The 230,686-nt window shown below is 35.7% G+C and carries 221 protein-coding genes and 2 tRNA genes (2 of these 223 only partly in view); 105 read left to right on the forward strand and 118 right to left on the reverse strand.

Annotated elements, in window-relative coordinates; all coding sequences use genetic code 11:
- From KYG33_RS04890 to KYG33_RS04930, 9 genes are all read right to left on the reverse strand, one after another.
- A protein-coding gene (locus KYG33_RS04890) for an ATP-dependent Clp protease adaptor ClpS (protein ID WP_077416960.1) crosses the window boundary here: on the reverse strand, nt 1-125 show its 5' portion. 181 nt of this gene lie to the left of the window's left edge; the window shows 125 of its 306 coding nt (coding positions 1-125); it begins with the start codon at nt 123-125; its stop codon lies off the left edge, out of view.
- A 10-nt stretch (nt 126-135) separates the two neighbouring features.
- Nucleotides 136-1,494, reverse strand: coding sequence for a hemolysin family protein (locus tag KYG33_RS04895; RefSeq protein WP_077416958.1), 1,359 nt, complete (start codon nt 1,492-1,494; stop codon nt 136-138).
- Between the two features lie 267 nt (nt 1,495-1,761).
- Nucleotides 1,762-2,625, reverse strand: coding sequence for an ATP synthase F1 subunit gamma (gene atpG, locus KYG33_RS04900; RefSeq protein WP_077416955.1), 864 nt, complete (start codon nt 2,623-2,625; stop codon nt 1,762-1,764).
- A gap of 76 nt (nt 2,626-2,701) precedes the next feature.
- Nucleotides 2,702-4,279, reverse strand: coding sequence for a F0F1 ATP synthase subunit alpha (gene atpA, locus KYG33_RS04905; RefSeq protein ID WP_047385277.1), 1,578 nt, complete (start codon nt 4,277-4,279; stop codon nt 2,702-2,704).
- Between the two features lie 16 nt (nt 4,280-4,295).
- Complete coding sequence (gene atpH / locus KYG33_RS04910) at nt 4,296-4,835, reverse strand: ATP synthase F1 subunit delta (RefSeq protein WP_077416953.1); 540 nt, start codon at nt 4,833-4,835, stop codon at nt 4,296-4,298.
- 2 nt (nt 4,836-4,837) lie between these two features.
- Nucleotides 4,838-5,335 (reverse strand): F0F1 ATP synthase subunit B, encoded by a 498-nt coding sequence (locus tag KYG33_RS04915; protein ID WP_077416951.1) that lies wholly within the window; start codon nt 5,333-5,335, stop codon nt 4,838-4,840.
- An 83-nt stretch (nt 5,336-5,418) separates the two neighbouring features.
- Nucleotides 5,419-5,613, reverse strand: a complete 195-nt coding sequence (atpE, locus tag KYG33_RS04920; RefSeq protein WP_002979108.1) for an ATP synthase F0 subunit C — start codon at nt 5,611-5,613, stop codon at nt 5,419-5,421.
- A 47-nt stretch (nt 5,614-5,660) separates the two neighbouring features.
- A complete protein-coding gene (gene atpB / locus KYG33_RS04925) occupies nt 5,661-6,758 on the reverse strand; it encodes a F0F1 ATP synthase subunit A (protein ID WP_077416949.1) in 1,098 nt (365 codons plus the stop codon).
- Nucleotides 6,759-6,817: 59 nt separating this feature from the next.
- Entirely contained in the window at nt 6,818-7,189 is a 372-nt protein-coding gene (locus KYG33_RS04930; RefSeq protein ID WP_180563864.1) for a hypothetical protein, read from the reverse strand.
- Between the two features lie 156 nt (nt 7,190-7,345).
- On the opposite strand from KYG33_RS04930, the gene ffh reads away from it, so the two are divergent.
- On the forward strand, nt 7,346-8,704 hold the full coding sequence (ffh, locus tag KYG33_RS04935; RefSeq protein ID WP_077416947.1) for a signal recognition particle protein: 1,359 nt from the start codon (nt 7,346-7,348) through the stop codon (nt 8,702-8,704).
- Between the two features lie 68 nt (nt 8,705-8,772).
- Here ffh and KYG33_RS04940 read toward each other — a convergent pair whose 3' ends face one another.
- The 6 genes from KYG33_RS04940 to KYG33_RS04965 form a co-directional block, all read right to left on the reverse strand.
- Nucleotides 8,773-9,435, reverse strand: coding sequence for a porin family protein (locus tag KYG33_RS04940; RefSeq protein WP_077416945.1), 663 nt, complete (start codon nt 9,433-9,435; stop codon nt 8,773-8,775).
- A gap of 72 nt (nt 9,436-9,507) precedes the next feature.
- Nucleotides 9,508-10,170, reverse strand: a complete 663-nt coding sequence (locus KYG33_RS04945) for an outer membrane beta-barrel protein (protein WP_219072784.1) — start codon at nt 10,168-10,170, stop codon at nt 9,508-9,510.
- A 72-nt stretch (nt 10,171-10,242) separates the two neighbouring features.
- The gene (locus KYG33_RS04950) at nt 10,243-10,899 is read right to left on the reverse strand and encodes an outer membrane beta-barrel protein (protein WP_077416940.1); all 657 of its coding nucleotides are present in this window, start codon (nt 10,897-10,899) and stop codon (nt 10,243-10,245) included.
- A 458-nt stretch (nt 10,900-11,357) separates the two neighbouring features.
- Nucleotides 11,358-11,855: a hypothetical protein gene (locus tag KYG33_RS04955; RefSeq protein WP_047385284.1), complete on the reverse strand. Its 498-nt coding sequence runs from the start codon at nt 11,853-11,855 to the stop codon at nt 11,358-11,360.
- Between the two features lie 132 nt (nt 11,856-11,987).
- Nucleotides 11,988-12,650: a porin family protein gene (locus KYG33_RS04960; RefSeq protein ID WP_077416938.1), complete on the reverse strand. Its 663-nt coding sequence runs from the start codon at nt 12,648-12,650 to the stop codon at nt 11,988-11,990.
- A 119-nt stretch (nt 12,651-12,769) separates the two neighbouring features.
- Nucleotides 12,770-13,729 (reverse strand): PhoH family protein, encoded by a 960-nt coding sequence (locus KYG33_RS04965; protein WP_077416937.1) that lies wholly within the window; start codon nt 13,727-13,729, stop codon nt 12,770-12,772.
- Between the two features lie 133 nt (nt 13,730-13,862).
- Here KYG33_RS04965 and KYG33_RS04970 point away from each other — a divergent pair, with 133 nt between their 5' ends.
- The 7 genes from KYG33_RS04970 (at nt 13,863) to rplI (ending at nt 19,830) form a co-directional block, all read left to right on the forward strand.
- Entirely contained in the window at nt 13,863-14,690 is an 828-nt protein-coding gene (locus KYG33_RS04970; protein ID WP_077416935.1) for an S-adenosyl-l-methionine hydroxide adenosyltransferase family protein, read from the forward strand.
- Nucleotides 14,691-14,753: 63 nt separating this feature from the next.
- Nucleotides 14,754-16,061: a dihydrolipoamide acetyltransferase family protein gene (locus tag KYG33_RS04975; protein WP_180563867.1), complete on the forward strand. Its 1,308-nt coding sequence runs from the start codon at nt 14,754-14,756 to the stop codon at nt 16,059-16,061.
- Nucleotides 16,062-16,323: 262 nt separating this feature from the next.
- On the forward strand, nt 16,324-16,947 hold the full coding sequence (locus KYG33_RS04980; RefSeq protein ID WP_219072785.1) for a hypothetical protein: 624 nt from the start codon (nt 16,324-16,326) through the stop codon (nt 16,945-16,947).
- Between the two features lie 42 nt (nt 16,948-16,989).
- A complete protein-coding gene (locus KYG33_RS04985; protein WP_219072786.1) occupies nt 16,990-18,342 on the forward strand; it encodes a chloride channel protein in 1,353 nt (450 codons plus the stop codon).
- Between the two features lie 195 nt (nt 18,343-18,537).
- Nucleotides 18,538-18,879 carry a 30S ribosomal protein S6 gene (gene rpsF, locus KYG33_RS04990; protein WP_077416927.1) on the forward strand — a complete coding sequence of 114 codons (342 nt, stop codon included), beginning with the start codon at nt 18,538-18,540 and terminating at the stop codon, nt 18,877-18,879.
- A gap of 33 nt (nt 18,880-18,912) precedes the next feature.
- The gene (rpsR, locus tag KYG33_RS04995) at nt 18,913-19,215 is read left to right on the forward strand and encodes a 30S ribosomal protein S18 (RefSeq protein WP_034706728.1); all 303 of its coding nucleotides are present in this window, start codon (nt 18,913-18,915) and stop codon (nt 19,213-19,215) included.
- A gap of 111 nt (nt 19,216-19,326) precedes the next feature.
- Nucleotides 19,327-19,830, forward strand: coding sequence for a 50S ribosomal protein L9 (gene rplI, locus KYG33_RS05000; protein WP_077416925.1), 504 nt, complete (start codon nt 19,327-19,329; stop codon nt 19,828-19,830).
- Between the two features lie 179 nt (nt 19,831-20,009).
- On the opposite strand, the gene KYG33_RS05005 is transcribed toward rplI, so the two are convergent.
- The gene (locus tag KYG33_RS05005; protein ID WP_077416923.1) at nt 20,010-20,813 is read right to left on the reverse strand and encodes a helix-turn-helix domain-containing protein; all 804 of its coding nucleotides are present in this window, start codon (nt 20,811-20,813) and stop codon (nt 20,010-20,012) included.
- 137 nt (nt 20,814-20,950) lie between these two features.
- Between KYG33_RS05005 and KYG33_RS05010 the strand changes: the two genes are divergently transcribed.
- The 4 genes from KYG33_RS05010 (at nt 20,951) to KYG33_RS05025 (ending at nt 26,786) form a co-directional block, all read left to right on the forward strand.
- Nucleotides 20,951-22,285 carry a TolC family protein gene (locus KYG33_RS05010; RefSeq protein WP_257468932.1) on the forward strand — a complete coding sequence of 445 codons (1,335 nt, stop codon included), beginning with the start codon at nt 20,951-20,953 and terminating at the stop codon, nt 22,283-22,285.
- 5 nt (nt 22,286-22,290) lie between these two features.
- Nucleotides 22,291-23,337, forward strand: a complete 1,047-nt coding sequence (locus tag KYG33_RS05015) for an HlyD family secretion protein (RefSeq protein ID WP_219072787.1) — start codon at nt 22,291-22,293, stop codon at nt 23,335-23,337.
- 277 nt (nt 23,338-23,614) lie between these two features.
- The gene (locus tag KYG33_RS05020; protein ID WP_139348532.1) at nt 23,615-25,177 is read left to right on the forward strand and encodes an MFS transporter; all 1,563 of its coding nucleotides are present in this window, start codon (nt 23,615-23,617) and stop codon (nt 25,175-25,177) included.
- Nucleotides 25,178-25,424: 247 nt separating this feature from the next.
- Complete coding sequence (locus KYG33_RS05025; protein WP_219072788.1) at nt 25,425-26,786, forward strand: aldehyde dehydrogenase; 1,362 nt, start codon at nt 25,425-25,427, stop codon at nt 26,784-26,786.
- A 49-nt stretch (nt 26,787-26,835) separates the two neighbouring features.
- Here KYG33_RS05025 and KYG33_RS05030 read toward each other — a convergent pair whose 3' ends face one another.
- A complete protein-coding gene (locus KYG33_RS05030; protein ID WP_077416913.1) occupies nt 26,836-27,408 on the reverse strand; it encodes a thioredoxin family protein in 573 nt (190 codons plus the stop codon).
- Nucleotides 27,409-27,488: 80 nt separating this feature from the next.
- On the opposite strand from KYG33_RS05030, the gene KYG33_RS05035 reads away from it, so the two are divergent.
- The 3 genes from KYG33_RS05035 (at nt 27,489) to KYG33_RS05045 (ending at nt 30,023) form a co-directional block, all read left to right on the forward strand.
- Entirely contained in the window at nt 27,489-28,373 is an 885-nt protein-coding gene (locus tag KYG33_RS05035) for a lysophospholipid acyltransferase family protein (RefSeq protein WP_077416911.1), read from the forward strand.
- A 6-nt stretch (nt 28,374-28,379) separates the two neighbouring features.
- Nucleotides 28,380-29,357 carry a glycosyltransferase family 2 protein gene (locus tag KYG33_RS05040; protein WP_077416909.1) on the forward strand — a complete coding sequence of 326 codons (978 nt, stop codon included), beginning with the start codon at nt 28,380-28,382 and terminating at the stop codon, nt 29,355-29,357.
- Between the two features lie 111 nt (nt 29,358-29,468).
- Entirely contained in the window at nt 29,469-30,023 is a 555-nt protein-coding gene (locus KYG33_RS05045) for a 3'-5' exonuclease (protein ID WP_047385300.1), read from the forward strand.
- Between the two features lie 81 nt (nt 30,024-30,104).
- Here the strand turns inward: KYG33_RS05045 and apaG are convergent, their stop codons facing one another.
- From apaG to glgB, 7 genes are all read right to left on the reverse strand, one after another.
- The gene (gene apaG / locus KYG33_RS05050) at nt 30,105-30,494 is read right to left on the reverse strand and encodes a Co2+/Mg2+ efflux protein ApaG (protein WP_077416907.1); all 390 of its coding nucleotides are present in this window, start codon (nt 30,492-30,494) and stop codon (nt 30,105-30,107) included.
- Between the two features lie 82 nt (nt 30,495-30,576).
- On the reverse strand, nt 30,577-31,830 hold the full coding sequence (odhB, locus tag KYG33_RS05055; protein WP_077416905.1) for a 2-oxoglutarate dehydrogenase complex dihydrolipoyllysine-residue succinyltransferase: 1,254 nt from the start codon (nt 31,828-31,830) through the stop codon (nt 30,577-30,579).
- 39 nt (nt 31,831-31,869) lie between these two features.
- A complete protein-coding gene (locus KYG33_RS05060) occupies nt 31,870-34,686 on the reverse strand; it encodes a 2-oxoglutarate dehydrogenase E1 component (RefSeq protein ID WP_180563872.1) in 2,817 nt (938 codons plus the stop codon).
- A gap of 125 nt (nt 34,687-34,811) precedes the next feature.
- Complete coding sequence (locus tag KYG33_RS05065; protein ID WP_077416902.1) at nt 34,812-35,852, reverse strand: SRPBCC domain-containing protein; 1,041 nt, start codon at nt 35,850-35,852, stop codon at nt 34,812-34,814.
- A gap of 243 nt (nt 35,853-36,095) precedes the next feature.
- A complete protein-coding gene (locus tag KYG33_RS05070) occupies nt 36,096-37,364 on the reverse strand; it encodes a glucose-1-phosphate adenylyltransferase (protein ID WP_047385305.1) in 1,269 nt (422 codons plus the stop codon).
- An 83-nt stretch (nt 37,365-37,447) separates the two neighbouring features.
- Nucleotides 37,448-38,854: a glycogen synthase gene (locus KYG33_RS05075; protein WP_219072789.1), complete on the reverse strand. Its 1,407-nt coding sequence runs from the start codon at nt 38,852-38,854 to the stop codon at nt 37,448-37,450.
- A 3-nt stretch (nt 38,855-38,857) separates the two neighbouring features.
- Nucleotides 38,858-40,804, reverse strand: a complete 1,947-nt coding sequence (gene glgB / locus KYG33_RS05080) for a 1,4-alpha-glucan branching protein GlgB (RefSeq protein ID WP_219072790.1) — start codon at nt 40,802-40,804, stop codon at nt 38,858-38,860.
- 200 nt (nt 40,805-41,004) lie between these two features.
- On the opposite strand from glgB, the gene KYG33_RS05085 reads away from it, so the two are divergent.
- The 9 genes from KYG33_RS05085 (at nt 41,005) to KYG33_RS05125 (ending at nt 50,800) form a co-directional block, all read left to right on the forward strand.
- Complete coding sequence (locus KYG33_RS05085) at nt 41,005-42,126, forward strand: alpha/beta hydrolase-fold protein (protein ID WP_077416896.1); 1,122 nt, start codon at nt 41,005-41,007, stop codon at nt 42,124-42,126.
- 92 nt (nt 42,127-42,218) lie between these two features.
- The gene (locus KYG33_RS05090) at nt 42,219-43,634 is read left to right on the forward strand and encodes a leucyl aminopeptidase family protein (RefSeq protein WP_219072791.1); all 1,416 of its coding nucleotides are present in this window, start codon (nt 42,219-42,221) and stop codon (nt 43,632-43,634) included.
- Between the two features lie 141 nt (nt 43,635-43,775).
- Entirely contained in the window at nt 43,776-44,990 is a 1,215-nt protein-coding gene (locus KYG33_RS05095; RefSeq protein WP_077416892.1) for an acetyl-CoA carboxylase biotin carboxylase subunit family protein, read from the forward strand.
- A gap of 215 nt (nt 44,991-45,205) precedes the next feature.
- Nucleotides 45,206-45,919, forward strand: coding sequence for an alpha/beta hydrolase-fold protein (locus KYG33_RS05100; RefSeq protein WP_219072792.1), 714 nt, complete (start codon nt 45,206-45,208; stop codon nt 45,917-45,919).
- A gap of 57 nt (nt 45,920-45,976) precedes the next feature.
- Entirely contained in the window at nt 45,977-46,930 is a 954-nt protein-coding gene (locus tag KYG33_RS05105) for a RimK family alpha-L-glutamate ligase (RefSeq protein WP_077416888.1), read from the forward strand.
- 30 nt (nt 46,931-46,960) lie between these two features.
- Nucleotides 46,961-48,082 (forward strand): carboxylate-amine ligase, encoded by a 1,122-nt coding sequence (locus KYG33_RS05110; protein WP_047385313.1) that lies wholly within the window; start codon nt 46,961-46,963, stop codon nt 48,080-48,082.
- 33 nt (nt 48,083-48,115) lie between these two features.
- Nucleotides 48,116-48,949, forward strand: coding sequence for a type 1 glutamine amidotransferase (locus tag KYG33_RS05115; protein WP_077416886.1), 834 nt, complete (start codon nt 48,116-48,118; stop codon nt 48,947-48,949).
- A 192-nt stretch (nt 48,950-49,141) separates the two neighbouring features.
- Entirely contained in the window at nt 49,142-50,320 is a 1,179-nt protein-coding gene (locus KYG33_RS05120; protein ID WP_077416884.1) for a hypothetical protein, read from the forward strand.
- Nucleotides 50,321-50,341: 21 nt separating this feature from the next.
- Complete coding sequence (locus KYG33_RS05125) at nt 50,342-50,800, forward strand: hypothetical protein (protein WP_219072793.1); 459 nt, start codon at nt 50,342-50,344, stop codon at nt 50,798-50,800.
- Nucleotides 50,801-50,841: 41 nt separating this feature from the next.
- Here the strand turns inward: KYG33_RS05125 and cphA are convergent, their stop codons facing one another.
- Nucleotides 50,842-53,472: a cyanophycin synthetase gene (gene cphA / locus KYG33_RS05130; protein ID WP_180563878.1), complete on the reverse strand. Its 2,631-nt coding sequence runs from the start codon at nt 53,470-53,472 to the stop codon at nt 50,842-50,844.
- A gap of 199 nt (nt 53,473-53,671) precedes the next feature.
- On the opposite strand from cphA, the gene KYG33_RS05135 reads away from it, so the two are divergent.
- The 4 genes from KYG33_RS05135 to KYG33_RS05150 all read left to right on the forward strand — a co-directional run bounded on the left by KYG33_RS05135 (nt 53,672) and on the right by KYG33_RS05150 (nt 56,312).
- Nucleotides 53,672-54,562 carry a cyanophycinase gene (locus tag KYG33_RS05135; protein ID WP_077416879.1) on the forward strand — a complete coding sequence of 297 codons (891 nt, stop codon included), beginning with the start codon at nt 53,672-53,674 and terminating at the stop codon, nt 54,560-54,562.
- 39 nt (nt 54,563-54,601) lie between these two features.
- On the forward strand, nt 54,602-55,099 hold the full coding sequence (locus tag KYG33_RS05140; RefSeq protein WP_219072794.1) for a hypothetical protein: 498 nt from the start codon (nt 54,602-54,604) through the stop codon (nt 55,097-55,099).
- A 34-nt stretch (nt 55,100-55,133) separates the two neighbouring features.
- The gene (locus KYG33_RS05145) at nt 55,134-55,976 is read left to right on the forward strand and encodes an isoaspartyl peptidase/L-asparaginase (RefSeq protein ID WP_077416875.1); all 843 of its coding nucleotides are present in this window, start codon (nt 55,134-55,136) and stop codon (nt 55,974-55,976) included.
- A gap of 99 nt (nt 55,977-56,075) precedes the next feature.
- Nucleotides 56,076-56,312, forward strand: a complete 237-nt coding sequence (locus KYG33_RS05150) for a YtxH domain-containing protein (protein WP_047385320.1) — start codon at nt 56,076-56,078, stop codon at nt 56,310-56,312.
- Nucleotides 56,313-56,405: 93 nt separating this feature from the next.
- Here KYG33_RS05150 and KYG33_RS05155 read toward each other — a convergent pair whose 3' ends face one another.
- The 8 genes from KYG33_RS05155 to KYG33_RS05190 form a co-directional block, all read right to left on the reverse strand.
- Nucleotides 56,406-57,197: a class I SAM-dependent methyltransferase gene (locus tag KYG33_RS05155; RefSeq protein ID WP_077416873.1), complete on the reverse strand. Its 792-nt coding sequence runs from the start codon at nt 57,195-57,197 to the stop codon at nt 56,406-56,408.
- A 59-nt stretch (nt 57,198-57,256) separates the two neighbouring features.
- Complete coding sequence (locus KYG33_RS05160; RefSeq protein WP_077416871.1) at nt 57,257-57,793, reverse strand: PH domain-containing protein; 537 nt, start codon at nt 57,791-57,793, stop codon at nt 57,257-57,259.
- Nucleotides 57,794-57,858: 65 nt separating this feature from the next.
- Nucleotides 57,859-58,506 (reverse strand): GNAT family N-acetyltransferase, encoded by a 648-nt coding sequence (locus KYG33_RS05165; protein WP_077416869.1) that lies wholly within the window; start codon nt 58,504-58,506, stop codon nt 57,859-57,861.
- A 20-nt stretch (nt 58,507-58,526) separates the two neighbouring features.
- Complete coding sequence (locus KYG33_RS05170; protein WP_219072795.1) at nt 58,527-59,372, reverse strand: PH domain-containing protein; 846 nt, start codon at nt 59,370-59,372, stop codon at nt 58,527-58,529.
- 10 nt (nt 59,373-59,382) lie between these two features.
- Complete coding sequence (locus KYG33_RS05175; RefSeq protein ID WP_139348530.1) at nt 59,383-60,246, reverse strand: PH domain-containing protein; 864 nt, start codon at nt 60,244-60,246, stop codon at nt 59,383-59,385.
- A 222-nt stretch (nt 60,247-60,468) separates the two neighbouring features.
- A complete protein-coding gene (hisS, locus tag KYG33_RS05180; protein WP_077416863.1) occupies nt 60,469-61,821 on the reverse strand; it encodes a histidine--tRNA ligase in 1,353 nt (450 codons plus the stop codon).
- A gap of 123 nt (nt 61,822-61,944) precedes the next feature.
- On the reverse strand, nt 61,945-62,400 hold the full coding sequence (locus KYG33_RS05185; protein WP_228408807.1) for an HRDC domain-containing protein: 456 nt from the start codon (nt 62,398-62,400) through the stop codon (nt 61,945-61,947).
- 14 nt (nt 62,401-62,414) lie between these two features.
- Nucleotides 62,415-62,747, reverse strand: a complete 333-nt coding sequence (locus KYG33_RS05190; RefSeq protein ID WP_077416859.1) for a single-stranded DNA-binding protein — start codon at nt 62,745-62,747, stop codon at nt 62,415-62,417.
- Between the two features lie 509 nt (nt 62,748-63,256).
- Here KYG33_RS05190 and KYG33_RS05195 point away from each other — a divergent pair.
- The 13 genes from KYG33_RS05195 to KYG33_RS05255 all read left to right on the forward strand — a co-directional run bounded on the left by KYG33_RS05195 (nt 63,257) and on the right by KYG33_RS05255 (nt 75,042).
- Nucleotides 63,257-64,162 carry an arginase family protein gene (locus tag KYG33_RS05195; protein ID WP_077416857.1) on the forward strand — a complete coding sequence of 302 codons (906 nt, stop codon included), beginning with the start codon at nt 63,257-63,259 and terminating at the stop codon, nt 64,160-64,162.
- The gene (locus KYG33_RS05200; protein ID WP_047385329.1) at nt 64,163-64,765 is read left to right on the forward strand and encodes an HPP family protein; all 603 of its coding nucleotides are present in this window, start codon (nt 64,163-64,165) and stop codon (nt 64,763-64,765) included. It abuts the gene before it with no gap.
- A gap of 4 nt (nt 64,766-64,769) precedes the next feature.
- Complete coding sequence (locus KYG33_RS05205; protein WP_047374313.1) at nt 64,770-65,114, forward strand: hypothetical protein; 345 nt, start codon at nt 64,770-64,772, stop codon at nt 65,112-65,114.
- A 24-nt stretch (nt 65,115-65,138) separates the two neighbouring features.
- Entirely contained in the window at nt 65,139-66,047 is a 909-nt protein-coding gene (locus KYG33_RS05210) for a TIGR01777 family oxidoreductase (RefSeq protein WP_180563887.1), read from the forward strand.
- A 4-nt stretch (nt 66,048-66,051) separates the two neighbouring features.
- The gene (locus tag KYG33_RS05215) at nt 66,052-66,642 is read left to right on the forward strand and encodes a Crp/Fnr family transcriptional regulator (protein WP_219072796.1); all 591 of its coding nucleotides are present in this window, start codon (nt 66,052-66,054) and stop codon (nt 66,640-66,642) included.
- A gap of 52 nt (nt 66,643-66,694) precedes the next feature.
- On the forward strand, nt 66,695-67,054 hold the full coding sequence (locus KYG33_RS05220) for a DUF4406 domain-containing protein (RefSeq protein WP_219072797.1): 360 nt from the start codon (nt 66,695-66,697) through the stop codon (nt 67,052-67,054).
- Nucleotides 67,041-67,622 (forward strand): GDP-mannose pyrophosphatase NudK, encoded by a 582-nt coding sequence (gene nudK / locus KYG33_RS05225; protein WP_077416849.1) that lies wholly within the window; start codon nt 67,041-67,043, stop codon nt 67,620-67,622. Before KYG33_RS05220 ends, nudK begins: the two co-directional genes overlap by 14 nt.
- 130 nt (nt 67,623-67,752) lie before the next feature.
- Nucleotides 67,753-68,424, forward strand: a complete 672-nt coding sequence (locus KYG33_RS05230) for a DUF2306 domain-containing protein (protein ID WP_180563889.1) — start codon at nt 67,753-67,755, stop codon at nt 68,422-68,424.
- A gap of 269 nt (nt 68,425-68,693) precedes the next feature.
- A complete protein-coding gene (locus KYG33_RS05235; RefSeq protein ID WP_180563890.1) occupies nt 68,694-69,074 on the forward strand; it encodes a VOC family protein in 381 nt (126 codons plus the stop codon).
- Between the two features lie 167 nt (nt 69,075-69,241).
- On the forward strand, nt 69,242-70,048 hold the full coding sequence (locus KYG33_RS05240; protein WP_257468934.1) for a hypothetical protein: 807 nt from the start codon (nt 69,242-69,244) through the stop codon (nt 70,046-70,048).
- Between the two features lie 192 nt (nt 70,049-70,240).
- The gene (locus tag KYG33_RS05245; protein WP_219072798.1) at nt 70,241-71,137 is read left to right on the forward strand and encodes a retropepsin-like aspartic protease; all 897 of its coding nucleotides are present in this window, start codon (nt 70,241-70,243) and stop codon (nt 71,135-71,137) included.
- A gap of 147 nt (nt 71,138-71,284) precedes the next feature.
- Nucleotides 71,285-71,731, forward strand: a complete 447-nt coding sequence (locus tag KYG33_RS05250) for a KTSC domain-containing protein (protein WP_047385336.1) — start codon at nt 71,285-71,287, stop codon at nt 71,729-71,731.
- 125 nt (nt 71,732-71,856) lie between these two features.
- Nucleotides 71,857-75,042, forward strand: coding sequence for a P-loop NTPase fold protein (locus KYG33_RS05255; protein ID WP_219072799.1), 3,186 nt, complete (start codon nt 71,857-71,859; stop codon nt 75,040-75,042).
- Between the two features lie 56 nt (nt 75,043-75,098).
- Here the strand turns inward: KYG33_RS05255 and KYG33_RS05260 are convergent, their stop codons facing one another.
- The 4 genes from KYG33_RS05260 to KYG33_RS05275 form a co-directional block, all read right to left on the reverse strand.
- On the reverse strand, nt 75,099-78,287 hold the full coding sequence (locus tag KYG33_RS05260) for an efflux RND transporter permease subunit (RefSeq protein ID WP_219072800.1): 3,189 nt from the start codon (nt 78,285-78,287) through the stop codon (nt 75,099-75,101).
- Between the two features lie 7 nt (nt 78,288-78,294).
- Complete coding sequence (locus KYG33_RS05265) at nt 78,295-79,356, reverse strand: efflux RND transporter periplasmic adaptor subunit (protein ID WP_077416840.1); 1,062 nt, start codon at nt 79,354-79,356, stop codon at nt 78,295-78,297.
- A 9-nt stretch (nt 79,357-79,365) separates the two neighbouring features.
- Complete coding sequence (locus tag KYG33_RS05270) at nt 79,366-80,718, reverse strand: TolC family protein (protein ID WP_077416838.1); 1,353 nt, start codon at nt 80,716-80,718, stop codon at nt 79,366-79,368.
- 89 nt (nt 80,719-80,807) lie between these two features.
- Entirely contained in the window at nt 80,808-81,401 is a 594-nt protein-coding gene (locus KYG33_RS05275; RefSeq protein ID WP_034695556.1) for a TetR/AcrR family transcriptional regulator, read from the reverse strand.
- Nucleotides 81,402-81,691: 290 nt separating this feature from the next.
- On the opposite strand from KYG33_RS05275, the gene KYG33_RS05280 reads away from it, so the two are divergent.
- On the forward strand, nt 81,692-84,760 hold the full coding sequence (locus KYG33_RS05280) for a T9SS type B sorting domain-containing protein (protein WP_219072801.1): 3,069 nt from the start codon (nt 81,692-81,694) through the stop codon (nt 84,758-84,760).
- A gap of 39 nt (nt 84,761-84,799) precedes the next feature.
- Here the strand turns inward: KYG33_RS05280 and KYG33_RS05285 are convergent, their stop codons facing one another.
- Nucleotides 84,800-85,624, reverse strand: coding sequence for a S1 RNA-binding domain-containing protein (locus KYG33_RS05285; protein WP_180563894.1), 825 nt, complete (start codon nt 85,622-85,624; stop codon nt 84,800-84,802).
- A gap of 136 nt (nt 85,625-85,760) precedes the next feature.
- Between KYG33_RS05285 and KYG33_RS05290 the strand changes: the two genes are divergently transcribed.
- Nucleotides 85,761-86,207, forward strand: coding sequence for a hypothetical protein (locus KYG33_RS05290; RefSeq protein WP_219072802.1), 447 nt, complete (start codon nt 85,761-85,763; stop codon nt 86,205-86,207).
- A gap of 29 nt (nt 86,208-86,236) precedes the next feature.
- On the opposite strand, the gene KYG33_RS05295 is transcribed toward KYG33_RS05290, so the two are convergent.
- From KYG33_RS05295 to recQ, 11 genes are all read right to left on the reverse strand, one after another.
- Nucleotides 86,237-87,028 (reverse strand): SDR family NAD(P)-dependent oxidoreductase, encoded by a 792-nt coding sequence (locus KYG33_RS05295; protein ID WP_219072803.1) that lies wholly within the window; start codon nt 87,026-87,028, stop codon nt 86,237-86,239.
- A 44-nt stretch (nt 87,029-87,072) separates the two neighbouring features.
- Entirely contained in the window at nt 87,073-87,654 is a 582-nt protein-coding gene (locus tag KYG33_RS05300) for a TetR/AcrR family transcriptional regulator (RefSeq protein WP_219072804.1), read from the reverse strand.
- Between the two features lie 59 nt (nt 87,655-87,713).
- On the reverse strand, nt 87,714-88,634 hold the full coding sequence (locus KYG33_RS05305) for a helix-turn-helix domain-containing protein (RefSeq protein ID WP_077416825.1): 921 nt from the start codon (nt 88,632-88,634) through the stop codon (nt 87,714-87,716).
- 17 nt (nt 88,635-88,651) lie between these two features.
- A complete protein-coding gene (locus KYG33_RS05310) occupies nt 88,652-89,476 on the reverse strand; it encodes an SDR family NAD(P)-dependent oxidoreductase (RefSeq protein WP_180563896.1) in 825 nt (274 codons plus the stop codon).
- Nucleotides 89,477-89,606: 130 nt separating this feature from the next.
- Nucleotides 89,607-90,461, reverse strand: a complete 855-nt coding sequence (locus tag KYG33_RS05315) for a DUF4476 domain-containing protein (protein ID WP_219072805.1) — start codon at nt 90,459-90,461, stop codon at nt 89,607-89,609.
- A 121-nt stretch (nt 90,462-90,582) separates the two neighbouring features.
- Nucleotides 90,583-91,986, reverse strand: coding sequence for a dihydrolipoyl dehydrogenase (gene lpdA, locus KYG33_RS05320; RefSeq protein ID WP_077416819.1), 1,404 nt, complete (start codon nt 91,984-91,986; stop codon nt 90,583-90,585).
- 130 nt (nt 91,987-92,116) lie between these two features.
- A complete protein-coding gene (locus tag KYG33_RS05325; RefSeq protein ID WP_219072806.1) occupies nt 92,117-92,503 on the reverse strand; it encodes a cupin domain-containing protein in 387 nt (128 codons plus the stop codon).
- A 50-nt stretch (nt 92,504-92,553) separates the two neighbouring features.
- Nucleotides 92,554-92,898, reverse strand: coding sequence for a hypothetical protein (locus tag KYG33_RS05330; protein ID WP_077416817.1), 345 nt, complete (start codon nt 92,896-92,898; stop codon nt 92,554-92,556).
- Nucleotides 92,899-92,964: 66 nt separating this feature from the next.
- The gene (locus KYG33_RS05335; RefSeq protein ID WP_219072807.1) at nt 92,965-94,044 is read right to left on the reverse strand and encodes a glycosyltransferase; all 1,080 of its coding nucleotides are present in this window, start codon (nt 94,042-94,044) and stop codon (nt 92,965-92,967) included.
- A 94-nt stretch (nt 94,045-94,138) separates the two neighbouring features.
- A complete protein-coding gene (locus tag KYG33_RS05340) occupies nt 94,139-94,588 on the reverse strand; it encodes a hypothetical protein (RefSeq protein WP_219072808.1) in 450 nt (149 codons plus the stop codon).
- Between the two features lie 77 nt (nt 94,589-94,665).
- Nucleotides 94,666-96,870, reverse strand: a complete 2,205-nt coding sequence (gene recQ / locus KYG33_RS05345; RefSeq protein ID WP_077416812.1) for a DNA helicase RecQ — start codon at nt 96,868-96,870, stop codon at nt 94,666-94,668.
- A gap of 158 nt (nt 96,871-97,028) precedes the next feature.
- Here recQ and KYG33_RS05350 point away from each other — a divergent pair, with 158 nt between their 5' ends.
- From KYG33_RS05350 to KYG33_RS05370, 5 genes are all read left to right on the forward strand, one after another.
- On the forward strand, nt 97,029-97,988 hold the full coding sequence (locus KYG33_RS05350; RefSeq protein WP_077416810.1) for an SIS domain-containing protein: 960 nt from the start codon (nt 97,029-97,031) through the stop codon (nt 97,986-97,988).
- A 134-nt stretch (nt 97,989-98,122) separates the two neighbouring features.
- Nucleotides 98,123-98,950: a twin-arginine translocase subunit TatC gene (tatC, locus tag KYG33_RS05355; protein WP_175627247.1), complete on the forward strand. Its 828-nt coding sequence runs from the start codon at nt 98,123-98,125 to the stop codon at nt 98,948-98,950.
- Nucleotides 98,951-99,179: 229 nt separating this feature from the next.
- The gene (locus KYG33_RS05360; RefSeq protein WP_219072809.1) at nt 99,180-102,140 is read left to right on the forward strand and encodes a reprolysin-like metallopeptidase; all 2,961 of its coding nucleotides are present in this window, start codon (nt 99,180-99,182) and stop codon (nt 102,138-102,140) included.
- Nucleotides 102,141-102,276: 136 nt separating this feature from the next.
- Nucleotides 102,277-103,908, forward strand: coding sequence for a M1 family metallopeptidase (locus KYG33_RS05365; RefSeq protein WP_219072810.1), 1,632 nt, complete (start codon nt 102,277-102,279; stop codon nt 103,906-103,908).
- 132 nt (nt 103,909-104,040) lie between these two features.
- Complete coding sequence (locus KYG33_RS05370; RefSeq protein WP_180563902.1) at nt 104,041-105,897, forward strand: PDZ domain-containing protein; 1,857 nt, start codon at nt 104,041-104,043, stop codon at nt 105,895-105,897.
- A gap of 120 nt (nt 105,898-106,017) precedes the next feature.
- Here the strand turns inward: KYG33_RS05370 and KYG33_RS05375 are convergent, their stop codons facing one another.
- The 4 genes from KYG33_RS05375 to pepE form a co-directional block, all read right to left on the reverse strand.
- Nucleotides 106,018-107,187, reverse strand: a complete 1,170-nt coding sequence (locus KYG33_RS05375; protein ID WP_411267048.1) for a sensor histidine kinase — start codon at nt 107,185-107,187, stop codon at nt 106,018-106,020.
- 4 nt (nt 107,188-107,191) lie between these two features.
- Nucleotides 107,192-108,565, reverse strand: coding sequence for a D-alanyl-D-alanine carboxypeptidase/D-alanyl-D-alanine-endopeptidase (dacB, locus tag KYG33_RS05380; protein ID WP_180563903.1), 1,374 nt, complete (start codon nt 108,563-108,565; stop codon nt 107,192-107,194).
- A gap of 96 nt (nt 108,566-108,661) precedes the next feature.
- Nucleotides 108,662-109,516, reverse strand: coding sequence for a hypothetical protein (locus tag KYG33_RS05385; RefSeq protein WP_219072811.1), 855 nt, complete (start codon nt 109,514-109,516; stop codon nt 108,662-108,664).
- Entirely contained in the window at nt 109,516-110,208 is a 693-nt protein-coding gene (gene pepE / locus KYG33_RS05390; RefSeq protein ID WP_219072812.1) for a dipeptidase PepE, read from the reverse strand. Before pepE ends, KYG33_RS05385 begins: the two co-directional genes overlap by 1 nt.
- 195 nt (nt 110,209-110,403) lie before the next feature.
- Here pepE and KYG33_RS05395 point away from each other — a divergent pair, with 195 nt between their 5' ends.
- The gene (locus KYG33_RS05395; RefSeq protein ID WP_228408803.1) at nt 110,404-110,940 is read left to right on the forward strand and encodes a tetratricopeptide repeat protein; all 537 of its coding nucleotides are present in this window, start codon (nt 110,404-110,406) and stop codon (nt 110,938-110,940) included.
- A gap of 252 nt (nt 110,941-111,192) precedes the next feature.
- On the opposite strand, the gene KYG33_RS05400 is transcribed toward KYG33_RS05395, so the two are convergent.
- Nucleotides 111,193-111,681, reverse strand: a complete 489-nt coding sequence (locus tag KYG33_RS05400; protein WP_219072813.1) for a YdeI/OmpD-associated family protein — start codon at nt 111,679-111,681, stop codon at nt 111,193-111,195.
- A 356-nt stretch (nt 111,682-112,037) separates the two neighbouring features.
- Between KYG33_RS05400 and fsa the strand changes: the two genes are divergently transcribed.
- Nucleotides 112,038-112,691, forward strand: coding sequence for a fructose-6-phosphate aldolase (gene fsa, locus KYG33_RS05405; RefSeq protein WP_047385358.1), 654 nt, complete (start codon nt 112,038-112,040; stop codon nt 112,689-112,691).
- 71 nt (nt 112,692-112,762) lie between these two features.
- Here fsa and KYG33_RS05410 read toward each other — a convergent pair whose 3' ends face one another.
- From KYG33_RS05410 to KYG33_RS05430, 5 genes are all read right to left on the reverse strand, one after another.
- Nucleotides 112,763-113,629 (reverse strand): GLPGLI family protein, encoded by an 867-nt coding sequence (locus tag KYG33_RS05410; RefSeq protein ID WP_219072814.1) that lies wholly within the window; start codon nt 113,627-113,629, stop codon nt 112,763-112,765.
- Between the two features lie 20 nt (nt 113,630-113,649).
- Nucleotides 113,650-114,216 carry a sugar O-acetyltransferase gene (locus KYG33_RS05415; protein WP_219072815.1) on the reverse strand — a complete coding sequence of 189 codons (567 nt, stop codon included), beginning with the start codon at nt 114,214-114,216 and terminating at the stop codon, nt 113,650-113,652.
- A 97-nt stretch (nt 114,217-114,313) separates the two neighbouring features.
- Entirely contained in the window at nt 114,314-115,204 is an 891-nt protein-coding gene (locus tag KYG33_RS05420; protein ID WP_077416784.1) for a GLPGLI family protein, read from the reverse strand.
- A 71-nt stretch (nt 115,205-115,275) separates the two neighbouring features.
- Entirely contained in the window at nt 115,276-117,219 is a 1,944-nt protein-coding gene (locus KYG33_RS05425; protein WP_219072816.1) for a M56 family metallopeptidase, read from the reverse strand.
- A gap of 5 nt (nt 117,220-117,224) precedes the next feature.
- Entirely contained in the window at nt 117,225-117,590 is a 366-nt protein-coding gene (locus KYG33_RS05430) for a BlaI/MecI/CopY family transcriptional regulator (RefSeq protein ID WP_219072817.1), read from the reverse strand.
- A 335-nt stretch (nt 117,591-117,925) separates the two neighbouring features.
- Here KYG33_RS05430 and KYG33_RS05435 point away from each other — a divergent pair, with 335 nt between their 5' ends.
- Nucleotides 117,926-118,507: a hypothetical protein gene (locus tag KYG33_RS05435; protein WP_077416780.1), complete on the forward strand. Its 582-nt coding sequence runs from the start codon at nt 117,926-117,928 to the stop codon at nt 118,505-118,507.
- 350 nt (nt 118,508-118,857) lie between these two features.
- On the opposite strand, the gene KYG33_RS05440 is transcribed toward KYG33_RS05435, so the two are convergent.
- Entirely contained in the window at nt 118,858-119,304 is a 447-nt protein-coding gene (locus KYG33_RS05440) for a GNAT family N-acetyltransferase (RefSeq protein WP_180563907.1), read from the reverse strand.
- 173 nt (nt 119,305-119,477) lie between these two features.
- Here KYG33_RS05440 and KYG33_RS05445 point away from each other — a divergent pair, with 173 nt between their 5' ends.
- The gene (locus tag KYG33_RS05445; RefSeq protein WP_219072818.1) at nt 119,478-120,191 is read left to right on the forward strand and encodes a 2OG-Fe(II) oxygenase; all 714 of its coding nucleotides are present in this window, start codon (nt 119,478-119,480) and stop codon (nt 120,189-120,191) included.
- 50 nt (nt 120,192-120,241) lie between these two features.
- A complete protein-coding gene (locus KYG33_RS05450) occupies nt 120,242-120,499 on the forward strand; it encodes an Ada metal-binding domain-containing protein (RefSeq protein WP_077416774.1) in 258 nt (85 codons plus the stop codon).
- Nucleotides 120,500-120,631: 132 nt separating this feature from the next.
- Here KYG33_RS05450 and KYG33_RS05455 read toward each other — a convergent pair.
- Nucleotides 120,632-120,704, reverse strand: a tRNA-Met gene (locus tag KYG33_RS05455).
- A gap of 39 nt (nt 120,705-120,743) precedes the next feature.
- Nucleotides 120,744-120,816 (reverse strand) — tRNA-Met (locus KYG33_RS05460).
- 101 nt (nt 120,817-120,917) lie between these two features.
- Here KYG33_RS05460 and KYG33_RS05465 point away from each other — a divergent pair.
- The 8 genes from KYG33_RS05465 (at nt 120,918) to KYG33_RS05500 (ending at nt 127,966) form a co-directional block, all read left to right on the forward strand.
- Entirely contained in the window at nt 120,918-121,529 is a 612-nt protein-coding gene (locus KYG33_RS05465; RefSeq protein ID WP_180563909.1) for an L-threonylcarbamoyladenylate synthase, read from the forward strand.
- 38 nt (nt 121,530-121,567) lie between these two features.
- Nucleotides 121,568-122,269, forward strand: coding sequence for a CPBP family intramembrane glutamic endopeptidase (locus KYG33_RS05470; RefSeq protein WP_180563910.1), 702 nt, complete (start codon nt 121,568-121,570; stop codon nt 122,267-122,269).
- A gap of 4 nt (nt 122,270-122,273) precedes the next feature.
- A complete protein-coding gene (gene yaaA, locus KYG33_RS05475; RefSeq protein WP_180563911.1) occupies nt 122,274-123,032 on the forward strand; it encodes a peroxide stress protein YaaA in 759 nt (252 codons plus the stop codon).
- Complete coding sequence (prmC, locus tag KYG33_RS05480) at nt 123,033-123,881, forward strand: peptide chain release factor N(5)-glutamine methyltransferase (RefSeq protein WP_219072819.1); 849 nt, start codon at nt 123,033-123,035, stop codon at nt 123,879-123,881.
- 27 nt (nt 123,882-123,908) lie between these two features.
- On the forward strand, nt 123,909-124,931 hold the full coding sequence (locus KYG33_RS05485; protein WP_219072820.1) for a serine hydrolase domain-containing protein: 1,023 nt from the start codon (nt 123,909-123,911) through the stop codon (nt 124,929-124,931).
- A gap of 5 nt (nt 124,932-124,936) precedes the next feature.
- Nucleotides 124,937-125,296 (forward strand): DUF4180 domain-containing protein, encoded by a 360-nt coding sequence (locus KYG33_RS05490; RefSeq protein ID WP_077416762.1) that lies wholly within the window; start codon nt 124,937-124,939, stop codon nt 125,294-125,296.
- 548 nt (nt 125,297-125,844) lie between these two features.
- Nucleotides 125,845-126,417 carry a hypothetical protein gene (locus KYG33_RS05495; protein WP_180563915.1) on the forward strand — a complete coding sequence of 191 codons (573 nt, stop codon included), beginning with the start codon at nt 125,845-125,847 and terminating at the stop codon, nt 126,415-126,417.
- Nucleotides 126,418-126,424: 7 nt separating this feature from the next.
- The gene (locus tag KYG33_RS05500) at nt 126,425-127,966 is read left to right on the forward strand and encodes a lectin-like domain-containing protein (RefSeq protein ID WP_257468939.1); all 1,542 of its coding nucleotides are present in this window, start codon (nt 126,425-126,427) and stop codon (nt 127,964-127,966) included.
- A gap of 19 nt (nt 127,967-127,985) precedes the next feature.
- Here the strand turns inward: KYG33_RS05500 and KYG33_RS05505 are convergent, their stop codons facing one another.
- The 7 genes from KYG33_RS05505 to KYG33_RS05535 form a co-directional block, all read right to left on the reverse strand.
- On the reverse strand, nt 127,986-129,014 hold the full coding sequence (locus tag KYG33_RS05505; RefSeq protein ID WP_228408802.1) for an NAD-dependent epimerase/dehydratase family protein: 1,029 nt from the start codon (nt 129,012-129,014) through the stop codon (nt 127,986-127,988).
- On the reverse strand, nt 128,960-129,745 hold the full coding sequence (locus tag KYG33_RS05510; protein WP_077416754.1) for an SDR family NAD(P)-dependent oxidoreductase: 786 nt from the start codon (nt 129,743-129,745) through the stop codon (nt 128,960-128,962). Before KYG33_RS05510 ends, KYG33_RS05505 begins: the two co-directional genes overlap by 55 nt.
- Before the next feature lie 159 nt (nt 129,746-129,904).
- Nucleotides 129,905-130,993 carry a helix-turn-helix domain-containing protein gene (locus tag KYG33_RS05515; RefSeq protein WP_077416752.1) on the reverse strand — a complete coding sequence of 363 codons (1,089 nt, stop codon included), beginning with the start codon at nt 130,991-130,993 and terminating at the stop codon, nt 129,905-129,907.
- Between the two features lie 31 nt (nt 130,994-131,024).
- Nucleotides 131,025-131,666: a rhomboid family intramembrane serine protease gene (locus tag KYG33_RS05520; protein ID WP_077416750.1), complete on the reverse strand. Its 642-nt coding sequence runs from the start codon at nt 131,664-131,666 to the stop codon at nt 131,025-131,027.
- A 41-nt stretch (nt 131,667-131,707) separates the two neighbouring features.
- Nucleotides 131,708-134,299, reverse strand: coding sequence for a DNA gyrase/topoisomerase IV subunit A (locus KYG33_RS05525; protein ID WP_077416748.1), 2,592 nt, complete (start codon nt 134,297-134,299; stop codon nt 131,708-131,710).
- Nucleotides 134,274-134,783, reverse strand: coding sequence for a hypothetical protein (locus KYG33_RS05530; RefSeq protein ID WP_077416746.1), 510 nt, complete (start codon nt 134,781-134,783; stop codon nt 134,274-134,276). The genes KYG33_RS05525 and KYG33_RS05530 overlap by 26 nt, the downstream gene beginning before the upstream one ends.
- Nucleotides 134,784-134,874: 91 nt before the next feature.
- Nucleotides 134,875-136,770 carry a DNA topoisomerase IV subunit B gene (locus KYG33_RS05535; RefSeq protein ID WP_077418042.1) on the reverse strand — a complete coding sequence of 632 codons (1,896 nt, stop codon included), beginning with the start codon at nt 136,768-136,770 and terminating at the stop codon, nt 134,875-134,877.
- Between the two features lie 140 nt (nt 136,771-136,910).
- On the opposite strand from KYG33_RS05535, the gene KYG33_RS05540 reads away from it, so the two are divergent.
- The 3 genes from KYG33_RS05540 to KYG33_RS05550 all read left to right on the forward strand — a co-directional run bounded on the left by KYG33_RS05540 (nt 136,911) and on the right by KYG33_RS05550 (nt 141,973).
- Nucleotides 136,911-139,847, forward strand: a complete 2,937-nt coding sequence (locus KYG33_RS05540) for a histidine kinase (RefSeq protein WP_077416744.1) — start codon at nt 136,911-136,913, stop codon at nt 139,845-139,847.
- A complete protein-coding gene (locus KYG33_RS05545; protein ID WP_077416742.1) occupies nt 139,816-140,541 on the forward strand; it encodes a LytR/AlgR family response regulator transcription factor in 726 nt (241 codons plus the stop codon). Before KYG33_RS05540 ends, KYG33_RS05545 begins: the two co-directional genes overlap by 32 nt.
- Nucleotides 140,542-140,749: 208 nt before the next feature.
- A complete protein-coding gene (locus KYG33_RS05550) occupies nt 140,750-141,973 on the forward strand; it encodes a T9SS type A sorting domain-containing protein (RefSeq protein WP_180563921.1) in 1,224 nt (407 codons plus the stop codon).
- A 103-nt stretch (nt 141,974-142,076) separates the two neighbouring features.
- Here the strand turns inward: KYG33_RS05550 and KYG33_RS05555 are convergent, their stop codons facing one another.
- Nucleotides 142,077-142,610 (reverse strand): DUF2867 domain-containing protein, encoded by a 534-nt coding sequence (locus tag KYG33_RS05555; protein ID WP_180563922.1) that lies wholly within the window; start codon nt 142,608-142,610, stop codon nt 142,077-142,079.
- A gap of 228 nt (nt 142,611-142,838) precedes the next feature.
- Between KYG33_RS05555 and KYG33_RS05560 the strand changes: the two genes are divergently transcribed.
- The gene (locus KYG33_RS05560) at nt 142,839-143,993 is read left to right on the forward strand and encodes a methionine aminotransferase (protein ID WP_219072821.1); all 1,155 of its coding nucleotides are present in this window, start codon (nt 142,839-142,841) and stop codon (nt 143,991-143,993) included.
- 304 nt (nt 143,994-144,297) lie between these two features.
- Nucleotides 144,298-144,474, forward strand: coding sequence for a hypothetical protein (locus KYG33_RS05565; RefSeq protein ID WP_219072822.1), 177 nt, complete (start codon nt 144,298-144,300; stop codon nt 144,472-144,474).
- 83 nt (nt 144,475-144,557) lie between these two features.
- Here the strand turns inward: KYG33_RS05565 and KYG33_RS05570 are convergent, their stop codons facing one another.
- Complete coding sequence (locus KYG33_RS05570) at nt 144,558-145,322, reverse strand: SDR family NAD(P)-dependent oxidoreductase (protein ID WP_180563923.1); 765 nt, start codon at nt 145,320-145,322, stop codon at nt 144,558-144,560.
- 89 nt (nt 145,323-145,411) lie between these two features.
- On the reverse strand, nt 145,412-146,350 hold the full coding sequence (locus KYG33_RS05575; protein ID WP_180563924.1) for a helix-turn-helix domain-containing protein: 939 nt from the start codon (nt 146,348-146,350) through the stop codon (nt 145,412-145,414).
- Nucleotides 146,351-146,599: 249 nt separating this feature from the next.
- Between KYG33_RS05575 and KYG33_RS05580 the strand changes: the two genes are divergently transcribed.
- Nucleotides 146,600-146,758 (forward strand): hypothetical protein, encoded by a 159-nt coding sequence (locus KYG33_RS05580; RefSeq protein ID WP_175627246.1) that lies wholly within the window; start codon nt 146,600-146,602, stop codon nt 146,756-146,758.
- 96 nt (nt 146,759-146,854) lie between these two features.
- Here the strand turns inward: KYG33_RS05580 and KYG33_RS05585 are convergent, their stop codons facing one another.
- The 7 genes from KYG33_RS05585 to KYG33_RS05615 form a co-directional block, all read right to left on the reverse strand.
- Complete coding sequence (locus KYG33_RS05585) at nt 146,855-147,934, reverse strand: hypothetical protein (RefSeq protein ID WP_077416728.1); 1,080 nt, start codon at nt 147,932-147,934, stop codon at nt 146,855-146,857.
- 83 nt (nt 147,935-148,017) lie between these two features.
- On the reverse strand, nt 148,018-149,109 hold the full coding sequence (ychF, locus tag KYG33_RS05590; RefSeq protein ID WP_077416726.1) for a redox-regulated ATPase YchF: 1,092 nt from the start codon (nt 149,107-149,109) through the stop codon (nt 148,018-148,020).
- Nucleotides 149,110-149,287: 178 nt separating this feature from the next.
- Nucleotides 149,288-149,839, reverse strand: a complete 552-nt coding sequence (locus tag KYG33_RS05595) for a ferritin (RefSeq protein ID WP_077416724.1) — start codon at nt 149,837-149,839, stop codon at nt 149,288-149,290.
- Between the two features lie 270 nt (nt 149,840-150,109).
- On the reverse strand, nt 150,110-151,723 hold the full coding sequence (locus KYG33_RS05600; protein WP_180563925.1) for a glycoside hydrolase family 10 protein: 1,614 nt from the start codon (nt 151,721-151,723) through the stop codon (nt 150,110-150,112).
- Between the two features lie 129 nt (nt 151,724-151,852).
- The gene (typA, locus tag KYG33_RS05605; RefSeq protein WP_077416721.1) at nt 151,853-153,658 is read right to left on the reverse strand and encodes a translational GTPase TypA; all 1,806 of its coding nucleotides are present in this window, start codon (nt 153,656-153,658) and stop codon (nt 151,853-151,855) included.
- 137 nt (nt 153,659-153,795) lie between these two features.
- Complete coding sequence (locus tag KYG33_RS05610; protein WP_047385392.1) at nt 153,796-154,002, reverse strand: bacteriocin-like protein; 207 nt, start codon at nt 154,000-154,002, stop codon at nt 153,796-153,798.
- 109 nt (nt 154,003-154,111) lie between these two features.
- Nucleotides 154,112-154,363, reverse strand: a complete 252-nt coding sequence (locus KYG33_RS05615) for a DUF1294 domain-containing protein (RefSeq protein ID WP_077416719.1) — start codon at nt 154,361-154,363, stop codon at nt 154,112-154,114.
- 118 nt (nt 154,364-154,481) lie between these two features.
- On the opposite strand from KYG33_RS05615, the gene KYG33_RS05620 reads away from it, so the two are divergent.
- Nucleotides 154,482-154,838 (forward strand): hypothetical protein, encoded by a 357-nt coding sequence (locus KYG33_RS05620; RefSeq protein ID WP_180563926.1) that lies wholly within the window; start codon nt 154,482-154,484, stop codon nt 154,836-154,838.
- 91 nt (nt 154,839-154,929) lie between these two features.
- Here KYG33_RS05620 and KYG33_RS05625 read toward each other — a convergent pair whose 3' ends face one another.
- The gene (locus KYG33_RS05625) at nt 154,930-155,607 is read right to left on the reverse strand and encodes a YceI family protein (protein WP_077416715.1); all 678 of its coding nucleotides are present in this window, start codon (nt 155,605-155,607) and stop codon (nt 154,930-154,932) included.
- A gap of 110 nt (nt 155,608-155,717) precedes the next feature.
- Nucleotides 155,718-156,029, reverse strand: coding sequence for a hypothetical protein (locus tag KYG33_RS05630; RefSeq protein WP_077416713.1), 312 nt, complete (start codon nt 156,027-156,029; stop codon nt 155,718-155,720).
- A 439-nt stretch (nt 156,030-156,468) separates the two neighbouring features.
- Here KYG33_RS05630 and KYG33_RS05635 point away from each other — a divergent pair, with 439 nt between their 5' ends.
- Complete coding sequence (locus KYG33_RS05635) at nt 156,469-158,592, forward strand: Tex family protein (RefSeq protein ID WP_077416711.1); 2,124 nt, start codon at nt 156,469-156,471, stop codon at nt 158,590-158,592.
- 42 nt (nt 158,593-158,634) lie between these two features.
- A complete protein-coding gene (locus KYG33_RS05640) occupies nt 158,635-159,285 on the forward strand; it encodes an HAD family hydrolase (protein ID WP_180563930.1) in 651 nt (216 codons plus the stop codon).
- Between the two features lie 68 nt (nt 159,286-159,353).
- On the opposite strand, the gene KYG33_RS05645 is transcribed toward KYG33_RS05640, so the two are convergent.
- From KYG33_RS05645 to KYG33_RS05655, 3 genes are all read right to left on the reverse strand, one after another.
- Nucleotides 159,354-160,925: a M20/M25/M40 family metallo-hydrolase gene (locus tag KYG33_RS05645; protein WP_180563931.1), complete on the reverse strand. Its 1,572-nt coding sequence runs from the start codon at nt 160,923-160,925 to the stop codon at nt 159,354-159,356.
- A 374-nt stretch (nt 160,926-161,299) separates the two neighbouring features.
- The gene (locus KYG33_RS05650) at nt 161,300-161,476 is read right to left on the reverse strand and encodes a histone H1 (protein ID WP_047377485.1); all 177 of its coding nucleotides are present in this window, start codon (nt 161,474-161,476) and stop codon (nt 161,300-161,302) included.
- 265 nt (nt 161,477-161,741) lie between these two features.
- The gene (locus KYG33_RS05655) at nt 161,742-163,163 is read right to left on the reverse strand and encodes a PLP-dependent aminotransferase family protein (RefSeq protein WP_219072823.1); all 1,422 of its coding nucleotides are present in this window, start codon (nt 163,161-163,163) and stop codon (nt 161,742-161,744) included.
- 117 nt (nt 163,164-163,280) lie between these two features.
- On the opposite strand from KYG33_RS05655, the gene KYG33_RS05660 reads away from it, so the two are divergent.
- The 3 genes from KYG33_RS05660 to KYG33_RS05670 all read left to right on the forward strand — a co-directional run bounded on the left by KYG33_RS05660 (nt 163,281) and on the right by KYG33_RS05670 (nt 166,200).
- Nucleotides 163,281-163,796 (forward strand): hypothetical protein, encoded by a 516-nt coding sequence (locus KYG33_RS05660; protein WP_180563933.1) that lies wholly within the window; start codon nt 163,281-163,283, stop codon nt 163,794-163,796.
- 195 nt (nt 163,797-163,991) lie between these two features.
- A complete protein-coding gene (locus tag KYG33_RS05665) occupies nt 163,992-164,906 on the forward strand; it encodes a helix-turn-helix domain-containing protein (protein ID WP_047385402.1) in 915 nt (304 codons plus the stop codon).
- Between the two features lie 88 nt (nt 164,907-164,994).
- Nucleotides 164,995-166,200 (forward strand): MFS transporter, encoded by a 1,206-nt coding sequence (locus KYG33_RS05670; RefSeq protein WP_219072824.1) that lies wholly within the window; start codon nt 164,995-164,997, stop codon nt 166,198-166,200.
- Nucleotides 166,201-166,235: 35 nt separating this feature from the next.
- Here the strand turns inward: KYG33_RS05670 and KYG33_RS05675 are convergent, their stop codons facing one another.
- Entirely contained in the window at nt 166,236-166,571 is a 336-nt protein-coding gene (locus KYG33_RS05675) for a DUF488 domain-containing protein (RefSeq protein ID WP_219072825.1), read from the reverse strand.
- A gap of 154 nt (nt 166,572-166,725) precedes the next feature.
- On the opposite strand from KYG33_RS05675, the gene KYG33_RS05680 reads away from it, so the two are divergent.
- Both KYG33_RS05680 and KYG33_RS05685 read left to right on the forward strand, forming a co-directional pair.
- Nucleotides 166,726-167,253 (forward strand): MarR family winged helix-turn-helix transcriptional regulator, encoded by a 528-nt coding sequence (locus tag KYG33_RS05680; RefSeq protein WP_228408871.1) that lies wholly within the window; start codon nt 166,726-166,728, stop codon nt 167,251-167,253.
- Entirely contained in the window at nt 167,250-168,092 is an 843-nt protein-coding gene (locus tag KYG33_RS05685; protein ID WP_077416696.1) for a universal stress protein, read from the forward strand. Before KYG33_RS05680 ends, KYG33_RS05685 begins: the two co-directional genes overlap by 4 nt.
- A gap of 29 nt (nt 168,093-168,121) precedes the next feature.
- On the opposite strand, the gene KYG33_RS05690 is transcribed toward KYG33_RS05685, so the two are convergent.
- Entirely contained in the window at nt 168,122-168,718 is a 597-nt protein-coding gene (locus tag KYG33_RS05690) for a Crp/Fnr family transcriptional regulator (protein WP_077416694.1), read from the reverse strand.
- A 106-nt stretch (nt 168,719-168,824) separates the two neighbouring features.
- Complete coding sequence (locus tag KYG33_RS05695; protein ID WP_077416692.1) at nt 168,825-169,181, reverse strand: winged helix-turn-helix transcriptional regulator; 357 nt, start codon at nt 169,179-169,181, stop codon at nt 168,825-168,827.
- A 117-nt stretch (nt 169,182-169,298) separates the two neighbouring features.
- On the opposite strand from KYG33_RS05695, the gene KYG33_RS05700 reads away from it, so the two are divergent.
- Both KYG33_RS05700 and KYG33_RS05705 read left to right on the forward strand, forming a co-directional pair.
- Complete coding sequence (locus KYG33_RS05700) at nt 169,299-169,901, forward strand: FMN-dependent NADH-azoreductase (protein ID WP_180563935.1); 603 nt, start codon at nt 169,299-169,301, stop codon at nt 169,899-169,901.
- A gap of 263 nt (nt 169,902-170,164) precedes the next feature.
- The gene (locus tag KYG33_RS05705; protein WP_180563936.1) at nt 170,165-170,581 is read left to right on the forward strand and encodes a RidA family protein; all 417 of its coding nucleotides are present in this window, start codon (nt 170,165-170,167) and stop codon (nt 170,579-170,581) included.
- Here KYG33_RS05705 and KYG33_RS05710 read toward each other — a convergent pair.
- The gene (locus KYG33_RS05710) at nt 170,578-171,882 is read right to left on the reverse strand and encodes a M20 family metallopeptidase (protein WP_219072826.1); all 1,305 of its coding nucleotides are present in this window, start codon (nt 171,880-171,882) and stop codon (nt 170,578-170,580) included. The two genes, KYG33_RS05705 and KYG33_RS05710, sit on opposite strands and share 4 nt — an antisense overlap.
- Before the next feature lie 516 nt (nt 171,883-172,398).
- Between KYG33_RS05710 and KYG33_RS05715 the strand changes: the two genes are divergently transcribed.
- The 4 genes from KYG33_RS05715 to KYG33_RS05730 are packed head-to-tail and all read left to right on the forward strand — an operon-like array spanning nt 172,399 to nt 177,921.
- Entirely contained in the window at nt 172,399-172,845 is a 447-nt protein-coding gene (locus KYG33_RS05715) for a hypothetical protein (RefSeq protein WP_180563938.1), read from the forward strand.
- The gene (locus KYG33_RS05720) at nt 172,842-174,920 is read left to right on the forward strand and encodes a GMC oxidoreductase (protein WP_219072827.1); all 2,079 of its coding nucleotides are present in this window, start codon (nt 172,842-172,844) and stop codon (nt 174,918-174,920) included. The genes KYG33_RS05715 and KYG33_RS05720 overlap by 4 nt, the downstream gene beginning before the upstream one ends.
- Before the next feature lie 4 nt (nt 174,921-174,924).
- The gene (locus tag KYG33_RS05725) at nt 174,925-176,376 is read left to right on the forward strand and encodes a ferritin-like domain-containing protein (protein ID WP_219072828.1); all 1,452 of its coding nucleotides are present in this window, start codon (nt 174,925-174,927) and stop codon (nt 176,374-176,376) included.
- 18 nt (nt 176,377-176,394) lie between these two features.
- Nucleotides 176,395-177,921 carry a peroxidase, FMP-type gene (locus tag KYG33_RS05730; RefSeq protein WP_219072829.1) on the forward strand — a complete coding sequence of 509 codons (1,527 nt, stop codon included), beginning with the start codon at nt 176,395-176,397 and terminating at the stop codon, nt 177,919-177,921.
- A gap of 67 nt (nt 177,922-177,988) precedes the next feature.
- Here KYG33_RS05730 and KYG33_RS05735 read toward each other — a convergent pair whose 3' ends face one another.
- The 5 genes from KYG33_RS05735 to gndA form a co-directional block, all read right to left on the reverse strand.
- On the reverse strand, nt 177,989-178,627 hold the full coding sequence (locus tag KYG33_RS05735) for a TetR/AcrR family transcriptional regulator (protein WP_077416677.1): 639 nt from the start codon (nt 178,625-178,627) through the stop codon (nt 177,989-177,991).
- Nucleotides 178,628-179,349: 722 nt separating this feature from the next.
- Nucleotides 179,350-179,988 (reverse strand): TetR/AcrR family transcriptional regulator, encoded by a 639-nt coding sequence (locus tag KYG33_RS05740; RefSeq protein ID WP_077418037.1) that lies wholly within the window; start codon nt 179,986-179,988, stop codon nt 179,350-179,352.
- 664 nt (nt 179,989-180,652) lie between these two features.
- Nucleotides 180,653-181,363 (reverse strand): 6-phosphogluconolactonase, encoded by a 711-nt coding sequence (gene pgl / locus KYG33_RS05745; RefSeq protein WP_180563941.1) that lies wholly within the window; start codon nt 181,361-181,363, stop codon nt 180,653-180,655.
- A gap of 27 nt (nt 181,364-181,390) precedes the next feature.
- On the reverse strand, nt 181,391-182,872 hold the full coding sequence (gene zwf / locus KYG33_RS05750; protein WP_180563942.1) for a glucose-6-phosphate dehydrogenase: 1,482 nt from the start codon (nt 182,870-182,872) through the stop codon (nt 181,391-181,393).
- Nucleotides 182,873-182,885: 13 nt separating this feature from the next.
- Nucleotides 182,886-184,304, reverse strand: coding sequence for an NADP-dependent phosphogluconate dehydrogenase (gndA, locus tag KYG33_RS05755; RefSeq protein ID WP_219072830.1), 1,419 nt, complete (start codon nt 184,302-184,304; stop codon nt 182,886-182,888).
- 249 nt (nt 184,305-184,553) lie between these two features.
- On the opposite strand from gndA, the gene KYG33_RS05760 reads away from it, so the two are divergent.
- Nucleotides 184,554-184,913, forward strand: coding sequence for a prevent-host-death protein (locus tag KYG33_RS05760; RefSeq protein ID WP_077416671.1), 360 nt, complete (start codon nt 184,554-184,556; stop codon nt 184,911-184,913).
- A 162-nt stretch (nt 184,914-185,075) separates the two neighbouring features.
- Here the strand turns inward: KYG33_RS05760 and KYG33_RS05765 are convergent, their stop codons facing one another.
- On the reverse strand, nt 185,076-185,450 hold the full coding sequence (locus KYG33_RS05765; RefSeq protein WP_219072831.1) for a response regulator transcription factor: 375 nt from the start codon (nt 185,448-185,450) through the stop codon (nt 185,076-185,078).
- A gap of 40 nt (nt 185,451-185,490) precedes the next feature.
- Here KYG33_RS05765 and KYG33_RS22460 point away from each other — a divergent pair, with 40 nt between their 5' ends.
- From KYG33_RS22460 to KYG33_RS05790, 6 genes are read left to right on the forward strand one after another with little or no spacing between them, the layout of a single operon-like run.
- Nucleotides 185,491-185,625 carry a hypothetical protein gene (locus KYG33_RS22460; protein WP_257468943.1) on the forward strand — a complete coding sequence of 45 codons (135 nt, stop codon included), beginning with the start codon at nt 185,491-185,493 and terminating at the stop codon, nt 185,623-185,625.
- Between the two features lie 44 nt (nt 185,626-185,669).
- Entirely contained in the window at nt 185,670-185,867 is a 198-nt protein-coding gene (locus tag KYG33_RS05770) for a hypothetical protein (RefSeq protein ID WP_077416668.1), read from the forward strand.
- On the forward strand, nt 185,864-186,121 hold the full coding sequence (locus KYG33_RS05775) for a fibronectin type III domain-containing protein (RefSeq protein ID WP_077416666.1): 258 nt from the start codon (nt 185,864-185,866) through the stop codon (nt 186,119-186,121). Before KYG33_RS05770 ends, KYG33_RS05775 begins: the two co-directional genes overlap by 4 nt.
- A gap of 10 nt (nt 186,122-186,131) precedes the next feature.
- Nucleotides 186,132-186,749 carry a GEVED domain-containing protein gene (locus tag KYG33_RS05780; RefSeq protein WP_219072832.1) on the forward strand — a complete coding sequence of 206 codons (618 nt, stop codon included), beginning with the start codon at nt 186,132-186,134 and terminating at the stop codon, nt 186,747-186,749.
- Nucleotides 186,750-186,800: 51 nt separating this feature from the next.
- Entirely contained in the window at nt 186,801-189,623 is a 2,823-nt protein-coding gene (locus KYG33_RS05785; RefSeq protein WP_219072833.1) for a T9SS type B sorting domain-containing protein, read from the forward strand.
- Nucleotides 189,624-189,670: 47 nt separating this feature from the next.
- A complete protein-coding gene (locus tag KYG33_RS05790) occupies nt 189,671-190,108 on the forward strand; it encodes a hypothetical protein (protein WP_077416660.1) in 438 nt (145 codons plus the stop codon).
- Between the two features lie 237 nt (nt 190,109-190,345).
- Here the strand turns inward: KYG33_RS05790 and KYG33_RS05795 are convergent, their stop codons facing one another.
- Together KYG33_RS05795 and KYG33_RS05800 are read right to left on the reverse strand one after the other, a co-directional pair.
- Nucleotides 190,346-190,675 carry a transposase gene (locus KYG33_RS05795; RefSeq protein ID WP_077418031.1) on the reverse strand — a complete coding sequence of 110 codons (330 nt, stop codon included), beginning with the start codon at nt 190,673-190,675 and terminating at the stop codon, nt 190,346-190,348.
- 262 nt (nt 190,676-190,937) lie between these two features.
- Nucleotides 190,938-192,365 (reverse strand): helix-turn-helix transcriptional regulator, encoded by a 1,428-nt coding sequence (locus KYG33_RS05800; RefSeq protein WP_077416657.1) that lies wholly within the window; start codon nt 192,363-192,365, stop codon nt 190,938-190,940.
- Nucleotides 192,366-193,030: 665 nt separating this feature from the next.
- Between KYG33_RS05800 and KYG33_RS05805 the strand changes: the two genes are divergently transcribed.
- Nucleotides 193,031-193,729: a hypothetical protein gene (locus KYG33_RS05805; protein ID WP_077416655.1), complete on the forward strand. Its 699-nt coding sequence runs from the start codon at nt 193,031-193,033 to the stop codon at nt 193,727-193,729.
- Nucleotides 193,730-193,821: 92 nt separating this feature from the next.
- Nucleotides 193,822-194,244 carry a transposase gene (locus tag KYG33_RS05810; RefSeq protein WP_077416653.1) on the forward strand — a complete coding sequence of 141 codons (423 nt, stop codon included), beginning with the start codon at nt 193,822-193,824 and terminating at the stop codon, nt 194,242-194,244.
- Nucleotides 194,245-194,761: 517 nt separating this feature from the next.
- Here KYG33_RS05810 and KYG33_RS05815 read toward each other — a convergent pair.
- From KYG33_RS05815 to KYG33_RS05830, 4 genes are all read right to left on the reverse strand, one after another.
- Entirely contained in the window at nt 194,762-195,514 is a 753-nt protein-coding gene (locus KYG33_RS05815; protein WP_077416651.1) for an SDR family oxidoreductase, read from the reverse strand.
- A 48-nt stretch (nt 195,515-195,562) separates the two neighbouring features.
- On the reverse strand, nt 195,563-196,048 hold the full coding sequence (locus KYG33_RS05820; protein ID WP_077416649.1) for a DUF1097 domain-containing protein: 486 nt from the start codon (nt 196,046-196,048) through the stop codon (nt 195,563-195,565).
- 9 nt (nt 196,049-196,057) lie between these two features.
- On the reverse strand, nt 196,058-196,798 hold the full coding sequence (locus KYG33_RS05825; protein ID WP_077416647.1) for an SDR family oxidoreductase: 741 nt from the start codon (nt 196,796-196,798) through the stop codon (nt 196,058-196,060).
- Between the two features lie 96 nt (nt 196,799-196,894).
- Nucleotides 196,895-197,827, reverse strand: a complete 933-nt coding sequence (locus KYG33_RS05830; protein ID WP_077416645.1) for a helix-turn-helix domain-containing protein — start codon at nt 197,825-197,827, stop codon at nt 196,895-196,897.
- Between the two features lie 309 nt (nt 197,828-198,136).
- Here KYG33_RS05830 and KYG33_RS05835 point away from each other — a divergent pair, with 309 nt between their 5' ends.
- Nucleotides 198,137-198,724, forward strand: a complete 588-nt coding sequence (locus tag KYG33_RS05835) for a TetR/AcrR family transcriptional regulator (protein WP_077416643.1) — start codon at nt 198,137-198,139, stop codon at nt 198,722-198,724.
- 93 nt (nt 198,725-198,817) lie between these two features.
- Entirely contained in the window at nt 198,818-199,624 is an 807-nt protein-coding gene (locus KYG33_RS05840) for an SDR family NAD(P)-dependent oxidoreductase (RefSeq protein ID WP_219072834.1), read from the forward strand.
- A gap of 83 nt (nt 199,625-199,707) precedes the next feature.
- On the opposite strand, the gene KYG33_RS05845 is transcribed toward KYG33_RS05840, so the two are convergent.
- Nucleotides 199,708-200,565: a DUF4240 domain-containing protein gene (locus KYG33_RS05845; RefSeq protein ID WP_219072835.1), complete on the reverse strand. Its 858-nt coding sequence runs from the start codon at nt 200,563-200,565 to the stop codon at nt 199,708-199,710.
- 263 nt (nt 200,566-200,828) lie between these two features.
- On the opposite strand from KYG33_RS05845, the gene KYG33_RS05850 reads away from it, so the two are divergent.
- Together KYG33_RS05850 and KYG33_RS05855 are read left to right on the forward strand one after the other, a co-directional pair.
- Complete coding sequence (locus KYG33_RS05850; RefSeq protein ID WP_219072836.1) at nt 200,829-202,127, forward strand: epoxide hydrolase family protein; 1,299 nt, start codon at nt 200,829-200,831, stop codon at nt 202,125-202,127.
- Nucleotides 202,128-202,170: 43 nt separating this feature from the next.
- Nucleotides 202,171-202,629, forward strand: a complete 459-nt coding sequence (locus KYG33_RS05855) for an organic hydroperoxide resistance protein (RefSeq protein ID WP_257468944.1) — start codon at nt 202,171-202,173, stop codon at nt 202,627-202,629.
- Between the two features lie 423 nt (nt 202,630-203,052).
- On the opposite strand, the gene KYG33_RS05860 is transcribed toward KYG33_RS05855, so the two are convergent.
- The 4 genes from KYG33_RS05860 to KYG33_RS05875 form a co-directional block, all read right to left on the reverse strand.
- Nucleotides 203,053-203,385: a transposase gene (locus tag KYG33_RS05860; protein ID WP_077416633.1), complete on the reverse strand. Its 333-nt coding sequence runs from the start codon at nt 203,383-203,385 to the stop codon at nt 203,053-203,055.
- Nucleotides 203,361-203,780, reverse strand: a complete 420-nt coding sequence (locus tag KYG33_RS05865) for a transposase (RefSeq protein ID WP_077416631.1) — start codon at nt 203,778-203,780, stop codon at nt 203,361-203,363. The genes KYG33_RS05860 and KYG33_RS05865 overlap by 25 nt, the downstream gene beginning before the upstream one ends.
- Nucleotides 203,781-203,790: 10 nt before the next feature.
- Nucleotides 203,791-204,282, reverse strand: coding sequence for a hypothetical protein (locus KYG33_RS05870; RefSeq protein WP_077416629.1), 492 nt, complete (start codon nt 204,280-204,282; stop codon nt 203,791-203,793).
- Between the two features lie 115 nt (nt 204,283-204,397).
- A complete protein-coding gene (locus tag KYG33_RS05875; RefSeq protein WP_139348525.1) occupies nt 204,398-205,285 on the reverse strand; it encodes a hypothetical protein in 888 nt (295 codons plus the stop codon).
- A 360-nt stretch (nt 205,286-205,645) separates the two neighbouring features.
- Between KYG33_RS05875 and KYG33_RS05880 the strand changes: the two genes are divergently transcribed.
- Nucleotides 205,646-208,636 (forward strand): two-component regulator propeller domain-containing protein, encoded by a 2,991-nt coding sequence (locus KYG33_RS05880; protein WP_077416625.1) that lies wholly within the window; start codon nt 205,646-205,648, stop codon nt 208,634-208,636.
- Entirely contained in the window at nt 208,629-209,267 is a 639-nt protein-coding gene (locus KYG33_RS05885; protein ID WP_077416623.1) for a response regulator transcription factor, read from the forward strand. The genes KYG33_RS05880 and KYG33_RS05885 overlap by 8 nt, the downstream gene beginning before the upstream one ends.
- Nucleotides 209,268-209,365: 98 nt before the next feature.
- On the opposite strand, the gene KYG33_RS05890 is transcribed toward KYG33_RS05885, so the two are convergent.
- Both KYG33_RS05890 and KYG33_RS05895 read right to left on the reverse strand, forming a co-directional pair.
- Nucleotides 209,366-209,887, reverse strand: coding sequence for an ankyrin repeat domain-containing protein (locus KYG33_RS05890; protein ID WP_219072837.1), 522 nt, complete (start codon nt 209,885-209,887; stop codon nt 209,366-209,368).
- A gap of 5 nt (nt 209,888-209,892) precedes the next feature.
- Nucleotides 209,893-211,416, reverse strand: a complete 1,524-nt coding sequence (locus tag KYG33_RS05895) for a catalase (RefSeq protein WP_219072838.1) — start codon at nt 211,414-211,416, stop codon at nt 209,893-209,895.
- Nucleotides 211,417-211,678: 262 nt separating this feature from the next.
- Here KYG33_RS05895 and KYG33_RS05900 point away from each other — a divergent pair, with 262 nt between their 5' ends.
- Entirely contained in the window at nt 211,679-212,200 is a 522-nt protein-coding gene (locus KYG33_RS05900; protein WP_077416619.1) for a TlpA family protein disulfide reductase, read from the forward strand.
- Between the two features lie 494 nt (nt 212,201-212,694).
- Here KYG33_RS05900 and KYG33_RS05905 read toward each other — a convergent pair whose 3' ends face one another.
- The 3 genes from KYG33_RS05905 to KYG33_RS05915 all read right to left on the reverse strand — a co-directional run bounded on the left by KYG33_RS05905 (nt 212,695) and on the right by KYG33_RS05915 (nt 214,893).
- Nucleotides 212,695-213,510 (reverse strand): ferritin-like domain-containing protein, encoded by an 816-nt coding sequence (locus KYG33_RS05905; protein ID WP_077416617.1) that lies wholly within the window; start codon nt 213,508-213,510, stop codon nt 212,695-212,697.
- Nucleotides 213,511-213,534: 24 nt separating this feature from the next.
- Nucleotides 213,535-214,245 (reverse strand): ferritin-like domain-containing protein, encoded by a 711-nt coding sequence (locus KYG33_RS05910; RefSeq protein WP_219072839.1) that lies wholly within the window; start codon nt 214,243-214,245, stop codon nt 213,535-213,537.
- Nucleotides 214,246-214,323: 78 nt separating this feature from the next.
- Nucleotides 214,324-214,893: a fasciclin domain-containing protein gene (locus KYG33_RS05915; RefSeq protein WP_219072840.1), complete on the reverse strand. Its 570-nt coding sequence runs from the start codon at nt 214,891-214,893 to the stop codon at nt 214,324-214,326.
- Nucleotides 214,894-215,148: 255 nt separating this feature from the next.
- Here KYG33_RS05915 and KYG33_RS05920 point away from each other — a divergent pair, with 255 nt between their 5' ends.
- Both KYG33_RS05920 and KYG33_RS05925 read left to right on the forward strand, forming a co-directional pair.
- Nucleotides 215,149-215,718 carry an RNA polymerase sigma factor gene (locus KYG33_RS05920; RefSeq protein ID WP_228408798.1) on the forward strand — a complete coding sequence of 190 codons (570 nt, stop codon included), beginning with the start codon at nt 215,149-215,151 and terminating at the stop codon, nt 215,716-215,718.
- Between the two features lies 1 nt (nt 215,719).
- Nucleotides 215,720-216,541, forward strand: a complete 822-nt coding sequence (locus KYG33_RS05925) for an anti-sigma factor domain-containing protein (protein ID WP_219072841.1) — start codon at nt 215,720-215,722, stop codon at nt 216,539-216,541.
- Nucleotides 216,542-216,553: 12 nt separating this feature from the next.
- On the opposite strand, the gene KYG33_RS05930 is transcribed toward KYG33_RS05925, so the two are convergent.
- On the reverse strand, nt 216,554-218,353 hold the full coding sequence (locus tag KYG33_RS05930; RefSeq protein WP_180563957.1) for a hypothetical protein: 1,800 nt from the start codon (nt 218,351-218,353) through the stop codon (nt 216,554-216,556).
- Between the two features lie 796 nt (nt 218,354-219,149).
- Between KYG33_RS05930 and KYG33_RS05935 the strand changes: the two genes are divergently transcribed.
- Complete coding sequence (locus KYG33_RS05935) at nt 219,150-219,635, forward strand: hypothetical protein (protein ID WP_077416604.1); 486 nt, start codon at nt 219,150-219,152, stop codon at nt 219,633-219,635.
- A gap of 255 nt (nt 219,636-219,890) precedes the next feature.
- On the opposite strand, the gene KYG33_RS05940 is transcribed toward KYG33_RS05935, so the two are convergent.
- From KYG33_RS05940 to KYG33_RS05970, 7 genes are all read right to left on the reverse strand, one after another.
- Nucleotides 219,891-220,874, reverse strand: a complete 984-nt coding sequence (locus KYG33_RS05940; protein ID WP_180563958.1) for a terpene synthase family protein — start codon at nt 220,872-220,874, stop codon at nt 219,891-219,893.
- 34 nt (nt 220,875-220,908) lie between these two features.
- On the reverse strand, nt 220,909-221,826 hold the full coding sequence (locus KYG33_RS05945; RefSeq protein ID WP_219072842.1) for a terpene synthase family protein: 918 nt from the start codon (nt 221,824-221,826) through the stop codon (nt 220,909-220,911).
- Nucleotides 221,827-222,142: 316 nt separating this feature from the next.
- The gene (locus tag KYG33_RS05950) at nt 222,143-222,376 is read right to left on the reverse strand and encodes a hypothetical protein (RefSeq protein ID WP_219072843.1); all 234 of its coding nucleotides are present in this window, start codon (nt 222,374-222,376) and stop codon (nt 222,143-222,145) included.
- Nucleotides 222,377-222,414: 38 nt separating this feature from the next.
- On the reverse strand, nt 222,415-223,431 hold the full coding sequence (locus KYG33_RS05955; RefSeq protein ID WP_077416596.1) for a terpene synthase family protein: 1,017 nt from the start codon (nt 223,429-223,431) through the stop codon (nt 222,415-222,417).
- Between the two features lie 100 nt (nt 223,432-223,531).
- Complete coding sequence (locus KYG33_RS05960; RefSeq protein WP_149386117.1) at nt 223,532-224,545, reverse strand: terpene synthase family protein; 1,014 nt, start codon at nt 224,543-224,545, stop codon at nt 223,532-223,534.
- A 362-nt stretch (nt 224,546-224,907) separates the two neighbouring features.
- Entirely contained in the window at nt 224,908-226,617 is a 1,710-nt protein-coding gene (locus KYG33_RS05965; protein ID WP_219072844.1) for a hypothetical protein, read from the reverse strand.
- Between the two features lie 7 nt (nt 226,618-226,624).
- The gene (locus KYG33_RS05970) at nt 226,625-227,101 is read right to left on the reverse strand and encodes a DUF5675 family protein (RefSeq protein ID WP_139348522.1); all 477 of its coding nucleotides are present in this window, start codon (nt 227,099-227,101) and stop codon (nt 226,625-226,627) included.
- Between the two features lie 498 nt (nt 227,102-227,599).
- On the opposite strand from KYG33_RS05970, the gene KYG33_RS05975 reads away from it, so the two are divergent.
- The 5 genes from KYG33_RS05975 to KYG33_RS05995 all read left to right on the forward strand — a co-directional run.
- Nucleotides 227,600-227,776, forward strand: coding sequence for a bacteriocin-like protein (locus tag KYG33_RS05975; RefSeq protein WP_175627242.1), 177 nt, complete (start codon nt 227,600-227,602; stop codon nt 227,774-227,776).
- A 421-nt stretch (nt 227,777-228,197) separates the two neighbouring features.
- Nucleotides 228,198-229,028, forward strand: coding sequence for a helix-turn-helix domain-containing protein (locus KYG33_RS05980; RefSeq protein ID WP_077416586.1), 831 nt, complete (start codon nt 228,198-228,200; stop codon nt 229,026-229,028).
- Between the two features lie 55 nt (nt 229,029-229,083).
- Nucleotides 229,084-229,449, forward strand: a complete 366-nt coding sequence (locus KYG33_RS05985) for a hypothetical protein (RefSeq protein WP_077416584.1) — start codon at nt 229,084-229,086, stop codon at nt 229,447-229,449.
- Nucleotides 229,450-229,749: 300 nt separating this feature from the next.
- Nucleotides 229,750-230,274 (forward strand): hypothetical protein, encoded by a 525-nt coding sequence (locus KYG33_RS05990; protein WP_219072845.1) that lies wholly within the window; start codon nt 229,750-229,752, stop codon nt 230,272-230,274.
- 84 nt (nt 230,275-230,358) lie between these two features.
- A protein-coding gene (locus tag KYG33_RS05995) for a molecular chaperone (protein ID WP_180563962.1) crosses the window boundary here: on the forward strand, nt 230,359-230,686 show its 5' end (the start). Its footprint extends 476 nt past the window's final position; only the first 328 of its 804 coding nucleotides appear in the window; the start codon lies at nt 230,359-230,361; its stop codon lies off the right edge, out of view.

A 230,686-nucleotide genomic window follows, 5' to 3' on the forward strand; every position in this document is an offset into this window, starting at 1 on the left:
GTATGAATATCGTCATTATGCAGTACCAGTTTATAAACTTCATCCGTATCATCCAGAACGAGGACATCTTCTTCATACTGGCGCTTTGGATCTTCATAATCTTTTATGATATTATAAAAATTCATTCTAACTGTTTTAAACTTCTCCAATTTTATCTGCTAAATGATCTATAGCATTAGGTTCCTCATAGACCAGTTCTACAAGTTCTACACTTTTATTATTCATTTTCAGAATTTTAAAGTGGTAGTCCTCAAGATCAAATTCCTGGTTTTCTTCAGGGATATCTTCCAACTCATAAAGAATGAATCCGGCTAATGAATTGTACTCACTTTCTTCTGAAAGCGGAAGTCTTTTAGGCAGAAACTCATTGATTTCGTCCAAAGGCTGCGTAGCCTGTACCCAATAGGTATTATCTGATATTTTATCAACGATTTTTTCTTCATCGTCTTCTTCATCCTGAATTTCCCCTACCAGTTCTTCCAGAATATCTTCTAATGTAATAATTCCTTCAGTCCCACCAAATTCGTCAATAACAACAGCGATATGTTGTTTTTTAAGCTGGAACGTTTTCAGCAAATCTGAAACTTTTTTACTTTCCACAACGAAAAAAGCATCCCGCATTAAATCTTTAAGGTCTTCATGATCCAGATTTCCTTTTCTTTTAACAAATTCCCTGATGATTTCTTTTGTATAGAAAATTCCGATGATATTATCAATAGAGTCAATATATACTGGAATACGTGAATACCCGCTGTCCATAATCTTATTGATGATATCTGTAACATCTTCTTCAAAATCTATGGAAGTAATATTCTGTCTTGGAACCATGATCTGTTTAGCAGAATGATCAGTAAAGTCAAATGCATTTTTGATGATCTCATAGTTTTCTTCTTCAATCTCTCCGCTGTCAGCACTTTGTTTTACCAAAAGCTGAAGCTCTTCTGTAGAGTGAATTTCCTGTTCGGAAGCCGGGTGAATTTTCACCAATCTAAGGAAACCATTTGACATTGAGTTCATCAACCAGATAAACGGTTTAAAAATTGTGTAAAAAACCCTTAGCGGAACAGCAGTTGCCATTGTAGTGGCTTCAGATTTTCTGATCGCAATTGATTTTGGGATAAGCTCACCAAATACAATGTGCATAATGGTAATCAACACAAAACTGGTCACTACAGAGATTGTAGTAATCGTTGTCTGAGTAAGATCAATACTCAGAGATGCGAAGATATTTTCAACCATATGATGCAAGGCACTTTCTCCTACCCAACCAAGAGCAAGGGATGCCAATGTAATTCCTAATTGTGTAGCGGAAAGATATTCATCAAGATGCTTGATGATATGTTCTGCCTGTTTAGCCATAGAATTACCTTCTGCGGCTTTTAACTGAATTTGTGAGTAACGAACTTTAACAATTGAAAATTCTGCGGCTACGAAGAAGCCATTTAGTAAAACAAGAAATAAGGCCAGCAAAAGCCTGACTATGTCCGAGTCCATTTAGAGGTTGTATAAATTTTATTAGGTACAAAGATATGCAAAATAAAAATAACCTGAATCCGGGATAGATTATTTTGATTGAGGATTTTTTGAAAGAAAATATGAAGCGATAAGATGTCGCTATTTTTTATTAAAAAAAATAATTGAATACATCCTCTCATTTCTATATAAGAAGACGGTTTTTGAACGGTAAATAGCAGTTTTAGTCTTATAAAAATAAAAAGCACCGATAAATTCGGTGCTTTAATGGTATGTTAAAATAATTCTTTATGAATTTTTCAAAGCTTCTGCTCCGGAAACAATTTCCAAGATTTCGTTGGTAATTGCTGCCTGTCTTGCTTTGTTGTAGAAGATCTTAAGATCATTTCTCAAAGCTTCTGCATTATCTGTAGCTTTGTGCATTGCTGTCATTCTCGCTCCGTGCTCAGATGCTACTGAATCAAGGATTGATTTGAAAACCTGCGTTTTGATAGACTTAGGAATCAGGTTATCCAGAATCTCAGCCCTGTTCGGTTCAAAGATATAATCTGTTTCTACCTGTGATTCTGTATTTTCAGGCATTGAGATTGGAAGAAGTTGTTCTGTTGTTACTTCCTGAGTTGCTGCATTAACGAATTTATTATAAATAACATATACTTCGTCAAATTTACCTTCTCTGAAGCTTGCCATTACTCCTTCAGTGATATGAGCAACAGCATCAAAGTTCAGATTATCATAAACAGAACTTCCATTAGCATATACTGAACGGCTTCTTCTTACAGCATCAAATGCTTTTTTACCTACAGGAAGAACTTCAATCTCATATTGAGAATTGTTCTGGAACTGAAGGTTAAGCTCTTTTACAATTGAAGAGTTAAAAGCTCCCGCAAGACCTCTGTTTGAAGTAACAGCGATGAAAAGTATTCTTTTAACCTCTCTTTTCTGAGCATATACAGAAATCTGATCAGGATCTGAACTAGAATTTACATTCTGGATAAGTTCCTGTAGTTTTTCAGAATATGGTCTTAGCATTACAATTGCATCCTGTGCTTTTTTAAGTTTCGCAGCGGAAACCATTTTCATAGCACGGGTAATCTGCATCGTAGATGAAATTGACGTAATTCTGCCTCGTATTTCTTTTAAGTTTGCCATTAATTTGGGTTCAAAGTTTAAGGTCTAAAGTTTAAGGCTTAAAACGTTATATTTTAAACCTTAAACATTGAATTTTTTAGTTGTATTTAGAAGCTAAATCATTAGCAGCCTGCTTAAGAACACTTGTAATATCGTTATCGATTTTTCCAGCCTTAATAGCAGCCATTGTATCAGGGTGCTTAGATCTTAGGAACTCGATATATTCGTGTTGGAATTCTTTAATTTTTCTGATAGGAACGTTTCTCATTAAGTTTTCTGTTCCAGCGTATACGATCGCTACCTGACTGTCTACAGGAAGTGGTGCATTTACCGGCTGCTTAAGGATTTCTACGTTTCTTTCTCCTTTAGAGATAACTGCCAAAGTAGAAGCATCAAGGTCTGAACCGAATTTAGCAAACGCCTCTAGTTCTTTATATTGAGCCTGATCTAACTTAAGAGTACCAGAAACTTTTTTCATTGATTTGATCTGAGCATTACCTCCTACTCTCGATACAGAGATACCTACGTTGATCGCAGGACGAACCCCTGAGTTGAATAGATCAGACTCCAAGAAGATCTGTCCGTCTGTAATAGAGATTACGTTGGTAGGGATATATGCAGAAACGTCACCAGCCTGAGTTTCAATAATTGGAAGTGCCGTTAAAGAACCACCACCTTTTACAATTGGTCTAAGAGATTCTGGCAAATCGTTCATTTGCTTAGCAATATTATCATCAGCAATTACTTTTGCCGCTCTTTCCAATAGTCTTGAGTGAAGATAGAAAACGTCTCCAGGATAAGCTTCACGGCCCGGTGGTCTTCTCAATAGTAGAGAAAGCTCACGGTAAGCAACAGCTTGTTTAGATAAATCATCATAAACGATAAGTGCTGGTCTACCAGTGTCTCTGAAGAACTCACCAATAGAAGCACCTGCCATTGCAGAATATACCTGCATTGGAACTGGATCTGATGCGTTAGCCGCAACAATTACAGTATAAGCTAAAGCTCCTTTATCAGAAAGAGTTTTAACGATTTGTGCAACAGTAGAAGCTTTCTGACCGATTGCAACATATATACAATATACAGGGTTACCTGCATCAAAAAATTCTCTTTGGTTGATGATTGTATCAATTGCAACAGTAGTTTTACCTGTCTGTCTGTCACCAATGATAAGCTCTCTCTGACCTCTTCCTACAGGAATCATCGCGTCAATTGCAACGATACCAGACTGTAAAGGCTCAGTTACCGGCTGTCTGAAGATAACTCCAGGAGCTTTTCTTTCCAATGGCATTTCGTATAAATCCCCAGTAATAGGACCTTTACCATCGATAGGGTTACCAAGAGTATCTACTACTCTTCCTAACATACCTTCTCCTACTTTAATAGAAGAGATTCTGTTTGTTCTTCTTACTGTATCACCTTCTTTTACTAATTTACTTTCACCAAGTAAAGCAACACCTACGTTGTCTTCTTCAAGGTTAAGTACAATACCTTCTACATCACTAGAAAATTTCACCAACTCTCCGTATTGTACGTTTTCTAACCCGTATACACGAGCAATACCATCACCGATGGTTAAAACTGTACCTACTTCCTCAACGTTTGATTGAGTGTCGAAGTTGGCCAATTGCTGTTTTAAGATCGCAGATACTTCTGCCGGATTTATTTCTGCCATTGTATGGTTGTTTTTCTTAATTTAATTGGAAATCTTTTTTAACTTGGTTCAATTTTGTCTTCACAGACGCGTCTACCTGCTGATCACCTACTCTTAGAACATATCCTCCAAGAATTTCAGGCTTTACATTCACTTTCAGATCAAAGTTTGAATCAGCGTTTACAAGAGTTGTAGATCTTAAAATCTGATCCAGGTTCTCTTTTGAAAGCGGAGTTGCTGTAGTAAGTGTTACTCTCTGTACACCGCTAAGGTCTTCTACTTTGTTGATGAATTCCTGAGCGATATTTTTCAATTGGGTTTCACGTCCGTGTTTAATCACCAATCTGATCAGATTTTGAGAAGAGACAGATAAACCTTTGAAAATTTCATTTGCTACTTCTATTTTCTTTTTAGAATCGATATAAGGAGTCATGAAGAATTTGTTTAAGTCCGCAGACTCTTTCATGATCTTTACTACATCTTTCATTTCAGAAAATACAGTAGCCGTTTGACCTGATTCATTTGTAAAATCAAGTAAACCTTGTGCGTATCTTTTAGCTACTTTAGATGTAAGCATTCTTAGTTAAGGTTTGATTTGTTTAAATAATTTTGAACTAATTCGTTTTGAGCTTCGCTGTTGTCTAATTTTTGTTTCAAGATAGACTCAGCAATGTTTACAGATAAAGTACCAATTTGAGTTTTGATGTCTGCCATAGCAGCATTTTTCTCAGCATTGATAGTCTGTTTAGCAGCTTCGATCATTCTGTCTCCTTCAGTTTTAGCAACATCTTTAGCTTCCCCTACGATTCTGTCTTTAATTTCTCTAGCTTCTTTAAGGATAGCATCTCTTTCGATTTTAGCTTCACGAATGATTCTTTCGTTATCCTCTTTTAAAGTTTCCATTTCTTTTCTAGCTAATTTAGCTTGATTAAGAGCGTCAACAATAGATGTTTCTCTGTCATTGATAGACGTTAAAATAGGTTTCCAAGCGAATTTACCTAACAAAAATAATAATGCTAGAAAAATAACAGACTGGATAATAAATAATCCTGACGAAAACTGATGAATTAATTCCATTATATAAATGTATAAATAATTATTACTTTTTTTAAAGAACCATTATCTGTAACCAACCGTCACAGATAATGGTCTGATTTCAATTAGTTTACTGCGAATAGAGCAGCAAACGCAACACCTTCTACAAGTGCAGCTGCGATAAGCATAGCTGTTTGGATTTTTCCAGATTGCTCAGGTTGTCTAGCGATAGCTTCAAGAGCAGCAGCTCCGATTTTACCAAGACCGATACCTACACCTAGTACTACGATACCAGCACCTACAATTTTAGGGATTTCCATAATATATAATTTTAAAAAATTTGTTTTACTTTAATTTATAATTTCAATTAGTGAGCTGCATGATGTTCATGCTCGTGCTCTTGTACTGCCATTCCAATAAACAGAGCTGATAACATTGTAAAGATATAAGCCTGTAGGAATGCTACCAATACCTCTAGTAAATAAATTACCAATGTAAGGAAAGGGAATGCAACACCTGCGATAAAATTCTTAAATACATAGATCAATCCGATCAAACTCATTACTACGATGTGACCTGCAGTCATGTTTGCAAAAAGTCGGATCATCAAAGCGAATGGTTTAGTGATTGTTCCTAATAGTTCGATAGGAAGCATGATCAGCTTCATTGGAACTGGTACTCCCGGCATCCAGAAGATGTGTTTCCAGTAATCTTTGTTAGCTGAGAATGTTGTAATCAAATAAGTAAGGATTGCAAGGAAAAATGTCATTGTAATATTACCTGTAACATTAATTCCGAAAGGCATTAATCCTAAAACGTTAAGAAAAAGAATAAAGAAGAATACCGTTAATAAATAACCCATAAATCTCTTATACTTATGTCCGATGTTTGGAATAGCAACTTCATCTCTTACGAAAATAATTAATGGCTCTAAAAATCTTGCAGCACCGGTAGGAACCACTGATTTTTTATAAGACTTAGCCATACCACCGAACAACACTAACATAAAGATTGATACTAATAAAATGATCAGTACACTTTTTGTAATTGAAAGATCTAATGGTTTTACGTTAGTTGGGTGACCGTGATCATCAAGAGTTATAGTTCCAGCTGCATCAGTCTTATAGATTTTCTCATGGTGCAATACATAAAAAGAACCGTCTACTTCAGTAGGCTCTCCATGCATAAACCCTTCTTTATTACTCATGAAAGAGTGAAAACCATTATCATATACAATAACAGGAAGAGGGAAACCGATGTGGTGACCGTCTTTATCAACCATCAATGTGAAATCATGTGCATCCAACAAGTGATGATCGATGAACTCTTTGTTTTCTTTGCTTACTTTGTCTTTCTCTGAAAGCTCTTGAGCAGGAGCTGCCCCGGCAGTAGCCTCACCGTGCTGTGCAGACACTAAGTTTAATACAAAAATACTGTAGAATAAAACTGCGAATTTCTTAAACATTGATAGGTTTTTTTCGTTGTGCAAAAATATGATATTTTTTCTAGTTTCAATAAATTATTTTACTGTTTTTTATCATGATTAATCAGCTTGATCGCATAGTATGTAAGCAGTGCTGTCAGGACAAAATAAGGGATGATAAAATGGAATTTATAGCCTGGAATCACTTCAAAGTTCAGTTTTTTTCTGATTAAGTACATCAAACCAAATTTTAAAAGAATCAAACCAATGACAGACAATCCTAAAAATTCCGGTGCTACTCTATTGATTAAGATAATAAGAGTAATCATCATCATAAACATGACGCTCAAGAAAACATAAAACTTAATGATCACAATTTCATCCAGGTGAAAAACAAATTTCCAAAGAGAAAAATGCACCAGGAACGTCAGAAAGAATAAAATGACAACAAGAATATTGGGATTGATTTTCATTCTAAATTTTAATAGACCGCAAAAATAGACTTTTTCTATCGTATTATGATAAGATTTGATATATATCATTTTTTCTTATCTATATAATATTATGTCCCGACACTTTAGATATGCTAAAAATTCCTTATTTTTGCAAACCTATAATTTACAATAAATATGTTTAATAGTTTACAGGATAAATTAGACAAGGCATTACATAATATTTCCGGTAGAGGAAAAATTACTGAAATCAATGTAGCGGAAACCGTAAAGGAGATCCGTAGAGCATTGGTAGATGCCGACGTTAACTATAAAGTTGCAAAAGATCTTACTAAAAGAGTTCAGGATAAAGCATTAGGAGAGAACGTTCTTACTTCCCTTACGCCTGGACAGCTGATGACGAAAATCGTCCATGATGAATTGGTAGACCTTATGGGAGGTTCTCAGGAGGGAATCAATCTTTCAGGAAAACCATCTGTAATTCTTATTGCAGGTCTTCAGGGTTCTGGTAAGACTACATTCTCAGGAAAGCTTGCTAATTATTTACAAACAAAAAGAAATAAAAAACCTTTATTGGTGGCATGTGACGTTTACCGTCCTGCTGCGATTGACCAGCTAAAAGTTTTAGGTGGACAAATCGGGGTTCCAGTTTTCACAGAAGAAGGTTCTACAAATCCTTCTACGATTGCTGAAAACGCAATTAATTTTGCAAAATCAAACGGTCATGATGTTGTGATCGTGGATACGGCAGGTCGTTTGGCAATTGATGAACAGATGATGAACGAGATTAAGTCAGTTCATTACTTCATTAAACCAGATGAAACACTATTCGTTGTTGACTCAATGACAGGTCAGGATGCTGTGAATACGGCAAAAGCATTCAACGATGCTTTGAATTTTGACGGAGTTGTTTTAACTAAATTAGATGGTGACACCCGTGGTGGAGCTGCTTTGACGATTCGTTCTGTTGTTGAAAAACCAATCAAATTCATTTCTACAGGAGAAAAAATGGAAGCTTTAGACCTTTTCTACCCGGAAAGGATGGCAGACAGAATCCTGGGAATGGGAGACGTTGTTTCCTTGGTAGAAAGAGCTCAGGAGCAGTTTGACGAAGAAGAAGCTAAAAAACTTCACAAAAAAATCGCTAAAAACGAGTTTGGTTTTGATGATTTCCTAAAACAGATCAATCAGATCAAGAAGATGGGTAACATGAAGGACTTAATGGGCATGATTCCTGGTGTTGGAAAAGCGATCAAAGATGTAGAAATCAGTGATGATGCATTCAAGCACATTGAAGCGATTATCTACTCTATGACTCCTGAGGAAAGAAGAAGACCTTCTATCATCAATACTCAGAGAAAAGGAAGAATTGCTAAAGGTGCTGGAAGAAAAATCGAAGATGTAAATCAACTGATGAAACAATTCGACCAAATGGGTAAAATGATGAAGATGATGCAGGGCCCTCAAGGAAAGCAGATGATGCAGATGATGAGCAAGATGCCAAATATGCCGGGAATGGGCGGAATGGGAAAATAACAAGACAAAATCATTCATAAAAAAACTCTCAGAATTTCTGAGAGTTTTTATTTTATCTGAATATGGGTTTATTTAAATTTATACCCTAGCCCCAGCTGGAAGAAATTCATTTTTAATGTTTCACCATCTACAGGGTTCTTGATCATATTGGTAAGACCAAAGCTATAGCGTGCATCTACAAATAATCCTTTATGGATGTTGTAATCAGCTCCTAAGAAAATACCAAAATCTGTGGATTTCAATGTATCATTCAGATACCTTTCTACATAACGCTCTCCTTCTCGGATTCCTGAAGGATCTACCATTCCTGCATTCGGACCGCTCATCTCAAATTTCACCTTGTTATTGGTCTTAAAACTCACATACGGACCTGCATAAATACCTAGTTCCGGAGTTACATAATATCTTGCAGACACAGGAATTACAATTCTGTTAAGGTTCATCTTTTCAGTTACTGTAATACCTGGCAATGAAACTTCTGCTTTTCCTCCAAGATTAGCATATTCAAGCTCTCCCTGAATAGCAAATTTGTTATTGAATTTGTGTTCAACCAAACCTCCAACATAAAATCCGGATTTAGATTTCATGCCGCCTTCAATTCCACCAAATTCAAAATCACCTTCATTAGTATTCAATTTTGATAAAGCATATCCTGCTTTTAACCCGAATGTGGTTTGCGCATTTAAACCTGCAAATAAAGCGATTGCAGACGCTAATAAGATTTTTTTCATGATTATTAAATAGTTTTATAGTAAAGAAGTCCTAAGATAGCAATCTCAGGACTAATTCATCTATTTTATTTATTATTTTGCAAATACATATTTAACTCCAAAAGTCACGGAAGTTAAACTGATCCCAAATTTGTAGTCATCAGCTCTTTTGGCACCGTCAATATCTCTTTTGTAAGTATTGTACCCGAACTCTCCTATTGTTGCTTCAATTGACCAGTTCTTCGTTATGAAATAATCCAGACCCGGCTTAATATTCACTCCAATGTTAGTATAGTTATTTTTTTGCATAAACGGAGCGGAAAGTATAGGATCTCCACCATTACCATCACTGTTAAAATCCAACTCTTCCTTGCCAAACTCCAATGGAACCTGCAATTGTCCGAAAATGTATAATTTATCAGATAAAGTCCAGTATTTTCTTATGAATGGAGCTACCACAAATGCGTTATCCGTATTTTTTATTTCAACCGGATTACTGAATTCACTTGCATTTACTTTGTATTTGGTAACAGCACTTTTGTATCCTACTCCTAGTCCCACCGCTAAATTTGTATTAACGAAATAACCTGCTGTAGGAAGAATCCTGATTACATTGTCCTTTCTGTTCCCACCAAATTCATTGGTTTCCTTGTGATAAAACCCTACCTGTCCTGAAAGATAAGCAGTTCCTTTAGCAATCTGTGCGTTTGATAAACCAAAAAGCGCAACAGCGCCCATCAATACGATTTTTTTCATGATTATTATATTAGTTTTATAAAAAAAAGCCCTAAGAATTTCTCAGGGCTTTCTTGCTATATGCTTTGTTTATTATTTTGCAAATACATATTTAACTCCGAAAGTTACAGAAGATAAATTCAATCCGAAGTTATAGTTGTTTGTAGCATCACCATCTTTTGGCTTGTAGTTGCTATAACCGAACTCACCGATAGTAGCTTCGATAGACCAGTTCTTGTTTAAGAAATAATCTAAACCTGGCTTCACAGTAACACCGATTTTAGTGTATTTAGCTTCAGTAGAAGTAGAGTTTGTAACAACTGAATTTCCAGAAGTAGCTACAGAGTTAGTTTCAGTTTCAGTTTTTCCAAACTGCATTGGCACTGCTAATTGTCCGAAGAAATATAACTTGTCAGATAAAGTCCAGTATTTTCTTACGAATGGAGCAACAACAAAAGCTGGAGTTTTAACGATGCTTTCGTTTACAATTGTAGTGTTTCCTAAAGTTGCTGTATTAGTTACAGTGTTCTTTTCAGTTTGGTAACCAATTCCTAATCCAACTGCTAAGTTAGTGTTTACGAAATATCCAACTGTAGGTAATACGTTGAAGTTTTCTTTTTTAATGTTTCCGTTGTTAGATTCTTCTTGAGAATAACCAACAGATCCTGATAAATATGTAGTTCCTTTAGCAATTTGAGCGTTTGATAAACCAAAAAGTGCAACAGCACCCGCTAATAATATTTTTTTCATTTTAAAAAATTTTAATACTTTCTGAGGGCAAATTTACAGTGGTCCTCATTAATATTAAAATTTGTTAATGTGATTAATATCATTGTTAAATTTTAGAGTATTGTAAAAATAAATCATAGTTAAGAGAAGTTATTGAGTTTTTCACAATATTATGAATAAAAAAACTCCATTTTACTAACGAGAGGTGAATATGTTTACTTTTTTAAATTTTCGTTTTTTTTCTAAAACCCCATGAATTCTGGAAAAATGCCAAAATAAGTTAACCTAAAATATTAACTTTTAAGTTATTAACTCTTAAAAATTAAACATTTGTTTATAATATGAAGTTGTTTTTATCTTTCCTAATCGCTGTAGGGCCATTATTTCAAAAATTTCTGATAAAAGGTCTGTAAGTCTGCTTATATTATATCAAAAAAACTCCGGCCTTCGGCCGGAGTTTTTAATATGCAATTGCTTTCTTATTTCAAAAAGAAATTATAACCAATGTTAACAGCTCCTACATTCCAGCTATCTCTGTACCAACCATAGTCACGTCTGTTACTGATTGACTGATATCCGATGTACAACTCTCCTTTAGACATTTGATATCCAAATTTAGGCTGTGCATAGAAACCACCATCCACTCCATCTTTTGTAGAGATACCATATCCCAGGTCTAATCCTACAAAGATAGGAGCTCCAGAGAATCTGTATTTACCGGAAACAGCTACAGGAATAAATCCGAAATCATCAAAGTGATCTTTTCCGAAGAAATGAGAATATCCTGTTGTTACCCCAAGGTCAAGACCTTTAGCAATATTCCACATATAAGCAGCATCCACTCCTAATGTAAATGAAGATACATCACTTGCATCAGACACAGGAACCCCAATATGTCCACCAATTTTAAAACCTTCCTGCGCTTGAGCAGCACCTCCTAAAAGTGCAAAAGCACCTAGTAATAATAGTTTTTTCATTTTTTTAGTAGCTTTGAATTATTCTGCAAAAGTACTAATTATTTTCATCATAAGGATACAACCGCTCTACAACGAGAAAAGCAGAACAATTTTTGTCCTGCTTTTTATTATTTCTAAATAAGATTTTCAGAATTAGTTTCCTCCGAATTTGAAACCTACACCCACCTGAGCAAAGCTGTTCTTTACAGTACCTCCACTATTATCGTTAGATAGGTTGGATACACCTAAGCTGTATCTTGCATCAAAGAAAAGTCCGTTCTCCAGCATATATTCAACTCCTAAGAAAGGAGCAAGGTTTAAAGATTTGATATCTTTTTTAATATCCACATCACCAGTATCTCCTTCCACTTCTACATCAAGGAAATCTGAGCCAATTACAGTTTTTTGTTTAGCCGTAAGAATAATTCCTACGTTAACACCTGCTGCTACAGAAAAACCTTCAGTAATAAAGTATTTTGCAGAAACAGGCACCAAAAGAGTTCCAAAAGTAATCTTAGTTGACTCCCCAAAATACATTCCTCCAGCATTTACTCCGTCAATTTTTTCTTTAGCTCCAAGTGGTGAGTATAAAACCTCTCCCTGAACAGCAAAGTTATCATTGAATTTGTACTCAGCCATTCCACCGATATAGAAAGTATATTTAGGAGACATTTTTCTTCCGTCAAGATCATCTTGCTTATCATCTAGTTTAATAGTTGACATTGCGAAACCAGCTTTAGGACCAAATCGAAATTCCTGAGCGTTTGCAGAAATTCCCATAACAGCGACTGCTGCAACAAGTAAAAGTTTTTTCATGTTTAATTAGTTTTTACATTCAAGGTCTGCAAAACTAATTATTTTTTTCAAATTAACAAATTTTAACTAACCAATTTAAGGTTAATAAAAGGTTAACGGAAACTTTCACCTATTCTTAACTAGTCGTTTCTTAGTCTTTTGTCCTCATCATTATAAGCAAGAATAATCTTTCTTACCACCGGATGTCTTACCACATCCTCTTCTGTAAGATGCACAAACCCGATCTCCTTCACTCCGTTTAAAATCCTCATAGCTTCTTTCAGCCCGGACTGCTGGTTTTTCGGAAGGTCAATCTGGCTCGGATCTCCTGTGATAATGAATTTAGCATTCATACCCATTCTGGTAAGGAACATTTTCATCTGTGCATGAGTTGTATTCTGCGCTTCATCAAGAATCACAAAAGCATCATCAAGGGTACGTCCTCTCATGAAAGCCAAAGGAGCTACTTCAATTACTTTTTTCTCCATAAAACCTTCCAGTTTCTCATGGGGAATCATATCACGAAGTGCATCGTACAAAGGCTGCAAATATGGATCCAGCTTCTCTTTAAGGTCACCGGGAAGGAATCCCAGACTTTCTCCCGCTTCTACAGCCGGTCTTGTCAGAATGATTCTTTTCACTTCTTTATCTCTTAAAGCTCTTGCGGCCAATGCTACACTGGTATATGTTTTTCCAGTTCCAGCAGGACCAATGGCGAAGACCATATCCTTTTTCTCCGTCTCCTTTACCAATTTTTTAAGATTGGTTGTTTTAGCCTTAATAACTTTTCCATTGACTCCTTTTACGATAATATCCTGATCAAAAACCAGTTGTTTCTCATTTTCGTCTTTAATATTTAGTATATTTTCAACGTCTTTCAGGCCTATTGAGTTGTTTTTGGAGATAAAACTGACAATATCATTCAGTTTTTGTTTCAGTATATCTAAAGCTTCCTTATTTCCCATGGCAAAGATGACATGATCTCTTCCTGTAATTTTAATGGTTGGAAAGCTTGATTTTATTAAGTTGAAATATTGGTTATTAACTCCATAGAAGATTTTCGCATCGATATCTTCCAAATCATATGTTAATTCAAACATGCAGTATTTTTATTTTTAGATTTTAAAATTAAAGCTTTTTTTCAAATTTATATCAAATTCTTTTCAACAATCTTTCGGGCTTTCTTTTTATTTTAAATAACTTTGCAATACTACATTATTCTAGAAATTGCTCATGTCAATTATTACCCTTACTTCGGATTTCGGAAATTTAGATTACAGAGTTGCCGCTGTGAAAGGCAAAATTCTGTCTCTAAACCCTGAGGTTAATATTATTGATATAACCCACGATATCCAGGCATTCAACCTTATACAGACTTCGTATATTGTAAGAAATGCTTATAAATATTTTCCTAAAGGAAGCATTCACATCATTTCCGTAGACAGTTTTCACAACAGATCAAGAAAGAATATCATTTACAAAGCCGATGGATCTTACTTTTTAGCGGCAGATAACGGTCTTTTAAGCCTTATCTTTTTTGATATTAAACCGGAAGCAATCTATGAACTTACGCTGAACAACCGTTTTGATGACATCATCAACTTTACTTCTACAGATATTTTTGTTCCTGCAGCGGTACATCTTGCCAATGGCGGACTCCCTGAAGTAATAGGGCGAAAAATAAGTACAGCCAAACAACTGATGTTCCCAAGAGCAGTTTATAATGAATCGGAAGGCATGATTATCGGCGAAGTAACTTATATTGATAATTTCGGAAATATAATCTCAAATATCAACAAAGACTTTTTTGAAAATATCAGCAAAGGCTACGATAGTTTTACCATAAAATTCAGAAATTTAAGCCTTTCAAGGATATTTTCCAGCCATACGGAGGTTGTTTCAGACTGGGAAAGGGAAACAGAATTCCATGGGCAGTCTGCTGCTATTTTCAATGATAGTCAATTATTGGAGCTTACCATCTATAAAGGAAGTAAGAAAAACGGTGCTAAAAGCCTGTTTGGATTGAATGTGGGCGAAAATATTTATATTGAATTCAGCTAAGATTATATATTTCATAAAAAAACCGATTTTTTTTATATATTTGTCAAAATCTAAAAATCAAAAATGGCAGAATACAAATTATTGCTTCCTTCCATGGGAGAAGGTGTTATGGAAGCGACAATTATCACTTGGTTATTCAATGAAGGTGATAACGTAAAGGAGGATGACTCCGTAGTAGAAATTGCAACAGATAAAGTAGATTCAGATGTTCCGACACCAGTTTCGGGGAAAATCGTAAAAATTTTAAAGCAAAAAGATGAAGTTGCAAAAGTAGGTGAAGCCATTGCTATTTTAGAAATTGAAGGAGAAGGCGCAGCTTCAGAAGAAGTAAAAACTGAAACTCCGGCGGCTACTCCGGATGCTGACACTTTAAAAGCGATTGAAGAGCCTTTACAAACAACAGCTGCTTCAAACGTAGAATTCTCAGGAGATCTTTATTTATCTCCACTTGTAAAATCTATTGCACAACAGGAAAATATTTCTGAAACTGAACTGAAATCTATCAAAGGAAGCGGTTTGGAAGGAAGAATTACAAAAGAAGATATATTAGCATATGTTGCTAACAGAGGAAACCAGCCGGTTCAGCAGGCGGCTCCTGTACAGGCAGCATCCACTCCGAAACCAACAGTATCTGCTCCGGCAGCTACAATCTCGGTAAGCGCAGGTGATGAGATCATTCCTATGGACAGAATGAGAAAGATCATCGCTGAAAACATGGTAAAAGCAAAACAAATTGCTCCACACGTTACTTCTTTCATCGAAACAGACGTTACTAACGTTGTGAAATGGAGAAATAAAAATAAAGCAGTATTTGAAAAGCGCGAAGGTGAGAAATTGACTTTCATGCCGATTTTCGTAAAAGCTGTAGTAAAAGCAATTCAGGATTTCCCAATGATCAATGTTTCTATCAATGGTGAAAACATCATCAAAAAGAAAAACATCAACATCGGTATGGCTACTGCCCTTCCGGACGGAAACCTTATTGTTCCTGTAATTAAAAATGCTGATCAGTTATCACTTTCAGGTCTTGCAAAAGCAATCAACGATCTGGCTTACAGAGCAAGAAACAAGAAATTAAGACCTGAAGACACTCAGGGTGCAACCTATACTATTTCTAACGTAGGAAGTTTCGGAAACCTTATGGGAACCCCTATCATTCCTCAGCCTCAGGTAGCTATTTTAGCAATCGGAGCTATCGTTAAGAAGCCTGCAGTTCTTGAAACAGCTGATGGTGATGTAATTGCTATCAGAAACTTAATGTTCATGTCTCACTCTTATGACCACAGAGTGGTAGACGGTTCTTTAGGAGGAATGATGCTGAAGCATGTTCACGACTATCTTGAAAACTGGGATCTGAACACAGAAATATAAGTAAATATACAATCAGCAATAAAGTAATTTTTGCCGGTTTTAAATACAAACCTCCGTTTTTCGGAGGTTTTTTTGTTTTTGTTAACCAAAACTCAATGAAATATCAAAAGATCAAACAACATAAAATAACAATTACAAATATTTAAATAAAAGGCATTTAATTTATTAAATCAATAACAAATTAAACACAATTCTATCTACAATAACTTTTTTGGAAGTTAGATTTATTAGCGTTATTTTTAAACTTAAATAATATTCAACAATGGATCTGGATTACAGAAAGTATGACATGACTAAATTTTCTGATTTCACCGAACAGGATGAAAATCTCATTGCTGAAGTCTACGATCAGCTTTCTGCGGTCTATGAAATTTCTGTAATTGATCTTAAAGAGTCTCCCTATGAACAATTCAGTTCTCATGATCTCTATCCCATATTCATCCCTCAAATCTGTTATTTTGTAAAAGACAGAACGACAGGTGATTCTTTCTATCTTTTTATCGTCAGCAAAGTTGGAATGACATCCAAAGGAGGCCGGTTAGGTCGTAAATTTGACACTATTCAACTTTGGGGACTCAAAAAACTGGAGAAAGATTTTGGGTATATCTCCATCAATAAAAAGAAATTAATGGATAAGATTGCAGGAATATTCAGCAGTTTTACTATCAATTTTAAAGATCATGAATTTAAAGATTTCTATGTTTTAGGAAGTGATCAATTTAAAACCATGAATTTTCTAACTCCAAAAAGAAAAGCAGCTATAAAAACTTTTCCGAATGAAAATTTCAAACTTGAAGTGAAAAACAATATTTTAAGCTTTGGTTTACCGGAAATACTTACAATTGGAAACGCTGAAATCATCTCAAAATTTTTAAACCACATATAATTTTCAAAATTTTACCGTAATTTCATCCCTCAAAACAGACAAATGCTGAAAATTTTCATCCTGATACGGAAATCCATCAAAAATTCCTTTGACAATATCCGGAACGAACAGCTGAAGTACAATCTGCTTCAGGCTATTCCTTTTTGGATAGGATCTGTTATTACAGGTTTTTTTGCCGTCATGTATGCACAGATATTTGCCTGGGGTGAACATCTTATGAATTTTATCTTTGACTGGCATGCATGGATGATTTTCATCATCGCTCCCATAGGATTTGTACTTTCCTGGTGGCTGGTGAAAGAATTTGCGCCCAATGCCAAAGGAAGCGGTATTCCACAGGTCATGGCTGCGGTAGAACTCGCCAATCCGAAAGAACACCGCAAGATCAGAAGCCTTCTGAGTATTAAGATTATATTTTTCAAAATCCTGTCTTCAGTCATTCTGGTCATCGGAGGAGGTGCGGTAGGACGTGAAGGACCTACTATTCAGATTGCAGGCTCTGTTTTCAGAAAAGTCAACGAATATCTTCCCGAATGGTGGCCGAAAATTTCCAAGAAAAACATGATTATGACAGGAGCCGCAGCCGGGCTTGCAGCAGCTTTCAACACTCCGTTGGGAGGTATTGTTTTCGCTGTGGAAGAACTGTCAAAAACCCATATCAATTACTTCAAAACAGCTTTGTTTACTGCAGTAATTATTGCCGGTCTTACAGCACAAACACTTGCTGGTTCTTATTTATATCTGGGATATCCGAAGACCAATGATGTTTCTTTAATGGTTATGTTTCCCATTGTACTTGTTGCTGCTGTTGCGGGTATTCTAGCCAGTCAGCTTTCTGTTGCGATGCTTAAAATCAACAGTTGGAAAAAAAACAAACTGAAAACCGATAAGGCCAATGTTATATTTCTGATCATTTGTGCTTTGATTATTGCCTCAATCGCTTATTTCATCAACAGGGAAATTCTGGGCTCCGGGAAAGAAATTATGGAGCGTGTTCTTTTTACGAAGGACAAGCATGAAGACTGGTATGTTCCGGTTCTAAGAATGCTTGGCCCTGCCCTTTCTTTTACTTCCGGTGGTGCAGGAGGAATTTTCGCCCCTGCTCTCACAGCGGGAGCAAGTATAGGCTCTGTTATTTCAGGCGCCATTCATTTAACACCCAACGAAACCAATGTTGTTGTTCTGGCCGGAATGGTAGCTTTTCTCACGGGAATTACCAGGGCTCCGTTTACTTCAGCAATTATTGTTTTGGAAATGACAGACAGACATTCATTGATTTTCCACCTGATGCTGGCAGGAATGGTTTCTTCCATTGCTTCTATTTTAGTAAGCAGACATTCGCTGTATGATGTATTGAAGGTCAATTTTCTGACAGAGTTAAGACAAAAAGATTAGTCAGAAATTGTCCGTTGAAAGTTGATCGTTTGGAAAAGTATTGTATTGAAAATAGCTTTCCATTAAGAATATCCCCAATATTAAACTTGAAACTATAAACCATCAACACGCAACTATTTCATGAATCCTCTTGCATATAAGAAATATATTCTCTACTTTTGCACCTCGAAATAATTAACAAATTCATTTAACATTATGAACAATTACGAAACTGTTTTCATTTTAACTCCCGTTCTATCTGAGTCACAGGTAGAGGAAGCAGTGAACAAGTATGTAGATCTTATCAAAGAAAAGAACTGCGAAATCGTTGCTAGAGAAAACTGGGGATTAAAAAAATTAGCTTATCCTATCCAATTGAAAAAGAACGGGTTCTATACTCTAATCGAATTCAAAGGAGAAGGTAGTGTAGTAGCTGATCTAGAATTAGCATTTAAGCGTGACGAAAGAGTAATCCGTTACCTTACTACGAAACTTGACAAACATGCTGTTGAGTATGCTGTAACTAGAAGAACTAAAGTAAAAGCAGCTAAAGCTTAATTATTAACCCTATTTTTTAAAAAAAGACAAGACATGGCAATAGATGAAATGGCTAAACAAGCCTCAGCTGGAGGAGAATCAGAAGTAAAATTCCTTACTCCGCTTGATATCAATACAAAATCTGAAAAGAAATATTGTAGATTCAAAAAATACGGAATTAAGCACGTTGACTACAAAGATGCTGATTTCTTATTACAATTTGTAAACGAGCAGGGTAAAATCTTACCAAGAAGATACACTGGAACTTCTTTAAAATACCAAAGAAAAGTTTCTGCTGCTATCAAAAGAGCAAGACACCTTTCTTTACTACCTTACGTAGCTGACTTATTGAAATAAGACAAAAAAATAAATAAAAGAAGAGAGCAGTCTCTTCTTTTGTTGCTGAATAAATAATTAATTCTAACTTGATTTTAGAACACTCTAAAATCTTTAAAAAGGACAACAACAATGGATATTATCCTAAAACAAGACGTAGAAAACTTAGGACTTGAGTTTGATACAGTAAGCGTAAAGCCAGGTTATGCTAGAAACTTCTTACTTCCTCAAGGAATTGCTCTTTTGGCTACACCTAAAAACAAAGCTGCTTTAGAAGCTACATTAGAAGCTAGAAAAGAAGAAGAAGCTAAATTAATCGCTGCTGCTAACGCTGTAGTAGATCAATTAAAGAAAACTTCTATCACTATCCCTGCAAAAGTAGGTTCTGGTGACAAATTATTCGGATCTATCAACAATGCAGATCTTTCTGCAGCTCTTGCTAAAGCTGGAGTTTCTGTAGAGAAGAAATATATCAAAATTCCAGGGAACACTATTAAGAGAACTGGTAAAGTAACGGCAAACATCAGATTACACAGAAACGTTGAGTACAATTTCGAATTCGATATCGTATCTGACGCTCCAGTTGTAGCTGCTCCTGCTGCTAAAAAAGAAGAAGTTAAATCTGAAGAAGCTTAATTTTAAGCAACTGAGATTTTCTCGCAATATCAACCACTTCAATTATTTGAAGTGGTTTTTTTATTGAATTACCCCATCTTCTTGCGTTGCAAAAATCCACCTCTCCAGAGAATAGAATTTCCTCCCGATAAATCTCATAACAAAAAAGCTATTACTACTCTATCAAACACTTCCACTCACTACTTATCCCCTCTCAGTTTCTGCTGATATTCCGTAGGAGCAATACCGATTACTTTTTTGAAAATATTACTGAAAGACGACAGGCTATTGTATCCTACCATCATTGCTATTTCGTACATATTGTATTTTCCTTCCAGCATTAGTTCAAGGGAACGGGTAATTCGTAATGCCCGTAGAAAACGGACGTAATTCATGCCTAGAATCTCTTTAAATTTCCTCGAAAGGGTTCTGGTACTCATTCCGAATTCTTTGGCCGTAGATTCTATAGTAAGGGGTTTTTCAAGGTTCGCATGAATATATCTTGCAATCTTTAATAGTGTTTCATCCTTAGGAAAGGGATGCTGTATGGGAAATGCAAGGTGTCTGTGCTTTTTCTCGTGTAAAACTCCTTTAAGGGCTTTGAGAAAAAAATATTTAGAATGATCATTTTTTGTGATTTTCCCATCCCATTCTTTAGTATATAAAATCATCTCCCGAAGTAGATTATTAACAGAGTAAATATTAATTTCATCAAAAAAGCCATTTTCGCTTTCTTCCTTCTTAAAATAAAAATTATATAAATCAACTTTCGGACTGGTAGAAAAAATGTAGTGTGGTGTTCCGGCAGGAATCCACATAAAGCACCTTGCAGGAAGATACCAATGCTTCTGATCTGTAAAAACATGCACAATACCTCCTTCTGCATATACTAATTGTGCAGAGCTGTGATAATGAATCTCTGTTGTTACATTACCTGTAAGGACATGATAGATGTAAAATTCGGCATCATCCTCTTCTACGGCTTTAAAATGACTGTCATTCATGAAATAAAGATAAGAAGATTTTTCAAATTGGCGTAAATGAGCAAATCTTTTTCTGTTTTCACAAATCAGGTCCTACTCTTGTCGTCGTAACTTTGCTGCATCAAAATCATTTTTAGCAAAAATCCTTTAATTAATTTATGAATATCATATTTAACGCATGCCGATATCTGTGCATGGCGTTGTGCTTATTATTGAGCAGCTTTTTACATTCACAGATGATAGATTATCAGCATCTCGGCTTACAACAAGCTGTAGAGATTGGTCTGAAAAACAACAAAAACATACAGATAAGTCATCTAAAACAGGAAATGTCCGCTACCAAAGAGAAAGATCTCAAAATGGAAAAGCTTCCGGACATTGAATTTCATACCAGCTATACTCAGGTAACCAATTTGTATCAGCATCAAAATGGCGTATTTAACAAAGCGACAAGGTATGATGCGATCAATGGGATGTATGATTTTACATTATCTGCATCAATTCCTGTGTACATGGGCGGCAAAATAAAAAATACAGAAAAAAAAGCGGCTATTGACACTGAAATATCTGCTTTAAGAACGCATTTGGATGAGAGACAGCTTACCATGGAAATCATCACAGCTTTTCTGCAGATCCATCATTTAAAAGAACAACAAAGTCTCATTAATGATAAGATGAAAGAAGATTCTGTTAACATTAAACAGGTAAAAGCTCTTAAAGCCAACGGAGTCGTAACAGTGAATGAAGTATTGAGAACTTCATTACAGCTTTCCAATCATAAAATGAGCTGGACAGAACTGGATAACGATATTCAGATTGCAGAGCACAAACTGAAAACTATTCTTTCTCTTCCGGAAATTCAGGAAATGCATGTGAATACGGAAGATCTTATTTCGGAGAATGCTGCGATTCCTTATATTGATGATTTGACTGAAACAGCTTTAAATAAAAATGAATCCGTTGAAATCACTCACAAAAATCTTTCACTGAAGGAATTGGATCAAAAAATCACCAAAGCGAATTACTTACCTAAAATTACAGCAGGCGGAGAATATTTTTTAAAGTATCCGAATATGATGTTTTTTCCTCCCGAACCGTATGCATACCGTCTGGGAATGATGGGTGTGAATCTTATCTATCCTATCGAAAATCTGTATAAAAATAAATACAAAATGCAGGAAGCACGGGAAAATATAGACCTTGCCAAGCTTCAGATAGCAGAAAATGAAGAGAAAATAAGACACAGTGTCTACGAAGCCTACAAAAAGTTTGAAGAAACAGACCAGAAAGTGAAAATTGCTGAAGAAGCGATTGACCAGGCTAAAGAAAACTATCGCATTGTAAGAACAAAATATGCGAACAAACTAAGTCTTATCACTGAATTGATTGATGCCGACAATACTTATCTGGAGGCAGAATCTAACCTTATTTCCGTAAAAATAAACCGACAACTTAAATATTACCAACTCCAATATACGATTGGAAACTTATAAAAACTATGGCACAGAAACAACTGACACAAAAGGAAAAAAGAATCAACAAGTCCATTACTTTACTGGCCTGGATCCTGATTATCAGCGGAATTACAGGAATGGTCAGTTTTTATCTTTTTTCAAGAAAGAATGTCACTACCAACGATGCACAGATCGAACAATATATCACTCCTGTATCCAGCAAGGTTTCCGGATTTATCAAAGCAATACAGTTTAATGAAAATCAGTTTGTACACAAAGGTGATACTTTGATTATCATAGACAACAGAGAGTTTGTGAATCAGGTACAAATAGCAGAAGCCAATCTCCACGCCAATACAGCTACCATCAGCACTATTGAAAGCGGTGTCAATACTAAAGAAAGCGATACAAAGATCATTGATGCTAAAATTGCTTCTGCAAGAATTGATATCTGGAGAACAGAACAGGATTTTAAAAGATATAAAAACCTGCTGTCAGAAGATGCCGCTACCGAACAGGAATTTGAAAATGTAAAGGCTTCATATGAACAGTCAAAAGCCAATCTTCTGGCATTGGAACAGCAAAAAAATGCAGTAAGAGCCGGAGCCAGTGAACAGCAGACCAAGGTTGCCCCTGTTAAAAGCCAGATTCAGCAGAGTTCTGCAAGTCTGAATAATGCCAAACTCTATCTTTCTTATACTGTAATTACGGCTCCCTATGATGGTTGGGTTGGAAAAAAGACTATTCAGGAAGGACAATTGATTAAAGAAGGTCAGGCTTTGGTACAGATGGTCAGCAAAGAAAAATGGATCATTGCCAATTACAAAGAAACACAACTTGGACAGATTGATCAGAACCAGGAAGTCATTATTACTGCAGATGCTTATCCCGACGTAGAATTTAAAGGAAAAATACTTTCCGTTTCTCCAGCATCAGGATCACAGTTTTCTTTAGTAAAACCTGATAACGCAACCGGAAACTTTGTAAAAATTGAACAGAGATTTCCTGTAAAAATTATTCTTGATAATAATAAAGACAACGAAAAACTGCTTTCCGGAATGAATGTTCTGGTGAGCGCGAAGAAGATATAAGTTTGAGTGCGGGAGTGAATTGAAGTACTAGAGTACAAAGTTATTCAATTGAAAATCACTTCAAATCAATACATTTCATACTTTACGATTAAATTATTTTTTTAGCGAAAAGACAAGACTGCAAAATAGCGAATCTGCAAATTTTTTCTTAAGCATATTTGCCATTTTACCTTTTACTTTTACACCTTGCTTTTTTGTCTTTTCGCATTTTAAACTCAGGCTGTGAGTTTACTTATCTGCCTTTTCAGCATTTATCTTTTAATGCTTTCAAAAAATTATGCAACACAATACAGTTTATCATAAATGGGTACCACAATGGCTGAAACTGCCGCTTCTTATATTGGCATTGTTTCCCCACCTGATGTTGTTGTCGCTTTTACATTCAAACAGCGCCTTCACCTCTTCTTTTATGGATGTTGATTCAGATGACATTCAGTATTTAATGATTTTGATGTATGGGACATTTGTGGTTACCCTTTTAGTTTTACAGCGGTTTATGGCTTATTTCAGCGTCAAATATTATGTCCTGCTGATGGCCTCTATTTCTGTTATTATACTTTACATTTTATCGGTAACTCACGATTATCATGTTATTTTGGTGATCCGGTTTTTAGAAGGAATTTTCGGGCTGTTGGAAGGGGCTATTTTCCTTCCTTTGATTATTGCTGAATTAAAAACGAAACACGCCAAAGTCTTAGCCTACCTTTTCATGTATACTATTATGCTCACCGGGGGTACAATAACCACTTCCCTGTTGAAATCAAGCATTGAGAACTACGATTTTCAGCATATGATCCTGATGATGGTCTATTTCCATGTATTTGTACTGATCATTGGCATTGCTTTATTCAACAGAAACAGATTCTTTCCTAAAAAACCTTTGTACCAATTGGATATTACCAGCTGGTTTTTACTTTGGGTATGCCTGCAGGCTGGCGGTTATGCTATTATTTATGGTAAAAGACTGATGTGGCTCGAGTCTGATACCATTATCATGTGTTTATTTATATTCCTGCTTTCGGGAGGATTATTTATGCTTAAACAAAGAAATTCCAAGAGACCATTATTTCATTTTGAAGTTTTCAGTTCAAAAAATGTGATTGCAGGAATGATTCTGTTCTTCATTTTTTACCTGATCCGATCAGGGCTGAATAATGTCTACAGCATCATGGCTACGGTATGGAAATGGCCCTGGGATTATATTGTAAACATCCAGTACTGGAATGTTGCAGGAACTCTTCTGGGTATAGTATTATCAGGAATCTGCCTGGTGCGTGGAGTTTCCTCAAGAATTGTTTTCTTTACCGGATTTCTGTTACTTGCAATAGACTGTGCATGGTTTACCTATACTTTTTATCCTGACACTGCCCTTTCTACGATTTGTCCGCCTTTATTTCTACAGGGCGTTGCTCAGGGATTATTATTTACGCCGCTAGTTTTCTTTTTGATTTCAGGAACTCCGGAAGAATATGTGCCCAATGCTACAGCTTTAGGAACCACAACCCGTTTCTGGACAACAGCTATTGGTTATGCACTAATGCAGAATCTGATGCTTTTTTTAACCTTAAAACATTCTGATACAATTAGTTCTAATTTTACAGACACCAATCCCATTTTTTACAGTCAGTGGAATCAGCTTTTCGGTGCTAATATTTCAAAACTGTCAGTTAATGATTCTTTATCAATGACAGCCGGTGCTTTTAAAGCCAAAATAACAGCTCAGTCTATTCTCCTTTCCAATATGGAAATTTTCACGGGACTTTTCTGGCTCGCATTAATTACGGCCATCTGTTTATTGCTGTATCATCCGGTAAAAATAGCTGTGAGAAATATAATGTAAAAGAAGGGAGCTGGAAGATCGAAGTTCCTGAGATAAAAGTAATACTCAAAGTTCATTTGGATCAATATAAAAAGTTTAATAATTTTTTATTGAAGTAACTACTTGTCTTCAAACAACCAAAAGTAACTTCCATCTCCCTTCTTCCATCTTCCAACTCTATCCTCTATCCAATTTGGCCGGTTTATTGTTCGTATTTTTCCAGCAGCAATATTGCGCAAAGCACTACGTTTAATACAAAAGCTTACGAATGGAAATTGAAAGAATTTTACTGAACCAAAGGGATTTTTTTACAACACAGCAGACCAAAAATCTTGCTTTCCGGAAAATGTATCTTGAGAAGCTTAAAAGCCTTATTATTGCTAATGAGAAAATGCTGTATGAAGCGATTAACAAAGATTTTGGAAAATCCGAATTTGATACTTTCACAACAGAGCTATCTTTTATTCTGAATGATATCAATTATTATATCAAGAATTTAAAATCTCTTTCAAAGCCTAAAAAAGTAAGCACCAATCTTGTCAACCAGCTCGGGAGCAGTAAAGTTCATGCAGACCCTCTTGGCTGTGTATTGGTAATCGGAGCCTGGAATTATCCTTATCAGTTATCCCTTTCTCCTGTTATTGCGGCAATGGCAGCTGGAAACTGCTGTATTGTTAAGCCTAGCGAAATAGCTGAAAATACGATGAAGGCGATGGCATTTATCATCAATGAAAACTTTCCACCTGAATACCTTTACGTATACGAAGGTGATATTGATGAAACGACAGCTCTCTTAAAATTAAAATTTGACAAAATATTTTTTACAGGAAGTACAAAGGTTGGAAAGATTGTTTACAAAGCGGCAGCAGAGCATCTTACTCCCGTAACACTTGAACTGGGAGGAAAATCTCCGGCTATTGTCACCAAAAATGCCAATCTTGAAATAGCAGCAAAAAGAATTGTATGGGGAAAATTCCTCAATGCCGGACAAACCTGCGTAGCTCCCGATTATCTGTTGGTAGAAGAAACCATTCAGGAACAGTTTCTGGAAATGCTCAGAAAATATATCAAAGAGTTTAAATATGAAGCGGGCTCCGGGCAATACACAAGAATTATTAATCAAAGAAATTTCCAGCGTCTTATACACCTTATTGATAAAGATAAAATCTATTCCGGAGGATCTTTTGATGAAGAAAAGCTACACATAGAGCCTACTATTCTGAACCCTATAAACTGGAATGACGAAATCATGCAGGAAGAGATTTTCGGACCTCTCCTGCCGGTTATCAGTTTTCAAAGCTACAATGCAGTTCTCAACTCTGTTTTGGAACTTGAAAAGCCATTGGCTGCCTATCTTTTTACCAATAATTCCGAGGAAAAAGAAATCTTTACACGGAAACTTTCTTTTGGAGGAGGCTGCATCAATGATACGGTAATGCATTTAAGTAATGATCATCTACCATTTGGAGGGGTGGGAAGTTCAGGAATAGGAAATTATCATGGGAAATATGGCTTTGAAGCCTTTTCACATCAAAAAGCTGTTCTTGAAAAAGCCACCTGGGGTGAACCGAACATCAAATATCCACCGTATTCTGAGAAAAAATTAAGCTGGATTAAGAAATTAATGTAATACTCATAGAAATAAAAAAACTGCCTCATTTCTGAAGCAGTTTTTTATTTTATCCTTTTTTAGGAGCCCAGGTAGTAAAGAACTCTTTTACTTTTTCTTTGCTATACCCCTTTCCTTCTTCTAAAACATCACTTTGCTGAACCTTGATCATTTTCCCGTCTTTATCTAAAATAATAAAAACCGGATAGCCAAATTTCTCACCCGGATTCCCATATTGGGCAAAAACCTTTTCATTCTTATTATCCGGAGAAAAGTTCAGGTGATAGTAGACATAGTTTTTATCCACTATTTCCTTTAATTCAGGAGTAGTTTGTACATAATTATTAAAACGAAGACACCAGATACACCAGTTTCCGCCAGCCTGGATCATAACGTTTTTACCTTCTTTCTTAGCCTGAGCTACTAATTTTTTAATATCCGCCTCTGCATCCGCTTTTGGATCATAAGGCTTTGGCAGCTTAGCTTTTTCTTCAGCAGCTTTTTTCTTTGCTTCTAATTCTTTCTGCTCAGTCGGAACTATAAGAGCGTTTTTTTGATTTCCTTTATCAGGTGTATTTTTTACATCCTGTGCAAAAGCGATTACACTTAATCCCAGGAAAGCTAACATTGTCAATTTTTTCATAACATAAAAGTAAAAAAATAATATATATCCCTCTGCAAAAATAGAACCATAATTTTATTATCACTAAATTTGCGTGTTTTATGAATTTTCTAATCAAAATATTATATCTGATCTCCAAACTTCCGCTTAAAATATTGTATATTTTTTCGGACGTGATTTTTTTCCTGAACTATTATCTGGTAGGATACAGAAAAGAGGTAATTACCCAAAATCTGAAAAACTCTTTCCCTGATAAATCGGAAGAAGAAATTAAAGAGATCCGGAAAAAATTCTACCTTAATTTTTCAGATTATCTGGTAGAAACTATCAAATCTTTCAGCATTTCTGAGACAGAAGCCAGGGTGAGAATGCAGCACATCAATCAGGAACTGTTTCATGATGCTAAAAAGGAGGGTAAAAACATTATCCTTCTGGCAGGACATGTCTTCAATTGGGAGTGGATCAATGCATTGGCAAAGATTGTTCCCCAGGCGCATTGCCATCCTGTATACAGAAAGGTAAATAATGACTTCTGGGAGAACCAGATGAGGAAGGTCCGTAATAAATTCGGAAATGAAGCATTGGAAGCCAATGAAGTGATCCTGAATATTTTCAGATCTAAAAACAATGGAGATTCAGCCTATATGTTTGTAGCAGATCAGACTCCTCACTTCGCACATGTCACGTACGGATTAGAGTTCCTGAATCAGAGAACTCCTGCTTTTGTTGGATATGATAAGCTGGCTACCAGAATGGATCTTGTTTTCATCTATTGTGAGATGAAGAAGGTAAAACGTGGTTATTATCAGGTAAATTATCATAGAATATGTCCTGATGGTGAAAAGTTTACTGAAAATGAAGTGGTAAGAAAGTTCCATAAATTATTGGAAAACACATTACACAAAAATCCGGACAACTATCTTTGGTCACACAGAAAATGGAAATACCAGGACTCCATCAAAAATTTTGATTCCGAAAAAAATTAGATTGACATGCAGAAAAAACTGGCAGTTGCCATCTTAAACTGGAACGGCAGAAATTGGCTTGAAAAATTTCTTCCGGGTGTGGTTCAATTTTCTCAGAATGCGGATATTTTTGTTATCGATAATCTTTCTACGGATGATTCCATTGAGTTTTTACAAAAGAATTTCTCCACAGTAACCGTTATTAAAAACGATAAAAACTATGGGTTTGCAGGAGGTTATAATGAAGGGTTGAAAGCCATCTCTAACGAATATTACTGCCTTCTCAATTCTGATGTAGAAGTTACCGAGAACTGGATAGAACCTGCTTTGGAATTATTGGAAAAAAATCCTTCCGTTTCAGCAGTACAGCCTAAAATATTATCTTATCACAATAGAAGCTATTTTGAATTTGCGGGAGCTGCCGGCGGATTGATAGACAACCTTGGATATCCTTATTGCAGAGGCAGGGTTTTTGATGACCTGGAAGAAGATAAAGGACAGTATAATGATGAAACAGAGATTTTCTGGGCATCAGGATGCTGCTTTTTCATCCGTTCAAAAGATTTCTGGGAACAGAATGGTTTTGATGCCAGATTTTTTGCCCATCAGGAGGAAATTGACCTTTGCTGGAGACTCATTAATTCCGGAAAAAAGATTTATTATACGGGAAAATCCAAAGTTTATCATGTAGGTGGTGGTACACTTAACAAACAGAGTGCACAAAAAACTTTTTTAAACATCAGAAATAACCTTTCCATGATGCTTAAGAACCTTCCCTTTCCTCAATTGATATGGCTGATCTTTTTCAGATTATGTCTGGATGGTGTTGCCGGAGTTTATTTTGGATTAAAACATGGTTTTCCACATCTGTGGGCTGTTGTAAAGGCTCATTTTGGATTTTACGGACAGCTTCCGGGAACATGGAAACTTCGTCAGAAAAGCCAAAAGAATGAGTTCTATCAATCGAAATGGCTTATTTTTAAACACTTTTTAGGTGGCAGATGATAGGTTGCAGGTAATAGGGATAGTAAAAACATTTATAACTTCAACTAACCTTAAACTTTAAACTTTAAACTCTAAACTAAAGAACTAGCAACAATTTATAATTTAAAAACAATGGATTTCTGTGCAATAGATTTTGAAACGGCCACTCATGAGAAAAGTTCAGCTTGTGAGATGGGAATATGTGTGGTACAGGATTCTAAGATTGTTGAGACTAAAACCTGGCTGATCAAACCTCCGAGTTTTCCTTATTTTAATAAATTCAATATTGCGGTGCATGGTATTCAACCGGAAGACGTAAAAGATGCACCTACTTTTGATGAGATATGGTATGAAGCCCAGGATATGATGTACGGAAGCCTTATGATTGCTCATAATGCAGGATTTGATGCTTCTGTTTTAAGAGGATGTTTGGAACATTATGGGATGTTTACTCCCCAGCTCAGCTATTTGTGCAGCATACAGCTTGCCAAGAAGTCATGGAACTACCTTCCAAAATACGGTTTGAAACCTTTGGCAGAATATCATAAAATTGATTTTACCCACCACAGAGCGGGAGCAGATGCTGAAGTATGTGCAAAGATCTCTCTCCTGGCTTTTGAGAAATTGTTTCTCACCAGTAATGATGAAGTAAATGAATATTTGAAAGCGAAAATCAAAAAACTTTAATAGAACAGATTATTGAACCCGGGTTCTTATTCTGCAATCTATCAATCATTACTATTGTACTATTCTGGTACAAAAAAAGCTTTAATTACTCAACACTTCAGATAACAGATTGAATTTTGGAATATCAATTTCAAAAGTTTCCTGTGTTTCCAGGTTTTTCACCAGGTATTTTCCGCTCATATTCCCTACTCCAGAACGAAGCATTACATTGGAGAAATAAGAGAAATTTTCATTTGTTCCTATTTCAGGAGTGAGGCCGATCACGCCATCCCCTATAATCTCTGTGTATCCAAATCCTACATCAAAAATCAACCATTTTCTTTTCAATACTTTGATAGGAAAGCTTCCGTCATTTTCTATCGTGATATTGTATTTAAAAACGTAACGGTTTTCGGATGGATAACTGTTTTTACTATCATATTCAGGTATTACTGAAACTTTGATATTGGAAGTCATTTTTGAAAACATCATTGTAGCATTTTCTTAATAAATACAAAAATCTCGCCTTTTTTATAAGGCGAGATAATATATTTACATTATAATTTTATTAAAACTATAAACCAAGGCCTTTTCTTTCGTCACCTCCCAATAATATTTCAACTGGATTGTCGATACCTTCTTTTACCGCAACAAGGAATCCTACAGATTCTTTACCGTCGATAATTCTGTGGTCATAAGACATTGCAACGTACATCATTGGTCTAATTACTACCTGTCCGTCAACAGCAACCGGTCTCTGGATAATGTTGTGCATTCCTAAGATTGCAGACTGTGGAGGGTTGATAATTGGCGTAGACATCATAGATCCGAAAGTACCACCATTTGTAATAGTGAAAGTACCACCAGTCATTTCGTCAACAGTAATTTTACCGTCTCTTACTTTGATAGCAAGATCTTTAATGTTTGCTTCCACGCTTGCGAAAGACATATTTTCAGCATTTCTCAATACAGGAACCATTAATCCTTTAGGACCTGAAACTGCAATTGAAATATCACAGAAATCGTAGTTTACTTTGAAGTCACCGTCGATAGATGCATTTACATCCGGGTACATTTGTAATGCTCTTGTCACCGCTTTAGTAAAGAAAGACATGAAACCAAGTCCAACTCCGTGTTTCTGAGCAAATTCTTCTTTATAAAGTTTTCTCAATCTGAAGATTTCAGACATATCCACTTCGTTGAAAGTCGTCAGCATAGCTGTTTCGTTCTTCACAGAAACCAGTCTTTGTGCGATTTTTCTTCTTAAAACTGAAAGTTTAGTTGTAGTGGTAGTTCTAGCACCTGTAGCTGTCATTGGGCTTCCTCCTAATGCAGGAACAGCCGCTAATTCAGCATCAGTTTTAGTAATTCTTCCGTCTCTTCCTGTTCCTGAAACCTGAGCAGAATCCATTCCTTTTTCATCAAGGATTTTCTTAGCAGCCGGAGATGGAGCTCCTGTTGCATAAGTTTGTGGAGCCGCTACCGGAGCTGCAGGTTTTGGAGCTTCTTGTTTCGCAGGTTCAGCCGCTTTCGGAGCTTCTTCCTGTTTTGGAGCTTCAGCAGCAGGTGCAGCACCTTCTGGTCTTTTAGCATCCATATCAATTAAACAAACTACCTGACCTACCTGTACTACATCACCTTCTTCTGCCTTTAAAGTGATAATACCACTTTGTTCTGCCGGCAATTCAAGAGTTGCTTTATCTGAATCCACTTCGGCGATAGGTTGATCTTTTTCTACATAATCACCATCTTTTACAAGCCAAGTTGCAATTTCAACTTCTGTAATTGATTCGCCCGGTGAAGGAACTTTCATTTCTAAAACTGACATATCGAGTATTTTTTATTTTTTAATTGGATATTATTTAAATTAAGCTGTAACTGGTCTTTTTGCAGGAGCATCATCTCTGTCGAAAACTCTGTTGATCACTGCATTCTGGTTTTTCTCAAACATTTTGTGGCTACCTGGAGCTGGAGCACCGCTTGGTACCGGAGCAACCACCTGGATTCCTGTATCTCTGAAGTTTCTCAGGATATAAGACCAAGCTCCCATGTTTTCAGGTTCTTCCTGAGCCCAAACCAATTGTTTTTTATTTTCGTATTTGTTGAAGATTGCTTCAATAGCATCTGTCTGAAGCGGATATAACTGCTCGAATCTTACTAATGCAATATTTTCACAGTTCAGTTCTTCTTTCTTCGCCAATAATTCGAAGTACAGTTTACCTGAACAAAGAACTACTTTTTCTACTTTTTTAGGATCTGCAGTTGGATCATCCAAGATTGGCTGGAATGTACCGTTTGCAAAATCTTCAATTGGAGAAACCACTTTAGGATGTCTCAATAAAGATTTAGGGCTCATTACGATCAATGGTTTTCTGAAGCCCCATTTCAACTGTCTTCTCAATAAATGGAAGTAGTTGGCAGGTGAAGTAATATTAGCCACTACCATATTTTCATTAGCACAAAGGGTAAGGAATCTTTCCAATCTTGCTGAAGAGTGTTCTGCTCCCTGTCCTTCTGAACCGTGAGGCAATAACATTACCAATCCGTTCTGGATTTTCCACTTTTCTTCGGCTGCGGCAAGATATTGGTCAACAATAATCTGAGCACCATTCACGAAATCTCCGAACTGAGCTTCCCAGATCGTTAATGTATTTGGAGAAGCCATTGCATATCCGTAATCGAAACCTAGAACACCATATTCTGAAAGGTGAGAGTTGAATACATCAAATCTGCTTTCTGATACGTGTCTTAACGGGATATATTCTTCTTCTGTATCTTCTGTTTTTACTACCGCATGTCTGTGAGAGAAAGTACCTCTTTCTACATCTTCTCCGGAAATTCTTACGTTGTGACCTTCTACAAGTAGTGTTGCGTATGCTAACCACTCTCCTAATGCCCAGTCTAATGAATTTCCTTCAATAGCTTTGATACGGTTTTCGAAAAGTCTTGTAATTTTATTGATGAATTTTTTATCAACAGGAAGTGTTGACATTTTCAGCGCTAATTCTTTCAGCTTTGCTGCATCATATTTTGTATCAACCGGCAACTGAACTGCTCCTCTCTTTCCGATTGGGTAGTTAGTCCAGTCTTCAGCCATGAACAGATCCATTACGTTCTTTTCAATTTCCTTTGAAGCATCAAAATCTTTATCCAGAAGAGCTTTGAATTCCGTTTCCATTTTAGCAATTACATCATTGGAAGTAATGCTGTCTTTAAGTAATTTATCTTTATAAATTTCTCTTGGATTCGGGTGTTTTGAAATTGTTTTATATAAGTTAGGCTGAGTGAATCTTGGTTCATCACCTTCATTATGTCCGTATTTTCTATATCCTAAAAGGTCGATATAAACATCTTTTCCAAATTTCGCTCTGAAATCAGCAGCAAAATGGATGGCATGAACAACAGCTTCAGCATCGTCAGCATTCACGTGCATTACAGGAGATTCTGTAACTTTTGCGATATCTGTACAGTATGTTGAAGATCTTGCATCCATATAGTTGGTTGTAAATGAAACCTGGTTATTTACAACGATATGAACGGTACCTCCTGTTCTGTATCCTTCCAGCGTCATCATCTGAGCTACTTCGTAAGCAATACCTTGTCCGGCAATAGCTCCGTCACCGTGAATGATGATTGGCAATACTTTAGAGTAATCTTTGTATTTGTCATCTACTTTTGCACGACAGATCCCTTCTACCAAAGCAGCCACTGTCTCAAGGTGAGACGGGTTCGGAGTAAGGTTTATACACACTTCTTCTCCTGAAGCAGTTTTGATCTTTTTAGATGATCCTAAGTGATATTTAACATCACCTGAGAATACATCTTCTTCAAACTCCTTCCCTTCAAATTCCGAGAAAATCTGCTTGTAAGATTTCCCAAAAATATTGGTAAGTACGTTTAGTCTACCTCTGTGAGCCATTCCTAACACCACTTCATCCACTCCTAACTGAGAAGATCTTGAGATCAACTGATCTAAAGCCGGAATTAATGTTTCACCTCCTTCTAATGAGAATCTTTTTTGTCCTACAAATTTTGTGTGAAGATAGTTTTCAAATGCAACCGCCTGATTTAATTTTAATAAAATCTCTGTTTTTTCGTTTGCAGAAAGGCTTGGATGGTTTTCATTTACCTGAAGCCATCTTTTGATAAAATCTTTTTCTTCAACGTTGTTGATGTATGTATATTCTACTCCGATAGAATCGCAGTAGATACTTTCAAGATGTTTGATCAAATCTGCCAATGTAGCAGGCTCTTTCATTCCTGTTTCAACAGCGCAGTTGAATTTTGTATTTAAATCTTCTTTAGAAAGACCGAAATTTTCGATATCTAAAGTAGGTGTATAGTGTCTTCTTTCTCTTACCGGGTTTGTTTTTGTAAAAAGGTGCCCTCTTGTTCTGTAAGCCTCAATAAGGTTTACTACTTTAAATTCTTTCTTGATATGCTCAGGAACTTCTCCGTTTGATACTGCCTGAGAAATCTGTTGTTGAACTGCCGGGGCAGCGCTGGCCGAAGCCTGAATAAACTGGGTGTTATCGTCATCTCCATAGTTCTCTAAAGCAAAATCGAAGCCTTGAAAGAAGGCTTTCCATGATGGTTCTAGGGAGTCTGGGAATTTTAAGTACTGTTGGTATAAATCCTCAATTAATTGAGAATGAGCTGCGTTTAGGAATGAAAATCTGTCCATTATTACAGTTTATCTATTTATTAAAATTTATTTGTAGAATTAATCTTCAAATTTAATAAAAAAAACCGAGTTAGAACAGTCTGAAACCGTTAAAAAAACTTAAGAAAAAAATAAATAAATAAAAATCACTTATACACTGATAATGAGAGCTTCATGTTCACGTCCTGTCCTTCCATCGGACGTTCAATAAAGGTCTGGCGGATATCCCCGAAGCGCATCTCGTCTTTTTTGGCTTTCTGAATCAGCTGCTGAATTGCCCGAATTCGTCCTTCATAGTTCCCTTTATAGTAGATTACGTAATTTTGAGACGGATTTACAGATCTGAAATTGAAATTATTGTCAGACACTCCAATTTTCTTAGAAAGCGGAATTCCCAGAAAATAAGAAACTTCTTTATCTTTATAATTGTCCGCGTCAGTGATCAGGATGGGATATCCAAATTCATCATCTCTTTTTCCCATATCCATCGTCACAAAGTTATAAGCTTTGTTATAATTCATCACGATATTTTTGTAGAGCGCGTCTTTCTTATTTGAAGTACTTACATTGATCCCAAGCAGCAGTTTGTCTTCTTCATTTTCCACCATCAGGCTGTCATATTTGATTGCTGCCATCTGATTGTCTTTTTCTACTTTATTTCCTAAAGAATTTTTAAGATTCGTCATGCTTTTGTCGATATTTTCAGCAAAACGGTCTTCAGTCCAGAAGTTTTCTACTCTTTTCCAGACAGCCAGTTTAGGTGTATGTACGTACCAGATTATTTTTGTTTTTTCTGCAGAAACAGGCTTAAATTTAACATCAACCAGCGTTGGATTTTCATTTTCATCCTCAAAAAGCTGATATTTCAATGTTTTATTAAGGTTCTCATACCGGATGAACATTTCTCCATCGGTATTATTTTTAGCATCTACATAACTGATGGCACTTCCCTGTCCTTCATAAGGCGTATAGTAATCAATATCGATAGATTGTGAACTGGTAAAAAAGTTGTTCCATCTTGTAAAGTTCTGCAGATTATTAAACTGGGTAAATACCTTATCTACCGGATAATCAATCTCTTTTTCAATGGTGAAATTTTTACTTTCGTCCACAAAATAGTACATGGAAGCAGCATAAGCTCCCCCCAACAAAACAACGATAAAAGTTAATATCTTAAAAATACGCATCGCACAAAAATAGTATAAATAAAAAGAGTGAACAATATGCTGATCACTCTGATTGTATGTTTAACAATAATTAATCTGGTTAAAGGCTGGAAGCTGGGTGAGAGAAGCTGGAGGTTACTATTCCGTGGATAATTACTAATCATTTTTTGATTAAAAACATTCGACCTTACCTTATAAACATGAATTTTATATGATAAGATTACTGGTTCTACATCAGCTTAATATCTTCCAGCTTCCTTTCTATTATCCGACATGTGTTCCCGGAGCAATTACAGCGCCTTTCTTCACTACAACAATCCCATCCTGTACGGAATAAGTTCCATAGTCGCCATCCGGGATATGTTTTCCTCCGATGATTTTCACATTGTCACCGATGTAACAGTTTTTATCAAGGATTGCTTTTTCTATATAACAATATTTCCCGATTCCCATATTAGGGCGGCCAGCTCTGTCATTCAGCACAATTTCTGTGGTATTCTGGTAAAAATCGGCTCCCATCACATAGGAATTTACGATGGTGCTTCCTTTGTCTATTCTTGTTCTGTTCCCGATTACTGAATTTTCAATTTTATCAGCCATAATGATACATCCGTCACCAAACACAGCCTTACTTACATAAGAACCGTTGATTTTTGACGGAGGAAGCATCCTTGCTCTGGTATAAATGGGTGAAGAAGAGAAAAGGTTAAACTGCGGCAGATCCAGACAAAGATCCAGATTCGCTTCGTAGAAAGATTCTATAGTTCCGATATCTGTCCAGTATCCTTCATACTGATAGCTTAGTGTCTTGTATTTTCCAATAGAGCTCGGAATGATATCTTTTCCGAAATCATCACCAGCTCCTTCATCAAACATTTTTTTTAGGATAGTCTTGGTGAAAATATAGATTCCCATGGAAGCCAGGAACTCTTTTCCTGTATGTTTATTTTCTGCTGAAACCTCAGATTTCAGACCTTCCAGCATATCATAATCCGGCTTTTCATAGAAAGAGGTGATATTTCCTTCATCATCTGATTTTAAGATCCCAAAACCTGTGGCATCTTTTGCATTGACAGGGATTGTAGCAATAGTAAGATCGCCTCCATTTTCAATGTGGAAATCAAGCATTTCCCTGAAATCCATCTGATACAGCTGATCTCCTGAAAGAATCAGGATATAGTCATAATCATATTTTTCAAGATGTTTCATCGATTGTCTTACGGCATCTGCAGTTCCCTGATACCAGCTTTCATTTTCTACATTCTGTTCAGCTGCCAGAATATCGACAAAGCCTTTGCTGAAAATATCAAAGTGATAAGAATTCTTAATATGTGAATTGAGAGAAGCAGAATTAAACTGCGTTAAAACCAGAATCTTATTTAATCCAGAATTCAGGCAGTTTGAAATAGGAATATCTACCAACCTGTATTTTCCCGCGATAGGCACAGCCGGTTTTGATCTGGAATATGTTAACGGGAATAATCTTGTTCCCCTGCCTCCTCCTAAAACTATGGAGATTACATTTCGATTCATAAATATCTTGCGTTTTTTATTGAGTTTATTGTTTTGTTCTTAGTGTTCACCGCTACTTTAAAACATTCTTTATTTTTATTGTATCAGCTATTATATAAAGCTATGTATTTTTCTGCAGATTTCTCCCATGCAAAGTCAAAATTCATGTTGGCATGAATAAGATCTTCCATCACTCCTTTTTGGTTATAAATGCCCAGCGCCCTGTTCATCGCATGTACAATATCATCTACGCCAGGATAAGTAAAGTTAAGCCCTGCACCTCCGGTTGAGATATCTTCTACGGTATCTCTGAGCCCTCCCGTATATCTTACTACAGGAACAGTTCCGTATCTCATGGAATACATTTGATTCAATCCGCAAGGCTCTACTCTTGAAGGCATCAGAAGGAAATCTGCCGATGCGTAGATCTTATGGGAAAGATGTTCTTTATATCCCAGATCCAGAGCAAAGTTGGTATAGGTATAATCGTATTCCTTTAACTTATTCTCAATATAGGTATTTCCAGACCCGAGAATCATAATATTTAAAGCTCCGTAACTTTGTTTAATGCTCTTCCATACTACATCCGGTAAAAAATCGGCTCCTTTTTCTGTAGCAAACCTTCCAATAAAGGCAAATAAAGGCAGTTCCGGCTTCAATCCGTATTCTTTGCAGAGTTGTTGTTTATTTTTCTTCTTTTGAGCAATTGCATTTTTACTGTTAAAATTAAAGTCCAGCATCGGATCGGTTTCCGGATTCCAGACTTCAGTGTCGATACCATTAATAATTCCGTATGCTTTTCCAAATTCCTGGCGAACAAGGCTTTCCAATCCGCGGAAACTTATAAAAAGTTCTTCCAGATATCCTTCTGAAACGGTGGTAAAGGCATCAGCACATTTAATCATACTGGCCAGAGGATTCATGAATCCGTTCCAATCCATCAGTCCCCATTTATAAGAATCAAAAGACGGCATATAGTGCGCCATCCCCCAGCTCATCGTTCCCTGATATTCTCCGTTGTGGATAGTTCCTATTGTTTTCACTCCTTTTAAAAATTCAAATTCCCGGCAGTGTTCTACCATAAAGGGAACCAGTCCGGTGTGATAATCATGACAATGTAAAACATCTGGACGAATTTCCATGGCACACAGCCAGTGTAACACTCCATGCTGGAAGGCCATAAACTGGAAACTTTCGTCCTGATATCCATAAGGATTGTCTCTGTCTAATAATCCGGGGATTCTCACCATATACAGTTCAAACCCCAGAGCGTTTGTCTTTTCTTTCAACACCTGAACCTGCAGCATATTGGTTCCCTGATGAATAAATCCATCAAAAACCAAATCAAATTCATGATCATATATAAAGGGCTTGTTGTACCATGGTATTACTACTTTAGCTTCTACTCCTTTTATTTTATTCTGATATTTTGGCAGCGCTCCTACTACATCCGCAAGACCGCCTACTTTTGCTACAGGATAACATTCTGTACTTAAATGATAAACAACCATTCTTTATCTCTTGTGTTTAATTCTGTGTAATTTATATTTTTTATCTTTCTTCTGTCTTAAAATAATTCCTGCCAAGGGCGGTAGTTTTACAGTCATTGATTTCGGGTATCCCCGCCATTCTTCATACTTCTCTTCCAGTATTTCAGGTTCTACTCCGCTTCCGCTGTATTTTTCATCATCAGAATTTAAAACAACCTCCCAATGAGTTCCTGCAGGAATCCCTATTTTATAATCCAGTACTTTTGGTGCCAGGTTCAAAACTACCATAGCCACATCATCTTTCCGTTTTCCTTTTCTCAGGTATATATACACTGAGTTTTCCAGATCATCTGCTTCTACCCATTCAAAACCATGTTTATCAAACTGGTTTTCATAAAAGGCAGAGTCTGATGTATACAGGTGATTCAGTTCCTTAACGATTTCCTGCATTCCTTTATGAACAGGATATTTCAGCAAATGCCAGTCCAGGCTTCTGGTAAAGTTCCATTCACTGGTCTGCCCGAATTCATCCCCCATGAAAAGCAGTTTGGCTCCGGGATGGGTATACATATATACATATAAGGCCCGCAGATTGGCAAATTTCTGCCATTCGTCCCCTTTCATTTTATAGATCAGACTTGCTTTTCCGTGTACCACTTCATCGTGTGACAAAGGCATCATATAATTTTCATTATACATATACATAGAAGCAAACGTCAGTTTATGGTGATGGAATTTACGGTTAGGAAAATCCTCTTTAAAATAATCCAGCGTATCATGCATCCAGCCCATCATCCATTTCATTCCAAAGCCTACACCTCCGTCATGAACAGGTTTTGTAAGCATGGGAAAGTCTGAGCTTTCCTCTGCTATGGTCATTATATTATTTCCGAATTCCTTATACACTGCAGTATTAAATTCCTGCAGAAATGTTTTCGCTTCCAGATTTACATTGGTTCCATAGATGTTCGGTTCCCATTCGCCCTCATTTCTTGAATAATCCAGATGCAGCATTGAAGTTACGGCATCTACACGCAATCCATCAGCATGGTAGCGGTCCAGCCAGAACATGGCATTAGAGATCAGAAAAGATTTCACTTCATTTCTCCCGTAGTTGAAAATATGTGACTTCCAATCAGGATGAAAACCTTTTCTCGGATCTTCATGTTCATAAAGATAGGAACCGTCGAAGCGGTGAAGACCATTAGCATCTCCGGGAAAATGAGACGGAACCCAATCCAGAATAACGCCTATATTATTTTTATGAAGTTCATCAATGAGAAACATCAGATCCTGTGGTGAACCGAAGCGTGAAGTCGCCGCGTAAAAACCGGTAATCTGATATCCCCAGCTTGGATCGTACGGATACTCCATTACAGGCATGAACTCTACGTGGGTAAACCCCATTTCTCTGATATAAGGGACCAGCTTTTCTGCAATATCCCGGTAATTTAAAAACTGTCCAGGATTATCACCTTCCCTCACCCATGAGCCAAGGTGCAGTTCATACACTGATATAGGAGCTTCCAGCCTGTTTTTTTCCCAGCGGCTATCCATCCATTCCTTGTCATTCCATTCATACCAGGTGGTGGAAACCAAAGAAGCTGCCTGAATATTCTGTTCCCAGCTTACAGCATAAGGATCGCTTTTTTCCAGAATCTCGCCTCTTGGTGTTTCAATGGCATATTTATATAATGTTCCCCAGGTTAAGCCTTCAATAAATCCTTCCCAAATTCCAGATCCGTCCCATCTTGGAAACAAAATGTGATCTTTATGATTCCAGTTATTAAAATTTCCAATAACGGAAACTTTCTTTGCATTGGGTGCCCACACTGAAAAGTACACGCCCTTCACGCCATCTTTTTCAGCAGAATGTGCTCCAAATTTACCATACAGCTTATAATGTCTACCTTCTTTGAAAAGATACACATCATGATCGGTGAAAAGCGTGTAGGTTTTAACAGAATTCATCAAGATCAGTTTATATTTATAATTTGCCTGAAACTACGAAAAATACTGACAATAGCGATTAATAATTCATCAAATAATTATCAATACCATTTCGTGTTTTGTCTTTCTATCAAATATATCATTTTTTACCTCACATTTTTATGATTTCAAAACAATCTTTTTTTTAAATTTAGCATCACTATTTTTATTAAACACATACGATGAGGTTTGAACTTTATACAGAAGAAAAAGACGACAGACCGGTATTTATCACCGGAAATTTCAACAGCTGGAATCCTAAAGATTACAATTTCCAGCTCCAACAAACAGATCCCTCCAATTATTTTATAGAAATTGAAGACCAGATACTTGCCGAAGAAATTGACTATAAATTCACAAAGGGAGGCTGGGAGAATGTGGAGCTGGATGAATATGGAAATATCACTCCCAACCGGAAAGTAAAAAAAGCAGCTGGCAAAACTTCGGATACTGTAAAAAAATGGAGATTAAACTGGGGACCGTTCAAAGAAGAATATTATCCCATTGCTGAAATAATTTCCGAAAATTTTTATATTCCGCAGCTTGACCGCCACCGTAAAGTTTGGGCACTGCTTCCCTACGATTATCACACAACGGATAAGCGATATCCTGTTTTATATCTTCAGGATGCCCAGAACTTATTCAATGAAGGAAGCGGCTTCGGAAACTGGGAAATTGATAAGAAGCTGTCTATCCTTGCAGAATATGGCCGTGGTGACCTTATCATCATTGCTATAGAACATGGCAGCGAGGAAAGAATTAAAGAATATATTTTCGATAATGATCATGTAGCCAATGGTTCTGAGGGAAAAAAATACATCCGTTTTATTGCAGATACTTTAAAACCTTTTGTGGATGAAAATTACAGAACAAAAAAAGACCGTGACAATACCGGAATTGGGGGCAGCTCATTAGGGGCGCTCATCAGTATATACAGCGGATTTCTTTATCCTGAAGTGTATTCCAAATTATTGATATTCTCTCCTTCACTGTGGGTTGAGCCCAATAACAATTTCCCGATGATGAATTTCCGGGTTCCTTTTAAAACAAAAATTTATCTTTATGGAGGCGGTCAGGAAGGATCTAAAATGGTCAAAAGGATTCATATTTTTGAAGAATATCTGAAAAGATGGGAAGAGAAAAAGCTGTTTGATTTTGAGTTCAAGACCAATATCAATCCTGAGGGCACTCATAATGAATTTTACTGGTCACAGGAGTTTCCAAGGGCCATTGAATGGCTATTCTACGACAATACTGAAAACCCTGTAGAAGTAAAACCACAACAACAAAGCATTAAAAACTAAGCCAGCAAAATTGCTGAAGAAGATTTTCGGACAGACAAGAACAAATGAAGACGACGATTGTCTATGATCTTAGAAAAATATAATATTTATTTATGAAACTAATTAATAAAAAAAACAAAAATTACACTCAGGTCTTCCACGTATTTACAGAGGAAGAATGGACAAAATCCAGTAAAAATTTCAATAAAAACATTTCTACTTTTTTTACGGGAAAGAAGTATGAAGTTTTCATTAATGCTCATGAAGAAGGAATTACCTATTTTATTGGATTAGGAAAATCTACGTTACAGAATTTCGAAATCCAGCAGGTTGCAGCAAAATTTTCACAAACACAGAAAGAAAAACTGCAGGCAGTGCCTACATTAGCTCTGGCAGATTTCATGAATGAAAAACAGTTTGAGGAATTTGTAAAAGGAATTTTAGCAGGAACGTACAACTATCCTTTCGATAAGAAACATGTTTTCTGGAATGTAAAATTTGAATTGCATTTTGAAAATTTAAGCCAGAAAAAACTAGATCATATCAGTCAAAAAACCGAAGCCCTTATTAACGGGCAGACTGCCTGTCAGGACTGGCTCAACAAACCTGCCAATCTTAAAAAACCGGATATTTTAAGTGCATATCTTAAAAATCTGGCAAAAAAACATGAGTTGAAGTACACCGTTTTCAACAGAAAGAAATGTGAAGAGCTTGGATTGGGTGCTTATCTATCGGTCAATCAGGGAAGTGCTTATGATGCTGCGTTCACTATTTTAGAATATAAAACTACGGTTAAAAATGCCAAGACTTTCGGATTGGTAGGAAAATGTATTTTGTTTGATACTGGAGGAATATCAATAAAAAGCTCTGCCAATCTGCATTATATGAAGTCTGATATGGGAGGCGCTACAGCTGTTTTGGGTACTTTAATTTATGCTGCAGAAATGCAGCTTCCTGTGAACATTATTGCTATTCTTCCTATTACAGATAATGCTGTTTCTGAAAAAGCCCTGCTTCCGAGTGATGTGATCACAGCCTACAACGGAAAAACCATTGAAGTACTTGATACCGATGCCGAAGGCCGTTTAATCCTTGCAGACGGATTATCTTACCTTTCCAAAAACTACAAAACAGACTTTCTGATTGACCTGGCTACTTTAACAGGAAGCTCTGTACGCATGTTTGGAGATACCTGTGCCGCGATGTTCTCCAATAATGAGGAACTGAAAAATAATCTGATAAAAACCGGAGATCAAACCAATCAGAGAGTATGGAATCTTCCTTTATGGGATGTGTGGAAGGACGACATTCAGTCTGATGTAGCCGATATGAAAAACATCTCCTTAAAACCGATCGGAGACTGTATTATTGCAGCAAAATTCTTAGAGCAATTCATTGAAAACCATCCTAAATGGGCACATTTGGATATTGCAGGAGTAGCCTTTGGGAATGTAGGCTACGCCAAGGAAAAAGCAGCAACAGGTTATGGGGTTCAACTCCTTGTGGATTTAATTGAAAATTATCATTAAAAATTAGTTTTTTACAAAAAAACTCTGTATAATTGATTAGTGAATTTTCAAAAACGCACGATATTGCATTTTTTAATATTAATAAAACAATAAATAAATGCTTTTATTTTTGAAAATTCACTAAAAATTAAAAAACATTATATGGAGAAGAAAACTATTGTGTGTATTTCGTGCTATTACAAAGGCTACGATTTTATGGACGAAATGAAGAATCTCGGCAATAAAATCATCTTAGTAACCTCAGAAAATCTTAAGGAAAAAAACTGGCCCTGGCATGCAATTGATGAGGTATTTTATATGCCGGAACTCAAGCCGTCTGTATGGAATCTGGAGCATCTGATTCAGGGATTTTCCCACCTGATGAAAACCAGAAAAGTAGATGCTGTAGTAGCATTGGATGATTATGACGTAGAAAAAGCGGCATTAATCAGGGAAACATTCCGTATTCCGGGAATGGGACAGACTACACACCGGTATTTCAGGGATAAACTGGCTATGCGCCAAAAAGCAAAAGATTCAGAGATCAGCGTTCCCGAATTTACACCTGTATTCAATGATCATGAAGTCAATGAATTTACAGACCATGTTCCTGCACCATGGGTACTGAAACCCCGCTCTGAAGCTTCAGCATCAGGAATCAAGAAAATAACTTCCAAGGAACAACTTTATGAGGCACTGGAGACACTGGGAGAAGAACGTCATCTTTTTTTACTGGAAAGTTTTAAGCCCGGAGACGTTTACCATGTGGACAGCCTTACTTTTAATAAAAAAATTGTATTTACTTCTGCCTCAAAATACCTTGCTCCTCCTATGCAGGTTTCCCATGAAGGCGGAGTATTCAGATCTAAGACTTTAGGAAGATATTCCGAGGAGTTTAAGGCATTGGAAGAAATTAATGCCCGAGTTCTTTCCAATTTCGGATTGATCAATGGTGCCACCCATACAGAATTTATCCAAGGAAAAGAAGATGGAAAATGGTATTTTCTTGAAACCTCATCAAGGGTTGGCGGTGCTCATATTCCGGACCTGGTAGAGGCCTCAAGCGGTATTAATATCTGGAGAGAATGGGCTAAAATTGAAGATGCACTTCTGAGAAGAAATGATTACAGTATTTCACCACCTACAGGATATTACTCAGGGCTTATTGTTGCGCTGATTAAAGATAAGGAACCGGATTACAGTAATTTTGAATGTGAAGAAGTTGTAAAATTCCTTCCGATAGATTATCATGTCGGGATTGTTTACAAATCCGGAGATGCCTCCATTGTGCAGGACAGACTGGATTCTGCTGCAGATATGATTCATGCAGATATGCTGAACATTCTGCCTCCAAAAGGCAACAAACTGAGTTCCTAAAAATAAAGAGTAACATTGATATTCAAAATGTTATTGAATTCATAATATATAATCTGCCGGAAGATTCCATACTAAAATGTAATTTAGAGAGTATAAGTTCTGGAAAATGGCAAGACATATTATCAGTTCGTTGACTCAACTTTTAGAAAAAAGATCAGCCTGGAGGAATTGAATTTATCAAATAGAAGTACAGTATTAAAATTAAACAAGGAAAAATGCCTCATATAGAACATACAGAATATTATTCAAATATATTGGGAACAAGTCTCAAGGTAGAAGTGACCGGGCATTACGGCCACCCTATTATTATGTTTCCTACTTCCCAGGGACAATACACTCAAAATCATGATTTTCATCTTAACGGAAGTATCAACTGGTTTATAGAACAGGGAAAAGTAAAGCTTTACAATGTTCAGACCATTGACAGCTGGAGTTTTTATGATGACAAAATATCTCCTCAGCAAAGAATAAGAAATTATGAACGGTATGTACAGTTTCTGATCAAGGAATTTGTTCCCTATATTCAGAAACTTCATAAAACCCATCGCGTAGCAGTAGCCGGAGCAAGTTTTGGAGGCTATCACGCTGCCAATTTTGCTTTCAGATTTCCTGATGTGGTTTCTCATCTGTTTTGCCTTTCCGGAGCGTTCAGCATAAGAAATTTCATGGATGACTATTCTGATGAAATCGTATATTTCAACTGCCCCAGAGAATTTGTAAGAAATGATGAAGCCTGGAAATACAAACACATGCATATTGTACTCAGTACTTCTGATCAGGATATCTGCAAAGAAAAAAATGTTGAAATGTCCGAAATTTTAAGGCTGAAAGGAATCGATTTCTGGTATGACGAAAGAAAATGGATAGGGCACGACTGGCCACTGTGGAGAATGGTCTTCCCAACCTTTATAGGAACATTTTTCTCTTAAACACAATAAAAAAGACAAATAGAAAAAAATATACACCCATCTTAAAAAACAAAAATTATGACAAAAAAAGTAGGAATTCTTTTCGGTATGGAAGACACGTTTCCCTGGGCATTTATAGATAAAGTGAATGAACTGGGAGGTGGAGATATCATAGCTGAACCCGTTACCATCGATAAATTAGAACAGGGTGCAGATTATGGGTATGCGGTAATCATCGACAGAATTTCACAGGACGTTCCCTTTTACAGAGCATACCTGAAAAATGCCGCACTCAATGGCACTTATGTAATCAACAATCCGTTTTGGTGGAGTTCTGATGAGAAGTTTTTCAACAATGCCCTGATGTCTAAACTGGGAATCCCACTTCCTAAGACTGTTCTGCTTCCGTCACACGAAAGGCCAGACAACACTTCTGAAACTTCATTCAGAAACCTGAAATTTCCACACGACTGGGAATATATCTTTAATTATGTAGGATTTCCGGCATACATGAAACCTCACGACGGCGGTGGCTGGAAAAATGTATACAGAGTAGAAAACCCGGATGACCTTTGGAACAAATTAGGCGAAACGGAACAGCTGGTGATGATGGTACAGGAAGAAATAATCTTTGATGATTATTACAGAGTGTACTGTTTGGGCAGAAAATATGTTCACATCATGCCTTACGAACCAAGAAATGCACCTCATCTGAGATATGCTACTACGCACCAGACAGAAGGTAAAGAACTTGAAAAACTACTGAAAACTATTCATGATTATACCATTACCATGAATGAAGCATTAGGATATGATTTCAATACGGTAGAATTTGCAGTGAGAGACGGTATTCCTTATGCAATTGATTTTTGCAACCCGGCTCCGGATGCAGACCGAAATTCTGTAGGAGAAGAAAATTTTGCATGGATTATAGAACATGCTGCAAAACTGGCTATAGAAAAAGCTAAAGAATATGTTCCTGGGAAACCTAATATTACTTGGGGAACCTTTGTGAAAGATTCCATAAAATAACATTGAAAAGAAATAAAAAACACAAAAAAAATGCATCATCAGTTTACTATTGGAATTGAAGAAGAATATCAGATCATTGATGTAGAAAGCAGAGATCTGGTTTCTCACGTTTCAAAAATCATCGAAGGCGGCAAAGCGGTTTTAAGTGAAAATTTAAAACACGAAATGCACGAATCTATGATTGAAATGGAAACAGGGATCTGCCAGAATATTCAGGAAGCCAGAGCAGAATTGACGAATTTAAGACGTCATCTTATCAACATCGCTCATGAACAGGGGCTGCGCGTTTCCGGAGGAGGTACTCACCCATTCTCTCATTGGTCAGATAACAATATCACACAGGGAGAAAGATACATCAAAATCGTGGACGACATGGGAGATGTAGCCCGTGAAAACCTTATTTTCGGACTGCACGTCCACATTGGAATTCCTAATCGTGAAGAAGGGGTAAGAATTCAGAATGTAATGCGTTACTTTCTTCCTCACGTGTATGCTCTTTCTACCAATTCGCCATTCTGGATTGGAAGATACACCGGATTTAAATCTTACAGACAGGAAATCTTTGTGAAATTCCCGAGAACCGGTATCCCAAGTTATTTTAACTCTCTGGCAGAATTCGACAGTTATGTAGATCTTCTTGTGAAAACAGGAACCATCGACAATGCCAAGAAAATATGGTGGGATTTACGTGTTCATCCGTTCTACCCTACGATTGAATTCAGAATTTGTGATATGCCACTGAGAATTGATGAAACGGTATGTCTTGCTGCCATTATGCAATGCCTTGTTGCTAAAATCTATAAACTTCATCAGCAAAATCTGAGCTTCAGAAGTTATAGAAGACTGCTGTTGAACGAAAATAAATGGCGTGCTTCCAAAAGCGGTATTGAAGCCCATCTGATCGATTTCGGAAAAGAAGAATCTGTTCCTTATCCTCATTTATTGAAAGAACTTTTAGAGTTTATTGATGATGTGGTAGACGATTTGGGATGCCGCCATGAAGTGGAATATGCCTGGAAAATTCTGGAAAACGGAACCGGCGCAGACAGGCAGCTTCAGATCTTTAAGGAAACAGGGGATCTCACGAAAGTTGTTGATTATATGATCTCTGAAACAGAGTATGGCATAACACATGGTGAAACTGCTTCATAATATTTTTGGTAACTTTACAAAAAATATGATGTAATGAAAGATATTCGAATTGCTCTGCTGGACATGAACAACAATCATGTGAATCAAGGTTTTAGAAACATTAAAGAAATTTCTGAAGCATTTCAGCAGAACTCTGAAGAAAATGTTGTCATCAAGACATTTGATGTGAGATTTAAAGATGAAATGCCGGAGATCGGAGATTTTGATATTTTCATTTCTTCAGGCGGTCCTGGAAATCCACATCGTGAAGGTTTTGCCTGGGAAGACAGATTTGCCCATTTTTTAGATTCTGTTTTTGAGCATAATAAATATAGTGAAGATAAAAAATACCTTTTCCTTATCTGCCATTCATTCCAGCTGGCAAGTATTCATTGGAACCTTGGTAATATCTGTAAAAGAAAGTCTTATTCCTTTGGAGTAATGCCTGTTCATAAAACAGATGAAGGCAAAGAAGAGTTTTTATTCAAAAATCTTCAGGATCCTTTTTATGCCGTAGATTCAAGAGCGTACCAGTTTATAGAGCCGGATCATGACCGTTTTGAAGAACTTGGGATGACTATCATGGCGATTGAGAAGTTCCGTCCTCATATCAATCTGGAAAGAGCGGTAATGGCGGTTCGTTTTTCAGAAGAAATATTCGGAACACAGTTTCATCCTGAAGCTAATCCTGAATCTTTGATCGAAAATCTGAAAGATGAAAAAAACAGAGAAGCTATGATCGAAAATTTCGGTATGGAGAAATATCTTGAAACGATCGACAGAATAGACGATGAGGATAAAATCATTCTGACCAGACATCAGATCCTTCCGAGATTCCTTCAGTTTGCAAAAAAAAACATTTTGAAAGAAGCTGGGACTTTGGCTTAAAAGGCAGGAAGATGGAAGAAGGATGCTGGAAGTTATTTTCAGTTAAGACTACTGAAAATGCTTTTATTCATGAACTGATAGTCTAAATATTTTCATAGTTAAGAACTTCCCTCTCCCAGCTTCCAACTCCTTACTATATATAACAATCGGGCAGAAATGTTCGATTTTTTAACATCACAAAAGAAAAAAAATATGATTCCAAAATACAGAAAACAGTACAATAAGGAGTTTTCGGATGAAAAGTACAATCAATTAAAAAATATACTGGCGGAAAAAGGAGGTACAGCACCTACTTTCAGGGTTTCAGAAAGCCCTATTTTTTTGACTAAAGAATTTGAGAGTAAGCTTATTGATGCCAGCGAAAGTATTATCAGCCAGATTAAGGCAATGTCTGCTGAAACACTTCGGAAAGCCGTTCCTGATAACTGCAGAGTTCCCAATGATACGGATCAGCCTCATTTTTTCACGATAGATTTTGGAGTCTGCAAAAGCGAAAACGGAGCGATAGAACCTCAGCTAATAGAACTTCAGGCGTTTCCTTCTTTGTATGCTTTTCAGAAAGTGTATGAAGAAACTTATTGTGAAGTTTACCCTTTTCTTTCGGAAATCAGAAATCCTATGCCTCATGAAACCTTTAAAAACTATTTGAAGGAGCTTATTGTAGGTGAGGAAAATCCTGAAAATGTAATCCTGCTTGAAATCTTCCCTGAAAAACAAAAAACAGCCATTGATTTTGCTTTAACAGAGCAATTATTAGGAATAAAAACAGTGTGTCTGACCAAAGTAAAGAAAGAAGGCAAAAAACTGTATTATGAAAACAATGGAAATCTGGTAGAAATCAAAAGAATTTACAACCGTATTATATTCGACGAGTTGGATAATATTCCGGATCTTAATACAGAATTTGATTTCCGTGAAGAAGTAGATGTTAAATGGATCACTCACCCCAATTGGTTCTTTAAAATTTCAAAATTTCTTTTGCCTTTATTAAAACATCAGTTTGTTCCAAAGAGTTATTTTCTACATGAATTTCCGGAAAATGAAAATCTTGAAGACTTTGTATTGAAGCCTTTATTTTCATTCGCAGGAAGTGGTGTTAATTTAAATCCTACGAAGGAAATTACAGACGCTATTCAGGATAAGGAAAATTATATTTTACAGAGAAAAGTGTATTATGAGCCCATTTTTGAAGATATCAACGGAGAATTTTCAAAAGCAGAGATCCGTTTGTTGTATATTTGGCGGGAAAATGACGAACGCCCTATTTTATTGGAAAATCTTGGGAGAATGACTAAAGCCGCAATGGTAAATGTTGATTTCAATAAAAAGGATGCCATCTGGATCGGAAGTTCGAATGCATTTTTTGGATAAAAAATTTAAAACTAATAATACATGGAAGAAAAGTCGACTGCTTTTGCAGAATTTGACAACAACGGTTTAACACGAAGAAGAAACTTATTACCCGTGTGGATTAAAATTTTCTTATGGATCTTTTTAATCGGAGGCGCAGTATCTGCTATTTTATTGATTGCAGGTTCTCTGCTGACTCATGTTTCCTTATCGATATATGGGATCAATGCTAATCATCCTTATTCAATGACGGGGCTTTTGATCAGCTTTTTGTTTCTGTTCAAAGGTATTGTTGCTTACGGACTTTGGTTTGAACAAAAATGGGCAGTACAGACTGCAATAGTTGATGCAATCATAGGAATTGCCGTTTGTCTCATTATGATGGCAATTATCCCATTTACTGTTCCAACGATCAGCTTTACCCTTAGATTAGAACTCATTCCTTTGTATTTCTATCTGATGAAAATGCAGAACATAAAGAAAACCTGGGAAAGCTTATAAAAACAAACCTCCGATATTTCGGAGGTTTTATTTTTTTAATACTAAATATTCTTATTGTCTTCCAGTAACTCTTTGGCCTGATATTCCTGTACCAGATCAATAGCATTGGAAATAACATCACTTAAAGCTGTGATAAACGTTCCTTCTTCAGCCATTCCCATAGCATGTTTTAATGCTTCGATTTCTTTAGGGATAATCTCATAGCTGACATCTCTGCCTGCAGCATTAATACCATCAATAATCAACCCGTTAATTTCATCTTCCGTTCTTCCTCGAAGATGTTTTTCATTCCGGATGATAATATAATCAAACATTCTTCCCGCAATCTTTCCGCATTCTCTGATATCGTTATCTCTTCTGTCTCCAACACCGGATATAATTCCAATTTTCTTTGTAGACTCTACATTTTTAAGATAATCTTCAATGGCTTCGTATCCTGAAGGATTATGAGCAAAATCGATCAGTACTTTAAAGTTTTTAAATTTAAAGACATTCAATCTTCCCGGCGTAAGCTGAGCACTTGGAATAAAGGTTCTCAAAGAATTAGAGATATCTTCAATTCCAAACCCATAAAGATAACTTGCCAAACTAGCCGCCAATACGTTTTCAATCATAAATCGGGCTTTTCCTTCCATCGTAATCGGGAAATCTTTTGCTTTTCCTATTCTGATCTTCCAGTCTCCTTTTTTAATAGTGACGAATCCTTCTTCATACACGCAGGTGATCTTTCCTTCTTTCGCAAATTTTACAATATGAGGGTTATTTTCATCCATACTGAAGATTGCCACATTAGAATCAAGGTCATTCACGATCTTCATAGAATATATGTTATCGGCATTCAGTACACTCCAGCCACTCTTCTTAACACTGTCCATTACGACACGTTTTACTTTGGTAAGATCTCTTAAGCTGTGAACATCATTCATTCCCAGATGATCTTCCTCAATATTGGTAAGAACCCCGATATCACATTGTGAAAAGCCAAGTCCGGAACGTAAAATTCCTCCTCTGGCAGTTTCCAGTACTGCAAATTCTACGGTTGGGTCTTTCAAGATAAATTCTGCAGAAAGCGGACCTGTTGTATCTCCTTTTGACAACATCGTATTTTGAATGTAAATTCCGTCCGACGTTGTGAATCCTACTCTGTATCCATTGCTTTTTACAATATGTGAAATAAGTCTTGTAGTTGTTGTTTTCCCGTTAGTTCCTGTCACGGCAATAATTGGAATGGTAAAAGGTTTCCCTTGCGGATAAAGCATATCTACCACCGGTGCGGCAACATTTCTTGGCAGTCCTTCACTTGGAGCCAGGTGCATTCTGAACCCAGGAGCTGCATTGACTTCAATAATAGCTCCGCCACTTTCTTTTAAAGGCTGAGTTAAATTCTCCGCCATCACATCAATACCGCATACATCCAATCCGATAATTTTGGAAATTCTTTCCGCCATTGTGATATTTTCCGGATGCACCATATCTGTTACATCAATGGATGTTCCTCCGGTTGAAAGATTCGCCGTTGATTTCAGATAGACCACTTCTCCCCTTTGAGGAATGGTTTCCAGCGTATATTGAAGCTTTTCAAGAAGTTCCAGTGTATCTTTATCTACTTCAATCTCAGTAAGGACATTTTCATGACCATAACCTCTTCTTGGGTCTTTGTTTTCTTTTTCAATAAGCTGCTGAAGATTCAGTTCACCGTCTCCTACAACATGAGCAGGAACTCTTCGTGCTGCCGCCACCATCTTATTATTAATCACCAGTATACGAAAATCGTAACCTGTGATATATTTTTCAACAATTACTTTTCTGGAATATTTTTGGGCATGTTCCAGGCCTATTTTAGCAGATTCCCATTCGTTGACATTAATGGAAGAACCTTTTCCATGATTTCCATCCAAAGGTTTTAAAACAATCGGATAACCAATTTTTCTGATCACAGCATTTAATCCTTCTTCGTCTACAACCAAATCACCAATCGGCACCGGAATAGCAGCATCATGAAGCATTCTTTTGGTTAATTCTTTATTACATGCGATATCAACGGCAATGGAACTTGTTTTTCCTGTAATGGTAGCCTGAAATCTTTGCTGATTCACGCCATAACCTAGCTGTACCAGAGAATTTGTTCCCAATCTGATCCAAGGAATTCTTCTGGAAGCAGCTTCTTCTACAATACTTCCTGTAGAAGGCCCAAGACGGACACGTTCTCGGATTTCTTTTAATTTATGAATACAGGTATTTAAATCATAATTCTTCCCTTCTATCAGGGCTTCTGCAATCTTCATAGCTTCTTCAGCAGCGTAGATTCCCGCATTTTCTTCAATATAATTGAAAACCACATTATACACTCCAGGAGTTTTTGTTTCCCGGGTTCTTCCAAACCCCACATCCATTCCTGCCAGGGTCTGTATTTCCAAAGCGATATGCTCTATAACATGCCCCATCCAGGTTCCTGTTTCCACTCTATGAAAAAAACCACCTTCCACTCCTTCCGAGCATCGATGGGTAATCAATGAGGGTATTAATTTTTCAATCCTTTCCCTGAATCCTTCGATTTTATTGGTAGGATAATTCTCCATTTCTTCTAAGTCTAACCTCATCTGTATCAGCTTCTTTCTTCTGATGCTCCAGATGTTTGGACCGCGTAGTGCCTGAATCTTTTCGATTTTCATAGTCTATTGGCATTTTAACAGTTAACAATAACTCCTTTCATAGCCAAAGATAATGTAAAACCCAAAACAAAACCATAGCAAATTTAAAGATTTGTTAAAAAACAATTAATTTCAATTAACATTCTTAAAACATTAAAAATCAATTAAAGATGGCACGAATTTCGCCAAAGAATGTTAATTATTTTTTAATTTTGTACCCATGACGAAGCCTGTTGGAAAATTAATAGTTATCGGAGGAGCTGTAAACAAAGGAAGTTTTGCAGAAACCGATTATGATCAGAATATCGAAAAGAATCTTAATTTTTTTGAACGTGGGATCTTAAGGAAGATCATCAACGAATCAAAACTCAAGGAAGATTCTGTTATTGAAATTGTAACAACCGCCTCTCAAATACCTCAGATCGTAGGTTCTGAATACAAAAAGGCATTTGAATTTCTGGGTGCTAAAAATGTAAATGTTCTGGATATTCACAACCGTGAAGAAGCCAACTCTGATGCTATGGTAGCAAGAGCCAATGCTGCTGATGTCATGATGTTTACCGGAGGAGATCAGTTGAGACTGACTTCTATTCTTGGAGGAACAAGATTTCATGATACGATTCTATTAAAATATCAGGAACAGGATTTTATTTATTCCGGAACTTCTGCGGGAGCTGCAGCGGCATCCGAGAATATGATCTACCAGGGAAGCAGTTCTGAAGCACTTTTAAAAGGAGAAATCAAAACCACCCAGGGATTAGGTTTGATTGATAATGTTATTATTGATACACACTTTGTACAGCGTGGCAGAATCGGTCGTCTTTTCCAGGCCGTAGTCAACAATCCGAGAACACTGGGAATAGGACTTGGAGAAGATACAGGGCTTTTCATCCATAATGATGTGATGACAGCTGTAGGTTCAGGTCTTGTAATTCTGGTAGACGGAAGATTTATTAAAGATACCAATCTTACGAATATCAATCTTGGTGAGCCTATTTCTATTGATAATTTAACGGTACATGTTATGTCTATGAATGATCACTATGATCTTACCACTAAGAAATTAACTATTGAGAATTCTCAGTTTAATCCGATACCGCAGGATAAATAACTCAAAAGTAATTCTTAATTTAATTGAAAATAAAACTAAATGAGGGAAGAAAAAATTGAACAATTGATTACCCTTCTTCTGAAAGGCTATGATGTGGAAAATAAAGAAGAAATGATTTCAAACTGTTCTTTATGCTATTTAAACCCGGCCCAATATATAAAAGATAATGATGCAGAATGGGTTATTGAAAGCAATGAAGACGGTGCATTTGAATTTTCGGTGACCAATGAACTTTTTGATTTTCTAATCCGGGGTGATAAAATAGATGAAATTCATGAACTTATTGATGAAAGTCTCAATAACCTAATTGGAGATTTCCCCATAGGAATACGATATGCAGGTGATTATTTTAAATGGCTGCAGCCGATTCTTAATCAGGAAGATCCGCCACTGGAAGTTATTGAGCTTGCAGACAGCTATTCTGATGAATTACAACTTATCATTGTAGAAAAACATAATGTAGAAAACATTTCAAAACTTTGTCAAGAATTGAGGGTTCATTTTAAAAGAACTTCAATACCTGCTGATGGTATCTAAAGAAATTAACAATAAAAAAAACTAAACTTTATTTATGAAGCTCATTATCCACGGAGGTTTTTTCTCAGAAAGCGACCAAAGCCATGAAGTAAAAACTGCAAAACAGGATTCTTTAAAAGAGATTGCCCAAAAAGCATTTGATTATCTTAAGACCCATTCGGCTTTTGATACTGCTGCTTATGCTGTATCATTATTGGAAGACGATCCACTGTACAATGCAGGAATCGGTTCTCAGATCCAGAGCGATGGTGTTATCCGTATGAGTGCTGCTATTATGAATGGAGAAACTCAAAAGCTAAGCGGAGTCATCAATATCCAGGATGTGAAGAATCCTGTTTTTGTGGCCAAAGATCTTATTGGAGAAGATGACCGGGTTTTGGGAGGTCACGGTGCGAAAATCTATGCTACGGAACATGGTTTTGAGAATTTTTCTACAGAGATTCCTCAGAGAAGAAGTGAGTATGAAGCCAAATTGGCCAATGGAGGTAAAGGAACGGTAGGCTGTGTAGCGATTGATCAAGACGGAAAGCTGGCTGTTGCTACATCTACAGGCGGAAAAGGTTTTGAGATTCCGGGAAGGATTTCAGATTCTGCCACAGTGGCAGGAAATTATGCCAATGCTTTTTGTGCGGTAAGTTGTACTGGTGTTGGAGAAGATATTGTAAGCAATGCTACTGCCACAAAAATTGTAACAAGGGTTACAGATGGAATGAGTCTTCAGCAGGCATTTATCAAAACATTTGATGAGCTTAAAGCCATTGATGGGTTTGCAGGTGCTATTGCCATTGATAAGGATGGAAATATCTTTCATCAGGATTCCTATCCTACTATGGTTTTCGCCAGTTTTGATGGTGAAAATTTTGAAGTCTTCTCTTAAATTTAACATTTTTTTATAAGTCCGGTTATTTTTTTGGCACGTATTTTACATTATTGATAACAACAAATTTTAATATTAATACATAAAAAAATAGAAATCATGGGAAACAAAGGAAAAGGTTTATTAGCTTTATTAGGTTTAGGTGCATTAGCTTATTGGAAATATAAGAATTCAAGCCCTGAAGATCAACAAGCAGTAAAAGATAAAATCAATACAGCAAAAGATAATCTTAACAAATGGGGAAATGACCTTAAAAACAAAGCCAATGATGTTGCTTCTCAGGTTCAGAATAAAGTGGACGAAGTAAAAACAAAGGCTGAAGATTCTGTAAGCTAAATAAAAGCAGTTTTTTTAACATTCATATATAGGAAAAGTCATCGTAATCAATATTACGATGACTTTTTATTTTGGAAAAATTTCAATTAATATTTATTTTTTCTGGGCTGTTAAAGCAAAGACCAGCGGTATTTTATTTCCAAACTGCGGAATTCTCCATTTTCCTTTTTCAAATTCATCTACATGTCTGAAGCAAGGATATGGCGACCAGTCGAACTCACGGAAAGTATGCAGGTTTAAATCTTTTTTAATCAGATTACCAATAACTTCTGATAATGAGTGATTCCACATTACATATTCCTGTACGATGGGTGCAGACTGATCTGCATAAGTTCCTTCATAAGTTTCTACGATCGGCTTTTCATTAAAATAGTTGTAAGTCACTTTTGTAAAGTCATCATCAAACATCCAGACAACAGGGTGAAATTCTGCCATAATAAACTGTCCACCAGGTTTTAGAAAATGGTTAATAATTCCGGCCCATTTTTCAAGATCAGGAAGCCAGCCTATTGTGCCATAACTTGTATAAACGATATCAAATTTCTGATCCAGAATATTAGGTAGATCGTAAACATCTGAACAGATAAATTCTGTATCCGTTCCGCATTTCTGAGCAAGATCTCTGGCCGTATCAATAGCTTTATCAGAAAGATCAATCCCGGTAACTTTTGCCCCCATTCTTGACAGTGAAATAGAATCCTGTCCGAAATGACATTGCAAATGCAGAATATTTTTTCCTTTTATATCTCTAAGAAGCTCCAATTCTATTGAATTCAAAGAACTTCTTCCATCCAGGAATTCATCTACAAAGTAGAAATCCGACTTCAGATGCGGTTCTACTTTAGCATTCCATGATTTTTTATTTATTTCTAAGTAATTTTCCATTGTTGTTAGTTTAAAATAATGTTAGTTCTGCTTTTCATTAAAGCTTCTCTACATCTTGATTATAGTTTCTCCATCAGTTTTTTCTTTTGTTCAAGAAATTCTTCTTCACTTAAAACTCCGGTTTCTTTTAATCTTCCTAACTGTTCGAGTTGGTCTAGAACACTAGTTTCGGGTGTATTCTGAACAGATACTTCAGGCTGGGACATGAAGTCTCTTACCTTTTCACAAAACAGTTCAGCATGGTACTTTCCTACTCCATCAATCTCTACAACATCATCCGTAACCTGAATATCTATAGAAGCCAGTAAAAATGCTGTTTCATACTGTATTGAGCTTATTTTGCTGTAAGAAAAGTCTTCTACTTTCAACCCGTACATGAATTCTTTATCAACAAAGATCAATCTTCTGTCTGTAGCTACTAAAATGATATGATGATTGTTTATTTTATTTCTGCCTTCAACGAGATAGACAATTTTTTCGTGTGCTGAAAGAATATCCGGCAGCTCATGAATTTCTTTTCTGGCAAATATGGTAGGGCTGATATCCAACCTTTTAAGTTCCTCTCTTATTTCGTCAAGTCTTGATTTTTCACTCATAGTAACAGTTTATGAGCCTAAATTACTATTTCTTGGGAAAAGAATAATTTAATTTGGCTAAAATATTATGTTTCAGATGGAATTACAATAGAACTGTGCAAGCAATACATCTTCCAGCCTAATGTTTCGTACAACAGCTTTCCTTCTTCTGTTGCCACTAAAAGATTATTTGTAAATCCTTTTGATAAAGCGATCTTCTCAAGTTCTTTCAATAAAAAAGAAGCAAGCCCTTTTCTTTGATGATTTTTTTCGGTAATAATCCTGTCATATACAGCCGCACCATTGATAAGAGAGACACGGCCTATAGAAGCCTGTTCCCCATTCTCTGCTACAATCCTGACAACAAAAGTTGTGTTATACTCAGAAAATTCTAAGTAATACCCTTCTGCAAGACTGATTTCCGGGAAATTCATCGGGTGAGAACAGGTCATCATATATCCTTGTGACTGCAGTTTCCATCTTTCAGGAATCTTCCCTATAAATTCTTCAGGAGATGTAGATACTTTGAGATAAATCCAGGGCTCATCAATTGAATCTGCAAGTTGGAAAAAGTCATCATTAAGTTGAGGAAATACAAAACGTTCTTTTTGTGTTTCATCTCCCACCATCACGTGGAATCCGGATTTATACTGAACAGGAAAAGAGACTTCTCTTGATAAACACCATCCTTTAAGCCAATTTTCTACGATTTCTGCCGATACTTTGTTCTTCATAATTCCGTATAAAAGTTTTATTATAATTGCTCCAGCAGCTTCTTTTTTTGCTCTGCAAATTCTGCATCGGTTAAGATTCCGTTTTCTCTCAGTTTTCCTAATTTCTCAAGCTGATTAAAAATTTCTTCTGATGGCTGTGAAACACTTTTGCCCGTGGTATCAATTTGTTTCAGAGGTTGTTCCTTAGGATTATTATACATGGCTTTTATGGTATCATAGAACGTCTCAGCATCTTCTTTATCCATATAGCATTCAAACTCAACTACTCTTTCGTCCAAATGCAGTTTAATTATCGGAGATCTCGGATCTGTTACAAAGCTTACGGACTTTATGGTTTCATTACGGTAATCATTAATCTTTGCTGCACCAAACATTCCTTTTGATACAGAAATCATTCTTTTTGGGGTTGCCACCAATACACCTGCATCCAATGTATTGACAAACTGAGCATCTGTAATGGCGATTATTTGTTCCTCCTCGGAAATCAGATAAGGAAGTTCTTTGATCTCTCCTTTGGTGAACATGGAAAGATTGGCGTTCAGTTTTTCCAGTTCAAATTTTATTTTGCGTTGTCTCCGTTTATAAACTTCTTTTGAAATTTGGCTTGAATCAGGCTCTACCATCACAGGGAGATTTTGAACTACCGCTGCCACTGGCAAAACCGTTTCTTTATTCTCTGTTTTCAACATGTCATTAATATCATCAATACTGAATTTATTAAGATTGTACAGCAATTCTTCATTGATATTGCTCGTTTCATTCAAACATTTATTGCATAAAACGTTGCCATCTGAAAGCTTATTAGCTCCCAAAAGCGTATCCATAGAGGTTAATTCTGTTTTACACAATGCACAATTATTACTCATTTTTTCTTTTTTATAATTTATCAAGTAACTTTTTCTTTTGTTCGGCAAATTCACCCTCTGTCAGCACTCCAATCTCTTTGAGTTTACCCAATTTTTCCAGCTGCTCAAAAATCGCTCCGGAATCTCCTTTATCAGTAGAATAAACATTTTCCTGAACCAGATCCGGAATTGTTTGGGAAAATGCCTGCAGTGGAACTGAATCCCTTCTCAATTCGTTTTCAGAATAGTTCGTACTTCGGTTTTTAACATTGGAAAATGCCCTTCCATCATTTTTATTGTGCAGTTTAAACTGTGCATCACCTCTATAGGTATTGATTTTCAGAATTGAATACAAAAGATTTTCAATATGATCAATGGAAGAAATATCCTGAAGGAGAAATTCATTCTTGACAACTCCACCCAGAAATTTTTTATCAATAAAAGCAACCCTTTTCTGTGTTGAAAATATAATTCCCTCCCTGTTGTTTTGAAGATCAATTCCTTCTGCAATAGCCAGCAATTTTTCATCTCTGTCCAGAATATTTGCCAATTCATTCACTTCTTCATTGGCAAGAACACTCAGTCTTGCATTGAGAGCAACAATCTGATCTTTTATTTCATCCAACCTTGTTGGTGCATCATATTCGTAATGGCTGTTCCCTGTATATTGAGGGTCTCTGGTATTTTGGTTTGCATCAATTTTACTTTTCAGAATCATTCCTGTAATTTCTGCAAAATAAAACTGATCAAGATTATGGATAAGGTCTCTGTTGATAGTAACGGCTTTAGTAAAGCATCCGGCACACAAATAACCACCATCAGCAAGTTTATTTTTACCTACAGACATATCTGTTGCCGTTAGCGGTGTTCCGCACAATGCGCAAATAGTGTTCATCTGGTTTTTATGTTTAAAAGTTTTTAATGAATTCAGAGCATTATTTTCACTCTGTTTATATACATCGATCCAAATTACAAATTCTGAGTCAATTTTAAAGATCAAAAATATTTAAATCTTAATATCAATCAAAAAAAACAGCCACAAAACTTTTTTGTGGCTGTTTTTTCTTTTTATATATCCCAAAGTCAGATGATAATCTATTGGGCAATTTTTGCAATATTATAATCCTAAGAACTCTTCAAGAGAAACGGTTTTCTTTTCACCAGCTTCAAGATCTTTATAAGTAACAGTATTATTTTTAATTTCTTCTTCACCAAGGAAAACCATATTTTTTATCCCTTTCTTTTCTGCGTAAGTAAACTGCTTATTGATTTTTGCATTTTCAGGATATAATTCTGCCGAAATTCCTTTTTCTCTTAGCTGCATAATCAGCTTTAGGGCTTCTATTGTTTCTTCTCCTCCAGAATTAGCAAACAAATATTCGATCTTGGATGATGCTTCTTCAGGGAAAAGGTTCAATTCTTCCATTACCAGATAAATCCTGTCTAATCCGAATGAAATTCCTATCCCCGGAATATTTTTAACTCCAAATACTTCTGTAAGGTTATCATATCTACCTCCACCACCGATGGATCCCATAGCAACCTCATCTGCTTTCACTTCAAAGATAGCACCGGTATAATAATCCAGTCCTCTTGCCAGGGTAATATTGAATACAAGATTTTGCATATCAACACCAAGGCTCAGAGACTGTGTAAGAACATATTCAAGTTCTTCTACTCCTTTCAGACCAATTTCATTTCCTGCAAATTTTTCTTTCAGTTGAAGAAGGTTTTCCAGCGCATCGTCAGACTGGCTGAACAGGAAATCCAGCTTGTCAATAGATTCCTGAGAAATTTCTCTTTCCAGTAATTCTTTTACAACGCCTTCTTTACCAATTTTATCCAGCTTATCTAATGCTACAGTGAATTCAATCAGTTTATCAGTAATTCCCGCATATTCTGCCAATCCGGAAAGGATCTTTCTGTTGTTCATATGAATCGTAACAGGAACTTTCAGGTCTGCAAATGATTTTAAATATAGCTGAACCAGCTCTACTTCCTGCAATAAGCTTTCACTTCCTACCACATCCGCATCACACTGATAAAACTCACGGTATCTTCCTTTCTGAGGCCTGTCAGCTCTCCAAACCGGTTGGATCTGAGAACGTTTGAATGGAAATGTCAGTTTCCCGTGATTCATTGCCACAAATCTTGCAAAAGGTACAGTAAGGTCATAACGAAGAGCTTTTTCTGAAATCTGAGAAATAAGTTTCTGATGGTTTTTATTATCCCAGTCTTCCTGATTCACTTCAGAAGTATAATCTCCTGAATTTAAAATCTTAAAAATCAAACGGTCTCCTTCTTCTCCGTATTTCCCTGTCAAGGTAGAAAGATTTTCAAAACTTGGAGTTTCCAATGGCTGAAACCCGAATAATTCAAAATTATTCTGTAAAATATTGATGATATATTTTCTTCTGGAAACTTCCTGTGCCGTAAAATCTCTCGTCCCTTTTGCTAAACTTGGCTTCATTTTTTGTATGTCATTTTGATAAATGCAAAAGTACGGAATTGCATGGACTTTACACAGCATAAAAAGCTGAAGAAACAATCTTCCCCAGCTTTTTGCTGTTGTATTATCAATTATTCTGAAAAATCAGACGCTTTCAAGAATCTCAAGGATCTCTTCACCATAATTTTCAATTTTATGCTTTCCAAATCCTTTGATCTCCAGCAATTCTTCTTTCCTGGCAGGCTTATACTTGGCTACAGATATCAGCTCTTTATTGCTGGCGATGAAATATGTGGGAAGATTCTGTTCCCGGGCTTTTTCAGACCGCCAAAGCTTCAGTGCATCCAGTATCTTTTCTTCATCTGTATTCAGGAAATCATTCTCTGCAGAATATTTAACTGCTTTTGGTTCTTTAACTGTATTTTTTGTCAGTTTTAAATCTTCAAAATACAATATTACAGACCAATACCGCTCATCACTTACAAAAGCTGTTTCTACTTTCATAATCTCATTGGCTTCCAGGAAATCATCCAGCATTTTCTGATCTATATAGAGAAATTCTTCCGGAAGTCTTATTTTAAAAACTTTTACTTTCATCATTTGTGTTTTTAGAATTATTTTCCTCCTAATAATAGAATCTCGTCTACACGAATTTCTGTAACATAACGCTTCATCCCGTCTTTATCATCATAGGATCTGTAGGTAAGCTTTCCTTCTATGGCAATTTCTTTTCCCTTGGAAACATATTTTTCAAAAATTTCGGCCGTTTTCCCAAAAGCAATAAGATTGTGCCATTGCGTTTCTTCTACTTTTTCTCCTTTCGCATTCGTATAATGATCACTTGTTGCCAAGGATACGCTTGCTTTTATATTTCCGTTGTCGAAGTTTACCATTTCAACTTCTTTTCCTGTGTAACCAATTAATGTTACTTTGTTTCTTAGTGACATAACTTTTAGATTTTAAAGATTAATAATTCAGATAAGAGACGTTCACTGTTTTTCTCAAATCTCTGTTGCAAAGATTGCGATCTTATCAACCCTCAATCGGTTATAAACTATTTAAATCCGTTTGTAGTCGTTTGCAAATGGATAATAAAATAAATAGAATTCTGTAAAAAGCAGTATTTATCATGAGCAAAAGACAGTAAACATTACTTTTAAAGAAAAAATTATATGATAGAAAACTATATCCCAAAATATTTTTCTCTCTTAAAAAAACATTGGAAAATGCATGAGCAACGTTACAAATATCAACAATGAATTAAGCATAGAGATCATTAACAATGCAGGAATATATTGGACTTCTAAAAGAGGAAATCGAAAGACTGAAAAAATAGAAAGCATAAACTAAACATATTGAAGTCAGAATAGAAAAATTCTATTCTGACTTTCTTTTTCTCATTCAAATCCTATCCATTTACAAACGGATATTTCCGTATCTTTGTTAAAATTCATCTATGAAAAGGAATATCAATATTTTTGAGTTTCCTCTCAATTTGGGACTTACAAAAAAGGAACATGAGACAGAACCCGGGGTTCGAAAACTTCCGGACTGGCTCAGGAAATTTGATTTTCATAGCAGAATTGCTCCTCAAAACGTTTTCAGGCTTGATGCTCCGGAATATTCCATGGACTTTGATGAGGAGTCAAATGTCAGAAATGCAGATCCCATTATTGAATATGCCAAAAAACAGTCTGATTATATTCTTAAGAATTACGAAGAGAATACATTCAATATTATCCTGGGCGGTGACTGCAGCATCCTGATTGGAAATGCTGTCGCTTTGAAAAAACTGGGAAACTTCGGGCTCTTTTATCTTGACGGCCATACCGATTTTATCCCTCCTGAACTTTCAGAAACCGGAGGTGCAGCAGGTATGGATCTCGCCATCATTACCGGAACCGGACATGAGAAACTGACCAATATTGATGGTTTAAAACCTTATTTATCTGAGGAAAATATTTTCTGCTGCGGAAATGCAGAAACAGATGATTATGAATATGTTAATCAAATCGTCAATTCCAATATTCATTACTATGATCTTTACCGTCTCAGAGAGAATGGTTTCAGGAAAACTGCTGAAGACTTTCTGAAAATGGTGAATGATAAAGATTTGGATGGCTTTTTCATTCATTTTGATGTGGATATTCTGAAAGATGAAATAATGCCGGCCGTAGACAGCAGAATGGAAGACGGAATTAGCTATGATGATCTCAGAGAAATGCTGAAGCCTTTATTTGAAAGTCCATTGTGTTTTGGGATAGAGATTACTATTTTAGATCCTGATTATGATGAAAACGGAACGTATACCCGCCCATTTGTAGAAAATTTAATTCAAATTATAAAAAATAAAGAAGACTAAATGAAGAAGACTATAAAAAGAACATTCAGAGTTTCCAAGTATGTAATCTATAAAGAAACGCTTGTTGATTACAAAGAACATTTCTGGTCATTTTTGGGTGCATTTTTCGGAATTGGAATCATTGCATTTATCCAGTCTCATTCGTTAACGGAAACTGAGAATATATTCCTGATCGGTTCTTTTGGGGCTTCAAGTGTTCTGATTTATGGAGCCATACAGAGCCCGCTGGCACAACCCAGAAATCTTGTAGGGGGACATGTACTGTCTGCATTGGTAGGGGTTACCGTCTATCAGTTTGTTCCGGATATTATCTGGCTTTCTGCTCCTTTGGCGGTAGCTTTTTCTATAGTATTGATGCAGTACACCAAAACCCTGCATCCGCCAGGTGGTGCTACTGCGCTCATTGCCGTAAGCTCTACCGGTAAAATTCCGGAATTGGGATATTGGTATGTAATTTCCCCTGTTCTTTCGGGATGTATCATTCTGCTGCTTGTAGCTTTGTTTTTTAATAATATTACTCCTAACAGAAGTTATCCTACCCACAGCAGGTTCATGAGACTGTTAAGAAAAAGACATGCACATCCCCACAAAATAAAAAAATAAAAAGATGAATTGTCTGGAATGTGGCGAAAAAATCATCGGAAGGTCTGATAAAAAGTTTTGCAACGACGCCTGCCGAAACGCCTATAACAATAAGCAAAATAAGGATTCTAACAACCTGATGCGGAATGTGAACAACAAACTCCGCAAAAACTACCGAATCCTGATGGAAATTAATACTGATGGTAAAACAAAAGTAGCCAGGTCCAGACTGGATGGCTTAGGTTTTGATTTTGATTATTTCACCAATCTGAAGGTTTATAAAAACGGTTCTGAATACAAGTTTATTTATGATTACGGCTATAAACTTCTGGAAGATGATTTTGTACTGATTGTAAAGAATCAGGCATAACCCACACACCTTAAATAAAATAGTATGAAAGAAGTTGTTCTGATCACCGGAGCCAGTGGTATGATCGCCAAAGAACTGGCCAAAAAGATAGGCAAAGAATATGAAATCAGATTTCTGACCCGAAAAAAAGAACATGATCATGAATATGAATGGGATATCAGAAAAGGAAATATAGATGAGACAGCTTTGGAAAATGTTTCTCACATTATTCATCTTGCTGGTGCCAACATTTCAGAAAAGCGCTGGACACCTGAAAGAAAAAGAGAATTGATCTCGAGCCGTGTTGATTCAGCGGAATTACTTCGAACTGCTTTAAGAAAAAATAAACTCAAGCTTAAGTCTTTTATTTCAGCTTCAGGAATTAATTTTTATGGTACTGAAACTTCGGAAAAGATTTACACTGAAAGTGATCCTCCCGGCAATGATTTTTTAAGTGAAGTTGTGGTTTTATGGGAAAGGGCTGCAGATGATTTCAAAGAACAGGATCTGGCAGAAAGAGTGGTTAAAATACGAACGGCTGTTGTACTTTCCGAAAAAGACGGGGCCTTAAAGAAAATGATACCTCCTATTCAATATTATATAGGATCGCCTTTAGGAAGTGGCCAGCAATATATGCCATGGATTCATGTTGAAGATATTTGTTCTATTTATGAGCTAGCTTTAAAAAGCTCAGCAATGAATGGAGCTTATAATGCTGTTTCTCCCCAACATGCCACTAATAAAGATATTACAAAAAAGATTGCCAAAATACTTAAAAAACCTTTATTCATGCCCAATGTTCCAGGATTTGTATTAAAACTAATCTTCGGAGAACTAGCTACGGCTATACTGGAAGGTTCCAGAGCTTCTTCACAGAAAATCCAGAATGCCGAATTTCATTTTAAGTTTCCGGACCTGAATGAGGCTTTAGAAAATCTATTAAAGAAGCAATAACAGAATGGGGGAAGAAATTTTAATTCTAAAAAACATTTCCAGGCATATTTCGCTCACCAATCAGGAGCAGTCTTATTTTCTGTCTCTGTTAAAAGAAAAAAAGGTAACCAAGAAAGAATTGATTTTGCAACAGCAGCAAGTCTGTAAAGAGATCAATTTTGTTCAGACAGGAATTTTGAGAGCTTTTCATATAGATACTACAGGAAAAGAATCTACAATCATGTTTGCTGTTCCAGACTGGTGGATCACGGATATGTATTGTTTTATCAATAAGAAACCTGCGATGCTGAATATTGAAGCATTAGAAGAAAGCTGTATTTTGCAGCTTCAAAAAGATCATCTGGATGAACTTTATCACCAGATACCGAAATTTGAACGCTTTTTCCGGATCATGATGCAAAACGCCTACATCAGAGAACAGCTCCGGACGATTGAAAATCTTTCTTTACCGGCAGAAGAACGCTATTATAATTTTCTTCAGAAATATCCTGAAGCGGTAAAGCGTATCAAACAAAAGCAAATTGCTTCTTATTTAGGGATCACTCCCGAATTTTTAAGCCTTATAAAATCCAAACAAAAAAACAGTTTCTCTTAAGCTATATTATTTTTTTTATTCTGAAAGTTCTGTTACTTTACCCAAAAAAATTATGTTTATACTTATTGCAGGTCCTTACCGCAGCGGAACGAACGATGATCCGCAGCTTATCCAGCAGAATCTTCACAATCTTGAAGCTGTTGCTCTTCCTATTTTCAGAAAGGGGCACATTCCTATTATCGGAGAATGGGTTGCGCTGCCATTGATCCATCTTGCCGGTTCTACCCAAATAGGTGATGAAGCCTGGCAGGAAATACAGTATCCGGTAGCTCATGCCCTTCTTGAAAAATGTGATGCAGTGCTTCGTATAGAAGGAGCTTCAAAAGGAGCTGATGAGGATGTAAGAATAGCCAAAGAAAGAGGTCTGACCATTTATTATAACATAGAAGATATTCCTTATGCAAAACCCTGATATAACCATCCTTCATACCGAAGTCCTTTCAGACAACTGGTATACTTTAAACAAAGTCACCTATTCTGTTTTAAAAAAGGACAGAACTACAGAAACTCAGAGCAGAGAGGCTTACGACCGTGGAAACGGAGCGGTTATTCTTCTTTACAACAAACTTTCAGACACGGTTATTCTAACCAGACAATTTCGGCTGCCGACTTATATCAATGGCAATGAAACAGGAATGCTTATTGAAGCCTGTGCAGGGCTTTTGGATAATGACAACCCGGAAGATTGTATAAAACGGGAAACAGAAGAAGAAACGGGGTATAAAATTTCCAAAGTTGAAAAGGTATTTGAAGCTTATATGTCTCCCGGATCTGTTACGGAAATCCTTCATTTTTTTATTGCAGAATATTCAAATGAAATGAAAATAACGGACGGTGGCGGACTGGAAGAGGAAGGTGAAAATATAGAGGTTCTGGAATTACCTTTTGAGGAAAGTCTTACTATGATTGATACCGGGGAAGTTAAAGATGCCAAAACGATTATGCTTTTGCAGCACCTACGGATGAAAGGGATCATGTAGAATGAGAACATCATTGATAGTTGATTGATGATAAATGATGAGTAAAATGTATATTTAACAGATCAGAGAAGTTTTGGAAGATTAAATTCCAATCTACGAGATTTTCTACAATAATCCATGAATAATGAAGATGTTGGGAATAAAAATCATTAAAGTAATAGCTGTATTTTCAGTTTTGATCTTCAGTATTCTAATGCTGAAAACGATTTCCCAATATACATCATTTGATAAAAATATCGGATTTCTGGCCTTTAAGCAGCAGGTAGTTGGCAATCCGTACTGGATGACTTTTTTCTACATTCATATTTTTTCTATAACGCTTTGTCTTCTGGCTGGCCTTACGCAATTTTCTAATCGGTTTTTAGCGGAAAACAGAGACCTTCATAAGATCATTGGGAAAATATATATTTACAATATTTTGATCATCAATGTTCCGGCATGCTTTGTACTGGGATTGTTTTCAAATGGAGGTCTTATCGGAATTACAGGATTTCTGATTCAGGATGTTCTTTGGGCCTATTTCACTGTTGCTGCTGTACTTTCTATTAAAAAAGGAAATATTATCAGGCATAGCAATTATATGATGTTAAGCTATGCAGTAACCACAACAGCAATTACTTTCAGAATCATTAAAAATTTTTTGTATAATGAAACCCAGCATGATTACCAGCTTTTTTACGGACTGAATGTATGGGCTGCCCTTTTGATCAACCTTTGTATTGCTTATGTAATGATCAGAAAAAATACAGGATTACCTGGAAAAATCAACGGTAGAAAAAAAAATACAAAGACTGAGAAATGATACCAGAAAAAATGATCCGATAAATATTAATGTATTAAAAATCAATTCATACTTACTATTCTTAGTCCATTTACTGAAAAAACGCATTATCAGATAAGCGATTCCTCCAAAAAGAGCGATAATAAAAAGAAGAAAAAAATAATATATCATGGTTTTGTGTTAATTCATGTAAATCTATTATTTTAAATCTAAAAAAACAATCAATAACGGAAGAACAGACCTATAAATATCTTTATTTTTGATCAGAATTGATGCTTAAAAAATAATTTATGGAAATTAAAAACCTTGACCATCTTGTTTTAACTGTGGCAGACATTGATAAAACGATTGCATTCTATACATATGTCATGGGATTTGAGGCAGTCGTTTTTGGAGAAAACAGAAAGGCACTCATCTTTGGAAATCAAAAGATAAATCTGCATCAGAAAGGACATGAATTTGAACCTAAAGCACAGACTCCAACCTGTGGTTCTGCTGATCTTTGCTTTATTGCACAGACAGATATTCATGGGGTGATGGAAGAACTAAAGCTGAAAAATATAAAAATCATTGAAGGCATTGTAGACAGAACCGGAGCTACTGGTAAAATAAAATCGGTTTATTTCCGTGATCCGGATCAAAATCTTATTGAAGTGAGCAATTATCATTAACAAATGTTCCTCTACATCAGCCTTTTACTATTCATTTTTAAAGATTTGATGGACTACAATTTTTAAAATAAAAAAATAGAAGTACAAAATCCATATAAAATTCGCAAAATCAATTGAGAAAATCTATTTATTCCTTTATATTTTGGATTTAAAGCCTTAATTTTGCAGTGAAATTCAGAAAATTCGGATTCTTTCAACAGGTTATGTACATGAAAAAAATGATGATCGGGCTTGCTTTGGCCTTATCCATTACTATTTGGGGGCAAAAAACTCCTGCAAAAGCAAACAATCTGACACCCTACAGTTATCAGACTTTTAATTGTGATAATAAAGGGTATTTTGATTCGGCTAAATATAAAAAAGAAGAAATAGACGGAGTCAATAAGCTTTTGTACCAATTCAATGGAGTTGTATTTGATACCCGACCTGTTTTTAAACTTTCCCAGCTTGAAGAAATCCGCCAAAACAGAGAAGCTTACTTACAGGACCTTGAAAAGCAGTATGAGGAAAAGAAAAAGGAATTATACAGCATTAAAGTTATTGATCTTCCAAGATGGAAAAAATTGATGGAAGAGACCATTGATTCTTTTGAAAATGAATATCAGTTGAATAAAGAAGAAATCCTTGCTTATTCTGATCCTTCCACCCTTAGAAACAGTAAATATTACAATACCTGCAGAGAACAGATTGATGCAATATCCTCTCCGGATAGAGAAAAGATGTTTGTCGCATGGAAAAACTACACAGAGCTTAAGAGTAAGAATAATGCTGATCCGAAAGGGGTAATGGCGAGATTTGATGCCAAAATGAATGATCCGCAGAAAGAAGATTATGCGTTGATAGACCTTATTGGTCTTGGATTTCACAACTGTGCCAACAGCAGTTTCAGACAGAAACGTGAAGATGAGGTAACCTCTTACAAGGATTTTGATAAGATCTTTACAAAGCTGAAAAGAACTTGTGATGAACCATAATATTGATTCAAAAATTGAAAGATTTAATTATTAAAAAATATAATGGCAGTACTCAGATTGGGTACTGTTTTTTATTTGCTGATCTTTTTATTGAGAACGGTTAAGAAACGGTTAAAAGAGGGTTAACAGCTTGTTATTTCTTTGTGGAAGCGACGATTAAAATTATTTTCGTCTGCGTAAAAAACTAATTCCATGAAACTCATTGTTATTTTTCTGACCTTGTTATTTTCTATAGCAATATCAGCTCAAAAACCACCCACTATCCTTCCTTTTTCTCTGGAAAACAATTCCGTTTATATCTATTGTAAAGTCAATAAGACTGACAGTATAAAGTTCCTGTTTGATACAGGTGCCGATGGTTCTGTCATCAATATCACTGCAAAGAAAAAAGTATCACTTACTATTGATGGACAGTCTGAAAACAAAGGCTCAAACGGAGTAAATACCGTCGATTACAGCAGTCACAATACGGTGCAGTTTGGAAGCATTCAGAAAAATGATGTACAGTTTACTCTTATTCCCTATGGTTCTGCCAATTTTGACGGGGTTTTCGGAACAGACCTGATGAAAGGAAAAATCATTGAAATTGATTATCCTAAAAATGAAATCCGGTTTTATGAAGAAAATGATCTGTCCATTGATTTGACGGGATATGAAAAGATGAAACTGCATATGGTCGACAACTACCCTGCTGTAGAAAGCAGTATTGTCATAAATGATAAAGAATATTCAGGACTTTTTGGACTCGACAGCGGAGCTGATGATGCACTTACTATTGCATCTCCTTTTGCGAAAAACAATGCTTTGTCCAAAACTATGAAAACCATAGGAAAAGCTACAGCAAGAGGTTCTGATGGTTCTGTGTATGAAATGCCTGTTGTTCTCTGTCCGGCTGTGAAATTCGCTCACAAATATCTTTATAACCTCCCGATAACCCTTTCCGGCTCCACAGAAGGAATTGATGCTACGGAAAAAATGGCAGGATTTTTTGGTAATCAGTTTTTAAAAAGATTCAACACCATCATTGATTTTAAGAACGGATTTATTTATTTTAAACTTAATAAAAATCTGTATTCAGGGTTTAATTAACTGTAAGGGTTGACTATACAAATTCTACAGGTCTGTACACAGGGTAATTTTTCACATTATAGCCCACCAAATAAATTAATAATGAATAAGTTATGGTTTTTTAAATTTAATTGCTTAATTTTGCACCCCGAAAATAAGGGTTAGAATATGAAAAAAATTGGTGAGCACAGAACACTTCTTGGGGTAGATAAAAATGTTACTTTAAAAGAATTAAAGACTATTTACAGAAATGTGATGAAAGATACACATCCTGATAAATTCATTAATGATGAAGCCGGAAAAACAGAAGCTGAAGAAAAAAGCAAGTCTGTGATTGAAGCGTATCACTTTTTGGTAAGTATTAATTCTGAAACGCAGGATAAATATAAAGAAGAATACACAGAAACGACTACAAAATCTAACATTCAGGATTTCTATCTTGAGAAATCGATTTTGACTGTTCAACATTTGAATGGAAACATGTATGAGTATATGGGAGTTCCAAGAAATACCTACATCAAAATGGTCAACGCTGATTCACCAAGCCGTTTTGCAAGAAGACATATCTATGGAAACTTTATCTACAGAAAGTCTGGTGAGGCTATGGCAGATTAATTTTTTCACATTACAATATTTGAAGACTTTCGGTTTATTCTGGGAGTCTTTTTTTGTATTATAAATAATTATGGCTTTCCGTAATGTAGCCTGTCAAAATAACTTTATTTTAGCTAAAAACTATAATGCCATCAATCTTACCATCTATAGAATTTAATTATCTGACTCGGATAAACATAAACCCAAATGAAGGAGATATTGCAATACTCCCCATCGACCACCTTGGCCCTTTATCCGTTTTTACTTTAAACACACTTGATCGATATGGTTATAAAGGGAGCGATCTCAGTTATATTCAAAAAGAAAGTTTACACGAATTTGGATTTGCAACTCTAGAAGGTGAAAATAAAACACCAATAATATTCATATCTTCTGGAGAAACTAATAATGTAACATTAAATAGTATTGAGAAAATTCTCACCGAAACATTACAAGAGTTTAGATACTGGTTTATAGAAAAAAAAATTTTCTTCCCTATTACTAGAAAAGAAAACAATAGAATATCTCTTGAAGAAGTATATACAACAACAGTTAATGCTATCAATTCCTTTCAAAGAGGAACTTCAATTGAAACTACATTTTTGTTATCAATACCTGAAACTGATGAAGGATTTGAACTTTTTGATAAAATACAATTTAATTTAAATATCCCTCTTTTTAAACATTTAAACTTTATTGAAAAAAATAATATTAATTTTTTTGTCGCTGGAACTATTTGGGATGGCAATGATCAGATCCGAAGATTTTATGACGACAATATCTGGGAAAAAGGTCATGAAGATGACAGTTATTCAGATACAATTTTAGAAATAAAAAAAAATGATATCATATTATTAAAATCAACATTTCCTTATAATGGAATTAGTTATCTTAAAATAAAAGGAATAGGACTTGTTACTGAAAATTTACAAGATGGAACAAAAATGTTTGTTGATTGGAAAATCAAAGATATTTCTATTGACATAGAGCATTTAGGGTATCTTAGAAAAACTATTCAAAAGATTTCACAAGAAGAGACTAAACTGATTTTAGCCCAACTAAATCCTTCATATCTAAATGATTTTTTATTACCGAAAACAGAAGCTCCTATTAAAGACAAAATCGCAGGATTAATTAGTGACTCTGACAATGGCACAGACTATTTAAAAATTGAAAAGGATATAAATGCATTTGCTAAAGTTATTTCAGCAAAAAGCTTCAAACCACCTTTAGCGATTGCTCTATTTGGTAAATGGGGTTCAGGAAAAAGCTTTTTTATGCAAAAGCTAAAACAAAAAATTAATAATCTATCAATAAGGAATAATTTTTATTGTGAAGGAGTTGTACAAATTCATTTTAATGCATGGTCATATATGGATTCAAACTTATGGGCAAGTATTGTTACACGAATTTTTGAGGAATTAAATACTTATATTTCCAGTAACACTCATAGTAGTTTAGAAAAAAGACTGGTAGAAGAAAAGCTAACATCCCAATTATCAATTGCAAAAGGTGAAATCAGCCAACTTAAAACGGAAAAGAATCTATTATCTGATCAAATTTTCAAATTAAAATTACAAAGAAGAAATCTAGAACAAGCAATAAAATATAATATAAAACAAATCCAACTTAACTCTATTTGGGATGTTATTAAAAACATAAATAGAGAATTCAGTATTGAAGAAGAATTGTGTAAGTCTCTAAACAATAATGATTCATTTAAAGAAAGTATTAATGAATTAAAGGAAATAGTTCCTGAAAGTTATTGGAAGGATCCGAAAAAAACATATGAAGTTGCAAAATCAAAATATACGTTTTTAAAAGAATTTTTCCGAAAAGATAAAATTTACCCTAATATAATCTATCTATTTGTAATTCTTATATTAATAGCTATCGTTCCTCTTATACTCAAAGCATTTATAGACGAAATTAATATAACCAACTTTTTTATATCACAAACAACACTTACATTACTAATCACCATTGGTGCAATATGGAAAAGAGGAGAAACAGTATATAATAAACTTCAACCTATTGTCTCGTCTTTTTGGAAAGTAAAAGAAACCTATGAAGCTAAGATTAATGAAGCAAAAATGGAGTTTGAACAAAAGGAAAAAGTATTAAAACTTAAAATTGAAAAAAACAAAGCTGAAATTCTTTTAATAAACGAACAAATACAAAAAGCTGAAATAGTAAAAATTGATTTAGAATTCAGAATAAACAATTCTCTGACAACAGAAACTCTTTATTCATTTATTGATAAACGCTCCAAAAGCAGTGACTATCAAAAACATCTTGGCTTAATTTCTATTATTAGAAAAGATTTTGAAATATTAAATGATTTATTTATTGGACACTATACAGAATTTGAGACGAATAAGTCCAATGACGAATTTAAAAGCAAGTTTAAAAAACCTTTGGAAAGAATTATACTTTATATTGATGATTTAGACAGGTGTCCAGAAGAAAACGTAGTACAAGTTCTAGAAGCGGTTAATCTTTTAATGGCATTTCCTCTTTTTGTTGTAGTTGTAGGTGTAGATGCACGATGGATTAAAAATTCATTATATAAGAAGCATTCGATCCATTTTGATGGAAATCATTCTAGAGAGGCGATTGATGTCTCAAATTATTTAGAAAAAATATTTCAAATTCCTTTTCATTTAAAAGAAGCAAAAGATACTAATGTCAAAGATATGATTCTTAATCTTGCGCAAGACAATATAACAGCTAAAAAACCAGCAGAACTAAATCAAATTTTAATACCTAAGAACATCAATGTTTCAATCAAAGACGATAGTAGTGAAAAAAAATCAGAACAAATAATTTATCGTGATTTTGATACAAAGGATCAAACTGAAAACAATAATTCAGAAATCTTAGAAAATAATGAGTTTGAACCAGAAAGCTTAGTATTAACAGATACTGAAGTTGAGTTAATGCAGAATATGTCAGAAATTATAGGAAGTAACCCAAGATGTATTAAAAGGTTTGTTAATACTTATAGAATTATTAAAGCCCATGGAGAATTTGAATCTTCAAATATTTTTCATAATCAAGAAATTACGGCAGTATTATTTCTAATTGCACTACCTCTCGGTAAGTATAAAAAATTAGTATCTTCTTTTGAAACTTTCATAAATAAAGAGCAAAATAATTTTGAAAAATTTAAAAACTATTTCCAAATTATTTTAGGGCCTAATGAATTAGAAATTTTAAAAAACGAGTTATTTAAAACTTTGTCTGATAAAGAATATATTTTAGATATGCCTTCTAATGTATTTAGAATTCATAATGAATTTATACGCAGATTTACTTTTTCTCAATTATAAATAAAAGCGCCTCAGAAAATCTGAGGCGCTTTTGGTTACTTAAAGGTTGTTATATTTTAGTCTACGTGTTTCGGTGTGTAACCGTCTTCACTTAGTTCTTTGTGTTCATATTCAGCTTTCATTTCAGCTTCATAATCCACTTTTTCATGTTTGCCCATTCTTCTTAAGATAGAGTCAAATATTGAATAAACTACCGGTACAATAATTAGAGTCAGGAATAATGACGATGTCAAACCACCGATAATTACCCAGGCTAATCCATTGTTCATTTCTGCTCCGGCACCTTTTGCAATTGCAATTGGGATCATACCGAAGATCATCGCGATAGTAGTCATCAAGATCGGACGAAGACGTGCGTGGTTTGCCTGGATCAAAGCATCATGCGTACTTGCACCAGCCTCTTTCCTCATATTTGCAAAGTCGACAATCATAATTGCGTTCTTCGCTACCAAACCAATCAACATGATCATCCCCAGCATCGTAAATATGTTTAATGAATTTCCTGTGATGGCAAGAATAACCATTACCCCGATCAATGCCAGAGGAATAGAAAATAATACCACGAAAGGATATACAAATGAGTCATATAATGAAACCATTACCAGATAAACCAATACAATAGCAGCCATTAATGCAATCCCTAAAGTACCGAAACCTTCAGTCTGGTTTTCCATATCACCACTCCAGATGTAGCTTACTCCTGCCGGTTTAGTCTTTTCGTTATCCATAAATTTAGCAGCCCATTCATTGGCAACATCCCCTACAGGACGGCCTACCACTTTAGACTTTACCTTTACAGAAGGTGCTTTATCTCTACGTTCCAATAAACTTGGTCCTGAACCCATTTTTACTTCTGCAAACTGGCTCAGTCTTACCTGTTCTCCTTTAGGATTGGTAAACATAAGATTTCTTACATCTTCAATAGATTTTCTGTTCGCGTCACCAAAACGGATATTAATATCATATTCATATTCTCCGGCTCTGAATTTTCCGTCTGTATTTCCGTTAAATGCAGTTTGCATTGTTTGTCCTACACTAGAAAGATTTAAGCCTAAAGAAGCCATTTTATCTCTGTCGATATTCACCTGTACTTCAGGGCTTCCAGAGTCAGTTGATAATTCTGCATCTACAGAACCAGGAACTTTTTTAAGCAACTCAAGAATTCTGTTTGCCTCTTTATTTGCTGTTTCGTTATCCTGAGCCGTCACTACCATTTCAATTGGTGCATTGTCTGCTCCCATTAATCCAATTGGTGCTGTTTTAAATTCAACTCCTGTGAATTTTTCTTCTAAAGCTCTCTTGATTCTTGCGGATTTGATATCTGTGCTCTCATTACGCTCAGATTTATCTACCAAAATCACCTGAATCTCTGACTGGTACAATGTTGCCTGTGCTCCACCAAAACCTGATGACTGCTGACCAACTGTTGTGATCATATCTACAACATCTTTGTCTTCTCTCAGATATTTTTCAACAGCAAGAGTAATCTGGTTGGTTTTTTCTACAGAAGCATCTTTTGGTAATTCCATCTGAACAAGGAACTGTCCTCTATCCATTTTAGGGAAGAATTCACCTCCGATAAATCCAAATGCAACCAACATAAATGAAGAGATCAAAATAATAAATGTTACAATAACCGTCATTACTCTTCTTAATGTCGTTTTCAAACACCATTCTAAAATTCCTGTGATCCAGTGTGTGAATTTTTCCAATTGCTTTTCGAACCAAAGAATAAACTTCTCAAAAGGATTTTTACCTGAAAGGTGTACCAATTTACCATATCTTGAAGATAACCAAGGAATAATGGTAAATGATGCCAGTAACGAAAACATTGTCGCAATAACTACGGTAACGCAGAACTGTGCCAGGATATCAGCAACCAATCCTGAGCTCATTGCAATCGGTAAGAATACCACTACAATTACCAATGTAATCGCCGTTACGGTAAATCCAATTTCCGAAGCACCATCGTATGCCGCACGAATTCTGCTTTTCCCCATCTCCATGTGACGATAAACGTTCTCCAAAACTACAATTGCATCATCCACAAGAATACCAACAACTAATGAAAGTCCAAGTAAACTCATCAGGTTTAAGGTATATCCCATAAGATACATTCCAATCACCGTTGCAATCAATGACATCGGAATAGAAACCATAACGATAAACGCGTTTCTGATGTTATGAAGGAACAGTAACATTACCACTGCTACCAGGATAATTGCTAAGAATAAATCGAAAATTACATGGTCTGCAGCTTCAAGCGTAAAGTCTGTTGTATCATCTACAATATTTATTTTAATCGCCTGGGCTTTATAATTGTTCTGAACATCAGCGATTGTTTTCTTCACTAGTTCCGAAACTGAAACCGCATTGGCATCAGATTGTTTTTTAACCTGAAGTAAAATCGTTGAATTCTGGTTATATCTTGCAACTTTCTCCACATCTTTCTGTGTATCAAAAACGGTTGCAATATCAGATAAACGAACCTGAGCTCCATCTTTATTGGAAACTACAAGATTATTCATTTCAGCAACATTTTTATACTTTCCGGAAAGTCTGATCGTAGATCTTGAAGTTCTTGTTTTCAAAGCTCCCGTTGGGAAATCCAGATTTGAAGAAAGAATTGCCTGCTGTACATCTGCGATGGCAAGACCATATCCCTGCATTTTCTTTTCATCTAAACTTACCTGAATTTCTCTTTCCTGCCCACCTACAAGGTCTACCTGAGCAACACCGTTTACACGGGAAAAAATAGGCTCTATTTTTTTATCTAAAAGATCATAAAGATCTTTATTATTCAGGTTATTACTGGAAATACTCAAAGTCATGATCGGAAGATCATCCAATGAGAACTTTTGCAAAGAAGGAGGATCTGCATCGTCGGGAAGATCTGCCAAAATAGCATTTACTTTTCTCTGTGCATCATTCAAAGCATAGTTTACATCGGCACCGGTATTCAGCTGCACCATAATAACCGATAAACTTTCGTAAGATGAAGATTCTACTTTTTTCACGTTTTCCAAAGAACCAACAGCATCTTCAATTTTTCGGGTTACCGAAGTTTCCACCTCAGCAGGCGAAGCTCCCGGATATACCGTAGAAATGGTTACCATATTGGTTTCAAACTTTGGAATCAACTCATACCCCATCATGGAGTAACTTAATAAACCACCCAGCGTAAGTATCGTAAATAATACGATAACCAGCGATGGTCTTTTAATGGATATTTCTGCTAACTTCATCTTCTGCTTACTTTACGATATTGATTTTCGAACCGTTATCAAGATTAATCTGTCCGCTGGTAATTACCTGCTCGCCTCCATTCAGTCCGCTTAAGATCTGAACTTTGTCGCCGTATACTTTACCGGTCTGAACTTTAATTAATTTAGCAGTACCATTATTTACAATAAATAGCTGTCCTGAACTTACTCCGTTTACAAAAGCTTCTGCAGGAACAGTCAACATATTTTGAGTTTCAGCACCGTGATTTGTTTTAAATGTAGCAGTTGCATACATCCCCGCTTTTAGGTTTCCTTTATTCTGAACCTCAATTTCAACCGGGAAATTTAAAGTAGCATCACTTTTAGGAGCAATGAATGTAATTCTACCGCTGAAAGAATCTTCCGGTAAAACATTCACATTAATTGGAACTTCCTGACCGAGTGCAATTCTGCCAACCTGGCTTTCGTCTACCAATACAGAAAGTTTAAGGCTGTTGATATTAACAATTTCAAACATGGAAGTCCCTATAGAAACTACTGTTCCCGGCTCAACCATTTTCTTGTTGATAGTACCACTGATACCTGCACGGATGCTGGTGTCATTCACTCTTACTCCCTGAGCTTTCACAGCTGCCTGTGCATTTTTCAGTTGAAGTCTTGAGTTATCAACCTGTTGTTTTGTAACCCCTCCTGTTTTAAAGGCATTTTCGTAACGCTGATTATCGATAATAGCATTTTGCAAATTATTCTGAGCCTGTGTAACATCCACTTCGATAGCATCTCTCTTGATAGTTGCTAACACCTGACCTGCACTTACTCTTGATCCTTCTTTTACCAAAACGCTTACAATACGTCCGGCAATTTCAGAAGACTGGTTCATTTCCTGCTTAGGAATGAAAGTTCCGTTGGCAGAGTAATCTGTATCAATATTTTCTCTTGTAACGGTTACAATATTAACGTTGATTTTATCTACCTGCTTGGCAACTTCTTTTACTTCCTGCGTCTGCTTTTCTTTGTTCCCGGCAATCTTATAAGCGGCTAAACCTATCAGTACTGCTGCTACGATGATATATATTAAAGTTTTTTTCATTTTAGTTTATTATAAGTTTTGTAGTGTGTTTAGTTCACCCTTAGCTTTTATCAGCTTGATCTCGGCCTGTTTGTAATCCAGCAATGCATTAGAATAGTTCTGTTTTGCCTGTGTTAAAGCATTTTCAGAATCCAGCACCTCTGTAAGGGTTGCTAACCCATATTGATAATTTGACTGGGTATTTTTCTGAACTCTTTCTGCCAATCCTACATTATCTTTCATGCTTTCGATATTAATCAATGCATTTTCCATATTGGTGATTGCATTTTTATAATCTAAACTTAAGCTCAACTGAGTGTTTTCAATATCAACATCAAGATCCTGAATATCTATTTCTGCCTGATTGATCTTCGCTTTTGTAGCTCCTCCTGTGAAAATAGGAATATTTACATTCAATCCAATTGCCGAATAATCACTCCAAAGAACGCCTTTACTAAGACCATTTGTCAACGGGAATTTTGCTCCGTTTGCTCCCCATCCATAGTTCGCAGTAAGATTTACTGATGGATAAAGATAAGCTTCGGTTGCTTTTTTATTGAAAACCAAAAGTTCCCTGTTTTTATTTAAAACTTTGATCTCTGTACGATCATTAAGATTTACGTTGCTTGCAATCAGCTCAGGCTTTGGTTCGATCTCTTTTTCTTCAAGCTCAATGTCTGTAGAAATCGGGATTCCCATATAAAACTTCAGAGCATTTTTTGAAAGTTCAACAGAGTTGATTAAAGTCTGCTTATTGGAACCAATATTCGTAAGCTGAACATTTGTCCTGTCTAAATCGATTGATTTTGCCAAACCATTATCAACCAAGCTTTTAATAACATTTCTTACTTTTTCAGTGTTGGCATAGCTGGCGGTTACCGTTTTAAGATTTTCCTCCTGTACAAACACCTGATAATAAGCTGTTGCTACATTTTCAATAATCTGTTCATTGGTCAATTGAGCATTCAGTACATAAAACTCTCTTGTTGATTTTGCAGCTTTAAGTCCTGTAAATACTCTTTGATCAAAAATTGCCTGCTGAAGTTGTACAGAAGCTGTAGAACCCCAAGGCTGCCCAAACTGCGCTCTGATTTTCTCTCCTCCAAATTCCAGCAAAGACTCCTGAATAATCGGGTTATAAGTTAAACCCGCCGTTGCACTGACCTGTGGAAGAGCACCGGCTCTGGCCTCATCAATCTTGTATTCGGCTTTTTTTATCTGTAAAGCAGCTTTTTTTGCTTCTGCCTTATTCTGAAGTGCCTGTTTTATAGCTTCCTGCAGGGAAACCTGCTGCTGGGCAGACATCAATGTAGAGCCGAAAATCATAAATGCTGAAGCTATCCCAATTTTTAGCTTTGTAGCAGTTATACGTTTTCTATTCATAATTTTATACTTCGTTTATTTTTTATTTAATTTTCAGTCATTATTTATTTCTAAATGACGAATCATTTTCAGAAATACTTTAGTTTTTTTTAGTTTTTGAACAACATATTGATAATAATCTCTTTTCGTTCAGAAATAATCTTATCATATTCTTCATCATTAATTAATAAATTTTCCATAAATAATGGTCTTATGGCACTTGGGAATACTAATAGAGCTACCATATTAAGAATAAACTGAACAGGTGCCATTTTTTCTATATTTCCCAATTCCATTTCTTTTTCGATATCCTTATACATATCATTCAGGATATCTTCTTCAATTTCTCTTTGATGGCAGGTCCCTTTATTGATCTGTGATACGATATACGTTTCCAGATACGGATACTGAAGACTTGTAGAAAGGCTGCTTTCTATGAATTGGCTGATCTTTTCTTTAAAAGGCAGATCAGAATTCTGAATGATCTTCGATTTTTCCTGTTCTACTCGTTGCGCTTCATCAAAGATGATCTGAATCAGCTTATCTCTTGAACGGAAATAGTAATTAATAAGGGTCCTGTTCACTCCTGCTTCATCTGCAATCTCCTGCGTAGTAGCATCAAATTTTCCTTTCACAAAGAACAAATTCTTCGCTGTCTCCTTGATCAATTCCTGTGTTTGGTCTTTTTTTGCTTGATTTGACATTTTTGTTAAACAAATTTGTGCAAATTTATACTAAATTTTATTTTTGACAAAATTGTTAAACAAAAAAATTAAACATAATTGTTATGACATCCATCATGTTTCTGACCTGAAGTTTGCTATTACTTAATATATAATGAGAAAGCTATTTTTATATCTTTGCCGCAAAAATTAATAACCTGATGCGAAAACTCCTCTTGCTATTCCTTTTGTTGATAGCAACAATATCTTACTCACAATGTAATAACTGTGCGAAAAATTTTGGAGGCTGGATTGAGGACAATATGGTAGGCATGAAAAAGACAAATGATGGTTTTTTATATGTTTATCAGGCTGACCAGTCTTACACCTATTCCAAAATGCTCAAATATGATTTTAACTGCAATCTGATTTGGGAAAAATACGATGTTATACAAGCTTTAACGGTAGACAATTCCGGAAATATTTATACGCTTGGAACATCTGGTTATTATATGAATTATATAAACAAATTAAAAAAATACAGTCCTAGCGGTACTTTAATTTGGGAAAAGCAATTCAGCGGTGAGATTGGAAGGCTTGCAAAAAACATATTTGTTCATCAAAATGATGTCATTGTAACCGGAGTTTTCAGTTATACATTAGATTTTTTTAATCAAGTTTCATTGACCAATAACAGTGGATTAACACAACCTTATCCCAGAGGTTTTCTAGCGAAATTTGACACAAATGGAAATTTCTACAATGCCATCCAGCTAGGCCAGAATATGGAATTTTTTAAAGATTCTGAAATGGATAACGCAGGTAATATTTATATATCAAAAGTCCATGCGAATTTCGAATACAGTAAAATTGAAAAATTTGACAATAATCTACAATTAGTTCTTTCCAAAGAGATCTCTAATAATACAGGAGTTTACTGGGCTTATTGCCCTACCAACCTACATTATAACAAAATTAACAATAAAATGTATGTTTATGGAACTTTTGCCATTTCAACAAAAGTAGACAACACTTTATTTTCTACAGGAAGTACCAGTAATGGTGTACAACAAAGTATCATTACTGAATTTGATGTTAATAATTTAAGTCTTCTCCGGTATTTAAAGTTTTACAACAACAGCTTTTTACAAATACCTCATGAATCCAATAATAATACAAGAACTTTAAATAATGCCTATTTTGCTGAAACCAATGACTATCTATATACCTTTGGAAGTTTTTCACAAACGATGACACTGGGTAATACTACGATTACAAGTACCAATGCGGGTAATAATATTTATGGTGAAGATTTGGTTTTCTTTAAAATCAATTTAAACAATTTTGAAGCTGAGTATCTATTCAAGTCTGAAGGGTCACAATTTTCCATATATCAAAGTTTAAATGCTGCTAATGAAATCTTTATTAATAATGACAATGTCTATCTTTCAGCAAACTTTAGAAATAAACCGATAATACTGAACGGAACTACTATCAATAATAACAGTGGAAATGGTAATGAAGATGTATTACTATATAAATACAGTACAACCAATTCTTCTAATACACTCTCATCAAACTCTCCTGTTTGTATTAATTCCACCCTTCAACTTAATGCATCCGGTGGAACGAGTTACAACTGGACAGGGCCAAATGGTTTTACATCAAACCAGCAGAACCCAACAATCCCTAATGCTGCAACAAATAATGCAGGAACTTATACCTGTCAGGTTTCCGGAGGTGCCTGCAGTGGAACTTACACAATAAACGTTATTGTGGGTGACAATATGGCTCCGGTTCCGAATGTTGCTTCTCTAGCAGACATTACAGGAGACTGTCATACAACAATAACAAACCTGCCTACCGCTACAGATAACTGTGCGGGAACCATAACTGCAACAACCACAGATCCTTTATCTTATTCAATCCCTGGAAACTATATTATCCATTGGATTTATAACGATGGAAATGGAAATACAGCTACCCAAAATCAGAATGTGATTGTAACATCTCCCTCTCTTCCAACTACTGCAAATGTCCAGCAAACTTTCTGCGCTATCAATAATTCTAAAATCTCTGACATTCAGATCACAGGCCAGAACATCAAGTGGTACGATGCTGCAGGAAATGCTCTATCATCAACAACTGCTCTTACCAACGGACAGACCTATTATGCTTCTCAAACCATTAATGGCTGTGAAAGTAATAAAACGGCTATTCAGGTAACGGTAAATACCACTCCTAAACCGATTGCAAATATTAATCAGGATTTCTGTGCTTCGGCAAATCCTACGCTGGAAAAGTTGGTTGTATCAGGAACAGCTCTTAAATTCTATAATGCGGCAGGAAATGTGATTCCGATGACAACTCCTCTGGTAAGCGGACAAATCTATTATGTAACCCAGACTTTAAATAACTGTGAATCTGAAAAACTGGCAATTACTGTAACGCTGTCCACAGATAATGTACCTGCAAAAGATATTACACAAGTACAATGTAATTCTACAACGTCAAATTCTATGATGGTTAATCTTCACTCCTATGAAGCAAGTATTATTAATAACCCCGCCAGTTATATTTTCACGTATACAGATACGGCGGGAAATCCTATTTCCAATCCTTCCGCTTATACTTTAAATGTAGGAACAACACTTATTCACGTAAAAGTAGCTACTCCTGACGGATGTTTTAAAACAATAAGATTAAGCCTTACTTTAAATCCTAAGCCTTTTGTTCAGCTTCCTGATAAACTTGATTTTTGTGAAGGCAAATCGGTTGTTTTGGATGCAGGACCAGGATTTAAGTCTTATGAATGGAATACCGGAGCAACTACTCAAACCATTACAGTATCTACCCCAGGAACGTACACCGTGAAAGTAACCAATATTTTCGGATGCGAAAGTACAAGCTCCACTCAGGTGAGTTATTCTGTTTTAGCCCATATTGTTTCTGTAAATATTACCAATAATACAGCGACAGTTATTCTTTCTCAGAGCGGAAACTATGAATTTTCCTTAGATAATTTCACATGGCAGAATTCTAATATTTTCACCAATTTAAATATGGGAGAATATACTGTTTATGTGAGAACAAAATCCGGATGTATTATCGGGCAGAAGAACTTCTCTATATTCAATATTCCGAATGCAATCAGTCCAAACGGAGATGGGATCAATGATACATGGAGAATCGCAGGATTGGAAAATTATCCGGGAACAGAAATTTATTTATATGATAGAAAAGGAGCGATAATCTATAAGGAGCTTATTAAAAAGAAACCTTTCCAATGGGATGGAAAATATGAATCACACCCTATTTCTACCGGAAATTATTGGTACACTATAAAAGTTTCTGACGGAAGAGTCTACAGCGGATGGCTTCTGATCAAGAACAGAGAGTAACAAAAAAAACGAGCAGAAATTTCTGCTCGTTTTTTTATTTTATAATAATTTGATTTTGTCGTCCAGGATATCGATGATTTTATCTTTATAAAGTCCTCCGATCGCTTTTTTAAAGTTTTTCTTACTCATCTGAAATTCATTCTTGATCTCTTCAGGTGAGGATTTATCAGATACATACAGAAGTCCGTAATTTTCTTCCAGTCTGTTAATAATCTTCTGTTTGAACTCGTCAATATTTTCAAAACCGTCCGGCTGTAAGGAAATATCTATTTTCCCATCTTCACGAATCATTTTAATATAGCCTTTTTCTTCTGACAGTGGATAAAGTTTTTTGAAAACATCAGAAGCGTATATCAAACCTATGTACTGCTTGTTGATAACCACGTTCCAGCCCAGTTCACTTTCGTTCATCATAAGCAGATCTACTTTGTCTCCTTTCTGAAATGGCAGATCATCATACTGTGGGTTTCTCTTGAACTTTGTTGTCCCTGTAATCAGCTCCATATCTTCATCTACATAGATATAAACCAGATATCTTTTACCTTCTATAATTTTGGTTTTCTGCTGTTTGTAAGGGATAAATAAATCCTTAATGATTCCCCAATCCATAAAAGCTCCGCTAGGAAGACTCTGTACACAGCTCATTACCGCAAATTCACCTACTTCAGCCAATGGAATTTCGGTAGTCGCCTTTAATTTATCGTCATCCTGGTATACAAAAACTTCAACTTCATCACCTGTTTCTTTTTCATCCTGAATAAAGATTTTAGGCAGAAAAGCTTTTTCTCCGGATTCGTCCACGAGGATCCATCCTGAATTAATTTGTTCTGAAATTGTTAGAGTCTGAGTTTTTCCGAGTTGCATTGATGATAAAATTAGCTTACAAAGGTACGGAAATTTGAAGATGCCAACCTAGTCAATACCATTATAATCTTTGGATGATTCTTATTAACCTTTTATAAAGACCGTAAAACATGTACATTTGAATAAAAAACAAAATATGAAACAATATTTCATTCTGCCTTTGCTCTTTTCGGTTATCTTTTCAAAAGCTCAGCTACTGGAGAAAACAGCGGTAAATATTTCTTACCGATACACCGGAAGAAATGTTCTGCAGGCAGGATTAGAATATAGATTTGGAGACAGCTATGATGGTTCTATTATTCTGGGACCGTCTCTGCTTTATACCCATATTAATAACACAGATAAATTTATTCCGGAGATGAATATCAACTTTCTACGTGCCGGATTGCTGTTTGGAATATCCGGCAATCCCTATTCGTTAGAACCAAGAATAGGGATCTCATTATTTAATGCTATATTTCTGAATAGCGGATATGCTTTTCCTATTCACAGAGATAAATATTTTAAAGGAGTAACCTTTGGAATACAATTCAATATTGCTCCGAAACATTCTAAGTTTTACGATAATCTGAAAATAATGTAAAAGAGCAACTGAAGATATATTTTTATGGGTTATATTATCTTTAAAACTCCACTATCTGCTCTTAAGCTTGCTCCATTTACCGCAACAGAAAGAGGGCTGGAAAGGTAGACTGCCAGGCTTGCAATTTCTTCCGGATTAATAAATCTTTGTAAAAGAATATGTGGGTTGGCGGTCTGGATAATGATTTCTTTCATTTGATCCACAGTCAGATGTTGAGCTTCGGCTATTTGCTCCACAGTAGCAGCAACCCCATCGCTATAAGTAGGTCCACCTAAAATGGTATTAACTGTAACGGCACTTCCTTTTGTGAGTTTGGATAAACCATTACTTAATGCCGACATCGCAGCTTTTGTCATTCCGTAATGAATCATATTTTCAGGAACATTGACTCCTGATTCACTGCTGATAAAAATAATTCTGCCCGAGTTTTTTCGGATCATCCCTGGAAGCAGCTTTCTTGATAACCGCATCCCACTCATCACATTAATTTCAAAATAATGATACCAGTCTTCATCCTGCAATTCATAAAAATCACTGATTCCGAAAACGCCTACATTATTAATAAGAATATCAATATCCTCCAACTCCTCCAGTAGCTTGTTAAGATCTTCTTTTTTGACAAAATCTGCGGCAATTCCAGACACATCTGCATCTGGAAATTCCTCCTTGAGTTTTTTCTTCGCCCATTCCGTTTTCTCTTCACTTCTGCCATTGATAATTACGGACGCACCTTCTTCCAACAATTGTTTTGCTATTGAAAATCCTATTCCCTGTGTGGATCCGCTAATAAATGCTTTCTTTCCTTTTAGTTGTAAATTCATTGTTTTATTTTTGTAATGATCGTTAAAAAAATAGTTAAAAAAATTTAATGCAATACCTGCAATTGCAATTCAATCTGGGTTTTCAAAATCCTCCTGTCCGGGTACATTCTACGAAGAGAATTAATACCACACCAAAAAGTGATCAGGTACTTACCCAAAACCTCTGCCGGAAGTGTTGATTTCAGAGTTCCTTTATTTTGTTGTTGCTGAATAACCGAAGTATAGAATTTTTCTGTTTCCTTTAGTATCTCGGCAGCCTCTTCTTTCAAACTTTCCTCTACGAATGTCATTTCAACAAGTGTATTGGCAACAATACAGCCTTTCATATGCTCATTATAATCAGCATTAGCGACATTTAAAAAGAAACTTTTAATAAGTCCAATCGGATCTTCGCTTTTATTCAATCTTTGCTTGAAGTTTTCAAAGTCTTCTCTTCGCTGCTCCAGGCTTTTTTTAAACAGTTCTTTTTTGCCTCCTTTGAAAGAGTTATATAAACTTCCAGCTCCTGCTCCAGTTGCGACAGTCAAATCACTAAGCGAAGTTGCAGTAAAACCTTTTTCCCAGAATAATTTCTGAGCTTTTAGAATCAATTCTTTATCCTGATGGATATTGGGTCTTCCTTTCATTTATTTTTGTAATGATTGATACAAAAATATAAAAAAAGAAATTATCTGACTTATTTTTTTTAATTAAAAGATTTTCGGAACTCCAGTGGAGTTTGTTTTGTAGTTTTTTTGAATAATTTACTAAATGACTGAGGATATTCAAATCCGAGCTGATAAGCAATTTCTGTAACGGTTAAGTTGGAAGCAGTTAATAATTTCTTAGCTTTTTCAATTAAATGTTCATGGATATATTGTTGAGTATTCTGTCCTATTGTATTGCGCAGCAGATCTGTCATATAATCGGGCGAAAGGTGAAGTTCACCAGCAAGAAAATGCACTGTCGGCAGCCCTTGGGTAAGAGCTTGTTCGTTGTTAAAATAATCCTTCAAAATTTGCTCAAGTCTAGTGACAATATCATTATTCACTGATTTTCTGGTAAGAAACTGTCGGTTATAAAAACGATTGGAATAACTCAATAAAAGATCCAGGTGAGATACTACAACATCCTGACTGTAATGGTCTATATTATTCTTCAGTTCCTGTTGTAACTGTTTCAGTAAAGATGAAATTACAATATTTTCTTTTTCTGAAAGATGCAGTGCCTCTGCTATGGAATAAGAGAAAAAACCATATTGATCTATATTTTTCCCTAAAGAATATGGACGGATTAGCTCCGCCTTGAATACTAACATATATCCTTTAACAGGATTATTTTTTATTGATGTTACTGAAAATATCTGTCCTGGTTTTGTAAAAGTCATCATCCCTTCATCAAAATCATAATCTTTAAGACCATATTTAAAATTCCCGTTACTGCCTTTTTTAAGAACAATGCAATAAAAGTCATTAGTAAAATGATTCCATATATCGCTATGCTGATAGCTTAATGATTCAAAATCAATTACACTTATCAAAGGATGATCCGGCTGAGGAAGAGCAAACAAACGATGCAGTTCTGAAATAGATCTTATCACATAAGGTCCTGAATAAGGTTTTTTCATTTATTCAAATTTACACATTATTTAAAATCCGTAGAAAAGGAAAGATGTTTCCATTGCTCTAGTTCTTCAGTTTCATTTTTTCTATGTTCAAGAATTGATTCATAACTATCCTTTCCTAAAATCAGATGTAAGGGCGGATTGCTTAAAGTACTAATATTATAAAGTATTTGAGCAAGTTTCACGGGATCACCAGGCTGATAACCATGGAAGCTTTGAAGCATGTCAATATGCTTGTCCAAGTGATAATCCTCAATCCTATTTTCTGCAGCCGTCAAAGTTGCCTCACTCATAAAACCTGTACGGAACATTCCGGGAGCCACTACTGTCACATTCACCCCGAAAACTTTGACTTCTTGTGCAAGAGCTTCTGAAAGTCCTATGACAGCAAATTTTGAAGCATTATAACTGCCTGTATTGGCATAACCAACATATCCCATATTGGAAGAAATATTGATAATATGTCCTGATCTCTGTTTTCTTAGAAATGGCATAGTGTGTCTAATAACATTAACCATCCCAAACAGGTTTACATCCATTGTTTTGCGGAATTCTTCATCCTTTATTTCTTCTACACTGCCTGCTAAATAATAGCCTGCATTATTAAGAACCACATCAATGCCACCAAAATGCTGAATACCTTTTTTAATAGCATTTTTTACATCCTCATCATTCGTAATATCAACCTGTAAAGAGAGTAAATTTTCTGTATCTCCATTATTTACATGTTGTATGTTCCGGGAAATGGCTATTACTTTATCTCCTTTATGTAAAACTTCTTTTACCGCTTCAAGTCCCATTCCTCTTGATGCTCCGGTTATAAACCACACTTTTTGCTTATTCATAATATATATCTTATTAATGATGCAAAGTTCGGATTTCGGAAAGATCAGGAAGTGTTCAAATCACCGTTTATTGTATTCAAAAGCAGGATATAAATTATTCTAGAGAGAGAGAAAGATAAAAAAAGTCTTATTACAAATTTGAAATATAATCCATCAGCTCCCGCTTACTGCTTTCAAAATCAAAAGCATCATACACCATAAAGTATCTGTTTTTATCAACGCAGTTGCGATACATAGATTTAGCGAGTGCTAATTTTTTATTATCAAAACTGATAGCTTTTACCAGATCTCTTATTTGTGCGGAAGTAAACATTGAAGTGCGCATCTGCTGATTGATCATAGCTATTTTACCATCATCAAACTTCTCATTCCTCATCATCATATCAAAAAACTGGCGGAAAGAATTATTATCCATTACATTACCTTGATTATATCCATCTCCGGACTGGTTTCCGTAAGGATTGTTCCATACATCATTCCAGTCATTGAAGCCATATTGGCCCTGAACAGGATAAGAATCCAGTAGATATAACCCTTCATTGGTAAAAAAATCCAGCACCATTCTGTTATTATTGCGAAGCATAAGCGTGGTTCTGTAAATCAGAAAACCATTTTCGTAGATAGAAACAGGCATTCTTCCTGACGACAAATCAAAGAACCTGTATTTCCCGGAACCATTGGCTATCATCTGATCTCCAATTTCAACAGTGAAAAAGCCTTGCTCAGGAATTCTCAGAAAAACTTCCGCATAGCCATAGTTCCTGTTCCACTGATAATTTGGATGGGTATTTCTATTTCTCTGAGGAATCGTATTATTTCCAGGTCTCATCCCATCAGAAGTTTTATTTCTTTCATTTAAACTTTTGGGAGATCTCATTTCTGAGGTAGAAGCTTCATTCTTTAATAACTCTCCAACCTGACCTGCTTCCTGGGCAAAAGAGCTGATCCCCGCTAAAAGCATCCCACTGATAAAAATCTTTTTCATACTTGAAATTTCAAAAATCAATCTCCATTTTCATGCCAAAGGCCACATAAAAAAGGCTGTCTCAAAAAGAAACAGCCTTTAATTTTTAAATATTTAAATGATTAAATTTTTTAATCAATTATTACATATGAATTGGTCTTTTCCCTGTAGCATCCAATGCAGCTTCCTTAATAGCTTCTGCATAAGTTGGGTGAGCATGAGAACTTCTTGCAATATCTTCAGCACTTGCACGGAATTCCATAGCAATTACTCCTTCAGCAATAAGGTCAGCAGCTCTGGCTCCGATGATGTGCATTCCTAAAACCTCATCTGTTTTTTCGTCTGCAATAATCTTAACAAGACCATCAACATCACCACTTGCACGGCTTCTACCTAATGCTCTCATTGGGAAAGAACCTACTTTGTAAGCTACTCCTTCTTCTTTCAGCTGCTCTTCAGTTTTACCAACTCCTGCAACTTCCGGCCATGTATAAACAACACCAGGAATCAGGTTATAGTTGATGTGAGGTTTTTGTCCTGCTAATGTTTCAGCAACAAAAACTCCTTCTTCTTCAGCTTTGTGAGCCAACATAGCCCCTTTGATAACGTCACCAATAGCATAGATATTCGCAACATTCGTTTGTAGGTGGTCGTTTACTTTTACTCTTCCTCTTTCGTCAAGTTCTACCCCTGCTTTCTCAAGGCCAAGCCCATCTGTGTAAGGTTTTCTTCCTACAGAAACCAAGCAGTAATCTCCTTCTACTACTACTTCTTCTCCTTTTTTATCTTTAGCTGTGATTTTTACAGTATCTCCGTTTCTTTCAACCGCAGAAACCGCAGTAGAAAGCATAAACTTCATTCCTTGTTTTTTAAGAACTTTAGTCAATTCTTTGCTTAAAGCTCCATCCATTCCAGGGATGATTTTATCCATAAATTCTACAACAGTTACCTGAGCTCCTAATCTTAGGTATACAGAACCTAGTTCCAGGCCGATAACACCACCTCCGATTACTACTAAATGCTTAGGAATTTCTTTAAGGTTTAAAGCTTCCGTAGAAGTAATCACTCTTTCTTTATCTAAAGAGATGAAAGGCAATGCAGATGGTTTAGAACCTGTTGCAATGATTGTATATTTAGATTCGATAGTTTCAGAAGAACCGTCGTTTTTTGTAACTTTAATCTGAGTAGCAGATTCGAAGCTTCCCACACCTTCAAAAACAGTAATTTTGTTTTTGTTCATCAGGTAGCTGATTCCATCTGTATTCTGCTTGATCACTTCATTTTTACGTTCGATCATTCTTGTAATATCCGCTTGCGGCTCATTGATGATGATTCCGTGACCTGCAAAATTGTGTTTTGCATTTTCGAAATGCTCAGAGCTGTCAAGAAGCGCTTTTGACGGAATACATCCAACATTAAGACAAGTTCCGCCTAAAGTTGAATATTTTTCAATAATTGCTGTTTTGAAACCTAACTGTGCTGCACGGATAGCAGCAACATAACCACCGGGACCAGAACCTATTACGGTAACATCGAATTGACTCATGTTATTTTATGAATTTGTTTATTATTATCTATCTTAATTCTCACAAATTTACATATAAATTACTAAGCACCAAAGTGAGTTTTATCAATTTTAAAAATGATAATTATATGTTTTTGTTTTATGAAAAATGTTATTTTATGAATTTTATATTTTCCTCATTCCCCTCTTTCAAATAAATTGCTGTAAAGATGAGTGGTTTCTCTGCTGATGCATTATCAAAATGGAGAATCGTAGTATTTTTAGGTTCATAGAAAGCATCACCTTCCCGAAGAAGAACGCTTTTCTGTCCTTCTATCTGAAAAATAGCTTCTCCGGACTTTATGATTCCTACTACCGGACATTGATGCACATGTTTGGGAGCGGCCAGTCCTGCAGCCATTGTTATTTCCTGAATTTCTGCTGATTTAACACTCTGATCAAGAGCAGTTTTTAATAATTCTTTTCTGGAGATGGTCTTCTGCTGAGCCATCATTACAACAGAATTCAGCATCAAAACAGCAATTATAAATGGTTTCATTGATTTGGTATTTAATTCTACTGTTTGTTTTTATTAAATCAGCTAAAATATCACACATCCAACTTTCCTTGTCCAAATGTACCTGTACTTTCAAAAAATGAACCTCCATATACATACCATTCAAGGCTTTCCAGATACTCTACTGCATTTTCCGGGGTTATCTGTGAACGATCTTTTTTAGAAACAATTCCTTTGTACCATCTTCCCGACTTGGAAAAACTTTCATTTTCAACAAAATAATGAATCCATATTCTTTGACACAGTTTGCATTGTTGAATGGAAACTTCTCCATATCTTCCGTTCGTATGGTCTATACCTAATTCGGAACTTCTAAATTCTGTATAATTGAAGTCAGGTTTTTCACAAGCGCATCCTATTTTTGGGATTTTATTCATTACGATCTATTTTATCACCCCAAATCTAAGAAAATAAAACCCCATAAGACAAATAGTCCGGCAATACTACTTCATTAAATCCAGCAATACCCTTTCGTATTTATCCAAAATAATATTCTTTGAAAACCTTGATTTAATAGAGTTTCTTATTGCATCTTTATTATAATTGTTCTGCAATACTTTTACAATCTGTTGTGCAAAACCATCATAGTTTTCAATATTGGCAACTTCACCGTTTACATTATGCTGAATAATTTCATTGATTCCTCCGGGGCAGTTGTTGGCTAGAGAATAAGTTCCGCAGGCTCCCGCTTCCAGAAGTACATTGGGAAAACCTTCATACCTTGAAGAAAGTACAAATAAATCTGCATATTTCAGATATTGGTAGGGATTATCCTGTCTGCCGTGAAAAATTATTTTTTTTAATCCTAAGAGTTCTTTGGTCTGATATAAGATCTCCTTATCTTTTCCATCACCCAGAATATGAAGCATAATATTTTCATTCTTCAGTCTGGAAAAAACCTTCAACAGGTTATCAAATCCTTTTCTGGATGATAAGTTGCCAATGGCCACTACGTTTTTATAGTTGTATTTGAAGCATTCTGGTTTTAAAGAGAGTGCCATTTTATCTTCAATAAAATCAAAGTCTACAGGATTATTGATCTTGACAATTTTTTTCTTTTTAATATTAAAATTATCAACAAGATCCTTCATCATATCATCACTCTGCGCAATGATTCTCTGATAGTTATTGTAAAAATTATAGAAAAACTTAATCTCTTTACGGGTTACATGCTGGGTAACGACATTGGTTTCCCGGGCAATGAATTTGGTTCTTGGAAAGAGTTTGATGAATAAGGATAAGTAAGCATTTACCTCTCCGAAACCTGAAAAAACAATATCTGGTTTTCTTCGGTAGATTTCACCTAAAATAGGCTTTAAAGAATGTCTTATTCTTTCGGTATTGATATCGATAATTTCGACGTCTTTTTTCAGAAAATTCAAATATCCGCCTTGTTTACGTAACAGCAAAATCTTGGGTTCAAACCGATCTCTGGAAAGATGATTCGCAATAGTAGTAACAATTCTTTCTGCTCCCCCGGTTTCTAAGTCCGGCAGAATAAATATGACAGATATCTTTTTCATCAGTGTAAAGTTAGTAAAAAGTTTGGTTATCTTTCAAATATTCCTTTCTTACACTAAAGAACAAAAGTAAGCAAAGTATAAAATTATTGTTACCTTAGAAATAGTTTTCAAAGAAAAACCCTGACCCTGGGATTGAGTCTAATTTAGATTGAATAACAGGATAACGAGAAACCCATCTATGCAGCTCCAAATTACTTTTTATACTATCATTAACAGGAATAGAAACATATAGTATATTATTATAAATATTATGTTTTAAATACAATACTAAAAACCTTTTACCTATATTTTTCTCAGCTTCAGAAAATGACAAATCTGTCGTAGATCGTCCTTTATAATTCTTATTCCCTACTTTAAACGAGTATAAAAAATAGAAACCAGTACCTCTTCCATATCCTTTAATGCTATTTATTTTGCCAATTGCATATTCTCCTTGATTCTTATAATTTTTTTTTAAGTTCTGTCTTAGTGAAAAATCAAAACAAATGATTGCTATTATTAGAAAAAATAAAATTACAGGATAATATTTTTTAAAAAAATCCATTTATCTCTATTTATAAACTTTTAAATACAATAAAAGCCCTTATAAACAGGGCTTTTATTGTGTTCTGATTTGTTCTTTTAGTTAGCTACATCGCTGATAAATTTAATCCTCAGCATTCTCACTTCTTCATCGGACAGTTCATCCCCAAATTCATCCAGTAATACCTTCATGCTGTCACTTTCAGATTCGTTCATGAACTCCATGAAGCCGTCTACGATATCTTCATCAAAATTATCTTCGATATAATAGTCGATATTCAGCTTTGTTCCCTGATATACAATTCTTTCCATTTCTTTCAGGAGTTCATCCATAGAAAGGTTTTTGGCTCTTGCAATATCTTCAAGGTCAATCTTTTTATCAGTACTCTGGATAATGAAAACTTTATGGCTCGATTTATTGGCCACCTGTTTCAAAACCATATCCTGAGTACGTTCTATATTGTTGTCTTCTACATATGTTTTGATGTAATCAGCGAATTCTTTACCATACTTTTTAGCTTTTCCTTCGCCTACTCCATAGATTTTGGTAATTTCATCTACTGTAATCGGGTACTGAACGGTCATATCCTCTAAACTTGGATCCATAAATACAGTATATGGTGGAATTCCATGTTTTTTGGCAACTTTCTTTCTAAGTTCTTTCAACAGATTAAAAAGGTTCTGATCCATACCTCCGCTAGCCTGCTGCTGTACCTGATCGCTCTCAGCTTTTGCCTGGGTAAGGTCAAATTCTCTGTCTTCAGCGATTAAAAATACGTCTTTAGAAGTACCATTCAGGACCGTTTTTCCTTTTTCTGTAATTTTTAAAACACCGTAGGTTTCAATATCCTTTTGTAAACAATTCTGAACGGTTGCCTGTCTCAGGATTGTTTTCCAGTAATTATCTTTTTCTTCTTTTCCAAAGCCAAAATAAGAACTTTGCTCAAGTTTGTAAGATTTTGTCACTGCATTTTCTTTCCCCACGATAACGGAAATCAAATCTTTAGACTTGAATTTTTCTCCTGTATCATTAATGAGTTCCAACGTTTTTTTCAAGTCTGCAGTGGCATCCTTTACTTTTGGAGGATTGGATGAGTTGTCACACATATTGGCTCCGTCTCCTTTTACAGGATCGAAATTTTCTCCAAAATAATACAGGATATATTGTCTTCTGCTCATTGAAGTCTCAGCATAACCTACCACTTCATTTAAAAGTTGCAATCCGATTTCTCTTTCTGAAACGGGTTTTTGTGCCAGAAATTTTTCTAATTTCTCAATATCTTTAGGATCATAGAATGCCAGACAGTGGCCTTCACCTCCGTCTCTTCCTGCTCTTCCTGTTTCCTGGTAGTAGCTTTCCAATGATTTTGGAAAGTCGTAGTGGATCACAAAACGTACATCCGGCTTATCAATTCCCATCCCAAAGGCAATGGTAGCAACAATTACATCTACTTCTTCCATCAGGAATTTATCCTGATTGGCAACTCTCACTTTCTGGTCAAGACCTGCGTGGTAAGGAAGTGCATTGATTCCGTTTACCTGCAGAAGCTGGGCAAATTCTTCAACTTTTCTTCGGCTCAGGCAGTATACAATTCCTGATTTCCCTTTATGCTGATTGATAAACCTAACGATTTCCTTGTCTATATTGATTTTAGGACATACCTCATAATATAGATTAGGACGGTTGAAACTTTCTTTGAACACCAATGCATTAGTCATTCCTAAAGTCTTCTGGATATCATCCTGAACCTTAGGAGTAGCAGTAGCCGTTAAAGCAATCACCGGTACATTGGCGATTCTGTCTATAATCTGTTTCAGATTCCGGTATTCTGGTCTGAAATCATGTCCCCACTCTGAAATACAGTGGGCTTCGTCGATAGCAAAGAAAGAAATTTTCACATCTTTCAAAAAATCCAGGTAATCATCTTTTATTAATGATTCAGGAGCTACATACAGAAGTTTGGTTTTGCCGCTTTTTATATCGTCAAAAACCTGCTTGGTCTGCGTTTTGTTTAATGAGGAATTTAATACATGCGCTACCCCATCCTCAGATGAAAGGCCGTTCACTGCATCTACCTGATTCTTCATTAACGCTATCAAGGGCGAAACGACGATTGCCGTACCTTCCGAAATAAGTGCCGGAAGCTGATAACATAATGATTTTCCACCACCCGTAGGCATTAAAACAAATATATCTTTCCCATTCAATAGGTTGTCTATAATTTGTTCCTGCTGGCCCTTAAATGTAGAAAACCCAAAATACTTTTTCAATTCGCCTGATAAATTGGCTTTTTTTGCGCTCATCTAATTTTCTATTGCTAAATTTGCATCACACCCAAAGTTATAAAAATTTCGCTTAAAATAAAAGCGAACGAATTTATAAAAAATAAAACTTATATTAAATATTCTTTTTAAAATATAACGTTTTTAAAGAACTTTTTTGTATACCTTATCATCATAAAATGGATAGAACCAACATTATATCAATTGCAAAAACCACTTTAGAAATAGAGATTTCTGAACTCGAAAAATTAAAAAACAGAATAGATGACCAATTTGCGCAGGCAGTAGAAATCATCAACCTGGCAAAAGGAAAGCTTATTGTGGTAGGAATTGGAAAATCGGCCCATGTAGGAAATAAAATTGTAGCGACCTTAAATTCAACGGGAACACCTTCACAGTTCTTGCATGCTTCAGAAGCTATCCATGGAGATCTGGGAGTAATTCAGAAACAGGATGTTGTTTTGTGCATCTCAAATTCCGGAAATTCTCCTGAAATCGCCAACCTGGTTCCTTATTTAAAAGACTATTCTTCCGCTTTGATCGGGATGACGGGAAATAAAAAGAGTAAACTGGCTGAGTTTTCTGAAGTTATTTTAGATACTCACGTTGACGTTGAAGCCTGTCCGAATAAACTGGCACCTACCAGCTCTACTACAATTCAGATGGCTTTGGGAGATGCTTTGGCTGTTGCTTTAATGGAGCTGAATGATTTCAAAGCTAATGATTTCGCCAAATTCCATCCTGGAGGAAGCTTAGGAAAAAACCTGACTTCTAAAGTAGAACAGTTTCTTTCTTCTCAAAAACCTCAGGTTACTGAAGATTCATCAATAAGAGATGTCATTATCTCAATCAGTGCATCAAGCCACGGAATTACAGTGGTAACTCAATCGGATCAGATCATTGGTGTGATCACAGACGGAGATTTGAGAAGGATGCTGATGAAAGAAGAAGATATCAGTAAGGTATCGGCTAAAGATATTATGTCTTCCCATCCAAGAACTATTGAGAAAGATGCGTTGGCCAAAGAAGCTATGAAAACGCTGAAAGAAAATAATATCGGCCAGCTTATTGTAACGGAAAACGGAAAGTATTTCGGGATTATAGATCTGCATAAACTGCTGGACGAGGGGATTAATTAGAAAATATAATCCAAAGTTTAGAGATTAATACATGAAAGGTGATTTGCAGATCAAGAGTAAAATTTAACTAATAATCTACAGACGCTTACTTCTGTCATTTTTTTTATAAATTTGCGCTTTAAAAATTGTATTCTGTGAGTGATGGTAAAGACATGTCCTTTCTTGGGCATATAGGAGAATTAAGAGGGCATCTGATCCGTTCGATTATTGCTATCATAATTGCTGCTTTTGTGGTTGGCTTTAATATCAACTGGATTATGGACCATATCTTTTTTGGGCCTACCAGAAATGATTTCCCAACCTTCAGAGTTGTTAATCATTTTTCAAGAATGATTTTAGGAGAAGACAGTATTCATCTTCCAAAAGAGTTTCCCGTTCGTGTACAGAGATTGTATCAGCAGTTCAATGTAATGATGGCTGTTTCTGTTTTTGGAGGAATGGTAGCAGCATTTCCTTATATTGTATGGGAATTATGGCGTTTTATTGGTCCTGCTTTACATCCGAGAGAGAGAAAAAATTCTATTTATATTATTAATGCGGTATGGATTCTTTTCATGACCGGAGTATTATGTGGTTATTTTCTAATCCTTCCGTTTGCGGTTAATTTTGGGGTTATTTTTAAAATTTCAGACATTATCGTTCCGCTTTATGACTTAAGTGATTATACCACCTTATTTTTACAGGTAGTTTTAGGGATGGGTGTTATTTTTCTTTTCCCGATTCTGATCTATTTCCTTACCAGCATCGGAATTCTAACTCCAACATTTATGAAAACATATCGTCGTCACGCTATTGTTTTGATTATGGTAGTTGCTGCAATCATTACTCCGGCAGACGTTTTAAGTATGCTGATGGCTGCATTCCCACTGCTTATTTTGTATGAATTCAGTATTATGATGTGTACATTCACGTATAAGAAGGTACAGAAAAGCAACGTAAATCTTCCGGCAGTACAGAAATAACCAGTATTTTTTTACTAATAAAATTCTAAGCGCTACTATTCACCCGAATGGTAGCGCTTATTTTATATAAAAAAATTAACCTTAATTATATTTATTCTTAATTTAATTTAAAACAATGATAAAATTTAATTAATAATATAAAGTTGGGAACAATTAACACCGTATTGCTAATATATTTTTTAATAAAATACACTATCTTTAAAAAAATCAATTACAACCAATAAAAAATATGAAAAGGAAAATTATTTTTGTGTGTGCACTAGCTTTAAGTCTAAGCGGTTTAAAGGCACAACGCTGGGAACCGGTCTCGGAAAAAATCACACCGGTAAGAAAAGAAGTTAAGGTAGAATATGCCTATAAGTTTGATCTTTCTGCATTGAGAGAGCAACTGAAGAATACTCCTGAAGCAGGAAAAGGAGGAAGCCCGGTTATTGTTTCTATTCCAACAGCAGACGGAAGAATTGAAAAATTTTCAGTGTACAGCTCGCCTGTAGTAGAAAAATCTATGGCAGACAGATACGAATTGGGAGCATATTCCGGTATCGGACTGGATAATCCACATAAACAAATCCGGTTCAGTACTGCACCAAACGATTTCCAATCTATGACATTCGACTCTAATACTGGGAAATACGAATTTATAGAGCCCATCAACAAAGAAAGGGATGTATTTGGAGTCTTTTTTAAATCTAATAAATCCCAGGAAGATCCTTTTGAATGTAAAACTTCTGAGCCTGAGAAGGCAAAGAAAGAAATGAATAAGCTTCTTAAAACAAAAAATGTCTTAAACGGGCTCGGTAATGTTAATAAAAGTAATGAACAAAAATACAGAACCTATAGAATCGCAATCTCCGTAAATGGTGAATACACTCAGCTTGCCGGAGGTGTGCCTGCAGCCGCAGCCCGTATTAATGCTACAATGAACCGTGTAAATGGTGTTTTTGAAAAAGATTTTGGAATCCATATGATTGTACAGGATCTTCCACAGCTTATATTCGCAGATCCTGCGACGGATCCTTACTCTAATGTAATAGTAAATCCAAATGGCAGCTACAGTGCTCCCGGCGCATGGAATCTACAACTTCAGCAAACTCTTTCCAATACTGCTGGTGTAGGTAATAATGCCTATGATATAGGACATTTTTTTGGCCACAGAGGTGGTGGTGGAAGTGCCGGAGATGTAGGAAATGTCTGCAGAAATCCTGCCAGCAACAATGATGCTACTTCTAAAGGTGCAGGAATCACGTCACCATCTACTCCGGATCAGCCTTTCGGAGATAATTATGATATAGATTTTGTAGCTCATGAAATCGGTCACCAGTTCGGTGCAGCACACACAATGTCTATTGCTTTGCACGGTGCCCACATGGAGCCGGGATCGGGATCTACTATTATGGGATACGCCGGTATTACCAACTATAATGTTCAGATGCATTCTGATGCTTATTTTCATACCAAAAATATTGAAGAAGTAGGAGCATATGTGAATGCTCAGGATTGTGGTATTATTACAGCAGTAGCCAATACACCTCCTTCTATACAGCCATTGGCTAATAAAATGATCCCTAAAGGAACTGCTTTTGTACTGACAGCTTCTGCTGCAGATACACAAAATGATCCAATGACTTACACATGGGAACAATATGATCTGGCTACTTCTACTTTTGGACCAGTAAGTGCAACCAGAAATAATGGTGCGAACTTCAGATCTCTAATGCCTACAAACTCCCCTACCCGTTATTTCCCTAAATTGGCAAATGTTCTTAATGGCACTCTTACCAGTGCTGTAGATTGGGAAACAGTATCCAACATACCAAGAACTATGAATTTCAAGGTAACGGTGAGAGATAATAATCCGGATGCTGCACAACAACAGACCCAAAGCAGCCTGATGAAAGTGGATATAGGCAATGAAGGTCCATTTAAAGTAACTTCAACTACGGTTTACAATAATACACCTGGAGCTGTTGCCTGGGATGTAGTGAACACTAATAATGCACCATATAATGTACAGAATGTTAAATTAGACTATACTACAGACAATGGAACTACATGGACGGTTATTACTCCTTCCACACCTAATGATGGAGCTGAGCCGTTTTCGTTCTCTTCTTTGGCAGCAGGTGCCAGCGTAAAGATAAGAGTAAGCGCCATTGATAATGTATTCTACGCGGTTGGGAATGCCACAGTTTCTGCATCTGCAAGTGCCTGTGCAACATCTGCTCCGGTGGGGATTACGGTAACAGGCATTACAAGAACCTCAGCATCCGTAAACTGGACAGCCTTAGTAGGAGCAACTTATTCTGTAATGTACAGAAAAGTAGGAACGGCAACATGGACTACTGTTCCTGTTTCAACAAACTCTTATAACATTTCAGGTCTTACAGAAGCAACTCAATATGAAGTACAGATAGCCAATGTTTGCGGATCTTCTGTTGGCTCTTATTCTGCATCAACGAATTTCACAACGACTTCATTTGCTAAATGTTCCATAACCGGAACAAATGCAGCTGATGAATATATTTCCAATGTGACGGTAACTCCTTCGGGAATGCCTCCTGTTTCAAATAGCAGTAATAATACACCGTATACAGACTACACTACGGATCCTACAAAACTAATCACCCTGATGTCCGGATCTTCAGGTAACAATGTAAGTATTACCAAAGCATGGACAGGTTCACAGTATAATGACGGGGTAACAGCGTGGATAGACTTCAACAAAGACGGAGTATTCTCTTCATCTGAAATAATCTACACCAGCGCACCTAGTATAGCAACTCCTGTTTCAGGAACATTCTCAGTACCTGCAGATGCTTATACCGGAGGAAATGTGATCATGAGAGTTGTATTGGGATATGAAAGCCAGCCAAACAGCGGATGCAGCAACCAGCAATATGGTGAAGTAGAGGATTATCCGGTACTTATCCAGCAGCAGCTTTCTACCAATGAGACAGTAAAAGATAAGAGTTCAATTCAGATCTACCCTAACCCGGCAAGTGATGTATTAAATGTAACTCAGATTTCATCTAAAGCTCAGTTTATCATTACTAATATGGCAGGTCAAAAAGTAATGAGCGGCCATATTAATGATAATAAAATCCAGGTTTCAAAATTAAGTACTGGAGCTTATATTATTTCAATTGAAGATAAGGGTACCACTACAAACCTGAAATTCATCAAAAAATAAAACCTAACAATTTTTTACTGCCCGGCATTGACCGGGCTTTTTTTATGCTTTTTCAAAATCTACATTTTATTGTATTTCCGGTATGTGCTATTAATTTAATTTTATACTTTTGAAAAGATTATTAATAAAAGTTTAAATGAAAAAGTTGTCATATACACTCTTATTTGCATCAGGACTGGTTTTCGGGCAGTTCTTTGAAAAGGGTAAGGTTTTCACCAAACAGGATACTTTAAAAGGCTCCAATACTGAGTTCAGAAATTTTTGGGATGTCAAAAAATATGATCTTTCCGTAGAACCGGATTTTGAGCAGAGAAGTATTAAAGGAAATAATATAATCAGCTTTGAGATTATAAAAGATATTACCAACCCTGTTTTCCAGATTGATCTTCAACAGCCTATGAAAGCTGATAAAGTGGAAGGAAATTTCCCTATTGAAAATTACAAGCAGGACGGGGATTTCATTTTGGTTACAGCGAATAAAAAATTCAAAAAAGGCGAAAAATATACTATCAATGTTATCTATTCCGGAAAACCTACCATTGCTAAAAACGCGCCATGGGACGGAGGCTGGGTTTTTACTAAGGATGAAAAAGGAAATCCATGGATGACTGCTGCTGACGAGGGAATAGGAGCTTCCATATGGCTTCCTACCAAAGATATCTGGAGCGATGAACCTGATAACGGAGTCATTATGAAAATTGTAACTCCTAATGATCTGGTAGGTGTAGGTAACGGCAGACTAACTGATAAAAAAACAACCGGCAGTAAAACTACTTATACCTGGGAGGTTAAAAACCCTATCAACGCCTACTCCATTATCCCGAGTATAGGAAAATATGTAAATTTTAAAGATGTATTTGAGGGTGAAAAAGGAAAACTGGACCTGGATTATTGGGTACTTGACTATAATCTAGACAAGGCAAAAAAACAATTTCAACAGGTAAAACCTATGCTCTCAGCGTTTGAATACTGGTTTGGTCCGTATCCGTTTTATGAAGATTCATACAAACTTGTAGAATCTCCTCATCTTGGTATGGAACATCAGAGTAATGTAGCCTATGGAAACAAATATCAGAACGGCTATCTTGGAAGAGATCTTTCAGGGACAGGAGTTGGATTAAAATGGGATTTCATTATTATTCATGAAAGCGGCCATGAATGGTTCGCCAATAATATTACAGCAAAAGACCAGGCTGATATGTGGATCCATGAAAGTTTCACCAATTATTCCGAGACTCTTTTCACGGAAAAATATATGGACAAAAAATCTTCTGAAATCTATGTTCAGGGGATAAGGAAATTGATAGACAATGATGTTCCTATTATTGGTCAGTACGGCGTAAGAAATGAAGGCAGTGGAGATATGTATCCGAAAGGAGCCAACATGATTCATACGATAAGACAGGTAATTAACAATGATGAAAAGTTCAGACAGATTCTGAGAGGACTGAATAAAGATTTTTATCATCAGACTGTTACCACCCAGCAGATTGAAAATTATATTTCATCAAAATCCGGCATTGATTTCTCAACTGTTTTTGATCAGTACCTGAGAACGATAAAAATACCAACTTTTGAGTACACTCAAAATGGTGATACTCTAAAGTTCCGTTATACAGATGTGGTAAAAAACCTGAAATTACCTATAATCATCAACGGTGATCAGACTATAAATCCTACGGAAGAATGGCAGATCGTAAAGCTTAAAAAGAATGATCCGGTTGAATTAAACCCCAACTATTATATCAATTATTACAATAATAAATAAAAGAAAAAGGCAGATTTGCAGACCAGCAGATTTGCCTTTTCGCTTTTACATTGAAATTTTAAGAAAAGTTTAATACTTCTTCCGTAACAAAATGATAAAAAGAACAACTATTTAACTATTAATGTAAACCTAATGAGAAAAACAGTACTTAGTCTCGGTATTTTTGCTTCTTTTTTAGCAAATGCTCAGTCTATAAAAACAACCATTGATCTAGTCAATGTAAAAGATGATAAAGTAGCCGTTACCATGGAGTTTCCGAAAATGAAATCAGGAGATGTTAAATTTCATTTCCCTAAAACGGTTCCGGGTACTTATTCTGTAGACGATTACGGAAGATTCATCGAAGGGATCAAATTTTACGATAATAAAGGAAAAGAACTTACTTTCACTAAAGTAAATGATAATACCTATTCATTGAAAAATGCGCAGGGTCTTTCCAAAATTTCTTATCTTGTGAATGACAGTTTTGATGATGAATTAGATGCATCAAAGCATAAAGCGGTATTTTCTCCGTCAGGAACAGATATTGAGGCAGGTAAAGTATATATGATCAATACCCACGGATTTATAGGATATATTGATAATATGCAGGATGTTCCTTATCAGCTGATCGTTCAGAAACCAACAGATTTCTACGGAACAACAGCATTGGTAGACCAGGACAAATCTGATGCTACAGATACCTATACCCTTGCGAACTATGCTAAGGTAACAGATTCTCCACTTATGTATACAAAACCGGATTATATTACCTTCAATGCAGGAGGAATGGATCTGGTGCTGGGAGTATATTCTCCAACAGGAAAATACAAAGCTGCTGATTTCAAAGAGAATCTGGAAAAAATGGTGGTTGCTCAGAAAAAATTCCTGGGTGATATGAATACCAATAAAAAGTATGCAATCATGCTTTATCTTTCCGGAGGTGACGGACCTAAAGTAAAAGGTTTCGGAGCACTGGAACACCATGAATCTACAAGTGTGGTTCTTCCTGAAGGAATGCCGAAAGATGCTATCGACAATACCATTACAGATGTGGTTTCTCACGAGTTTTTCCATACAGTAAATCCTCTGAAGACGCATTCTGAAGAGATTCACTATTTCGATTATGCAGATCCGAAGATGTCTCAGCACTTATGGATGTACGAAGGTGGAACAGAATATTTTGCCAACCTGTTTCAGATTCAGGAGGGTCTTATCAATAAAGATCAGTTCCTTCAAAGAATTGGTGAGAAGATTGCCAACTCCAAGAGTTACGATGATACGATGCCGTTTACGGTAATGAGTAAAAATGTATTGGTTGAACCTTACAAGGATCAGTACAGAAATGTTTATGAAAAAGGAGCTCTTCTTGCAATGTGTCTAGATATTGAGCTTAGAAAACTTTCCAACGGACAGATGGGATATCGTGATATGATCAGAAAACTGTCTCAAAGATTTGGAGAAAACAAACCTTTCAAAGATGATAAACTGATTGACGAGCTGGTAACGGTAACCGGATATCCTCAGGTAAAAGATTTCTACAATAAATATATTGCAGGAAACCAGCCCACTCCTTATGCAGAATATCTGAAAATGGTAGGTATAGACATTCAAAAGCAGGAAAGCCATCCTCTTTTCTGGTTTATCAAAGACCCGAACCAGACAGGTTTTGATGAAAAGAACAATGCTTTTGCTTTTGATGAAAACTCTGCTTTGTCTCCTTTTGCAAAAAGTATCGGATTTAAAATTACAGACCAGGTACTTGCTTTAGATGGAAAAACGGTAGACATCAAAAAAGTACAGGACTTTATTGGCTATACCAGAACCATCAAAGACGGGCAGGACGTTACAGTAACGATTCTAAGAGATAATGCCGGTAAGAAAGAGAAAATGACGTTGAAAGGAAAGGCTATTCTGGATAAGATGACAATGGAAACTCCTACCTTCAAGGCGAATCCAACTCCGGAAGAACTGAAATTACAAACACAGTGGCTCACTGGTAAAAAATAATAAGAAAAGCGGGGAAATTTTCCCCGCTTTTTATTTTTAAATCTGAATAAATAAGATCTTGTATTTTTTTATTCAACCCTTATTGGTTTATATTTTTAAGATTATTTTCTGTAACAACCTTTATTCTTTCTTAATTGTAATCCTAAAAGTACTTCCCTTTCCTACTTCAGTTTGAGAAATCTTAATATCTCCGTTGTGATATTCATGAATTACTCTTCTTGCCAATGACAATCCTAATCCCCAACCTCTTTTTTTAGTAGAATATCCGGGATTGAAAGCATTTCTTGCCTGCTGTTTTGTCATTCCGCTTCCATTGTCTTTTACTTCAACCAGAATATTTTTATTTCTTTCAAAAATTGACATCGTAATAGCACCTTCCCCTTTCATGGCATCCACAGCATTTTTTACCAGATTTTCAATCACCCAGCTCATCAGAATTTTATTGTGCGGAACCAACACGGTATAGGTCGGAAGATTCAATGTAAAATTGATTTTTTTGGAAATTCTGGTTTTCAAATAATCATAATTCTCCTGAATTGTTTCATTGAAATTCCTGTCATTCAGCTCAGGAATAGAACCTATTTTTGAGAATCGTTCTGAGATCGTTCTAAGTCTTTCAATATCTTTTTCTATCTCGTGTACTCCTTCCGATTCAGGATTATCAAGCTTCATAATTTCCATCCACCCAATCATGGAAGATAAAGGTGTTCCGATCTGATGTGCCGTTTCTTTAGCCAAACCTGCCCAGAGATAACCTTCATCCGTTTTTTTGATCGTCCTGAAAAACCAGAATGAAAAACCGAAATACAACAGAATAAACAATCCTAAAATATAAGGCGAATACCGAAGGTTATTAAGCATACGCGAGTTGTCATAGTAGACAAACTGATTGTTCCCATCCGGCACCTTAATCTCAATAGGATCATAATTTTTCTCCATATTCCGGATTAGGTCCTGAAGTTTTTCAGGGTTCTTTATAGTAGCTTCAGGGATATTTCTGTAATATCCGAGATCAAGAATAGGGTTTTTATATTTATCTGTTACAATGAACGGAATGGTATTGTTGATATTAAGGATATCCGGCAGCAGATCAAGAACATCCGTATCCGGAGTCTTTACTTCCTGCTGTATTCTTATCGCTTTGGAAAGAAGGCTGATCCTTTTGATCTCCTCTTTTCTGAGAAAATTAATGAGTGATGTCGAAGCCACTACAATAGCGATTACCAAAGTAGTCATGACAACAAAAATGATCCAGTTATTCAGTCTGGTAAGTATGGATTTTCTCAAAATTATTTTATTTTAAAACATTCAGAATTTTCTGCAGTTCTGCATTTCCACTTCCCTGGTAGTTGTTGATAATAATCGAAAACACATATTTTTTGCCATCTTTCGCGGTGTGATATCCTGCAAAAGATTTGGTATCTCTCATCGTACCGCTTTTCATCTTCATTCCATTCTCCTGAATTGGGAAACCATCATAGTACGCTTCAAACCATGATTGCTTTTTAGCATATAAAAGAGCCTGCACTTCTGCTTTTGCCGCTACATAATTCTGTGGTGAAAGTCCGCTTCCGTCAGCAAAATTGATCATATTAGGATTAATTCCTTTTGATTTCCAGAATTCTTTCAGATAAGAAACCCCGCTTTTAAAACTTGAATTTCCTTTTTTCTCTTTTCCTAAGGTTTTAATCAATGTTTCTCCATACAGATTGATACTTTTCCTTAGAAACCAATACACAATTTTATCCAGCGTTGGAGATTGGTAAGTCAAAAGAATATTATTTTTAGGAGTTTCCAATGCCTGTTTCCCTTCTATTTCAAGCTGTGAATTCGTTATTGCTTTTCCTGAAATCTCAATTCCCGATTCTTTCAGCCATTGTTTCACTTCTGCTGCGAGCTGTAAGGGCGGATTAGGCGTAGAGCCGGAAACCGTAACCGTTTTTCCTGCCGGAAGCATTCCGTTAATCAACGCTACTTCGGAATGAGGTGCGGTAAAGATAAGACTCTGATCAGAACTTCCTCCGGCTTTCAGATCATTCAGCCATTTCACTCCTTCCAAAGGATAAGAAAAGTTTTTAAAATCTGTTCCGTTAATATTGATATCAAACTGGTTTTCTTTCCAGTTGATTCCCCACACACCGGCTCCGTAATAATTTCCAAGATCATCCCAAGGCCAGCCACCGGGAATCGTCTGATGATCAAAATAAGAATCATCAATCACAAGATCTCCTGATATTTTTGTAATTCCTGAGTTTTTAATTGCCTCAATCAGCTTCTTTTTAAAATTCTCAGGTTTATAGGCATCATATCTCCAGCTTCCTAATGTAGGATCACCATTGGAACTGATGAAAAGATTTCCGTTCAGTGTTCCTCCGGCAATGTTTCCGGAATAGCTTGAAGTGGTTGTAAAAGTATAATTTTTGCCCAGGGTTTCCAGTGCTGCACCAGCGGTAAAAATTTTCTGTGTAGAAGCAGTAGAAAGTCCCTTACTTCCCTGATATTCGTATATAAAGTTGCCATTTTCATCTGAAACATAAAATGATAAACTGGAAGAAACCGTTCCTGAAGAATCCATGAGATCCTTGGTTACTTTATCCAGTTTCTGAGCAATATTCTGCGCAGCAACCATCTGTACAGAGAGTGTGAGAACAGCAAATGTTTTTTTCATTAAATTGTTATTTGGTTCTGAATGCAAAGAGTTCCCATACAGTTCATGACCAGTATCTGAAACTTTTTCATTGATTTAAATTCTAATCAAATATAGTTAAAATAAAAGCTTTTCATACGCCCTGAGATCATCGGAGCTGAAAAATATCTGATGATCAGACGTTTTTTCAAATGACTGATCATAGGTGAAATATTTCTCGTAATCCTCTTCATCTATAAAAATATCCATCTGGCATTCTTTTATATAATTTGATTTTTCTCCATAATCTTCTATAAAATATCCGGATTCATTCCATTGCTCATGATGGCAGCGCAGACAATTTTTTTGATGCACAGCTTTATATCCGCATATCTCACAATTCTGCAAACTTTGGAATAACGTTGAAATTTCACTCCGTCTGTCTTCCGGAAAAAGAGAAAGAGGAATTGTTTTTAAAAGCAGATAATAATTAGGGTCCTGCCATGAGAAATAAAACATTTCTCCTTGTTCTTTTGTATAAATCCATACGCTTTGAAAGTCATATTCCAGGTCGGCTTTTACGATATTTTGGATATTCAGAATGGTTTTATTACTTCTCCTGATATTCTGTTGATGATCAATTTCAATAAAAGGCTGCTGTTCCAGAAAATGATTCAGGCACAGCGTGGTTTGCCACGAACCTATTACCCTCATTTTACCTTCACTGCCACAGATTTCACAAGTCTTTACAGACAATTCTGAATATTTATCTTTGATGGCTTTAAGCTTATTATTAAGTGCTTCGTCCTCGGAGTATGTGTAACACCTCAACCCACCGAATTTTTCCTTTCCAAAAACACGGTGTTCCATATTCCAGCCTGCGATGGCAAATTCAAAAAGCAGCTTCTGGATCAGCTGTTCCCATCCGGTACTGTTCACTGAAAAATTGGTCAGATTACGTTCTACAAAAAGATTGATCTCTTCTTTGTTCATTAAAGTCTGCTTCCTGCTTCTATTTCGTAAGGTTCTTTACCTTTTTCAAAAATTCTTGTCAGCTCATTTCCTTCCACAGTAATGGAATCTGCTGTTCTTCTGATCCAGTTTCCTTCTCTAAGACCTACTACTTTAATGTCATTTTGGGTAAGGAACTCCTGAATACGGGTTTCTCTGGTTTCTCCATTATGCTTCAAATCCGGGTTAGGATCAAGATAATGTGGATTGATATTGAAAGGAACCAGTCCCATACAGTCAAAACTTGGAGGATATACAATTGGCATATCATTCGTCGTTTTCATATTCTGGCCTCCGATATTGCTTCCTGCACTGCATCCAAGATATGCTTTTCCTCCTGATACATTTTCTTTTAGAGCAGACATCAATCCTTCTTCATGTAATGTTTTGACCAATAAAAATGTATTTCCGCCACCTGTAAAGTATCCTTTTGCCTGATTAAGGGCTGCTGTTTTATCTTCAAATTCATGAAGACCTTTTACTTTTATACGGATGGTTTCAAAGAAAGAGCGTGCTTTTGCTGTATAATCGTCATGGGAAATTCCGCCTGGTCTTGCGAAAGGGATAAACACAATTTCGTCAATTCCTTTATAAAGTTGGATTAATTCTTCTCTTAAGTATTCCAGATATTCTCCACCAAAAAGGGTGGATGTTGAAGCTAATATGATATTCATACCACGAAATTATATTTATTAATAAAAAAATGAATGACAAAGATAGCTTCAAACATTAACGAATCAAAAATTAAACTAAAAAAAACATGTTTCCCGTTAATATTTTCTAAAAAAACTTAAAGCTTCTAAAATTTAACTTTTTATGGAATTATTATTGAATTTTACATTTCGAATTTAAAATATAAGATTATGAAAATGAGTACAATTAATAGTAGAAATCTATTTTTAGGTTTGATACTGGCGGGAAGTGTAAGTTTTGTAAACGCTCAAACGACTCAACCGGAAACTTCGGCAGCGACGAGTCAAACAACCAATCCAACGATTGATGGTCTTAAAAAACAGATTGAGGCCAATCCAAAGGATACAGAATCCTTAGCAAAATTAGCAGCAGCTTATCAGGAAGCTTCAGACTGGCCAAATGCCATTGATACCTGGAAGAAAATTTCTGCTTTATTACCGGACTGGGCTCCATCTTACTACAGCCAGGCTTATGCTTATCAGTCTGCAAAAGATGATGCCAATGCAAAACTGGCTTATGAAAAGTATATTGCAACCGTAAAACCGGAAGAAGTAGAGCAAAATAAGAAAAATCTGGCCTATGCCTATTTCTATATTGCCTTTGCAGAACAGCAGACAGATCCTAATAAGGCAAAAGAGCATATTGCTAAATCGATACAGTATGACCCTACCAATCAGGACGCTGTAAAGCTTAGCAAAACACTAAATTCTTAGTAAAAGAAAATGCCGGAAAGTTTTTCCGGCATTTTTTATTTATCCAATCTAGTTTAAATTTAACGCAAAGGTCTATTTTTACTTACTTTTTATTTTAAGGCAGCAAAGTTTAAATCAACTTCGTTGATTCTTTCTAAGCGTATGTATATCATAAGCTTCATCAGCAACTTTTTCGCTTTCTTAACTTACTTAACAATAAGAAAATTTAATTTGGTCTTTGCGTTTTTAAAATTCTTTTTAGTTTCTGTTCACCTATTCAATCACCTTTCCGAAAAAATCGGTTTCACCATGTAAGTGGCGGATGATTTTCTCGATATTCCGCTGGATGCTGGCTTCAGTTTTTAAATTGTTGATATAACGAACCAGTTCATGTCTTCTTGAAGGAATCAGATTTTCAAAATTTTCTGTTGCCAGAGGACTTTCTTTAATCGCTTTTTCCAAATGAGGATGCATAGAAATACTTCTGTCAGAATCATCATATTCCAATACAACTTCAATGATTTCTCCAATTCTCTTCGGGGAATTTTTTAACATTGTAAGGTTCACATACAGCCTCCATTCTCCCAGATATTTCATCAGGTTTTGTTTAAATTCCAGTCCGTTCACCGTTCCTTTTACCGGAACCGGACTTTTATTTCTCCTTGATTCATCAAAAATCCTGTCCAAAATCTCTTTCGGAATAAATACAAAAGGATTAATCCCAATGATTTCCAATGTGGCTGTAAAACTGTTGCTTTTCATGGATGATATTTAGGTGTTAGGTGTTAGGTGTTAGGTGTTAGGTGTTAGGTGTTAGGTGTTAGGTGTTAGGTGTTAGGTGTTAGGTGTTAGGTGTTAGGTGTTAGGTGTTAGGTGTTAGGTGTTAGGTGTTAGGTGCAAAATTAACTATTTATTTAAGATCAATATAAATTATTTTTTTTACTGTATATAATTCATTCCATTCCCAAACCTGAAACTCTCAACCCCTCCAATTCTACAACGCGTATACCCAAAATCCCGAACCTCGTAACTCGAAATCCCGAACTCCGTAACTCAAAATTCATATCCCAGAACCCAATTAATTCCCTATCTTTGTATCAATAAATCTATTTAACAAAATGAAATTTTTTATTGACACAGCTAATTTAGAGCAAATCAAGGAAGCTAGAGATCTTGGAATTTTAGATGGTGTAACGACCAACCCTTCATTAATGGCAAAGGAAGGTATCCAGGGATCTGAAGCAATTAAAAACCATTATAAAACGATCTGCGAACTTGTAGACGGAGATATTTCTGCGGAAGTTCTTTCTACAACGTATGAAGAAATGATTAAGGAAGGAGACGAATTGGCTGCTATTCACCCTAATATCGTTGTAAAGATTCCGATGATCAAAGACGGTATCAAAGCTTTAAAATATTTTTCTGATAAAGGGATCAAAACTAACTGTACACTGATATTCTCTGCAGGACAGGCTCTTTTGGCCGCAAAAGCAGGAGCAAATTATGTTTCTCCGTTCTTAGGAAGATTAGATGATATTTCTACAGACGGTCTGAACCTTATTCAGGAAATCAGATTGATTTTTGATAACTATATGTATGAAACTGAAATTTTAGCGGCTTCTATCCGTCACTCAATGCACATCATTGACTGTGCTAAAATCGGAGCTGATGTAATTACATCTCCACTGCCTCCGATCTTGAGCTTATTGAAGCACCCATTAACAGACAGCGGATTGGCTCAGTTTATTGCAGATTCTCAGAAATTAGCATAATAACTGATTCTTATTCAGATATAAAAAACCCGGAACAATGTTCCGGGTTTTTATTTTTATAATGAGTATTTTTATTTCAGCAGATCCAGCTCAAGGATATTATTTTGCTTTTTCAGATCATTCTTCCTTTTTATTTCTTTATCTTTTTGTGCTTTATCAGCAGGAATCAATTTTCCTGAATCATCCATTTCCTGAATTTCAATTCCCTGGGCCAACATCTGTTTTTCACTTTTCATAGGGTCAGCAAGATAGTCTTTAAAAGCTTTTCTATACCTGGTTTCATTCACTGTAACAAGAGCATTAAATCGTTCTTTTTCTTTGGTACTCTTCCATTCATAGCCTTCAGGGAATTTTTTATTTCCTTTTAATTCGAAAGAATGGGTATGGGAAGCATCTTCAAGTTTTACAATTAATCCCGGAAGCCCATGAAATTTATAAGGACCATCCTGAATGGGAAGATCAGTGGTAAACCAGGCTGTCCATTTTCTTCCGGCAAAGTCACCAATTGCTTTTTGTACTTTAAATCCACCTATCTCTGCTTTATCCGAATAGATTTTCCATTCTTGTTTTCTGGCATCCTGTACCATATATTCGTCAGCCGCAAGATTGGTAAAAAAGTTAACTGAATAATCCGGATACACCTTTTCAACACTATAACTTATTTTGCCTTTGAATTTGATTCCTGAAAAATCTAATTCCTTAACTCCCATCTGAAGCTGTTTTTCCATAGCAGATGTCATAAGAGAATCCGATTCAAAAGAATCCTTACTGTAAAATTTTGATCCTTTTGCAGCAACATCTAAAAGCATAATTTCTACTTCCGGCTTATCTTTAGCTGTGGAATCCAGAACATATCTGTATTCATAAATAAATCTTTGATTCTGGGCATTAGTAATTACAGCCAATATAAGACTCAATAAAATGATCAACTTTCTCATGGTTAGTTTGATATAGTTTTTTAATTCTGTTCTGTAATTTTTTTAACAACTTTACACGGATTTCCCACAGCGACAACATGATCCGGAATATCTTTCGTGACAACACTTCCCGCACCAATCACCGAGTTATTTCCAATGGAAACTCCGGGAAGCACAACCACATTTCCTCCCAGCCAGACATTATTTCCTACTTTAATCGGATGTGCATATTCAAGACCTTCATTTCTCTGTTTTGCATCAAGCGGATGGCCTGCTGTATAGAAACTACAGTTTGGACCGATAAAAACATTATCACCAAACTCTACTTTGGCACAATCTAAAATAACAAGGTTATGATTGGCATAGAAGTTCTCTCCTACTTTTATATTGTATCCGTAATCACACCAGAAATTGGGTTCTATGCAGATATTTTCTTTTATATCGCTAATAATGCTCTTAAGTATTCTGTATTTGTTTTCTGCCTCAGAGTTTTTCAGTCCATTGTACTCCTGACACAGATCTTTGCAGGCAATACGCTCCTGAATCAGTTCTTTGTCGTAATTGGCATTGTATAAAAGTCCTGCTGCACATTTTTCTTTTTCTGTCATACTATGGAATTTAAAGTCCCGGATAAAGATACACAATACAAAAAAAATACAGTAAGATTATGATAACCTTACTGTATTTTAATCAAATAGAAACTGCTTATTGATAAAGCTCCGGTTCTATTTTATTGTTATTTTTTAGCCGTTCTTCTTTTGCTCTTTTTTCAATAGCCCTATACATTTCATTCGTATCAATACTTTTTCCATCCTGATTTTTCATCTGTACAACAGCTCCTGCAGGAAGAGTACTCATGGTTTGTTTCATGTCTTTTGTAGGATCAACAAGGTAATCCTTCCAGGCTTTTTTAAACTGTTTTTTAGTTATTTCTATTTCTTTACCTCCTAAACCGATTGTAGTAAGACCTGGTATTTGAATATCTTCTTCTGAGGCAGCTTCTGTTTTTTTGTTACCTATTAAAGTCATGATATGTGATCCTGTTTTATCTTCAATCTTAATGATCAGTCCCGGCAGTCCATAGAATTTATAAGGACCATCCTGAAACGGGATATCTGTAGAAAACCATGCTGTCCAGCTTCTGCCTCCAAAATTTGTGGTTGCTTTTTGGGTATTATATTCTCCAATTTTTTGTTTTTCTGGTAAGATTTTCCATTCAGGTTTTTGGTCTTCAGGCATCTTATAAGTAGTATTCCCTATATTTTCTGAGAATGAAACACTGTAATCAGGATATTTTTTTGTAACAGTTGTATTAATTGTTCCAGGTTTTATATTCCTTTTAATATTAATACTGCCTCCGAATCCTCCTTTCATTTGCTTGGCGATATCAGCTTTCATTGTTGAATCAGCAACAAACTTATCGCGGCTGTAATATTTTGATCCATTCTTATCAATATCCAAAAGCATAACATCGCTCTTCACGTCTGCTTTATTGGTAGAATCAGAAACATATTTGTAGTCATAAAAGAATCTGTTCACTTGTGCATTCACAAACACACTTAACAGTGCTAATAAAATGAAATAACTTTTTTTCATAATTTATGTATTATCCGGATATTAGTAAAAAAGCTCTGCCAATTGAATACTGACAAAGCTTTTTGGAACTTTTATTTCTTTGTCTCAATTCTTACTTCTCCTCTCTTCACTTCCCCATTCTTCTGGCTGTTGACCATTACTTTTGAAATATTGGCAGAATTCAAAGCATTAACGTCATCTTTAGATACTTCTCTTCCGTCAATAAAATACTTGTATTTCAGGTCATCACTGCCATTTATGCTAAACTTTTTCACCCCATTCATGGCGATGTTTCCGTTGCCGTCTTTTTTGATGAAATCAGCATTCATTACCATAACATTAGGAGCAGAAGTTGTCATGGTAAAGTTACCAGCTCTGAAACTCTGTGCTGTTTTTTCTGCTTCTGCACGTATTTTTTCGCTTTCCTTTCTTATTCTCTCTCCATCAATTCTTATGATCACATTTTTTTTTCTGATTCGCTCTCCTTCTGCTCTCGCATTGTCTCCCTGTATGCGAGCTATAGCACCTTCTGCTCTTGCCTTCTCTCCTTCTTTTCTGGCTTTTTCGCTCTCAATTCTAGCTTTTTCTCCTTCAATTCTGGCTTCCTTCATCGCATTTCTGGCTTCTTTCATTGCCTTACGTACTTCATCTTTTTCTTTAGAACTAAGATCCTTATAATAGACTGTATTATTATTTTTAAAATAAATTACTTTCGGAGCTTTGGGTTCTTTTGGCTCTTCCGGGGGAGCAGGAGGAATAGGCAGTTTTTTTACCATCCTTGCAGCTTCTCTTCCCGCTTTTTTAGCCTCTCTTTCTATTTTACGAAGCTCTTTTTTATCAAGAGGATCCATGTTTTCAAGTTCCTTCATCTGATTTTTCCATTCAGCAGAATTGAAATATTCATCCACTTCAACTTTGGAAGCTATCTCTCCTATCTCTGATGCGAGGTTACTTATTTCTTCAATTTTATCACTGAAGGCATCACTTTCCGGATCCAATCCTTTCAGCTCTGTCTCTTTTTCTTTTATCTTTTTCTCAAGCTCAGCCACTTTTGTATGATCTTCCGGTGAGACAGGTTTCATATCTGTAATTTTTTCCTGACCCGATGGTCTTACGGTATCTTTTTTGATTTCTGAAACTACTTTTTTAATGGAAAGATTGGTTTCTTCAATTTCTCTGTTTTTTGCATTTACCAGATAAGCAAAAGCTACGGTAAATAACACCGGCAATGCAAGAATTCTTCGCGCATATCCGAACTTGGTTTTTGGTTTTTGTAACATTTTAAGTCTTTTTTTAAGGTTTGAACTTAGAAACGGACTGGCAGCAGGCAACTGTGTTCCGGAAAAGTGGCTTGCTAAAAGCATCTGCGCAAATGCTTTGGTGTCCGATTGTTGTACGGCTTTTTTATCAGCCAGGTACTCGTGGATGAGATTAATTTCTTTTTTGATGATATGAAAAAACGGATTGAACCAGAAAACAGAAGTAATAATCTCGATAAAAATCTTATCAAAGGAATGTTTCTGCTCAATATGTACCATCTCATGCTTTAAAATCTGTTTTCCGATATCAGAATGCAGGGTGATAGCATTCTTCCAGAAAAGATTCTTAAAGTATGAAAACGGAGCTTCACTAAGGTCTGTACGGTAAAAGTTGATCCCGTCAAAACTTTCTTTCTGAAACTGTTTTTTAAACTGCTGGATTTTGAAAATCCCATAGATAAGCTTCCCTAAAAAATAGAAAGAAACCAGTCCCAGAGCTGAAAAAATAATGTTAAAATAAAGGTTACCATTGTTTATATTTTTTTCTGAATTAAAATTCTGAATCTTATCAAGAAGCATATACATATCACTATTTACCTCTATCGTAAAATCATCTACTCTGATGAGTGGCAGCAACAGTGACATCACGATTGCGGCCAACAGATAAAATCTGTTATAATGATGGAATGTCTTGTCTTTTAAAGACAACTGATAATACAAAAATGTTACACCTGAACATAAAATTGTTTTCCCAAAGTATAAAAGTATTGCTTCCATAGATACTAGTCTTTATTTTTGAGTTCGTCCAATAACATCTCAAGATCTTCTACTGTCATTTCGTTTTTTTCTACCAGAAATGAAACGGCACTTTTGTAAGAGCCTTTAAAATAGTTTTTCACAAGACTTTTCATGGTTTTCCCAGAATACTGTTCTTTTGAAACCAGCGGAAAATACTCATGCTGTCTTCCATGTACACGATAGTCTACAAATTCTTTGTCTTTCAATACTTTTAAAATGGTAGAGACCGTATTGGTATGTGGTTTTGGATCCAGAAAAAGATCAAGAACATCCTTTAGAAATCCTTTTTCTATTTTCCATAAATACTGCATTACCTGCTCTTCTGCTTTCGTTAAAGTCTGAATTTTCATATCCTGTTCATTTATCAATTATCGTGATATAAAGTCATCCAATTCTATATCACTAAGAAATTAGTTATACAAATGTAGAAATAAAAATGAATCAAACAACTATTTTTTTAGTGATAAACATAGGTAATAATACAACTGTTTGAAAATCAATTATATAAAATTAGTTAAAATATATTAATCTTTTAAAGGAGTGAAATATCCACCTGCTTAATCCACACAAAAAGAGTCATTTCAGATATAAATTCTTAAAACTTGTTAAATTTTATTAAATAAAATTAAAATGAATTTGTTTTAACCGGGAAATTATATTTATTTTAGTGCTTTAAAAATTTCTCATGAAAAGATATAATTTATTGATTGTACTATTACTGCTTATTTTTAACGTTACTACAGCACAAAAGAAGGGTTCTCCTGCTGCCGATCTGAGCATATTAAAGGATACAAAATCAAAAATCGAAGCTACCGTTCCATTGGTTATTCAGCATCTTCAGACCATCTCCACAAAAGAAGGGGATAATAATATTGTGAATAATGGGAAGATTGCTGTGGGCAGAGAATATGGTATTTTAGAATCTGAATGGTTTTTATACAGGAACAATATGAAAAACTGTATCCTGAACAATTCTTCTAAAAAAGCTAAGAAATGTATGGAATACCATAACAATATGTTTAGAGGTACAATGATCAACTACAATAATTATATTACCAACCTTACAAGAAAGAACGGATATCTGGGTGTAGAAGGTGATACTAAATTTGATTTCAAGCCTGCTGATATTGCTACAAAATTGAATGAAGCTTATTTCAATGCCAACGATGCTGCAGGGAGAATGAAAGCGGATCAGAAAAGAGACTTTTTAGGACAGACAATGTCTGATGACAACAAGCTTACTCCTTACGCTCAATTGGCTCAATAATATCTAAAATCATATTAAAAACATAAAAAAGAGAACTGCAATTGCGGTTCTCTTTTTATTTAAAAGCAAAAAATCTCCGCCGGAAAAAGCAGTTTTGTGGTACTAATCATAAAACTCTTGGGGAAAAAGTAGAAAATTAGGCAGAGATTTTTTTGCATACACTCTACAGATCAACTGTCCTACCCATGATCTGTAAGAGCTTTACAAAAATAGAACTATACCTTTCCATTAGCTGAAAATTCCTGTAGAATTAAACGTGCACAATTGTAGAACTAATACTACTTTTAAGAAAAATGCTGGGAGTTTCCTGCCCCAGCCTCCAGCCTAAAAATCATCGTTCCCTTTTGTGCCTATTTCCACCATTGGTAGTAATTATGAAGTCCATCATACTCAAATCCACAACGCGGGTACAGCGTATTTCCAATATCATTTGTTTTTTCTGTTTCCAGCATCAATCCGCATGCCCCTGTTTCTTCACACCATTGTTTACTACGGTCAATTAATGCTACGGAAAAGCCTTTTCCTCTGTAATCCGGGTGAACAAATAAATCACTTAGCAGCCACTGTTTCTGTAGTTTGGTATAATGAAAGAGCTTGTAAAGTTGTACAAATCCTACAGCCCTTCCTTCAGCAATCACAAGAAAGATATCCGATTCACTGTTTAAAAACCGTTCTTTGAGAAAAGCTTTTCCTTTTTCAATGTCTGATTCCTGTCTGTAAAAAACACGGTAAAGATTGAATAATTCTGCTGTTTCATTAAGATCTTCAAGACTTGCCTTTTTAATAATGTAATTCATAGTTATGTTTATTTTATTAACAGGACAAAAGTAGTCTTAACCAGGACCAGACTTATAATCCAGATTCATATTATACTCATAGTCCAGAAGCTTCAGTCTGAAGATAAATACCACATGTTTCGGATTTTATTATCCTGAACAACTTCGGATTTTTGCAGTATAAAATAAAACCAATGAAAGATATCATTCATAAAATAAAAAATACAGATTGGCAGCACCTTACGGAAACAATGCATGAAAACGGATATGCTGTAATTTCTAATCTGTTATCAGATGAAGAATGCGAAATAGTAAAGACAAATTATGACAATCCCGATTTTTACCGAAAAACAGTGATCATGGCAAGACACCGTTTCGGCCTTGGTGAATATAAATATTTTGATTACCCGCTTCCTGAAATGATTCAGACCCTACGAACGACTATTTATCCGTATCTGGCTCCGATTGCCAATTCCTGGTTTAAAGCCTTACATATTGACACTCAATTTCCTTTAGATCATCAGGAATTTTTACAACAATGTCATACCAATGGCCAACAAAAATCTACTGTTTTAATTTTAAAATATAAAGAAGGTGGTTTTAATACTTTACACCAGGATTTATATGGCGATGTGTACTTTCCTATCCAAATTGTGTTAATGCTCAGCGAACCTGATAAAGATTTTACAGGTGGAGAATTTGTACTTACCCAGCAGATCCCGAGAGCACAGTCAAAAGCTATTGTTTTAAAACCTAAGAAAGGAGATGTACTCATTTTTACGACTCAATTTAAGCCAGAAAAAGGTGCCAAAGGCTATTACAGGGTCAATATGAAACATGGAATAAGTGAGGTTCAGGAAGGAAACCGCTATGCTTTGGGAATTATTTTCCATGATGCAATCAGCTAATTTGAGTTGTGCTAACTGTGTTAAATTTCAACTTTAAAATTTCAATTATAATGCTCTCACATTCTCAAATATCAGCCAAAAGTCTGAGAAGTAAAATTCATAGCAGAGAAGTTTGTTTTGGAGGAAATAAAAAACTGAAAATCTATGGACTGCTCAGCTGCCGGTCAGGAAAAAGAATGAAAATAGAAAACAGGGTCTTCTTTACAGATGAAAAAGAAGCTCTACAAAATAATTATCGTCCTTGTGGACATTGTATGAGAGAAGCGTATCAACAGTGGAAACAGAAAATATTTACTCTTGGCTCTTAAAACGATTCTATAATACAATTATAAACTTGCGTCTCTGCGTTACTGCAACCTGAGATTGCTTCACTTTGTTGGCAATGACAGGCTAACATAAAAAAATCGATATAACTGTCGTTATACCGATTTTTAGTTTAGTAGCGGGAACCGGACTCGAACCGATGACCTTCGGGTTATGAGCCCGACGAGCTACCTACTGCTCCATCCCGCGGTGTATTTTTAGAGTGCTTACCGAAAGCACTTATCTTAGTAGCGGGAACCGGACTCGAACCGATGACCTTCGGGTTATGAGCCCGACGAGCTACCTACTGCTCCATCCCGCGATATTGGATTGCAAAGGTACGAATATTTTTTACAAATCCTAATTTTTCTTTTAAATAAAGGACTTTTATGAAAACTATTTTATTATTTGTATCTTTGTTTTATGGCAAAAATATTAAAAATTTACCCAGACAACCCACAGGAAAATCTTGTGAATGAGGTTATTAAAACTTTAAAAAATGGCGGGCTGATTATCTATCCTTCTGATACGATATATGCTTTAGGCTGTAATATTTTTGATATAAAAGCCATGGAAAAACTGGCTCAGCTTAAAAAATTGAAGCTTGAGAAGTCGAAATTCTCGATTATCTGTAATGATCTAAGCCATCTTTCTGATTTTACAAGACCTATTGACACCTCGGTTTTCAGATTTCTGAAAAGTCATCTTCCCGGGCCGTTTACTTTTATCCTTGAAGCAAACAAAAGTTTACCTTTGGCGTATAAAGGTCATAAAACAATTGGTATCCGTGTTCCGGATCACCCGATTCCGCAACTGATTGTTGAAAAACTGGGACACCCTATTGCTTCCACTTCCATTAAAGATGATGATGAAATCATTGAATATTCTACCGATCCTGAGCTGATTGCTGAGAAATATGATCATTTGGTAGATATCGTTATTGATTCAGGATATGGAGATAATGTGGCATCCACTATTGTAGACCTTACTTCCGGAGAACCGGAGATTATCCGTCAGGGAAAAGGAATTATTTAATTCAAAATATAAAGTTCAAGGTTTAGGGTTACTGGATTATGGGGTTTAATGGGAAATATTCTATAGGAATTTTACTCACTTTTGTGCTTTTGGTTACGGCAATGCTTTATTCTTTCCCGGTTATCACTCTGATGACAGGAATAAAAGGAATTACTTCAGACAGCTTTTTTCTCAGCAGGATTGTGATCTGGATCGTTTTGATCATTGTATTTCTGTACAATATAGTTATTGAAAAAGGTTCATTTTTATTAAAAAAAGAAACTCCTTATTCTATCCTATTTTATATTAAAGCAGTTCTGAGCCTGTACTTCATCTGCATCATTGGCGGAGCATTTCTGAATGCAATAATCCTGTTTTTTATCCCCGAAAAAATAAGTGATAAGCTTCTTAACCTTGTACCCGTTTTTAAGAACAATTATTTTTTAATTATTTTCATGTGCCTTACGGCTGCTATTGTAGAAGAATTCCTGATGCGGGGTTATATACAGCCCAGAATTGAAAAAATCTATAATAATCCAACTGCTGGAGTTTTTATTTCAGCTGTTTTATTTGGAATCCTGCACAGCACTTACGGTACCATAGGTCAGGTTCTCGGACCTTTCTTTATTGGAATTGTTTTTGCCCTGTTTTATAAACGCTATTCAAATATTAAAATTCTGATCATCTGTCATTTTATGATTGACTTTATCTCTCTGATGACCCTGAATTTTATTAATATTAAACATTTATCTGTATTTTAACATTATGAAAATTATAACATCTCCTGCAAAATTAATGAACGTAGAAAACTCAACGGATCTGTTGAAATCTTCTACTCCCAGATTCATTGAAGATGCAGCATTTATACAGTCTTATTTAAAAGAAAAATCTCCGAAATATCTTTCCGAACTGATGGAAATATCACCCAAACTGGCTGATGAAAACTGGGAAAGAAATCAAAAATGGAAATCCAAACCTACTGCAAAAGAATCTGCTCCTGCCATGTTTGCTTTTACAGGAGAAGTTTATAGGGGGCTGGATGCCAAGACCCTGGATAAAAATGCGGTAGACTACCTGCAGAAAAACTACAGAATGCTTTCCGGGCTTTATGGTCTGCTGAAGCCCTCTGATAAAGTAATGCTTTACAGGCTGGAAATGGGCCGTCCTTTTGAGTTTGATCAATACAAAAACCTGTATGGATTCTGGAGAGAAAAGATTACAGAACAGCTGAATTCTGAAATGAAGAAAGGTGAAATACTTCTTCATCTTGCCAGTAATGAATATGGGAAAGTAATCGACAGAAAAAAACTGAACCATAAAGTAATCGATTTTGATTTTTATGAATTAAAAGATGGAAAACTCAAAACCATCGTTGTATATACCAAGCATGCAAGAGGTCTTGTAGTAAGATTTTGTGCTGAAACTAACGCCAAAACATTGGAAGATGTAAAAGCGTTCAACTATGAAGGGTACAGAATTGATGAAGAGAAGTCTACAGATACTAAACTGGTTTTTACAAGGTAAATGACAATTTCAACATTTAAAAAATATTTCAAAGCAGAACTTTCCGGTCTTTATATTGAATCGGAAAGTGTTTTTTTATCTTCCCTATTCATCCATCAGATCATAGGTTTCGATCATTTTCAGCAAAGAAGATTTTCTGAACAGGAACTTCTGACAGATGATGAAAAAAAACTTTGTCATCTGGTTTCAGAACTTAAAACAGGAAGACCTTACCAACAGATTCTCGGAGAAACTGAGTTTTATGGCATGAAGTTCTTTGTGGATGAAAATGTACTGATTCCCCGTCCTGAAACGGAAGAACTGCTGGAGATTGCTATCAGAGAGATTCAACGTTCAAAGTTTAACATTCAGGGATTAAAGATTTTGGATATAGGAACCGGAAGTGGAGTAATTCCTTTGGTTTTAAAGAAACATTTTCCTGAAGCTATAGTTTCATCGATAGATTTTTCTGAAAAAGCATTGAAGACCGCTCAGAGAAATGCAGATTATCATCACCTGGAAATACAATTCATTCATGCTGATTATCTCCATTTTAAACCGGTTGAAAGCTTTGATATCATTATTTCAAATCCACCGTATATAGGCATTGAAGAAGAGATTGAAATTGCAGACTCTGTGAAAGAATTTGAGCCTAAAATGGCTCTTTTCTCCCCCACTTCCGATGCTTTGATCTTTTACAAAAAAATAGCAGAAGATGCTAAAAAGCACCTGAATGAGGACGGGCTTTTGTTCTTAGAAATCAATCAGAAATTAGGTCCGGAAACTCTGGAACTCTATCAATATTTTTCTAACGCTCAATTATTGAAGGATTTATCTGAAAATGACCGGTTCATTTATGGAAGGAAATAAGTAATTTTGCTTCCAAACACCTAACCTATGAAAACTTTGATATGGCATGCCTTGGTTGGTATTTTCCTGATTCTGTCGTTAACATCCTGCAAACAGCATCCTCAGGATGTTGTGAATGAATATTATAAGAAAGGTGAATTCAACGGCTCTGTTCTGATTGTGAAAGACGGCAGGATGGTATGTGATACTGTCCTGGGTTTCCGCAATATTGAAAAAGGGCTCCGGTCTGATAAAAATACTTCTTTTTATATTGCCTCTCTCAGCAAGGCTTTTACTGCGGCAGCGATTATGATTTCAGAGCAAAAAGGTTTGTTGAAGCTGGATGATAAGGCTTCTCAGTTCATTGAACTTCCTGAATATGCTAAAGATATCACTATCAGGCAGCTTTTGCATCATACATCAGGAATCAGTGACTATGAGAGTTTATTTTCGAAAAAAGGATTGACCAATACGGAAGTGATTGCCTGGCTGTTTAGTCTTAAAAATCTTGATTTCATTCCTGACAGTAAGTTTAAATACAGCAACAGCGGATATATCATTCTTTCTCAGATTATCGAAAAAGTTTCCGGGAAATCTTATGGTACTTTGATCTATGAACAGATTATCACTCCTTTGAAGATGAACAATACGTATGTGTATAAATCTTCCACAATTATCCAGAATAAAGCATCAGGATATAATCAGCAGAAGAAGCCTGATGATTATTCAATCTTAACAACTGGTGACGGCGGAATTTATTCTACTCCTGAAGATCTGTATAAATTTGATCAGGCTTTGCGAACTTATACCTTGATCAGTAAAGAAAATACAGCTCTCATGTATACTCCTGCAAAACTAGCTGGCGGCCAGATTTCAAACTACGGATTTGCCTGGTTTATAGAAGATGAAAAGGAAGGAAAAACCGCAATGCATACAGGTGGCCTGAATGGTTTCAAAGCTTTATTCTGGAGAGATCTGCAGCATAACAGCTGTATTATAGCGCTTACCAATCAGGGAGAAGCATTTCCTTTGGGTAACTTTTTACATGACATCAAAAAAACAATTCAATAAAGAAGATGACTATTGAATCTCACGAAATTAATACGATAAAAATTGCAGAAGTTATTTCTGATCAAATTATCATCCAATCTGCACAGGACGGGCTAGATCTCATGGGAGATGTTTATTATCAAGGTTTTGACAAGGTCATTCTTTATGAAAAAAACATCACTCCTGAATTCTTCGATTTAAAAACAAAAATAGCCGGTGAAATTCTTCAAAAATTCTCGAACTATCGTATCGGACTGGCTATTGTAGGTGACTTCGACAAATATGATAGTAAGAGTCTGAAGGATTTCATTTTTGAAAGTAACAAAACAAGACACGTAAATTTTCTAAAATCACTGGAAAACGCATTAGATAATTTATCAAAATAAATTCTTTTTCAGCTAATTACGTACAAAAATATACTATTTAATGGATTTTTTAATAGAAGTATTTTTTTACAAAACGGTATGTTTAAAAAAAATACGGTGATTGAATGTTAAAAATAATCTATTTATATTACCATATTCTCAAAAAAATTAATTCAACAAGTGATGATTTAACCAATAAACAAAGTTAAATTAAAATTAATCTCATAAAACACACATAATAAGTAGTTTATTCGTATATTTGCAAAAACACAAAGGTTATGAATTTTACTATTCTACAAGCTTATATTTTATATAATAGGGCTACTTAACTCAATTCTCTTTTCGACTCTTTCAGATAAAACATAGATTGTCTCTATGACACATGCTTGTTATATCTGTTATTTTGGAACCTAAGGGCTCCTCATACTATCTATGAGTATAATTCATTGTTTGGATGAGTTGCAGGAGTATTTATTTCCAATATGAATCGAGCTGGTAGGAAAGTATTTTCATAAAAAACACAACACAAAAAACATACAATACACAGATAAAAAATTATTAGAGACATCATGATTAAAAAATTATTTCTACCAATCGTTTTAGTAAGTTCTTTTTCTTTTGCCCAGATAGGGATTAATACACCAACACCTGACGAAAGCTCTATTCTGGATGTTTACAGTCAAAACAAAGGAATGCTGATACCAAGACTTACTACTGCAAAAAGAGATGCTATTTCCAATCCGGCTAATTCGCTTCTTATTTATGATACTGATAAGAAATGTTTAAGCCAGAATATTGGAACACCTACCAAGCCTGATTGGCTATGTATCAGTAGTAATACTGTAAAAATGTTTTACATGCCTAGTGTTTCTTTTGACACTTCTACCAATGCTACCGGCAGAACAAAAGATTTATATACCTTGTATAAAACACAGTTCGGGTCTCCAAAAGCAAAGAGCACCAGCGCTCCTGCATCTATTCCTTTTTTCCCGTCAAGCAAAGACATTTATTATTATGTAACAGATGCTGATCCTAATGTATTCAGTAATATTTCTATTTCTGATGATGGGGTAATGACTTATGATGTAAAAGCCACAGCCACAGACTGTTCTTTTATTAATATTGTTTTTGTTGTTAAATAACTGAGCTATGATAAAAAATACCTCAGTTTTACAATACAAAAGGCTTTTATTTATTTTTTCATTATTCATTTTCTCCCAGAATAGTAAAGCACAGAATGAACAGGGAACCGGCTATCCTTATTTTGTAAACTTCACACAGGGATTACAGCCTCAGGAAGCTTATAAAGTAGCAACCAGTGGAGTCCAGAATGATGCCACCTTTACCACAGATGGATTGCGGCTTACCCGAAGTGTGAACAATATTTCGGGAGGTGTAATACTTGCTGATAAAATATTCAAAAGTGACCAGGGAATCAAATTCGAGTTTGAATTTGCTATTTATGGCGGAAACATTAACGGAGGAGACGGTATTTCTATATTCTTAGTAGACGGATCTATTCCTAAGGAACAGCTTAATCTTGGATACTTTGGTGGAGGATTAGGATATAGTTTTGTACGTGGAGGCGAGTCTACAGAAGGCCTTAGAGGAGCCTATCTTGGAATAGGACTGGATGAATTCGGAAATTTTAAAACAAGCTTTAACCAAGGTGAAAGAGTCAGAAATGGAATTTTCGGCGTATCATTAGCGGATGGACGAAGCAATGTTTCTTTAAGAGGTAAACGTGGAAATCAGTATCTGTCATCAGCTGAACCTGCAGGATACAATGGGTATCCATTGCTTTACAGTACAGCAACCAATGCTGCTCCTTCCAGCAGTAACAGATCTGCTTATCTTGATACTGCAACCGGAAAATATATAGGGATTAAAAATACAACTCTTCAGCAATTCAGCATTGAAAGTGGTGGAACAACCTTTCCTCTCAATGAAAATGATGCAAGATTCCGTAAAGCGTATGTCACATTAGTTCCCAATCCTGCTGGCGGTTACAATATAACCCTGGAAATACAGCACGGAACCGTGAAAGAAACAGTGATTGATAATTATTATTATCCAACTTCTCTGAAATATACGGAAACTACAATATCCAACAGTATGGTAAGAACTCTGGATACCTCAGCACCTTCAACTTTCAGAATTGGATTTGCTGCTTCTACAGGAGCTGCTAAAAATATACATTTATTGAGAAACTTAGGGGTTACCAGACCTTATGCTGCAGAAGTAACAGATGATCTGTTCGCGGGATGCCCGGGGATAAAGTCAATTTATTATCCTTTGCTGAATGATGCGGCTTATTCTTCAGCAGGTGGTCAAAACCCGCCAACACTTTCATATAATAACCTTGATTTCAATTCGTTTCGTTTTTTGGATAATAATGGAGCTCTGATTCCGAATATAACTGGTGGTGTTTATACTAACAGCCAGGGAACATGGACCTACTTCCCCACTACCGGAGCGCTTTCTTTCAAACCTGCGGTTGGGTTCACAGGAGTGGCCCAGGTACAATATGATATTAAAGGTGGTGGAAGCAATGGTACTGAAGCTCCTTATAATAAGGAAGAATACAGATCATTGCCGGCATTGGTACAGGTTAATATTTCAAATACAAATAACTGCAGCAAAGCCTGCGTTATTTCCAACAAGAATGTAACCCAGAAAATAACAAGATAATTTGATTAAAAACCAGCTTTTAAGAGCTGGTTTTTTTATTTTCAATAAAATACTGAACAGCATCTTCAATTGCTTTATCAACGGATTGATATTGAATACCTAACTCTTCTACTGATTTCTGATTAGAATAATAATTACGGATCTGCAGAGCTTTCATATTGGAGATACTGAGATTTGTTTTTATTTTTAATTTTCTCAAGCCGTCACCTATCAATCCAAGGAAACTCAAAATTCTGTTTGGAATAGCTATCATGACTGGATTCTGATCAGTAATCCGGTTTACTTTCTTAAAAAATTCCTTATAGCTCAAATTTTCATTGGCTAAGAGATATTTTTCATCAGTCTTCCCATATTGAATAGCATATAAAATTCCGTTAGCGGCATCTTCCACATGTACAAAGTTCTTCCCTCCTTTCGGATAAAAAACCAGTTTCTTTTTCCAGGTCCAAAAGATGATTTTCCCGGAACTCGGTTTGCTGTCATAGGCTCCGATCATAAAAGTTGGATTAACGATAATAACATCTGTATTTTTATGGTTCTTTAAAAGATAATCTTCAGCTTCCAGCTTGCTTTGTGCATACAATGAATGGGTGAAAGGGTAAAGCTGTGGCGCTTGTTCATTTCCCCGGAAAGCTGTATTTCCATACCCTAAGGTGTTTGCCGTGCTTACAAATAAAAACTTTTTTACACCTGCTAATTCCGCATGGGTAAACAGATTTACGGTCATTTCATAATTCACTTTTCTATATTCACCATAGCTGATGAGATTCTGACGTGTTTCCGCTGCAATATGAATGATACAGTCAACTTCTTTGAGTAACAATGAAAGATCAGATGAAAGATCTGCTTCCACCAACTTCAGATTCTCGTTTTCTTCGCCCAGCCAGCCGCTTTTCTTGCGCACCAGAGCAATAACAGAATAACCATTTTGTAATAATTTAATAATAACATTAGTTCCCAGAAGCCCTGTTGCTCCGGTTACACACACTTTTTTCATGCTTCGATCTCTCTTTTTATAGCCTGGGTCATCAACGGAAGTTTGATCCATATGGGTAAAATTTTCATCATCAGCCAGCTGATTGGATTTACCATAATTACGGAATCTTTTTTAAACAGCTGACGAATACAGTATGATGCCACTTTATCAGGATTCAAAAGCGTCAGTCTTCCTATGAAACCTTGTTTTTCTATTCTTTTACAGACATCCGTATTGGTTTTCATGGCACCCGGATTCACAACGCTTACAAAGACATTGGTGTCTTTCAACTCTTCATACAGCCCTCTGGAAAATGAATGGATAAAACTTTTGGAAGCAGGATATACGGTTTTAAAACCAATAGGAGAAAAGGCCGCCATACTGGAGACATTCAAAATATAGGCTTTTGGCTGTTTTAAAAGGTTGGGGAGCAACTGATGGGTAATCAGAGAGGTTGCCGTTACATTAACCTGCAAAATGGTATTGATGTAATCCGGAGAGGCTTCTGTGAATTTTTTAGTACCCCCAAGTCCTGCATTGTTGATCAGGATATGAATATCAAAAGAACGGTTAAGCCATTCTGTGAGCTTCATGACATTGTTATTAACAGAAAGATCTGTTTCATAGTAATGAACTTTTACCTCATACAGCTCTTCCAGCTCATTGGAAAATTCCTTGAGATTCTGATCCGGAAGGCTTACAAGAATGACATTGATCTTTTTTCTGGCCAGATTTTCAGCAAATGATTTGCCCAGTCCCTGACTTGCTCCTGTGACTACAGCATATGACTCTTTGGTATCCATACGTTTACATTTTATGGTACAAAGCTATCGTGTAAAGAGGGTTTGAATGTTCCGGATTATCTGAACGAACTGATTTTCAATCAAGAAAGATGAAATATATAAATTACTTAAAATCAATGTTTTAAATCAACACAAAAGTAAAACTTTATAAACCTGAACTTATTTTTTGAATTCAGAAGGAGTCTGTCCCGTCACTTTTTTAAACGTGGTATTAAAAGAAGTCTTGGAATTGAATCCTGATTCGTACGCAATCCCCAGAATTGATAATTTACTATTTGATTCCTTCAGAAGTTTTTGGGCATATTCTACTCTGAATTCATTTACATATTGGAAGAAATTCTTTCCAAAACCTGTATTGATGACATAAGACAGGTGATGAGTAGAAACGGAGAGCATTTCAGCCAGCCTGATCAGGTTAAGTTCACTGTCAAGGTAGGGCTTTTGTATTTCCATCAGTCTTTCAAGTGAGGTTTTAATCTTTAGTAATTCTTCATCGGAGATGAGCTTTCTCTTTATCTCTTCTGAGTCGGAATCTTCATTGATAGAGATCAGTTCTTCTCTTTGCTTTTCTTCTAAAGGATAGATTTCCCTTTGTTTCAGAGAATAATATCCCACCCAGTAGATCACCAGTAAAAAGACAGTATTGATAAAAAAATTCAGTGATTTAGGGTCATAGAAGAGATTATATATCACATAGATGATATTCACAATAAGAAGTACCAGAATGATATACTCAAGCCAATTCAAATTGATTCCTTCAGTATTGGAAGAAAACTGTTGGATCTTTCGCTGGTGTTTTCTGATGGTAATATAAGAAAGTCCGGTATAGAACAGTGCCTGAATCAGGATCAAAATAACACTCAGATATTCAAACGGTGATTCATAACCGAGATTTACTAAGATAAGACATAACAGAAAGGCTGCAGGAAGTAACAGGAATTTAAAATCCTTGATTTTGAAGGTAAAAGAGGGATTGGTAAAGAACAGCACACTAAAGTAAAAAACAATGGGTGTGAAAAACTGAATACATCTGACGAAAAACAGGGAATGAAACTCAACTGTCGTACCCGTGATGAGAAACAAAACCTCATCCAGCCAGAAGGTAGACCACAGAAAAAGAAATATTCCAAACCAGAAATTGGCCTTATGGTTTACTTGTAAAGGATTGGCGAGCTTTAGCAGAGAAAGCAAAACCAATGAACCATAGATAAGTATCACGATGAAACTGTTTAACTCTGATGTGTTCATTGGTTTTGATATTTTAATTAAAAATAGCCTTTTATCCTATTCGTTTCCTTACAAAAATTTCATATCCCAGATAAATTAACGGAAGCGACATGATTCCTAAGAAAAGGATATTGCTCATGGCCAGCTGCGGATGCATTACAATAGAGTAAACGAGTCCGAAAAAAGCTCCTCCAAGGTGAGCGGCATGGCCAAGATTATCCCATTGTTTAGGATTCAGCATCATGTATACAGAATATCCGAAATATAATGTTCCAAATAACCATCCCGGTAAGAAATTGACACTGATCTCATTCGGTGCCATGGCTATGGAAGCAAAAATAATTCCCGAAACCGCTCCTGATGCTCCAATAGCAGAATACCAAGGCTGGTTTTTATAAATCTGTAAACTGAATAGATTTCCTAAAATCATTGATCCAAAATAAAGAATCAAAAATCCTGTTTCTCCAAAGAAACTAATGACTACTCCCTGGAAAAAATACAGGGAAAGCATATTAAAAAATAAGTGCATAAAGTCTGCATGCAAAAATGCAGAGCTGATCAGCCTTATATATTCTTTACGGTTTGCAATGGCTCCAACATTGAATTTATATTTTTCAAATAATGCTGTATTGTTAAATCCCATGTAACTAAAAATACATGTGGCCGCCATGATAATTAAAACAACTATATTCATCGTATGTTTCTTATGTTATAATTAAACAGACATTGTATGGTCTATTCATTTTCGCTATTCCCGTCACCCTGAAACAGATCGCCGATAATTCCTCCGTCTTCATCTGTGTCTCCTGTAGGTTCCGGCTCTTCATAAATCTCCGGTTCTTCTTCCACAGGTTCAGGAATGGTGATATTAATTGCTTTTACTTTAAACTTTGTAAATTGATTTCCGATTGCTTTTATTCCTTTTACGGCAATAAATTCATCAATGTTTATTGTTTCAGCTTCACGTTCTTTGCCTTTATCTTTCGCGAAAATAATTTCTGCAGTGACGTCATTGGCAACGATTACATTTTCAATAAATGATTTCGGGTGCTCAGACGGCATGAAGGTCTGTACGTTTACCGTATTTTCCAGTAAAAATCTCTTGATGAAGTAAATGTCTTTTTCTCCATCATAATAAATACAGGTAATAGGCTGTGCAGGTCTCCATTTTTCCAAAACCAGATATTCATCATCAAAACGGTTACCCAAATCAAAAGAAACAAGCTTTACTTCACCGTTTGTATTGATAGTCAGAATTTTGTCATCCCCTTTGAAACTTCCAAGTAATGTTCCTCTTACATCAGCGTTCAGTCTTCTTACGGTATCATCAAACCAGATTTTTCTAGGTGCCAGAGTAGAAACTCCTTCTTCCTTCATATCTACTTTCTTTACCGCATATTTTGTCACCAGGTTTCCTTTGGAATCACGTCCTTTGATGGCAAGTTCGGAGAAATTGATCTCCATTTTGTTCTTTCTGATTCTTGGATTTGGTTTTAAAAGCACTGTTACTGTTTCTGCTTCACCATTAGGATTTGCCGAAAAATACAGTGTTTCGGAACCTTTTTTATCTGAAGCTAACGGATAATCTGTATTTCTTGTCACTCCGGTTACTGAGAAACGTTTCATATAATATGGTCCTTCTCTTCCCTCCCGGTAGATCATATTATACACTGTTCTTTTATCATTTTTCTTCCAGATGGCAACGTGCAGGATATCTTTTCCAACAAACGTTTTCGCCTCTACTTTTACCACTTTCATGCTTCCGTCTTTTCTGAAAATAATGATATCATCAATGTCAGAGCAATCGAACAGATACTGGTCTTTCCTCAGGGATGTTCCGATAAAGCCTTCTTCAAAATTGGCATAGAACTTTTCATTAGCCACCGCTACTTTTGTAGCATCAATGGTATCAAAAATTCTAAGCTCTGTCTTTCTCTGTTTCTCTTTACCGTACTTTTTCTGAATATTTAAATAATAATCGATGGCATAAGCGATCAGGTTGGCCAGGTGATATTTCACCTGTTCTATTTTACCTTCCAGTGATGCAATATTTTCTTTAAATTTATCTAAATCGAATCTTGAAATTCTCTTGATTCTGATTTCAGTCAGTTTTAAGATATCCTCTTCAGTAACCGCTCTTAAAAGATGTTTGGTATGTGGTTTTAATCCGGCATCAATCGTCTTTAACACATCTTCCCAGGTTTTCACCTCTTCAATATCGTGATAGATTCTATTTTCAATAAAAATTCTTTCCAGTGAAGAGAAATGCCAGCTTTCCTGAAGTTCGTGAAGTTCAATTTCAAGTTCCTTCTTCAATAATGACACCGTATGGTCCGTATTCATTTTCAGGATATCGGAAACATTCATGAACATAGGTTTGTCACCTACAATCACACAGGCGTTCGGAGAGATTGTCACCTGACAGTCCGTGAATGCATACAGGGCATCAATTGTTTTATCCGGTGAAACATCATTATGGATATGAATCAGGATTTCTACTTTATCTGAAGTATTATCCTCAATCTTTTTAATTTTGATTTTCCCTTTCTCATTGGCCTTTAAGATAGAATCAATAAGGTCAGTTGTCGTTTTCGAGTAAGGAAGTTCGGAAATCACCAATGTATGTTTATCCGTTTGGGTAATTTTGGCTCTGGCTCTTACTTTTCCTCCTCTGTGCCCGTCATTATATTCTGAAACATCCAGATAACCGGCTGTTAAAAAGTCCGGATACAGCTCAAATCTCTTTCCTTTCAGATAAGCTACTGATGCGTTGATAAGCTCATTGAAGTTATGCGGAAGTATTTTTGTGGAAAGCCCTACTCCAATACCTTCTACTCCCTGTGCAAGAAGCAAGGGAAATTTTACCGGCAGGTCTACAGGTTCATTATTTCTTCCGTCGTAAGATTTGGTCCATTCTGTAGTTTTAGGATTAAAGACTACTTCCAGCGCAAAAGGAGTCAGCCTTGCTTCAATATATCTTGCCGCAGCCGCAGAGTCTCCTGTATAAATATTCCCCCAGTTTCCCTGAGTATCTATCAGCAGTTCTTTCTGTCCTACCTGCACCATGGCATCTGTAATGGAAGCATCTCCGTGTGGGTGGTATTTCATGGTATTTCCCACGATGTTCGCCACTTTATTGTAACGGCCGTCTTCCAGTTCCCGCATAGAGTGCATAATTCTTCGCTGAACGGGTTTTAAACCGTCATACACCGAAGGGATAGCTCTGTCCAAAATTACATAGGAAGCATAATCCAGAAACCAGTCTTTATACAGACCGGAAACCTTCTTTAAACTTTCACCCTCATGCGAATATTCTTCTGTCGTCATCTGTTTTTTTGTCTTTATTCTCTTTATTAGCTTTTACTACTTTGTTTAAAGAGAGTTTTAAATCGTTTACTTCTTTTCTGTTCAAATAAGAGATCTGATATTTCAGTATAGTAGATCCATTATTCTTACTTGAAACGGTGATGTATAATCTTTTGATAAATAAAATACTGACTACATCATATTTTATCAGCTTATATTTTGGAAATTCATCATGAAGAGGCTTGTTTAAAAAAGGAATAATATTCCTGTTTTTAAAGTTCAGAGCTTCTCCATCGCTGTCATATTCAAAAATCTGCCGTCCACAAATATAAAAGATAATCAGCATCATAATAGGAACAATAATCAGTAAATAACTTTCATCATCCAGCGCATTAAACCTATATTTATTAGCTATAAATACAATTACTCCAAGTACCATTATCATAAGAAGAAGGGTGCTTAAAAAGTTATAAACTGATGCTTTATTACGGTTACTTAGTCTCATTTGATTTTTTTTGTTGTAAGTTTCCTAATCTCTTACTTCAAAATGTGTTTTTTTTGCCCTTCTGCATTGTTCTCAAGGAGAGTTTTAATATTTAATTTTTCTGATTTTCTACTTCATCCAGAATTTCTTTTTTAGCAATATCAGTATCATCTTCCACAACAAGGTTTTCAAGAATGAAAGCTTGTCTGTCCGGAGTGTTTTTTCCCATATAAAACTCCAGAAGCTGTTCAATGGTTTGGTCTTTCCCTAATACCACAGGTTCCAATCTGATATCCTGACCTATAAAATTCTTGAATTCATCCGGAGAAATTTCTCCTAATCCCTTAAATCGTGTGATTTCAGGATTTTTCCCAAGATCATTTAATGCTTTTACTCTTTCAGCTTCTGAATAACAATATCTTGTTTCTTTCTTATTTCTTACCCTGAATAAAGGAGTCTGAAGAATATAAAGGTGTCCGTTTTTAATCAGATCCGGGAAGAACTGCAGGAAGAAAGTAATCATCAGCAAACGAATGTGCATCCCATCAACATCGGCATCGGTTGCAATAATCACCTGATTGTATCTCAGGTCTTCCAGACTTTCTTCAATATTTAAAGCAGCCTGAAGAAGGTTAAATTCTTCATTTTCGTATACCACCTTCTTGGTAAGGCCATAGCAGTTCAATGGTTTACCTTTCAGTGAGAATACAGCCTGTGTTTCCACATCTCTGGATTTTGTGATAGATCCTGATGCAGAATCTCCCTCGGTAATGAAGATCTGAGTATCACCTTTTCTTTCGGCTTTCTGATCGTTATAATGCTGTCTGCAGTCACGAAGTTTTTTGTTGTGAAGAGAAACTTTCTTAGCTCTTTCTCTAGCCAGTTTCTGAATTCCGGAAAGTTCTTTTCTTTCTCTCTCAGAAATCAATATTTTTCTTTGGATGGCTTCCGCAATTTCCGGGTTCTTATGTAAGAAATTATCCAGTTTACTTTTTAGAAAATCAATGATAAATGTTCTTACGGTAGGTCCGTTCGGCCCCATATCATTAGATCCTAATTTTGTTTTGGTCTGGGATTCAAAAACAGGTTCTTCTACATTGATGGAGATAGCGGCAATGATAGACTTTCTGATATCAGAAGCTTCAAAACTTTTATTAAAAAACTCACGGATTGTCTTCACATAAGCTTCACGGAATGCATTAAGGTGGGTACCGCCCTGCGTGGTATTCTGTCCGTTTACGAATGAGAAATAGGTTTCCATCTGAGATTTGTCAGTATGGGTGATTGCCACTTCAATATCATCATCTTTTAAATGAACAATAGGATAAAGGGTTTCACTTTCCAGTTCTTCTTCAAGGAGATCTTTAAGACCATTTTCAGAGAAATAGGTCTCTCCGTTGAAAAGAATTTTAAGCCCTGGATTCAGGTATGCATAATTTCGGAGCATTCTTTCGATATACTCTTTTCTGTATTTGAAATGCAGGAATATATCACCATCCGGAATGAAAGAAATTTCAGTACCGTTTCTGTCTGAAGTCTCTTTTTCTTCAAAGTTCTCTTTGATAAGTCCCTGGGAGAATTCTGCGGCTTTCATTTTCCCGTCACGGAAAGAACGTACTCTGAAATACTCAGAGAGCGCATTTACCGCTTTGGTACCTACCCCATTTAATCCTACAGATTTTTTAAATGCTTTACTGTCGTATTTACCTCCGGTATTCATTTTGGAAACAGCATCTACTACTTTTCCCAATGGGATTCCACGTCCAAAGTCACGAATTGTAACTTTTCCGTCATCCACTTTTATTTCGATTCTTTTACCTGATCTCATCCTGAACTCATCAATGGAGTTATCCAGGATTTCTTTAAGCAGAATATAAATACCGTCATCCGCGGAAGATCCGTCACCAAGCTTCCCAATGTACATGCCGGGACGCAGACGGATATGTTCCTGCCAATCGAGGGTTCTAATATTATCTTCTGAATAGGTTGGATTTATTTCTTGTGACATATATGATTTCAGCAAACATACAAAAGTACAAAATTGTATAAAATTATCCGAATTTTTCAGTTTGTTTTTTAAAGATTTCCCCAAAAAAATTGCAGTATTATCAATCAAATTATATAATTTTCACAATTATTCTACTAAATGTGAAAAAAATTATAATCTCTTGTTTATTTTTCTTCATTTTACTGGCTGTTTCATTATGTAATGCTCAAATTCCCGGGATGGTACATTATAATGAAGGAGACGGTCTCAACAGCTCATATACCTATGGATTGAATCAGGATGAAAATGGATTCATCTACCTGGGAAGCGACACTGGCTTTTTCAGGTTTGACGGAGCAGAATTTAAGCAGTTCGGAAGTAAAAACGGGCTCAAGAACATTGAGATCCTGGATTGTTTTCCAATTCCGGACAACGAAATGTTTATTATTTCTTTCCTGAATGATTTTGCATATCTGAAGAAAGGCAAAATCATCAACTCAGACCGCAATCCGGAGTTGAAAAAAATAAAATTTACTTATACTACACTCAGCCATATCAACGGAAATACGGTCTATCTGTATGAGGGAGACAATCCCAAAAACATATTAGTTTACAAGAACGAAAAAATCACGACAATACCTATTTTTATCCATCAGAATGCTTCGGATAATTATTTTACTTTCGGATTGAATATGGCAAACGGAAACCTTTATATTTCTGATAGATATAAAAAGAAGAATCTCGAAGTCTATAATGTTTTCACCCGAAAAAAAACAGTCTGCAATATTTCTATCGAAAAAAATACAGTGGTAACAAGGAAGGGAGATTTTTTTATTTTAAAAAACGGAAGAAAGATTGATATATACAGAGTTTATCATCAGTTCCATTTCAAAAAAATTGCTTCCTATACAGCTCCCGAAAACATACACCGTCTGGCCATTGATAAAAACTCCCGGATCTGGGCCTGTCTTGAAAATGGTGGTGTTTTATATTTCAAAAATCCTTTCATGGAAACAGAAGGCTTATCAAATCCTATCCGATTGATGGATGGCTACATTATCCATGATGTACTGACAGATAAAGATAACAATCTTTGGTTTTCTACCAGAAACAATGGCCTTTTCTTTATTTCGGACCTGTTTTTCAGAAATTATATTCATTTTCCTGTGAAGAACAATTCATCTCATATCACGGCTATTGCAAAAAACGGAAACAGGATCTACCTCGGTTATAATGAAGCCAAAGGCGGTATTTATCATAACGGAGTCATCACGAACCTTCATTTGGGAGAAAGCTCTCAAATGGAGAACAAAGCCATTTTGTCTGATGGAAATACAATCATCTTCGGACTTTCCAGAAATCCAGTCCGGTATAATACAGTAACAGGAGAAAAACAGGTCCTGAAGGAAAATGTCATTAAAAACATGGTTCCCTATACTTCGGGATCTGCACTTTTCTGTACTCTGGAAGGTCTTATTGCCTATAATCACCATAAAGGATCCTACGAAAAGCTGATGATGGGCAACCGGATTTATACTGCATTACCTTATACCCGGGACAGCATCTTTGCCGGAACATTTAAAGACCTCTATAAGCTGAATACCACTACAAAAAAGAAAAGGCTGTTTCTGGAGGGATATTATTTTACAGACATTAAAAAGCTCAGTGATAATCTGTATGCAGGTGCAACCAATCTTAACGGAATTATTTTGTTTAATAATTTCAGAGTGATCAAAAAAATCATGGAAAGCGATGGTCTTCCGACAAGACAGATCAAAAAAATAGAAATAGAGAATGAAAAGGTTTTCTGGGCAAGTACCAATTACGGTCTCAGCAGAATTGAATTTAAAGATAAAAAATTAAAAATCAATAATTTCACCCATACAGATGGTCTTCCCTCAAATGTTGTTGCAGGATGTATTATTTCCGGAGATACCGTTTATGCAGGTACATCAAAAGGTATGGGTATTCTCTCTATTAAAAACCTTTTGAGCCAGCAGAAATCTGTTCATAAAAAAGTAATCATTAATTCTGTAAAGATCGGGAATAATCTCTTTTATGATCCTGGCCAGCCACTGGAAGGCAAGACTCCGGATAACAGCCTGACTTTTAATGTAAGTTTTCCGGATTTTGCTTCACAAGGGCAAATCAGCTACCAGTATAAAGTTGAAGGACTAAGTGAAGACTGGCAAACCGGCAGTTCCCCGAATATTACTTTCAACTCTATTCCACCAGGGGATTATACTTTTAAAGTTTTCGGATTGGGTTACAACGGGAGAAAGTCGTATGTCTCTACCGATCTTCATTTTGAAATCAAACCTGCATTCTGGCAAACGTGGTGGTTTAAACTGCTTCTTGTCTTCATTGGAGCTGCTGCATTATCTATGCTGATCACATTTTATTTTCAGAAAAAGAGAAATAAAAAACTGGAGACTTTATATTATGAAAAGAAAATTGCAGAGCTGGAACTTCAGGCCATTAAAGCACAGATTAACCCGCATTTTATTTATAACTGTCTCAATTCCATTCATTTTTTACTGTATAAAAAAGATTATTATGAAGCGGAGAACTACCTTAATACCTTTTCTGTAATGATCCGGAAAACGCTTCATTATTCCGAAAAAACCTTCATGCCCATAAAAGAAGAAGCAGAATACCTGTCTTTATACCTGAATATGGAAAAACTGCGCCTGAAAGATCTTTTTGATTATAAAATTACCGTTTCTGAAAATGTAAATGAAAGCTGGACTGTTCCTTCACTCCTCATTCAGCCTTTTGTAGAAAATGCCATAAAACACGGTATAGCGAATCTTCAGGACAGAAAAGGAAACATTGAAGTGTTGTTTCAATATACAGGAACAGCTCTCTGTGTGATTGTTGAAGACAACGGTGTGGGCATTGGAAAGAAGCTTCATTCTAATGCAAATTCTTTTGGAGTAAAATTATCTGAAAAGAGAATTGAAACATTCAGACAGCTTTTTGATACTAATATCATATTAGAAATAACCGATCTTCAGGAGAAAGAGAAAAGACCGGGAACTCAAATCACACTTTATATTACACCTTATGAAAACCAAAATACAGGCATACATCATTGATGACGAGCAGGATGGAAGAGATTATATCTCCCTGCTGCTGGAGAATGAATTTCCAGAAATAGAGAACACCCACCAGGCAGCCAGTGTAGAGGAAGCCTATATTTATCTTTCCAAAAACTCACCAGACATTCTTTTTCTGGATGTTCAGCTGAAAGACGGAACTGCATTTGATCTTCTTTCAAAGTTCAGAGAAGTTGATTCAAAGATTATTTTCATTACAGCTTTTGAAAATTTTGCGATTCAGGCCATTAAAAACGGAGCTGCCGATTACCTTTTGAAACCCATCAAAAAAATGGAGTTCATCATTGCCGTGAATAAAGTACTGGAAAGCATCAGAAAAAGTAAAAATACAGTAAGTCTTCAAAATAATAAGATCAGCCTTCCAACACTGCAGGGATTTAAACTCACAGATATCAGTGAAATTATTCGCTGTGAGGCAGATTCCAGCTATACCACATTTTATTTCACAGATAAGAGCAAGATCATTGTTTCCAAAACACTCCACGAGTTTGAAGAACAGCTTTCAAAATATAGTTTTTTCAGGATCCATCATAAACATCTGATCAATCTGTCTCATCTTAAAGAATACATCAAAGGAAAAGGCGGCCAGGTAGTGATGGCAGATCATTCTGTATTGGATGTTTCTGTCCGCAAAAAAAATGATTTCCTTCACCGGATAGGATATCTTGATTAAAAAATAACTCAAGGCCCATCGAAAACTAAAATTACTATTCAACTACAATTAAATACAACTTACTGACACTTACTAGGATAACAAATACACTTATCAACCGGTATTACCGAACGCCTTAATATCATAATACCTTTACCAGAAGTCAATACACAAAATTTAATTCTAAAGTTTTTTGTTGATTTTTGATCTATAAAATCAATGCTGTATTATGATAAAAGCTTACATTTTTACCATCTGCATTTTTCTGGGCGGTCTGCTTTTCAAAGCACAGGCACCCTGCTCAGATTTTAATTCATCTACCTTGCCTGCCGGAAACTGGGTTCATGCTCCTTATCCTAATGGCAATGTAACCGTTTCAAGCGGCACTCCCAATGCTCTGGATGGTTCTCAGTTTCTAAAACTAATTGATGACTCCGGAGGTTCAAGACTTGTCAATACCGTAGATTTTAAAAATCTGGGGCAACGGTTTCCGGGGCAATGTTTATTTTTTGATTTCTATCTTGAAAATGATGGAACTTTTAATGGGTCTCCGCCCATACATCCAGCCATTCACATTATGTCCGGCAGCAAAATAATCACGTTTGTCGCCAATATCACTGTAACTGAAGGAAGCGGATGGGTACGGGTACGGGCTCCCATTGCCAATTGCAGCGGCTCTGTTCTGCCTTCCAATTCTGAAGGAACCTGGACAATGGATCCCAGCAGCGGTACAACCTGTATAGACTTCAACAACATCATCAATAATTCAACTGCTGTAATGATTACTCCCGATTATACATCAAATCCCTCTGAAATAGTATGGTATGACAACATCTGTGTAAAACCATGTGCTGACTGTGACCCGAATTTCAAACTTGAAACCTCATTCAGTTCTACAAGCAATACTGCAACAGCCAAGGTATTTTTAGACAGCTATAATCCTCCTAACAATTATTCTGTAAACTGGGGAGATGGAACACCGCTTACTGATCATATGACTTCACACACTTATAATACCCCCGGTTCATACACGGTATGTGTCATTCAATCTGATAGCAAAGGTTTAAAAAAATGCAGCACCTGCATTACATTTTGTTATTCAAGAAAAGTAATTTTAAAAGAAACTGACAACACAGGTCTCCGCAGTGAACATCCTGATCTGGAAGCCATTTCGAAAGAGGAGCTTCAGGCGGCCAGAAAAAGAGATATTTCTTTGGTTCCGAATCCTGCCAAAAATTATGTGGATGTACAGACATCTCTTTCAAAGAAGGAAAAGGCAGCCGTAAGAATTATTGACAGCTCAGGAAAAACAGTATTAGAAAAGTCTGAAAATCTCAATAGTGGAAACCAAAACATCAGATTGAATACTGAAAAGCTGATCCAGGGAACTTATATTGTTGAACTCACATCTGAAGGAAAAACCGGTTCACAAAAACTAATAATCTCCAAATAAATAGCCAAGAAAATAATAACCAAAATACGGTCTCAAAAGTCAAACAATTTAACTTTTGAGACTGTCTCTTTCCATCCCCCAATCATTTGTAAGGGGTAAATATTTATCTTTTTTCTAATTGTTCTATCATATTTTTCAGCATAGCAGGTACAATCAGCTTATGAAAAGGGTGAACAGGAAGAAAATATAATACACCCAGCCAGTTATGAAACTTTACTGTAGTTGATATGGTAAGTGATTTTTCGTCAAGATGTTCTTTATTTTCATCAAATAAAAGTGAAACTCTGAAATCCAGATGTTTATCATCTTCCCCAATAACAATTTCATTATTTGTTTTATCAAACACTTTAAAAATACCCATGCGCTCTCCCACTTCACATTTAAAATCCCTTTTCTGCTGACTTTCTGTTTCATATCCGGTCTTCAGCCCCAATAATCTTACTGCTTTATTTCTGAAACCAAACATTTTCTTTCCCCATTTAGGTCCGCTTGTAAAGAATATTTTTCCGATTTCTGAAATATCAATATTCCGGCTCCCATGGGTCAATTCTCCTTCAAAACTATCACTATAATCAAAATCTTTTTCCCCTTGGGATAAAACTGATTTTTCAGGAAACTCCGTCTTCTTAATCTTCATTGTCATTGTTTTTAATAGCTGTGTGTCTAACAAATGTAGGCATCTTTCTGTAAATTAAAAAGAGAAAAACCAAACATATGTTTAAAATCATATTTATTCATAAACTTTATCATTTAAACCATTAAACAGTTCAACATCAGCCTTAAACCTCTCTCTATTTAATTTTTATTTTTATAAATAGAGTCTGTTTTAAATATTTCATTAAATTCGATCAACAAAACTGTTTTTATGATACAACTTCCTTTATCAAAACTTTCCAATGTAGGAACTACTATTTTCAGTCAGATGACTCAGCTTGCCAACGAAAATGAAGCGATCAATCTTTCTCAGGGATTTCCGGATTTCATGCCTGATCCTGAATTGTTGAATCATGTAGATCACTTTATTAAAAAAGGCTTTAACCAGTATGCTCCGCTGGGAGGAATGATTGGACTGAAGGAAGAAATTGCCAGAAAAATTGAGAACAGCCATCATGCAATTTATCATCCTGACTCCGAAATAACAATTACAGCAGGCGGAACACAGGCTATTTTCACAGCCATTGCTTCTTTTATCAAAAAGGATGATGAAGTGATTATTTTTGAACCGGCCTATGATTGTTATGAACCTACTGTAGAACTTTTCGGAGGTATTGTAAAACGTTTTGAAATGAAAGCTCCGGATTATAAAATCGACTGGGCTGCCGTAAAAAATCTTGTCAGTGACAAAACCAGAATGATTATTCTCAATAATCCCAACAACCCATCCGGAAAAATCCTGACAGAAAATGATATACAAGAGCTTATTAAGCTGGTAAAAGGGACTTCCATTCTTATTTTAAGTGATGAAGTGTATGAAAATATTGTTTTTGACGGAAAACAGCATTTAAGCATTTGTAAATATCCGGAATTGAAAGAAAGGAGTCTTCTTGTTGCTTCTTTCGGGAAACTTTTTCACGTTACCGGATGGAAAGTAGGCTACTGCGCTGCTCCCAAAATCTTAACGGATGAATTCAGAAAAGTACACCAGTTCAACGTTTTCTGTGTGAATACTCCTATCCAGTTTGCACTGGGTGAGTACATGAAACATGATGAACATTATACCCAACTGAATCAGTTTTTCCAGGAGAAAAGAGATTTTCTGAGAAAAGGTCTTGCAGGAACATCTTTTGAACTGCTGGATTGTGAAGGAACTTATTTTCAGGCAGTAAAGTATGATAAGATTTCGGATAAAAACGATTTTGATTTTGCATCTGAGCTTACCATTAATCATAAGGTTGCCAGTGTTCCTTTCTCTTCATTTTATAAGAATAAACTGAATGAAAATGTGATAAGATTATGTTTTGCCAAGAAGCAGGAAACTTTGGAAAGGGCAATTGAGAATTTATCAAGAGTATCATCATAGTTTTTGCGTGCTTTTGTGGGAGCTTAGAGACAAAGATCTTTACTCCAATTACCATTGCGAGCAAAGCAATCTCATTGAAATTTATGGATTTAGTATTGAAAACGCTAAGACGCAAAGGAACTTTAAAAGTAAACGTTTTAAGGCGCAATGATTTTATCTCCGATAAAATTGTACTGTTCTAAAAATGAGGTAGATATTTCAAGGTCATTTCAGATGACGAGTTTATTTTTTTCTTTAATAAGTGACTTATTGTTCATGATTTTCATATATTTATAAAATAACTAATCCATTAAATATCAAAATCATGAAAAAGGGAATCATCTCACAAGGAAAAAAATTAAACAAAAGAGAATTAAGTACAATCAATGGAGGTTTAGGTAACGTAAGATGTACCAATTCTTCTGGGTACTGTGTATACATCGGGCCTGGATGCAGAGAGCTTAAATGCCAGCTACCTGAACCCCTTGAAGCTGTTGAGTAATAATACTCCAAAAAAATGACAAATAATAATTCGGCCGGCTCAAATGAGCCGGCCGAATTATTATAAAGATGATTCTTCAAATGTTATAAAAACATTCCTCCTGAAACTTCAATTCTTTGTCCATTGATCCATCTTGCATCTTCCGTACACAGAAATGCCACTACACCGCCGATATCATCAGGAAGTCCTACTCTTCCTAAGGCCGTAGCACCCGCCACTACAGCGTTGATCTCTTCATTATCTCTTACTCTTCCTCCTCCGAAATCTGTTTCAATAGCTCCAGGAGCCACAACATTAGCTTTGATTTTTCTTGATCCTAATTCTTTGGCCATATATTTTGTGAGCATTTCTACCCCAGCTTTTATAGATCCATAAATAGAAGATCCCGGAGTTGCAAATCTTGCCAATCCTGAAGATATATTGATAATTCCTCCCCCATCATTCATGAATGGCAAAAATTTTTGAGTCAGGAAAAACACTCCTTTGAAATGAATGTCTACAACATCATCCAGCTGTTCTTCCGTTACTTCCGTAATGGGTGAATATAAAGCTGTTCCTGCATTATTGATCAGGTAATCAATATGAGTACTTCCTGTATTTTCCTGCAGATGATCCGTAACTTCTTTTACAAAGGCATCAAAACTTTTAATGTCTTTTGTATCCAGTTGGAAAGCAACAGCATTTCGGCCCATTGATTTTATTTCATTCACAACAGCTTCAGCCTCTTCCTTATTGCTTCTGTAGGTAATAATAACGTCTAATCCTTTTTGAGCGATCTTTAGAGCTGAGTTCTTGCCCAATCCACGGCTTCCTCCGGTTACCAGTGCGATATTTGCTTTTGTGTTCATTGTATTTTGATTATTTTGATGGTACAAAGTTGGGACATTTTCAGACTGAAGTGTTTGCTTGAATCAATCTGAAATTTGCAAAATTCAAATCAGGAACGAAATTCTAACGGGGTAAAGGAAGTTTTCCTTTTAAAAAAATTAGAAAAGTGGGCAATTTCTTCGAACCCCAGAGCATAGGATATCTCTGAGACGTTCCATTTGGTCTGTTTTAAGAGTATTTTTGCTTCCTGAGTGATTCGGTCAGAGATAAATTCTGTAGTCGTTTTTCCGGTGCTTTCTTTTAATCTTTTGTTTAAATAATTGACATGAACCGCCAGTCGGTCTGCATAATCTTTGGCGGTCTTCAGCTGCAGTCTCTGATCCCAGGATTCAATAGGAAATTGTCTTTCTAACAGCTCTATAAACAGAGAAACCACTCTCATAGATGCATCATTTGATGCGGATATTTTGGTAGCTGGCTGTAGTTTCTGCCCATAATGAATGAGTTCCAGAACATAGTTTCTGATCAGATCATATTTAAAAACATAATCTGAATCTATCTCTTTTTTTATTTTTTTAAAGAGGCTCTCTATCTCTTCTGCAAGCTCATTGTCAATTTCAAATACAGGTACTCCTCCAGGTTGAAAAATAGGGAGATCTTCGAGATTATAATAGGATTTATCTTTAATGAAAAAGTCTTCTGTAAATACACAGAAACTCCCCGACTGATCAGCATCTTCAGGTATCCAATGGTACGGAACTTTTGGAGTGGCGAATAATAAAGCGTTCTGTTTTATTGATATTACTTTGTCAGCATATTCTGCCCTGTTTCGCCCTCGTATAAAACTTATTTTATAGTATTTCCTTCTGTTATAAGGCATTTCGGAAGTAGTCTTTGCTCTTTCGAGTGTCTGGGCAATATCAAAAACATTAAAGTGTCCGATATCTTTATGAAGTCCTTTTGGAAAAATACTTTCGAGATCTTTACCTAATTTGGCGGCCATCTCTTTATAAAAATCTTCCAGTGAGGTATTTGCTACTTTTTCCATGGCAGATGATTTGTAAAATTCAAATATACGAACTTATGAAACAGCCTGTTTCAAATTGATTACATTTTCAAAATAAAACATCTTATTCATATATTGAAAAACTCTGCAGACTTATTGATTTAATGTAAAATCAATAACCAATATTAAAATATTTCATTAAAAAATTATTCTTTTTTTTCTAAACACAGTGATATACTTCATTTATTTTTCTTACATTCGCTAGCACTAACTCACTAAAAATCAAAACTAATGAAAAATCAAAATTTAACTAACGGAAAAAAATTGAACAAAAAACAATTAAGAGTAATTACCGGAGGAAAAGAAATGTGTCTTCTTCCAGATCTGACTTGTAAGAAATTTTCTTTTGCCTGTGCAGAATTACAATGCCAGCCTGGTATTGAAATTTAATAAACCAACAACACGAAAAAGCTGAAAAGCTTTTATCATTATAAAAAGTCGCTTCCCAGCAAGGGAGTGACTTTTTTAATTTTATTTCCGCATTTATTAGATAACAATACCTCCAATATTCTTTAGAACCCATTTACCTTCTACATATTCTGCTGCATAATCATTTGTAAAACTGCTGCCTGATTCATAGATATAAAATACATTTGGATCCCGATCATTGGTTTGAATTTTGGAAATATCTTCCTCAATGACATCGGTTATTCTGGTATAATAGGTTTGATTGTTTTTTTCTTCAGGTATAAATAATACTCTGATTTCAGGATTGATCTGGTGGAAGTAATCGCAATCATTCTTATAAATATGGAATGTATAATGTAATTTTTTCATATTTGTCATTCCATAATTTGGCAGCAACAATTCATAGAGCTGGGTAAATTTATTCTTTTCAGATGTAAACATAGGATTCATATCATCAAAATCGTTGATTCCGTCACCATCTGTATCCTTACTATCAGGGTTTAAACCAAAACTTTTTTCAAAAATATCATTGTAACCATCGTTATCTGAGTCTTTCATCAGGTCTTTTAAATTTATTTTAAATAATTTTCCATCTTCCATCGCTGAATAATCATCATAACCCGGAAGTCCCGCTATCTTTATGATTTTCACAAGACTTCCTTCAAATTGAAGAAACCCGTCTTTGATGATGGGCATTTCCAGCATTTCATTTATATAATAATGGCTAAAGCTCAATCCTATAAAATAAGCCTTAGGTATATTATTTTCAATTTTCAGCAGCCAGAATCCCATGCTATTTCGTCCTAAAGCGTACAGAATATTTCCTGCCTGCTGCTGAGAATAATATAAAAACTGATCTGAAAATTTATCCCTTACTATTTTAAATTCTTTGTCCTGTCTATTAAATATATTTTCAGACTCATCAGAACTGATATTGGCATGACTTACTATACTGTCTTCCTTAAAACTCCTGTATTCTTTAAGATTTATAATTTCAAGATAATCAGGTTTCTCGTTCAATATCTGTTGAATGGTATAAGGCTTCTGCTCTTTATAATCTTCAAATACCTGATCTCTGTGATTGACAAAGCACTTTTTTTCTATGGATTGGGAGCAGGAGAAAAATAAGATAGGAATAGCTAAATAAAAGATTCTCATAGTAAAAGTTTAGATCATGAATGCAAAAAACGCTCCCAAATACATGGAAGCGTTTTTTATTATAAACGAACTTTAATATTTTCTTATACATTGAATCTAAAGTGCATGATGTCTCCATCCTGTACTATATATTCTTTACCTTCTACAGAAAGTTTTCCGGCTTCTTTAATCTTTACTTCAGAACCGTAATGGATATAATCATTATACTTGATTACTTCTGCACGGATAAATCCTTTTTCAAAATCTGTATGGATTACTCCTGCAGCCTGTGGAGCGGTCCATCCCTGTCCAATAGTCCAGGCTCTTACTTCTTTCACTCCGGCTGTAAAATAAGTCTGAAGTTTCAAAAGATCATAAGCTTTTCTAATCAAACGGTTAACTCCCGGCTCAGTAAGACCCAACTCATCAAGGAAGATTTCTCTTTCTTCAAAAGTTTCAAGCTCGTTGATATCAGCCTCGATCTGTGCTGCCAATACTACTACTTCAGCACCTTCACCTTTAGCCATTTCTTCAATCTTAGCAATCCAGTCATTTCCGTTTTTGATAGAATTTTCATCTACGTTACAAACGTAAAGTACAGGCTTATTGGTTAGCAACTGAACTTCTCCGATAATTGATTTTGCAAAATCATCAGTCGCAAATTCTCTTGCATTTTTACCATCCTCAAGGAATTTCTGTAAGTTCTGAAGGATTTCGTAAGTAAGAATATCCTCTTTCTTTCCTGACTTGATGAATTTCTTAGCTTTTTCAACTGCTTTTCCTACTGTTTCAAGGTCTTTCAGCTGAAGCTCTATATCAATAATTTCTTTATCTCTTAAAGGATCTACTGAACCTTCAACGTGGATGATATTTCCGTTATCAAAACATCTTAAAACGTGAATGATTGCTTCACACTCGCGGATATTAGCCAAGAACTGGTTCCCCAATCCTTCTCCTTTGCTGGCTCCTTTTACAAGACCTGCAATATCAACAATCTCAACTACCGCTGGTAAAACTCTCTCAGGCTTTACTATTTTCTCCAGTTCAAAAAGTCTCTGATCCGGTACAGAAACCGTCCCAAGGTTCGGCTCAATAGTACAGAAAGGATAGTTTGCTGATTGAGCTTTTGCATTACTCAAACAGTTAAAAAGAGTTGATTTACCTACATTCGGCAGGCCTACGATTCCACATTTCATATTGTAAAATTCAAAGTTTAAGGTTTAGGGCAACCCAAGGTTTCTCCAACTTTAAACATTGAACTCTGAACCTTGAATTACGAGTGTGCAAAGATAGTGATTTTTGAGGGAGTTTCATAATAAAAAAATCTGTCAATATTCTGACAGATTTCCTAAAGGTTCGGATTCACCGGCTGTTTTATGGATTATTTCCCGTAGCATTCTGAGCCAGCGGGACATCATTCGGTGCTTCCTGTAAAGTTTTATCTAAAGTAAATAAAGATTCATCGGTAGCTCTGTCACCACCAGCGATTTTTAATTTATCAATTAAGTTTTGAGCTAATGTTTCTTCTTCAATCTGTTCCTGTACAAACCACTGCATAAAATTCCAGGTTGCCCAGTCTTTTTCTTCCATGGAAAGATCTACAATTCTGTAAATAGCGGTTGTATTGTCAACTTCATGTTTAAAAACGCCATCAAAACAAGCTGTAAGAGATTTCGGATCTGCAGGGGGAGCAGGAATAGCGTTTACTTTTGGTTTTCCACCTCTGTTTAAAATGTATTCCATGAATTTGATTGAGTGATTTCGTTCTTCCTGGGCATGACGGTAAAGAAAGTTGGCAATTCCCTGATAGCCTTTATCATCGGCCCAAATTCCATAGGATAAAAAAATGTGTGATGCATGAATCTCCTTATTCATCTGGTCACTAAGTGCTTTTTCCATATTGGTGGAAAGTCTTTTAGTATTCATAATGTTATATTTTGGTGATTATGGGATGAATCATGCAAAAATGATTCCGATGCAATTTATATTTTAAACATAATTATTTATTTAAATTTTTATTTAATTGAAAATCATTATTTTAAATTAATAATTTATAGTTATTCTAAAATAAAAACCAGTTTTCAAGTAGAACTGGTTTTTAAATTTATAACTGAGATTGCTTCCTCTTACGGTTCGTAATGACTAATAGTAGATAGAAGTTTTCAAATTAACTTTTTTGCCTTTTATCAAAAAATACTATTTAATTTTTCTGGCGATATAGTCACTTTCATTTCCTAATCTGTCAATGGCTTTTATAGCAACTGCACTCAGCTTTTTACCGTCTTTAAATTTAGGAATGTCTTTTGAAAGGGTATCTAACGTCAAAATTTCCGTTTGCCATACTCCATTGTATTGTGTAAAAAGAACCCACTGGAAAACATCAGCAGCATTTTTCGTACTCCAGCTTGTCTGTGCGAAGCTTCCGTTGTCTGCAATAAACAATGTAGGAGTTTGCAATGGAACCGCTTTTATCCATGGCGATTTTGGTACTAATGCTTTTTCACTGTACGGTCCGCTTTTCAAAGCAGGCAGCATATTTGGATTTTTCGTAAGCCCAGCAATACTCCAGTGAATTTCTCCGGCATCATTTTTCAGAATATTTCGGGAAATTGCAATCTGATTTTTGATTTCCGTAGGACGGTCTGATACTTTGATCTCAACAGTATTTAATCCCGGCCATAAGTGACGGTTCATAGTATTTTCAGACTGCCACCAGCTTAACAGGGCTTCAAAACTCTGTCCTTTGGAATCGATGGGCCAGTAAAGTTGTGGTGAAAAATAATCTACCCAGCCTTTATTTAACCATAATTTAGCATCTGCATACAGCTCGTCATACTGTGAAGATCCTACAACTCCAGCAGGATATCCAGGTTTCCATATTCCGAACGGGCTGATCCCGAATCTTACATTATTTTTTTCTGCATGAATTTCTTTGTAAATACGTTCTACAAATTTATTCACATTATCTCTTCTCCAATCTGCTCTGGATAAGGTACCGCCACTGCTTACATAAGCGTTCCAGGTAGCATTATCGGGAAAATCAGCACCTCTGTTATAGGTGGCATAAGGATAGAAATAATCATCAAAGTGAACGGCATCAATATCGTATCTTTTTACAATATCTTTCACCACATTGGATACGTGCCCTTGTGTTTTTGGATTAGCAGGATCAAACCAGTACATCCCGTTTTTTAATCTTAAAACAATATCGGACAGTTTATTGGCCATTGACAGACTATTCACGGCACCACCATTGGCATGGTGTGCACGATAAGGATTTAACCAGACATGCAGTTCCAAGCCTCTTTTATGAGCTTCTTCTATCCAAAACTGAAGTGGGTCATAGTTCGGAGAAGGTGCCTTTCCTGTTTCGCCGGTCAGAAAGTAAGACCAAGGTTCAATATTACTTGTATAGAGGGCATCTGCAGAAGGTCTGATCTGAAAAATAGCAGCATTGAAATTGTTATCTTTCAAGATATCAAGCATACTGATTGCTTCTGCTTTTTGCTGTTCCACCGTAAGATCATTTCTTGACGGCCAGTTGATATTGGCTACACTCGCGATCCATGCTCCACGGAATTCTCTTTTGATTTCCGGAAGATTGGTTCTGAAATTTTCTTCAGTTGGAGTTGTTGTCCCTGTAGTTGGTTTTGTTATTACAACAGGCGCTTTTGGTGGAGTTGTATTGTTAGTGGGTTTTGTTGGATTCTTCGTGGAAGGTGTTTTTACAACATTGTTCTGTACGGAACATGAGGTGTAAGATGCAAAAACGCCCAATAAAACGATAAGTTTTAATTTATTCATTCTCATAGTCACAACACTACTTTAAAATTTATTTTTTATTTGTCAGAGATTATTATGCCAAAATAAGCATTTTAATGGGTTTATATAGAAAAAGCCTCGAAAATCGAGGCTTTGATTTTATGTATAAGATTTTTATTATGCTTTTGCAGATCTTTCTACTCTTTTTCTTTCTTCTTCAGAAAGTAATTTCTTTCTCATTCTGATAAAGTTTGGAGTTACCTCAATTGCTTCATCAGCCTGGATGTATTCCATACATTCTTCAAGAGAGAATAATATTTTTGGTGCAACACCTGTATCTTTATCTTTTCCAGAAGCTCTCATGTTATTCAACTGTTTTGCTTCAACGATGTTTACTACCAAGTCACCTGGCTTATTTTGCTCACCGATAACCATACCTGCATAGATCTCCTCACCTGGATCAACATAGAACTTACCTCTATCCTGTAATTTAGCGATAGAATATTCTGTAGCTGGACCTTGAGTTTTGCTGATCAATACACCATTACTTCTTCCAGGAATAGCTCCTTTGAAAGGCTTATATTCTGTGAAACGGTGTGCCATAATAGCTTCACCTGCAGTAGCTGTCAACATTTGAGAACGCAATCCAATCAAACCTCTTGAAGGAATTTCGAATTCCATGTGCTGCATTTCACCTTTAGTTTCCATAATGTGAAGGTCTCCTTTTCTCTGGGTCGCCAAGTCGATAACTCTTGAAGCATATTCTTCAGGAACGTCAACAACCAAAGATTCATAAGGCTCACATTTTTCTCCGTCGATTTCTCTCAAGATAACCTGTGGCTGACCAATTGTCATTTCGTAACCTTCTCTTCTCATTGTTTCAATTAAAACTGACAAGTGAAGAATACCTCTACCAAAAACCAAGAAAGTGTTTGCATCATCCGTCTGCTGAACTCTTAATGCTAAGTTTTTCTCTAATTCTTTGTATAATCTTTCTTTAAGGTGATTTGAAGTAACATATTTACCGTCTTTACCGAAGAAAGGTGAATTGTTGATAGAGAACGTCATGTTCAACGTAGGCTCATCAATTGCAGTTCTTTCCAATGGTTCAGGATTTTCAAGATCTACGAAAGAGTCTCCAATCTGGAAAGCATCAAAACCTACTACAGCACAGATATCTCCTGCTTGTACTTCAGTTACTTTTTTCTTCCCTAATCCTTCGAAAACGTATAGTTCTTTTACTTTTCCTTTTACAATTTTTCCATCTGCCTGAGCAAGACCGATCCATTGAGATTCTTTAAGTTCACCTCTTGTTACTTTTCCAATTGCAATTCTTCCTAAGAAAGAAGAGAAATCTAATGAAGTAATCTGCATCTGAAGGCTTCCTTCCGTTACTTTCGGTTCAGGAACATATTGTAAAATACCATCTAATAATGGCATAATATCTTCAGTTTGCTCTAAAGAAGTGTTGAACCAACCTTGTTTTGAAGATCCATAGAATGTAGGGAAATCCAATTGCTCTTCTGTAGCTTCAAGATTGAAGAATAAGTCAAATACCTTATCGTGAACTTCGTCAGGACGGCAGTTTGGTTTATCTACTTTATTGATTACCACTAATGGTCTCAATCCTAGTTCCAATGCTTTCTGTAGTACGAATCTTGTTTGTGGCATTGGTCCTTCGAACGCATCTACCAACAAAATAACTCCATCAGCCATTTTCAATACTCTTTCTACTTCTCCACCAAAATCGGCGTGACCAGGAGTATCAATTACGTTAATTTTTGTGTCTTTATAAGTAACAGAAATATTCTTGGATAAGATTGTGATCCCTCTTTCTCTTTCAAGATCGTTGTTATCCATAATTAACTCCCCACTCTCCTGATTTTCTCTGAAAATGTTGGTAGCGTGAATGATCTTGTCAACCAAAGTCGTCTTCCCGTGGTCAACGTGTGCGATAATCGCAATATTTCTAATGTTTTGCATAAAAGATTTTTACGGGTGCAAAAGTAGTGATTTTTAATGAAAAAATATTTACTTATACAAATATTTAATATTATGTTTAAAATACTTATTTACAAGACAATAAAAAAAGAGTGTTCCAAAAACACCCTTTAGTCTATCTATATACAGATTTGTACTTCACATGGATCTACTGCAGGCGGTTCTCCACAAATAATGTCAAATTCACCACAATTGCTGGAAAATCCGGTTCCCCAACCCCATCTTACAGCACATGTATCTGCATCTTTACATCTCACCATTCCTTTAATGATTCCTCCCTGAACTGATTTCATTTCAGTTCTGGAAATTTTTCTAAGATTTCTCATGTTGTTTTATTTATTTGTTATTAGCCTGATAAAATTATTAAAAAAAACGTAACAACAATTATTTATTACAATATTTAACATTAAAAAAAACAGCATAGCTTACTTTATATCAATACCTTATCAATCTGTAAAAAAGTACCAGGTCAATTAAAACCACAATAAAAAATTTCACAAGAAATGATTTTTTGGAAACTTTATGATTGAAAATAATCATTCCAGAGGCTGCTCCTACAACACCTATAAGAGATATTCCTAAAAGCATATTTTCTGAAATTCTCCATTGCTGTTTTTTGGCTTGCCATTTATCAAAACCGAAGACACCAAATGTAATCAGATTAGCTATGAATAGAAAAGGAATCATTTTAAAATTAATTTAAAACAAAAATAAAGTTTAATTTATATATAGGAAAATCCCGGAATTTAAATCAAGATACAGAATAAGATTATTTAAATTTGCCCTCCGTTAAAAAAACAAATTAATGACAGTACACGATCTGGCGGGAAGCTATGCTATTGAAGGAAGCAACCAGGAAGAGGCTTCGCAGGCTTCTTATCATGGTATATTAACCTTATCCATAGATGAAAACAACCGTATTATTGCTCAATGGGTTATTGGTGATCATCTGCAAAATGGTACAGGATTTTACAAAGACCATATTTTAGTCATCAACTTCAATTATGAAGGAGACGATCATAGCATCTATAAAGGAGTTGCTGTATACCGCTGTCTAAGTAAGGATATACTGGATGGTTTCTGGTCTGAAAAACATGGTAATCCTCTGTATCTAGGGAGTGAATATTGTGTGAGAATTCAGAATTCAAAAATTTTGAACTGATTTCTTTTTAAAAAGGGTAAAAGAATGGTTTTAAAAATAAAAAGAGCTGCCTTAATCAAGACAGCTCATTCGTTATTAAAGTTTAAATAACTTATTTTTTAGCTTTTACATCGATAGCAATCTCGATATCTTTGCTGATCATCCATTCTGCCGGATCTGCTTCTGAAGTACCAAACTTAAGTCCCCAATCAGCTCTGTTTACAGTAAATTTAGCCTGAATAGCCGCTGAATTTTCTGCTACATCTACTTTAGCAGGGAAAGTAACATTCAATGTCTTTCCTGATAATGTAAGGTTTCCGCTTACTGTCTTATTAGCTCCTGCTACTGCATCTTTCGGTGCTTCTTTCAAATCTACAACACTTGTAATTTTGAAATCTGAGGTAGGGTTTTTCGCTGTATCAAAGAAATCAGGAGTTTTCAAGTGAGTTTCAAGGTCTGCAGGTTTTTTATCTTTTTCTGTTACTGAAGCCGGATCTACCTTAATAGAGTTCATATCGATTACGAAGTTTCCTGCAGAAACCTGACCTCCGTCAACACTGATATCTCCAGATTTTACAGTAAGTGTTCCCCAACGAGGTGCCATACCTCCTTTATGGAAAGCTTTCCAGTTTACTACTGAACCTACTGTATCTACTGCAAGTGTTTCACCTTTGCTCTCCGCTACGGTTTGCTCCTGAGCTGTAGCTGCAGTATCTGCTGATTTCCCTTTATTACATGATGCCAAAAGCAATCCTACTCCTACTAATGCAATTACGCTAATTTTTTTCATATTGAACTGTTTTAAAAAAGTTTATTGAAATTTTGTTGTTTTCGGGTACAAAAATAGAAAAACCTATTCGGAGGCACCTTATCATACATCAAGAAATACAAAATTATATATTATTTGCAATTGTAAACCCATTTACGAGACACCTCTCTTCTGTATTGTGAGTCATAGCTGCTAGAGAATTCCTGATTCTTTACCGTTTCATTTCTAAAGCAATCTTCAGCATTGTCTTCCTGAAGATCACCTTTAGCAATCCATCCTGTATCGGAATAATCTGTATAACTGCCATCATGTTCATTTTTTAATACAACAATCCGTTCATACTCCTGTACCTTACACTTGCATATTTTAGGCTCTTCAGGCTCTCTTTGATAACAAGACGCTAAAAAAGAACAGCAAATGAATAATGTAAATATTTTTTTCATGTTATTAGTTTTGATATTATAAAAACATAAACTAAGTAAAATATTTAAATACAAAACCACAGTAAATAGAAATTTAAAAATTAATTTTCAATCACTTAAGATTACATTCATAAAGGCCGAAGATAGATTTTTAATTTATTTAATACAGGAAACCATAAATTTACACCAACGATTTGTCTAAACTTAAATCTTTATACAATCTTCATTGTTTATAAGTACAGTTTTACAACAATGATGATGCAAAGAAGTATAAAGTTATTATAATAGGATATGATAAAAACAATGATACTCCGCTTTATTATAATGAAGTACTGCCTTAATTAATTTTAAGTTTTTTATTACAGCCTGATTGCATTTTGTTGTAATCAGGCTTTTTTATAGCTGTATTTTATTTTTTTCTCATTCCAAAACGCTATTTTAGCTATCCGAAAACAGAACAATGACGACCGTAGAATTTATACAAAAACAGCTCAATATTTCTGAGAAGAGCATCAACAATACTTTACAATTATTAGCAGAAGACTGCACTATTCCTTTTATTTCGCGTTACCGAAAAGACAAAACCGGAAATCTTGATGAAATACAGATCGAACAGATCTCAAAGATCAGTAAGCAGTTTGAAGACATTGTCAAAAGAAAAGAGTCTATCTTAAAATCTATAGAAGAGCAGAATGCTTTAGCCCCTGAGCTTCAACAGAGAATTGAAGATAGCTTTGATATTCAGGAGCTGGAAGACCTTTATCTGCCTTTCAAAAAACGTAAAAAAACAAAAGCTGATACCGCCAAGGAAAAAGGATTGGAACCTTTGGCAAGGATCATTATGAGTCAGAAAAATAATGACATTCAGTTTCTGGCTTCAAAATATCTGAATGATGAAGTTTCCTCTGAAGAAGAAGCGCTTCAGGGGGCAAGAGACATCATGGCAGAATGGATCAACGAAAATATGTATGTCCGCAAGAATCTCCGCAGACTCTTTCAGCGTAAGGCGGTTGTTACCTCCAAAGTTGTAAAAGCTAAAAAAGAGGAGGAAGACGCCCAAAAATTCTCCCAATATTTCGAATGGGAAGAAAGTCTCAGCAGAACACCTTCTCACAGACTTCTGGCGATGTTAAGAGCAGAAGCTGAAGGTTTTGTAAAAACGAATGTAGGGATAGATAAGGAAGAAGCCATCGATTTTATTGAGAAAGCTATTATCAAATCCAATAATGAAAGTTCAGAACAAATTGCAATAGCGATAAAAGACAGCTATAAAAGACTTCTGGAACCTGCTATCTCCAATGAAGCTCTACAGGAAGCCAAAGAAAAAGCAGATAAAAAAGCGATTGAGATTTTCTCTGAAAACTTAAGCCAACTTCTACTGGCTCCTCCTTTGGGGGAGAAAAGAATTCTGGCAATTGATCCGGGATACCGAAGCGGATGCAAAGTAGTGTGCCTGGATGAAAAAGGAGACTTACTGCACAACGAAACTCTTTACCCTCACGCTCCACAGAATGAAAGCGGGATGGCTATGAAAAAGATCCGTTCTATGGTAAATGCTTATAATATTGAAGCGATCTCCATTGGTAACGGAACGGCAAGCCGGGAAACAGAATTTTTCATTAAAAAGATTGCTTTCGATAAGCCGTTGCAGGTTTTTGTAGTTTCAGAAGCCGGAGCTTCAGTTTATTCTGCCAGTAAAATTGCAAGGGAAGAGTTTCCAACCTATGATGTAACAGTGCGTGGAGCCGTTTCCATCGGAAGAAGACTTTCTGATCCGCTGGCTGAATTGGTAAAGATTGATGCCAAATCTATTGGGGTTGGACAATACCAACACGATGTAGATCAGACTCAACTGAAAAATGAACTGGATTCTACAGTGATGAAATGTGTAAATTCTGTGGGAATTAATTTAAATACAGCAAGCAAATCGCTTTTAAGCTATGTTTCCGGAATTGGAGAGAAAATAGCTGAAAATATTGTCAATTATCGTGCTGAAAACGGAGCATTTGAAGACAGAAAACAGCTTAAAAAAGTTCCTAGACTTGGAGAAAAAGCCTTCCAGCAAGCAGCCGCATTTGTAAGAATTGCGAATGCCAAAAACCCACTGGATAATTCCGCTGTACATCCTGAAGCTTATGGAATTGTAGAAAAAATAGCCAAAGACTTAGGTATTAAAACTGATGAGCTGATTGCCAATAAAGAAAAAATAGCTCTGGTAAAACCGGAAAGCTATATCACAGGAGAAATCGGGATCTTAGGAATCAAGGATATTTTAAAAGAGCTTGAAAAGCCGGGTCTGGATCCAAGAAAAGCTGCCAAAGTATTTGAGTTTGATCCTACAGTTAAAAGCATTAAAGACTTAAAAACAGGCATGATTCTTCCCGGAATTGTCAATAATATTACGGCTTTTGGATGTTTTGTGGATCTTGGAATAAAAGAAAGCGGATTGGTTCATATTTCCCAGTTGAAAGACGGCTTTGTATCGGATGTCAATGAAGTAGTAAAACTTCACCAGCATGTACGTGTAAAGGTAACAGAAGTAGATGAGGCGAGAAAAAGAGTGCAGCTGAGCATGATTTTGTAATTTTCGGCTGTAAATTAAAGTATAAACCACAAAATATTTATTTTGAACACAAAGAATTTAATTTTCGATCTTGACGGAACATTATGGGATTCCAGAGCGACAATCATTAAAATATGGAATGAAGTTTTAGGCAGGCATCAATTGATCCAAAGAGAACTTAAACCTGAAGATATGGATCAATATATGGGATTATTGGCTCATGATATTGTAAAAGATATTATTCCGGGCATTTCAGATCTGCAAGCTCAGGAGCTTCTCTCTGAAATTGTTGCCAAAGAAAATGAAATACTGCACATACAAGGAGGAATTTTATATGAGGGCGTAGAAAATACTTTGAGAAACCTGGCTAACACCCACTCTCTGTTTATCGTAAGCAACTGCCAGAACGGCTATATTGAATCATTTTTAGACTATTATCAGTTCAATAATCTATTCGTTGATTTTGAATCTCATGGACGGACGCAAAAACCAAAATCTGAAAATATACAGCTCCTCATGGAAAGAAATCATTTAACCCTTGAAGATTCCATATATATTGGTGATACCCAAACTGATTATGATTCCGCACTGACAAATGGATTACCGTTTATTTTCTGCAAATACGGATTCGGAAAGCTGACTGATTCACTTTATGAACCATCAATTCTTACGTTTTCGGACTTAATACCCCATATTTCCGATAGTACAAAATAATGAAATTTCATACAATTAAAAAGGCTGCCCATTGAGGCAGCCTTTACTTTTTATATAGTAGAAAATTTTTATTTATAATCCTTAGAACTTCTTCTAGGCTCTTTTACTTCCGGCCATTTTACCGTTTCCCCTTTATCATCCTGAGGCATTACCCTCTTTTCCCTGTTGCTGAATTCAGGATCTTCGGAAGCCATATAAGCTAATGCTGCAGTTAAAATCACATTATTTTTCACCTCATCGAAAACAATTTTGTCATACGTATCTTTCGTTGTATGCCAGGTGTACCCGAAGTAACCCCAGTTCAGAGAGCCCAAGGAAATACCGGGAACTCCTGCTGCTACAAATGAAGCATGATCAGAACCTCCTCCACCAGGCATTCCAGGAAAATCCGTTTTAATATGATTTCTTACCGCTTTTGGAACCCCATCCAGCCATCTTCCTACATAGTCATAAGCTTTTACAAACCCCTGACCGCTGATATTGACAACACGTCCGGTCCCGTTATCCTGATTAAACGCAGCCTGCACTCCTTTAATAATCTGAGGATTATCCGCCACAAAACCTCTTGAACCGTTTAATCCCTGCTCTTCGCTTCCCCAAAGTCCGATGACGATAGTTCTCTTGTTATTAGGATAATATTTTTTCAGAATTCTCATGGTTTCCAGCATGGTGATTGTTCCTGTTCCATTATCTGTAGCGCCCTGAGCTCCATCCCACGAATCAAGGTGAGCAGAAAGAATAATGTATTCATCAGGTTTTTCTTTTCCTTTGATCATTCCGATTGTATTAAAGCTTTTGGCTTCAGGAAGTATTTTAGACTGGGCATCAATTTTTATTTTAGGCTGAGTGCCCTTTTCTGCCATCCTGTAAAGCATTCCGTAATCTTCCACATCAATATCAATCATTGGAATTTTGGATGTTTTGGCACCAAAAATTCTGTTAGCCCCCATGATTCCTGTCCAGTTTGAAATAGCAATTCCTGCCGCCCCTGCTTTCTCCAACGCTTCTGGAAGGCTGTTATTGTCATATCCGATATTCTTCACATAAGCAGTAAAATCTTTAGCCACCTGTTCTTTCTCTGCTTTAAGTTTTTCATACAATTCCGGTGTAGCAAATTCTTTGATCTGCTCATCAGAACGTCCGATTTTCTGGTATTGTGCCATCAGTACTATTTTTCCTTTTGCAGAAGGTAGCCATTGCTCAAATTCTGCTTTGGAAGATACTTTTGGAAGAATAATAACTTCTGCCTCAATTGCTTTTTTAGTAGCCGGGCTCCATGCAAGCTGTGTAGCAGCCAGAGATTTTACACGCGGATATGTCATATCAACATGAGTAGTACCTCTCTGCCATCCTTTCCATGTTCCAAACTGCTGAAGATTGGCATCTACTCCCCATGAACGAAGCTTATTGGCACTCCACTCATTTGCTGCCAGCATTTCGGGAGTTCCTACAAGACGCGGTCCGATCCCGTCAAGCAGTTCAGATGCCAGGTTTTCCAGCTGGGAATTATTATTTACTTCATCTACAAAACTTTTTACGATAGGGTTTAGCCTTTCTTTTGGGTCCACCTTTACCTGAGCCCAGGAAAACTGGGCAGCCAGCACTACTGCAGGCACTGCAAAAAATCTATTTATCCTCATAATATATATTGATTGGTTTAAAGATAAAGGAAATTAGGGAGATGATGAAAAAATAAGCCTAAAAAAGAGGTTTTCTAATGATATTATCTATATTTTCACATGAAAATAATAACAAAAATCCACTGAAAATTATAATTCATAAAAAACTATCAATATGACAGCTTTAATGATGTTTGGATTAAAATTAGTTAGTCGCGTAGATATATATATTCAGAAGTGTAAGGAAAGCAAGAGTTATGCTTAAAATATTTAATGGTGAATATTGAATAACAGCAAAACCTCATAAACTGGGAGTTTTAACCCTATTTCAAATTCAAAACGTATTGTATTGAGGGGATAAAAAAAGCCGGCTTCAAAAGCCGGCTAAAAGTAAATTATTTTTTAGCTTCTTCTACAGAAACTTTTCTGAAGTCTTTGAACAGTTTGCTTAGTTCTAAAGCTGCTTTACGAGCTCTTGTACCAGCTGCTTTGTTACCTTTTTCTGCTTGTTGGTTTGCCTCAGTTGTGAACGCTTCAAATTCTGCGTTGATTTTTTCAATTAGTTCTTTCATTTATTTAAAAATTTAGGCTGCAAATATAGGTTTTATGGCGATTCCAGCCTAGCTGGAGTGAAAAAAGTTTAAGCTAAATGGCTAAAATATTCACTTCCACCTCTATAAAAGTGCATTTTTGGATGGTTTAACACCTGAAAACGATCATAGAACACGATTACAACCCTTATCTGAGGACTTCTGAAAGGAATTTTATTTCGCTTATTTTTTCATTATTTGGGTTTCTAAATCTTCATTTTTAGATCTTTTACTTTGAATAAAGTTCTTATGTTGCAAGAAACAATTCCCGAGCCTTTTCACCTGCTTTCTGTAATAAAATAATACTTTCAGAAGTAATCCGCTCTGCAAAAACAATCCGGAAATGAAATTGATATTTATCTGTAAAAGAAAAAGTGTTCCCGGGAGTAAATAAAATCTGGTGCTTTTCACAGTATTCATAGAACTTTTCCATATCTGTGTTCTCCGGAAGCCGCCCCCAAATAGTGTATCCGCCCTGAGGTCTGTGAAAATAAGAACCTTCGGGGAAGGAATTTCTTAAAGCATCCAACACCTGAATAGCCTGCTGGTTGAGCTTTTTCCGGAATGAACGCAAATGTCTTTCATAACTGCTTCCTTGCAGCAGTTTTAAAACCAGTTCCTGATAAATGGGTGAAACCGTCCGCCCTAATGTAAACCTGACTCTTTCGGATTTTGCATAAAAATTTCCAGCATAAAGCCAGCCTAAACGTATTCCCGGTGCCAATGTTTTTGAAAATGATGAATAGGTCATCACGCTTCCGTTTTTATCCAAGCTTTTTATAGAGTGGGGTCTTTGTTCATCGAAATAAAGATCGGAATACATATCATTTTCAATGATACACAACTGATGAGTTTTTGCAATACCAAGAATTTCTTTTTTTGTTTCGTCATCCATCATCATTCCTGTTGGATTATGAAAATTCGGAGTTATAACAAGAGCGCGGATGTTATTTTCCTGACAGACTGTTCTAAAATATTCCGTATCAAAACCGCTTCTGTAGTGTATGGGAATCTCTATCACTTTCAGTTCCAGATGAGCAATTACTTCCAGTACGGAAAACACACACGGACTGTCAACAGCGACCACATCTCCAGCTTTGGTGACCGATTTCAAAGCGATTGTGAGTGCCTGTAGTGCACCGTCTGTAATGATTATTTCATCAGGATTTAAAGTACTGCCGTAAGTTCCCATTTGTTTTGCAATCTGTTTCCTTAATGTTTCCAGGCCATTTGACGGGTAATACCTGAGCAACGATGCTCCTTTTTCACGAATCACTTCCTGCATCGTTCTGAGGATGAGTTTCTGCGGAATCAGCAAATCTCCGGGAACAGCTGTGTTGAAAGAACTGGATTCCGAGGTCCTTTTGGAAGTCAGCATCATACTTTTCATAAATTCTGCATCTCTTACTACAACAGGCAGTTTTGTTCTGATTTCCGGAATATTCTCTTCCTGAATTTCTGCAACAAAATATCCTGACCTTGGATAGCTCCTGATTAAACCTTTAATCATAAGGTATTCAAAACCACTTTGTACAGAGCTTGTACTAAGCTTATATTTTTCTTTAATTTCCCGAACAGAAGGAAGCCTGTCTTTTTCCTGCAAAATCCCACTGTGGATTTGCTTCTCAATGACTGCTGTAAAAATTTCGTACTTATAAGATTTCGCCATAACACATCAACTGTACTGAACAAATTTACAAAAATACATTTCTGTACCGATGATATTTTAGCGAACTGTATCCTTTTTGAACAGATTAATCTTATAATTTTGAATAAAAAAGATCCCATGGATATCATTTCAAAATTTACAGTAGGTTCTGAAGAGGGAATTTCTGATCTTATAACCATTATTGATTCTTCCGTTTATACACTGCATAAAGACTTTGTAAGTGAGGAAAACATTAAAAAATATATTCACAATGAAATAGATCCGAGAAAGATGATCAACGACCTGAATGATCTTTCCAATCAGCTGATCATGACGTATGCAGATCAAAAACCTGTCGGATACAGCATTATAAAAAGTGGTTCTCTGCATCCTGGCATACCGGATGGCAAAAGAGCAACAGAAATCAGTTTTGTGATTCTTTCAGCGTTTGATTTTCCTGAAACAAGGCAGTCACTTTGGAAAAAATGCAGATCAGCTGTGAGCTTCACAGATATCCTTTGGATTAATATGCTTGATCATAATCCGCTTTCGGAATTTTTAAAAGAGTCTGGGTTTGTACCTACTATCAGTTCGAAAGCTGGTCCATTTCAGCTTCCATCACATATTTTGGAACTGGAGATTAATAAAGGCTAGTACAATCTTTTTTAACCACTGATTTTACAGATTTTGCGTATATTTTATAGCGCTTACGTATATCTCATCATCAATAGATCTTTTTTATATTGATGATATTGAGGAAGGCTATTATTCTTATTTTTATTATCTCACTTAAAATAATTTTAAATGAGTAATAGTTTGCCTATCTTTGATTTTTATAATTTTTTACTTATGAGTGATCAGCTGGAAACCATAGAGGATTATTACAAACGTATCCGTAAGAACCAGATCAAGATGTTTGATTCTGAGGATTTTGAAATGGGTAAATCCCACTTCAACATTTCGATGCGGAAGTACTGCAGTTTTAAGAGTCCTTACAACCGCCGTGATTATTATAAAATCAGCTTTATCATTGGAAAAGGAACCATTCATTATGGCACCCATCAGCTGTATATTGACCGTCCGGCACTATTCTTTCCTTCTCCAAGCATTCCCTACTCCTGGGAGTGTGACAGCGATCTCCAAGAAGGGTATTTCTGTCTGTTCAATCAAGAATTTTTTAATGGAAATTCAGAATTTAATCTGTTCAAAAAGACTTCAATGTTCAAAGAATGGAGCAAGCCGGTAGTTTTTCTGACCGAAGAGCAGACCCAGCTGGCCACCCTCTATTTTGATCAGATTTACAAAATGAATAATTCGGCCTATCCTTTCCGTTGCAGCAGTATCAAAAGCAACCTGGCTTCTGTTATGCATTTGGCATTGGAAAACCGCGTGGAAGACATCAATCCTAATGAACTTCCTGCAAACGTGCGTTTATACAGATTATTTGATGAACTCCTCAACAAGCAGTTTCCTTTGGACTCCCCTGCTTATCCGCTTGCGTTAAAAACTCCTTCGGACTTCGCTGATCATCTTAATGTGCATGTCAATCATCTGAATTCCTCGGTGAAATCTGTAACTCATCTTACTACAACACAGATTATTAAAGAAAAGATGTTTGAAGAGTCTAAAAACCTGCTGAAGTATACCAATTGGGATATCGCTCAAATTGGCTATACATTAGGTTTTGATCAGCCTGCTCATTTTAATAACTTTTTTAAAAAACATGCCCGGACGTCACCATTAAAATTTAAGAATTTATCCTAATATTTGATTTTTGTAATTTTTACTTTGTCTTTTAAAATTCACTTTCATATTTCTTGACTTATTTTTGCATAGTAAAAAATGAATGAACATGTTGAGAGAAGCATCTGAAAAAAGAATCAGATTAATTACCATTATGGCTTTCGTGTCTATCCCGCTTTCGGGGTTTGTCACGGATATATATTTACCATCGTTCCCTTCTATGGCCAAAGAAATGATGGTTTCAGAAAAAGATATTCAGATCACTCTGACCTCATATCTGTTGAGCTACGGAATTTCTCAATTGTTTGTAGGAGGAATTCTGGATAGTATCGGCCGCTACCGTCCGAAATTGATTGCATTGTTCTTATTGATCCTGACGAGTATTTTAATTACGATGACCAACAGTATTTTACTGATCTGTCTGCTTCGTATTCTTCAGGGTGCGGCAGTTTCGGTTCTTGTTGTGGCAACGCGTGCTATTTTTGTAGATATTTATGATGCAGAGAGGGTAAAACATTATTTGAGTTACTTTACGATTGTCTGGTCATGCGGTCCTATTCTGGCTCCGTTCCTCGGAGGTTATCTTGAGAAAATTTTTAACTGGCATGCTAACTTTTATTTTCTGGCTGCCTATGCCGGATTTTTGTTCTTGTTTGAGTGGTTCTTTAGTGAAGAAAGCCTTCCTCAGAAAAAGAAACTGGATCTTTCGGAGAATATCAGTCTTTACAAAATGATGCTTAAAAACAGGATTTTCATGCTGGGAATTTTCATTTTGGGATTGAGCTACTCTATTGTTATGTTATTTAATATTACCGGACCGTTTATTATTGAAAATACCTTCCGTTTTACACCCGTAGTTATCGGATACTGTACATTAATCCTGGGGTTCTCATGGATGATTGGAGGTTTTATCGGGAAGCGTAGACTGACCCTTGATTTCAAACCAAGAATACTACAGCCTATCCTGCTTCAGCTTATCCTGATTGCAGGGCTGATTATCACGAGCTATTTTGCAGAAAGCCTTTTCATTATGATTCCTTTTGCCTTTTTTATTCACATCTGTTCCGGAATTTTATTTACCTCCTTTTTTACGACAAGTATGCTTTACTTTCCTAAAAATGCAGGAACAGCTGGCGGATTGATGGGTGGATTGGTATATGTAATCACTTCAATAACGAGTTTTATCATTTCGGTAAGTGGAACTGTTAATGAACAAAAAGACCTTTCCTGGCGTTATCTGATCATCGCATGTTTCCTTTTCGGAATCATCATTATCATGAATAAAGCCGTAAAAAAAGAAAAAGCAGGGATTTAATCTCTGCTTTTTTACTTCTATTTTATACTTTCCAGCTATTCTTTTAATATAATTGCATGGCAATGTTCTTCATCTTTTGCGGCATACAGAAGTGTAATTTTTTCCTGATCTTTATGGCGTTTCAGAAAGTCTTTGCCAAGATCAGCTTCATGGAGTTCTTTCCTATATTTTTCCGAAAATTCTGTCCATAATTCAACTGAATGATGAAACCATAGTCTTAACTCTGTTGATGGTGCCAGATCTTTCTCCCACTCATTGAGATCGGCATTTTCTTCAGAAAGTCCTCTTGGCCACAAACGGTCTACCAATACACGATAGCCATCGTTTGGAGATGGAATTTCATATACTCTTTTTAACGCAAGTACAGACATTATTCTTGTTTTTAAAAACTTCTAAGTTATCAGACTACAAAATTTGTTCCTGCGCGCCTGTTTTCCTATTTCTTATCTCTTGCTATAGAATACTTTATTTTCAATTAGTTTTAATTAAAACTAATTTTTCGTATATTTGTTAGGGTAAGCAGTGATGAAATTCTTTCAGACCACCTCTTACCTTGCCATATCATTATTATACAACATGCCTGAAAAACAGAACAATATATCAGAACTGGCTCTGGAGCTTGGCCTGGCAATGAGTGAAATGAAAAGCCGGCTTCGACAGAAGATTCAGACCACGATTAATGAATATGATCCGGATCTTTCTTTTGAACTTATTGAAATTCTGGGCCTGCTTTCACGTAATAATGGTATCAACCAGCAGGAAATAGGAAATAAAGTAAGCAAAGACAAATCAAGCATTACTTATCTCATCAACAGCCTTGTAAAACGTGATCTTGTTGAGCGGATTGCTGATAAAAATGACAGAAGAAATAAACAGGTCTTTTTGACTCCGAAAGGTCAACAGATTATAGAAACCGTTTATCCGTGGGCATTGGATCTTTACAAAAAAGCGGCTGGAGATATTGATACGGAAGAGATTTACAAAGCGCTGCTTCTTGTAAAAAAAATGACAGCAAACCTGGAAGAATCAGGACCAAAACATAATACAATATGAGAACAATCCTTGTACCCGTTGATTTTACATCAACTACGGAAAATGCAGTAAGAGTTGCCGCAGATTGGGCAAAAACCTACGAATATCAAAACATCATCTTACTCAAAACAGCAGGAGAATCTGAGTTTGATTATCTGCATATTGCAGAAGGACATTCATTTGTGAATGAAGAAAATGTCAATAATTTACTGCAAAGGACAGAATCACTATTTGATCAGTTAAGCAGTATTATTACAGAAAAGTCACCTGAAATTAAAGTTTCCAGGATATTAAGCGACTGGGCTCTTACCAGAAGCATCAATGAACTTTTAAAAAACCAGCCTTCTGTAGAGCTGATTATCCTGGGAAGTGACGACCAGACTTCTTCTACTGAGAGCTTTGTTTCCGAGAATATTATCAGCATTGCAAGAACGAGTCCTGTGAAGACCTTAATTGTTCCCAACAGCTATCACTACACTCCTATCAAAAATATATTTATTCCTTGTGATATAAAGGGAATTAAAAGATTAGAAAGACTGTTTCATCACAAATCTGTTATCCACAAACAGGATGTACGTCTGATGTTTTTGAATATCAATACCAATGAGAAAGAGGATGAGGACAAAAAAAGAGAGCTGGAAGAGTATATTCGTGAACGTTTAACGGAGATTCCAAGCAGTATTCATTATTCTCATGATGAAAATGTTATTAAGGGAATTCTGTCCTTTGCAGCCTCTAATGAAGCGGATCTTATTATAGCTTTGCCAGGTCAGCATAGCTTTCTGTATTATCTGGCAAGCAGAAGTATTTCTGAGGGAATCTACCAGAACACCCATCAGCCCGTACTTATTTTAAAATAATAAGGTTTTTAAAAATGAATGCGTAAAAGCTAATAATAAATTTTAGTACTTTCAATTTTAACAAGTTCCTGTTCCTGCATTTTCTTGACATACCTGATCACCGTTTCTACCCGAAGACCGGTTAAGGTAGCTATTTGCTGTCTGGTATAAGGAATCAGAAAGGAATAGGTTTCTTCGAATCCGAAATAATTTTTAATATGATCAAAAAGCTTTGTAAGCTTCACAATAGGATCTGAAATAGCAAGAAAGCTGGAAATCATAAATCTGAAATGCATTCTGGCAGCCATATATTTATTAATCTCCAGCATTAAATCCGGTTTTTCCAACAGTATCTGCAGAAATTTTGCTTTGGAAATCTTAATAATCTCACACTCAGTAATGGCAATAGCATTGATTGCATAATAATGATCTGTAAATAAATAGCTTTCACCAATGCAGTGTCCATCAAAAGGGAATCCATGAACAAATTCTTTTCCGTCTTCTAAAAAAGTATTCAATTTCACAGTACCATACCTGATCTGGAAATAATATTTAGCTACAGTTCCTTCTTTAAAAATAATATCTGCCGCATCATATTTTTCCAGAATGGCTCCCCGGGAAAATAATAAGTCTTCATATATAATCATCTTGCCATTATTAATTTGAGTAAAAATACTTAAAGTATAAGCAATGTTGCAACTGATCAAATACCAAAGAAAAAATGATTTTTGACATCAACACTACTCTTTTTTATTATGCTGTAATTTTCTTTTTATGTTTTGTACCCCAGTCTGCCAGAGCAGCAATCACATCTTTCAGGGACTCACTGTATTCTGTAGGAACATATTCTACCAACACCGGTTTCTGATCGGTAAGAACAGTTCTTTCAACTAAATGATTCACTTCCAGCTTTTTCAATTCGCTGGACAAGACTCTTGCCGAGATTCCATTGATGGTTCGCTGTAATTCATTGAAGCGGGTATGTCCGCCTAAAATAGCAATCATTACTCTAATGGTCCACCTGCCCCCCAAAACATATAAAGCATCCTCAGTAGCAGCCAGATGCGTACTGCATTGCGGCCTTGAATACACTATTTTTTCTTCTTCCATTGTCTCTGTTTTATCTGGTTACTAACCTAAATGTTATTACTAACCTTTTGGTAACTACTATATTTTTATTAGTAAATATAGATAATTTTGAAACATCAATTTTAAAAAAAAATAAAAATGAAACGAGTACTTCATATTATCTCTAGCCCAAGAAGCGAGTCTTCCATCAGTAAAAAACTGGGAAATGCTGTTGTAGAAAAAATCACGGCAAAATATCCTGACAGTGTTTTTAAAAAACGTGATCTGGCCAACCCGCTTTTTCCTCATTTAGAAGAAAGCCATATCAATGCATTTTTCACTCCGGCCGAAAACCGTACTTCTGAGCAGTTGGAAACGGTAAAGCTTTCTGATACAGTAATTGATGAACTTCATGAAGCAGACATCATCATCATTGAAGCTCCACTATACAATTTCAGTATCACATCCACTCTTAAATCATGGCTTGATCACATTGCGAGAGCAGGAAAGACGTTCAGCTACAGTGAAAATGGTCCCGAAGGTCTGGTAAAGAATAAGAAAGTATACCTTGCTTTTTCAAGTGGCGGAGTATATTCTGAAGGAGAAAGACAGGCCTACGATTTTGTAGTTCCTTACTTAAAGCAAACTCTTGGATTTATGGGAATGACTGATATTTCTGTTGTTCGTGCAGAAGGTCTTTCTGTTCCGGTTATTCAGGATACGGCGCTGCAAAAAGGGATTGAAAGTATTGTTGTAGAGTAAAAAATTAAAAATGCTGTCTCAAACTGTCATTCTGAATGATATAAAATATAATGAAGAATCTAATCTGAGCGAGTGTCAAAAAGATTCTTCTTTCGTCAGAATGACAAAAACTAAATTATTTGGTTTTTGAGACAGCATTTTTTTACTAAGCCTTCATTATCATTGAAAAAGTAATCTATACAATTAAAAGAATATTTTCCTCAACATATGTAAAGACTTTCCTTGTTTTTATCTCTCATTTTTACTGGATTAAAATAAAAATTATGGAAAATAATAAACAACCTCAGCTGATCAATCCTGCAGAACTGTTTAATCCTGGGCCTTATGGTTTTTCACACAGTATTTCTGTGAAATCTCCTTTCCAGATGTGTTTTATATCCGGACAGAGCGGCGGTACAGGAGAAAATCATCTGTTGGCTGATGATTTTAAAATACAGGTTCAGAATGCTTTGAAAAATTTAAAAATCGTTTTACAGAGCCATTCTATGACGTTTGATAATGTTGTAAAAATCACTCTTCTTATCGTTGATCACAACCAGGAAAAACTTAAGATATGGGCGGAAGAAGCTAAGAAAGTATGGAAAGAATCATTCTTGCCTACAAGCACACTTATTCCTGTGAACCAACTGGCTTTACCTGGGATGTTGTTCGAGATAGACGCCATTGCGGTGAAAAATTAATTCCTGTTAAGACGTTCAATAAGTAACGATGAAAAGCTTCTTACTCCGGTTCTGATACTTTCTTCATCTACCTGAAAGTTAGGAGAATGATTCATGGCAATCACTCCTTTTTCAAAATTGGAACCTCCTAGAAAAAAGTAAACGCCTGCTATTTTCTGTTGAAAATAAGAGAAATCATCATTAAAAAATGGAACCTGTCCATAATCTATAGCAACTGTATTTTTTCCATAGAGATTCTGAAGAATTTCCGTGGCTGATTTTGTAAGCTTTTCATCATTGATAACCGTTGGATTTCCCTGTACAAATGAAACAGAAAGAAGCTTGTCTTTATATCCGTTATCTTCTATAATTTTCTGAACTCCAGGAATTATTTTATCTAAATTAGAAGAATTCGTCTCATACAGATAGGTTTCAAAAAAGGACTCATTATTCTTAGAATAGGCCGTAAATTTTCCATCCATGAACAGATAGTCTTTAAAAATAGTATCAGGATTTGCCAAGCCAATTTTAGAATCAATAATAGATTGTAGTTCCCAGGGCTTAGCTTCAGGCTGAATACGGTAGAGAAAATTACTGATCTTTTTCGTTAACCCTTTTGTTTCATCTTCGGATAATCCATTTTTTAACTGAATCCTTATTTTCTTCTGATAGGCAAACATTTCATTTGGTTTCACCATTATCTGTCCTACAGGTATGGCCGTTACATGCAATCCATATATTTCGTCAGGATTTATTATAGAAAGCAAGCCTTTATCCAACATTTCTTTAGCTCCCTTGAAAGTTTCTTCTTCAGGTTGAAATATAAAATAGACGGTTCCTTTTAAGGATTTTTTATTTTTTGAAAGAACTTCAGCAATTCCTAATCCAACCGCCATATGTATATCATGACCGCAGCCATGCTGAATACCTTTTATTTTCGATTTGAAAACTTCAGGATCAGGATAATCATTGGGTAATGCATCCATATCTGATCTCCAGACTATTTTTTTGCCTTTTTGATCTCCTTTCAGAATCCCTACAACGCTGTAACCATATCCACCGGTCTTAACTTCCAACCCCAGATCAAGTAAATATTGTTTAATTCTTTCCTGAGTTTGCTTTTCATAACCTGCCAATTCTGGATTTTCATGAAATTCTCTTCTGATATTAACCAATTTATCAAATATCCTGTCTGTTTCAATCTGAACAGATTGATGGATATTGTTGGTAGATTGAGCAACTGCCTCCTCCTTTTTGTTTGATCCTTGTGCAGACAATGTCAGAGAAATGAAACACAGTACACTAAAAGTAAGTTTTTTCATGGTTATAATTTATACGTTTATCAGGGTTTATTTCAACAGATAAGTACAGAATAACTTTTATTATTACACTTTACAGCAATATATTCCCTGATGTCTAAAGGTAAGATTATTTCATTTTTAATTAAAAAAAATAATTACATCTCACACAATTTCAATATTTTATTTTCACAAATGAGACTTCTAATACTCTTTTTAAGGGTAATAAATCCTACCCTATTATTTAAAATAATTCTAAACTAGGTGAAAACACAGCGCTTTAAAAACACCATGAATAAAGGATTTGTTACAAAAAATTAAAATTACACCATTGTAAATTACGTAGAAATACTGAATCTAATCTGAGAGGATCTGATTAATTTCGGATAAACAAAAACTGACAACTATGGATAGCTTGAAAAGTATGCATTCATTTCTGGAAGAGAAATGGTATCTGAAAATCCGGCAGCTATAGATCAATCGGTATGATAACTTCCTGTTGAAAGGAGTTGAAGATATCTAACCCAAATTTTTAACGAAATGAATATTATTAACAAAATCCTCAACGTCGACGATTATTATTTCGACGTGTTTATGTCTATCTCGGAAGCGCTTGCCGGGTTTACTGTAAACGAGTTACAGTCTACAGGTTTGGCAGAAACCTATTACACCTACATTCTCAAAAGCTTAGATGCCGCTACTTTCGTAGAATTCCTTACTGTATCTAAAAACATTCTTGAAAAACATTCCGGTAAAGATGAATTGAATAAGGCTATTCAATCCGAAATTATCTCCAATCCCGGAATGAATGATATTTCCGGAAAAGTGATCACCATGTGGTATCTGGGAACCTGGGAAGGCGCTTATATCAATGATCTTTCTTACAAAGAAGGTCTTGTCTGGAACCTGATGCATTCTCATCCGCCCGGAGCAAAACAGCCTGGCTACAAATCGTGGAATATAAAACCTGTAAACAGCAACTCATGAATCCAACAAATAACAAAAAAGATGTGATCATCGTAGGAACGGGGATCGCAGGATCATTAATCGCAAAACTGCTGACTGATCATGTATTTGACGTAACAAAAGGTAAAATGATCCACCGTGCAGATGCAGGAAAATCGGATAATATCAGGGAAATATCAATCCTTATGTATGAAGCGGGTCTGGAAGCTGGTATTGAACTGGATTCCGTATCCTCAATGACCACTTACAATGAGTATATCCGTACTTTTTACAGAGAAGAAGCCAAAGTTCCCAACTCTCCTTATCCGAATTTGAAGCAGGCACCTTCTCCAAATGTTCTGGATATGGAGCACATTGTTCAGCCCTTTCCAGATAAAAAAGGATATCTGGTACAATTCGGACCAATGCCGTTCGCAAGTGATGCCATCAGAGTGGGAGGCGGAACGACCCTTCACTGGCTGGGAACGACTCCAAGAATGCTTCCGAATGATTTCAAACTTACCGAGAAATATGGTATTACCATTCCCCAGCCGAATTCCGATAAGCCAAGTCCGGTTAATTGGCCGATAGATTATGAAGAATTAAGGCCTTATTATGAAATGGCAGAATTTGAAATCGGGGTTTCCGGAGATGTTTCAAAACAGGAATATCCAATTTTGGAGAATAGGGAACAATATTATGGAGATTATGTATTCCCGATGGAAGAAATTCCGCAAAGTTATATGGATCATAAGATCATTGATGGGCTTAAAGGTACGAGTGTAAAGCTAAGCTCCGGAGAGATTCCTTTGATGATGATACCATCTCCTCAGGGAAGAAATTCTATTCCGAATCCAAAATACGGGAAAACAAAGATCATCAAAGCCGAACCAAAAGAATCGGGTTACAAACTGGTTTTGGACAGCTCTGAAAAAGAAGAATATAAGGCTCTCGGTTCTGTCTGGAATCCTTATATGGGCGAGCGCTGTGAAGGAAATGCGTCTTGCGTTCCCATCTGTCCGGTTCAGGCTAAATACAATGCTTTAAAGACCTTGAAAAAGGCATTGTATAAGCTTAATGATAATGAAAACCTTAAGCGTAATCCATACATGCAGATTCAGGCTCAGAGTGTTGTGTACAGATTAAGTGTTGACCAGAATGATAAAGAGAAAATTTCCAAAGTTCATCTGAGAAGGTATACTTCAAAGGAAAAAACAGATTTTGTTGAAGAATCTATTGACACCTCAGACGCTATTGTGATTCTGGCTGCCAATGCTTTTGAGAATCCAAAAATCCTGCTGAATTCCAAATATACCGTTAATAATGTTGTAAAAACGGCTGCCAACAGCAGTGACCAGGTGGGAAGAAACCTGATGGATCATATGGTAATGCTTACCTGGGGACTTTTCCCCGAACCGGTTTATCCATACAGAGGTCCTGGTTCCACCACCAATATCTCGTCTTTCCGTGACGGAAACTTCAGAGGTGAATTTTCTGCATGGATCTCTCCTCTTGACAACTGGGGCTGGGGCTGGCCGGCATTTTCTCCGGGATCAGATGTTGCCTATTTTATCACCAAGGAGAAGCTTTTCGGAGCAAAATTAAGAGAAGCACTTACGAACAGACTTTCAAAACAGGTTTTATTCCACTTCGAGATTGAACAGCTGCCGAATCCAAATAACAGAGTAACCATTGATGATCAGTATCTGGATGTACTTGGAATTCCGCGTCCTGTAATTCATTATGAATTAACAGAATATGAAATGAAAGCTATGGAACAGGCAAAAAACGCTTCTGATCAGATGTTCAAAAGATTACATATTAAAGATTTCACATCATACACCGCCGAAGACAAAAACTCTGTCATCTACAATGGAGTAAGATATTCCTATAACGGAGCAGGTCATATAGTAGGAACTCACAGAATGGGTTCTACAGCAGAGGATTCTGTCACCAACAGCTACTGTAAGGCTTGGGACCACCCGAATTTATACATTGTAGGAGCAGGAAACATGACCACTTTGGGAACTTCAAATCCTACTTTAACATTATCAGCATTCACAATCCGTTCAGTAGAATCTATCCTTGCTGATCTTGAAACTCAACTTAAAAAATAACAACATGAGACAAAGACTTATCAATAAAACAGCACAGCCACAGGAAACATTAACAGCAGGAAGAATGGCCGCAAGAAACGCGGTCGCTACAGAAGCCGTTTCATTGCCTTCTCTATTATTTGATTCAACACTTAGCAAAGAAGACTGGACTGAAGGATTAAAACACCACAGCAAAATATTAACTCATCTTTTACTGAATGATCAGATTGATGATTTTAATGCTTATTTAGGTTCTCAGTTCGGTTCAGAAGTGTCTGAATTAAAAAAAGGAGTAAACGAAATTGATTATAAACCCATTTTACAGGACCTTTTACAGACAGCCATTCTCATTGAGCATTCTACCATTCCGCCTTATCTTACAGCTTTGTATTCTATCAAGGATGGAACTAATGCTTTAGCTTCACAAATCATCCGAAGTGTTGCCGTAGAAGAAATGCTTCACCTGATCATGGTTTGCAATGTCCTGAATGCAATTGACATTCAACCCTCTGTAAACAAACAGGAGAACTACCCTACTTATCCGATGAAATTACCCATGAATGTTGATTTCTATATAGGTCTGGAAACATTCTCAAGTAACAGTATTGCCACTTTTATTGCCATTGAAAGCCCAACCAAACCTTTGGTAAAAGCTCCGAAATATGACCATGTAACAGATTCTTCAGCATTATATTCTCAAAGAGCAGCCGTACAGAATACCAACTTGTGGACCCTTGAAAACATGAAAGGTTTCATCATGGAAAATGTTCATACTATTGGTGAATATTATGATGTTTTATTCTTCTATATTGTTATTTTCCAAATCATTGCCTACTACAAAGCACATGGAACGCTGCCGAAGAATTTCGAAGAATTAAATACGGGAGGAATTTTTACAGGAAAGCCATCCAAACAAATCCGTCCTGAGCAATACTATGGAAGTGGCGGAAAATTACATTTCGTAGAAGCTCTAGATGGAGTAATTGCTGTTTTTCAGGAAATTAAGGGACAGGGAGAAGGCGCTGACGATTCTATTTTCGATGTTGATCCGTCACAATTTGAAGAAGGGATGGAGCTGGCTCATTATTTCAGATTTAAAGAAGTATTCCATGAGCATTTCTATCTCGGTGGAAACTATGAGCCTTTTATGGATGAAAACGGAATGATGCCTGTTACTACACCACCAACCGGAAAAGCCCTACCTGTAGAATGGGATGAAGCCTATCCTATGAAGCCTAATCCAAAAGTGGAAGATTATATTAAGAACAAAGAATTACATGCACAGGGCGTTGAGTTTAATAAAACTTACAGACGTTTATTAGATGCTATACAAAGTGCTGTGGAAGGAAACCAAAGAGAATTGGAAAAATCCATTATGTACATGTATGCCTTGAAAGAACAGGCTGTCAATCTGATGAAACAACCATTGGATTCACAAAATAATGCAGGTCCGACTTTCGAATACACCGATTTATAACCATAAAAACGATATATCATGCTTAAAAGAAAAAAAGAAAGTCCCAAAGCGGGAGAAGAACTGTTGCTCCGTAAAATGCCAGGCCAAAATGAAGTTAATCTGGCTGAGCTAATGGATGGATATTCAAAACTTCTTATTGATGATCCGGTGAGACCATTCAGAGAAGATAACCTTCAAGCCATCGAAAATAGTGTAGATTATGGAATCCTTGCAGCTTTGGATGGTACGTGGGTAAGCTATAATGTTAATTACAATAAAGATATTACAAAACCCTCATTAGCAAGCGGGGTGCATACTACCATTATGCCTTCTCCAGGAACCAATTCAGGAACAATTCCCGGAAAATTCGCTTTTGATAGTGAAGAATATATTGAGAAACTAACATTTTCAATCGTTCCCGGTGGAGTTCGTAACCGTGGTGGTGCGAGTGAACTTTTCTGTGGAGCTGTTAAATATGAGCAAAGCATAAAGAGCGTTAACACTGTACAGGGACAAGATGCTTTGAAATACACCCCTATCCACGAAGAAAACGGAATGTATCTATGGCTGAGTGATGTTTATAATCATGCAGCAACCAAAGAGTCTATTGAAAGAGATCGTGGTATTCATGCTGTTTCAACAGAAGATGCGAAATATGGATATACCGGCGAATACAGAGATGAGCCTTTGCTAAGGATAACACCAGACGGAGAAGCCAACCCCAAATATATTCTTCAAAGCCAGCTGCAGCCGGGACAGCCTTATTACGAGATTATTCCGGCACAGGAACTCAAGCCGGGAGCAGGACTTGATGGTCCTTATTTCATCCCGGACTACTCTATTTCCCGAAGTGGCGTTATTCCTCATGGAAGTACCATTACATTATTGGGAGATATTATTCCTCAAAATAAAGATAATACAACCTTCTATTTAGTGGAAGGCTCTCCTCAATTTCCTTATGGTAAAGAAGCCTGGGAAACGAATCACCTTTCCATTTCACGTACGATGGGGAATGCAGGAGTAACACCTGAAGACATCATTGATCTTGACAAACCTGCACCGGATTGGGTTCATGAAACCCTTAATGATGATAATGATCCGGGGTCAAATAAAATCTACACCCAGAGAATACTCGCAGATGATTTATATCCTTATTCTGTACGACCTGATCTAAGGCTCAGGGATACATTAAGAGGTCAGAAGGTCAGCAATTATGTACATGTGAGAATGTCTTCCAAAATGAAAACCGGCGCACAGGGAGGTATTTTAAATGTTCCTTTTGTAAACCGTTTTGTTCCTACTGTTGAAGTGGATATGGATATGTGGATTGAAACCATTATTGAAGATGGGAAAGAGGTTCTTCAGCTGCAATATGAGCAAATTGTATTCTTCGAATTTGATTTCGGGAATGATGGAGGTACCACAAGCTGGCCTCATATCCAGGTCAATACGCTTCGTAAGTTAGCAGACATCCCTGAAGATCAGAGAAAAGTGATTGAAGAACAGTTCTTCAATACTGGTGAAAATTCCAGTGCAACTTCAGGATGTCCATATCATAAAGGATAGAATATCATCAATATTATACAAAAAAGAGGCTGATTATTGCCTCTTTTTTTATGTTTTCTAAGATATATTAAAGATTCTCGTAGGTTTGGTCCACCATGAAGGATACTGCTTTTTTGATCTTTTCACGTCCTTCAGGTGTATTGGTGTCTATCCCGCAGAAAATACTGCCATTCAGAGAGGCAAACATATTGAGGTAATAAAGCCCTGAAACCATAATCGCCATGATAGAGCGATAGGTATCCATTTTATCTTTGAAACGGGATTCCATCAATAATTTGAAGATATATTCTCCGTTTTCCTCCTGGGTATCAATTAGTTTTTTTAATGATTTTCTGGGTTCGGAAATAGTCCACAACAATAGTTTTTGAGCCTCCTTGTTGGTGTATACGTGATCAAATTGTGAAAGCAGCATGTGCTCGATAAATTCTCTTCCTCCATCTTCCAGGTTCGGTTTCATCTTTTCTACTTCCTCACTCGTTACTTTCACCCAAAAGTCCTGTGTACGGACATATTCGTCCATCAGACCATCCATACCGCCAAAATAGGTATAGATCATTTTCTTATCTACCCCGGCAGTTGCAGCGATATCGTTGATCTTCAATCCTGCATGTCCTTTCGTTTTCAGAATTTTTCCAACTGCATCTAAAAATTTTTTCTTACTGCGTTCTTTGTTTCTAATACTCCCTGATGCTGACTTTCTTTCCATGACTAAACATTCAATATACAAGTTTAAGAAAATTTTTTATTATTTTAGACACCTTCGAGTGTCTAATTTCAACTATTTATATATATTTGCAAAAACTAAAACCATCCATTATATAAAAACACTATCGAGATTGAAAAATAAAACTATTCAGATTGTATCGTTAGTTCCCTCAGTTTAAAATGTTTCGAACATAAACGACTGGGGTAAAACACAACCCAACAGCATCATTTTATTTAATGGTGCTGTTTTATTCTCAGAAAGCTGATATGATATTAAATAAAATACTTTTCAATAGAAATTTTAACTTATTCTCTTCAATTACTGAAATGTAAATCTTATTTTAAAAAGATTTTCTGTCTTTTCTTATATGATCAAATTGGAATATCAGCATCATTCAAAAGAATAACTTCTTATTATTATAAAATTAATATACTGCAATTCAGCACATTAAATAAAATAAAGAAAATTTTCACTATTTTAAACACTTTATAGTGTCTTATTTTATATATTTGTACAAACTAAAACCATCTATATATTTTAAAACACTTTTAGGTTGAAAAATAAGACAATTCAGACTGTTTTATTTAGGTTCCCTTACTTTAAGACAATTTCGAACACGAAACACTAAGGTAGAAACACAACAACACAATTGACCATTAGAAATTTCTAATGGTTTTGTTTTTTACCGAAATTTAATTCCTGAGGTTATAACACACCGAATATTACAGATTCTCATAAGTCTGATTCAATAAAAAGGAGATTGCTTTTTTGATTTTTTCCCGTCCGCTGGAAGTATCCACGTCTATTCCACAGAAGATACTGCCGTTTATGGCAGAGTACATATTCAGATAATAAAGTCCGGAAACCAGGATAGCCATTATCGAACGTAATTCTTCACTATTTTCTTTAAAATAAGGATCCATCAGCAGTTTAAAAATATATTCACCATTTTCTTCCTGGGTGTCGGTCAGTTTTCTTAGTGATTTTCTGGATTCCGAGATGCGCCATAGAAGTAATTTCTGCGCTTCTTTGCTTTTGTAAACATAATCAAATTGTGACAGAAGCATTTCTTCCATGAAAGATTTTCCCCCGTCATCCAATTTTGGTTTTATCTTTTCTATTTCATCAATGGTTACTTTACTCCAGTAGTCCTGAGACCGGATATATTCATCTATAAGCCCATCTACCCCGCCAAAATAAGTATAGATCATCTTTTTGTCTACTCCGGCGGTAGCAGCAATATCAGTCACTTTCAAAGCAGTATGTCCTTTTGTTCTCAGTATCTTTCCTACTGCGTCCAAAAACTTTTTTTTACTGCGTTCCTTGTTCCGGATACTACCTGCTGCTGACTTTCTTTCCATGGTAAACTTTTCAATCATACAAGTTTATGAATTTTTTTTTACTTTAGACACTTTTTAGTGTCTAAATGTGTATATTTGCATAAACTAATAACCATTTTATATAAACGAACGATCAAAGTTGTGAGGTTGAGTGAGATCAGATTGTACCGTTAGTTCTCTCAGTTTAAATGTTTTTAACATTTCATGGCTGAGGTAAAACATTACTCGCAGCACCATTTTTATGGTGCTGTTTTTATTTAACAGACGTATTTTCTTTCATTTAAAAGTTATAAATACTCATTCTGTTGATTTTTTTAATTTTATTTTCACCTTAAAACACCCTATATCACAGGCTTTTATCAATTTAATTAAAATAATTTTATTTTTTTGAAATTTTAGACACTTAGAAGTGTCTTATTTTGTATATTTGCTTCAAACTAATAACCATTTTACATAGAAGCACTATTGAGTTGAGAAAAATTAAAAAGTTTCGAAAACAAGCAACTAAGGTAAAAACACTAAATGCAACAGTATCATTAGCTCTTTAATGATACTGTTTTTAAAATTTAGATTTTGATTTTGAAATACAGAAAATTGTATATACCGGTTTCGGTATAGAGTAGTTGATATGAAGAGAGACTGTCCCAGGACAGTCTCTTATTTTTAAAGGTCAAAGTTTAGTTTATTATCCTTTTGCTTTTTCGTCTGTAAAAAAATGATATCCTTCCTTTTTTTCAATAAGCTGTAATGGATATAACGATGGATTATACTCACCGTTCAGCACTTCATTCAATGCATGCTTTTTCGATTCACCAAATGCAATAACCAGGATATTTTCAGCATTATTGATCACAGGTGCAGTCAAAGTAATTCTGAACATTTCCTGAGGCTTCAGATAATAAGCAGAAGCCCACTTTTCTTTTTCATTTAAAACCTCCTCGCCAGGAAATAAAGAGGCAGTATGACCGTCATCTCCCATTCCTAAAAGGATAAAATCAAAAATACCCTCGTTCCCAAGCACACTTCTAATCTGTTCTTCATAAGTCTTTGCATAGTCTTCAGGAGTTACTCCTTCAGCATACATAGGAAAAATATGGTTTTTATCAACGGGAACCTGGCTGAGAAGAGCCTCATCCGTCATTCTGAAATTGCTTTTATCATCTTGTAAAGGAACCCAACGTTCATCAACCCAGAAAAAGTATACCTTATTCCATTCAATCTGTTCTTTATATTCCGGAGTTGCCAATAGTTTGAAAATGGCTTTTGGGGAAGAACCGCCACTGAGTGCCACCACAAAACGCCCGCTTTTTTGAATAGATTTTTTTGAAAGGTCAACAAATGCATCTGCTGCCTCTGTGTACAGTTTTTCCAGATCGTCAAATACTGTAATATTCATTTTTTGTCTGTTTAAATTTATATTGTTTTATACCCAGCTATGTCCCTGTCTCTCCACCAAAGCATTGCAATCTTCCGGTCCCCAGCTTCCTGCTTTATAATTCGGGAAGGATAAATCTTTATTATTTTCCCATGCTTCCTGTATTGTTGTCACAACATCCCAAGCCTCTTCTACCTGATCCGAACGCATAAATAAGGTAAGATCTCCTAAAAGAGCGTCCTGCAGCAAAGTTTCATAAGCTTCCGGAGTATCATCCTGACAGGCAAAATTATCAAAAATCATTTCTGCTGGTTTCAAATCCAAAGTCAGTCCCGGTTTTTTCGTCATAAACTGTAATCTGATATCCATCATCGGCTGAATATTAATAATCAATCTGTTAGCTGATAAAAGATGTGGGCTGTCTGAAAATGTGGAATGAGGAAGCGGCTTAAACTGAATGGTAATATAAGAATGCTTTTCTTTCATTTTCTTTCCTGTACGAACATAAAAAGGAACATCCTTCCATCTTTCGTTATCCAGATAAAATTTTATTGCAGCAAAAGTTTCTGTATTGGAGTCTGAAGCAATTCCGTTTTCCTGACGATAACCTTTCACTTCTACCCCGTTTATGGTACCTTTTCCATATTGACCTCGTACAGCATAATGATCTACCTGATCAGGAGAAATTCTGCGGATACATTTTAAAACATCTACTTTACGGTCTCTGATCTCGCCAGACTGCAATGAAGCCGGCGGTTCCATAGCCACCATACACAAGATTTGCAACAGGTGATTCTGAATCATATCCCTTAATGCTCCCGTCTGTTCATAGAAAGCACCTCTTGTCTCCACTCCTACTTCTTCCGCTACGGTAATTTGCACGGATTCTATATATTTATGCTTCCATAAAGGTTCAAAAATAGAATTCCCAAATCTGAATGCCAATATATTCTGTACTGTTTCTTTCCCTAAGTAATGATCAATACGATAAATCTGTTCTTCTTCAAATGTTTTTGCCAGAAGACTGTTCAGCTCAATCGCCGACTGTTTATTATGTCCAAAAGGTTTTTCAATAATAATTCGGTCTTTCTTCGGATCGGAAGCTAATGATGTTGTTTTGATATGATTGGAAATAGTGGTAATGAAATTAGGCCCTATTGACAGGTAAAACAACCTGTTGGCTCTCATCCCGTAAACAGCATCAAAATCCAATAATTTCTGCTGTAGATTCTGGTAAGAAGTTTCCTCATCCAGCTGATGTTGAAAATAAGTAATATGAGCCTGAAAGCCTGCCCAATCTTCAGAAGTTACTTTTTTTCTGGAGAAGCTTTCAAGGTTTTCCTTGATATAATTTCTGAAATTCTCATCAGTATTTTCGGCTCTTCCCAATGCTACAATATTGAAGCCTTTGGGCATTCTGCCGTCAATATATAAGTTATAAAATGCCGGAAAAAGTTTTCTTTTTGCCAGATCTCCCGTTGCACCAAAAATAACGATAGATGTTGGCTGCAAGATTTTATTTTGATTCATTTTTTTTCCGAATTTAATTGTTTGCACTTTGCCAAGAAGTATGGAAAACACCATCTCTGTCAATACGCTGATAAGTATGAGCTCCGAAATAATCACGTTGAGCCTGGATCAGATTTACGGGCAGAGATTCTGTAGTATAGGCATCAAAATATCCCAAAGCTGTCTGAATTCCCAAACTTGAAATACCGTTTGCAGCAGCATATCCGGCAGTTTTTCTTAGAGCTTTGATTTTCAATTTTACCAATTCAGAAATATCATGATCAAGCAGAATATTAGAAAGATCAGGGTTTTGAGTATAGGCAGAATAGAATTTTTCCAGCAATACGGAACGAATGATACATCCTCCTCTCCAGATTTTCACAACATCTTTCAATGGAATTTCAAAACCGTATTCCGCAGATGCTTTTACCAGCAAAGACAAGCCTTGTGCATAACTGATTAATGTTGAAAGAAAAAGAGCATCCCCTACTTCCCTGATAAACAATTCTGTATTTTCCGGCTTTGTGATTTCTTTTTCAGCATATATTTTGGAAGCCTGAACTCTCTCATCTTTATAGGCAGATAAAATTCTTGAAGTTACCGCAATATCAATGGTAGGAATAGAAACACCAATTTCCATGGCCTGCTCAGAAGTCCATTTTCCGGTTCCTTTTGCTCCTGCTTTATCTAAAATCTGATCAACAAGATAATTTTCTGTGAATGAATCTTTCTGAATAAAAATATCTCTGGTAATCTCAATAAGGAATGAATTCATTTCTCCGTTATTCCAATCTCTGAAAACCTCGTAAAGCTGTTCGTTATTCAGCCCGGCACCTCTTTTAAGCAGATCATAAGCTTCACTGATAAGCTGCATTATGGCATATTCAATACCGTTGTGCACCATTTTCACGTAGTTCCCGGCAGATCCTTTCCCCATATATGCTGTACATGCTTCGTTGTCTACTTTTGCAGCAATAGCTTCAAGCATTGGTTTAAGAAGTTTGAACGCCTCCAGATCACCTCCAGGCATTATACTAGGACCTCTTCTGGCTCCTTTTTCTCCACCTGACACTCCCATTCCCATAAAATGCAGTTTTTTAGATGCCAGATCAGCAACACGTCTGTTGGTATCTTCAAAATAAGAATTCCCTGCATCAATTACGATATCACCTTCATTCAAAAGCGGGGTAATGTTTTCCAGGACTGCGTCTACAGGTTTTCCTGCAGGAACCATAAGAATAATTTTCCTTGGGACTTCTAATGCAGATACAAAATCTTCTAAAGAGCCTGTACCTTTTACTTTCATTTCTGAAGCAGCACCATTCTCTAATTCTTTTACTTTCTCCTGATCAAGGTCAAATCCTGCGATTGAAAACCCGTTGTCAGCGATATTATAAAGAAGATTCCGCCCCATTACTCCAAGGCCAACTATTCCATAACTATATCTTTCCATTATATTGGTATTAATATGAATTTAATTACAGAGAATAAAATTACGTAAATGCCTATAAGGAAAAAAATAAAGGAAGAAAAAAATTCGCCAGACTTTCGTTTTGCCCTCATTTATAAGCTACTAATATTCACATTTTCACAGGTTTTTCTTTTTATAGAAAAAAATTCAATCATTATTATGGTAATGATCTATTAAAACAGTCTGTTTTTTGGCATAATTAAACTTATATTTGCCAAAATTTATAAAGTAATGAACTATAAACTTGAACTCAACACTCAGGAACCTAATTCTAAAATTGTTTTTAATACCATCAAATTTGATTCGTTCAAGATTAATATAGTTGAAAGATATATCGGGTCAATGAAGGCTCGTCCTGCATTATGTGAAGTTTTATTTAAAGTAAGAACTTTAGATGATGTACTCATCAACAGAAGAGATGGTAATATAAGAGTAAAGATTAAAGGTGATGATTTTGAAACATATCAAAAATTATCCAGAGACCTGAATTCTTATGAGTATAAAAACAAGTTGATCAACAGAAAAGAGGTAGAAGAGAATTATGTTCATTTCATCCTGAGTTTAGTGATCACAAATTATCAGCTTAATTAAGCTGTTCCGGGAATTGTCCCCCTACAAAAATATAGAGGGACAATTCTCAAAACATATGTATAAGAAACAGACAGTTCTTAGTATTTAAAAACTGTAAACTACCCGAAAAGATATTTGTTTTTCAGCATTTTCAATCTGAAAAACATTTAGAAAAAATAAAGTTTAAATCAAATTATTTGTTATTACGTAGGATATTGCTTCGATAATATTTTTTACACCAATTCTTTCAAACAATTTGCTTCTGTGAAACTTTATGGTACTGGGTGACACAAATAATTGCTCTGCAATTTCTTTTATTTTTAATCCCTGAAAATAGAGTCTTATAATTTCAATTTCCTTTATTTTTAGGGTAACTTTACATTCTTCCGTCCATTTTCCCGTAAAGAAATTATATTTCCAATAACTTTCTGAGGTATTGGATATAATCCGGATATTTCCTGCAGTCCGATTAAGGGAATAGGACACGACACAGACTATTTTAGAGATTTCTCCATCACCATAAAGCTCTATAGATGTAATCCCGTGATTAACAATCACATATACGCTATTGGTATATTTAAGATGGAAATCATAGGTAATGGTGTGTACTTTTTTCTCTTCCGGTGAAAGACATTATGTTATCCGATGGAGACAGGGAACTACAGGAACATGGCTTCCCAATGCAGCAGGTCAGACTCTTACGGCAGGACAAAGTTTTTACACGATTACCTGACTTACTGAACAGACTGCATCAGGTACAAATCGCAACAATATGTAATGGAAACCAGGGAGCTTTCTCACCAAAATACAAGTTTTACCACTCCGCCGTTAACTTATTGTAACATGACCGGAACAGGAACAAACGATTATATCTCTAATGTGAAAGTTACTCCTGTCAACTTTCCGGTAGTGGATAATACTTCGGTTCAAACAAACTATATCAGCTACATTACACCGGTGACACTTATCTATTGAAATACAGAAAAGTAGAAATTCCAAGCTGGACTGATGTTACAGTATCCACCAATACTTACACAATCACGGGTTTACTGGAGCTTACAAAATATGAAATGCAGGTTTCCAATATCTGTAACGGAATACCGGGAAATTTCACAAAACTGTATTATTTCACCACTCCTACAGTAATCTACTGTCCGATATCAGCAGCTAATTCTACAGCGGAATTCATTTCAAAAGTTACGGTAAAGCCTAATGTAATAAGGAAATGATCATGAATCTATGGCATCTACCAATTCCGATTTCACAGGAAATCCTTTAAAGTTTATTGACTTGATTCAAGGTTCCACAGAAAACCATATTATACTTGATAAGACTTTAAGTTCTGGTATCAATGCAGGTGTTGCGATCTGGATTTATTTCAACAGGAACGGAGAATTTGATATCAATGAAAGAATTCTCGCAGACGGACCTAATGGAAATCCAACAGCAAGTACTACCTTTTCTGTTCCTCATGATGCTTTCATAAGCCTGACTGATCATAAGTATGTAGTCATGAGAGTCGCATTACAGAAAGACGGAATTCCTGTAAACTGTATGAATTTCAAGGATGGTGAAGTGGAAGACTACACTGTCAGAATCTCAAAACTGGCGGTTTCTAATTCTCTTAACCAGGCAGATATTCACATTTATCCTAATCCGGTAAGTTCGGTATTGTATGTAAAAAACATAAGTACAAAAGCTAAATATAAAATCTACAGTGCTGTTGGAAGACTCATATCTACCGGAATAATTCTGAACAATACTATTGATCTCAGCAATCTTATCAACGGAATATATATGATAGGAATAGAAGATGGAAATACAAACGTTCATAAAAAATTAATAAAAGAATCATAATTGATTTTTAAAAAAGAATTCGTAATTTTTAAGATCAAAATTCAGCAATGCATGAAAAGCTTTATATTTAGTTTATTGTTCCTGATATTAGGCATTCCTATTTGTGCTCAGAGAGATACAGATCACTGGTTTGCACCTTATTACGCCTCTGTAAATTATACGCAGGCATTATATCTTTCTACCGATTCTGCAACTCCTTTTGTTGTTACGATTAACAGCAACAACGTTCCGATTGGTAATGTAACTATTAGTAAAGGCGCTCCTCAGACGTTTGTGGTACCCATTGGTAATATAGCCGCCAATGTTACGACAGATGCTTTCACAACCATCAATAAAGGTTTATATGTACAAGGGGCCAAGCCATTCTACTGTTCATTAAGGATGGTAAGCAGTACTACACACGCTGAAATCATAACAAGTAAAGGAAAAGCCGGGATTGGCAAAGAATTTTATGTAGCCGGAACTCCTACTACCGCATCACTTACGTTGTATAACTTCACGGCAGGTATATTGGCAACAGAAAACAATACGGTTGTAACCGCTACATGGAACGGAAATGTAACATTTTTTGGAGGAACACCAACAAATCATTCGCAGACAATTACTCTTAATAAAGGACAATCTTTTATTTTTGCCGGAGGTCCGGGAGCAAATGGTCAAAACCTATCTGCTTTTATTGGAGCTAAAATTGTTTCTGATAAACCCATTACCCTTACCAATGGAAATGTAAATGGAAATTTTGGAAGCAACACCAGTACGGGCTCGGATGCAATTCTTGATCAGTCTGTACCTACGGATAGACTTGGAAGTACTTTTGCCATGGTAAGAACCAGATCTACCAATGCTGACCTGGAAGGAGGTATTGTTGTAGGAACAGAAAACAATACCCAAATATTCATCAATGGTTCCAGCACTCCTATTGCGACCATCAACAGTGGGGAATTTTACAGAATTTCAGGAAGCAACTATGTTCAGCAGGGAAATTCCGGGCATTTTAATATGTTTATTACGACTTCAAAAAATGTCTATTTATATCAGATGGTTTCTGTAAACAACAGCAGTGCAACCTGTGGTTTCAATTACATACCACCATTAAACTGTTTTCTACCCCGAAAAATTGAAGAAATCGGGAAGATCAATGAAATGCCAACAGGACCGGGAGTAACAAGTACTGTCCCAACCGGAGCTATTGTAAAACTGAATATTTTAACAGAAGTTGGAGCCAATGTAATGGTAAATGGAAATACTCCTACAGCTGCAGAAGGACCTTTTGCATTGACGGGGAATAGCGGCTGGGTGACCTATGCTATCCCATCTATCACCGGAAATGTAACAGTTGTTTCTGATAAGGCCGTAACCGCAGGTATTAACGGTGGATACAGTACATCCGGATATGGTGGATACTTCGCAGGTTTCTCTTCTATTCCATTGATTTCCAAAAAGACAGGAGAATGCATCCCGGGTATTGTACTGGAAGTAAGTGACAGCTATGACACCTACCAATGGTTCCTGAACGGAAACCCTATTACCGGAGCCAATGCCAATACTTATACTCCACTGATTGCAGGAAATTATACGGTAAAAATTGCAGTAGGCAATTGTAATCCGGCAACTACTCCGGTTTATAAGGTCTATACCTGTCTTGAAGAATCTACCAAAGCGGTAACGGTTTGTGAAGGACACCAGACTATAGTACCGGAGTTTACCAATTCTACCCAAACTTATGTCCCAAGTACAGTAACTATTATTACACCTCCGACAAATGGTACAGTTACTATTGATGCATCAGGAGTACTTAATTATGTTCCCAATTTCGGTTATCTGGGTACGGATACTATTGTTTATAAGTTTTGTGGAAACAATCCGGATTTTACAGATTGTGAGCAGGTAACTTTAACTTTAACGGTTTCTGAAACTCCAATCGTTAAAGATGCTGCCTTACGATCATGCTTTGAGCCTTCCAATCATGCACTTGGGGTATTTGATTTAACTTCAGCAGGGGTTAATATACAACCAGGAACTATTAAACATTATTATCCGTCTCCAACAGATGCACACAATGGGACAAACCAAATTCTGAATCCAGCCAATTACATTGCTCCTACTGGTGTAGTTTATGTTAAAGTAAGTAATGCCAACGGATGTTATAGAATTGCAGAAGTCACCCTTACAGTTATCGCTCCTATGTACTCAGATGTATTAAAGGATAAAATTATCTGTATGGAAAATACAACCACATTAGATGCAGGGCCAGGTTTTACTTCTTATGAATGGAGTACGGGAGCGACAACACCGTCCATCAAAAATGTAGGAGTTGGAACCTATTGGGTAGATCTGAAAAACAGAGAATGTACCACCAGACAAACGGTGAAGGTGTATGCTTCTGAAAACCCTGTCATTTCGGAGATTACGATTAACAATAATTCGGTTACATTAACTGTGATTGCAGGAACAGCGCCTTATCAATATTCCATGGATAATATCAACTGGCAGAATGAAAATATATTTACCAATATACCCCGCGGAAGCAAAACTTTCTACGTAAAGGATTCATACAATTGTATTCCTCTGCAGGTAGAAATCACAGTTCCTAATCTGATCAACATCATCACTCCGAATGGTGACGGAATAAATGATATCCTTGATTATTCTGCTTTAGCAAATAAACCTAATTTTATATTCAGTATCTATGACAGATACGGAAGTAAGATTCATGAAGGAAGTAAACTGAACGGATTCAAATGGGACGGAGCCGTTGACGGCAAAAAAGTATCTACCGGAACCTATTGGTTTGATATGGGCTGGAATGAGACCAACAAAAAACAGACTCCAATAAAATACACCGGATGGATTACAGTAAAAAACAGAAATTAATCCCAACCTTCCACAGTAAATCATTGGCATTTAAACATCTATTTATTATGAAAAAGTTATTATATATATTCCTCATTATTTCTTCAGGTCTACTTTGGGCTCAGAAAAACAGCAACGTACAATTTGCTGTTTACAATGATGCCATTGGAACTGCCAGCATGTTTGATCTTTACAAAAACAGTATTGAGAAAGTAAACGTTTATAAAACCAAGGCCGCTCTGCCTTCTCATTTAAAGAAATTTGATTATCTCGCTGGCAACGGCTTAATAGAGATTAAGTTTAAAAAAAATGAAGGTTATCCTGATAGTTTATCACTGGAAATGCTCAATGAGCAGAGCAATCTTCCAAAGGACAGACCTGTGTTTATTGAAGGATATCAGTTTAATGATACCACTACCCGGGTCTATAATGAAATGATTGGCAACATTGAACTGGCAGATTTTAACGGTCAAAAATGTATCCATATTTCCACCATAAAAAATTAATGACCTGCATTAACAGGATATTGATTAAAAAAACAGAGGCTATTTCATGAATGAGATAGTCTCTGTTTTTTCATTGAAGCTTTTAATTTTATTTTAAAAATCTGGATTTCTTGTGATAGAAAAATTCAGGTATATGTAAGTATAGAATCTTATTTCTGATATTTCTAAAGGATAAACTTTAAGCGATTATGATATCTTTTTAAATAAACTGGTGTATTATTTTTAATACACAACACATTACACCAAAAAATGTTTCTTCCATTTCGCAACAGTATTCCGGCTCAATTTAAAATATCTTGCCAATTCAGAGTTACTCAATTTATTGTTTTTCTGATAATCAAGGATTTCAAGAATCGCCGATTGATCATAAGAACGATGTCTTTGATTATCAAACTGGGTCTTCTTATCAGCTTTAGGAAAAATAATATCATTGATGGTAATAACATCTTTTACCGAAAATCTACTTTTGGATAATATGGATTCACATTGTTCTTTTTTGGTGGGATGCTGCAATCGTAAGATATCTTCGTATATTCTTTTATAATCAGGTGATTCACTTTTTTGCATAAATTCTTTATATGTTTTAATCAAATAATACCCCGAAAGGGGGCCGAAGCGTGGCTGATCTCCGGCCAATAATAACTAAACTCTTAGCCACAAAGAATAATTTATCTTTGAAAAGTTCACTTACAACAATTTATCTTTTCTTGGAATACAAATTTGATTAATCCTCATTGTTTTTCCAAAAAAACACCTATCACATAGGTGTTACAATACATTGAAATACTAAATTATAAATAGTAAAATAGCGATGTGATATAATAAGCTTCTATTTATTTTTTTTCATCCACAGATAAATATCCTCATCCGATGGAATCCCTAATCTTTTACGCAAACGGTTTTTTCTGGTCTGTACAGATTGGGGCTGAACAAAAGTATAGGCAGCGATATCCTTGGTAGAAAAATTAAGAAATAACAGAGCACAAAATTTTAATTCTGTACTTTGCAGTTCTGGTTCTATTTTCAATAACTTTGATATAAACTCAGGATATACTTCCTGAAATCGGGTAAGAAATTCCGGGTCATTATTTTTAGCCAACTGGGAGACTTCCTCAAATGCAAAATTCAATTTTTGATTAAGTTCCTGAGTTTCCTTTTCTTTTATATTTAGCACTCTATTTTTCTTTTTCATCCTGTTATGTACAAAAAAGATGATAATAATTGCACCCACAAATCCTATAAGTATAACGTATAATAAAATGTGGGTTCGGTGCTCCAAAGGCTTCTTTTTTTCTTCTACAAGAAGACCTACTGTATCTTCCAGATTCTCTTCATCTATCCTCTTTAAGCTATCATTAAGACTATTATATTTGAGCTCATATCTCTTTCCATTATCTATCTGACCGGTTTTTTCATATGACTTGGCTATTAAATGATATAACTCTGATAATTTTTTTAAATTCTTTGCTTTTGTGGCAAGCTTTATTGCTTTTTCATAATCTACAATTGCGGAATCATATTGCTTTCTCACGTCATGAATTTGTCCTAAAAGCTTCAATGTTGCAAAATCATTATTCCCCCAATCAACAGGCACAGACCGAGCTAAATTCATATAAAACTCTGCAGAATCAATTTTATTTTCATTCAGCTTTGCTTCAGATAAAAGCAGCAATGCCGCTTTTAAGCTTGTATTCATTCCGACGTCCATTTTTTTTGATTTCTTCAATTCATCAACAATCTTCTTTCCATAGTACGTAACAGAGTCATACTTTTTTTTCTCAAGATAATTTTTCCCAACCTGAACCAGAATCATTCCTTTTATGGCATGTCTGGTAGAATCATTTTTTAAATCATTTGCCATCAACAAATTCTTTCTTAATTTTTTTAGTGCTTCATCATACATTTTAATTCCTCTGTAATTAATACTGTATAATATATTCATGGAAATTTCCTGATCTTCAGCATCCGAATTTTTAAATTCAGGTTCCATCATCTTTAAGAAGTAATTGCTTTTATTATACTTGTGCTGCATAGAAAAAGCAAGCGCTAAATTATAATAGGCAGACAATTTACCTTCTGCATAATTAATATGCTTAGCGTCATCCAGTATCGAAAGATTCAATGTAACCATTTCATCTGTCTGCCCTTCAATAAGAAGTGCATTAGATTTCTCCAGTCTCTTTTCAATAGTTCTTGTGGTAATTTTAGACTGTGCAAAAAGCAAAAAATGAAAAAACAAAAAAATAAATTTCATCATATAGTAAGCATGTGTAACAATTTATATACATAACAAATATAACAGTAAAATCAAATAAAATTAAAACCAAATAAATGATTTAATTATTAAAAAATCAATAATAATAAGAAAATACAATATCCAATTAATCATTATACGAGAACTACTGCTATTTCAGGAGCAATTATAAAATATTTAAAGAAAAAAGGAATCAATATGGACATGACATAGGTATGACACAGATATGACATAAGAATTATTACTGTTTCTAGCTTATTTTTCAGGAATATAATTTTATCGTCACAAAACCCATCATAACATTATTAAAATTTCAAACATAATTACGAAGACAATAAATTATTGTACAAAGTAAGCATTTACCCCTCCATCCATATTTCAATAATCATTCAAGAGCCTTTTACTTAAAACCCAAAATTAAACACACATTTTACATACGATGAGAGAGCGGATCATAAAACAGAAAATAATATATGATTAAAAATAGCATCTGATTATCAGAAAGTTAATATCATGTCATAGCTATGTCATAGATAAAATTTTGCACCACATTAAGTCACGAATGTAATATTGCAACAACAAAATGTACCCTCTTGATTTACAGCACATGCAACTTACATATCTGTGAGTCTAAGTGAAAAAAAACAAAATAAAAAATCTTTACATCTATGAAAAAATTATTATTACCCGCTGTTCTCCTTACTTCATTGAATGTGTATTCACAGGTTGGGATGAATACTTCAACACCCAGCGCTACGCTTGATGTAATTAGTAAAGGGACCACAAGCACTACAAAAGCCTTAGAGATTAATGACAGCACCAATAAGGAGTTGCTTAGTGTATCTGATGATGGCTCTGTACGGCTGGAAAATTACAAGAATTTCAATTTATTGGGAACTGATGCTAATGGCAACCTGAAAGATGGAACAACACTAAGCATACCTTCTATCGTAGGAATTGCCACAGGAATTACCTCAACCAGTGATCTTCCTGCCAATACAGAGGCTAAGTACACTTTTACTACTGACAAAATCAATGCTGTAAACTTATCATACAGCTCAGGGAATTTTACAGTATTGAAAGCAGGATATTATGGTATTTTGCTTTACACAAAAAAAAATGTTGGTATGAACTTTCCTACAACTGGAGGAACAGTACAAACCTTTATAAAGAAAACTGCTTCTAGTACTACAACTGAACTTTCTGTAAATCAAAGTAGTTTGACTGACAATCTTACTTTCGAAGCAAATACTATAGGAGTAACTACATATTTTAATGTCGGTGAAATAATAAGTTGTAGAGGTAACTACACAAGACCTCACAGATTAACTACAGCTTCATTGAGTATTGTATATTATGGTACTTAATATCTATACTGAATAATAAAATATCTATTTTCAAATTATAAAAACCACTTTTGGTCTATCACAAAAGTGGTTTTATTCAATTTTTCTTCATTATGCTTTTTAAAGATATCCATATCGGTGAATTGATACAAAAACGGGTGAAAGAAACCGGCTTTTCTTCAGACAGACTCCTGAACTTTATGCAATGCAGCCATAAGGAACTTGCAGAGATGTACAAAAGCAAATCTCTGGATGCAGAGATTCTTCTTAAATGGAGCAAGCTTTTAACTTATGATTTTTTCAGGATCTATTCTCAACATCTTTTGCTGTATTCACCTCCTTTGTCATCAGATTATTATCAAAAATTAAAACAAAAAAAAACACAGCTTCCAGAGTTCAGGAAAAATATTTATACCGTTGAAATAATTGATTTTATTCTAAATCTTTTAAAAACAAATGAGAAAACCAAACAACAGATAATAGAAGATTACAGAATCCCCAAAACCACTTTATACAAATGGATAAAAAAATACTGATTGAGCTTTGAACTCATATAAATCAAGATTTTTAGTTGCTGCATACATTCCAATATCCCTCTATTGAATGTATGCTTTCCTTTTAATTTTTTATAAACTTACGATTCTATAACACAAATGAAAAGTGTATCACTGCAGGATTTCGGTCCTGCAGCATGATATGAAGATGTATCAAAATAACGGTCAAAAAAATAAGGATTGGTTTGTCTCCAAAACAAAGTAATAATGATTGAATTCTATGAATATAGTTTAGTATTACATTTCTATTTTTTATCCCCAACCTTTTTTTAAGAATTTATTCATTAATTCTCAGGGGAATTTTATTTTTGGTTGGGGAATTTTATTTTAAATACAAAAACCTCTGAAACAGAGGTTTTTTATGATCATAAACTTACGAGCTTATCCAAGCTTTTCATATTAATCCAGCTTATCAGCCAATAGGAAGTCCACAGGCATTCAGAGTGCAGATCATTACCAGTACAATACTGGATAATTTCATAGTTTTCATCATTCCATCTTATTGATTAGCTCCTCCATTCACCAGTAAATGCTGTCCGTTCACAAATGAAGAAAGATCACTTGCAAAAAATTCCGCAATATTGGCTACATCTTCCACTTCTGCCAATCTCCCCATCGGACAACTTTCAATCAATGATTTTCTCAGTTCAGGATAGCTTCTTTCTTCTGCAAAAATTCCTGAATGGTCTACAGCGAAAGGAATAATGGTATTCACCGTTACCCCACGGTGTCCTATTTCTTTTGAAAGTACATCCACAAGATATCTGGGGGTTGTTTTACTTCCACCATATACTGCCATACCCTGCACAGGAAAAGCTGTAGTAGACGATGCCACATAGATAATCCGTCCGTTGTTCTCTACATTCAGAGCGGCTTGCTGCATGGTGAAATAAGCTCCTTTGGTATTGATTGAAAACAGTCTGTCAAACTGCTCTTCAGTAAACGCTGTTACAGGAGTTTCTACCATTTCAATACCGGCATTGGCAACCACGATGTCTATTTTCCCGAATGCTTTTCTGGCTTCCTCAAAAAGATACGTAATTTCAGTCACTTTACTTACATCTGCCTGTACAGAAATCACATTGCTTCCCATTGCTTTGATGGTGCTTTCCACCTCATCTGCAGAAGCTTTATCCCGTGAATAGTTTAATACGATATCAGCGCCCAAAGCAGCATAACGTTCTGCGATAGCTTTTCCTAAACCTCTTCCTGAGCCTGTAATAATGGCTACTTTATTTTGTAATGAATTCATTATTTTTGATTTTTTAATTTGAATAATAATTGTGTTTAAAAATAAATTTTATTGAGTGGATGATTCCGGCACCTGTTTTTCATGGATAGTTTCAACGACCTTGTTATTCAGCCAGGCAAAGAAAAATCCGGCAATGATGGGTATCAGTAATTTTAATATCGGGAGCGGTTCCAATGGCGGGTGAACTCCAAACAAAATAATCAATCCTAAAAACCATGCGGGTATGTTATTCAGCTTTTGGGTTCCTGCGAAATACGCTAATGATCCTATGTAAAAAAATACAGACACCGGAAACCCAAATGCCCCGATAAATTGTCCCAAAAACCCGGATGTCAACTGAATCAGTACCGCCATTCCCATTCCCAGAATAATCTGTAAAAATGCCCATAGAGAACTGTGCCACTTTTTACCGAAAATATAGAAACTCACCCAGGCTATGAACATCACCCACGTAGGCCATTGCTGTGAAAAAGAAACAGTGACGGCAATGGCCCCGAAAAGGCCGAATGCGGCTGCAATTGGTAAAGTTTTCATACTATATGATTATGCCATAGCACCGTTTACCCCAATGGTTTGTCCGCTGATCCATTTCGCATCATCTCCGGCAAGAAAAACCACAATTTTCGCAATATCCCCAGGTTCTCCCAAGCGGTTAAATGCATTTAAAGAAGCTAGCCTGTCTATCACTTCCTGTGATTTACCGGTAGTAAAAAGTTCCGTATTGGTAGGTCCCGGAAGAATTGCATTTACATTGATTCCTCTGTTGCCAACTTCTTTTGCAAATACACGGGTCAATTGTTCTACAGCAGCTTTTGTTGCTACATAAGTGCCATAAGAAGGCATCATCAGTCTTGTAGTAGAAGATGAAAAATTAATGATACTTCCATTGTCGGTCAGCCTGGCAGCTGCCTCTCTTAAGGTATTGAATGTCCCTTTTACATTAATATCGAACTGACGTGTAAAGTCCTCATCAGTAGTGTCTTTGATCAGTTTGGTAATCATAACACCGGCATTGTTTACAAGAACATCCAGTTTTCCATAATGGCCGACAGCCTGATCAAACAATTGTTTTACAGCCTCAGGACTGCTTACATCCGCCTGTATGGCAATGGCCTCACCTCCATTGGATTCTATTAAGGCTACAACATCTTCTGCAGCCTCTTTTCCACCTGCATAATTGACGATAACTTTTGCTCCTGCTGACGCAAGCTGTTGAGCTATTTCAGCTCCGATTCCTCTTGACGCTCCGGTCACAAGGATCACTTTGTTGTTTAATGTACTCATATTACTTTGTTTTTATCAATGTTAATTTGATAGGACAAAGTTGATACATTACGCTCATCAAGGACGTACAAGAATTATAGCAGATGTTGCAAATATCTAAGATTGGCTTCCAAAATACTGTTTTCTGTATTCTGCGGGGCTTATTGAAGTGTGTTTTTTGAAATAATTGCTGAAATGAGGAGTTTCAAGAAAGCCTAATCTTGCTGCAATCTCTTTAATACTGAGTTTTTCATTCTGAAGCATGACTTTGGCCTCAGTTGTCGTTTTATCGGCAATCCATGAGCTGATTGTTTTTCCCGTTTTACTACTGATAACACTGGAAAGATAATTGACATGCAGGGCCTGCAGGTAGGCATAGTCCTGAACTCTTAACTGAGCATTTGTTTTTCCGCTGATCAGATCTCTGAAATGCCGTTCTACATTCAGTTTGAAAGTTTTAACAATCTGTGAACTGCGATTCCCTTCATAAATAGGGTCATAATCCTGAAAAAAATATTCTTTGATCTTTAACAGTAATGCAATCACTAGAGCTCCGATAATCTTATTTTTATATAAAGAATGTCCTTTATACTCTTTGTGTATCAATCTATATAACTCTTCTATCTGGCCGAATTGCTGCTGTGACAAAACCCGGGGAGCAATAACTTCTGACAAAAGAAAAGAAAAATCCCGATAGACATCATCATGTACATATTCTTTCAAAAAGCCTTCTCCAAAAGTGATAAGACATGTATGCTTCAGTTTTTCCCATTCAAAAATCCTGTAATTTCCGGGGTTGGTAAAGTATACGGTATCTGAGGTCACTTCAAACCGCTGGTCATCTATCGTATAATGTCCGAATGCACTCTTTATAAATAAAAAACTGAAGTAGTTTGGTCGAAAAGGCTCAGAACGGAAGGGTAAATCTTTGAATGTTTCTTCTAAATGATGAATGGTAAAGCCAGATTCCACTTCCAGATAATCAACAGGAAGATCCAGCTGCTGATAAAGCTCACGGAGTGTCCGGACATTCAGTTTATCGTTTGCCATTGCATTAATTTTAGGTAAATTTAAAAATTTAATCGAGCCTTTCTACATGAAATATTGTTTACTGTGAAAAATTTCTTAAAATAAAAAGAAGAAATACTTTCTCTTAACGACTGGGAAACAAATCACAAAAGAAAACTTTTGTGGAAGGATTCATAATGGATTAGAAATTCCTTCAATGCTTCCTTGCTGAACAACCATAAACAAAATTCTGGTTATCAGTACTTTAAAACACATGCATTAAAAAAATTAAGAAAAGCTTTGTTTTTATGACCAATCGGTCATATATTTGTATCATTATTTAAAGGTATCATGGCAAAAGGTGAAGAAACCAGACAGTTCATTATAGAAAAAGCAGCTCCTATTTTTAACACAAAAGGGATTGCAGCTACTTCTATGAGCGATATTATGGAGGCAACCAAATTGTCTAAAGGCAGTATGTATGTTCACTTTGAAAATAAGGATGTTCTTGCCTGTGCTGCCGTTGAGCATAACATGAAACTATTAAGTGATAAACTCCAAAAAGTTTTGAGCGGGCATACAACTTCCGAAGAGCAATTATTAGCATATATTGATTTTTTTAGTGATCCCAATCACCCACCGGTTGTTGGAGGCTGTCCTTTATTAAATTTTGGAATGGAGGCTGATGACACTAATCCTGTAGTCAAAGAAAAGGTAAACCGTGCCATTAAACAGGGACAGGAATTACTTTCCGGTATTATTGAAAAGGGAATTGCTAATAAAGAGTTCAGAGCAGACTGGAATCCGGCTGATTTTGCAACAGTTCTTTTTGCCATGCTTGAAGGAGGTCATTTGATGTCAAGAATGTCTGGTAATAATGACAGAATGGAGGTTATTGGCAATAGCCTGAAAAAAATGATAGAAGAAAATAGAGTGTAATTTTTTTTATCAAAAATATGACCGATCGGTTATTTAAATTAAAAAGAAAACTTTAAAAAGTATAATCATAACAATTAATTAAAAAACAAAACAATGTCAAAAACAGTTTTAATTACAGGGGCGTCAAAAGGTTTCGGAAAAGCATGGGCAGAAGCTTTTTTAGCAAAAGGATACAATGTAGCGGCAACAGCCAGAAATGTAGAAACACTTAATGATTTAAAAGAAAAATATGGAGATTCTGTATTGCCTTTAACCTTAGATGTAGACAAACGGGAAGAATCTTTGGCTGTGGCTCAAAAGGTACAACAGCACTTTGGCAGCATTGATATCCTGATCAATAATGCGGGGTATGCATTAACGGGTGCTATTGAAGAAACGAATGAACAGGAAGCCAGAGCACAGTTTGAAACCAATTTCTTTGGAACTCTGTGGCTTACGCAGGCTGTACTTCCTATTATGAGAGATCAGAAAAGCGGCCATATCATTCAGGTATCTTCTATTCTGGGATTGGCAACTTTACCAACAATGGGACTTTATAATGCTTCTAAATTTGCATTGGAAGGGTTAAGTGAAACTCTAGCTACAGAGGTAAAAGAATTTGGTATTCATGTTACTTTGGTAGAACCTAACGGCTATGCTTCCAATATCTGGCATACAGGAATTAATACTCAAAGCAACCCCGTTTATGATGGTCTTAAAAAAGCCTTTTCGGAAGCTGAGAACTCTTTCGGAAATGTAGAAGCCACAGCACCGGCATTGATAAAATTAGCCGAAACTGAAAATCCTCCATTGCGTTTATTGCTTGGGAAAGTCGCTCTTCCTTTTGTAAAACAAAATTATGAACAGCGATTAAAAGTCTGGGAAGAATGGAATGAAGTATCCGTAGAAGCTCACGGATAATTTTTCAGAAAATACAATCATAAAATAAGCTCCGTTTTTGTATAAAACGGAGCTTATTTTTTATCTTTTAAAAAAGGAATCTGTTATTTTCTTAACTCACAGATCTCTTTTACTAATTTAGGATACATCTTATGAAGATCAGTGCCTCCTTTTGGCTCACGCTTCATCTGGCGGTTCATACCGTCATAATGATTATCCGGATACTGCTCGTGCACCGCATCTCTTATTTCTGACTCATCCTCATTGTCATGATTTTCGGAATAGGCTTCATCTGATACATACAGAAGTCCTTCTCCCCAGCAATCACCAATATTAAAGCTATATTTTCCACTTACAAATGACTGGATATCCTGCGTAATATCTTCAAAAAAATCTTTTCCTTTAAGGATCAGCCAGCATCGGAAATAAATAAATCCGTCATCAGAAAGGAAGCCATCAAAAACATATGTCCCTTTTTCTGATCTGAAATCACCTTCAAGGATAAAGGAAAGTTCAGCAATTTCGGCAGTATACAGTTCACTCAATTTTTCCTGAAGGGTTTTTTCAAAAAGAATAAGTCTTTCTTTCCCAAATTTGGCAAGATAAGCCGTTAGATTTTCCAGGTGTTCATCAATATCATATTCACTCCAATGGGCTTTTTTATATGTATTAGATTTTTCGATAGCTTCCCAGAAATAAATATCTGCTTTTTCATTTTCTGAAAGCTCTTTTTTCTGGGGTATTTCTTCGTTCTCCTGAATTTCAGTATATCCTTTTTTTATCTTTTGGCTGATGAGTTTCTCAGATTCCCGGATGCACTCCTTTTCGTCAGCGAATTCTTTAATAGTTTCACGTCCTTTGGTTCCGGTTTTCCCGAATGCAATTTTTTGTATAGTTCCTGAATAGTCAATATTCCAAAATTTATCAGAAAGTTCTTCCTGATTGATAAAATTTCGTTTCATAGAAGTTTATATAATGTGATAGGCCGAAAACCGTGTTTTCAGAAAAGCGAAACTACAAAAAAAATGAAGAACCAGGCGCCTTCTCCAACACGTCTTTTCACCAGATCAATCCTTATACTATTTCCTATTTACCACCTGTAGTGTCTATTTCGATACGAAATATGACTACTTGAGTACATTACCCGTTTCCCTAGCGATTCTCAGAGCATAATTTTGTCTCATCAAAAAAGAAAAACAAATCTAAATCTAAATACAACAAAACAATGAAAACAACAATTTCAAACATCCTGTTAGCAGCAACTTTTATTTTAAGTACTCCTGCAATATTCAAAGCGCAAGCTAATAACACCCATACGGCTTCGTCAAAATCTGACATCAGTATCCGTCCTTTTCATATCAATATTCCACAATCTCAACTGGATGAACTCAAAAGAAGAATCTCGGAGACCCGTTTTCCTGATAAAGAGACAGTAAAAGATGCTTCTCAGGGAATTCAGCTCGCTCAGTTAAAAGAACTGATCACCTATTGGGGTAATGGTTATGACTGGAGAAAAGTAGAAAATAAGCTGAATGCGCTTCCACAATTTGTAACAAAGATTGACGGACTTGATATTCAGTTCATTCATGTACGTTCAAAAGAATCTAATGCAATGCCCGTGATCCTTACTCATGGCTGGCCGGGTTCTCCACTGGAATTTATTGATGCCATAGGACCTCTGACTGATCCCGTGAAATATGGAGGAAAAGCAAGTGATGCATTTGATGTGATCATCCCAGCTATCCCAGGGTATGGTTTTTCAGAAATACCTACAGAACTGGGCTGGAATCCAGATCGTGTGGCCCGCGCCTGGGATGTTCTCATGAAAAGACTTGGGTACAAAAAGTATGTTTCCGAAGGTGGTGACCACGGTTCTGTAGTATCTGATGCTTTGGCAAAACAGGCTCCTTCCGGTCTTTTGGGGATTCACCTTACCATGCCGGCCACTATTCCTGCTGAGCTTGTAAAACCCATCAATGCAGGCGATCCTGTGCCTGCCGGACTTTCCGCTTCAGAAGCACAGGCTTACAATGCAATGAGTACTTTCTTTGGAAGAAATGCAGCCTATGGAGGAATGATGGTAACACGTCCACAGACAACAGGGTATCTACTTTCTGATTCTCCAAGTGCTTTAGCTGCATTCCTTTACGAGAAGATCGCTGAATGGAGCGAAAGCGACCTCCACCCTGAAAATGTAATCGGCCGTGATGCGATTCTTGATGATATTACGCTTTACTGGCTTACCAATACAGGAGCATCTTCTTCGCGTTTCTATTGGGAGAACAATAAAAATAACTTCAGCGCTGATGCACAGAAAACAAAAGACATTAAAGTTCCTGTAGCCATTTCGGTATTTCCTCACGAGATTTATCAAGCTCCGGAAAGTTGGTCAAAACGTGCCTATCCTACTTTATATTATTATCATAAAGCTCTAAAAGGAGGACATTTTGCCGCCTGGGAACAGCCACAAGTCTTCACAGAAGAACTTAGAGCCGCTTTCAAAGATTTAAGAAAAAAATTTTAATAACAGATCATCAACAATATTGTTCAATCTAAATAATAAAAATATGGAATTAAATACCATTCAGGAAGTAGAAAATACAACAGTAGTTAACATCAATAAAGTGTTGTATTCAGGTAACGTTGTAGTAACCGGAGGACGCAACGGGGAAGCTAAAAGCAGTGACGGAAAACTGGACATTGAACTGACCTCACCCGGAGCAAAAGGAAACGGAACGAATCCGGAACAGTTATTAGCTGCAGGATGGTCCGCGTGTTTTATCGGAGCTATGCATTTGGGTGCTGTTAAGATGGGAGTTAATCTTCCTACGGACCTGTCTGTCAATAGCTCAATAGATCTGACATCCAATAATGACGGATTTTTTCTACAGGCTCATTTACAGATCATTTTACCGGGTCTTCCTATAGATGAAGCCAGAAAAGTTGTGGAAACAGCACATGCGACATGTCCTTATTCAAAAGCAACCCGTGGAAATATCAATGTAAAGATAGATGTTGTGGTGTAGTTATCAGACTGTTCTTATAGCGTTTTGATTGAAATCTTCCTTGCCTTTTGGGTAAGGGAGGTTTTTGTTTTTTAATGAAAGAGAAAATATTCAAAACGTAAATGAATACCTAGAAAGAAAATGATCTTTCAAGATATTTCATCCTTAGTCTTTAGAATCGATATTAATTAAATGCGATCAGGAAATTTTAATCATTAATGTCCTCCAAAGGTCATAATAATTATGGTAAAAGGCAAAACAGATCTTGTAAACATTCTAAGCTTATTCTGTAAAAAAAAATCTCAGGTATTGTAGATAAAATACGACTCAACACTATCATCGAAACAAAAAAAGAGCATATCTATCATCAGATATACTCTAAAAACTTAGAAAAAAAACAAAACGATAAACAACATTGCTTTAGTGGAAAATGTGTTCTTCTCTTTATATTAAAAATGTACGTTTCCATTTGGTCACTGTATTTCTGCTCAGCTTAAAATGGCTAGCCAGCTGGGTATTATTTAACCTGTGCTTTTTCTGATAATCGAGGATTTCAAAAATAACCTGTTTATCATAGGATTTGAATTTTTGACTTTCAGACAATCCATCAAAAAAAATGATCGTATTAATCTTCAGCACATCAGATACTGACAGACAGTCCTTGGCTAAAAACCCTTTGACAAATTCTCTTTTATCAGGGCATTTGGCTTCGATAAAATCATGGTAAATCTGTTTATAATTGGGGCCGATATTTATGATCTGTATTTGCTTATCCATTTATTGAGCGTTGATTTTGGAATTCTGTATTGATTCATGATTTCTAAAGTTGTCATCTGCTTATTCTCCAGGAGCTCCAGCATAAAGTCTATGATCTCTTTAGTATATAAGCTTTTCCTGAATTGAGGCAGCTGGGATTGTTTCTCTTTTTTATTGGGGCTGGATGCCGGAGCATATAAAATCAAATGATTGGAGTACAGTCGGAAAAAGTCATATTCAAGCAGTTTACACCATTTTAAAAGTACATCTGCACCTACAGACTTCTGAGAATACATTTCTGTAATTTCCTTTTCTGTTTTCTGCAAAAACTTACAGATTCTGGTTATCTCTACTTCTTCTTCCTTTACTCTTTTATACAGCAGATCTCCGATATGAATATCTTTTAAATTTTCCATCTATATTAATTTATTTACTGTTCAAAACACCATCATCTCCTTCGGAAATAAACTCATGGTCTTTCATGGTCATATTTTTTGTGATATCTTTAAAAAGTAAATTCACCTGATTTTCATTACAAAAGGTAATATCAATATCCATTCTTAAAACTTTGCCCGAAGAATTCAAGAATAGAATAACCAGGTATTTTTTTAAAATGCCTTCCTTGATTTCAATATTTACGATTTTTCTGTGCGGCATTTCAAAACGAGGTTTTTTACCTGCCGAAAGCCATTGATAACTTTTTATGGAAAGGATCTCTCCGGAGTTTTCATATTCGAAGATAAACCTGTTTTTTAGTTTCCCGTATAGCAATGCCAAAAGAGTAATAAAAATAAACAACATTGGAAGTAAATGATAATCAAGGAATCTAAGTGTAATAATTGTTACCAATAGGAATACAATCAGTAGCAGCTGAAAAATCATATGATGAATTACTTTTTTCTTATTGTTTATTTTCATTGAACTCTCAAATTGTGAAGATCGTTATGTTAATAAATTGCTTTTTATAAAAAGTACTTTGAATTCAAATGGCGGAATATTTCTACTCCGCTCATTTTAAAATGTAATTAAAAATCTAATTCTTGTAAAAACTATATCCTGTAGACTGTACTCCCCAGTTCTGTAAAAAAGCAGCATTTGTAATGGCAGCACGGGAAGATAAATTTTCTATTCCATATAATAATTCTACTTTATATTCAGAATCCGGATCAATACTAATCCCTGTTCCGTCACCTACACTGTAATTAGCATACAGAAAGTATCTGAAATTGGCATTGGTAGCGCCTCCTACAGCATATGGATTACCTGAGCTGTCTAAATTTGCCGCATCAAAGAAGTAGGGTGAAATCTGCGAGGTCTGCATAACCACCGTTACTGTATTTTGTTCCGTCCAATCATTTACTCCAGGTCCTGTTTTTTTGTAAAGTCTTGCGTATGCTCTGCTATTGAACAATACAGGAACTTTAATCTTTCCTGTTCCACTTTCAATGGAAGTTTGGGAAAACGGACCTAAATCACCGTAATTCATCTCAAACCATAATCCCCAGGATACAGTACCTCTTCGCACAGAACTTGCCGGAAATTTCAATCCAATCGTAGAATTGGGAACTACCCAGCAATTATTGGCATCTATCTGAGGAGAACCTCCGTTTTGCGTAGGATTTCTTATCGAAGTTAAAGCTACATTCCTTGAATCATTTTGTCTGATATTACTATCCAGATTATAGACAATAAAATCATCCGGATCCACGGGTTTGAATATTCCTATATTTCCATTTGCATCGGACACCATTGGAGTTCCGGCTGGAATGATCGGCAAATCTCTGACCCGTAAATTTCCGTTGATATCTAATGTACTTGTAGGAGAAGTTGTATTGATTCCTACATTTCCGGTTTGTCCGGACACGGTAATGGATAGTCCAAGCATTACCAATGCTAAGGATGTAATTTTTCTATTTTTCATAACCTTTGGTTTATTTTTTTTTGACATTCATCTGCTTATTGATCACCTGAATTTTAACAGAGGAGATGTACGTCTCCCCTGTATAAACCACCCTGAAATTTCACTTAAAATACGTGGGAACATATTTAACATTCATTGTTAAATCAGGTAATAAATTGTTAGGACAAAGATCAGATAACCCATACGGATGGTAAAATAATTATTGTAAAAATAGATAGTCGTGATTGTAATTTTAAATTTAATAGTGTGTAGTTTAAAAATGACATTGTATACTTTTGCTGGCCGTTAATTTTTCCTAACTTTATAATAATAATTCACTATATCTATTAAAAAACACACATAATTATCAATCCACAACTGATGCCTCTTAAAATCTATATTTTCATTTTATTATTCTGTATACAAATCTGTTGTAGCCAGCAGACAGCCTCTGTTTGGTATGATACAGACAACGGACTTCCGCAGAATAGTGTAAAGGATATTACCAAAGACAAATATGGATTTATCTGGATGAGTACAGAGAACGGACTTGTGCGGTATGACGGATATAATTTCGTAACCTTTAATCATCTTAATCTTAAGAATAACAGATTCTCCTTTTTTTTTGGAAATGCTGAAAAAGACTCTATTTATAATTTAACCGCTTACAGTGAAAACACCACTTTAATATCCAAAAGAAATGTAAGTATTTTACAGAAAAAGAACCACTGCATAAAAAAAGTACTGAGTGAAAGCAGGTCATATTCAGTATTTATGAAAAATGGAGTTTTAGAAGAGATTGATCTTAAGAAATTCTTTATTTATTTTAATAAGAATAGTTATTATCATCTATCTAATGATGGAACAATACAGTATAAGCATAAAAATATTGCGACAATAAAAGGACTGCCGAAGGATTTTATATTGGACACGTTTTGTTTGGGAGAAAATATATTTATTATATCCAAGGCACTGAAAAAAATCGTTAAAATCACCTCCGAAAAAATTACATACACAGATGCTCCTGATATTTTTTTCCAAAATGATGTCAAGGTATACTGGAGTCAGATTAATAATCAGTCTTTTATTATTCAGGATCGCATTCTGTATAAAATAGTCTATGAAAACAATGCTGTCAGTTTAAAAAAACTTGCAGCTTATGACCTTAAGAAAAATTCTTTATCCTCTATTTATCATGATGAAGCAAATAATAAGCTATACCTGGGAACCTTATCTGATGGGCTTAATGTAATCAAATTCAATAATTTTCATGTGGTCAACAAATCAGATAAATCTTATGATAATATTTTTTATTCCCTGCTGCCTTTTGGAACGGATAAGGTAATTACATCTTCGGGAGATGTTTACAGTGAAAACGGACTGGAAAAACAATATCACTTCAGTACAACAAGCAGGTATTTTTTATTATATGATGATCAAAAAAATATAATTATTCAAAATGATTTTTCTCTACTGCGTTTTCTTAACAATGTCAATTATTCAGGAAAGGAAAAACTTTATTTTGGAAAAACAGCATCTTGCCTCTGGAACATGAACAATTATTATGTCATAGCATTTCATACAGCTTCATTAAGTACCCAGCTTGCTTTTTACAAAGATGCCAGTTTTAAAAATCCATTCTTACAACTTTCAATCCCAAATATTGTAACCTCTGTGCAGGAATATGGTCAGAACAAATGGTTGGTGGGGACCAGAGATGCTTTATATTCTGTAGAAACTCCCGATTTCACATTAAAAAAAGTATCTGAAAAGTCTTTGAATGTAAGGGAAATTGTAAAAACGAATGATGGAAGCTTCTGGATCATGACTCAGGGAAACGGCTTTTTTCTTTACAAAAACAAAGAATTAATAAAAATGCCTGAAGATAAGGACGGCTACCTTTTGTTTTCACATACAATTCTGGAAGATAAAAAAGGATTTTTCTGGATCAGCACCAATAACGGATTATTTCAGGTACTGAAAAACAATCTTCTGAACTATTCCAGAGATAGGAAGTCTTCTGTATATTATTACAGATACAGCAAAGAAGATGGGTTCAATACCAATGAATTCAACGGAGGATGTTCTCCCAGTTCTGCAATTCTACAAAATGGAAGTTTTGTTTTCCCTTCCATAAAAGGACTGGTATTTTTTGATCCTAAAAAAATAAAAAGTTATTATCCGCAAAATTTCTTCATGGAACGTGTTGTATTTTATGATTCGAAAAGCAACATACAAGAAAATACCATCAATTTGGAAAATAATTTCTACAAAGCCTTGATTTTGGTAGATGTACCTTATTATGCCAACCGGGTAAACCTTGTAATTGAAGCCAAACTAAAAGGCTCTAAAAATGAGAAATGGGAGAAAGTAAATAGTGATGGGAAATACTACATCACCAATCTGGAACCCGGAAAATATCAGCTTATCATCAGAGTACTAGCCTCTCCAACAGGAAAATACATTTACAAAACACTGAATATTGATGTAAAATATCTATTCTACCAAACATTACTTTTTAAGTTTTTTGTCATTTTAATTCTATCACTCATCTTATTAAAGCTAATCAAACTACGAATAAGAAGACAGGAACTAAAAAAAAGAGAACTGGAAAAAATCATTGAAACAAGAACTCAGAAATTATTAAAAACAGTTTCAAAACTGGAATATACAAAGGAACAGCTTCGAAAAGAAAGTGTTCAGCAGAAAAAATTGCTGGAGACAATAAGTCACGACATTATCACTCCTATCAAATATCTGTCTATTGCTGCAAAGAAATTGTATGAAACTGATGAACACGATCATTATATACAAAAAAAGCACTTTGAAAGCTTTTATAAATCTTCTATAGAGTTCTACAACTTTGTAAAAACCCTGAAGGAATACGCCGAAATTTATAATGTTTCCGAAAAAAAGGAAACCTATAATATTTACGAAGTTATTGAATCCAAAAAAACTCTTTTTGAAGGAGCTGCCAAAGAACAAAACACGCAGATCATTAATCATGTTAAAAATCCTACTTACTCCCAAATCAACCAGAATGTAGTAGCGGTTATTATTCATAATTTAATAGATAATGCGATAAAAAATACAACAAATGGAACCATAGAACTGTCTACTATTGAAGATGACAGCATCTTTTTTCTGGAAGTAAGAGATACAGGAAAAGGAATGAGCCAGGAACAGATGACGTACTATGAAAAGCTTCAGAAAAATATTGAAAATGAAAAACTCATTTTACAAAAATATAGCTTGGGACTGCATCTTATTCTTCAGTTACTCATGATGATCAACGGTAAAATAGACTTTAAAAACAATAACCCATATGGAACAATAGTATCGATTAAAATAAAAAAACAAAAATATGGATAGAAAAATTATTATTGCTGATGATCATTTTGTAGTAAGGTTGGGAACCACCCTTATTCTGGAATCACACTACAAAGATGTGAAGATTTCTTACGCAGAATCTTATACAGATCTAACAGATCAACTACTCATTGAGAAATTCGACTTATTGATCCTGGATATCAATATGCCGGAGAGTAAGTATCTGAGCATGATTGGTGAAGTAAAAAAAATACAGCCGGATCTTAAGATTTTAGTGTTTTCGGTGTATGACAATGATATTGCAGTACAGTATATCATTGAAGGGGCTGACGGATACATTAATAAATTATGTGATGAAAATAATATCCTGGAAGCCGTAGAAAACATCTTTGAAACAGGAACTTATTATTCCCCGGATATTGTAAAAAAACTGGTTTCTTCCGCTAAAAAAGACACTCCTATCAACCCGATAGAAGCCTTATCCGAAAGAGAAAAGGAAATATTTGATTTATTGATAAAAGGATACGGCAATATTGAGATCTCGAATGAACTGAACCTGCATCTTTCTACAGTAAGCACCTACAAAGCAAGAGTCTACAAAAAACTAAACATTAAAAACACGGTAGATCTTGTACGGTTAGGAGATAAAAACCAGGCACACAAATACAAATAATAACGAGCATTCTAACAAACACTAAGATGTAATACCAAAACAAAATCCCCAATATCAGATGGATAAAGGGGATTTTTTATTTTTAACCAGCAATTATATTATTTAATTACTGATTCTCCTTGAAGCAATTTTACAGCTTCTTCATTATTTTGCATCAGAGCATGCTGCAAAGCTGTGTTTCCTCTGTTATCCTTTATATTTTTATCAGCTCCTTTTTCTAAGAGTATTTTCAGGATTTCTGTTCTGCCAAAAACGGCTGCATAAATCAGAGCTGTTGCATCATTGTAATTTTTGGCATTCATATCCGCTTTAAAGGAAATAAGTAATGAAACCATTTCTTTGTATCCTTTAAAAGCGGCACCCATTAATGCTGTATTACCACTTTGATCCTGCAGATCAGGATGAGCTCCGTTTTCAAGCATCCATCGGGCCGCTTTGTAATGGTTATGGTATACGGTTAAGATTAAGGGAGTATAGCCTCCTGTGTTTTTAGAATCAATATCTTTTTTTAACTTAGACATGGCTTCTATATTACCTGTCTTTGCATACGAAAAGATGTTTTGCGCGCTCATTCTGCTCATCGCAAGAAACAAAATAACGACGGAAATAAAGTATCTCATTATTCTTATTTTGAAGACAATAAAGATTCCAGCTGCTGGCGGTCCATTTTAACATATTGCGCCAGACGTTTTCCATATTCTGAATCTGCCTGATAGAAGTAAGAGATCATTTTAGCCACTACTTTTTTATTGGTAACACTGTTCAAAGCATTTCCAAGGTTTTTAATCAGGTTATCCTGATCTTTTTTAGAGAAAGACCTGTACAGTTCTCCGGCCTGTTTAAAATTATTTTCCTTATCTATTTTCGCCTGTACTGATGATGTACCCATTGGAAAAATAGTCTGAGAGTATTTGAATTTTTTGTTATCGGTCACTTCCGGTTTTCCCGCTGACGGCTGGTAATTGACTTCTCCGCTTTGAGGTCTCATAGACATGTAACCGTTTTGATTGTATGTCATCGCTTCATTCTTTGATGCATTAATTGGTAATTGCTGGAAATTTCCTCCGATCCTATGTCTCTGAGTGTCAAAATAAGAAAATAGTCTTCCTTGTAACAGTTTATCTTCTGATGGTTCAATTCCCGGTACAAGAGTTCCCGGAGAAAAAGCGGCCTGTTCTACCTGCTGAAAATAGTTCGTCGGATTCTGATTAAGAGTCATTGTTCCTGCTTTAACCGATTTTGCAATAGATTCCGGCCATATTTTGGTCACATCTACCGGATTAAAATCAAGCTTTTCAAAGTCATCTTTTTTCAGCATCTGTATATACAAATCCCACTTCGGAAAGTTTTTATTGCTAATAGCATTGTACAAATCTCTCGTAGCATGTTCTATTTGTGTAGATTGAATTTTATCGGCCTCTTCCTGAGTAAGATTCTTTTCGCCTTGCTGAGGAACCCATTTATACTTTACATACGTTACTTCTCCTTTTGCATTGACCCATTTGAAGGCATGTACCCCATTCCCCTGCATTTCCCTGTAACTGGCAGGAATACTATAATCTGAAAACAACCAAGTCAGCGTATGCGTAGCTTCCGGAATATTAGCCATAAAATCAAAAACCCTGTTATTATCAGAAGCGTTATTGGTAACCGGAGATGGTTTAAAAGCGTGAACCATATCAGGAAATTTCATGGCATCCCTGATGAAAAACACCGGTAAGTTGTTTCCCACTAAATCATAATTTCCCTGATCAGTATAAAATTTAACTGCAAATCCTCTTGGATCTCTGAAAGTTTCCGGAGATCCCTGCTGATGTACTACAGTAGAAAATCTTACCAATACAGGCGTTTTCTTTCCTGCTTTTGATAAAAAGTCAGCCATGGTAACCTCTGAAAAATCGGCATCTGCAACAAATTCGCCAATAGCTCCGGCCCCTCTCGCATGCACTACCCTTTCAGGAATTCTTTCTCTGTCAAAAGCCGCTAACTTCTCAATTAAATGAATATCTTCCAGTAAAACAGGTCCGTTATTTCCTACCGTTTTAGAATTTTGATTATCTCCTACAGGGCTTCCTGTATTAGTTGTCAGTTGTTGAGAATACAGTGTAGAAGTGATAAGAATCCCAGCTAAAAACACATTTTTTTTCATAATTTCTTATTTATTGTGGAGCAAATATAGACCGTTGATCTTCCGAATCCTTCTCAATAAATTCAATTTAGATAATTTTTAAAATCTATCACAAAACAACAGATCAATAGATATAATCTACTTTATTATTAAAAAAATAAGAATTATAAAATGATAATAAGATCTGGCTTCTGACAATTTAATTTGCTATTCCTGTAGTTTAATATCTACAGTTTTGAACATTTATCAGATTGAAGAATTACTTAATTTTGCAAAAAAACAAATGCTAAAAAAAATAATATTAATTATAATTATTCCAGCAGCAGCCATTTTTCTGGGATTAAAATTCATCAAAATAAGTACTGTTGATCCTCCTATAATCAATCAGCTTAAAACAAAATTCTCCGGAAATATTGAAGATAGTCCTTTTCAAAAAGAATATCTGAATAAAGATGGACTCGTTGTGGTAAATGTTTGGGCTCCGTGGTGTAAACCTTGCATTCAGGAAATTCCTACTTTCAAAAAAATAAGTAAAGAGAACCCAAACATAAAGTTTGTTTTTCTATCTATTGATGAAGATGCTGAAAAATTAAAAACTTTTCTTGCTAATAATACAATCAACGATATTACGCTTCAGAATATTGAATACATTGAAGCCATCAAAACCTTTTTAGGAGGAAATGGTCTGTTGGGATATAGTTCCATCCCATTAACTTTTATCATAAAAGATGGAAAAGTAATTGATAAAAATGTAGGCAGTATAGATTACAATGAGTTTACTACTCACTTGAAAACACTACAATAGAATCTATCATTTAATCATAAGAATAACATTCAAATTAACTGATCCGCTGAAAAACTGAGGGTTACGGATGTTGAGCAGCGGTTATATAAGATAGGCGTACAGCTTATCTTTTTTAAGATCTATCTACAATTAAAAATATTTTATTTTTTTGAGATGATTTCGGGCAGCAAACATTGAGACATTCTATACTTTTTTAAAAAAAACAGAAAAAATAATTCAAAATAATGGGACTTTGAATCTTTTTTCAATACATTTGTGGCTTGATTATCTCATTAATTTGAGTTTCATGGTTATTAGTTTTTATCCCCAGCATTACTGGGGATTTTTTATTTCAACCAATACCTGCCCAATTCTGCTCCATCAGCACTTCAAAAGTTTATTAAAGAAAGGAGGGAAGTAAATTCCATGGACCCATACAATTTGACAGAATATAAAAAATCCATTTCCGGAAAATTCCGGAAATGGACACCACTTTATCATCATCCAAATCACAACTAAACTATGAACAAGGAAGCAATAGTCTGTGCATCGCTGCCACTTAATATTTCATCGTAAGCTGCAGAACCTGCTGCCGCTCCAAATAAAGTTCCTGTATTATAGCCCGCCTGGTTTACATTGTCTTCTCCGGCATACACAGGATTGGTTGCGGACGGCATATTTCCCCCGTCAGCAAGCTCAATCCATCCTTTATTAGCTCTCATTCTTCTTACCTGTGAAGCATGTCTGGCTTCAACAGAGTGAATCTGTAATGCAGCCTGAAGCACAACTTTATTGGACATTACGTTTCCCGCCTGTCCTTTATAAGCTCTTACTCCGGTATCTTCAAAAGCCTGGGCGAGAATAAGAAACTGATTATAATCTGTAAAAGGCGAAAAATTTCCGCTGGCTGTAAAGTCAAAGGTTGGTTTATTTCCCGGTGTTGTTCCAAGAGAAGTGAGTGTACTTTTCAGAAAGCTGACATGGGCTGATTCATGTTTTGAAATCTGCATAAAAACAGTTCTGTCTCCAGTGGGAATCAATCCTGGTGTGGATAATCCTATACTGTAATATTCATTTTCAAGATATTCCAGAGCCAATGCCAGTTGTAAGGCATCCGTCAGGGTACTTTTTAAAGCATAGCCTGTTAAATTTGTTTTTGTAGTTTCCGCTTTGGCGGAGGCAGCCATCAGCGTTCCTAATCCAAGCGGTACTGCAGCTGTAGCTGCTTTTTTTCCGAATAAAGACATATTCGTAATCGTTTCCAGTCTTGAAGCTTCCTTTGTGAAAAATTGATCATAAGAAAGCTTATCCAGTAATTTAAGAATATTCATAATGTAATTTTTAAAGGTGAATGATTAGTTAATGCCTCTTTCTTTCCAGGTAAAAGGTGTTTTGATAAACGCTCCTGCAGCCATTACGATATCTTTGGGCTCTTTTGCAAGATCAAGTCCGTTCGCATCTATCACATCATCTCCCGAAAAATCAGCAGTTCCCGGATTAATTAAATTTCTGATGGCGGAAGCATGCCTGGCCTCTACCGAAACTATTTTGCCGGCAATCACCAGATAAGCAGGATTGGAAATATATTTCCCTGCCCCGTTGTAGGCTGCTACTCCTGTATCTTCCAAAGCTTTTGCTGTGGCTAATACGGAATTACGATCATTAAAATTCACATTCGGATACTGGAATTCCAGTTTGGGTAGCACATGGTCTGTAGCACCGCTGATGGCTGCTTTAAAGAAATCCCGGTGAATCACTTCATGATGATAAAGGTCTGTGAAAACTTCTTTCTCAATACTTGAAATTCCCGTATAAAAATTATTCACCACTTTCGTATAAAAATCTGCTTCCAGCTGCTCGAGTGCATAGGCATAGTTTAATATGCCCACATCTCCTGTCCCCAGATCATATTTAGGTTCATCTATGATCTGAAAATCATCATTGTCATCACATCCTATGAAGGTAAGACCTGCGATGGCTAATCCTACTCCACTTAATTTTAAAAAGTTTCTTCTGCTTGTATCAAGGGTAACTCCCTGATTAGAAACCTGAATTGTTTTTTTCATGCTATTATTTTTTTAGTGTTCGGATATATAAAAAAGAAAAACAGCATATTCCGGTATGCTGTTTTATATCTTACATTATTAAGGCATTAGAACCGTATCAATTACATGGATCACCCCGTTAGACTGGTTCACATCTGCGATAGTCACTTTGGCACTGTTTCCTTTTGCATCCTTTATGTAAAGGTCTTTCCCTTTAGTCCAGAATGTAAGATCTTCTCCCTGTACAGTTTTCATCATACTTTTTCCATTTCCTGCTTTCACAGCAGCCCAGATTTCTTTTGTGCTGTATTTTCCAGAAAGAACATGATAGGTTAAGATACTTGCAAGCATCGCTTTATTTTCAGGCTTTACAAGACTTTCTACCGTTCCTTTCGGAAGTTTTGCAAACGCAGCATCTGTGGGAGCCAGTACGGTAAAAGGCCCTGCGCTCTGTAATGTTTCTACCAAACCGGCAGCTTTCACTGCAGCAACAAGGGTTTTGTGATCTTTGGAATTGACTGCGTTTTCAATAATATTTTTGGAGGGATACATAGGGGCTCCTCCTACCATTACTGTTTTTTCTTTCATCGTTTGTGCTGTTACCTTCCCGCCAAAAGCAAATGATAAAACGACCATTGCTAAAACTGTGATTTTTGACTGTGTGTTCATTGCGTTGATTTTTAATTAATTATATTTAATTGTGCTTTTAATGTCATTTACGAGGTCGGTTTCATTTCAGATTGAAAAAAAATGAAATTTATTACAACACATTGATTTACAATAATTTATTTTTTATTAAAAAAAAGAAACAATCTTGAAAATGTAATCTCTCACATTAAATATTTTTCAATAATTTTCAAAAAATCATGTACGAAATAAAAGACGAATTGGATTTTATTGACTATATGTTTTATTTTATTACATTTGAATAGAAAAATAAAAGCTATTAAAACAACCTATTCGGAAGAAGAACTTATCGTTTTATTAAAAGAAAAAAACGAAACTGGTTTTCATTATCTGTATGACCACTATTCTGGTGCGCTGTACGGAATCATTCTCCGGATCGTTCAATCTAAAGAATATACTGAGGAAGTAATTCAGGATGTTTTTGTTAAAATATGGAACTCTATCCATCAGTATGACGCCTCCAAAGGGAGGTTTTATACCTGGATGATCAATATTGCAAGAAATACGGCTATTGATTATTTAAAGTCTAAAGGATTCCAGAATGAGCTTAAAAACCAACCACTTCCGGATTTCGTATATAATACTACAGAGCTTTCAACGGTCAACAATTCATCTGATTATATCGGGTTTAACAATGTGCTGGAAGGGCTGGAAACAGACAAGCAGGAACTCATAAATCTTGCTTATTATCAGGGATACACTCAACATGAAATATCCGAAAAGCTGAAGATACCGCTGGGAACAGTGAAAACGAAAATGCGTAATGCACTGATGAAATTAAAAGATTTGCTAAAAGATTATCAATAAATTGAACACAAAAGAATACATATCATCCGGAATTATAGAATCTTATATTCTTGGCCATACTTCTCCTGAGGAAGCAGGGATTTTGGAGTGTGTGATGAAAAATAATGCTGAAGTAAAGGCTGCTTTTGAAGAAGCCCAAAAAACTTTGGAACATCTTGCTACCGCTCAGGCTGTAACACCTCCAAGTGATTTGAAATCTAAAATCTGGAATAAAATTCAGCAGGAACAAACTGTTGAAGAAGTAACACCTGTTCTTTCAACAGATATTCCTGAGACAAAAGATCATAAAGAAATTCCGGAAAGAGTAAATATTCAGGGAAATACCCGCTGGAAAACCTATGCAATAGCAGCTTCTGCATTGTTCCTGATAAGTGTTGCCGGCAATTTATTCTGGATGAGCAGCCAATCCTCCCATAAAAAGGAAATCGCTTTGCTGTCTGCAGAAAAACAAGCTCAGGATCTGGCAATGAAAAAAATGAACCGTAAGATTGATATGTTCTCCAATCCTGATATGCAGATGGTCATGCTGAAAGGGGTAGAAAAACATACGGATTCCAAAGCAATGGTTTTCTGGGATAAAAAAACAAAAGAAGTCTATCTGAATGCGGAAAAACTGCCTAAAGCTCCTACTGGAATGCAATATCAGCTTTGGGCCATCGAAGACGGACAACCTGTGAGTGCAGGAATGTACACCGAAGATAAAGACAGCAACATTGCACTGGCCAATATTTCCAATGCTCAGGCTTTTGCCATTACGCTCGAAAAAGAAGGCGGAAGTAAAGTGCCTACCATGGAGAATATGTTTGTAATGGGTGAAATTTAAAACACTCCTTTATCAATTCCCAAAGTTCACAAAATGAGGAACATCTGTTGCAAAATTATTCATTGGTAAAAGATTATTTCTATTGCTGTTAAAATCAAAAACAGAGTTGTTATCAAACGGAACCCGCGGATAATACATGAAAGAAATCTGAATCCTGTTGAACACCAGATACGGATTATTAATTAAAACACCTATTCCGATTTTTGCATTAGCTTTGGTTTTCAATAGTTTATCATCAGGCATTCCCAGCCAGCCAACCGCGGTAGTTAAATAAGGACTGAAATGGAAATTCTTCCAGGTTTTGTTAATAAACAACTGGAGCTGATATCTTAAAACCAGTTTTTTAGTTCCGATATAATCTGAATTGTAAACAGGAAATTCATCTGCAGAAGAAAGGTTTATCCTGTCCTTGTATGAGTAATTATGCTGTGGATTTCCAAGGGCTAACGTTGGAGAAAAGAAATGTCTTGCTTTGGCAAATTTCCAATCCATAAGATTCGTAAAATAAGTTCCGTCTACACGGAAAGACTCCCTATTCTGACTGTCTTCATTAAAAAAACGTCCAAACTGAGCTTTGACAGTGAAATATCCTACCTTTATAAAACTACCGTAAGAAGCAGAAATTCCCACATAAGGGTTCACTTCTTTATTTCTTGATAAGCCTCCCGCAATAATGTTCACCGAATTACCGTACGCAACATCTTCCGGCAAATCATATTGAAAAATATTTCTCTGAACCGAAAAGTTTCTGTGGATAAACCCAACAGACATCAGAAAACTGTTGTATGAGCTAAAGTATTTATACTGGTCTATTCCCGGACTGTCTTTATACTGGTAATTCTGAAATCGTCCTATTATTGCAATATTGCTGGATACTTTTTCGTTTGGATCTGATGAAACGGGAATCTGATAACCACCCCATAAATCCTGGCTGTACACTTTGATCTGAACTTCCGGAAAAGCCGTATCGGTTTCTGTAGGAAGCAAAACATTCCTCTTAAAATATTCAAATGTAAAACCACCCGCCCATTTCGTCAAAGGCGAGAAAAAGTCTCTTCTTACATTGAAATTGATTCTTTCGTTTCTCAAAAAATCCCGTTCGCCAAGAAGCTGGGCATTGATATAAGTGCCTAAAAGGTTATAGGCTGTATAGCTTCCCAAAAGATAATCCTGCTTTTCTTTGGAATCATTTCTGTAAAGGAAATCAAGGGTGTGTCCTAATCCCAATACATTTTCTTCAGTAGCTCCCAGACCGAGTTTACTTCCTGAATAGCTGATCCTGGGTTTCAGACTCCAGGAATCCAGGACTTTTACCACTACATCAATAGAATCTTTACTGGATGTACTGTCGGAAACACTGATATTCACTCTGTTCACAAATGGCATTGCTCTGAGCAAACGCTCAGATTCATAGAGTTTCTGGGCGTTGTATTCTTCACCTTCTTCAAAAAGCAGATAATTATTTACGGTGGAGTTTTTTGTATTGGCATGAAGATGATCTGCCACCCAATCATACCATCTGGATCTTTCTTTAGTGTCCCTGGAACCATATCCAAATGGATCAATAGTCTCTATCCTGATTTTTCTGATGTATTTTTTGTTATAAGCCTCCTGCGACAGTTTTTCAGTCCTGGACTTAACGGAAGTTGAATCCGGCTCTCTACGAAATATAAAGCGGTGAATAAATTTGGTAACTTTTCTCTTATCTGAAAATTCTTCTATTTTGTAATACAGCGAATCTTTCTTCTCCTGTGCATTTAAAAAGAAAAAACCACCTAAAAAGAAAATTAAAATTGCAATCGTTCTAGTCATTAGTCATCAAAATTCAATACAGTTTGTAGTATCAATTTATACGCCAACAGGCTTTAAAATGGACAAGAATTAGAAAATTTTCCACTTAAAGTTTTCATGTTTTATATTTTTATTTTTTAAATAATATAACGGTCAAAGAATGACCGCTTCTTCTTGTAACATCCTAAAAACAAATTGTTATGATAATTGAGATTTTAGAATATACATTATTTTCAGTCTTTATTAGATGAAACCTGACAATACTATCAAATTCAGAGTAAAAGAAAACAACAGTAAAATAATCAGTTCTTTCGAAAAACGGCTCTCTTTTTTAAAAATATAATTGATCCAGAATGATAATCCTAGAAACACTAATCCTACTGTTGTAAAAACAACAGTTCTCGTGATAAGAGCTGGAATAAATTCATTTTCTCTTATCTGATCCCAATTTTCTTTTGATCCTGTCCAAAATCGTGATATTCCTATTAAACTTAGAAAACCAATTGTATAAACTATAGTTTTCAACAATAAATAGATATTATTTTTATTTGTATACTCCATTCTTACATCATCGTAATAGTTTAGATTATAAAAAGGTTCCTTCTACAGCGTACAAAAGAAATATACCTTTAAAATAATCACTAATAGGTGCCAGAACACAAATATAACGAAAAGCCCTCTCTAAGAGAAGGCTAAAGCCCAGATGTTTTATTTGTGTCCAGCATGTCAACTGAAAAGCTAACTTAAATCATAAAAGCAAGAGTATTTCAATACATTTTTTTTTGTTATTTTTACTCATTATAAATAAAAATAAGACATGAGAAAAATCGTACTCTCGGGAATCGCAGTTATAGGAGGGTTTCTAGCAGCAAATGCACAGTGTAAACCTGTATCTACTCTTGCAGAAAATTTTGATACCTGGAAAGATATCAATAAATGCTGGACTGCTCAACCAGGGAAAGCTATGCTGTATGCCAGTGATAAAAGAATTATTTTTTATTCAATGAGCAACCCAGGAGAAAATATGTATCTGGTAACTCCGGAAATGAAAGCCGGAACTTATACGCTTTCTCTTGACCTTTCGGATAACGGAGGTGAAACAACATTAGAACTTTTCTCTGTAAACAGCCCTTCTGATGCAAAATCTTATGTTTCAATCACTAAGCCTTCAAAGATAACAGGAGAGAAAAAAACATATACCATTTCTTTGAAAAAAGACTCCCATCTGGGACTGAAAGTTTTACTGAATGGGGTACATCAGGCTGTTTATATGGATAATTTTTCTTTAACTCCAAAGAAATAGATCAAGAAACCCGCAATTAAATTTTTATATAATTGTTTTGTTTAAATTTTTGTTTTCCGCTCTACAAAACCTTCAGACTTCATACTAAATAGAGGATACAAAGGTTTATATGAACACAAATAAAAGGCTGTATCCTATATTTGACGATGCAAATATAGGATACAGCTTCTAAAAGTGATTACAGAAGTAAAATTCAAGCCTGTTATTGAATATGGGTGAACAGAATTGATCCTGCTCTCTGTGTTTTCATTAAGATTATTGTGTAATTATCCCATATTCTGGTTTAGGAAACTCACCAGGAGTTTTGTACCTGGTGGAATTGCCTTTATGATACCATGCTCCTAATCCTGAGATCATCAATGCCATATTATGTACAAACCGTACAACATTCTTTTGTTCAAGACCAAAATCAGGCAAATTATTCTGAAGTGCAACAAATTCCTGAACATATGAATCGTGGATATGCATTGCTTCAGTAATAGCTTCTTCCAATGAAACATGATACTGATTCTTTATCACCAATATAATGTTCAGAATTTCTGTATCAATTCCTAGTTCCTTCTCTATTGAAGCAAAATCATTCTGAATCGCCATTATTCTGCACATCAGCATTTTTAACCGTTTTATAATCGGATGTTCAGATATATACCCCGGAACAATATAATTAATGGAAGGTTCTACCGGATCTCCATAGGGGTACATAAAAACCGAATACTCACGGATAAGCAGAAGATTACTAAGAGTTGGAAATTCTCTTTTCAATTTATAGGATGTTTCTTCCATAATTCCATAGGTAGTATAATTATAAAAGTTTTTAGTCCAACGTATCAACCAGTCATTATTAACGTAAGGAATAAATTCCTGCCTGCTTAGAGCCACTTGTTTTATAAGTCCGATATCATCCGCTTTAGGCTGTTCTCCCAGCATGACATCCATTATATGGTCTCTGATATCTGCAAATTGATCAACCGGACACAACTCATAATAATCATCAAACAGAGTCAGCCATACCATAAATCTTGCTATAGGTCTGATCTGCTCTTTGGTGCTAGCCGCCGGAAACATATAAGATGCGGCTTCTACGAGGCCGTGTTTCTTATATTTAGTTCTTGTGGCTTCTGACATAAACTGATAATCCGTATCAATCCAATTATTCTGTTCTTCATAGAATGATTGTGAAAACGGGCCTATTTCATAGGTCCAGGGATATTGTAAAACAGGAACATCTTGCTGTTTCATCTTTAAAATTTAAAATTGTTATATTGAATTAAGCTTATTTTACAGTCTTGGGGGTCAGGTTATCCTCAGGCCAGGCAAAACCAACTCCTCCGTGCTTATACCTATTGGTTTCCAGGTAAAAAGTATTAACTCCCTGCAGTCCAACACCTGCATAATAAACGAATTTGTCTACGTGTTCCTGATATTCACCAAACTCCCGATACTCATTATGTAAGCCATTCAAACTGGCCAGCTCTTCATTATGAATACGTAAAGCTTCTGCACAAGCATCTTCCAAAGAAAGATTATACTCCTGCTGCAAAACAAAAACCAGATTAAAAACCTCTGTTCCTTTCGCCATTTCTTTTGGCAGGGAGTGAAGATCATTTTGCCAGGCAACAACCAGGGTCATATGGGAAATCATCTTTTGCACTACGATATGCTCAAAGATATGTTCCGGCAGGACAAGACCAGATTCAATCTCACCAAAGATCAGATAAGGACGCATTAGAACAGAATATTCTCTAATGGTTTTGTAAAGATTCAGTGATGGCGGGCGGTGGGCTATTTTGTATGGATATTCCAATTCGATTCCATATCTGAAAGACTGATAAAAATAGTATACAAAACGCTCAAACCATAGGTCTGGCATGAAAGCACGAAATTCATCCCGGATCATTGCCATGTGATGATAGAGCGCATTTTCCTCCGGCATGGCTTGAGCACCCCTGAGAATATCTGTACAGCGGATCCGCAGCTCCTGGATCTCTTCAAGGGAAGAATGTTCCACCTGATCATCGAGAGCAACATATTGGAGCATAAACCTATTGCATGGAATAGCCTGCTCATAGGTTAAGTGCGGCCACATACGTGCTGTACACATATGAAGCTCCATCTTTTTATAAATTGTCCGTTGTTTTTCTGTCAAAAAAGTATAGTCATTATCAATCCAGCCATCCATATCTTTCCCCATTTGTTCAGCATGTGGATTTATAAGGTCAGGCCATGGATAGCATCCCCGTGGCAAGTAATCTGTACTATTAAATTGTTCTGGTGTCATCTTTATTTATATTTTAAAATTATTGCAAAGCATATTAGTGTACCCGCCACTCTTTTCTAAACTTTCGGCAGGTTCTTAATACGACGGTAATTGTTCAGTTTTTATTGAAATTGGTTATGTCCTAATGTTTCTTTTAATTCGGAAGCACTTGGAAATTCTGTTTTGTTATAGCGGTCAAGCTTAGTGGATATATTTTTCCAGCCGCTCAATACCATACTCATAATAATCATCAAATAGAGTCAGCTCTTGCTATAAGTAATCTGTCTTTGGTACTAGCCGCCGGAAACAGGTAAGACGCGGCCTCTACGAGGCCGTGTTTCTTATATTTAGTCCTTGTGGCTTCGGACATAAACTGATAATCCGTATCAATCCAACTATCCTGTTCTTCATAGAATGATTGGAAAAACGGGCCTATTTCATAGGTCCAGGGATATTGTAAAACAGGAACATCTTGCTGTTTCATATCATTTAAAATTAGAAGATTAATTATTGAGTTGCACATTAAAAATGCTTAATTTCCACCCTTTCCAGTGTTTCACCTTTTCCGTTGGGTGGTACAGCAAATCCTCCCGGTTCATACCTTTTTGTCCCACTTTGATAGTACCAGTTATTTAATCCACTAATCATTTGCTTTATGTAATAAATAAATTCTTCTGTTTCTTTTTGATATGGGCTGAAATCCGGTAAATGGTTGGATAGCGTTACAAATTCATCTACAAGCTCGTCATGGATTCTCATTCCTTCCCTACAGGCTTCATCAAAAGACATTTTATTATGATACATCAGTAATTTGATAATATTGAACATTTCTGATTCTATCGCAAGTTCTTTTCCGATAGTTGCAAAATCGTTCTGTAAAGCAACAATAATTGACTGCAGCATAATTATGCGCTGGATAACAGTATGATTATAAATAAAATCAGGCAAAGCAAATCCCGTTGTTGGGCAAATCAAATCAACAAATGGAATCATACCTATTGAATTGGCACGAATTAAATGAAATAAAGGAATGGGAGGAATTTCCTTACTGATTTTATAAGGAGATTCTTCCATAATTCCATCAGTAACAAAATTATACTTATATTTTTTAGCCATTCGTTCAAGCCAGAAATCTGGCATTCCAAGTGCTATCCACTCTTTTCTATTGGCTTGCATCTGGCGGAATATTCCTATTTCGCCAGGTTTGGGGTCATCCCCCATCATAACTTCAAAAATCCGGTCTCTAAAACCTGCAATTTCTTTTATGGGTAAAAGTTCAGCATAATCATCAGTTACTGTCATATATATTGCAAAACGTGTAGCATGAAGAATTCTTTCTTTTTCAGCAGCACCGGGTACCATAAAAGGACCTACATCTATCAAACGCATTTTCCTATATCTTGCCATGGATTCTTTTGAAAGAAACTGATAATCCTGGTCATACCAGATAGTTTCTTCTTGGTCTAAAGTTCCTGCAAAAGGACTTCGAAGAGTTTCCCAAGGATACACCGGCTTTGGTACATTAAATTGTTTGTTCATAATATGTTGTTTTAATTTTAATAGAATAAAAATTACATTTTCAATAATCTCGTTTTTTTCAAATTGCAATATGTAATTGGAAATTTTGTCGATTTTGGTATTAAAATTGGCTCAGCCTTTCTTTCAATTCATTTGTCTGAGGAAACTCCATAGCATTATAACGGTCAAGCTTAGTGGATATATTTTTCCAGCCGCTCAATACCATACTCATATAGTGTACCCAATTGACCACAGCCTCGTGCCATATACCAAAGTCTGGAAGTGAAGCCTGCAGGGCTATAAACTCCTTAAGATCTTCATTATGGAGGCGCAGGTCTTCCAGGCAGGCTTCCTCTAACGAGATGCTGTGTTCATTCTGGATTACCTTCACAATATTATAATAGATACTGTCTGTCGCTTCATCTTTTACTACAGATTGAACTTCATTGAAAAAAGTTACCAGATGACAGGCAAGTGCCTGAAGACGGCGGATCACCGGATGATCATGAATTTCCGGCGGCAGGGTGATTCCTGTTTCAACTTCAGTAAGCTGCAGGAAAGGATACAGGCAGATTGAATCTTCCCTTAAGACAATGCATTCTGCCGTTGTAGGAAACATCTTATTCTTTTTGTATTCCTGTTCCTTCTTAAGCCCGCTAAAATACCTACTGATCATCTGTGTGAAACGATACATGGATTCTTTTGGAATAAACTGAAGTAATTCCTGTCTTAACGAAGCAAGCATAGAAGCTAAAGGTATTGTAGACTGAGAAACAGACATTTCACCATTCAATATAGCAATGGATTGAGCATGTACATCATCAATGTCATCAGGCTTACTTTCTTCATACAGATCATCATTGTAAAGTGTCCAGAGCATCAGTCTGCAGATAGGCCGGAAACGTTCAGCAGAAGCGGTAGGAAACCATTGGGCAGCGATGTGGGCCGTTTTGGTTTTTTTGTACTTCTTACGCAGATCAGGATTATTTTGATACAGCCACATGTATTCACCATCAATCCATTGATTTTCGGTGATTTCCTGCAATTGATCCGCATGGGGATTTTTTAAGGTTGGGAACGGATACCTGAACTTTGTACGAAGAAGTTCAAGGGGATTAAAATTTTCATTACTCATGATTATATGTTTTAATGGTTTTTATCTTTTATAGCATAATAGTTTTTTAAACATATTACATTAATTACCAATAAGATACATTCATGAATGAATTAAATGTACAAATTAATTTTATTAAATGATATGGAATTTTACTATATTATTTAATATATTTATCGCACTGAATAACAGCAACTTACACACAATCAACAATAATAACTCAAATTTACATATCAGATTATCAACCCATTAACACTTCAAAAAGAGAGGAATATTTCCAGATCTTAAAATATTCCAACGGGAACAATCCACAAAAAATAACTCCTGCTGAAAAATCTACAGGAGCCATTTTAATGATTCTTGATATATACTGATAGTCCATTCTAATCAATAACCGGAAAAGATCCGAGAGTAAATTGTACGGTTTTTTCCTGATAAATATTGGGATTCATAGCATTGGGTACTACTAAAGTCAAATCAGTTCTCTCGCCGGGCTCATAATTTTTTAAAGCATCTGTAAATGTTTGTGCATCATATACGGAATAAGAACCTACTTTTTTAACCAGAGTACCCGGCAGGATATTATTAAGATGTAAAGCTCCTCCTAAAGTCGTTGGGCCTATTAATACCCCTTTTACATTCTGAAAAACGGTATTATATCCATTAAAAATATTGAGCTGTACATCCCATGGAATAACATCTATAACCCCTACAGAAGCTCTAAACTTTACATCCTCTTTGGCAATGACAGGCTGAGTAACTGCATGCTGTACCGATATTGTTTTTGTATGGCTGTAGTCTTCCACCGTCTTAGTCATTTCAGTACTGTTCAGCACCCTTTTAAAGGTGGTGTTACCACGGGCTCCATTATTCCCCCATCTTACTCCATTGGCTATAAATCCTATATAATCTTTTCTGCCAAGAGCGGCTACAGCTGCTTCGATATTAGGAGTTAGGTTAGGATCATTTTTTTGCAATGATTCTGCAAACTGCAAATGTAAATTCTGCAATTTCTCGTTTCCTTCCGCTTTTGCTTTTTCGGCTGCCTGAAAGTGATTTTTAATGGCTTCTTCCCGAGAGATATCAGGAAAGAATTTTTCTTCAAACTGATAAATCATATCATCATCCGCATCATACATTTCGATTCTTGTATTATTAATTTTTTCAGCATCATACTGACTGTCAACCTGCTGATTAAATGAAGACTTCATCGATTTCCTGCTGCTTCCTAAACCGAGAAAGGCCCATCCGCTTGATCTCTGGCTGACACTGCTCTTTTGAGCATCACTTAAAAATTGGTTAACAACTGTACTCCCATCTATATGCGCATTAATATAACTGTTTTTAGAATTCTTAAATTTATAGCTAACCGATATATCACCATTTCCGTTGGCCAGCAGATTCTTAACATATTCCGTAGGATTTTCAATACTTATATTTTTAAAGCTTTTATTTCCAACCAGAGTTCCTGAAATGCGCTTGCTGTAAACAACCTCCCCTCCTGCTTCCACAATGAATTCTACCTCAGTAGGTGAAATGATCTGGCTTTGAAAATTTGTATTATAATCATTAATCAACTGTTCCTGAGGAGCCAGCATGGTAGTTTCATACTGCTTGGCTAAGGAAAAGAAATGATTGGTCAATCCAGGATTAGTAATCAGGTAAGGTGTTAACACGGGCTGCCCGTTTGTATTTTTTAGAATTGGAGCATAAAAGGCTGCTATTGTCGTGCTTCTTATTGCAGCACAAATCGATGCTTTCTGGCTTTCATTGGGTAATGCCAGCTCTTGAGTTACCGGAATAATCAACGTCCGGATTTGATCAGAACTCTTGGATGTTTCATTTCCTTTATTGTCTATATATTTAATATTATTGATATCAAACTTAAGAATAGGCAATATAAACACCTTAGCAACAGTACCCTTGGCAACATTTTCATAAAAGCCGTGGGTGTTGTAAAGCGCATATTTCCCTTTACTATCTATAGCTGCATAATTCTCGACTGAAAATTTGTTTGAATTTGGTGTCACTTGCGACCAAATAACTCCGGTATTGGCAAAAAGCAATACCATGATTACATAAAAATTTTTCATGATTAGTTTATTTAAAGGTTACTATAATGTTTTTATCAGGAGTACTGTTAGGATTTGAGGTTCCGTAAAAAGCATCTTTCAATTTACTGTATGCGAGTTTACTATTTCCTACAGTACAGCTTTTAATATCTGTTTCCATTCCCACCAAAACACATCCTTTGATCTGCTTTGTATAGTTTCCCATATGAATTTGTACCCCATCTCTGTCTGGTACGTTTTCAAGCTGTATTCTCCATCCGTCATTTTTATCATATCTCAAAATGCCGTTATAGGATCCGGGAGGAATACAACTGATATTCTTTGTATTATTTTCCCATGGCAGTTCCAACGTATGGCAGATAACTTTTTTATCTGCAATGAGATATCCTAAGGTACAGGCCGCCGATGACAGTTTTCTTTCAATCACTATTTCAAAATTTCTTTGCCCAAAAAGGCTGCCTGAAAAAACAGCGGTTAATACAATTACAAGTAAAGTTGTTTTCATGATTTTATATTTTAAGATTGAGGATAAACCTGTATTAACGATATTGATTGATTTCATAGTAAAATTACATGTAAATCAACTGCCTGTCTATAGCACTTTTGTGTAATATTTCAGCTTCCGGATTTCTTTATACTATGCCGGATAATCCATTTATAATCATAAAATGAAATCAATAAAAATCATTTTTCAAGTAGCATTGAGTAGCTTTTTCAGAGGTTTCTAATAAGGAAGTAGATATTGAGTATTACAATCTAAAAGTTTAGGTATTTTCTATCAATATGAAAAAAATAGGCTGCATTACAATAAAGATTATCAGATTTTCATCCTACGACCATCCATACAGTAAACCCTTAAACGGCTTCACTTACATAAAAAACACCACCACTTATTAACCTCTCCTTTGCATTGAATATCTTATATCTCATTTTTGAACTATAAAATAAGCGGTATCCGAAAAGCTTTATATAAAAGAGTAGGAAAATAAAAACATTTTGTATTATGAAAAATCTAAAAAAACTTTCAAGAAATGAATTAAAAACAGTAACAGGAGCTGGAGCAATTGGCGGCCCATTTCCGTCAGTGTGCATATACACTCATCAATGGTGTGAAAAAGTAAAAAAATGCATCCCAAAAACAATAGATTGTAGTCAAATTGAGATTCCCCAGCCCATTTAAAAATAAAAGTTCAACCAATTTTGCGGCAATCTTTTGGTGCATTTCAGAAAACTATAATAGAATAACTAAATAAAAAAAAATCCTGCAAATCAATGATTTCGCAGGATTTATCTGTTAATATTAAAGTCAGAAATTTCATAATCAATACAATAAATCAGTTTTAATAATGTTAAGATAAGGTATTCAATATACTTAAATGTAATTATAATTTATAAGCGAACTTTAGGGTAAGGAATCTGAAAGAAATCCTGATAACAGCCCGAATTTAATGATATTTTTATACATTTATATAAGTTCAACTCAAGCTTCAAAATAAGTACCCAAATATCCTAACTATGCCACATCGTTTGATATTTAAACTCATTTTAGCTTTATAATGTGCCTTTACATAACAAATTAATCATTTTATTGAAGCTTAACTATGTACGTTATTACAGACCAATTAAAGAATTTAGGATTTAGCATCAACACATTGAATAATATAATACAGAGAAATAATAATAAAAGAAGTTTTAATACACTCGAGTATTTCTGTATTTATATCATTATCGAAGATATCACATTAGAGATAGAAAACATTCCACATTCCGTAAAAGGCGGTCATATAGCATTTGTAGGTCCTCAAAAACAAATTGTATTTGGTGAAACTAAACGAGGTGAGATTTATGTGATTGCATTTTCCTCAAGTTTTTATGAAAGATCTGCAAAAGACAGCATGTTTATCAATTCAAGGCTTTTTTTCAATTATGATTCTGATGTTTTTATAGCACCTTTTGAAAATATTAAGGAAATGAACATTGTTTTTATGGGAAGGATGCACAACTTTCAGCATAAAGATGAAAGTCTATATGTTTCTGCAGCCCATAACGCTATTGAAAGATTAATTCTGGATGCATTTTTACATATCCCGGCAGAAACACTGAAAAAAGACATCAAATTTGATTATCTCCACTATGTCAATAGATTTAAAGTGCTTTTGCAGAGAGACTATAAAAAAGCTAAAAAGGTTTCCCACTATGCTAATGAACTCAATATCACTCCCAGAAAACTAACTGAAATGACCGAGTATGTTCTGGGAAAAACTGCCAAACACATTATTATTGAAAAACTTATTAATGAGTGTAAAAAATCCCTTAGTTTTTCAGGCTACAACATTTCTGAAATTGCTTATGATCTGGGATTCAGTGATGAAGGAAATTTCAGTAATTTTATTAAAAAACATACAGGAAAAAATCCCTCAGAAATGAAATAATGTAAAAATAATATTGTATTTTTGGATAAATAACAGATCAGTGAAAAATTAATATATGTTGAAAAGATATATTTTTTCAGTAATTTTCTTTTTTGTTTCCATGAGCATCTATGCGCAGACGGATGATGTTCAGGTGAATGTAAGACTTTATCCTACACAAATGCTGGCGCTTGGAGGTGACAGCGAAATGGCTGATGATACAGATGAAAGTATCCAGCCGGAAATAAGTTCTGTAATCATTTCAAGTCCGTCAGGCTTTCAGCTGGGAATTCAACAGGATGATAAGGACGAGTATAACCTCATCAAAAGTCAGGATGGAGTTATAGAAAAAAAATTCATGATAAATCAAAAAATAGATAAAATTATAAAACTGTTTAAAGATAAGTCTACTTCTATGATGTTAACTTTAATCTCTCAATAGGCTGTTCTATAGCTTATTTATCATGCAATAAATATTATTTTTTTAAATTTTCAACCATCTGTTTTTAGTAAATTGACAATAATGTAATATTGATTTAATAACATTAACAATATTTTTAATTTTTAATTAACTTAAATCCGCATATTTCTTTATAAAATACTTTTTTTCAGCAAGATTATTTCCAAAACCAAATTTACAAATCTTTAGTACTTTTTCACAAAATAAGTACCTATACCTCTTTCTACATTTGCACCTGAAAAAAAACAAGAATTAATATACTATTAAAACTCCCGTTATTTTATGAAGAAATATATTGTAGCCTCCATGTCGCTATTTGGTTTTGTTGCATTCAAGGCTCAGCAAAATGTAACTTTAAATGTTAGATTAAAACCTATCCAAACGCTTATCGTTAATCCTTCTCAAAAAGTTGTTAACTTAGACTATAAAACCAAAGATGACTATGCAAACGGAGTATCTTCTGTAAATGCTGACCATTTAAGTATTTATAGTACAGGAGGTTTCCAGGTTAAAGTAAAAGGTGCCAATGCAGCATTGCAAAGTGGGGCAAAGAATATCCAGGCCAATACAATCCAGATTAAGGCCAGTGCCGGAACTGAAGTTCTTAACGGAGCTCAGTATGCACAGAATATACAGCTTTCAGCTAATGACGCAATATTAGTAACATCCGCTAATGGTGGTGTAGACAAAAAGATTAACATTGAATATAAAGGTGCTGGAGCCAATGCTTATCTTGACAATTATATTGCAGGTCAGGATCCTACCGTTTATACAACAGAGTTGACATATACTATTATTTCTCAATAAGTATTTAAATATTATATAAACTACTATAGATAAAGTGTTACAAATTGTAGCACTTTATCTGTACTTTAATAGCAAAGTATAATAATGAACCGATCTTATATCTTCATTGTATTCTCTTTACTCCTTTTCTGTTCTCAACTCAAAGCTCAGACAGGTGTATCTGTGTCTCCTCCCAGACTTTATTTTGAATCTGATGCAGGAAAAAGCACCACCCAGAAAGTAACCGTAACCAATGTAAGTGCAAAAAATTCTTTGGATATGGCTGTCAGTTTAGGTGACTGGGAATATAATGAAACAGGAGAAAACAAAATGTCTCCGGCCAATACGCTGCCAACATCTTGCGCCAGCTGGATATCTATAAAAAATGAAGACACCTATTTTACCCTAGCTCCCGGGGAAAGAAAAGATATTG

The sequence above is a fragment of the Chryseobacterium sp. D764 genome, assembly GCF_019317325.1.
In the GTDB taxonomy this organism is placed as follows: domain Bacteria; phylum Bacteroidota; class Bacteroidia; order Flavobacteriales; family Weeksellaceae; genus Chryseobacterium.

Excerpts from the sequence above, each read along its gene's own strand:
- KYG33_RS04895 (WP_077416958.1), bottom strand. The coding sequence starts at position 1,494 with ATGGACTCGGACATAGTCAGGCTTTTGCTGGCCTTATTTCTTGTTTTA.
- atpG (WP_077416955.1), bottom strand. The coding sequence starts at position 2,625 with ATGGCAAACTTAAAAGAAATACGAGGCAGAATTACGTCAATTTCATCT.
- atpA (WP_047385277.1), bottom strand. The coding sequence starts at position 4,279 with ATGGCAGAAATAAATCCGGCAGAAGTATCTGCGATCTTAAAACAGCAA.
- atpH (WP_077416953.1), bottom strand. The coding sequence starts at position 4,835 with ATGCTTACATCTAAAGTAGCTAAAAGATACGCACAAGGTTTACTTGAT.
- KYG33_RS04915 (WP_077416951.1), bottom strand. The coding sequence starts at position 5,335 with ATGGAATTAATTCATCAGTTTTCGTCAGGATTATTTATTATCCAGTCT.
- atpE (WP_002979108.1), bottom strand. The coding sequence starts at position 5,613 with ATGGAAATCCCTAAAATTGTAGGTGCTGGTATCGTAGTACTAGGTGTA.
- atpB (WP_077416949.1), bottom strand. The coding sequence starts at position 6,758 with ATGTTTAAGAAATTCGCAGTTTTATTCTACAGTATTTTTGTATTAAAC.
- KYG33_RS04930 (WP_180563864.1), bottom strand. The coding sequence starts at position 7,189 with ATGAAAATCAATCCCAATATTCTTGTTGTCATTTTATTCTTTCTGACG.
- ffh (WP_077416947.1), top strand. The coding sequence starts at position 7,346 with ATGTTTAATAGTTTACAGGATAAATTAGACAAGGCATTACATAATATT.
- KYG33_RS04940 (WP_077416945.1), bottom strand. The coding sequence starts at position 9,435 with ATGAAAAAAATCTTATTAGCGTCTGCAATCGCTTTATTTGCAGGTTTA.
- KYG33_RS04945 (WP_219072784.1), bottom strand. The coding sequence starts at position 10,170 with ATGAAAAAAATCGTATTGATGGGCGCTGTTGCGCTTTTTGGTTTATCA.
- KYG33_RS04950 (WP_077416940.1), bottom strand. The coding sequence starts at position 10,899 with ATGAAAAAAATATTATTAGCGGGTGCTGTTGCACTTTTTGGTTTATCA.
- KYG33_RS04955 (WP_047385284.1), bottom strand. The coding sequence starts at position 11,855 with ATGAAAAAACTATTATTACTAGGTGCTTTTGCACTTTTAGGAGGTGCT.
- KYG33_RS04960 (WP_077416938.1), bottom strand. The coding sequence starts at position 12,650 with ATGAAAAAACTTTTACTTGTTGCAGCAGTCGCTGTTATGGGAATTTCT.
- KYG33_RS04965 (WP_077416937.1), bottom strand. The coding sequence starts at position 13,729 with ATGTTTGAATTAACATATGATTTGGAAGATATCGATGCGAAAATCTTC.
- KYG33_RS04970 (WP_077416935.1), top strand. The coding sequence starts at position 13,863 with ATGTCAATTATTACCCTTACTTCGGATTTCGGAAATTTAGATTACAGA.
- KYG33_RS04975 (WP_180563867.1), top strand. The coding sequence starts at position 14,754 with ATGGCAGAATACAAATTATTGCTTCCTTCCATGGGAGAAGGTGTTATG.
- KYG33_RS04980 (WP_219072785.1), top strand. The coding sequence starts at position 16,324 with ATGGATCTGGATTACAGAAAGTATGACATGACTAAATTTTCTGATTTC.
- KYG33_RS04985 (WP_219072786.1), top strand. The coding sequence starts at position 16,990 with ATGCTGAAAATTTTCATCCTGATACGGAAATCCATCAAAAATTCCTTT.
- rpsF (WP_077416927.1), top strand. The coding sequence starts at position 18,538 with ATGAACAATTACGAAACTGTTTTCATTTTAACTCCCGTTCTATCTGAG.
- rpsR (WP_034706728.1), top strand. The coding sequence starts at position 18,913 with ATGGCAATAGATGAAATGGCTAAACAAGCCTCAGCTGGAGGAGAATCA.
- rplI (WP_077416925.1), top strand. The coding sequence starts at position 19,327 with ATGGATATTATCCTAAAACAAGACGTAGAAAACTTAGGACTTGAGTTT.
- KYG33_RS05005 (WP_077416923.1), bottom strand. The coding sequence starts at position 20,813 with ATGAATGACAGTCATTTTAAAGCCGTAGAAGAGGATGATGCCGAATTT.
- KYG33_RS05010 (WP_257468932.1), top strand. The coding sequence starts at position 20,951 with ATGAATATCATATTTAACGCATGCCGATATCTGTGCATGGCGTTGTGC.
- KYG33_RS05015 (WP_219072787.1), top strand. The coding sequence starts at position 22,291 with ATGGCACAGAAACAACTGACACAAAAGGAAAAAAGAATCAACAAGTCC.
- KYG33_RS05020 (WP_139348532.1), top strand. The coding sequence starts at position 23,615 with ATGCAACACAATACAGTTTATCATAAATGGGTACCACAATGGCTGAAA.
- KYG33_RS05025 (WP_219072788.1), top strand. The coding sequence starts at position 25,425 with ATGGAAATTGAAAGAATTTTACTGAACCAAAGGGATTTTTTTACAACA.
- KYG33_RS05030 (WP_077416913.1), bottom strand. The coding sequence starts at position 27,408 with ATGAAAAAATTGACAATGTTAGCTTTCCTGGGATTAAGTGTAATCGCT.
- KYG33_RS05035 (WP_077416911.1), top strand. The coding sequence starts at position 27,489 with ATGAATTTTCTAATCAAAATATTATATCTGATCTCCAAACTTCCGCTT.
- KYG33_RS05040 (WP_077416909.1), top strand. The coding sequence starts at position 28,380 with ATGCAGAAAAAACTGGCAGTTGCCATCTTAAACTGGAACGGCAGAAAT.
- KYG33_RS05045 (WP_047385300.1), top strand. The coding sequence starts at position 29,469 with ATGGATTTCTGTGCAATAGATTTTGAAACGGCCACTCATGAGAAAAGT.
- apaG (WP_077416907.1), bottom strand. The coding sequence starts at position 30,494 with ATGATGTTTTCAAAAATGACTTCCAATATCAAAGTTTCAGTAATACCT.
- odhB (WP_077416905.1), bottom strand. The coding sequence starts at position 31,830 with ATGTCAGTTTTAGAAATGAAAGTTCCTTCACCGGGCGAATCAATTACA.
- KYG33_RS05060 (WP_180563872.1), bottom strand. The coding sequence starts at position 34,686 with ATGGACAGATTTTCATTCCTAAACGCAGCTCATTCTCAATTAATTGAG.
- KYG33_RS05065 (WP_077416902.1), bottom strand. The coding sequence starts at position 35,852 with ATGCGTATTTTTAAGATATTAACTTTTATCGTTGTTTTGTTGGGGGGA.
- KYG33_RS05070 (WP_047385305.1), bottom strand. The coding sequence starts at position 37,364 with ATGAATCGAAATGTAATCTCCATAGTTTTAGGAGGAGGCAGGGGAACA.
- KYG33_RS05075 (WP_219072789.1), bottom strand. The coding sequence starts at position 38,854 with ATGGTTGTTTATCATTTAAGTACAGAATGTTATCCTGTAGCAAAAGTA.
- glgB (WP_219072790.1), bottom strand. The coding sequence starts at position 40,804 with ATGAATTCTGTTAAAACCTACACGCTTTTCACCGATCATGATGTGTAT.
- KYG33_RS05085 (WP_077416896.1), top strand. The coding sequence starts at position 41,005 with ATGAGGTTTGAACTTTATACAGAAGAAAAAGACGACAGACCGGTATTT.
- KYG33_RS05090 (WP_219072791.1), top strand. The coding sequence starts at position 42,219 with ATGAAACTAATTAATAAAAAAAACAAAAATTACACTCAGGTCTTCCAC.
- KYG33_RS05095 (WP_077416892.1), top strand. The coding sequence starts at position 43,776 with ATGGAGAAGAAAACTATTGTGTGTATTTCGTGCTATTACAAAGGCTAC.
- KYG33_RS05100 (WP_219072792.1), top strand. The coding sequence starts at position 45,206 with ATGCCTCATATAGAACATACAGAATATTATTCAAATATATTGGGAACA.
- KYG33_RS05105 (WP_077416888.1), top strand. The coding sequence starts at position 45,977 with ATGACAAAAAAAGTAGGAATTCTTTTCGGTATGGAAGACACGTTTCCC.
- KYG33_RS05110 (WP_047385313.1), top strand. The coding sequence starts at position 46,961 with ATGCATCATCAGTTTACTATTGGAATTGAAGAAGAATATCAGATCATT.
- KYG33_RS05115 (WP_077416886.1), top strand. The coding sequence starts at position 48,116 with ATGAAAGATATTCGAATTGCTCTGCTGGACATGAACAACAATCATGTG.
- KYG33_RS05120 (WP_077416884.1), top strand. The coding sequence starts at position 49,142 with ATGATTCCAAAATACAGAAAACAGTACAATAAGGAGTTTTCGGATGAA.
- KYG33_RS05125 (WP_219072793.1), top strand. The coding sequence starts at position 50,342 with ATGGAAGAAAAGTCGACTGCTTTTGCAGAATTTGACAACAACGGTTTA.
- cphA (WP_180563878.1), bottom strand. The coding sequence starts at position 53,472 with ATGAAAATCGAAAAGATTCAGGCACTACGCGGTCCAAACATCTGGAGC.
- KYG33_RS05135 (WP_077416879.1), top strand. The coding sequence starts at position 53,672 with ATGACGAAGCCTGTTGGAAAATTAATAGTTATCGGAGGAGCTGTAAAC.
- KYG33_RS05140 (WP_219072794.1), top strand. The coding sequence starts at position 54,602 with ATGAGGGAAGAAAAAATTGAACAATTGATTACCCTTCTTCTGAAAGGC.
- KYG33_RS05145 (WP_077416875.1), top strand. The coding sequence starts at position 55,134 with ATGAAGCTCATTATCCACGGAGGTTTTTTCTCAGAAAGCGACCAAAGC.
- KYG33_RS05150 (WP_047385320.1), top strand. The coding sequence starts at position 56,076 with ATGGGAAACAAAGGAAAAGGTTTATTAGCTTTATTAGGTTTAGGTGCA.
- KYG33_RS05155 (WP_077416873.1), bottom strand. The coding sequence starts at position 57,197 with ATGGAAAATTACTTAGAAATAAATAAAAAATCATGGAATGCTAAAGTA.
- KYG33_RS05160 (WP_077416871.1), bottom strand. The coding sequence starts at position 57,793 with ATGAGTGAAAAATCAAGACTTGACGAAATAAGAGAGGAACTTAAAAGG.
- KYG33_RS05165 (WP_077416869.1), bottom strand. The coding sequence starts at position 58,506 with ATGAAGAACAAAGTATCGGCAGAAATCGTAGAAAATTGGCTTAAAGGA.
- KYG33_RS05170 (WP_219072795.1), bottom strand. The coding sequence starts at position 59,372 with ATGAGTAATAATTGTGCATTGTGTAAAACAGAATTAACCTCTATGGAT.
- KYG33_RS05175 (WP_139348530.1), bottom strand. The coding sequence starts at position 60,246 with ATGAACACTATTTGCGCATTGTGCGGAACACCGCTAACGGCAACAGAT.
- hisS (WP_077416863.1), bottom strand. The coding sequence starts at position 61,821 with ATGAAGCCAAGTTTAGCAAAAGGGACGAGAGATTTTACGGCACAGGAA.
- KYG33_RS05185 (WP_228408807.1), bottom strand. The coding sequence starts at position 62,400 with ATGATGAAAGTAAAAGTTTTTAAAATAAGACTTCCGGAAGAATTTCTC.
- KYG33_RS05190 (WP_077416859.1), bottom strand. The coding sequence starts at position 62,747 with ATGTCACTAAGAAACAAAGTAACATTAATTGGTTACACAGGAAAAGAA.
- KYG33_RS05195 (WP_077416857.1), top strand. The coding sequence starts at position 63,257 with ATGAAAAGGAATATCAATATTTTTGAGTTTCCTCTCAATTTGGGACTT.
- KYG33_RS05200 (WP_047385329.1), top strand. The coding sequence starts at position 64,163 with ATGAAGAAGACTATAAAAAGAACATTCAGAGTTTCCAAGTATGTAATC.
- KYG33_RS05205 (WP_047374313.1), top strand. The coding sequence starts at position 64,770 with ATGAATTGTCTGGAATGTGGCGAAAAAATCATCGGAAGGTCTGATAAA.
- KYG33_RS05210 (WP_180563887.1), top strand. The coding sequence starts at position 65,139 with ATGAAAGAAGTTGTTCTGATCACCGGAGCCAGTGGTATGATCGCCAAA.
- KYG33_RS05215 (WP_219072796.1), top strand. The coding sequence starts at position 66,052 with ATGGGGGAAGAAATTTTAATTCTAAAAAACATTTCCAGGCATATTTCG.
- KYG33_RS05220 (WP_219072797.1), top strand. The coding sequence starts at position 66,695 with ATGTTTATACTTATTGCAGGTCCTTACCGCAGCGGAACGAACGATGAT.
- nudK (WP_077416849.1), top strand. The coding sequence starts at position 67,041 with ATGCAAAACCCTGATATAACCATCCTTCATACCGAAGTCCTTTCAGAC.
- KYG33_RS05230 (WP_180563889.1), top strand. The coding sequence starts at position 67,753 with ATGTTGGGAATAAAAATCATTAAAGTAATAGCTGTATTTTCAGTTTTG.
- KYG33_RS05235 (WP_180563890.1), top strand. The coding sequence starts at position 68,694 with ATGGAAATTAAAAACCTTGACCATCTTGTTTTAACTGTGGCAGACATT.
- KYG33_RS05245 (WP_219072798.1), top strand. The coding sequence starts at position 70,241 with ATGAAACTCATTGTTATTTTTCTGACCTTGTTATTTTCTATAGCAATA.
- KYG33_RS05250 (WP_047385336.1), top strand. The coding sequence starts at position 71,285 with ATGAAAAAAATTGGTGAGCACAGAACACTTCTTGGGGTAGATAAAAAT.
- KYG33_RS05255 (WP_219072799.1), top strand. The coding sequence starts at position 71,857 with ATGCCATCAATCTTACCATCTATAGAATTTAATTATCTGACTCGGATA.
- KYG33_RS05260 (WP_219072800.1), bottom strand. The coding sequence starts at position 78,287 with ATGAAGTTAGCAGAAATATCCATTAAAAGACCATCGCTGGTTATCGTA.
- KYG33_RS05265 (WP_077416840.1), bottom strand. The coding sequence starts at position 79,356 with ATGAAAAAAACTTTAATATATATCATCGTAGCAGCAGTACTGATAGGT.
- KYG33_RS05270 (WP_077416838.1), bottom strand. The coding sequence starts at position 80,718 with ATGAATAGAAAACGTATAACTGCTACAAAGCTAAAAATTGGGATAGCT.
- KYG33_RS05275 (WP_034695556.1), bottom strand. The coding sequence starts at position 81,401 with ATGTCAAATCAAGCAAAAAAAGACCAAACACAGGAATTGATCAAGGAG.
- KYG33_RS05280 (WP_219072801.1), top strand. The coding sequence starts at position 81,692 with ATGAAAAAGACAAATGATGGTTTTTTATATGTTTATCAGGCTGACCAG.
- KYG33_RS05285 (WP_180563894.1), bottom strand. The coding sequence starts at position 85,624 with ATGCAACTCGGAAAAACTCAGACTCTAACAATTTCAGAACAAATTAAT.
- KYG33_RS05290 (WP_219072802.1), top strand. The coding sequence starts at position 85,761 with ATGAAACAATATTTCATTCTGCCTTTGCTCTTTTCGGTTATCTTTTCA.
- KYG33_RS05295 (WP_219072803.1), bottom strand. The coding sequence starts at position 87,028 with ATGAATTTACAACTAAAAGGAAAGAAAGCATTTATTAGCGGATCCACA.
- KYG33_RS05300 (WP_219072804.1), bottom strand. The coding sequence starts at position 87,654 with ATGAAAGGAAGACCCAATATCCATCAGGATAAAGAATTGATTCTAAAA.
- KYG33_RS05305 (WP_077416825.1), bottom strand. The coding sequence starts at position 88,634 with ATGAAAAAACCTTATTCAGGACCTTATGTGATAAGATCTATTTCAGAA.
- KYG33_RS05310 (WP_180563896.1), bottom strand. The coding sequence starts at position 89,476 with ATGAATAAGCAAAAAGTGTGGTTTATAACCGGAGCATCAAGAGGAATG.
- KYG33_RS05315 (WP_219072805.1), bottom strand. The coding sequence starts at position 90,461 with ATGAAAAAGATTTTTATCAGTGGGATGCTTTTAGCGGGGATCAGCTCT.
- lpdA (WP_077416819.1), bottom strand. The coding sequence starts at position 91,986 with ATGAGTCAATTCGATGTTACCGTAATAGGTTCTGGTCCCGGTGGTTAT.
- KYG33_RS05325 (WP_219072806.1), bottom strand. The coding sequence starts at position 92,503 with ATGAAACCATTTATAATTGCTGTTTTGATGCTGAATTCTGTTGTAATG.
- KYG33_RS05330 (WP_077416817.1), bottom strand. The coding sequence starts at position 92,898 with ATGAATAAAATCCCAAAAATAGGATGCGCTTGTGAAAAACCTGACTTC.
- KYG33_RS05335 (WP_219072807.1), bottom strand. The coding sequence starts at position 94,044 with ATGAAAAAGATATCTGTCATATTTATTCTGCCGGACTTAGAAACCGGG.
- KYG33_RS05340 (WP_219072808.1), bottom strand. The coding sequence starts at position 94,588 with ATGGATTTTTTTAAAAAATATTATCCTGTAATTTTATTTTTTCTAATA.
- recQ (WP_077416812.1), bottom strand. The coding sequence starts at position 96,870 with ATGAGCGCAAAAAAAGCCAATTTATCAGGCGAATTGAAAAAGTATTTT.
- KYG33_RS05350 (WP_077416810.1), top strand. The coding sequence starts at position 97,029 with ATGGATAGAACCAACATTATATCAATTGCAAAAACCACTTTAGAAATA.
- KYG33_RS05360 (WP_219072809.1), top strand. The coding sequence starts at position 99,180 with ATGAAAAGGAAAATTATTTTTGTGTGTGCACTAGCTTTAAGTCTAAGC.
- KYG33_RS05365 (WP_219072810.1), top strand. The coding sequence starts at position 102,277 with ATGAAAAAGTTGTCATATACACTCTTATTTGCATCAGGACTGGTTTTC.
- KYG33_RS05370 (WP_180563902.1), top strand. The coding sequence starts at position 104,041 with ATGAGAAAAACAGTACTTAGTCTCGGTATTTTTGCTTCTTTTTTAGCA.
- dacB (WP_180563903.1), bottom strand. The coding sequence starts at position 108,565 with ATGAAAAAAACATTTGCTGTTCTCACACTCTCTGTACAGATGGTTGCT.
- KYG33_RS05385 (WP_219072811.1), bottom strand. The coding sequence starts at position 109,516 with ATGAACAAAGAAGAGATCAATCTTTTTGTAGAACGTAATCTGACCAAT.
- pepE (WP_219072812.1), bottom strand. The coding sequence starts at position 110,208 with ATGAATATCATATTAGCTTCAACATCCACCCTTTTTGGTGGAGAATAT.
- KYG33_RS05395 (WP_228408803.1), top strand. The coding sequence starts at position 110,404 with ATGAGTACAATTAATAGTAGAAATCTATTTTTAGGTTTGATACTGGCG.
- KYG33_RS05400 (WP_219072813.1), bottom strand. The coding sequence starts at position 111,681 with ATGAAAAGCAACAGTTTTACAGCCACATTGGAAATCATTGGGATTAAT.
- fsa (WP_047385358.1), top strand. The coding sequence starts at position 112,038 with ATGAAATTTTTTATTGACACAGCTAATTTAGAGCAAATCAAGGAAGCT.
- KYG33_RS05410 (WP_219072814.1), bottom strand. The coding sequence starts at position 113,629 with ATGAGAAAGTTGATCATTTTATTGAGTCTTATATTGGCTGTAATTACT.
- KYG33_RS05415 (WP_219072815.1), bottom strand. The coding sequence starts at position 114,216 with ATGACAGAAAAAGAAAAATGTGCAGCAGGACTTTTATACAATGCCAAT.
- KYG33_RS05420 (WP_077416784.1), bottom strand. The coding sequence starts at position 115,204 with ATGAAAAAAAGTTATTTCATTTTATTAGCACTGTTAAGTGTGTTTGTG.
- KYG33_RS05425 (WP_219072816.1), bottom strand. The coding sequence starts at position 117,219 with ATGGAAGCAATACTTTTATACTTTGGGAAAACAATTTTATGTTCAGGT.
- KYG33_RS05430 (WP_219072817.1), bottom strand. The coding sequence starts at position 117,590 with ATGAAAATTCAGACTTTAACGAAAGCAGAAGAGCAGGTAATGCAGTAT.
- KYG33_RS05435 (WP_077416780.1), top strand. The coding sequence starts at position 117,926 with ATGAAAAGATATAATTTATTGATTGTACTATTACTGCTTATTTTTAAC.
- KYG33_RS05440 (WP_180563907.1), bottom strand. The coding sequence starts at position 119,304 with ATGAATTACATTATTAAAAAGGCAAGTCTTGAAGATCTTAATGAAACA.
- KYG33_RS05445 (WP_219072818.1), top strand. The coding sequence starts at position 119,478 with ATGAAAGATATCATTCATAAAATAAAAAATACAGATTGGCAGCACCTT.
- KYG33_RS05450 (WP_077416774.1), top strand. The coding sequence starts at position 120,242 with ATGCTCTCACATTCTCAAATATCAGCCAAAAGTCTGAGAAGTAAAATT.
- KYG33_RS05465 (WP_180563909.1), top strand. The coding sequence starts at position 120,918 with ATGGCAAAAATATTAAAAATTTACCCAGACAACCCACAGGAAAATCTT.
- KYG33_RS05470 (WP_180563910.1), top strand. The coding sequence starts at position 121,568 with ATGGGGTTTAATGGGAAATATTCTATAGGAATTTTACTCACTTTTGTG.
- yaaA (WP_180563911.1), top strand. The coding sequence starts at position 122,274 with ATGAAAATTATAACATCTCCTGCAAAATTAATGAACGTAGAAAACTCA.
- prmC (WP_219072819.1), top strand. The coding sequence starts at position 123,033 with ATGACAATTTCAACATTTAAAAAATATTTCAAAGCAGAACTTTCCGGT.
- KYG33_RS05485 (WP_219072820.1), top strand. The coding sequence starts at position 123,909 with ATGAAAACTTTGATATGGCATGCCTTGGTTGGTATTTTCCTGATTCTG.
- KYG33_RS05490 (WP_077416762.1), top strand. The coding sequence starts at position 124,937 with ATGACTATTGAATCTCACGAAATTAATACGATAAAAATTGCAGAAGTT.
- KYG33_RS05495 (WP_180563915.1), top strand. The coding sequence starts at position 125,845 with ATGATTAAAAAATTATTTCTACCAATCGTTTTAGTAAGTTCTTTTTCT.
- KYG33_RS05500 (WP_257468939.1), top strand. The coding sequence starts at position 126,425 with ATGATAAAAAATACCTCAGTTTTACAATACAAAAGGCTTTTATTTATT.
- KYG33_RS05505 (WP_228408802.1), bottom strand. The coding sequence starts at position 129,014 with ATGGATCAAACTTCCGTTGATGACCCAGGCTATAAAAAGAGAGATCGA.
- KYG33_RS05510 (WP_077416754.1), bottom strand. The coding sequence starts at position 129,745 with ATGGATACCAAAGAGTCATATGCTGTAGTCACAGGAGCAAGTCAGGGA.
- KYG33_RS05515 (WP_077416752.1), bottom strand. The coding sequence starts at position 130,993 with ATGAACACATCAGAGTTAAACAGTTTCATCGTGATACTTATCTATGGT.
- KYG33_RS05520 (WP_077416750.1), bottom strand. The coding sequence starts at position 131,666 with ATGAATATAGTTGTTTTAATTATCATGGCGGCCACATGTATTTTTAGT.
- KYG33_RS05525 (WP_077416748.1), bottom strand. The coding sequence starts at position 134,299 with ATGACGACAGAAGAATATTCGCATGAGGGTGAAAGTTTAAAGAAGGTT.
- KYG33_RS05530 (WP_077416746.1), bottom strand. The coding sequence starts at position 134,783 with ATGAGACTAAGTAACCGTAATAAAGCATCAGTTTATAACTTTTTAAGC.
- KYG33_RS05535 (WP_077418042.1), bottom strand. The coding sequence starts at position 136,770 with ATGTCACAAGAAATAAATCCAACCTATTCAGAAGATAATATTAGAACC.
- KYG33_RS05545 (WP_077416742.1), top strand. The coding sequence starts at position 139,816 with ATGAAAACCAAAATACAGGCATACATCATTGATGACGAGCAGGATGGA.
- KYG33_RS05550 (WP_180563921.1), top strand. The coding sequence starts at position 140,750 with ATGATAAAAGCTTACATTTTTACCATCTGCATTTTTCTGGGCGGTCTG.
- KYG33_RS05555 (WP_180563922.1), bottom strand. The coding sequence starts at position 142,610 with ATGAAGATTAAGAAGACGGAGTTTCCTGAAAAATCAGTTTTATCCCAA.
- KYG33_RS05560 (WP_219072821.1), top strand. The coding sequence starts at position 142,839 with ATGATACAACTTCCTTTATCAAAACTTTCCAATGTAGGAACTACTATT.
- KYG33_RS05565 (WP_219072822.1), top strand. The coding sequence starts at position 144,298 with ATGAAAAAGGGAATCATCTCACAAGGAAAAAAATTAAACAAAAGAGAA.
- KYG33_RS05570 (WP_180563923.1), bottom strand. The coding sequence starts at position 145,322 with ATGAACACAAAAGCAAATATCGCACTGGTAACCGGAGGAAGCCGTGGA.
- KYG33_RS05575 (WP_180563924.1), bottom strand. The coding sequence starts at position 146,350 with ATGGAAAAAGTAGCAAATACCTCACTGGAAGATTTTTATAAAGAGATG.
- KYG33_RS05580 (WP_175627246.1), top strand. The coding sequence starts at position 146,600 with ATGAAAAATCAAAATTTAACTAACGGAAAAAAATTGAACAAAAAACAA.
- KYG33_RS05585 (WP_077416728.1), bottom strand. The coding sequence starts at position 147,934 with ATGAGAATCTTTTATTTAGCTATTCCTATCTTATTTTTCTCCTGCTCC.
- ychF (WP_077416726.1), bottom strand. The coding sequence starts at position 149,109 with ATGAAATGTGGAATCGTAGGCCTGCCGAATGTAGGTAAATCAACTCTT.
- KYG33_RS05595 (WP_077416724.1), bottom strand. The coding sequence starts at position 149,839 with ATGAATACTAAAAGACTTTCCACCAATATGGAAAAAGCACTTAGTGAC.
- KYG33_RS05600 (WP_180563925.1), bottom strand. The coding sequence starts at position 151,723 with ATGAGAATGAATAAATTAAAACTTATCGTTTTATTGGGCGTTTTTGCA.
- typA (WP_077416721.1), bottom strand. The coding sequence starts at position 153,658 with ATGCAAAACATTAGAAATATTGCGATTATCGCACACGTTGACCACGGG.
- KYG33_RS05610 (WP_047385392.1), bottom strand. The coding sequence starts at position 154,002 with ATGAGAAATCTTAGAAAAATTTCCAGAACTGAAATGAAATCAGTTCAG.
- KYG33_RS05615 (WP_077416719.1), bottom strand. The coding sequence starts at position 154,363 with ATGATTCCTTTTCTATTCATAGCTAATCTGATTACATTTGGTGTCTTC.
- KYG33_RS05620 (WP_180563926.1), top strand. The coding sequence starts at position 154,482 with ATGACAGTACACGATCTGGCGGGAAGCTATGCTATTGAAGGAAGCAAC.
- KYG33_RS05625 (WP_077416715.1), bottom strand. The coding sequence starts at position 155,607 with ATGAAAAAAATTAGCGTAATTGCATTAGTAGGAGTAGGATTGCTTTTG.
- KYG33_RS05630 (WP_077416713.1), bottom strand. The coding sequence starts at position 156,029 with ATGAAAAAAATATTTACATTATTCATTTGCTGTTCTTTTTTAGCGTCT.
- KYG33_RS05635 (WP_077416711.1), top strand. The coding sequence starts at position 156,469 with ATGACGACCGTAGAATTTATACAAAAACAGCTCAATATTTCTGAGAAG.
- KYG33_RS05645 (WP_180563931.1), bottom strand. The coding sequence starts at position 160,925 with ATGAGGATAAATAGATTTTTTGCAGTGCCTGCAGTAGTGCTGGCTGCC.
- KYG33_RS05650 (WP_047377485.1), bottom strand. The coding sequence starts at position 161,476 with ATGAAAGAACTAATTGAAAAAATCAACGCAGAATTTGAAGCGTTCACA.
- KYG33_RS05655 (WP_219072823.1), bottom strand. The coding sequence starts at position 163,163 with ATGGCGAAATCTTATAAGTACGAAATTTTTACAGCAGTCATTGAGAAG.
- KYG33_RS05660 (WP_180563933.1), top strand. The coding sequence starts at position 163,281 with ATGGATATCATTTCAAAATTTACAGTAGGTTCTGAAGAGGGAATTTCT.
- KYG33_RS05665 (WP_047385402.1), top strand. The coding sequence starts at position 163,992 with ATGAGTGATCAGCTGGAAACCATAGAGGATTATTACAAACGTATCCGT.
- KYG33_RS05670 (WP_219072824.1), top strand. The coding sequence starts at position 164,995 with ATGTTGAGAGAAGCATCTGAAAAAAGAATCAGATTAATTACCATTATG.
- KYG33_RS05675 (WP_219072825.1), bottom strand. The coding sequence starts at position 166,571 with ATGTCTGTACTTGCGTTAAAAAGAGTATATGAAATTCCATCTCCAAAC.
- KYG33_RS05680 (WP_228408871.1), top strand. The coding sequence starts at position 166,726 with ATGAAATTCTTTCAGACCACCTCTTACCTTGCCATATCATTATTATAC.
- KYG33_RS05685 (WP_077416696.1), top strand. The coding sequence starts at position 167,250 with ATGAGAACAATCCTTGTACCCGTTGATTTTACATCAACTACGGAAAAT.
- KYG33_RS05690 (WP_077416694.1), bottom strand. The coding sequence starts at position 168,718 with ATGATTATATATGAAGACTTATTATTTTCCCGGGGAGCCATTCTGGAA.
- KYG33_RS05695 (WP_077416692.1), bottom strand. The coding sequence starts at position 169,181 with ATGGAAGAAGAAAAAATAGTGTATTCAAGGCCGCAATGCAGTACGCAT.
- KYG33_RS05700 (WP_180563935.1), top strand. The coding sequence starts at position 169,299 with ATGAAACGAGTACTTCATATTATCTCTAGCCCAAGAAGCGAGTCTTCC.
- KYG33_RS05705 (WP_180563936.1), top strand. The coding sequence starts at position 170,165 with ATGGAAAATAATAAACAACCTCAGCTGATCAATCCTGCAGAACTGTTT.
- KYG33_RS05710 (WP_219072826.1), bottom strand. The coding sequence starts at position 171,882 with ATGAAAAAACTTACTTTTAGTGTACTGTGTTTCATTTCTCTGACATTG.
- KYG33_RS05715 (WP_180563938.1), top strand. The coding sequence starts at position 172,399 with ATGAATATTATTAACAAAATCCTCAACGTCGACGATTATTATTTCGAC.
- KYG33_RS05720 (WP_219072827.1), top strand. The coding sequence starts at position 172,842 with ATGAATCCAACAAATAACAAAAAAGATGTGATCATCGTAGGAACGGGG.
- KYG33_RS05725 (WP_219072828.1), top strand. The coding sequence starts at position 174,925 with ATGAGACAAAGACTTATCAATAAAACAGCACAGCCACAGGAAACATTA.
- KYG33_RS05730 (WP_219072829.1), top strand. The coding sequence starts at position 176,395 with ATGCTTAAAAGAAAAAAAGAAAGTCCCAAAGCGGGAGAAGAACTGTTG.
- KYG33_RS05735 (WP_077416677.1), bottom strand. The coding sequence starts at position 178,627 with ATGGAAAGAAAGTCAGCATCAGGGAGTATTAGAAACAAAGAACGCAGT.
- KYG33_RS05740 (WP_077418037.1), bottom strand. The coding sequence starts at position 179,988 with ATGGAAAGAAAGTCAGCAGCAGGTAGTATCCGGAACAAGGAACGCAGT.
- pgl (WP_180563941.1), bottom strand. The coding sequence starts at position 181,363 with ATGAATATTACAGTATTTGACGATCTGGAAAAACTGTACACAGAGGCA.
- zwf (WP_180563942.1), bottom strand. The coding sequence starts at position 182,872 with ATGAATCAAAATAAAATCTTGCAGCCAACATCTATCGTTATTTTTGGT.
- gndA (WP_219072830.1), bottom strand. The coding sequence starts at position 184,304 with ATGGAAAGATATAGTTATGGAATAGTTGGCCTTGGAGTAATGGGGCGG.
- KYG33_RS05760 (WP_077416671.1), top strand. The coding sequence starts at position 184,554 with ATGAACTATAAACTTGAACTCAACACTCAGGAACCTAATTCTAAAATT.
- KYG33_RS22460 (WP_257468943.1), top strand. The coding sequence starts at position 185,491 with ATGGTGTGTACTTTTTTCTCTTCCGGTGAAAGACATTATGTTATCCGA.
- KYG33_RS05770 (WP_077416668.1), top strand. The coding sequence starts at position 185,670 with ATGGAAACCAGGGAGCTTTCTCACCAAAATACAAGTTTTACCACTCCG.
- KYG33_RS05780 (WP_219072832.1), top strand. The coding sequence starts at position 186,132 with ATGGCATCTACCAATTCCGATTTCACAGGAAATCCTTTAAAGTTTATT.
- KYG33_RS05785 (WP_219072833.1), top strand. The coding sequence starts at position 186,801 with ATGAAAAGCTTTATATTTAGTTTATTGTTCCTGATATTAGGCATTCCT.
- KYG33_RS05790 (WP_077416660.1), top strand. The coding sequence starts at position 189,671 with ATGAAAAAGTTATTATATATATTCCTCATTATTTCTTCAGGTCTACTT.
- KYG33_RS05795 (WP_077418031.1), bottom strand. The coding sequence starts at position 190,675 with ATGCAAAAAAGTGAATCACCTGATTATAAAAGAATATACGAAGATATC.
- KYG33_RS05800 (WP_077416657.1), bottom strand. The coding sequence starts at position 192,365 with ATGATGAAATTTATTTTTTTGTTTTTTCATTTTTTGCTTTTTGCACAG.
- KYG33_RS05805 (WP_077416655.1), top strand. The coding sequence starts at position 193,031 with ATGAAAAAATTATTATTACCCGCTGTTCTCCTTACTTCATTGAATGTG.
- KYG33_RS05810 (WP_077416653.1), top strand. The coding sequence starts at position 193,822 with ATGCTTTTTAAAGATATCCATATCGGTGAATTGATACAAAAACGGGTG.
- KYG33_RS05815 (WP_077416651.1), bottom strand. The coding sequence starts at position 195,514 with ATGAATTCATTACAAAATAAAGTAGCCATTATTACAGGCTCAGGAAGA.
- KYG33_RS05820 (WP_077416649.1), bottom strand. The coding sequence starts at position 196,048 with ATGAAAACTTTACCAATTGCAGCCGCATTCGGCCTTTTCGGGGCCATT.
- KYG33_RS05825 (WP_077416647.1), bottom strand. The coding sequence starts at position 196,798 with ATGAGTACATTAAACAACAAAGTGATCCTTGTGACCGGAGCGTCAAGA.
- KYG33_RS05830 (WP_077416645.1), bottom strand. The coding sequence starts at position 197,827 with ATGGCAAACGATAAACTGAATGTCCGGACACTCCGTGAGCTTTATCAG.
- KYG33_RS05835 (WP_077416643.1), top strand. The coding sequence starts at position 198,137 with ATGGCAAAAGGTGAAGAAACCAGACAGTTCATTATAGAAAAAGCAGCT.
- KYG33_RS05840 (WP_219072834.1), top strand. The coding sequence starts at position 198,818 with ATGTCAAAAACAGTTTTAATTACAGGGGCGTCAAAAGGTTTCGGAAAA.
- KYG33_RS05845 (WP_219072835.1), bottom strand. The coding sequence starts at position 200,565 with ATGAAACGAAATTTTATCAATCAGGAAGAACTTTCTGATAAATTTTGG.
- KYG33_RS05850 (WP_219072836.1), top strand. The coding sequence starts at position 200,829 with ATGAAAACAACAATTTCAAACATCCTGTTAGCAGCAACTTTTATTTTA.
- KYG33_RS05855 (WP_257468944.1), top strand. The coding sequence starts at position 202,171 with ATGGAATTAAATACCATTCAGGAAGTAGAAAATACAACAGTAGTTAAC.
- KYG33_RS05860 (WP_077416633.1), bottom strand. The coding sequence starts at position 203,385 with ATGGATAAGCAAATACAGATCATAAATATCGGCCCCAATTATAAACAG.
- KYG33_RS05865 (WP_077416631.1), bottom strand. The coding sequence starts at position 203,780 with ATGGAAAATTTAAAAGATATTCATATCGGAGATCTGCTGTATAAAAGA.
- KYG33_RS05870 (WP_077416629.1), bottom strand. The coding sequence starts at position 204,282 with ATGAAAATAAACAATAAGAAAAAAGTAATTCATCATATGATTTTTCAG.
- KYG33_RS05875 (WP_139348525.1), bottom strand. The coding sequence starts at position 205,285 with ATGAAAAATAGAAAAATTACATCCTTAGCATTGGTAATGCTTGGACTA.
- KYG33_RS05880 (WP_077416625.1), top strand. The coding sequence starts at position 205,646 with ATGCCTCTTAAAATCTATATTTTCATTTTATTATTCTGTATACAAATC.
- KYG33_RS05885 (WP_077416623.1), top strand. The coding sequence starts at position 208,629 with ATGGATAGAAAAATTATTATTGCTGATGATCATTTTGTAGTAAGGTTG.
- KYG33_RS05890 (WP_219072837.1), bottom strand. The coding sequence starts at position 209,887 with ATGAGATACTTTATTTCCGTCGTTATTTTGTTTCTTGCGATGAGCAGA.
- KYG33_RS05895 (WP_219072838.1), bottom strand. The coding sequence starts at position 211,416 with ATGAAAAAAAATGTGTTTTTAGCTGGGATTCTTATCACTTCTACACTG.
- KYG33_RS05900 (WP_077416619.1), top strand. The coding sequence starts at position 211,679 with ATGCTAAAAAAAATAATATTAATTATAATTATTCCAGCAGCAGCCATT.
- KYG33_RS05905 (WP_077416617.1), bottom strand. The coding sequence starts at position 213,510 with ATGAATATTCTTAAATTACTGGATAAGCTTTCTTATGATCAATTTTTC.
- KYG33_RS05910 (WP_219072839.1), bottom strand. The coding sequence starts at position 214,245 with ATGAAAAAAACAATTCAGGTTTCTAATCAGGGAGTTACCCTTGATACA.
- KYG33_RS05915 (WP_219072840.1), bottom strand. The coding sequence starts at position 214,893 with ATGAACACACAGTCAAAAATCACAGTTTTAGCAATGGTCGTTTTATCA.
- KYG33_RS05930 (WP_180563957.1), bottom strand. The coding sequence starts at position 218,353 with ATGACTAGAACGATTGCAATTTTAATTTTCTTTTTAGGTGGTTTTTTC.
- KYG33_RS05935 (WP_077416604.1), top strand. The coding sequence starts at position 219,150 with ATGAGAAAAATCGTACTCTCGGGAATCGCAGTTATAGGAGGGTTTCTA.
- KYG33_RS05940 (WP_180563958.1), bottom strand. The coding sequence starts at position 220,874 with ATGAAACAGCAAGATGTTCCTGTTTTACAATATCCCTGGACCTATGAA.
- KYG33_RS05945 (WP_219072842.1), bottom strand. The coding sequence starts at position 221,826 with ATGGGGAAAGATATGGATGGCTGGATTGATAATGACTATACTTTTTTG.
- KYG33_RS05950 (WP_219072843.1), bottom strand. The coding sequence starts at position 222,376 with ATGAAACAGCAAGATGTTCCTGTTTTACAATATCCCTGGACCTATGAA.
- KYG33_RS05955 (WP_077416596.1), bottom strand. The coding sequence starts at position 223,431 with ATGAACAAACAATTTAATGTACCAAAGCCGGTGTATCCTTGGGAAACT.
- KYG33_RS05960 (WP_149386117.1), bottom strand. The coding sequence starts at position 224,545 with ATGAGTAATGAAAATTTTAATCCCCTTGAACTTCTTCGTACAAAGTTC.
- KYG33_RS05965 (WP_219072844.1), bottom strand. The coding sequence starts at position 226,617 with ATGAAAAATTTTTATGTAATCATGGTATTGCTTTTTGCCAATACCGGA.
- KYG33_RS05970 (WP_139348522.1), bottom strand. The coding sequence starts at position 227,101 with ATGAAAACAACTTTACTTGTAATTGTATTAACCGCTGTTTTTTCAGGC.
- KYG33_RS05975 (WP_175627242.1), top strand. The coding sequence starts at position 227,600 with ATGAAAAATCTAAAAAAACTTTCAAGAAATGAATTAAAAACAGTAACA.
- KYG33_RS05980 (WP_077416586.1), top strand. The coding sequence starts at position 228,198 with ATGTACGTTATTACAGACCAATTAAAGAATTTAGGATTTAGCATCAAC.
- KYG33_RS05985 (WP_077416584.1), top strand. The coding sequence starts at position 229,084 with ATGTTGAAAAGATATATTTTTTCAGTAATTTTCTTTTTTGTTTCCATG.
- KYG33_RS05990 (WP_219072845.1), top strand. The coding sequence starts at position 229,750 with ATGAAGAAATATATTGTAGCCTCCATGTCGCTATTTGGTTTTGTTGCA.